Genomic DNA, 223691 nt, shown 5'->3' with positions numbered 1-223691 from the left:
CGCGCCGATCCGCGGGGCGCGGCCGTACAGGGCGGCGCCGGTGGCTCCGGCGAGGGTGTCGAGGTCGGCGGTGCCGTAGCGGTCCTTGACGGCGCCGACCACGAAGAACAGCAGGCCGGTGATCAGGCCGTGCGCGATGTTGGCGAACAGCGCGCCGTTCAGGCCGGTCGGGGTGAGCGAGGCGATGCCGAGCAGCACGAAGCCCATGTGGCCGACCGAGGAGTACGCGATCAGGCGCTTCAGGTCGCCCTTCGCCCCCGGCCGGGCCAGGGCCAGGCAGGCGAGCGAGCCGTAGACGATGCCGACGGCGGCGAACGCGCCCAGGTAGGGGGCGAAGGTCGCGGTGCCGTCGGGGACGACCGGCAGCAGGACCCGGACCAGGCCGTAGGTGCCCATCTTGAGCATCACGCCGGCCAGCAGCACCGAGCCCGCGGTGGGGGCGGCGGTGTGCGCGTCGGGCAGCCAGGAGTGCAGCGGCCAGGCGGGGGCCTTCACGGCGAGGCCGACCAGGACGGCCAGGGCCGCGACCAGCTGGGTGGTGTGGGAGAGCCCGGCGCCGTGCGCGGCGGCGAGCTTCACCATGTCGAAGGTGCCGGCCTTGACGCCGATCAGCAGGAAGCCGAGCAGCATCACGGCGGAGCCGAGCAGGGTGTACAGGATGAACCGGTTGGCGGCGGCGGTCCTCTTCCCGCTGCCCCAGCGGCTGATCAGGAAGTACATCGGGATCAGCACGATCTCGAAGGCCAGGAAGAACAGCACCAGGTCGAGCACCGCGAAGGTGGCCAGCATGCCGGTCTCCAGCAGGAGCAGCAGGCCGGTGAAGGCCCGGCCGCCGGGGCCCGCGGGGAGCTTCTTCACCGAGTACAGCGCGCACAGGAAGGTGAGCAGCGCGGTGAGCACCAGCAGCGGCAGCGAGATGCCGTCGGTGCCCAGGTGCAGCCGGACGTCCAGGGCGGGGATCCAGGACACGTCGGTGACGGCCTGCATCCGGCCCGGGTCGCCGTGGTCGAAGCCCGCGGCGAGGGCGACCGCCAGCAGCAGGGTGCCGCCGGTGACGGTGGTGCCGAGGCGCAGCGCCTGCTTGTCGCCGATCGGGGCGAGCGTCAGGGCGGCGCCGAGCAGCGGCAGGGCCAGGAGGGCGATGAGGACCGCGTTCATCGGGGGCTCCAAGGTCGTGCCGGGACGGGGAGGTGAGGACGGGTCATGAGCCGACCGCCACCAGGACGGCGAGCAGCACGGCCCCGGCCAGCAGCGCGTTCAGGTAGCCCTGGGCGTTGCCGGTCTGGGCGAAGCGGACGGCGCGGCCGAGCAGGCCGGGGGCGGCGCCCGCCCCGCGCACGTACGTCTCCACCACGGCGCGGTCCAGGAAGCGGACCAGCCGGGCGGCGGCCCGGGTGGGCCGGACGAACAGCGCGCTGTACAGGCGGTCGACGCCGAAGCCGTGCTGGGCGGGCCCGTACAGCGGGCCGAGCAGCAGGCGGCCGGGGTCGGCGGCGATCGGGGCGGCGGCGGGGGCGGTGAGCGTCTCGGCGGCGGGCGGGCCGGCCTGCGGGGGCACCCGGACGGGCTGGGCGGCGGCCCGGGCGTTGACGGTGCGCCAGGCCGCCCAGCCGATCAGCAGGCCGGCCAGCGCGGTGCCGGTGCCGAGCACCATGGTCTCGAAGCCGGGGCGCAGCGGTTCGCCGTCGAGCAGCGCGGGCAGCCAGTCGGAGCGCAGCCCGAGCAGGCCGAAGCCCATGGTGGGCACGGCCAGCACCCACAGCGGCCAGCGCATCGCGGCGGGTTCGGCGTGCGCCGGGTCGGCCTCGTCGATCTCCGGGGAGTAGGGGGCGCCGGCGGGGGCGGCCACCGGTGTCACCGGCTTGGCGTGGAAGGCGACCAGCCAGAGCCGGGCGGCGTAGGCGGCGGTGAGCAGCGCGGTGAGCAGTCCGGCGACCAGCACCGTCCAGCCCGCGGCGGCGGGGACGGCCGAGGCGGGGCCGAGGTGGCCGGTGAGGGCCTCGCCGTGGGCGGCGTGCTCGGCGGCGGTGAGCACCGACTCCTTGGAGAAGAAGCCGGCGAACGGCGGCAGGCCGACCAGGGCGACCAGGGCGATGCCCATCGTCCAGTAGGCGTCGGGGACGCGGTGGCGCAGGCCGTCGATCCGGGACATGGCGCTGATCGAGTTGGTGTGCGCGGCGTGGATGACCACGCCGGCGGTGAGGAACAGCAGGGCCTTGAACGCGCCGTGGCCGACCAGGTGGAACACCGCGGCCTGCCGGTCGCCGGAGGCCAGCGCCCCGGCCATGTAGCCGAGTTGGCCGACCGTGGAGTAGGCGAGGACGCGCTTGAGGTCGTCCTGGGCGAGCGCGCACAGCGCGGAGCCGACCATGGTGACGGCGGCCATCACGGCCAGCACCAGCAGCGCGGCGGAGGACAGCAGGAAGACCGGCAGCAGCCGGGCGACCAGGTAGATGCCCGCGGCGACCATGGTGGCGGCGTGGATCAGCGCGGAGACCGGCGTGGGGCCGGCCATCGCGTCCGGCAGCCAGGTGTGCAGCGGGAACTGGGCGCTCTTGCCCGCGACGCCCGCGAGCAGCAGCAGCGCGATCAGGGTCGGGTGGTCGAGGCCGCCGCTGGTGGCGGTGCGCAGCACCTCGGTGATCCGGAAGGTCCCGGCGTCGGCGCCGAGCAGGAACAGGCCGAACAGGAACGGCACGTCGCCGAGCTTGGTGACCAGGAACGCCTTGAGCGAGGCGCTGCGGGCGTCGGCGGTCTCCCAGTGGTGGCCGATCAGGAAGTACGAGCAGATGCCCATCACCTCCCAGCCGACCAGCAGCACGATCAGGTCGCCGGAGTAGACGACCAGGAACATCGCGGCGGTGAACAGCGAGACCAGGGCCGCGTACGAGGGGTAGCGCGGGTCGTCCTTGAGGTACGCGGTCGAGTAGACCTGCACGCAGGTGGCGACCAGGCCGACCAGCACCGAGATCAGCGAGGAGAAGCCGTCCAGGTGCAGGGCCAGCGAGATCTCGGGGCCGCCGGTGGGGGCGAGCCGGGTGGCGGCGTCCAGGGTGGCGCCGGTGCCCAGTTGCAGGGCGGTGACCAGGGCGAGCACGGCGGAGACCGCGACCGGCAGCACCGCCAGCGGGCGGGCCAGGCCGGGGTACCGGCGGCCGGTGGCGAGGCCGGCGGCGGCGCCGAGCGCGGGCAGCACGGGGACGAGGATCGGCAGCGCGAGGTTCATGCGGCGGCCTGCTCCTTCTCGGTACCGGCAGGCCGGTCGTCCGCCTCGTGGCGGTCGCCGAGCGCGGTGACCTCGTCGACGGCGGCGGTGCGGCGGGTGCGGTAGACCAGCAGCACGACGGCCAGGCCGAGGCCGATCTCGGCGGCGGCGATGGTGATGGTGAACAGGGTGAGCGCCTGGCCGGCGTGCAGGGTGTCGCGCAGCCAGACGTCGAAGGCGACCAGGTTGAGGTTGACGGCGTTGAGCATCAGCTCGACCGACATCAGCACCAGGATGACGTTGCGCCGGGCGAGCACGCCGTACACGCCGACGCTGAACAGCAGCACGGCGAGGACGGCGGGGTAGGCGAGGTGCACGTCAGCGCTCCTTCGGCTTCGTCGGGGCGGCGGCGGACGGCTTCCCGGCCCGCAGCCTGCCCGCCCGCGGCTTGGCGCGACCGCCCTCGGTGCGGGACAGCACGATCGCGCCGACCAGGGCCGCCAGCAGCAGCACCGAGAGCGCCTCGAACGGCAGCACCCAGTGCGAGAACAGGTACTCGCCGGTCAGCCGGGTGGTGCCGGCCGCGCCGGACAGGTCGATCCAGGACGAGCGGAACGCGTCGACCACCAGGGTGACCAGGGTCGCGGCGGAGGCGGCGCCGACCGCGAGGGCGGCCGGGCGGTTGCCGGAGTCGGCGTCCGGGGAGCGGCCGATCGGGGCGCGGGTCAGCATCAGGCCGAACAGCACCAGCACGATCACCGAGCCCAGGTACACCAGCACCTGCACCCAGGCCACGAACTCGGCCGTCAGCAGCAGGAACTCGACCGCCAGGCCGCCCAGCGCGACCACCAGCCACAGCGCGGCGTGCACCAGTTGGCGGGTGGTCACCGAGACCACGGCGGCGCCGAGCACGAGCACACCGACCAGCAGGAAGACGATCTCCTGCCCGGTCGGCGAGAGGTACGAGCGCGCGGCGGGCTCCAGCGAGCCCGCCGCGGCCAGCAGGGTGCTCAACTCTCCCCACCCTCCTCGGCGGCAGCGGCGGCTTCGGCAGCAGCGGCGGCGGCCAGCTTGTCGGCGGCCTTGCGGGCCATGGCGATCTCCTTGGGCTCCTCCGCCGCGGCGTCGTGCGCGGGCGGCGGCGGGACGGTCCACATCCACTCGCGCAGCCGCTCGCGCTCGTGGGTGAGCTCCCGGATGTCGGTCTCCGCGTACTCGAACTCCGGGGACCAGAACAGCGCGTCGAACGGGCACACCTCGATGCAGATCCCGCAGTACATGCAGAGCGAGAAGTCGATGGCGAAGCGGTCCAGCACGTTGCGGGTGCGGGCGCGGGCGTTCGGGTCGGCGGCGGGCAGCGTCTCCTTGTGGGAGTCGATGTAGATGCACCAGTCCGGGCACTCGCGGGCACACAGCATGCAGACCGTGCAGTTCTCCTCGAGCAGCGCGATCACGCCGCGCGAGCGCGGCGGCAGGTCGGGCTGCACGTCCGGGTACTGCGCGGTGACGGTCTTGCGCATCATCGTGCGCAGGGTGACGGCCAGGCCCTTGGCCAGGCCGGAGCCGGGAATTCCCATTACGAGATCGCCACCTTGATGATGCCGGTCAGGGCGAGCTGGGCCAGCGCCAGCGGGATCAGCACCGTCCACGCGAAGCGCATCAGCTGGTCCTCGCGCAGGCGCGGGTAGGTGACGCGCAGCCAGAGCACCACGAAGGCCAGCGCGAAGGTCTTCGCCAGCGTCCACAGCCAGCCGAGCTGGTCTTCGAACGGGCCGTGCCAGCCGCCCAGGAACAGCACCGAGGTCAGCGCGCAGAGCACCACGATGCCCGCGTACTCGGCGAGCAGGAACAGCGCGAAGCGCAGGCCGGTGTACTCGGTGTACGCGCCGAAGATGATCTCCGAGTCGGCCACCGGCATGTCGAACGGCGGGCGCTGCAGCTCGGCCAGGCCGGCCGTGAAGAACACGAACGCGCCGATCGCCTGCCACGGCACCCACCACCAGTGGAAGGCGTCCACGATGCCCGGCAGCGCGACGGTGCCCGCCGCCATCGCCACCGAGGCGGCGGCCAGCAGCATCGGCAGCTCGTACGACATCAGCTGCGCGGCCGTGCGCAGCGCGCCCAGCAGCGAGAACTTGTTGGCCGACGCCCAGCCCGCCATCAGCGAGCCCAGCACGCCGACGCCCATCACGGCCAGCACGAAGAAGATGCCCGCGTCGACCGCCTGGCCGACCATCCCGCCGGGCCCGACCGGGATCACCAGCAGCACCAGCAGGTACGGCAGCAGCGCGACGGCCGGGGCCAGTTGGAAGACCTTCCGGTCCGCCCCGGACGGGACGACGTTCTCCTTCTGGACGAACTTCACGCCGTCGGCGACCAGTTGCGCCCAGCCGTGGAAGCCGCCCGCGTACATCGGGCCGAGCCGGCCCTGCATGTGCGCCATCACCTTGTGCTCGGTCTGGCCGACCACCAGCGGCAGCACCAGGAACGCCACCAGCGTGCCGACGCAGCGCAGCAGCGTGTCGAGGAGGTTCACGCGCTGTCTCCGTCCTGCTTCTCGGGCTGCTGTTCGGGCTGCTGGGGTCGTTCCGGCTGCTCCGGCTGCTCGGGCTGTTCCGGTTGCTCGTCGTGGGCCGGGACGGGCGCGTGCCACGGGGCGTCGGACGACTGGGTGCGGGCGGTGCGGCGCGGCGCCTCGGGCGGCTCGGCCGGTTCGGCGGCCTGGCTGACCGAGCCCTCGCCGACGCTGCGGGTGCGGCGCGGCCGGTCCGCGCGCACCGGCGGGGCGTCGGCGGGCGTGGCTCCGGCTCCGGGCGCGGCCTCGGCCTGGCTCGCGGAGCCGGCCTCCACGCTGCGGGTGCGGCGCGGGCGGTCGACCCCGGCGGCGGCACCGGTCCTGGCCGCGCCGGCCCGGGCGGCCCCGCGGGCGGGGCGTTCGGCGACCGGCGGCAGGGTGCCCTTGAGCGGGCCCCACTCGTTCGGGTCGGGGACGCCGGCGGGCTGCATCTTGCGCCGGGCCGGGCCGCCGTGGTCGGCGGACTCGCCGGGCTCCTTGGCGCCGGGCCAGTCCTTGGCGACCCGGGCGGCCAGCACGAAGTCCTTGCGCAGCGGGTGGCCCTCGAAGCCGTCCGGCAGCAGCAGGGTGACGGGGTGCGGGTGGCCGGTGAACCCGATGCCGAACATCTCCAGGGTCTCCCGCTCGTGCCAGGCGGCACCGGCGTACACCCCGACGGCGGTGGGCAGTTCGGCCTTCTCGCGCGGCACCCGGGTGCGCAGCAGCAGCCGGCGCACGCCGCCGGGCCCGCCGACGGCGGCCAGGTGCGCGCAGACGGCGAAGCCCCGGTCGAGGTCGTCGACGGCGCTCAGCCAGTCCAGGAAGGCCAGGCCGAGGACGTCGCGGGCGGCGGTGAGCGCCTCGATCCAGTGCTCGGCGGGCACGTCGACGGTCAGCAGGTCGTACGCCTCGGTGGCGCTCGCCCACGGGCCGACGGACGCGGCGGTCCGCTCGGCGGGGGTGGGCTCGGCGGCGGGCACCGGCTCGGCGGGCGTCTCGGGGACCTCGGGGGTCTCCGGGGTGTCGGTCACTGCTGCCCCTCCCCCGGGGCGGTGCCCGGCGCGGTCCGCAGCGGGCGGCCCAGCGCGGCGGCGGGCGCGGCGTAGCGCTGCGGGACGTCCTCGGCGGCGATCTTCTCCTGCAGCTTGAGGATGCCCTGGAGCAGCGCCTCGGGCCGCGGCGGGCAGCCGGGCACGTAGACGTCGACCGGGATGATCTGGTCGACGCCCTTGGTGACGGAGTACGAGTCCCAGTACGGGCCGCCGGAGTTGGCGCAGGCGCCGAAGGAGATGACGTACTTCGGTTCGGGCATCTGCTCGTACAGGCGCTTGACGGCGGGGGCCATCTTGTCGGTGACGGTGCCCGAGACGATCATCAGGTCGGCCTGCCGGGGGCCGGGCGCGAACGGGATGACACCCATCCGGATGAAGTCGTGCTTGGCCATCGACGCGGCGATGAACTCGATCGCGCAGCAGGCCAGTCCGAAGTTGAAGCACCAGAGGCTGTAGCGGCGGCCCCAGTTGAGCACCACCTTGACCGGGTCCGGGGCGAGCCGGGCCAGCGGGCCGAGGCGGCGCTGCTCGACGGCGGCGCCGGGGCGGGCCGGGTCGGGGATGCCGAGCGGGACGGGGCCGGAGCCGGGCGTCCCGTGCGAGTGCGTCACGTCCATTCCAGAACGCCCTTCTTCCAGGCGTAGAGCAGTCCGACCGCGAGGAAGCCGATGAAGACGAACATCTCCACCAGCGTGACCGCCCCGAAGCCGGCGGCGGAGAACACCGTGGCCCACGGGAACAGGTAGATCGCGTCGACCGCGAAGATCACGTACAGGAAGGCGTAGACGTAGTACCGGATCTGCGTGTGCGCCCAGCCCTCGCCGACCGGGTCCACCCCGCACTCGTAGGCGAGCAGCTTCTCGGGGGTGTCGACCACCGGTCGCATCAGGCGGTTCGCGGTGAAGGCCACCGCGACGAAGAGGACGCCGATGACCGCCAGCAGACCGATCGCCGCGTAGGCGTCGAAGTAGCCGCTGCCGACGGCGGGGTCGGCAGCGAGCGGCTGCCACTCCATGGGTCACGCCCTTCTTCTTTGCCCGTCCATAACCATCGCTATCGCGGGAGTCTATGTGCACCGCTCGTTTACTCCGCCACCCGCCCGTTCTGCAAGACGGACGGTGGACGTCCGCTGGACGCCGGCGGAATTCCGCTTGCGGACGGCCCGGGCCCGGGGTGCAGGACGGGGGGTGGGGATAACCCCCGGAAGAAGACGGTGTGCAGCACCATGGCGGGGGGAGGTCGCCGGACGGGATGCTGGTGATCGACGAAGCACCGGCGAGAGCACCAGGAAAGGGCGCCGACCATGGAGGACGAGGCGAAGCGCCCGTCGTTGTACGGGGCACCGCTGTGGCGGGAGGTGCGCAACGCGCTGCTGAACCTGCCGATCGGAGTGGCCGGGTTCGCCGTGACGGCGGTGCTGCTGACGGCCGGGCTGGGCCTGGCGGTGACGGTGATCGGGCTGCCGCTGCTGGCCTTCGGGCTGGGCTGCTGCCGCCGGTTCGGCCGGCTGGCCCGGGCCCGGGCGCGGGCCGACCTGGGCAGCACCGTCCCCGAGCCGGAGCCGCTGCGCCCGTCCCGGGCCGGGGTGGCCGGCCGGGTGATGGCCGCCCTCGCCGACGGGCTGAGCTGGCGCTCCGCGCTGTACTGCGTGGTGCTGCTGATCTGGGGCATCCTCGGCTTCGTGCTGACGCTGCTGCTGCTGGTGGTCGGCTGGCCGGTGCTGCCGTGGGCGATGCGGATGCTGAGCGCCGTCTCCCGGTGGCTGGTGGAGGTGCTGCTGGCGCCGGGCGCGCTGGCCGAGCGGGTCCGCGAGCTGGAGGACGACCGGGGCGTGGTGGTCGACACCGCCGCGGCCGACCTGCGCCGGATCGAACGGGACCTGCACGACGGCGCGCAGGCCCGGCTGGTGGCGCTGGCGATGGACCTGGGCCTGGCGAAGGAGAAGCTGACGGAGGATCCGGCGGCGGCCCGGCAGATGGTCGACGCGGCGCACGGCGAGGTCAAGCTCGCCCTGCAGGAGCTGCGCGACCTGGCCCGCGGCATCCACCCCGCGGTGCTCACCGACCGCGGGCTGGACGCGGCGCTCTCCTCGGTCGCGGCCCGCTGCACGCTGCCCGGCGGCGTCCGGGTGCACGTCGAGCTGGGCGGCGAGCGGCCGGACTCCGCGGTCGAGGGCATCGCCTACTTCACCGTCAGCGAGCTGCTGACCAACGCCTCCAAGCACTCCGGCGCCCGCACCGCCTCGGTGGACGTCTGGCGCCAGGAGGGCCGGCTGATGCTGACGGTGCGGGACGACGGCCGGGGCGGGGCCCGGGTGCACCCGGGCGGCGGGCTGGCCGGCCTGGCCGAGCGGGCCGAGTCGGTGGACGGCGTGTTCGTGGTGGACAGCCCGGCCGAGGGGCCGACCTCGGTGACGGTCGAGCTCCCCTGGCACACCCGGGCCGGCCACAAGGGCTGAGCCCGCGGATGCGGACGTGGACGGGCCCGGAGTGCCGCCTCCCTTGCGCGGTACGGCACTCCGGGCCCGGGCCTGTCGGGCGCTACAGCGTCCCGAGGGTGACCTCCGCGGTCTTGGTCTGTCCGTCCCGCAGGTAGCCGACGGTGACCTTGTCGCCGGGGCTCAGCGAGGCCAGCGCGCTGGTCAGCGCCGAGGGGCTGGTGATCGTGGTGTCGTTGACCTTGTTGATCACGTCGCCCGCCTGCAGCCCGGCCGAGGCGGCCGGTCCGCCGCCGACCACCGAGACCACGGCCGCGCCGGCCGGCTGGAAGTCGGTGTCGAAGTACGGGCGGACGGTCACCCCGAGCCCGGCCCGGCCGGAGTTGGTGACCTTGCCGTCCTTGATCAGCTGGTTGGCGATGCTGGTCACGGTGGCCGCGGGGATGGCGAAGCCGATGCCGGGCGCGGCCGAGCCGTTCAGCTCGGGGTCGACGGCGGTCAGCGTGTTGATCCCGACCACCTGGCTGGAGAGGTTGACCAGCGCGCCGCCGCTGTTGCCGGGGTTGATCGCAGCCGAGGTCTGCACCATGTTGCCGATGGTGGCGCCGGGCGAGTCGGTGGTCTTCGGTTCGCTGACGGTCCGCCCGACCGCCGAGACGATGCCCTGGGTGACGCTGCTGGACAGGCCGAGCGGGCTGCCCATCGCCAGCGTGATCTGCCCGACCGCGACCTTGGCGCTGTCCGCGAAGGCGGCGGGCTTGAGCCCGCTGGGCGGGCTGCCCAGCTTGATCACCGCGAGGTCGGAGTCCGGGTAGCTGCCGACCAGCGTGGCGTCCAGCGGCTTGGTGCTGTTGGCCAGCGTCACGGTGAAGGTGGTGGCGGTGCCGACCACGTGCGCGTTGGTGACGATGTCGCCCTTGTCGTCGAAGACGATCCCGGAGCCGAGGCCGTCCCCCGCGGTGATCTGCACCACCGAGGGCAGCACCTGGGAGATCACGTGCTGGTAGTCCTGCTCCAGCTGGTTGCTGCTGGACGGGGCGGGCGCGGACGAGGAGCTGCTGGCCGCCGCCGCGGTGGAGCTGGAGCCGGAACCGGAGCTGGAGCAGCCGGTGGCCAGCAGCGCCGCCGCGGCCAGCACCGCCGCGGGCCCGAGCCACAGCTTGGGCCCGGTGGGCCGGGGGCCGGCCGGGATCGGGCGGGTCGGTTCCTTCTTCGGGCGCACCACAACCACCTCCGGTCGCAGGACAGAACTTTGTCACTGTTTCACCGAAATGTCCGGATCCCCGTGCGGACACACCACACCGCCCGGAAAAGGCCGTGCCTAGGATCGGGCCATGACCTGGTTGATCACCGGCGGTGCCGGTTACATCGGCGGACACGTCGTCAAGGAACTGACCGGCGCGGGCGAACCGGTGGTCGTCCTGGACGACCTGAGCAGCGGTTCGGCCGACCGCCTGCCCGCCGGGGTCCCGCTAGTGGAGGGCTCCACCCTGGACCGGCCGCTGCTGGACAAGGTGATCGCCGAGCACGGGGTGACCGGCATCCTGCACATCGCCGCCAAGAAGCAGGTCGGCGAGTCGGTCGACGAGCCGCTGCGCTACTACCGGGAGAACGTCGAGGGCCTGCGCCTGGTCCTGGAGGCCGCGGTGGCCGGCGGCGTGCGCCGGATCCTGCTCTCCTCCTCCGCCGCCGTCTACGGCATGCCGGACGTCGACCTGGTCACCGAGTCCACCCCGTGCGCGCCGATCAACCCGTACGGCGAGACCAAACTGGTCGGCGAGTGGCTGCTGAACGCCTGCGCCACCGCCTACGGGACGTCCACGGTGGCGCTGCGCTACTTCAACGTGGCGGGCGCGGCCACCCCGGAGCTGTCCGACGAGGGCGTCACCAACCTGGTCCCGATGGTGTTCGAGCGGCTGGTGGCCGGGCAGCCGCCGCGGGTCTTCGGCGCCGACTACCCGACCCCGGACGGCACCTGCGTCCGCGACTTCATCCACGTCTCGGACATCGCCTCCGCCCACCTGGCGGCGGTCCGCCGGCTGAACGCGACCGGGCCGGACGAGCGGGTCAACCTGACCCTGAACATCGGCCGCGGCGAGGGCGTCTCGGTGCAGGAGATGCTCACCGTGATCGGCGAGGTCACCGGCCTGGACACCACCGCCGAGGTCACCCCGCGCCGCCCCGGCGACCCGGCCCGGGTGGTCGCCGCCGCCGACCTGATCCGGCAGGAGCTCGGCTGGAGCGCCCGGTACGACGTGCGCGAGACGGTCGCCTCGGCCTGGGCCGGCTGGCAGCACCGCCACCCGTAGCGCCCGCCCGCGCGGCGGCCCCGGACCTCACCGCGAGGTCCGGGGCCGTACCGTTTCGCCTCGGCTACTGCGGGACGGCGGTGCCGTAGAAGGAGTCCAGCGCGTACACGCAGCGGTCCTTGGAGCCGACGAACACCCGGCCGCCGACCGCCACCGGGGAGCCGGTCAGCTCGCCCTTGGTGCCCAGCTCCCAGCGCAGCCGGCCGGTGGCCAGCTCCAGGGTGTGCAGCGAGTGGTCGCGGCTGCCCAGGTGCACCAGGCCCTCGGCGACCGCCGGGGAGCCGACCAGGTCGCCCCGGGTGGTGTAGCGCCAGCGCTCCCGGCCGCCGGCCGCCTCGAACGCGAACAGGGTGTCGCCGGAGCCCAGCAGCACCGCCCCGTCGGCGACCACGGCCGGCTCGGCGCCCTGCCGGGAGGCGGTGGCGGCCCGCCACAGGCCGTGCCCGGTGGCGGCGTCCAGCGCGTACAGGGTGCCGAGGTAGTCGGCGACGTACACCGCGCGGCCGTCCACCGCGGGCGGGGTGAACAGCACCACCGGCGCGTCGAACCGCCAGCGCTCGGCGCCGGTGGCCGCGTCCAGCGCGTGCACCCGCTGACCGGACGTCACGTACAGCACCCCGCCGCGCTCGACCGGGCGGGAGGGCACCTCGCCGCCCAGCGGCACCGCCCAACGCACCCCGCCGCCGAGCGGGTCCACGCAGTGGAGCCGGCCGCCGCCCTGGTAGTAGGCGGAGCCGGCGATCAGCGCCGGGCCGGACTGCGGGTTCTCGTACTCCTGCTGGGCGTCGTCGGCCCGCCACAGCTCGGCGCCGGTGGCCGCCGCGCGCAGCTGCACGCCGCCGCCGCGCACCCCGCAGCACAGCACGCCGTCGGCGGCGTCCAGCGAGTACACCCAGCCGTCCAGCGAGTGCCGCCAGCGCTCGGTGCCGTCGGCGGCGTGCACCCGGCCGGCGTCGACGGCCAGCGCCCAGGCCACGTCGCGGGTCTTCCAGCGGCGCTCGCCGGAGCCGATGTCCAGCGCGTGCACCTCGAAGCTGGAGGCGAACAGCGTGCCGTCGGCGACCACCGGGGTGCCCCACACGTCGTTCGACATCCGGAACCGCCAGGGCCGCCAGCGGGTGGCGGGCTGCGGCGGGGCGGCGGACGGGGCGGAGCTGCGGCGCACCCAGTCCGTGCCGGCCGGGGCGGGCGTGGGGGCGGCCGGTTCGGCCCGCGGCCCGGGCCCTATCGGCACGTGCGCGCCGGCCAGCCGGATCTCGCCGTCGCCGCCCGGGGCGCCGGGCACCGGCCGCCGGTGCGGGCGCACCCGCTCGGTGACCACCTCGGCCTCGGAGACCGGCCCGACCGGCCCGAGCGCCCCGATCGGCGCCGGGGACGGGGACAGGGCCGGGGACTGCGGGACGGGCGGCGGCGAGAGCGGCGGTCCGACCGGCTGGGCCGGCAGCAGCACCGGCGGCTGCGGCCGGACCGGCGGCTGGCTGACGGGCCGTCTGCTGCTGCGCTTGGCCTCGATCAGGTCGAGCGCGGCGGGCGGCAGCCAGTCGCCGGCCTCGCCGGAGGCGTCCTCCCGGGAGAACAGGTGCGGGGCCAGCTCGGCCTGGATCTGGGCGGGCGTCGGCCGGTGCTCGGGCGTGGGCCGCATGCAGGCCCGGACCAGGTCGACCAGTTCGACCGGCAGCCCGGACAGGTCGGGCTGGTCGCGCAGCAGCTGGAACACCGTCTCGACCGGGTTGGAGCCGCGGTAGGGCGGGTGCCCGGTGGCGCAGAACACCACCAGCGAGCCGAGCGAGAACACGTCGCTGGCGCCGGTGACGCTGCGGCTGTCCCGGGCCTGCTCGGGCGACATGTAGGCGGGGGTGCCGACCGCGACGTTGGTCATGGTGAGCCGGGTGCTGGAGACCCCGGCGGCGATGCCGAAGTCGATCACCCGCGGCCCGTCCTCGACCACCAGCACGTTGGACGGCTTGAGGTCCCGGTGCACCAGGCCGGCGGCGTGGATGGACTGCAGCGCCTCGGCGATGCCCGCGGTCAGCCAGCGCACCGCGTCGGCGGGCAGCGGCCCGCAGTCGGTGACCAGGTCCTCCAGCGAGGGCGCGGGCACGTACGCGGTGGCCAGCCACGGGACGGCCGCGTCGGCGTCGGCGTCCACCACGGCGGCGGTGTAGAAGCCGCCGACCGTCTTGGCGGCGGCGATCTCCCGCGCGAAGCGGACCCGGAACAGGTTGTCCTCGGCCAGCTCGCTGCGGACGGTCTTGATGGCCACCCGGCGCCCCGAGGCCGACCGGGCCAGGTACACCAGGCCCATGCCGCCCGCGCCGAGCCGGGCCAGCACTTCGAAGGGCCCGATCCGCCTCGGATCGTGCGCCGTCAGCTGGTCCACTCCGCAGCCACCTCCCCTTCCGCCAACGCCCCCCGGCGGTGGCGCCCCCCGATTCTCCAATGCCCGCCGCCCGGGAGCCAATCTCCCCCGCCCGTGACACGCCCCCCGGTACCGGAGCCGCCCGCTCCGGCTCCGCCCCCGGCGCCCTCCGACCCCTCCGCAGCTGACTTGTCGTCACGCTGTGGGGTCATCAGCACACGGGGGGGCAACAACTCAAGCAGAAATGGCACTGTTTCCCCCCTCACCCGGACTAATAGTCGCACTACCGATTAGCGCCAAGATCTCGCCGCTGTAAGCTGACGGCATGACAGGACAAGTTCGCACCGTCGACGGTCGCGTCGCCGGGCGGCGCGGACAGGAGACGCGGCAGAAGCTGCTCGACTGCCTCCGCGAGATGCTCAGCACGTCGCCGTACCGGGACGTCAAGGTCATCGACGTCGCCCGTATGGCGGGAACCTCCCCCGCGACCTTCTACCAGTACTTCCCGGATGTCGAGGGCGCAGTCCTTGAGATCGCCGAGGAAATGGCCGAGGACAGCGGCGGGCTCAAAGAGCTCGTCGATGGAAAGTCCTGGGCGGGAAAGACCGGCTTCACCACTTCCGAAGAACTGGTGGACGGATTCCTCGCCTTCTGGCGCAAGAATGACGCCATTCTCCGAGTGGTCACACTCGGTGCTGCCGAAGGGGACAAGCGGTTCTTCAAGATCCGCATGAAGGTCCTCAACTCGGTGGCGGCCCCGCTCGCCGAAGCGGTGCGCAACAACCAGGGCAAGACCGACAAGTCGGTCGAACCGTCGGCGGTCGCCGGCGCCCTGGTGTCGTTGCTGGCCGCGGCAGCCGAGCACGGCAAGGCGTTCACCTCGTGGGGCGTGAAGGTCAAGGACCTCAAGCCCAACCTGGCGCTCCAGGTGTACCTGGGAGTCACCGGAAAGAAGCCGCCGAAGTAAAACCGGCCCGAATTGGCGCTCGGCCCCGGTTCCTGTCCGGGTGTGTCGGATGCGGCCGTGCCTCGGGGGAGGTTCGCCGACGTACCGCGGAGCGCCGTCCTACAACGGACGAAGGGGCGGCCGGGAGAGGATTCCTCTCCCGGCCGCCCCTTCGTGCTGCCGGGGCGCCGCTCAGGGGCAGCGCACGACCTGGCCGGCGTAGGCCAGGCCGCCGCCGAAGCCGAACAGCAGCACCGGGTCGCCGCTGTGCAGCTCGCCGCGCTCGACCAGCTTGGAGAGCGCGAGCGGGATGGAGGCGGCGGAGGTGTTGCCGGAGTCGACCACGTCGCGGGCGACGACCGCGTCCTCGGCCAGACCGAGCTTGCCGGCGATGGCGTCGATGATCCGCAGGTTAGCCTGGTGGGCGACGAAGCCGCGCAGCTCGGACGGGTCGATCCCGGCCTTCTCGCACGCCTTGCGGGCCAGCGGGGCGACCTGGGTGGTGGCCCAGCGGAAGACGGTCTGGCCCTGCTGGCTGATGACCGGCTTCCAGTCGCCGCCGATCACCACCGCGTCGCCCTTCTCCGGCTCGGAGCCCCAGACCACCGGGCCGACCCCGGCCCGCTCGTCCGGCACCGCCTCCAGCACGGCCGCGCCGGCGCCGTCGCCGAAGATCACGCAGGTGGTGCGGTCGGTCCAGTCCAGGATGTCGGACATCCGCTCCACGCCGATCACCAGCGCCCGGGTGGCGGCGCCGGCCCGGATCGCGTGGTCGGCGGTGGCCAGCGCGTAGGAGAAGCCCGAGCAGGCGGTGTTCAGCTCGTACGCGGCGGGGGTGGGGATGCCGAGGCGGGCGGCGACGGCGGCGGCGGTGTTGGGGCTGCGCTCGACGGCGGTGCAGGTGGCGACGGCGACCAGGTCGACCTGGTCGGCCGTCACCCCCGCCCTGGCCAGCGCCTTCTCAGCGGCGCCCACCGCGAGGTCGACCAGGGTCTCCTCCTCCGCGATGTGCCGGGTGCGGATGCCGACCCGGGAGCGGATCCACTCGTCGTCGGTGTCGACCATCGCCGAGAGGTCGTCGTTGGTGAGGACCTTCGGCGGCTGGTGGTGGCCCAGCGCCACGATGCGGGAGGCGGTCATACAGCCACTCAACCGGGTTACCGGTGAGTCGGGCGGTGACGCCCTGACACAGGATCGAGTGTCGGAAGCTGTAGGGCCTTCACAACCGGAACGCGGTCAGGCGGCCAGCGACTGGGCGTCGCCCATCATGATCATCGGGTGCAGCGCCGGGTCCAGGGTCTTGATCAGCTCGACCATGTGGTCCTCGGTCAGCGAGACGCAGCCGTGGGTGGGGCCGCCGTGGTCGAGGTGCAGCCAGATGCCGCCGCCCTTGGCCGCGCCCTCCGGGTAGGTGGTGTCGAGCGGGGACTTGCCCTCGGCCCGGTTGTAGTTGATCGCCACCACGTAGTCGAAGGAGCCGGCCAGCGGTTCGTTGTTGAAGCCGCGTCCGGACATCACGAAGTTCTTGTTCTCGTCGTACGGCAGCTTGGAGCCGGGGTCGGCCTTGCGGCCGCCGGCGTCGGTGAGCGAGAACAGGCCGATCGGGCTGCGCAGGTCGCCGGAGCGGTGGTCGGCGGTCCAGCCCTTGTAGGCGTTGTGGGCGGGCCAGGCCTGACCGGCCTGCCAGCTGCCGTCGTCGCCGCGGGTCCAGAGCGTGACGGTGTTGTCCGAGGAGTCCTTGCCCTGGCCGCTGGCGACCAGCAGCTGGCGGGTGTCGGCGGGGACCTTGGCCATCCAGCCGGCGCCGATGCCCGGGATGGTGGTGATCCGGTCCCGGTCGGAGCGGTCCGCGGCGGGGGCCTCGGTGTGCTGGCCGGCGTCGGCGGCCTGCATCGGGACGACCTCGGGCTCGCGGTCGGGGGCGGCGCTGGCGGTCTGGCCCTGGAAGCTGCGGCCGGGGCCGACGGTGAACCAGCCGGCCGCGAGGGCCAGCAGGGTCGCGGTGCCGACGGTGAGCTTGCGGGCGCGGCGCGGCGGCTTGGGCTTGCGGCGGCTGCGACGGGTGGCGGCTCGGCCCTGGTACTGCTCGCCCTCGCTCCGGTCGGTCGGCGCGGCGGCCGGACGGCGGTGCGAGGCGGTGCGATGGGAACCGGACATGCGAACGATCCTCCCAGACCGCGGGGACGGGGTGGAACCCGGGCCGTGTGATGAGCCTGTGAGCATACGCGCCCAGGAAACGTTTCTTCGCGCTCCCGAACGCCCCGGTAGTGCGTCTTCGTCCCCCGCGCCCCCGGGGAACGCAGCGCGCCCGGTGGCCGGAAACCGGTCACCGGGCGCGGGCCGCGCGTGGCGGGGAGTCAGAGGCGCATCGCCTGCGGGGTCTCCCGGCGCAGCAGGTCCGGGCCGTCGTACTCGCGGATGATCTCGTAGCGGGTGTTGCGCTCGACCGGGCGGAAGCCGGCGTCCCGGATCAGCTGGAGCAGGTCGTCGCGGCCCAGCTTGTTGGGGGTGCCGAAGTTGTCCGCGTCGTGGGTGATCTTGTACTCGACCACCGAGCCGTCCATGTCGTCCGCGCCGTGGCTGAGCGCCAGTTGGGCGGTGGTGACGCCGTGCATCACCCAGAAGACCTTGACGTGCGGGACGTTGTCGAACAGCAGGCGGGACACCGCGAAGGTCTTCAGCGCCTCGGCGCCGGTGGCCATCTCGGTGCGGTCCATCAGGCGGTTGCGGACCTTGCCGTCCTTGGAGTCGTGGAAGTCGTGCTGGTAGCGCAGCGGGATGAAGACCTGGAAGCCGCCGGTCTCGTCCTGCAGTTCGCGCAGCCGCAGCACGTGGTCGACCCGGTGGCGGGGCTCCTCGATGTGGCCGTACAGCATGGTGGCCGGGGTCTTGAGGCCCTTCTCGTGCGCCAGGCGGTGGATCCGCGACCAGTCCTCCCAGTGGGTCTCGTGGTCGACGATGTGCTGGCGGACCTCCCAGTCGAAGATCTCCGCGCCGCCGCCGGTCAGCGACTCCAGGCCGGCCTCGATCAGCTCGTCCAGGATCTCGCTCGCGCTCAGGCCGCTGATCCGCTCGAACCAGTGGATCTCGGTCGCGGTGAACGCCTTCAGCGAGACGTTCGGCAGCGCGGCCTTCAGCTCCTTCAGCGAGCGCGGGTAGTAGCGCCACGGCAGGGTCGGGTGCAGGCCGTTGACGATGTGCAGCTCGGTCAGCGACTCCGACTCCATCGCCTTGGCGAGCCGGACGGCCTCCTCGATCCGCATCGTGTACGCGTCCTTCTCGCCCGGCTTGCGCTGGAACGAGCAGTACGCGCAGGAGGCGCTGCACACGTTGGTCATGTTCAGGTGGCGGTTGACGTTGAAGTGGACGACGTCGCCGTTCTTCCGCGTCCGCACGTGGTGCGCCAGCCCGCCCAGCCAGGCCAGGTCGTCGCTCGCGTAGAGCGCGATCCCGTCCTCGCGGGTCAGCCGCTCACCGGCGTAGACCTTCGCCTCCAGCTCGCGCTTGAGCCCTGCGTCCATGCGGTGCTCCGCCTCCTCGGGACTTCGATTCGTTGCCGGACCCGAGACTACGCCTACGCAGCCAGCAGTTCGGCCAGCAGGGCGGGGTCGAGGTTGCCGCCGCTGACGACCGCCGCGAACACCCGTCCGCCCAGGTCGGCGGCGCGGTGGAAGTACGCGGCGGGGGCGACCGCGCCGGAGGGTTCGGCGACCAGGCGGCCGCGGCGGGCCAGCCGGGCGACGGTGGCGCGGATCTCGTCCTCGGTGACGGTGACGATGTCGTCCACGTAGGCGGTGATGTGCTCGAACGGGAGGACGCCCACCGACGGGGTGCGCAGGCCGTCGGCGATGGTGCGGTAGGTGTCGGCGACCGGCCAGGCGGTGCGGACGCCCTCGCGCAGGCTCTGCTGCGCGTCCGCCGCCAGCTCCGGCTCCACGCCGATGACCCGGACACCCGGGCAGGCCAGCTTGAGCGCGGCGGCCGTCCCGGAGATCAGCCCGCCGCCGGAGACCGGCACCAGCACGGTGTCCAGCTCGTCCGGGGCGTCCTCGGCGATCTCCAGGCCGACCGTGCCCTGGCCCGCCACGATGTACGGGTCGTCGTACGGCGGCACCCAGACGTAGCCGTGCGCGGCGGCCAGCTCGGCCGGGACGGTGTCGCGCTCCTCGGCGGTCACGATCACCACCTCGGCGCCGAACGAGCGGGTGTTCTCGATCTTCACGGCGGGCGAGGTGTCGGGCATCACGATCACCGCCTTGATGCCGAGCCGCCGCGCCGCGTACGCCACCGCCTGGGCGTGGTTGCCGCTGGACTGGGCCACCACTCCCCTGGCCCGCTCCTCGTCGGTGAGCGCGGCCAGCCGGTTCGTCGCCCCGCGGATCTTGAACGCCCCGGTCGGCTGGAGGCTCTCCGGCTTCAGCCAGAGCCGCCGCCCGCCGTCCTCGGCCCACGGGCAGGGCAGCAGCGGGGTGCGCACCGCCGTGCCGGCGATCCGGCGCTGGGCGGCGCGCAGGTCTTCCAGGTCGACCAGGGTCATGGCGTGGCTTCCTCCGGGGACGGGACGGGGCTGCTCGGCTATTCGGCGAGGTGGAGCGGGAGTTCGCTGACCCGGTTCTCCCACTTGGTGGAGAGCACCACCGTGGTGCGGGTGCGGGCCACCCCCTTGGTACCGGACAGCCGCTTGACCACCGACTCCAGGCCCTCCACGTCCGGCACCCGGACCTTCAGCATGTAGGAGTCGTCGCCCGCGATGAACCAGCAGTCCTCCACCTCCGGGAGGTCCTTCAGCCGGTGCGAGACGTCGTCGTGGTCGGCCGCGTCGGTGAGCTGCAGGCCGATCAGGGCCGTCACGCCGTAGCCGAGCGTCGCCGGGTTGACCGTCGCCCGGTAGCCGGTGATCACGCCCGCCTGCTCCAGCCGGTTGATCCGGTCCGTCACGCTCGGCCCGGACAGGCCCACCAGGCGGCCCAGCTCGGCGTACGAGGCGCGGCCGTTCTCCCGGAGTGCCTGGATGAGCTGTCTGTCCACAGAGTCCATTGCCTGCCGCGTCCTTCCGAACCTCACCAGAACCACAGATCATTATCCGGAATCCAAGGCGCTGCGCGCCGATCTCCCCGGGTATCCCAGAGAACATACTCTCCCGTAGCGTGCCCGCTCACGCGCCCCGGCGCGGCCCGGTTTCCGGACTTCGCGCGGGGGTGCTCGCGGCCTCGCCGAGGGTGCCCGACCAGCGGCGGTAGAGCCCGTGCGGGACGGCGACGGCGTCCAGCACCCGGCCGGCCACGAAGTCGACCAGTTCGCGGGCGGTCGAGCCGCCCGCGTAGAAGCCGGGGGACGCCGGGAGGACCACCGCGCCCTGCTCGTCCAGGGCCACCAGGTGGCGCAGCGTGGTGCCGGTCAGCGGGGTCTCGCGCAGGCACAGGACCAGCGGGCGGCGCTCCTTGAGGGTGACCGAGGCGGTGCGCTGGAGCAGGTCCTTGGACAGGCCCAGCGCGATGCCGGCCGCGGCGCCGGTGGTCGCCGGGACGACCAGCATGCCCTTCGCCGGGTACGAGCCGGAGGACGGGCCCGCGGCGAAGTCCCCGGCGGGCCAGTGGCGGACGTCGTGCAGGTCCGCCTCCGGGGTGTCCAGCCAGGCGGCGAGGTCGGTGCGCCAGTGCGCGTCGCGGAAGGAGATGCCGGTCTCGTCCAGGATGGTCAGGCGTGCCGCCCGGCTGACGATCAGGTCGACGGGCTCGCCGGCGGCCAGCAGCGCGCGGATCACCGCGGCGGCGTAGGGGGTGCCGCTGGCGCCGGAGACGCCGACGATCCAGGGCTTGCGGGTGGGGCTCATGGGTCCATTGTCGGGGGTTGGCGGAGGCTGCCTGAGGCTGCCGGAGGTGGCAGGGCGGGCGGGACGAAAACGGGGCGGTCGGCCGGGGTGCTGTTTTTACCGGCCCCCAGCCGCACGGGCCCTTCGGTGGGCTCCGGCCTCCAGCAGCATCGACCCGCCGCTCCCCGGGCCCCCGTCGGGGCCCTTCGATGGGGTCACAATGGGTGCATGGCAGCGGAGTTGGTGGATCTGACGCATCCGGTGGTGTCCGGGATGCCGGTGTATCCGGGGGATCCGGGGGTCGAGTTGCGGGCGGCGTTGACGGTGGAGGGGGAGGGGGTGAACGTGCTGGCGGTGCACCTGGGGTCGCAGACGGGGACGCACGTGGACGCGCCGTACCACCTGGACGTGCGGTGGCCGACCCTGGACGGGCTGCCGTTGGAGCTGTTCACCGGGCCCGCGGTGGTGGTGGACCTGCGGAGCCTGCCGGCCCGGGGGGTGGTGACGGCGGAGCACCTGGCGCCGGCGCTGGCGGTCTCGGGGCCGGGGACGGTGCTGCTGCTGGCGACGGGGTGGCCGCGGTACTGGGGGACGGACCGGTACTTCGCGCACCCGTACCTGGCGCGGGAGGCGGCGGAGGCCGTGGTGGCGGCGGGGGTGCGGACGGTGGGGATCGACGCGCTGTCGGTGGACCCGACGCCGGACCCGGGGCCGTCGGATCCGGAAGTGGCCAGTCTGCTGGCCGAGTTGGCGGACGAGCACGACCCGGAGCCGGAGCAGGCGACGCTGGCGGCGCACCGGGTGCTGCTGGGGCCGGAGGGCGGCGGGGTGATCGCGGAGAACCTGACCGACCTGTCGGCGCTGCTGGAGGCGCAGGCGGCGGGGCGGCCGGTGGAGGTGTCGCTGTTCCCGTTGCGGTTGACGGCGGCGGACGGGGCGCCGGTGCGGGCGGTGGCGCGGATCGGGTGAGCGGCGGGGCGGCGGGGCGGCAGGGCGGCGGGGCGGCGGGTCGGCCAACGGGACGCCCGCTTCCGGGACTTGGTCTAGACCATCCTGGGAGCGCCCCGCTAGGCTCCCGCCATGCCTGAGATCGTCGGTGTGGTCGAGCGCTTGTGGCGCTATCCCGTGAAGTCCGCGGGCGGCGAGCTGCTCGACTCCGTCGAGGTGGAGGGGCGCGGCCTGGTCGGCGACCGGCTGTACGCGGTGCGCGACGGCGCCGGGAAGCTCGGGTCGGGGAAGAACACCCGGCGGTTCCGGCGGATGGACGGGCTGCTGCGGCTCAGCGCCCGGCTGGGGCCGCGGATCGACGTCCCGGAGCTGTTCGACCCGCTGGGGATGCCGGTGCCGGACCCGGACCCCTTCCTGCGCGCCTACCTGGAGCAGGAGGACGTGGCGCTGGCCCGCGAGGACGCGGTGTCGCACTTCGACGAGCTGCCGGTGAGCGTGCTGACCACCGCCACCCTGGACTGGGTCGCGCGGGAGGTGCCGTCGGCGGTGGTGGACGAGCGCCGGTTCCGGCCGAACGTGCTGCTGCGGACCCCGCCGGGGACGCCGCCGTTCGGCGAGGACGGGTGGTTCGGCCGGGAGGGCCGGGTGAAGGGCGGGGTGCGGCTGGCGTTCGCCCGGGCCAGCGCGCGGTGCGCGATGGTCGGGGCGGCGCAGCCGGGGCTGCCGCACGCGCCGGAGATCCTGAAGGCCGTCGCGCACGAGCGGGACGGCGAGCTGGGCGCGCTGGCGACGGTGGCGCGGCCGGGGCTGCTGCGGGTCGGGGACGTGCTCGCGCTGGCCTGACGCCCGTCGGCCCGCAGCGGTCGGACCGGTCAGTCGGCCCGGCGCGGGACCAGGCAGAACGGGTGGCCGGCCGGGTCGGTGAGGACCGTCCAGCGCCCGTGCCGGGCCTTGACCTCGGCGCCGAGGGCGACCGCCCCGCGCTCGGCCGCGGCGAGGTCGGCGACGTCGATGTCGAGGTGGAGCTGCTGGGGGTGGGCCGGGTCGGGCCAGATCGGCTGGCGGTAGTCCTCGACCCGCTGGAAGCCGAGCACCCGGCCGTCGGGCAGGTGGACGGTGGACCAGGCCTCGTCGAGCGACCAGCGCGGGTCGGGCCGGTCCACTTCGCCGCCGAGCAGGGCGGCGTAGAACTGGGCCAGTCCGGCCGGGTAGTGGCAGTCCAGTACCACGCACTGCAGTGTGCCGATCATCGTGCTCCCCGTTCCGTTCGCGGTGACCCCCGTCTCCCAGCATGGCGCATCGGCGCGGCGGGTGGCGGTTCGTCCGGCGGGACGGGTGTTTTCGCAGGTGGGGGCCGGTTCCGACGGGGCGTCAGGTGGCGTAGTGGTGCGGCACCGAAAACCGGGGTGCTGCGGCCCTGGGGTTGCCGCCGACAGCGCAGCCGAGGGCCGGAGCAGACCCGATGACCAGCGAGAACACCGTTCGCAGCCAGAACAGTGGCGCGGCCGGACGGCCGCGGGCCGACCGGGCCCGGCAGGTCGCGGACGTGCTGCGGCAGCAGGTGCTGAGCGAGGCGTTCGGGGCCGGTCCGCTGCCGCACGAGGACGTGCTGGCGCAGGAGTTCGGAGCGTCCCGGAACACCGTGCGGCAGGCGCTGGACCTGCTGCGCGGGGAGGGCCTGGTGCGCCGGGTGCCGGGAACGGGGACGTCCGCAGGGGCGCCGTCCGGGCGATGGCCGCGGGCGTCGCGGAGGCGGAGGTCGCCGCGGCGCTGCGGGAACGGCTGACGGACGGCGACGCGGACGTGCGGGCGTACGCGCGGCTGGCGCTGGGGGGAGCGTAGGGACGCGTATCCAGGGCTCGGGGGACGCGTATTCAGGGGCTCGGGGAACGGCGAGTCGATGCTGCTGACGGTCGGAGCCCGTCGAAGGTTCGTGCTGCTTCGTGTCTTTGACGGAACCGGAAGCCGATGCGCGCAACGGCAGTGCACCGCCAGCAGACTCGGGCTCGCCGTTCCCCGAGCCCCTGGCGGTGCTCTCAGAAGCCGAGGTCGCCGCCGGGGACGTAGCGGGTGGGGACGTCCGGGAGGGTGTGGCGGAGGAGGGGGGCCAGGGTTTCCGGGGTGGGCGGGGTGGGGCCGAGGCCGATGGCGAGGGTGGGGCCGGGGAGGGGGTGGGGCCAGGCGTGGTGGGTGGGGGCGAGGGGGTCGAGGGCGGTGAGGAGGGTGCGGAGGCGGCCGCGGGTGGGGCCGAGGCGGTCGGGGGCGGGGGTGAGCAGGAGCCAGGCGGCGTGGCGGCGGTGCAGCGGGGGCGGGGCGAGGAGTTCGGGGTGGTCGGGGCCGAGTTCCCAGGCGCGGTAGAGCTCTTCGGTGAGCAGGTCGCGGGTGCCGGGGCCGACCTGGGTGGTGCAGCTGCGGACGGGGGCGGTGGGGGTGAGGACGGTGACGGGGTCGGGCTGCGGGGTGGTGGGGCCGCCGTGCAGGGTGACGGGGCGGCGCCAGTCGTGTGCGGCCCAGGTCTCGGTGAAGTGGTGGAACAGCTCGGCGGGGTCCTCGGTGCCGGTCCCGGTGACGGTCCGGGCGGCGAGCACCGTCCAGGCGAGGGAGGGGAGTTGGCCGAAGGGGGCGGAGACCAGGCCGCGGGCGGAGGCCCAGCTCTTGACCCGGCGGGTGAGGGCGGCGAAGGCGGCGTGGCGGGGGCCGACGGCGGCCAGGACGGCGTCGGCGTCGGTGACGGCGCTGTACGCGAGCGCGGAGTCCTCGGCGGGGGCGAGCACCAGGTCGACGGCGAGGCCGGCGACGTCGAGTCGCAGGCCTGGGACGCGGGCGCCGTGGACTTCCCGGATGTTCCGGGCCTCGGGCAGCGCCTCGGCCAACTTCCCCTCCAGCAGGGCCGGTTGGACGGCGCCGGGCAGGACGGCGACCAGGTCGAGGTCTGCGCCGGGCAGCTGGCAGCCCATCCGGCGGGAGCCGACGAGGTGGGTCTCGCCGGGCAGGGCGGCGGCGATCCGGTCGGTCAACTCGCCGATGTCGACGGGAGGTTCGGCGCGAAGGACGGGAGCGGCCGGCTCGGGCAGCTCGCGGATCCCGCCGGTGCCGAGCGCGACGGTCGCGCGCGGCAGCATCGGCCCGTCGCCGCGCCGGGAGAGCACGACGAGTTCGCCGACCGTGGCGGTGCTGGTGCCGAGGGCGGCCTCGGCATCGGCGGTGTCGTGGAGTTCGTGGGCGAGGCCGAGGGTGAGGTGCGGGTGGTAGCCCTCGCCGTGGGTGGTGGAGCGGGGGAAGCGGCGGGCCAGGGCGTGGCGGAGGGCGGCCCAGGGCGCGGCGGCGCCGACGGCGGGGTCGAGCCAGAGCGTGGCGGTGAGCCGGTGGGTGAAGGTGTGGACGCCGGACAGGGTGGTGGTGAACGGGGCGGTCCCGGCGGCGGCTTCGGCGAGCAGCGGGAGGGCGCGGTCGAAGTGGTGCTCGGCGACGAAGCCGAAGAGCAGGTTGACGTGGGGCGGCCAGCGGTCGTACTGCGGGTCGCTGCGGGCCCGCAACTCCTGGACGGCGGGCAGGAGTTCGGCGGGCGGGAGCCAGGCGACGGCGGTCCGGACGGTCGGCGGGGCGTCGAGCGCCTCGACGCCGGGGGTGTCGGTGAGGCCGACGACGGCGGCGAGGCCGTAGTGGTCGGAGGGGTGCAGGCCGGTGGGGTCGGGGCGGTCGCCGAGCAGGTGGGCGGTGGCGGTGCGGGCCCGGCCGGGGCGGAGCAGGATCCGGTCGAGGCGGCCGGCCCGGCCGGTGAGGGAGCCGACGGCGGCGAGCGGGTTGGCGGCCGGGTCGAAGGTGGGGGTGCGGTCCTCGGGGCCGTACTGCTCGGTCCAGGCGTCGCGCAGGCCGAGTGCGGTGCACGGCTCCCGGCCGCTGTCGTTGAAGTCGCCGAGGACCAGGAGTTCGCCGTCGACGGCCGCGAACCCCTGGGCCAGTTCGGCGAGTTCGGCGGTGCGGCGGGCCGGTCCGTCGGCCGAGTGGTCGCTGCTGAGGTGGACGGCGGCGACGGTGAGCGGCCCGGCGGCGGTGGGCACGGTGATCGCGGTGACGGCCTTGTGCGGTCCCAGGGCGTGCCGGCCGGCCTCCAGGACGGGCAGCCGGGAGAGCAGCAGCAGCCCGTGGCCGTCGATCTCGCGACCGAACGGGTCGGCGCCGAGGGTGTACTGCCCGCGCACCCAGTCCTGGTTCAACAGGAGCTTGACCAGGGCGGGTTCGACCTCCTGGAGGGCGATCAGGTCGGCGTCGGCGGCTTCGAGTTCGGCGAGCAGCAGCGGGCGGCGGCGGGCGGTGTGGATCCGGTCGGCGTCGTAGCGGTCCCACAGGGTGTTCCAGGTGACGACCTTCAGTTCTCCTGCGGGCAGCGCCGGTTCGGCCTCGGCGGGCCGCCAGCCGCGGTCGGGGTGCCAGGCGTGCGGGGTGCTCGGGGTGAAGAACGGCGCGGGCAGGCCGCGCGGGCGCCTGCGCCGTCCGGCGGTGGTGGTGTCGAGCAGGTCGGTGCCGCTCTCGCGGTCCCAGACCACCTGCCCGTCGGCCTCGACCTGCCGGACCCGGTGCCAGGGCACGTCCCCGGCGGCGGTGAAGGTCTCCAGCGGGACGCGTTTGATCCGGTCGTCGCGCTGCCGGACGCCGAGCGTGAACCGGGCCGGGTCGAACCGGTCGTCCCAGCGGATGCGTTGGCAGACCTGCTCGATCGGGCGCATCAGTCCTCCTCCGGTCCGTCCGCGGCGTCCAGGGACCCGTGGCTGTCCGCCACCCGGCCGTCGGCGTCGAGGTAGCGGGTGCGGTGGGCCTGCCCGGGGTAGGGCGGGCTCCAGCGGTGCAGTTGGGCGGTGAGCACCCCGGCGGGGACGGGGTGCGGGCGGACGGCGTTGCGGCGGAGCAGTTCGGCCTCGTCGACGACGGTGACCACCTGGGTGAGCAGCGCGCCGCGGCGTTCGGCGACGGCGTGCACGTGGGCGCGCTGGTGGCGGTTGAGCGAGGTGGCGTCCCAGACGGCGGTGCCGCCGTCGGCGAGGGCGGCCTCCAGCGCGGTGAGACCCTCTCGCAGGAGTTCCGGGTTGTCACGCTGTTCGGCGCGGGAGCCGCGGGCGGCCCGCAGTCCGTCCAGCGAGATCCGGGTGCCGGGCAGGGTCGCCGCGTGGGTGGACTTGCCGCTGCCGGAGGGGCCGCACAGGTGGGTCAGCCGGGGGAAGCGGCCGTCCCGCCAGGCCCAGGTGGCGGCGACGGCCTCCTCGACGGTGGAGATCCGGCCGAGCCCGTACGCCTCCCGGGCGTGCGCCCAGCACCGGTCCCGGACGTCCGGGTCGAGGCCGGCCAGGGCCTCGCGCAGGCCGGTGCGCAGCCAGCCGAGCGGGTCGGGGCCGAGCAGTCCGGCGTCCTCGGCGTGCAGGGCGGACCAGGCGACCTCCGGCTCGGCGGCGGGCAGCGCGGCGGCGGCGACGGCGTGCAGCACGCCGAGGTCGACGGCGGCGGTGAGGGCGGTGAGTCCGGCCCGGCGGTGTTCGTCGGGGTAGGGCCGGGCGGGCCGGGGGTGCAGGCCGACCAGGTCGGCGATCCGGCGGGCCTGCGGCAGGCCGAGCGGCCGGGCCAGCGCGGGCAGCAGGGCGGGGCGGTGCTCGGCGCGCAGCGCGTGGGCGAGGACGCCGTCGAGCCGGGCGTCGCCGGTGCGGCCGAGGGCGTCGAGCCGGGCGGTGACCTCGTCGAGGCCGGTGAACGGGGCGCGGCCGAGGGCGGCGGCGAGCGCGGCGCCGTCCGGGGTGCCGCCGGAACGGACGTGCCAGAGCGCGGAGTTCGGGCCGAGGCCGTTCTCGACCACGGCGGCGTGCATCCAGTGGGTGTCGGTGCGCACGTGGTGCGGGCGGACCCACTTGGCGACCCGGCGCCCGAACTCGGCCCGGTCGAAGCCCGCGGCGGTGCGCACCACGTAGCCTTCCTGGCGCTCGGGGTCGAGCTTGAGCGCGCGGATCGCCCGCTCTTCGTAGCGGCCGCGCCACAGCACCCGGGGGGTGGGCACGCCGAGGCGGTGCAGGAAGCGGACGGTGGCGTCCCAGCCGAGGCAGCGGTCGCGGTCGGTCCAGACCGAGAAGCCCTGGAACCAGCTGTCCAGGTCGGTGTAGGCCAGCGAGTGCCGGGCGTACAGGTTCTCGCCGCAGATCCGCCAGCCGGCCGGGATCCGCGGGCCGATCCGGCCCTGCAGGCCCTTCACCCAGGCGCGGGAGGGGTGGTGGCCGGAGTCCAGCGAGCGGGCGTGCAGGCCGTCGGGGTAGAGCGTGGTGTTCTCGCCGTCGAGCTTCTCGGTGACGACCACCTCGGCGCCGGCCAGGCCGGAGAGGTCGCCGCTGCGGATGTCGTCGGCCGCCGCCCCCGGGGACCACGGGAGGTGCGGGGTCCGGGGGTAGGGGACGCGCATGCGGGCCACCCTAGGGACGGGGCAGAGCACCCGGCCACCGAATTCGGGCGGGACGCCCGGCAGGGGCGCGCGGATCTCCCCGCACGCCCCTGCCGTCCGGCATCGATCGGGCCGTCAGACCGTCAGCCCGCGGCTGATCAGGTCGATCAGGGCGAAGGCGAACAGCGAGATGCCCACGAACCCGTTGGTGGAGAAGAACGCCCGGTTCAGCCGGGACAGGTCGTGCGGCTTGACGATGGTGTGCTCGTAGACGAACGCGCCCGCCACCACGGCGAGCCCGCACCAGAAGAACGCGCCCGCGTCGGTCAGCACCGCGTACCAGGCCAGCAGCGCGGTGGTGATCGCGTGGCAGACCCTGGCCCCGTTGATCGCGGCTGGGATGCCGAACCGGGCGGGCACCGAGCGGACGCCCGTGCCGCGGTCGGCGGCGACGTCCTGGCAGGCGTAGATCAGGTCGAAGCCGCCGATCCAGATGCCGACCGCGAGGCCGAGCACCACCGCGTCCCAGGACCAGGTGCCGGTGACGGCCAGCCAGGCCCCGATCGGGCCCATCGCCTGGGCCAGGCCGAGGATGGCCTGCGGGAAGTCGGTGAACCGCTTGCCGTAGGGGTAGACCACCATCGGGACGACGGCGATCGGGGCCAGCAGCAGGCAGAGGGTGTTGAGCAGCGCGGCCGAGCCGAGGAAGACCACCAGGGCGATCGCCGAGCCGACGTACGCGGTGCGCACCGAGACGGCGCCGGTGACGAGTTCGCGGCCGGCGGTGCGCGGGTTCCGGGCGTCGATCTCGCGGTCGATGATCCGGTTGGCGGCCATCGCGAAGGTCCGCAGGCCGACCATGCAGATCGTGACCAGCAGCAGTTCGCGCCAGTGCACGGACCTGTCGGCGAGGAACATCGCGGTGAGCGCGGCGGTGTAGGCGAAGGGCAGCGCGAACACCGAGTGCTCGATGGCGACCAGGCGCAGGAAGGCCCGGGTCCGGCTCGGCGGGGCCTCGAACGCGTCGGCGGTGGTCACAGTCCGTACTCCTTCCAGCGGCGGGTGACCCGGGCGGCGGTCTCCGGGTCGGAGGCGACCATCTCGGGCCAGCCGCCGTCGCGGGTGTAGCCCTCCTCGGGGAGCTTGCGGGTGGCGTCGATGCCCGCCTTGCCGCCCCAGAACTGCTGGTAGGAGGCGTGGTCGAGGTGGTCGACCGGGCCCTCGACGACCGAGAGGTCCCGGCTGTAGTCGACGTTGCCCAGGGCCCGCCAGGCGACCTCCTGGTAGTCGTGGACGTCGCAGTCGGCGTCCACCACGACGATCAGCTTGGTGAGCGACATCATGTGGGCGCCCCAGATGGCGTGCATGACCTTCTGGGCGTGCTTCGGGTACTTCTTGTCGATCGAGACGATCACGCAGTTGTGGAAGCCGCCGGCCTCGGGCAGGTCGTAGTCGACGATGTCCGGGATGATCACCTTGAGCAGCGGCAGGAAGAAGCGCTCGGTGAACTTGCCGAGCGGGCCGTCCTCGGTGGGCGGGCGGCCGACCACGATGGACTGCAGGACCGGGCGGCGGCGCATCGTGACGCAGTCGATGGTCAGCGCCGGGAACGGCTCCTGCGGGGTGTAGAAGCCGGTGTGGTCGCCGAACGGGCCCTCGGGCAGCAGTTCGCCCGGCTCCAGCCAGCCCTCCAGCACCACCTCGGCGTCCGCCGGGACCTGCAGCGGGACGGTCTTGCAGTCGACCATCCGGACCCGCTCCCCCGCGACGAAGCCGGCGAACAGGTACTCGTCGATGTCGCCGGGCAGCGGCGCGGTGGCGGCGTAGGTGACGGCGGGCGGGCAGCCGAAGGCGATCGCCACCGGCAGCCTCTCGCCGCGCTTGGCGGCCACCGCGGCGTGGTTGCGGCTGTCCTTGTGGATCTGCCAGTGCATGCCGATGGTGCGCCTGTCGTGCCGCTGCAGCCGGTACAGGCCGAGGTTGCGGACGCCGGAGTCCGGGTCCTTGGTGTGGGTGAGGCCGAGGTTGAAGAAGGAGCCGCCGTCCAGCGGCCAGGTGAACAGCGCGGGCAGCTGCTCCAGGTCGACGTCCTCGCCGGTGAGCACCACCTCGTGGACGGGCGCGTCGCCGGACTTCACGTTCCGCGGCGGGACGTGCGCCATCGTGGCGAGCTTGCCGAACGCCTCCCGGAACCCGGTGAAGCCCTGCGGCAGTTCGGGCTTGAGCAGGCCGCCGATCTTCTCCGCGATGTCGTCGGGCGACTTCAGGCCGAGCGCCTTGGACAGCCGCCGCTCGGTGCCGAAGACGTTCATGGCCAGCGGCATCGCCGAGCCCTTGACGTTCTCGAAGAGCAGCGCGGGGCCCTTGGCCTTCTGCACCCGGTCGACGATCTCGCCGACCTCCAGGTGGGGGTCGACCTCGACCTTGATCCGTTTGAGGTCGCCTTCCCGCTCCAGTGCCCGGAGGAAGGAACGGAGATCGTCGTATGCCATACCTGTCAGTATCCGATACGGGCTACCCTGAGCCCGCCAAGGGTCCTGTCCGAACCTGCTCCGGAGTTCTGTGCTGTGCTGAGAGTCGTGCCCGTGGTCGCGCTGCTGGCCCTGTGGGTGTGGGCGTTCATCGACTGCCTGACCACCCCCGAGGACGAGGTCCGCCACCTGCCGAAGGTGGTGTGGGTGATCATCGTGCTGTTCTTCCCGCTGGTCGGCTCGATCGCCTGGCTGGTGGCCGGCCGCGACCGCACCGGGGCCCGCCGCCGGCAGGTGTCCCGGCCGTCCGGTCCGACCGCCGGGTACCCGGAGTACGAGCGCCCGCGGCGGCCGCTCGCCCCGGACGACGACCCGGAGTTCCTGGCCTCGCTGAAGCGCGGCAACGAGCGGCACGAGGACATGCTCAAGCAGTGGGAGGCGGACCTGCGCCGCCGCGAGGAGGAGCTGCGCCGGGGCGAGGACCGCCCCGGGGAGGGCGACCGCCCCAAGGGCTGATCCCGCCTTTTGGCGCATCCCTACCATCCGGACCTGATCCGGAGCCCGAGCACCCGGCCGCCGGCCGCCGTGCGCCCCTGTCGGCGCGCGGCGGTCCGGCGGCCTCCTTGCTGCCCCGATCTTGCCGCTGACCTGCCAATTCGACCCTCCGGCCACCCCCGGCCCGACCCCGGCCCGACCACCCGTCCGGACCGACCCGGCAGGAGGCCCGTGCGCCCCCTTCTGTCGAGGCTGTACAGCGATCGGGTCCCGACCTTGTACGGATTCGACGCCGAAAGGCGGGTGCACTGACTCGTACTGTCGTAACAGAAGAGGTGTTCGCTGACCCACGCGAGCTTGGAGTGGTTCGAAATGACGGTCCTGCACGATGCGCCGGTCGGCGGCGAGGCTCCGGCCGACGCCCGTAGTCGGGTCGCCGAACTGCACGAGCTGCGCGAGCAGGTCCGCCGCGGCCCCAGCGAGAAGGCCACCGAGGCCCAGCACGCGAAGGGCAAGCTGACCGCCCGGGAGCGGATCGAGCTGCTGCTGGACGAGGGTTCGTTCCACGAGGTGGAGCCGCTGCGCCGGCACCGCGCGCAGGGCTTCGGCCTGGAGGCGAAGAAGCCGCACACCGACGGCGTGATCGTCGGCTGGGGCACCGTCCACGGCCGCACCGTCTTCACCTACGCGCACGACTTCCGGATCTTCGGCGGCGCGCTGGGCGAGGCCCACGCGCAGAAGATCCACAAGATCATGGACATGGCCATCGCGGCCGGTGCGCCGCTGGTCTCGCTGAACGACGGCGCCGGCGCCCGGATCCAGGAGGGCGTCACCGCGCTGGCCGGCTACGGCGGCATCTTCCAGCGCAACACCCGGGCCTCCGGCGTGATCCCGCAGATCTCGGTGATGCTCGGCCCGTGCGCGGGCGGCGCGGCCTACAGCCCGGCGCTCACCGACTTCGTGTTCATGGTCCGCGAGACCTCGCAGATGTTCATCACCGGCCCTGACGTCGTCCAGGCCGTCACCGGCGAGAAGATCACCCAGAACGGCCTCGGCGGCGCCGACGTGCACTCCTCGGTGTCGGGCGTGTCGCACTTCGTCTACGACGACGAGCAGTCCTGCATCGAAGAGGTCCGCTACCTGCTCTCGCTGCTGCCGCAGAACAACCGCGAGATGCCGCCGGCCGTCCCCAACGACGACCCGGTCGAGCGCCGCAACGACTCGCTGCTGGACCTCGTCCCGGCCGACGGCAACCGCCCCTACGACATGCGTAAGGTGATCGAGGAGATCGTCGACCACGGCGAGTACCTCGAGGTGCACGAGCGCTGGGCCACCAACGTGATCTGCGCGCTGGCCCGGATCGACGGCCACGTGGTGGGCCTGATCGCCAACCAGCCGCAGTCGCTGGCCGGCGTGCTGGACATCAACGCCAGCGAGAAGTCCGCCCGCTTCGTGCAGATGTGCGACGCCTTCAACATCCCGCTGGTCACCATGCTCGACGTGCCCGGCTTCCTGCCCGGCGTCGACCAGGAGCACGACGGCATCATCCGGCACGGCGCCAAGCTGCTGTACGCGTACTGCAACGCCACCGTGCCGCGGATCCAGCTGATCCTGCGCAAGGCGTACGGCGGCGCGTACATCGTGATGGACTCCCGCTCGATCGGCGCGGACCTGTCGTTCGCCTGGCCGACCAACGAGATCGCCGTGATGGGCGCCGAGGGCGCCGCCAACGTGATCTTCCGCCGCGACATCAACGGCGCGGAGGACCCCGAGGCGATGCGCGCGCAGAAGATCAAGGAATACAAGAGCGAGCTGATGCACCCGTACTACGCGGCCGAGCGCGGCCTCGTGGACGACGTCATCGACCCCGCCGAGACCCGCGAGGTGCTGGCCGCCTCGCTCGCCATGCTCCGCACCAAGCACGCCGACCTGCCCAGCCGGAAGCACGGCAACCCGCCGATGTGACCTGCGGTCGACCGCGCCGAAACCTTTCAGACTCAAGCTTGGGGGAGAACAGGAACCATGAGCGAACCTCTCGTCCGCATCGTCCGCGGCTCGCTGAACGCCGAGGAACTGGCCGCGCTGACCGCGGTCCTCGCCGCCCGGGCCGCGGTGTCCGCCGCCACCGCCGCCGCCCCGGCCGTCGAGCCGATCGCCACCTGGTCGCGGATCGAGCGCCGCCCGGCCTACTTCTCCCCCGTCAGCTGGCAGCAGGCGGCGTAACGGACGACGAGGGGCCCGGGGCCCGGCGGGACGCACCCGCCGGGCCCCGGGCCCCTCGTCGTTGCTCAGGCGGCCGCCAGCGCCGCCGGACGGCCGGCGTGCATGGTGGTGAGGTTGGCCGCCAGCCGCTGCGGGTCCTGGGCCAGCCAGAGCCGGACGGCGGCCCCCAGCATGACGCAGGAGGAGCCGAGCCGGACGCCCGTGGAGTGGGCGATCCGCGCGGCGGCGATGGTGAGCAGGTCGGCCAGCTCGGTGGGGAGCCAGACGGTGAGCGCGCAGGGCGCCGGGGTGGTGACGGCGGCGACCAGCCGGTAGGCGTCCGCCGCGCAGTGGAGTGTGGGCAGGACGTCCAGCAGCCCGTCGGCGACGACCTCGGACACGTCGCTGTGATGGCCCTGGGCGAGCCGTCGCAGCAGCGTGCGTTCCGCTGCGGTGATTCGGACGGTCATGATGACCTCGTCGCACTCCATGGTGCGGCCCTCCTCGCGGCTTTGTGGTGCGTGGGTGTGGGGTGGTGGAGGGGCGTCAGATGCCGGCGTAGGAGTGCTTGCCGGTGACGAAGATGTTGACGCCGTAGAAGTTGAACAGCCAGCAGGCGAAGGCGAGCAGGGCCAGGTAGGCGGCCTTGCGGCCGCGCCAGCCGGCGGTGGCCCGGGCGTGCAGGTAGGCGGCGTAGGCGACCCAGGTGATGAAGGACCAGGTCTCCTTCGGGTCCCACTCCCAGTACTTGCCCCAGGCCGCCTCGGCCCAGATCGCGCCCGCGATGATGGTGAACGTCCAGAGCGGGAAGACGATCGCGTTGATCCGGTAGGAGAGCTTGTCCAGGGTGCCGGAGGCGGGCAGGCGCTCCATCAGGTTGGCGGCGCGGACGGTGAGGCCGGCCGCGATCCGGTGCTCGTAGCGGTCCTTGAGCAGGTAGGCGCCGGTGGCGACGAACGCCGCGAAGAAGGCGCCGCCGCAGATGGTGGCGGTCGAGACGTGGATGCCCAGCCAGTAGGAGTGCAGGGCCGGGACGAGCTGCTCGGAGTCGGTGTAGAGCACCGAGACGGCCACGCCCAGGATGAGCAGCGCGACCACCGTAACCGGCAGGCCGAGCCAGCGGACGTTCTTCTTGGTGGCGAGCAGGATGACGTACGCGGCGACCATCATCAGGGCGAAGGCGCACGAGAACTCGTACATGTTGCCCCACGGCCAGCGCATCACCGACAGGCCGCGGGTGACCACGCTGGCGGCGTGCAGCAGCAGGCCGAGGACGGTCAGCGAGACCGCCATCCGGCCGACCAGGTCGGCCTTCTCGCTGGTGCCGGCCGGGCCGGCGCCGTCGGCCGGGCCCTCGTCGCCGCGGCCGCTGGTGACCGTGGTGGCGCCGGCGTCGGCCAGCGCGGTGCGGGTGAGGGTGGTGGTGCCGCCGCCCTGGGAGGCGACGGTGACGGTGACCTTGCGGACGCCCTTGGCCGCGGCCGCGGAGTCGGCGACCGACTCGGCCAGGGTGCTCTGCTGCGCGGAGCGGACGGCGACGCCGCCCTTGGCGCCGAACGTCCACTCGAAGATCTGGGCGAACATGGCCAGGGTGTAGACCGTCATCGCCGAGTAGATGAGGTAGTTGGAGAAGTTGGCCAACTGGGTGTCGACCTGCGCGAGCAGCACCGTCTACTCCTTGGTTTCCGGGGCGGTGGGAACGGCAGCGGCCGGGGAGTCGGCTGCGGCGGGTGCGTCGTCTTCGGGGCTCTCGGAACCTGGCGGCTCCTCGGTGGCCGGGGGCTCCTCCGCGGCCGGGGCGTCGTCCTGCAGGTCGACGGCGATCTCGGCGAGTTCCTCGGCGGTGCGGGCGGACTCGCTGCGGCCCAGGCCGGCGATCTCGACCAGGGTGCGGCCGTCGGCCCCGGCGGTGGCCCGGACCCAGATCCGGCGGCGCTGGACGAACAGCGAGCCGATCAGGCCGAGGACCGCGGCGACCGCGCCGAGCAGCGCGACCGTGTTGCCGGGGCGGTGCGAGACGGTGAAGTTGGCCCACTGCTGGTAGCCGTCGAAGGTCAGGGTGCCGTAGCCGTCGGGCAGTTCCCAGCCCTCGCCGACCTTGAGGATCGCGGTGGCGGGCGCGTCGTTGACCTTGAGCTGGGTCATCGCCTTGTCGTCGAGCTCGTACACGTTCTGCGGCAGGCCGCTGTCGGTGCGCAGGTCGCCGGCGTAGACGTTGAGCACCAGGCGGGGGTCGGCGGCGGCCGGGAAGACCGAGATCGGGCCGGTGCCGGTGAAGTCGGCCGCCGCGGTGGGCAGGAAGAAGCCCTTGAAGGCGAGCTGGGTCTTGTTGCCCTGGGCGTCGGTGCCGTAGTCGTTGACCTTGATCACGCCGGGCGAGGTGACGTTGCTGTCCCGGGGCAGGAACGGCGTCGGGCCGCGGTAGACGACCTCGTTCTTCGCGTTGCGGACGGTGACCACCGGGGCGAAGCCGTGCGCGGTCAGGAAGACCTTGGAACCGCCCACCTCCAGCGGGTGGTTGACCTCGATCCGGGCGTTCTTCTGCTTGCCGGAGTCGGCGCCGTCCCAGTAGCGGACGTTGGCGACGAACTCCTTGGCGGTGCCGGCCGCCGGGCCCTGGGTCTGGTACTCGGCGGTGAAGCCGTCCAGCTTGAAGCCGAAGGCGTCCAGGTCGTCGACGCCGTAGAACGCCGAGCCGGTGAAGTCGTCGAGCTGGGTGGTGGTGTTGGAGTAGCCCTGGCCCTCCAGCACGATCTTGGTGCCGGAGCCGCTGAACAGGCTGGCCCAGGCGAAGCCGGCCAGCAGGGCGAACAGCGCGAAGTGGAACAGCAGGTTGCCGACCTCGCGCAGGTAGCCCTTCTCGGCGGCCACCGAGCCGGAGCCGGCCGCGGCCCGGAAGCCGCGCTTCTTCAGCAGCCGGTGCGCGGCCGCGTTGACCGCCTCCGGGTCGGCCCCGGTGTGCCAGGCCGCGTAGACCGGCATCCGGGTCAGGTTGCGCGGGGCGGCCGGCGGCTGCGCGCGCAGCACGCCGACGAACTGCCAGGTGCGGGGCAGGATGCAGCCGGCCAGCGAGACGAACAGCAGGATGTAGATCGCGGAGAACCACACCGAGCTGTACACGTCGAAGAGTTGGAGCTTCTCGAAGAGCGGCGCCACGCCCTTGTGGGTGTTCTTCCACGCCGCGACCTTGAACGCGTTGGTGTTCTGCGGCACCAGCGAGCCGGGGATGGCCGCCAGCGAGAGCAGGAACAGCAGCAGCAGGGCGACCCGCATCGAGGTCAGCTGGCGCCAGAACCAGCGCAGCCAGCCGAGCACGCCCATGCCGGCCGGCACCGAGTCGTTCTCCTCCGGCGCGGTGCTGAGCCGCTCGGCGTCCGGCTCCGCGGCGTCGGCCGGCTTGGGGCTGGTCTTGGTGTCGCTCACGGTCAGATTCCGATCGAGAAGTTCTGGGCGAGGTACTGGAGCTGGTTGACCAGCGCGTCCCACACCCCCGTCACCAGGGCCAGGCCGACCGCGACGAGCATGCCGCCGCCGATCCGCATCACCCACTGGTAGTGCTGCTTGACCCAGCCGAAGGCGCCCAGCGCCTTGCGGAACGCCAGGGCGGCCAGGACGAACGGTACGCCGAGGCCGAGGCAGTACACCGTCATCAGCAGTGCGCCGCGCCCCGCGTCGGCCTCGTTGGTGGAGAGCGTGTTGATCGCCGCCATGGTCGGGCCGAGGCAGGGGGTCCAGCCGACGCCGAAGACCAGGCCGAGCAGCGGGGCGCCGTACACGCCGACCGCGGGGCGGCGGTGGGTGCGCAGTTCGCGCGTCGAGAAGCCGGGCAGCAGCCCCATGAAGGCCAGGCCCATCAGCACCGTGACGACGCCCATGACCACCGAGACGATCCGCTTGTGGTCCGCCAGGGACTTCCCGACGTAGCCGAACAGCGCGCCCTCGGAGATGAAGACGGCCGCGAACCCGGCCACGAACAGGGCGGAGCCGAGCAGCATCCGGCCGCGCCGGGTGCCCTTGGCGTCGGAGAGGTCGGCGGCGGAGAAGCCGGTGACGTAGCTGAGGTAGCCGGGCACCAGCGGCAGCACGCACGGCGAGAAGAACGAGACCAGCCCGGCGGCCAGCGCGATCGGCAGGGCGAGCACCAGCGCGCCGCTGCCGACCGTCTCGTTGTACCCGACGTCCGCCGCTGCCAGCAGGGCGCTCACTTCGACTCCGCCAGCACCGGGTCGACCATCTTCTGCAGGTCCTCGGCGGACAGCGCGCGCATGGCGCGGGCGGCCAGCCTGCCGTCCTTGTCGATCACGATGGTGGTCGGGATGGACTGCGGGTTGAGGCTGCCCTTGGGGAACTTGAGGATCTCGGCGCCGTCCGGGTCGTAGATGCTCGGGTAGGTGACCCCGAAGTTCTTCTCGAAGGCGACGGCGTTGGCGGGGTCGGTGTCCCGGGTGTTGATGCCGAGGAACTGGACCTGGCCGCCGTACTTCTGGCTGGTCTCCTGCAGGCCCTTGGCCTCGGCCCGGCAGGGGCTGCACCAGGAGCCCCAGATGTTGAGGACGACCACCTTGCCGCGGTAGTCGGAGAGCTTGAGGGCCCCGCCGCCGTCCAGCGGGGTGCCGGTGATCTCGGGGGCGGCGACCCGCTTGGCGGGGGCGGCGGTGGCGACGCCGCCCTTGCCGGTGACGAAGCCGACTCCGCCGCCGCTGCTGCCGGAGCTGGAGCACCCGGCCAGGGCCAGGGCGGAGGCCGCGCCGAGGGCGGCGGTGAGTCGGATGCGGCTGGACGTCCGTGACATGTGAAAAGTTTCGCATGGCTCTTCGGCCCGTTTTAGGGGGGTCCGGCGTTGTCGACCCGACCCCCCGTGACCTGCGGCTTCTCCGCTTATGATCGTCTTAATTCGGGCATTTCTCCGCCCGCCGGGCTTACCCCGGCGGGCCCGGTGCGAGCTACGCCCCGAAGCTCTTGCCGACCGGCTTGTCGCCCTTCTTGCCCTTGCCCACCAGGTGCGCCGGCAGCAGGTCCCGGGCCGGCTCGCGGTAGCCGATCGAGACGATCCGGTCGCCCTCGTAGGTGAAGCTGGTCAGCGAGGCCAGCGAGCACTGCCGGCGGCGCGGGTCGTGCCAGAGCCGGCGGCGCTCCGCGAACGAGCGCAGGATCCAGATTGGCAGCTGGTGGCTGACGCACACCGCCTCGTGCCCGCGCGCGGCGTCCCGGGCCGCCGCGAGGGCGCCCATCATCCGCACCACCTGGTCGATGTACGGCTCGCCCCAGGACGGCTTGAACGGGTTGGTCAGGTACTTCCAGTACCCGGGGTTGCGCAGCGAGCCGTCGCCGACGCCGAAGGTCTTGCCCTCGAAGACGTTCTCCGCCTCGATCAGCCGCGGGTCGGCCGCCACCTGCAGGCCGTGCGCCTTGGCGATCGGCTCGGCGGTCTCCTGCGCCCGCTCCAGCGGCGAGGCCACCACGTACGTGATGTCCCGGTCCTTGAGGTGCTCGCCGACCCGCTCGGCCATCTGCCGGCCCAGGTCGGAGAGGTGGTAGCCGGGCAGGCGGCCGTACAGCACGCCCTCCGGGTTGTGCACCTCGCCGTGCCGCATCACGTGGACGACCGTGACGTCCTTGCCGTTCTCGCGGGTGCTCTCGCTGGTGTTCTCGGTCACTTGGCGGTCTCCTCGGTGGCCTCGGCCGCGGCGCGGGCGGCGGCGGGCAGGGCGGCGGCGATCCGCTCGATCGCGCGCTCGTCGTGCGCGGCCGAGACGAACCAGGACTCGAAGGCGGACGGCGGCAGGTAGACGCCCTGGCTCAGCATCGAGTGGAAGAAGGAGTTGAAGCGGAACGCCTGCTGGGTGCGCGCCTCGTCGTAGTCGGTGACCTGCCGCTCGGTGAAGAAGACCGAGAACATGTTGCCCGCGGTCTGCAGCCGGTGCGCCACGCCCTCCTTGGCGAGCGCCGCAGTGACCAGGCCGGAGACCTCGGCGGCGACCCGGTCGACCGTCGCGTACACCTCGTCGGTGCACAGCCGCAGCTGGGCCAGGCCGGCCGCGGTGGCGACCGGGTTCCCGGAGAGGGTGCCGGCCTGGTAGACCGGGCCGGCCGGGGCGAGGTGGGCCATCACGTCGGCGCGGCCGCCGAACGCGGCGGCGGGGAAGCCGCCGCCCATCACCTTGCCGAAGGTCAGCAGGTCCGGCGCCCAGCCCTCGTGGGCGGCCTCCAACCCGTACCAGCCGGCCTTGGAGACCCGGAAGCCGGTCATCACCTCGTCCGAGACGAACAGCGCGCCGTCGGCCCGGCAGAGTTCGGCCAGGCCGCGGTTGAAGCCGGGCAGCGGCGGGACGACGCCCATGTTGCCGGGCGAGGCCTCGGTGATCACGCAGGCGATCTGGCCGGGGTTGGCGGCGAACGCGGCGCGCACCGCGTCCAGGTCGTTGTACGGCAGCACGATGGTGTCGCCGGCCTGGGCGCCGGTCACGCCGGGGGTGTCGGGCAGGCCGAAGGTGGCGACGCCGGAGCCGGCGGCGGCCAGCAGGGCGTCCACGTGGCCGTGGTAGCAGCCGGCGAACTTGACCACCTTGGCGCGGCCGGTGAAGCCGCGGGCCAGCCGGATCGCGGACATGGTCGCTTCGGTTCCGCTGGAGACCAGCCGGACCTGCTCGACCGGGGCGATCCGGGCGGTGATCTCCTCGGCCAGCTCCACCTCGCCCTCCCCGGGCGTCCCGAACGAGGTGCCCCGGGCCACCGCCCGCTGCACCGCCCCGATCACCTCCGGGTGGGCGTGGCCGAGCAGCATCGGGCCCCAGGAGCAGACCAGGTCCACGTACTCGCGGCCGTCCGCGTCGGTCAGGTACGGGCCGGTGCCGGACACCATGAAGCGGGGCGTGCCGCCGACCGCGCGGAAGGCCCGCACCGGCGAGTTGACGCCGCCGGGGGTGACGGCCAGGGCGCGGTCGAACAGCGACTGGGACTGGGGGGCTTCGTACGGGTAGCTCATCTGCTCGCTCATCCGTTGGGTGCTGGGAGTGGCCGGGAACCGCTCTTACCCGCACATGGTCTCAAATCGTGTCCTGGCGTTCTGCATGTCGGGCCCGATCATCTGGAACGATGATCCGTGTGCTGCTCCCCTCACCGGCTGTGCCGAAGGTAAGGTCGGGTGACGCGCGCTCGTGTAGCACGCCGACAGACGGGTAAGGGGCATGTTCGGGAGGGACCCCGAACATGCGAAGGTCTGTCGATTCCGGCGAGTTCCGGTGAGGATGGTCCAGTGTCCGAGAGGCAGGACGGTTTCGACGAGGCCCCGGGGCACGGCCTCCGGCCCGGCGAGACCGGCGGGGGTACGGGTACGGGCAGGGGAAGGAGGGGCGAGGGCAGAGTGGGGGTCACCTACAAGTACTTCGGCGCTCCGGACCGCGCCACCGCCGCCAGGGTTCCCACCGCCCTCGGCCCCGGCGGGCTCGGGCTCGACGCCGGCGAACTCGGCGCCCTCGGCCGGCTCGGCGACCTGATGGAGACCAGCGGCTCCGCCGGCGGCCACCTCTCCACCAAGATCAAGCCGGAGACCATGAGCGCGATGGTCCTCACCGGCATCCAGGGCGTCCCGCTGCACCACGTCCCGCCGCTCGAACTGGTCGTCCTGCACCCGGACTACGCGGTCGTCCAGCTCCCGCACACCGTGGTCGAGCCGCTCCGCAAGGCCGACGAGACCGAGCTCGGCGCCGCCGCCTTCATCTGGTCCACCGTCCCCGACCGCCGCGGCCCGCGGGACGCCTTCGTCATCTACCAGATGCTGCACGAGTGGCAGGACTTCGCCAGCCGCCTGCACGAGGCCGGCCACCAGCTGTACTGCCTGGTCTGGCCCTGAGGCTCCGGCGGTTCAGGGCACCAGCCGGTAGCCGACGCCGCGCACCGTCTCGATCACGCAGCGGGCCCGGGCGGCCGCGAACTTGCGGCGCAGCGCGGCCACGTACACCTCGACGATGTTGAGGTCGCCGCGGAAGGCGGTGTCCCAGACCGAGTCGAGGATCTCGGTCTTCGGGACGGCCTGGTCCGGCCGCCGGGCCAGGCACTCCAGGACGCCGAACTCCTTGGCGGTCAGCCGTGGGCCGCGGCCCGCAGGAAGGGCAGGAAGGCGGTGACGGCCGGGGCCGGGTGGTGGCCGCGGCGGGCGGCGGTGTGGACGTGGCGGACAGGGGTGTCCTCCGGGTGCAGCGGGACGAGGGCGAGGTCGGGGCGGGCCGCCCGGGCGGCCAGCGAGGGGATCAGGGTGATGCCCAACCCAGCGGCGACCAGGCCGAGTTTGGCTGTCCAGCCGGCCACCTCGTACTCGACCCGGGGCTGGAAACCACTGCGGACGCAGGCCGCCAGCAGGGTGGCCTCGGGGCGGCGGCTGGCGGCGATCCAGGGTTCGTCGGCGAGTTCGGCCAGCCGCAGGCGGCGGCGCCGGGCCAGCCGGTGGGTGCGCGGAACGGCCACCAGGACGGGGTCGTCCACCAGCCGGTGCAGCTCGAACCGCTCGGTGTCGTACGGGTGTTCCGGATAGGCAGTGACCAGGGCGAGGTCGATCGAACCGTCCGCGAGCAGCTCGAGCAGGTCGCCGGAGAGCCCCTCGGTGAGGGTCGGGGCGATCGCCGGGTGCGCGCCCCGGAAGGCGGCCAGCGCGGCCGGGACGAGGGCGGCGTTGGCGCTGTCGAAGGCCCCGAGCCGCAGCCGTCCGGCGCTCAGACCGGTGAGCGAGGCCAGGTCGCGGCGGGTGCCGTCGTACCGCTCCAGCAGGGCCTCGGCGTGCGGCAGCAGGGTCCGCCCGTGCTCGGTCAGGCCCACCCCGCGGGGCAGCCGGTCGAACAGCACGACCCCCAACTCGCCTTCTAGTGAGGCAATCTGACGTGACACCGCGGACTGCGTCCAGCCCAGCCGGTCACCCGCCGCGGTGAACGAACCGAGTCGGGCCGCGGTGCGGAAGACCTCCAGCCAAGCCATGTCCATCCCGCATGGCTACCATGCGGGACATTCGTTTGTCGCCTGCCTCGGCCGCGCCTAGCGTGGTCGCCATGGAGATCACGGAGCGGGTGGCAGTGCTGGGGCTGGGCCGGATGGGACTTCCGCTGGCCCGCCGACTGGACGGCGTGACAAGGGAGTTGACGGTCTGGAACCGGACCCCGGGCCGGGCCGGGGGCCTGACCGAGGCGGCCTCCCCCGAGGAGGCGGTGCGCGGCGCGGGCGTGGTGGTGACGATGCTCGCCGACCCGGCGGCGGTCGCCGCGGTCGCGGACCGGTTCCGCCCCGCGCTCGCCCCCGGCACGCTGTGGATCGACATGTCCTCGATCGGCCCGGCCGCCGTCGCCGAACAGCGGGACCGGCTCCCGCACGGCGTCGACCTGGTGGACGCCCCCGTGCTCGGCAGCGTCGACGCGGCCGCGGCCGGCTCGCTGGTCGTCTACGCGGGTGGCGAGGACCCCGCGCTGGACCGGGCGCAACCCCTGCTGGAGCGCTTCGGCCGGGTGGTCCGCTGCGGCGGGCCCGGCGCGGGCGCGGCCCTCAAGATCGTCATGATGGGCGCCGTCGTCACCTCGGTGACCGTGGTCGGCGAGGCCCTGGCCGTCGCCGAGCGCCTCGGCGTCCCCGCCGCGCAGGCCCGTCGCGCGCTGGCCGCGGGCCCGCTGGCGGGTGTGATGGCCCGGGTCGACAGCACCGACGCGGACTTCCCGATCCGCCTCGCCGCGAAGGACCTCGCCCTCGCCGGGGGCGGCCCCGTCTTCGCCGCCGCCCTGGCCGCCCTGCTCGCCGACCCGGCCCGCGCCGAGCTCGACCTCGCGGCGGCGGCGGGATGAGGCGGACGAAGGGGGACGAACCGAGGGGCCGGGGGCTGGCGGGGCACGTCCTCGCGCATCAATTCTCCCACGGCGCAAGGGCATTGGGCGAGTCGAAAACTCGCGGCTAGGCTCGCCCGGCACCGACCGTCCTTCCGAGGGGGAACCTGCCGATGACCACGCCCGCCAGACCGCCGCTGCCGTTCGACTTCATGCGGCCCGTCCCGTCCTTCACGCTGCTCAGCGCCGACGTCGACGACGGCGGCCGGCTCGGTCCGGAGCAGGCGTACCGGGGCGGGAACCGTTCGCCGCAGCTCAGCTGGTCCGGCTTCCCGCCGGAGACGAAGAGCTTCGCGGTGACCTGCTTCGACCCGGACGCGCCGACCGGCTGCGGCTGGTGGCACTGGCAGCTGACCGACCTCCCGGCCGGCACCACCGAGCTGCCCGCCGGGGCGGGCGGCGGCGGCTTCCCGGGCCTGCCCGCCGGGGCCGTGCACGGCCGCAACGACTACGGCGGCAACGACTTCGGCGGCGCCGCCCCGCCGCCCGGCCACGGCCCGCACCGCTACGTGTTCGCCGTGCACGCGCTGCCGGTGGAGTCCCTCGGGCTGGCCGCGGACACCCCGGCGGCCGTGGTCAGCGGCACCCTCGGCTTCCTGGCCCTGGCCCGGGCCGTCCTGGTCGCCGAGTACGAGGTCCCGGCCGACCAGGACTGACCTCCGGTCGGGCGGTGGTCAGGGGGTGACCACCGGGAAGGACGCGTCGGGTTCGTCCAGGGCGGCGAACAGCCGGTCCAGCACGGTGGCGTCGCCGTCCAGGCCGAGGTCGTCGGCGCCCTTCCCGGCCAGCAGGGCGAACAGCTGCGGCTTGGTGAGGGTGACGGTGAGGTCGGCCGGGCCGCCGTCGCCGGCGGCCTCGCCGTGCACCAGGACGCCGTTGTGCAGGGTGACCCGGTGGACGGTGCCGAGGTCGGTGAACCTCCAGACGGTGCTGAGCCGTTCGTCCCAGGCCCGGGGCCCGTTGACCCGGATCGCCAGCGAGTCGAAGACCTGGTCGACGGAGAGCGCCCCGGCCATGCTGCCGGCCGAGATCGGGGTGGGCCGGACGCCGTGCCGCAGCTCGTGGGCGCCGACCAGGTAGCAGTTGCGCCAGGTGGCGTTCTCGGCGCCGTACCCGAGCCGCTCGAAGACCTCCGCCAGCTGCTCCTTGGCGTCGGCGCGGTCGGGGGCGGCGAAGACCACGTGCTTGAGCAGTTGGGCGGCGAACCGCAGGTCGCCCGCGTCGGCGTACTCGCGGGCCTTGGCCAGGGTGGCGTCGAGGCCGCCGAGGCAGTCGACGTAGCGGGTGGCGGTCGCGGTCGGCGGGTGCTCCCAGAGCGAGGCGGGGTGGCCGTCGTACCAGCCCATGTAGCGCTGGTAGACGGCCTTCACGTTGTGGCTGACCGAGCCGTAGTAGCCGCGGGCGTGCCAGGCGGCGGCCAGCGCGGGCGGGAGTTCGAGCTGTTCGGCGATCTCCGGGCCGGTCAGGCCCTGGTTGAGCAGGCGCAGTGTCTGGTCGTGCAGGTAGCCGTACAGGTCGCGCTGCTCGGACAGGAAGCGGGTGAGCCGCTCGGTGCCCCAGGTCGGCCAGTGGTGCGAGGCGAGGACCACGTCGGAGTCGGCGGCGAACAGCTCGATCGCCTCGGTGAGGTAGCGCGACCAGATCCGGGCGTCCCGGACGACCGCGCCGCGCAGGGTCAGGATGTTGTGCAGGTTGTGGGTGGCGTTCTCGGCCATGCACAGGGCGCGGCGCTCGGGCAGGTGGAAGTTGAGCTCGGACGGCGCCTCGGTGCCGGGCGTCAGCTGGAACCGGAACAGCACGCCGTCGAGGCGCTCCTCCTGGCCGGTGCGGGTGACCTCCAGGGTCGCCGGGATCAGCGCGGCGGTGCCCTCCGAGGCGGTGAAGCCCAGGCCCATGCCGACCTTGCCGGTCGGCCCGGCGGACAGCGCCATGCCCGAGTAGTAGCCGCCGCGCCGGAGCATCGCGGTGCCCGCGTAGACGTTCTCGGCGACCGAGTGCTCCATGAACCCGGCCGGGGCGACGATCGGGACGTCCGCGTCCGGCCCGACCACGCCGAACACGCCGCCGAAGTGGTCGATGTGCGAGTGGGTGAACAGGACGGCGGTGACCGGGCGTTCGCCGCGGTGCGCCCGGTACAGCGCCAGGCCGGCCGCCGCGGTCTCGGCGGACACCAGCGGGTCGACCACCACCACGCCGCGCTCGCCCTCGATCAGCGTCATGTTCGACAGGTCGAAGCCGCGGATCTGGTAGACGCCCTCGGTGACTTCGAACAGCCCGGCGCGGGCGGTCAGTTGGGACTGCCGCCAGAGGCTGGGGTGGACGGTGTCGGGGCGCTCCCCGGCCAGGAAGTCGGTGGCCCGGAAGTTCCAGGCCGTCCGGCCGTCCGGGCCCGCGACGGTGTCGGTGGCGGGGCCGGCGACCAGGCCGCGGTCGGCGTCCTCGTAGTCGGTGCGGTCGGAGTAGTCCAGCTGGTCGTGGTGGGTCACCTCGGCGCCTCCCGGTTCGCGGGCCGCACCGCGCCGCTCGCGGGCAGACCCCGCTCCCACCCTCCGCCGCCGCGCCCCGGCCCGCCCCGGGCTGCTGCGCCGAACCGGTGAGCGGGCCGCCCGTCCACAGCCCTGTGGAGGACTTCCGCCGGGACGGGCGCCGCCGGCTCAGGCGTCGAAGTCGTACTCGAGGATGTACGAGGCCGAGTCGAGGACCATCTCGTTGACCTCCACCGCCTGCCCGTCCTCGGCGAACGCCACCCGGTGGACCAGGAAGACCGGGGTGCCGGGGGCCAGCGCCAGCCGCTCCGCCTCGTCCCCGGCGGGCATCCGGGAGCGGATCTGCTCCTGGAAGTGCACCGGCTTGTGGCCGAGTTCGGCGAGCCGGGCGTAGGTGCCGCCGGGGCCGGTGTCCGGGTCGGTGATCCGGCTGCCCGCGACCAGCACGGCGGGCAGGTAGGAGTCGGAGATCAGCACCGGCTTGCCGTCCAGCACGAAGCGGCGGCTGCGCACGCAGGCCGGCTCGCCGCCCTTGAGGCCCAGCACGGCGGCGATCTGCTCGGGCGCCTCCCGCTCGGTGACGCTCAGCTGGTCCACCGTCAGCTCGCGGGACGCTATGTCGGCCGACCAGACCGAGGCGCCGCCGCCCCAGGTGCGGCCGGACAGCCGCTGGATGCCGCGCCGCCTTATCGGCCGGAACTCCCGCACGAACACGCCGACGCCGCGGCGGGCCTCCGCTATCCCCTCGCCCTGGAGCACGCCGAGCGCCTGCCGGGCCGTCATCCTGGCCACGCCGTACGTCGCCATCAGGTCGTTCTCGCCGGGGAGCCGGTCGCCGGGGCGGTAGCGGCCGGCGTCGATCTCGCGCTTGAGGTCGTCGGCGATCCGCTGGTACTTGGGCTGCGTGACGCGTGGGTGACTGGTCATGGCGGCGGACTTCCTTCCCCTCTTCTCTAGACATCCTACGCAGGGGCGGTCCCTGACGCATTGACATCTCTAGAGATTTCAGCTTGTCTAGAGATGTTGGGATCTGACATACCCTCATATCGGCTGCCGAGTCTCCGCCCATCGGGCGAAACCGCGTGAGGAGCCCGCCATGTCCGTCCACCGTCGATGGTTCTCACTGCCCCGCGAGCCCGCCACCGTCGCCGTCGGACGCCGCCGGGTCCGCGACCTCCTCACCGCCTGGAACACCCCGCTCGACGAGGACACCCGCTTCACCCTCGACCTCGTCACCTCCGAACTCCTCGGCAACGCCGTCCGCCACGCCACCGGGGACGCCGTCACCGTCGGTGTGCACGCCGACCCGCTGCACCACCGCGCCGTCATCGAGGTCTACGACTCCTCCCCCGCCGTCCCCGTCCCCGGCGCCCCGGACGGCGACGCGGAGTCCGGCCGCGGCCTGCTGCTGATCGCCGAACTCGCCCTCGCCCACGGCGTGGTGCGCAAGGGCGGGGGCAAGTGGGTCTGGGCCGAGATCGCCCTCCCGGGCGCGGCCGCCCGCAGCGCCGGCGACACCCCCGGCGGCGCCCCGCAGCAGGCCCCGCCCGGCAAGGTCGCGCCCTGGGCGATGACCTGCCCGTGAGGACGGCCCACCGGCGGTGGAGGGGTGTCAGGCCGTCAGCGCGCGGTGCAGCTCCGCCGTCCCGCGGCCCAGCGATCGCGCGGCCAGCCAGGCCGCCGCGCCCGCGCCGTTCCCGGCGGTGCGCAGCGGGGCGTCCGGCCAGCGGGTGGCGAGCCCGGCGCGGAGGCGGAGGGCGAGCGGGGTGTCGGCGGTGAGCAGGCCGCCGGCCAGCACCACCGGGAGGGCGGAGCCGGGCGGGCGGAGCAGGGCCAGGGTGTCGAGCAGGTGGTCGGCGGCCCGGTCGACCAGGGCGAGCGCCGCCGGATCGCCGGCCCCGGCCCGGTCGAGGACGACCGGGGCGAGCCGGGCCAGCCGGGTCGGGGCCTGGGCGTGGACGGCGGCGATCAGCGCCGAGCGCGGGTCGTCGCCCGGGCCGTCCGGGCCGGTCAGCTCCGCGGTGACCGCCAGGTCCAGGCCGGTGGGCGGCTCGTCCCGGTCGATGGTGGCGAGGGCCCCGGCGACGGCCTCCCGGCCGAGCCAGACGCCCGAGCCGCGGTCGCCCAGCAGCCAGCCGTGCCCGTCGGCGGTGCGGCGCACCCGGTGGTCGCGGACCTCGGCGGCCATCCCGCCCGTCCCGCTGAGCACCACGTGCCCGTCCGGCGCGGCGGTGCCCGCGGCGTGCGCCAGCAGGACGTCGCTCACCAGCACCGGGTGCGCGCCCAGCCCGAGGCCGTCCCAGAGCGGCCCGAACTCCGGCCGCGCGACCAGCCCGCCCGCGAGCCCCAGCACCCCGGCCGCCACCCGCGCCGGGTCCAGCCCGGCCAGGGCGGCCCGCACGGCGTCCCCGATCTCCCTGGCCGCGGCCGCCGCCCCGTGCGCGACGGGATTGCCCCCGTCCCCGCGCGCCCGCCCGACCACCCGCCCGTCCAACTCGGCGACCAGCACCCGCGTACTGGTCCCCCCGACGTCCAACCCCAGCACCAACCGCCCACCGGCCACCGCGCACCTCCGGCCCCCATGCTCCCACCCGGGGAAGGGGCCCCGTCCTCGCCGGGCTCCGGTAATTCCGGTTGACCGGGCGGTCAGCATGGAGGGGTGGAGGAGACACCGAAGAGGCAGGTCCGGGCCCGCTACGACGAGGACACGGTGACGGTCTACCAGGCGTTCCGGCCGGAGATCGCCGAGCCCGCGGCGGCCGACGGGCGGTTCCCCGCGGCGTTCGGGCTGGGGCGGATGACGTGGGTGAAGCCGTCGTTCCGCTGGCTGATGCACCGCAGCGACTGGGCCCGGAGCGAGGGGCAGGAGCGGGTGCTGGGGGTGGTGATCCGGCGCGAGGGGTTCGACGCCGCGCTGGAGGCGGCGGTGCTGAGCTCGTACGAGCGGGGGGTGCACGCCTCGCGGGCCGCCTGGCAGCGGGAGTTGCGGCGCAGCGAGGCCCGGGTGCAGTGGGATCCGGAGCGGGGTCTGGACCTGCGGCCGCTGGGGCACCGTTCGCTGCAGTTGGGGCTGGGCGGCGCGCTGGTGGAGCGTTACGCCGGGGAGTGGCTGGTGCGGATCGAGGACCTGACGCCGCTGGCCCGCGCGCTGCACGCGACGCGGGACCCGGCGCTGCTGCCGCCGGAGCGGCCGTACCCGGTGCCTTCGGGTGCGGCCGCCCGGCTGGGGGTTTCCTGACGGGGCGTCAGCCGTGCAGGTAGACGATGCCGAGCTTGGTGAGCTGCCAGTGCTGGGCGGCGGATCCGTTGTCGGGGGCGAGCTGGACCAGGCGGTTGCCCTGGGCGTCGGTCTGGGTGGTGGCGGTGGCGAGCTTGGTCGGGTCCTGGGAGTCGGCGAGCTTGTAGGTGCCGTCGCCGACGGGCTGCAGCAGCCAGTGCTGGTTGCCGCCGCCGGTGCAGCGCCACTGCTGGACCTTGGTGCCGGGGGCGGTGGCGGCGCCGGCCGCGTCGAGGCACATGTCGCGGTTGCCGCTGAAGTCGAGCTCGTAGGAGCCGCCGGCCTTGGCCTCGAACACGAAGGACTGGTTCAGCCCGCCGGTGGGCGCGTAGGTGATGGCGGTGCGGCCGTTGGTGGAGTCGCCGTAGCTGCCGCCGCCGGCCAGGTCGAGGACCTTGCCGTCGGACTGGTTGGCGAGCTGGTACCAGGCGCCGTCCTCGGGGGCGTCGGGGAACGGCTTGCCGGGGGTGAGCGGGGTGATCGAGGTGCCGTCCTGCTGGTTGAGCGAGCAGAACGCCTGGCCGAGCGCGGCCTGCTGGTAGAACTGCCGCAGGCAGGCGGCCTCGGCGGCGTACCCGGCGACCCGCAGGTGGTACGACTGGCGGACGTTGTTCATGCACAGGCCGGGGATGGAGATCGGGCTGTCGCAGCCGTTGCGGGTCTTCTCGGAGAGGTCGATCACGTCGCCGTTGGTGTACTCGTACGGCGAGCTGGTCCACTCGGCGCAGACCTCGTGGCCGAAGGCGACCCGGCGCTGGTCGAGGTAGCGGACGCCGGGGACGCCGGAGGCGGCTTCGCGCAGGGCGTCGCTGAGGGTGGGGACGACCCAGTTGTGGCCCCAGGCGAGGTCCTCGGGGAAGGCGGGGCAGCCGTCGGCGACCTTGCCGGCGTAGTCGTTGCGCCGGATGTCGGGGGTGATCGGGTTGAAGTACGACTGGTAGACCAGCTGGTAGGAGTCGTCCGAGTAGCCGGCCTTCCGCATGGTGTTGCGGATGTTGGTGAGCGCGGCGGTCACCTTGGGCTTGACCCCGGCGGCCCGGCGGGTGATCTCGGCGCTGCCGATGGTGTCCCGGCAGCCCTGGGACTGCGGGATCGGGAAGTACTGGGCGAGGCAGGACATCATGATGCCGGCGAACTCGAAGTCGTCGTTCGCGCCGATCGTGACGACCACCATCTTGACGTCGTACTTGCCCGCGGTGGCGGCGAGTTGGACGTCCTGCTTGGGTTCGCCGAAGTCGCCGCTGCCGGGGCCGGTGATCTTCGCCAGTTCGGGGTCGCTGACCAGGTCGCCGGTCTGGGCGCCGGAGCAGGCCAGGTCGATCGGGGTGACGCCGGGCAGCTGGGTCACGAAGATCTCGGACCTGGTGGAGCGGTGGCAGTAGTTGGTGGGGGTGTCGGTGCCGGGGACGTAGTCGTCGCCGGTGTCGGTGCCGGCGCCTTCGCCGGATATCGCGCTGTCACCGAGCGCGACGATCGCGGCGGGCTTGCCCGGGCTGCCGGAGGCGGCCCGGGCGTCGGCCGCGCCGAGGCCGGTGCCGAGGCCGAGGGCGGCGAGCAGGGCGGCGGTGGCGAGCAGCGCGGGCGGGCGGCGGCGGGCCGCCCGGCCGAGGAGTGACCTGGACACTCATGACTCCTTGCGAGGGTGGGGGATCGCCCGGCGGGTGCCGGGCGGCGCGGAGCACGGGTGCCGGGCCCGGGGCCCGGCGAACATGAGTCAGGCTCACATGCTAGGTACTGACAGGTAACACAACAAGACTCGCGGCAGCATGACGACCCGTCAGCGCCGCGGCCCGGAGAACCGGAGCCCCGGCCCGGAGAAACGGACGAGCCGCCGCCCGCACCCCGCCAGGAGGGTGCGGACGACGGCTCGGCCGACTGGTGGCCGTGCGTCAGCCGACGTTGGCGCAGGAGTTGCCGAACGCCGGGTTCAGGGCGCCGATCACGTCGATCGAGTTGCCGCACAGGTTGACCGGGATGTGCACCGGAACCTGGATCTCGTTGCCGGAGGCGACACCGGGGGAACCGGCGGCGACACCCTCGGCGCCGCTGCTCGCCATGGCGGAGCCCGCACCGGCGGCGACGATGCCCACGACAGCGGCGCCGACGGCGGCGGCCTTCTTGATGCTCATTGAGTCTCCTCGATAAATCAGATCTTCCAATTGCCGCGCCGGGGGCTGCCGGAAGGAAGCACACGGGACGTGCACCAGGCCAACGAAACCGCTCCGGCGCAGTTGCGGACGCCCCCAAACAATCACCCACTCGGCCTAATCCGCGCATTCGGGTGACGCCCGGGGCCGTTCGCGGAATCCGCCCGTTTCCCCGGCCGCATCGGCTCGTTCTTCCTCACGAACACCGCTCCACAGGCAGCCCCCGGGCCGCCCTGGACGCGCCGCCAAGCGACCGCCCCCAGCCGTGAGTGGGCAGCCGCCGGCGCACCCCGACGCGGCACGCGTCGCCCGAGCCAAGGGCGACACGAGGCAGTTGGGCCGCGTGAGTGACATTCACGGCGCATCCGGAAAACCGCGGGCGATGATGCGATCGCCCGGCACCCGACCATCCATCAGTCGGGCAGAACGTGAGGAAGAGAGCTATGCGCAACTTCAAGAAGGCCGCGGTCCTGTCCGTCGCCGCCGCCGGTCTGGTCCTCGGCTCGGCCGGCCTGGCCAACGCCTCCGCCGGCGCCGAGGGCGTCGCCGCCGGCTCCCCCGGCGTGCTCTCCGGCAACCTGATCCAGGTCCCGGTGCACGTCCCGGTCAACGTCTGCGGCAACACCGTCAACGTGATCGGCCTGCTGAACCCGGCGTTCGGCAACTCCTGCGCCAACGTCGGCTGAACTGCCTGACGCAGCGCCCGCGCCGCACCGCACCCCCGGGTGCGGTGCGGCGCACCAACTCCCTGTGTGATCTAGGAGATCAACCCCCATGCAGAACGTGAAGAAGGCCGCCGTCCTGTCGGCCGCCGCGGCCGGCCTGGTCCTCGGCTCGGCCGGTCTGGCCAACGCCTCCGCCGGCGCCGAGGGCGTCGCCGCCAACTCCCCCGGCGTGCTCTCGGGCAACGCGGTGCAGGTCCCGGTGCACGTCCCGGTGAACGTCTGCGGCAACTCGATCAACGTCATCGGCCTGCTGAACCCGGCGTTCGGCAACACCTGCGCCAACGTGGACATGCCGGCCGAGCACCACGAGCACCACGAGCCGCCGGTCGGCGACGACTGCTGAACGGCCCCGGCTGATCGGTAACCCCGTGCAGACTGCCCCTCGGCCCCGCGGCCGGGGGGCCGCGCGCGTTCCCCCCGGAGCACCGCTCCACTCACCCCGAAGGATTGGCCGATGACCCGGAAGACCACCGGCGCCGTGGCCGCGCTCGGCGCCGCCGTGCTGCTCGGCGGCGTCACCGCCCAGGCCGCGCACGCCGAGACCGAGACGCTCGGCGGGCTGCCCGTGCCCACCACCCACCTGCAGAACACCGACCCCCAGCAGGCCGTCGGCAGCACCACCGGCGCGCTCGGCTACGCCGTCGCCCCGGTGAAGGACCTGCGGCTCGACCCGTGGGCCGGCTCCGGTGCGGACGTGCTGAACAACGGCGTCGCGGTCGTCCCCGACAACGGCGTCGCCCCGGTCGGCACCGCCCCGCTCACCGCGCCGCTGTCCGGCGGCGGCGGCGCGAAGGACCTCCCGCTGGCCGGCCCGCTGCTCGGCGCGCTGCCGGGCTGAGCCCGGACGCGGAGCGGCCCGGGCTCCCCGTGAGGGGCCCGGGCCGCTCCGTCGTGTCCGGCGGTCCGTCAGAACTGCGTCCGGTCCAGCCCGCTGGCGAGGATGCCCACCGGGTCGGCCTGGTTCATCATCTCGCCGGTGGTGGCGGTGGTGGTGGCGGCCAGGTTCCGCACCGAGTCGGTGACCGAGATCTGGTCCTGCTCGCCGCCGAGCGAGGCGCTCGCGCCCGGGACGGCCTGCACCGGCGCGGTCACCAGGTGCGGGTCGACCTTGTCCAGGGTCAGTGCGGCGTCGGTGAGCCGGCCGCCCCGGCCCTCCACGAAGGAGACCGGCTGGCCCAGGCCGACCGCCGGGCCGCCCAGGTTGAGCGGGGCGGCCGGGGCGTCCAGGCCGAGGGTGCCGAGCTCGGCGCCGCGGTCGACCTCGGGCAGCGGCAGCACCGCGCCCAGCGAGGGGCCGGCCTTGCCGCCGTTGAGCGCGGGCAGCACGTGGTCCGGGATCGGCCGGGTCGGGCTCTGGTCGGTCCCGGTGGGCGGCATCAGCGGCGAGGTCGGGATCCCGCCGTGCACCTCGCCGCCGTCCGGCAGCAGCGGGAGCGGGGCGGTGGCCGCGCTGAGCGGGATGCTGAACGGCACCTCCTGGGTGGCCAGGCCGTTCTCGATCGCGGCCACCTCGGCCGGGGTCTTCGGAGCGGCCTGGGCCGCGCCCTGCGCCGCCACCACGCCGGCGCCGACCGCCAGCAGCAGGGCGCCGGTCGCCCGCTTGGAGAGCTTCATGCTGTTCGCCGTTCGTTCGGGGAGTTCGGGAAATGGGTTCGAGTGCCTGATGGGCACCCTGGCGAACGAGTCACCTCCCTCGCGGATAGCGGGAGTTAACCGGAACGGCTGAATAATCCGATCTCCGCACCGACGAAAATCCGACCGGCGCGCGGGTAAACCGGTGACCAATGACGAATTTCCTCCGGACCCCGTAACTTTCCGTGCCGCCATTCTTTGATCCCGACGACGACGGGGCAGCACCCCTCGAACAGCATTTCAGAGAGGCATCTCCACCATGCTCAAGAAGACTTTCGCTACCGTCGGCCTGGCCGCCGCCGCGCTCGCCGCGGTGTCCACCCCCGCCGTCGCCATCGGCAACGCGGACGGTTCGGCCGGCTCGATCCAGGGCAACGGCGGCACCAACGCCACCGGCACCTGGGGCAACAACAGCCCGAACTTCCACTTCGCCGACAACCCGAACATCTGCCTCCCGGAGATCCACAACATCGGCGTCGGCGTGCTCGGCGTGGCTGTCCCGGTCGAGGTGGACGCGCTCAACAACCAGCCCAAGCAGACCTGCGTGGTCGGCCAGGGCACCCTCGGCAGCGGCGACGGCGGCGTCTCCCACCTGGTCGGCTGACCCACCGTCACTGCCCCCCGGCGCGGAGCCCCACGCTCCGCGCGGCACGACCCGCCCGGTCCGCTCCCCCGGTCCGGCGGTCAGGACCAGGCGCGAGCCACGCGTCGGTCCGCTGCTCCACTCCATCAGATCCGAAAAGGAAAACCCAATGATCAAGAAGGCTCTCGCCGCCGCCGGCATCGCCGCCGCCGGTCTCGCCTCGATCGCCTCCCCGGCGATGGCCATCGGCGACGCGGACGGCGCCGCCACCTCGGTTCAGGGCAACGGCGGCACCAACGCCACCGGCACCTCGGGCAACCACAGCCCGAACTTCCACACCCTGGACAACCCGAACCTCTGCCTCCCCGAGGTCCACAACATCGCGGTCGCCGTCATCGGTGTCGCGGTGCCGGTCGAGGCCGGTGTCCTCAACAACCAGCCGTCGCAGACCTGCGTCGTCGGCCAGAACACCGTGGGCAGCGGCGACGGTGGCGTCAGCCACCTGATCGGCTGACCTTCCGGTCGCAACCGACCGCCGGGTCCGGGGGAGCGATCCCGCGGGCCCGGCGGTTCCATGTCTCCGGCCGCTCCCGGAAACCCGTTCGTCTGCGGTGCGATCGGGTGATCGGAGCACCGGTGGGCGCGTGCAGCGCCGTTCCAGCCGCACCGCTGTGTTCCCTGGAACCACTTCCCTGACGCAGAGAGGAACCCCCATGAAGAGCAAGCTGGGCAAGGTCGTCGTCACCTCCGTCGCCGCCCTCGCACTGGCCGGCATCGCCGCCCCCGCCTACGCGCACGTCGCCGTCGGCGGCGGCCAGGAGGGTGTCGCCACCGCCGACGAGCCCTTCGTCGCCGGCCACTGGGCGGGCTTCGCCGAGACCTCCCACATCTTCACCGCGGGCGGCGGCTACGGCTGGGCCACCGACACCGCCGTCGGCGGCGGCGAGGGCGGCATCGTCGACATCGGCTGACCCGACGTCAACCCCGGAGGGCGCGGCGGCCGTTCACGGCCGCCGCGCCCTCCGTCGTGCCCGCGCCGATTTCCTGTTATGCCAATTGACACTATGGAAAATCCGGCCTACCGTCGACGCCCGTGGAGGAGAAGCGCGGCCGCGGCAGGCCGAGGAAGGACCCGGAGAAGCTGGCCCGCTGGGTGCCGCCGGAGGGCTGGTCCCGGCTGGTGGCCTGGGTGTCGCCGGAGGAGAAGAAGGCGCTGAAGCGGGTCGCCGTGGAGGCGGAGGTGTCGGTCGCGGACCTGGTCCGCGCGCTGGCCGCCGGCCTGGCCGCGGGGACGGTCACGCCCGAGGAACTTGTCGGTCAGGTACGGAGGGGGATGGCAACCATGGAGAAGATCCCGACGCTGTTCGAGCGGGACGCCGGCTTCCGGGTGGTGGACCGCCCGCGCGCCGAGTGCGCCTGGGTGTTCGCCGGGGAGGGCACGGCGACCGAGAAGCTGGACGGCACGAACGTCCGACTGACCGTCCGCTCGGGGCGGTTGGTGCGGGTGGAGAAGCGCCGCAACCCGAACGCCGCGCAGAAGGCGCTGGGCATCGTCGACGGCTGGTACGCCGACACCGCGGAGGACGCCGCCGAGGACAGGTGGATCCTGGCCGCCGCCCGCGGCACCGAGGTGGCCGGCTGGCCGGACGGGGAGCACCCGTGCGAGGCGCTGGGGCCGCGGATCCAGGGCAACCCGCTGGGGCTCGACCGGCACCTGTGCCTGCCGTTCGACCGCGAGGCGCCGGTGTACGAGGAGGTCCCGCGCAGCTACCGGGGCCTGCGGGAGCACCTGGCGGAGCTGGAGAGCCGGTTCGCGCCGGGCGCGCTCGCCGAGGGCATCGTCTTCCACCACCCGGACGGTCGGCGCGCCAAGATCAAGCGGAAGGACTTCCCGAAGTCCGCCTGATCCCGGCGCGCCTGACGCGCCGTCAGCGCAGCAGGCCCGCGGCCTCGACCGCCCAGTAGGTGAGGATCTGCTCGGCGCCGGCCCGGCGGATCGAGGTGAGGGTCTCCATGATCGTCCGCTCGCGGTCGATCCAGCCGTTGGCCGCGGCGGCCTCGACCATCGCGTACTCGCCGGAGACCTGGTACGCGGAGACCGGCACCGGGGAGGCGTCGGCGACCTGGCGCAGGATGTCCAGGTAGGCCATCGCGGGCTTGACCATCACCAGGTCGGCGCCCTCGGCGAGGTCCTGCTCCAGTTCGCGCAGCGCCTCGCGGGCGTTGGCCGGGTCCTGCTGGTAGGTCTTGCGGTCGCCCTTGAGCGAGGAGCCGACGGCCTCCCGGAACGGGCCGAAGAACGCCGAGGCGTACTTGGCGGTGTAGGCGAGGATGCCGGTGTCCCGGTGCCCGGCCGCGTCCAGCGCCCTGCGGATCACCGCGACCTGGCCGTCCATCATCCCGGACGGGCCGACCAGGTGGACGCCCGCGTCGGCCTGGACGACGGCCATCTCGGCGTAGCGCTCCAGGGTGGCGTCGTTGTCGACCGAGCCGTCCTCGGCGAGCACCCCGCAGTGGCCGTGGTCGGTGTACTCGTCCAGGCACAGGTCGGACATCACCACCAGCTGGTCGCCGACCTCGGAGACCACGTCGCGGATGGCGAGCTGCAGGATGCCCTCGGGGTTGGTGCCCTCGGAGCCGACCGCGTCCTGCACCTCGGGGACGCCGAACAGCATGAGGCCGCCGACCCCGGCCTCGGCGGCCTCGACGGCGGCCCGGCGCAGGGTGTCCCGGGTGTGCTGGACCACGCCCGGCATCGAGGTGATCGGCCTCGGCTCGGTGATCCCCTCGCGGACGAACGCGGGCAGGACCAGCTCGGCCGGGTGCAGCCGGGTCTCGGCGACCAGGCGGCGCATCGCCGGGGTGGAGCGCAGCCGGCGCGGGCGGACGGACGGGAATTCGGCGGACACTTCGAAGGCTCCCTGGGTCGCGGAGAATGCGCCGGGGGGAGGCCCGAGGGCCTCCCCCCGACCGAGGGTCAGCGCGCCTTGCGGCGCGAGCCGGGGCGGCGTTCGCTCGGCCGGTAGACCGGCTCGCCCGCCGCGGTGGCGGCGTCCCGGCGGGTGGCCCCGAAGTCGGCCAGCGCCTGGGCGAGCGCGGACGCGGACGGGGCCGGGGCCATCACGTCGACCCGCAGGCCGTGTTCCTCCGCCGTCTTGGCGGTGGCCGGGCCGATGCAGGCGATGACGGTCACGTTGTGCGGCTTGCCGGCGATGCCGACCAGGTTGCGGACGGTCGAGGACGAGGTGAACAGCACCGCGTCGAAGCCGCCGCCCTTGATCGCCTCGCGGGTCTCGGCCGGCGGCGGCGAGGCGCGCACCGTGCGGTACGCGGTCACGTCGTCGACCTCCCAGCCGAGTTCGACCAGGCCGGCCACCAGGGTCTCGGTGGCGATGTCGGCGCGCGGCAGCAGCACCCGGTCGATCGGGTCGAACACCGGGTCGTACGGCGGCCAGTCCTCCAGCAGGCCCGCGGCGGACTGCTCGCCGGAGGGCACCAGGTCGGGCTTGACGCCGAAGTCGACCAGCGCCTGCGCGGTGGTCTCGCCGACCGCGGCGACCTTGATCCCGGCGAACGCCCGGGCGTCCAGGCCGTACTCCTCGAACTTCTCCCGGACGGCCTTGACGGCGTTGACCGAGGTGAAGGCGATCCACTCGTAGCGTCCGGTGACCAGGCCCTTGATGGCCCGCTCCATCTGCTGCGGGGTGCGCGGCGGCTCGACCGCGATGGTCGGCACCTCCTGCGGCACCGCGCCGTACGAGCGCAGCTGGTCGGACAGGCCGTGGGCCTGTTCCTTGGTGCGCGGCACGAGGACGTTCCAGCCGAACAGCGGCTTGGTCTCGAACCACGAGTGCGAGGCCCGGTGGGCGACCTGCTCGCCCACCACGGCTATCACCGAGGTCGCCGGGTCCACCGGGGCGGAGACCGGCGAGGGCAGCACCCGGGCGGCCTTCAGGTCGGCGGCGATGGCGGCCAGCGTGGAGGTGAAGGTGCGCTGCCGGGTGGTGGTGCCCGACAGCGTCGCGGAGAGCGCCGCGTCCGGCTTGCGGCCGTGCGCCACCAGGGAGTTGGCGGTCGCGGGCAGCTGGCCCAGGGTGGTGCGCACCACCAGGGTGGTCTCCGGCGCGCCCAGGTCGACGACCTGGCCGGCCAGCAGCGCCTCGGCGTCCACGAAGCGGACGTCGGCGCCCTGGCCGCCGCGCAGCGGCACGCCCGCGTAGGCGGGCACGCCGACCGACTGGGCGACGCCCGGGACGACCTCGAACGGCACGCCGGCCTTGGCGCAGCGCAGCATCTCCTGGGCGGCGCAGCCGTCCAGGCCGGGGTCGCCGTCCACGGTGCGGACCAGGTGGCGCCCGGCCTTGACCGCGTCGGCGGCCAGGTCGGCGAGCTCCTTGCCCGCGTCGGCCGGGTCGATGACCTGGACGCCGTTGGGACAGTGGGTGCGGACCGCGGCGGCGGTCAGCGGGTCGGCGATCAGCACGTCGGCGGTGCCGAGCACGTCGACGGCGCGCAGGGTGAGCAGTCCGGGGTCGCCGGGACCGGCGCCGAGGAAGGTGCAGCGCCCTGCGGGCGGGTGGAATCCGGCGGCGGTCATCGGGCGCGCTCCCCCATCAGGTTGGCCGCTCCGGTGTCGAGCAGCCGGGTGGCCAGGGCGCGGCCCAGGGCCGCGGCCTGCTCCTCGGCGGTCTCGTCGGGGACGAGCGGGCCGTTGGCGGACATCTTGAGCAGTTCGGCGCCGTCGGTGGTGCCGACCACGCCGTCCAGGCGCAGTTCGGTGCCGGTCCAGGCGGCCAGGGCGGCGACCGGGGCGGAGCAGCCCGCCTCCAGGGTGGCCAGCAGGGCGCGTTCGGCGACCACGGCGGCCCGGGTGGGGCGGTGGTCGAGCCGGGCCAGCACGGCGGCCAGGGTCGGGTCGACGCACTCGACGGCGAGCGCGCCCTGCCCGGGGGCGGGGAGCATCAGCGCGGGGTCGAGGTGCTCGGTGATCTCGGCGGAGCGGCCGAGCCGGTTGAGTCCGGCGGTGGCCAGCACCACGGCGTCCAGCTCGCCGGAGCGGACGTAGTTGATCCGGGTGTCGACGTTGCCGCGGATCGGCACGGTCACCAGGTCGGCGCCGCGGGCCCGGGCCCAGGCGTTGAGCTGGGCCATCCGGCGCGGGGAGCCGGTGCCGACCCGGACGGTGCGGCCGGAGCTCTTGCCGACCAGTTCGGCCAGGTCCAGGCCGTCGCGGGCGACCAGCGCGTCCCGGACGTCCTCGCGCTCGGGGACTGCGGCCAGCAGCAGCCCGGCGGGGGCGGCGGTGGGCAGGTCCTTGAGCGAGTGGACGGCCAGGTCGATCCGGCCCTCCAGCAGGGCGTCGCGCAGGGCGGAGACGAACACCCCGGTGCCGCCGATCTGGGCCAGCGACTCGCGGGAGACGTCCCCGTAGGTGGTGATCTCGACCAGCTCCACCCGGCGGCCGGTGATCTTGGCGACCTCCTCCGCGACCATGCCCGACTGGGCCATGGCGAGGGCGCTGCGGCGGGTGCCGAGGCGCAGCGGCGTCACTGTCTCTTGACCATTCATGAGGTGATCGTCCTGGTCGTGCTGGGGGGCTGACGGGGTGTTCATCTGGTGGCTCCGGCGGGCGGGGCGGTGGCTCCGGCGGGCGGGGCGACGGCGGCCTGGGCGGCGGGGATGCCGCCCGGCGGGATCGAGGATCCCGCCTGGGCGCCGATCGGGGTGCCGGAGACAGCGTGCACTGCCGCGGGGTCCAAGTCGAACAGTTCGCGCAGGGCTTCCGCGTAGGAGGCTCCGCCGGGTTCGGCGGCGAGCTGCTTGACCTTGACGGTCGGGGCGTGCAGCAGTTTGTCGACCACCCGGCGCACGGTCTGCGAGATCTCCGCGCTGGAGCGCTCGTCGAGGTCCGGCAGCCGCGAGGTGAGGCGGGCGAGTTCGCCGCGGACCACCTCGGAGGCCATGGCGCGCAGGGCGACCACGGTCGGGGCGATCCGGGCGGCGCGCTGGGCCTGCCCGAAGGCGGTGACCTCGTCCGCGACGATGGTGGAGACGGCGTCCACGTCGCCGGCGCCGGGGGTGGCGGCGTGCGCGTGCGAGAGGCTCTCCAGGTCGACCAGCAGCGCGCCGTCGAGGGCGTGCACGGCGTGGTCGACGTCCCGGGGCATGGCCAGGTCGAGGAAGGCCAGCGGGGCTGTGCTGTCCCGGCTCGCGGTCTGGGCGCTGCGGAGCGCGAGCGCGGCGGCGACCTCGGGGGCGTCGATCACGGTGCCGGCCGCGCCGGTGCAGGAGATCACCAGGTCGACGTCGGCGAGCGCCTGCGGGACCTTGGCGAAGTCCAGGGTGCGGGCGGCGCCGCCGAGGATCTCCACCAGCCGCTCGGCGCGGGCCGGGGTGCGGTTGGCGACCAGCAGGTCGGTGACGCCGGAGCGGACCAGGGTGGCGGCGGCCAGCGAGCTCATCGAGCCCGCGCCGACCACCAGGGCGCGCTTGCCGGCGATCGGGCCGGCCCCGGCGGCGACCTGCTCCAGGCCGAAGGTGACCAGCGACTGGCCGGCCTTGTCGATGCCGGTCTCGCTGTGGGCGCGCTTGCCGACCCGCAGGGCCTGCTGGAACAGCTCGTTCAGGCCGCGGCCCGCGGTGTGCTCCTCCTGGGCCTTGGCCAGCGCGTCGCGCAGCTGGCCGAGGATCTGGCCCTCGCCGACCACCATCGAGTCCAGGCCGCAGGCCACCGAGAACAGGTGGTGGACGGCGCGGTCCTCGTAGTGCACGTACAGGTGGGGGGTGAGCTCGTCCAGGTCGACGCCGCTGTGCCCGGCGAGCAACTGGGACAGCTCGGCGACGCCTGCGTGGAACTTGTCCACGTCGGCGTACAGCTCGATCCGGTTGCAGGTGTTGACCAGCGCGGCCTCGGCGACGGTCGCCGACGCGGCCGCCTCGTGCAGCACCCGGGTCGGGCTGTCGCCGGTGAGCGCGGCGCGCTCCAGCACGCCGACCGGCGCGGTCCGGTGGCTCAGACCGACTACCAGAAGACTCATGCCCCCACCTCGTCGTGACGGATGTTCGTGCTCACGCCGGCATCACCGCGGACAGGTCGTCGTCCGGGCCGGCCTTGGCGGCGGGCGCGGTCTTCGCCTGCTCGGCCTTGCCGCCACCGGCGGCCCGACGCAGTTTGGCAGCCGCGGCCCGAACCGGGCCGGGGGCGCGGTCGAGCACCGAGTCTCCCGCGGACGGTTCGTCGCCGGCCTTGCGCTGCTCGTGGAAGGCGAGGATCTGCAGCTCTATCGACAGGTCGACCTTGCGCACGTCCACCCCGTCCGGCACGGTCAGCACGGTCGGGGCGAAGTTCAGGATGCTGGTCACGCCGGCCTCCACCAGCCGGTCGCAGACCTGCTGGGCGGCGCCGGGCGGGGTGGTGATCACGCCGATGGAGACGTGCTGGGTGGCGACGATCTCCTCCAGCTCGTCCATGTGCCGCACGGGCAGGCCCGCGGCGGTGCTGCCGACCACGCTCGGGTCGGCGTCCAGCAGCGCGGCTACCCGGAAGCCCCGGGAGGCGAAACCGCCGTAGTTGGCGAGGGCGTGGCCGAGGTTGCCGATGCCGACGATGACGACCGGCCAGTCCTGGGTGAGGCCCAGCTCGCGGGAGATCTGGTAGACGAGGTACTCCACGTCGTACCCGACGCCGCGGGTGCCGTAGGAGCCGAGGTAGGAGAAGTCCTTGCGGAGCTTCGCGGAGTTCACCCCGGCGGCGGCGGCCAGTTCCTCGGAGGAGACGGTCGGGACCGAGCGCTCGGAGAGCGCGGTCAGCGCCCGCAGGTAGAGCGGGAGGCGGGCCACGGTCGCCTCGGGGATGCCCCGCGCACGCGAGGACCTGCGCGCGGCGCCCGGGTCGGGCGTCTGCGAACTGCTGGGTGAGGGTCGGCCGATTGCCACGTTGCTCCTGTGGGTGAAGCTGGGCTTGGACCGCCAGGCTATGCGTTTGTGAACGTGTGCACAAAGATGGTGTCCGATTTGTCCCCGAACAGTGACACGCATCACTCGTAACCCGCCGAACCGATCATCGCCCGCGGGCCCTCCACCCCCGCCGGCCACGGCCCCAGCGGCGCCACCCGGCGCAGCAGCGGGGCCTCCCCGCGCGAGCCGGCCGAGCGGGCCGGGCCCAGCCGCGGCCACGGCACCACCGGTGCGGCGGGCGGCGCGGGCAGCCGGACGTCCGGGCAGCCGGTCCGGCGGCAGTGCCGCAGCAGCTCCACCGTCGCCTGCGCGTCGCCGAGCGCGGTGTGCGCCGGGAACCAGCCCAGCCCGGCCGCCTCCACGCACGCGGACAGCCCGAAGCCGCCGGCCTCCGGCAGCATCCGGCGGGCGATCCGCATCGTGCACAGCAGCGGCACCGGCGGCAGCGCCACCCCGATCCGGGCGAACTCGCGCTCCAGGAACGCCCGGTCGCACGTCACGTGGTGACCGACCAGCACCCGGCCGGCCAGCAGCTCCAGCAGCCGGGGCGCGATCTGCCGGAACCGCGGCGCGCCCTCGACGTCGCCCTGGGCTATGCCGTGCACGTGCGTCGGCCCGACCGGCCCGGCCGGGTCCACCAGCGTGGTGAACTCCCGCTCGGTGCGCAGCCCGGCGTCCAGCTGCACCACGGCCACCTCGACCACCCGGTGGCGCCAGGGGCTACGACCGGTGGCCTCGACGTCGACGACGGCGTAGCCGTTCATCGCGCCCTCCTCTTGCACAGCCCCCGGCGGACACGGAAACCGTTCGATCGTAAGCCGAGGAGTGAAGGAACTCCTAGGCCGATCTTCATCGGACGTTCACGAAGCACGGGTACCCGGAGAGGGCCGGGGCCGGGGCTCAGGCGCCGAGCGCCTTGCGCAGCCGGGCCTCGTCGACCCGCCAGAAGTCGTGCTGGCGGCCGTCGACCAGGGTGACCGGGATCTGCTCGGCGTACTGCTCGTAGAGGGCCGGGTCCTGCAGGATGTCCTTCTCCTCGAAGGCGGCGCCCAGGTCGCCGGTGACCTTGAGGATCACCGCGCGGGCGTCCTCGCAGAGGTGGCAGCCGGGCTTGCCGATCAGGGTGACGGTGGTCTCGGCGGGGTTCTTCTTCGCGCGTCGCAGCAGGCTCACCGGTTCATTGTGCCGCCGCCCGTTCACTGCGGCGGCACTCCGCGGACACGGGGTCGGTCGGCCGCGCTGACTATGCTCGTCGCATGGCCGCGCTACGAAGGCTCACCCAGTCAAGGCGTTCCACCGGCGACCGGACCGCCCTGGCGGCCGAGGCCGCGGCCGACGCCGCCGAGGCCCAGCTCGCGCCGCAGCCGCCGAAGGCGCCCGCGGACGACCACACGCCGGAGCCCGGGGACGTCCGGGCGGCCGCGTTCTTCGACTGCGACAACACCATCCTGCGCGGGGCGGCGATCTTCTACCTCGGGGTCGGGCTGTACCGGCGGCGCTTCTTCTCCCGCCGCGACCTGGCCCGGTTCGCCTGGCAGCAGGCGGCGTTCCGGCTGCACGGCGCGGAGAACCCGGAGCACATCGCCGACGCCCGGGACAGCGCGCTCGGACTGGTGGCCGGCAAGCGCACCGCGGACCTGGAGCGGATCTGCGAGGAGATCTTCGAGCCGGTGCTGGCCGAGAAGGTCTGGCCGGGCACCCGGGCGCTGGTGCAGATGCACCTGGACGCCGGGCAGCGGGTGTGGCTGGTGACCGCCGCGCCGCAGGAGGTGGCCCGGCTGATCGCCCGCCGGCTGGGCATGACCGGCGCGCTCGGCACCGTCGCCGAGACCCGGGACGGCGAGTACACCGGCCGGCTGGTCGGCGGGATGCTGCACGGCCCGGCCAAGGCGGCCGCGGTGCAGGAGCTGGCCCGCCGCGAGCAGTTGGACCTGGCGCGCTGCGCGGCGTTCAGCGACTCCGCCAACGACATCCCGATGCTGAGCCTGGTCGGCCACCCGTACGTGATCAACCCGGACGGGGCGCTGCGCCGGCACGCGCGGGCGATGGGCTGGCGGGTGCGGGACTTCCGGACCGGGCGGAAGGCGGCCCGGATCGGCCTCCCGGCGGCGGCCGGGCTGGGCGTGCTGGCGGGGGCGGCCGCGGCGGCGGTCGCGGTGCACCGCCGGCAGCGGGCCTGACCCGGCGTCAACCCGGTGGCCGCGACACGCCCCTGTGCGGGTGGTCGTGCAGGTCGGAGCGGTGCGGGGGCGCCCGGGGGCGGGCAGTGGTTCGGGAGCGTCCGGCCCTGACCGGAACTGATCGTTCGGCAGTCGGCCAAAGTCGTGGGTTGGGACGGCTGATAGCGGGGAAACCCGGCCTGCGCACCGGTGTTCGGTCACCTGCTGTGCACAAGTGGTCACATTGAGCCGGATGGATGGCGCCAACTTCGGTCACCGGTAGGTGAATATGCGCAAGAAGTGGACCTCAACCGACCACTTCGACCACGCGGTGTAGCTGTCATTGCACAAAGCGTTATTCTCTCCTGGATGCACACCACCCGTAGCGTCCCCGTGACGGGTGGCCCGTGCGGCGTGCTCTCCGCCCAGGCGGAGGTGATCCGTCCACAGTTCTGCCTCTGGGAGTCCCGTGTACCCACCCGTCCGGAACGACGCGCCAGCCACCTCCCGCCCGTCGACCGCCACTCTGCGCCGCGGTGTGCGCCTGGAACGGCTGTGGGCCGCGATCCGCGAGTTCGAACTGGTCGTGCCGCAGCCCGCGGTGGCCGGCCCAGCGTTCGCCGCGCCCGCCCCGGCCGCGTTCGCCGCACCGCTGCTGCGCTCGACCACGACCGGCTCCGCCGCCTCCGGCAGCGCCCCCGCCGCGGGCCCGCGCGGCCGCACCGTGCCCGCCCCCGGCACCCGCGGCCGCTCCCGCAGCGCGCCCGCCGGGCCCGGCTACGACACCGAGCACAACCCGGTGGTGGAGCTGGTCGAGCGGGCCCAGAACGGCGAGAGCGAAGCCTTCGGTCGGCTCTACGACCACTACGCCGACACCGTGTACCGGTACATCTACTACCGGGTCGGCAGCCGGGCCACCGCCGAGGACCTGACCAGCGAGACCTTCCTGCGCGCGCTGCGCCGGATCGGCACCTTCACCTGGCAGGGCCGCGACTTCGGCGCCTGGCTGGTCACCATCGCCCGCAACCTGGTGGCCGACCACTTCAAGTCCAGCCGGTTCCGGCTGGAGGTCACCACCGGCGAGATGCTCGACTCCAACGAGTGCGAGCGCAGCCCCGAGGAGTCGGTGCTGGAGTCGCTCTCCAACGCCGCCCTGCTGGACGCGGTGCGCCGGCTCAACCCGCAGCAGCAGGAGTGCGTCACGCTGCGCTTCCTGCAGGGCCTGTCGGTCGCCGAGACGGCCCGGATCATGGGCAAGAACGAGGGCGCCATCAAGACGCTGCAGTACCGGGCGGTGCGCACGCTGGCCCGCCTGCTGCCGCCGGACGCCCGGTGATCCGCGGCCCGTGGACGTGATAGCCCACAGACCGGCCCGGCCCCGGCCTGCGCCCGACGGACCGTCAACCCGCCCCGGCGCCAAGCACGTCCGGGTGACGGGGCGGTCATCTGCTCTGCTTAATACGCCAGGGGGGTCGTGCGTAACCGACTCCCGACACCGCTCGTTGGCCAGCGTGCAATCCGCCACCGGGCTCTCAGTCAAGTGGGAACTCGAGCTGTCACCCGATGGTGTGGTTTCGGCCTGTCGGGACAACCAACCGGCGGGCCACGGTGTCGAAAACGACGAAGGGAGGTGTGGCCCGTGACGGCAAACGTGCTGGAGCACCGGCGGGCGAAGTCCTTCGCCGAGGCGCTGGAGGCCCACCAGAGTGACCAGCGGAGCAGCGGCTCGCACCGGGCCGGCTCCGCCGCCATGACCGAGCTCCTCGCCATGGCCGACGCGCTCGGCGCGGTGCCCGCGCCCGAGCTCGCCGCCGAGACGCGGACGGTCCAACGAGCCCGGCTGATGGCCGCGTTCGAGCAGGAGTGGGCCGGTGGCGCCCCCACCGCGGTCCTCCCCGCCCAGCGCGCCCCGCGCACCCGCCGCACCCGCTGGGGCCGCCGCCTGGCCATCGGCGGCCTGGTCGCCGGCGTCGCCGTCGGCGGGTTCGCCGGAGCCGCCGCCGCCTCCACCAACGCCCTCCCGGGCGACGCCCTGTACGGCATGAAGCGCGGCCTCGAAGGACTGCGCCTCGACTGGGCCGACAGCGACACCGAGCGCGGCGCCCTGCTGCTCCAGCAGGCGTCCACCCGGCTCGACGAGGCGCAGTCGCTGCTCGGCCGCTCCGACAGCCCGACCTCGCTCAGCCCCACCACGGTCGACCAGGTCCGCCGTGCGCTCGACGACATGCACGCCGAGGCGCTCCGCGGCCGCGACCTGCTGCGCGCCGTCTACCGCACCAACGGCTCGCTCACCCCGATGCGCCAACTCGCCGGCTTCGCCGGGGAGGACCAGCGCTGGTCGGCCCTGCAGTCCAAGCTGCCGTCCGGGCTGAGCGCCCAGGCCGGCAAGGTCGACCAGCTCTTCGACGACATAAGCGAGGACGTCGCGCCGCTACGGCTGGAGCAGGTCCCCGGCCAGGGCGGCAGCGGCGGCAGCGGGAGCACCGCGGGCGGCGGCGCGAGCGGCGGCAGCAGCGCGGGCACCGGCACGGACCGGCAGCCGCTGCTGCCCGGCACCGGGGCGTCCGGCGGCACGAGCGGCGGCCAGGCCCCGGCGGCGGTCCCGTCGGTCCGGGTCAGCCCGGCTCCCGGCGCGGGCGCCGCGGGCGGCCTCGGCGACCTGCTGGGCGGCCTGACCGGCACCGGCGCCTCGGCCGCCGCGAGCGGCTCCCCGGCCGCGTCCGCCGCCCCCGCCCCGGCCCCCTCGGGCTCCCCGAGCGCCCCCTCCGCGGGCGCGGTCCCGGGCATCACCATCCCGCCGCTGGTCCCGGGCCTGCTCCCGGGCCTGACGCTCAACTAGGCGGCACCGGCAGGAGGGTGGGGAACCGCGCGCAGCGTGAAGACGACGCGCGGTTCCCCGCACCCTGCCGTCCGGGATCAGCCGAAGACCGAACGCCGTTGCACCAGCAGCTTGTACAGCGTGTGCTGGATGGTCTCCCGGACCTGGTCGGTGAGGTTGAAGACCAGCATCGGGTCCTCGGCCGCGTCCTTCGGGTAGCTGTCGGTGGGGATCGGCTCGCCGAACTGGATGGTCCACTTGGTGGGGAGCGGGATCGCGCCGAGCGGGCCGAGCCAGGGGAAGGTGGGCGTGATCGGGACGTAGGGCAGGCCGAGCAGCCGGGCCAGGGTCTTGAAGTTGCCGATCATCGGGTAGGTCTCCTCGGCGCCGACGATCGAGCAGGGCACGATCGGCACGCCGGCCCGCAGCGCGGAGGCGACGAAGCCGCCGCGGCCGAAGCGCTGGAGCTTGTAGCGGTCGGCGAAGGGCTTGCCGATGCCCTTGAAGCCCTCGGGCCAGACGCCGACCACCTCGCCGCGTTCCAGCAGGGTCTGGGCGTCCTCGTTGCAGGCCAGGGTGTGTCCGGCCTTGCGGGCCAGCTCGTTGACCACGGGCAGGACGAAGACCAGGTCGGCGGCGAGCATCCGCAGGTGCCGGTCGGCGTGGTCGTGGACGGCGACCTGGGTCATCAGGGCGTCCAGCGGGATGGTGCCGGAGTGGTTGGCGACGATCAGCACGCCGCCCTCGGCGGGGATGTGCTCGGTGCCGCGGACCTCGATCCGGAAGTACTTCTCGGCGAGCGGCCGGAGCAGGGCGAGGAAGACCTCCTCGGTGAGCTCCCGGTCGAAGCCGAAGTCGTCGACCTCGTAGTCGCCGGTGAGCCGGCGGCGCAGGAAGCCGAGGCCGTGGGCGGCGCGTTCCTCCCAGCCCTTGCCGAACACCCGGGTGGCGGTGGCGCCGAGCTGCCCGGCGAGGGCGGTGCCGACGCCGTCGGCGATCCGGTCGGCGAGGCCGGGGCGCGGTTCGGGGCCGTTCCAGCTGGGGGCGGACTCGATCGGGATGACCTTGGCCGCCGGGTCGGCGGACTCCCGGGCGGCTGTCATCGCGGCCTCAACTCCTGGGTGTCGGTGGGGTGGTGGGGGTTGCCGAGCAGGCCGGCCAGCCGGTCGGTGACGGCGGTGAGCCGCTCGGGCGGCAGCGGGCCGGGCGAGCTGTGCGCGACGAAGTCGGCGAAGGTCTCCGGGGTGGTCCAGCGCGGTGCCCAGCCGTACCGGTCGCGCAGCTGGGCGGTGTCCACCACGCGTCCGTGGGTGAGCAGTTGGAGCTGTTCCTGGGAGAACGCCCGGTCCGCGGGGGCGGCCAGCTGCCGGGCCAGCTGGGCGACCAGGCCGAGTGCGGGCCGCAGCAGCGGGACGGTGGGGCGGCCGAGCCGGCGGGCGCACTGGGAGAGCAGCAGGACGCCGTCCCCGGCGACGTTGTAGGTGCCGGTCGGGGCGCCGAGGGCGGCCAGTCGCAGCGCCTCCAGGGCGTCGTCCTCGTGGACGAACTGCAGCCGCGGGTCGTGGCCGAACGCGGTGGGCAGCACCGGGAGGCGGAAGTAGGCGGCGAGCGGGGTGTCGCCGTCCGGTCCGAGGATGTTGGCGAAGCGCAGCACGGTGACCGCGACGTCGGGGCGGCGGCGGGCGAAGCCGCGGACGTAGCCCTCGACCTCGGCGGCGTCCCGGGCGAAGCCGCCGGGGGGCAGCGCCTTGGGCTGCATCCGCTCGCCGAACACGGCCGGGTCGCGGGGCGCGGAGCCGTACACCGCGGTGGTGGACTTGACCACCAGCCGGCCCAGCCCGGGCGCCTGTTGGCAGGCGCCGAGCAGCTGCATGGTGCCGATGACGTTGCTCTCCTTCACCGCGGCCCGGCCGCCGTGGCCGAGCGCGGTGACGTTGAGGTGCACGACAGTGTCGACCTCGTGCTCGGCGATCACCCGGGCGATCGCGGGGCGCCGCGGGTCGACCTGGGCGTAGCGGACGCCGGGCGGCAGTCCGGTCGGCGGCGGGGCGGCGTCCACCCCGACCACCCGGTCCACGTCGGGCCGTTCGGCGATCCGTTCGGCGAAGCGCGCGCCGAGCGGGCGCGCCACGCCGGTGACGAGCACGACCTTGCCCACGATGCCCCGACCTCCCTGGATGCCCGCCCTGGCCTGCACCGTACCGCGCGGAGGTTCCGGAGGCTCAAACGCCACTGCCCGCCCCGGGGATTTCTCCCTGGGGCGGGCAGCGGCACACCGTCGGCGCCAGTTCTACCTGCGTAGCTGAACGCGTGTGCGGGGGGATCATCCCCGCGAGAGCGAGGATGGCGCCGAACGGTGTTACTTCTTGTTGCGACGCTGGACGCGAGTCCGCTTCAGAAGCTTGCGGTGCTTCTTCTTGGCCATACGCTTGCGACGCTTCTTGATGACAGAGCCCACGGAATTTCCTCGCTCACTCGGACCCGCGCCCGTGAGAGACGGGAGTCCATACGACTGACGGAGGGCCTAGCCTACCGTCCACGTCGCGTTTGCCGTAATCGGTGCCCCTGCGGGGCCCCGGCCTACGCGCTTTCCAGGCGCACGTAGGACTCCTGGAGGTACTCGTGCACCTTCTGCTCGGGCACCCGGAAGGAGCGTCCGACCCGGATGGCCGGAAGCTCGCCGCTGTGCACGAGGCGGTAGACCGTCATCTTCGACACCCGCATCACCGAGGCGACCTCGGCCACGGTCAGGAAGACGACATCCTGCAGGGGACGTTCGCCGGAACTCATGACCCATCACCCGACCCTTACCCGTGTGCAAGGCACCGGCTTCCCCTCCGGTGACTCCACCGGCACACGTGTATCCCCAGAGTAGTTATGGGTGGTACGGGTGGGAAGAGGGGGGCCCTCACCTGTTGTACGGTGCGAGATCCGCCCGTTGCAGTACGTAGTCGCTCAGCGGAACGTAGCAGCTCGGCGCGGAGCCGTCCTCGAGCGGGACGACCACCTCCACCAGCCCGTCCGCCTCGGCGGCGAACGGGGCGACGTCGTTGCAGTCCGCGATGCCGCCGGCCGGGATGCCCAGGCGGCCCGCGCCGCAGAGCCAGCCGTGGTCGCCCAGCACCAGGTCGGGCGGGCGGTGCCCGGCGTCGGCGAGGGCGGTCAGGGCGAGCCGGACCGGCAGCGGGGAGTGGGTGTGGGCGAGGTCGCCGGGGCCGGGGCGGCCGGGCCCGTCCGGGCCGTCCAGGGCGCGCACCACCAGGACGCCGTCCAGCACGTCGAGGTAGCGGGGGCGCTCGCCCTCCGGGGTGGGCTCGCGGAAGCGCACGCCCCGCGCGGGGGTGTGCACGGTGCATCCGGCCGCTTCGAGCGCCTCGGCCAGCGCGCGGTGGAAGCCCGCCAGCTTGGTGGGGTGGCCGGTGCCGGCCAGCACGCCGCCGCGCCGCCCGGCGGTGCGGCGCAGCAGGAGGGCGAGGCGGTCCAGGGCGTCCAGGGTGCGGTCGGGGTCGATCGAGTCGGGGCCCTCGGTGTAGCCGGGGTCCGGGTGCACGCCGACGCGTTCGGCCATCAGCCGCAGCACCGCGTCCGGGTCGCGGCGGGGCTCCGGCTCCAGCCCCATCAGGGCCTTGGGGTCGCCCTGGGCGAACAGCCGGTAGTGGCGCAGGTTGTTCTGCCGGGGCGTGGGCACCTCGGGGCCGGCCAGTCGGTGCTTGACCAGGTAGGCGCGCAGCTCCGCGCGGGCGGTCACGGGATCAGCCCGTGCTGCGGCAGGACGGCCCGGCGGGTCGCCAGGACGGCCTGGTCGAGGCGGTCGGCGGGGTCGTAGCCGCCGTCCTGGAAGTCCGCCCAGTGCGGGGTGGCGCCGTCGGTCATCCGCAGCGGGGCGGGGCGGCAGGTCAGCCGGTACACCTCGGCGCGCCACTCCTCGGGGGTCTCGGTGGCCGGGTCGACGGGGTGGCCGGCCGCGGTGGCCACCAGGTGCGTCCAGGTCCGGGGCACCACGTCGACCACCGCGTACCCGCCGCCGCCGGTGGCGATCCAGCGGCCGCCGGCGTGCTCGTGGGCGAGGCGGTGGACGGCCTCGGCGACGATCCGCTGGGCGTCGACGGTGACGGCGAGGTGGGCCAGCGGGTCCTCGACGTGGGTGTCGGCGCCGTGCTGGCTGACGATCACCTGCGGGCGGAACGCGGCCAGCAGTTCGGGCACCAGGGCGTGGAAGGCGCGCAGCCACCCGGCGTCGCCCGTCCCGGCGGGCAGCGCCAGGTTGGCGGCGGTGCCCCCGGCGTCCGGGCCGCCGGTCTCGGTGGCCCAACCGGTCTGCGGGAACAGCGTGCTGGGGCTCTCGTGCAGCGAGACGGTCAGCACCCGCGGGTCGTTCCAGAACGCCTGCTGCACGCCGTCGCCGTGGTGGACGTCCACGTCCACGTAGGCGACCCGCTCGGCGCCCAGTTCGAGCAGCCGGGCGATCGCCAGCGCCGGGTCGTTGTAGATGCAGAACCCGGACGCCTGCCCGGGCATCGCGTGGTGCAGGCCGCCCGCGAAGTTCACCGCGTGCGGGGTCTCCCCGCGCCACACCGCCTCGGCCGCCGCCACCGACTGTCCGGCGATCAGCGCGGAGGCGGTGTGCAGCCCCGGGAACGCCCAGTTGTCGTCCGTCCCCAGCCCGTGCGCCGCGTCGACCGCGGACGGGTCGGCCGCGGCCCGCTTCACCGCCGCCACGTACTCGGCCGTGTGCACCAGCCGCAGCGTCGACTCCCCGGCGGGCGGCGCCGAACGCACCGTCACCGACGGCTGCCCGGTCAGCCCGAGCGACTCGACCAGCCGCATCGTCAACGCGAGCCGGGTCGGGTCCATCGGATGCCCGGGCCCGAAGTCGTATCCGGTCTCCGCCTCGTCCCAGAACAGGTGCAGCCCACAGGTGCTTTCCGCCATGCCCACACCGTATCGGGGCCGACCCCGGCCGCCCGCCCGCCCCGGTTCCGACTCGGCCCGCTCGCTGGCCGGTTGACGCCGCTTCACTGCCGACGAATGACCGGATGGCGATCGCTTCCGGACCGCTTCGCGCGGAGCGTAGCGGGCGTGTTACGTTCCGCAATGTAATCCATTAGATCGCCCCGGCGGCGCGCCAACACCCCGGGGCATGACACAGGACCTCAACTTCCCATGCGAGTTCATCGTAGCGCCCACAAGGACCACTTCACCGTCCTGCCGAACAAAATGCTGCAGCGCGTCAAACTGCGCAACGGCCCGCGCGGGCTGCTCGCCTTCCTGCTCTCCCTGCCCGACGGGTGGCGGATGACCGCCCAGCAGATGGCGGCGATCACCGGCGACAGCCTCTGGGCGACCCGCAAGGCCCTGCGCGACCTGACCCGCGCGGGCTACTACACCGTCGTCAAGACCCGGCTGGCCAACGGCCGGATCATCTCCGTGCAGCACGTCACCGACACTCCCGGGCAGTTCGCACCGGGTGACGGTCCACCGGTACCCGGTCCTCCTGCACCCTCCAAGACAAAAGAACAGAGCAAAGAAACCTCCCTCCCGCCCCGTCTGCCCGAACCTCCCGTGATCCCGCGCCCGCACACGCGACCGGAGCCACAGCCACAACCGCAGCCGCAGCCGCAGGCGCAGCCGCAACCGCAACCGCAGCCGCAGGCGCAGCCGCAACCGCAACCGCAGCCACGAACCGCACCGTGCCCACCCGCCCCCGCGCCCGCCCTGGACGACCGCACCGGGCCGGCCGCCGCGCTCCTGCTCCGCGTCGTCCGCCCCGAACCCCGCCTACGGATCGGCGAGGCCGAAGCCGCCCGCCTCGCCCCGCTGGTGGCCCACTGGATCGACCTCGGCAGCACTCCCGCCGACCTCGCCGCCGCCCTCCTCCCCGGCCTCCCCGAACACGTCCACTTCCCCGCCGGCTTCATCCACCGCCGCCTCATCGACAAACGCCCCGCCCTCCCCGCCACCCGAGCTCCCCTCCCGACCTGTCCCTCCTGCCACGACCCCGTCCCCCGCCCCGGCCCCTGCCCGCCCTGCGGCCGGGCTCCGGACACCCCGCCCGCCCCGCTCACCGGCAGCGCCCGCGCCTTCGCCCGCGAGGCCGTCCGCGCCGCCCAGCAGGCCCGCTCCCGCATCCTCACCCCCGCGGCCCGCTGAGCCGCGCACCACGGAAAGTGCAGCCCTCATGCCCGACTTCCTGTCGATCACCGAAGCCCGCACCCGCCTCGGGGGGCTGGTCCGCCACGTCGCCCGCACCCGCCGCGACCGCGTCACCATCACCGTCAACGGGCTCCCCGCCGCCGTCCTCGTCAACCCCCGGGAACTGGCCGACCTCGAAGCCACCCTGGCCTGGCACCGCACCCGGCGGACCGCCGGTGCGCCCGCGGCCGCACCGGACGCGCCCGCCTGAGTCCTGCTCCCCCCCGGAGGGGCGATCGCGGTCCGGCCGGGGCGGGGGCGTTCGCGGCGGGGCGGGCGAACTCGTCCGGCACGGCGTCGAGCAGGCGGGGGCAGCGGGCGTCGGGTTCGTCCCGGCGGCGTCGCCCCGGAGTACGCCGGGCGCACCGCCTAGGCCGGGGCCTTCGCCAGGTCGGGCCGGTCGGCGGCCGGGGCCGGGAGGAAGTGCGGGGCGAGCGGGAGGACGGCGAGGACGAGGAGCATGGGGGCGCAGAAGGCCCAGCGGTAGTCGGAGAGTTCGGCGAGGGAGCCGACGAGGGGGGAGCCGATCAGGAAGCCGACGTAGTTGAAGAGGTTGAGGCGGGCGACGGCGGCGTCGCTGGCGTGCGGGAAGAGGCGGCCGCCGGCGGCGAAGACCTGGGGGATGATCGCGCAGATGCCGAAGCCGAGGACGGTGAAGCCGAGGACCCCGGTCCAGGTGCCGGGGGCGAGGACGGCGATCAGGAAGCCCGCGCCGGCCACCGCGGTGCCGGTGCGGACGACGGGGAGGACGGTGAAGCGCTGGACGGCGCGGTCGCCGACGGCGCGGCCGAGCAGCATGGCGACCATGTAGCCGAGGTAGGAGAACTTGGCGAGGTCGGCGGGGCTGTGCAGGCCGTCGGTGAGGTACTTGACGCTGTAGTTGGAGACGGAGGCGTCGGCGATGTAGGCGAAGGCCATCACGGCGCAGAGCGGGAGCAGCGGCTTCCAGGGGATGCGGCGGGCGGCGAGTTCGGCGGCCTCCCGGACGGCGTCGCCGAGTTCGGCGGGGCCGGCGAAGTGGCGGCCGACGAGCAGGGCGGCGGGGACCAGGACGGTCGCGGCGCCGCCGAACAGCAGGGGCAGGCCGGTGTCCCAGTGCGCGGCGAGGGCCGCGAGCGCGGCGCCGAGGATGCCGCCGAGGCTGAACGCGGCGTGGAAGCCGATCATGATGCTGCGGCCGTAGCAGTGCTGGAGGCCGACGCCGAGCATGTTCATGGAGGCGTCGAGGGCGCCGACCAGGAGGCCGAACAGGCCGAGGGCGATGGCGAGTTGCCACAGCTGCGAGCCGAGGCCGGTGAGGGCGAGGGTGAGGCAGAGGGCGGGTTGGACGACCCGCAGGACGCCGCGGGCGGTGGTGCGTTTGACCAGGGTCTCGGAGGCGATCGAGCCGACGCCGGCCAGGATCGGGACGGCGGCCAGGAAGACCGGCAGCAGTCCGTCACTGAGGCCGTAACGTTTCTGCAGGTCGGTGATGCAGGTGACCAGCAGGGCGAAGGTGGTGCCCTGCAGGAAGAACGAGACGGCCAGTGCGACCCGGGCCTGCCGGAGCCGCGGGGTGGGTTCGGCCAGCGCCGCGACCTGCATGGGAACCTCGCTCACCACCGACGCTACCGGCCGGTACGCAACTGTTGGGCAGAGCGTAGGCGGTCGGCCGCGCCGGCGGGAGGGGTGCGACGGGATCAGTTCGGCAGCAGGCGGACCGCCTCGTCCAGCGCGGTGAGCAGCCCGGTGGCCCCGGCCGAGGTGAGCTTGGCCGGGTCGGTGAGCGCGGCGTACCCGTACACGTCCATGCCGGCGGCGCGGGCGGCCAGCACGCCGTTGCGGCTGTCCTCCAGGACCAGGCAGCGGGCCGGGTCGGCGCCCATGGCGCGGGCGGCGTGCAGGAACAGGTCGGGGGCGGGCTTGCCGACGCCGACGTCCTGGGCGGAGAACAGCAGTTCGTCGGTGAAGTAGCCGGACAGGCCGGTGAGGCGGTGCGCGGTGCGGATCCAGGAGTGGTGGGCGGAGGAGGCCACGCAGTAGCGGACGCCGTGCTCCTGGAGGTGGGTGAGCAGCTTCTCGGCCCCGGCCACCGGCCGCAGCCCGTCGGCGAAGGCGGCGAACACCCGCTCGTGGAACAGGTCGTCGAAGCCAGCCGGGAGGGTCGCCCCGTACCGTTCGGCGACCACGTCGTGCACGGTGTGCGCGGCGGTGCCCATGAAGTCGCGGTAGGAGTCCTCGATCGTGGTGGGGAAGCCGAGTTCGGTCAGGTACTCGGCGAGCACCCGGTTCGAGATCGGCTCGCTGTCCACCAGCACGCCGTCGTTGTCCAGGATCAGCAGGTCGTAGCCCGTGTCGTCGCTCACGGGGCCCGAGCCTACTTGCCGCCGCCGGCCAGCTCCCGGGAGCGGTCCCGGGCGGCCTCCAGGGCGCCGAGCAGGGCGGCCCGGACGCCGTGGTTCTCCAGTTCGCGGATGGCGGCGATGGTGGTGCCGGCCGGGGAGGTGACGGCCTCGCGGAGCTTGACCGGGTGCTCGCCGGAGTCGCGGAGCATCACCGAGGCGCCGATCGCGGACTGCACGATCAGCTCGTGCGCGACCTGCCGGGGTAGGCCGAGCAGGATGCCCGCGTCGATCATCGCCTCGACCAGGAAGTAGAAGTAGGCGGGGCCGGAGCCGGAGAGCGCGGTGGCGGCGTCCTGCTGGCTCTCCGGGACGCGCAGCGCCTTGCCGACCGAGCGGAAGATCGCCTCGGTGCGGGCCAGGTGGGCCTCGGTGGCGTGCGAGCCGCCGGAGATGACGCTCATGCCCTCGTCGACCAGCACGGGGGTGTTGGGCATCACCCGGACCACGGGGGTGCCGGGGGCGAGGCGCTCCTCGAACCAGGCGGTGGGGATGCCCGCGGCGGCCGAGACGACCAGCTTGTCGGCGGCCACGTGCTCGGCCAGCTCGTCCAGCAGGGCGCCCATGTCCTGCGGCTTGACCGCGAGGATCAGGGTGTCGGCGAGCTTGGCGGCCTCGGCGTTGGTGGCGGTGCCGACGCCGTAGCGGTCGGCGAGTTCGGTGGCGCGCTCGGAGCGGCGGGCGGTGACCAGCACGTCGGCGGGTGCGGTGCCGGCCCGGAGCAGTCCGGAGAGCAGGGCCTCGCCGATCTTGCCCGTCCCGAGGAAGGCGATCTTCTGCCCGGCGGTGGTGCGGTCGCTCATGGGACTCTCCGTGCGCTGCGGTTCCGGTTCCTGCCCGCCATCTTGCCCCGGGACGTCCCCGCCCCGACGGACGTGTCCACCCTGCGGTCGGCCCGCCCGCGCCCCGGCTCCCGTAGGGGGAATCTCAGGGGTGCGGGCTCTGGATTCCGGGGGCGGGCGGGAGCACCGTGGAGGCATGGGACACGGAGAGTTGTCAGGACGTGAGAACCGCCAGGTCGCCGTCGCCGCCGCGACGCTCGGACCGTGGCGGACGGCTGCGGCGGTGGGCACGGTGGTCGGCGGGGCCGCGCTCGCGGTGGACGTGGTCACCCTGCACTGGTCACTGGGCATCCTGTCCGGGCCGGTGAGCCTGGGGTTGTTCTTCTTCTTCCTGGTCGGCACGGTCGGCGGGCGGCTGCGCGGCGGCGGTGACCGGCGGCTGCGCCGCTGGGCGGACGAGCACCCGTGGCAGTCGGCGCTGCCGGCCTCCGGGGCGCTGCTGGTGCTGAACACCCTGGCGCTGTGGCTGCTGGGCGACCACGGCCTGTTCGGGGCGCTGTTCACCTCGCTGCTGCCGGCCGGCGCCCTGCTGGCGGTGGCGGGCGTGGTCGGCGCGGTGAAGGCGGCCCGCAGGCGCTGACGACCCGTCATTCCGCCCCCGGTGTCAGGCGTGCCGGGGGTGGTCGGCATACTTCCGGCCGTGCCGACGATAGACGAGCCGAGGCCGGACGAAGGCCCCGGCAGACCCGACGACCCCTTCGAGGGACTGGTACTGGACGAGGAGTTCGTCCGGTCCGCGACGAACAAGGAGGCGTCCGGGCGGGCCCGGATGCTGACCGAGCGGTGGAAGAACAACCCGCCGCCGGAGAACGGGCCGTGGCGCCCGACGACGGAGGTCCGCCCCGTCACGGAGATCCGCCGCTCCCGGTGGCGCCGCCGGGCCCGCCCGGTGGCGCGCTACCCGCGGGCGCGGTGGCGGCCGGGCCTGGGCAGCGCGCTGGTGCTGCTGCTGGTGCCGGTGCTGGTGCTGATCGGGCTGGCGTCCCTCGGTGACGGCTCGACGCTCCCGCCGAAGTCCTCCGCGCTGCCCACCGTGGGTGCGGAGACCGCCCCGCCGAGCAGTGCGGCGCCCAGCGTGGACCCGGACGTGCCGACCCCGGAGCGCCCCTGGGCGGGTTCGCCCGCCGAGGCGTGGCCGAACGGCGTGGAGGGCATCGGGATGCCCGACAGCACGCCCGCCACGGGCGTGTTCAGCGCGAAGCAGGTGGCCGCGAACGTGGAGGCGGTGAAGGCGTACCTGGTCGCCGGCAACCTCGACCCGCAGGTGCTGTCGGGCGGCAGCGCCCAGCACGTCCTGGACCTGATGGACGGGCCGGACGCCAAGGACCTGGCCGCGGCGCTGGCGCACCCGAGCGCCGAGCACGACCCGACCTCCTGGGTGAGCCGCTTCGACCCGGCCCGGGCGGTGCCGGTCACCGACCAGGTGAAGGTGCAGGGCCGGATCAGCTTCGAGGGCGACGGCGAGCAGGGCATGCTGGTGCACACCGACGTGACCTACGTGTACGCGCTGCGCCCCGGCCCGGACGCCGGGAAGACCTCCCCGGGCGACGGCGGCACCGCGCTGCCCGCCTCCTGGGCCCAGGTGGACCGCAGCCGGGTGGTGGACCGGGAGATCGTCCGCCGGGTGCAGGACTTCCGGTTCTACGACCCGAAGCACTACAAGGTGACGCCCGGGAAGCCGCGGCTGGGCGAGGGCCGCAGCGACTTCGGCAACAACCGCTGCGACACGGGCTCCGGCTACCTGGAGCCCGAGTTCGAGTTCATGCGGGCGACCGCGACCGGCCCGGCGCCGAGCGGCCCGGCCACCGACCCGTACGACCGGACCAAGCCCCTGCAGGACGGCGAGGAGTGCGGCACGCTGACCCGCAGCTGACGGACGCTCAGGCCCGCCGCCGGGCCGCCTTGCGGGCCTCGCGCTCGGCGCGGGCGGCCCGGCGGCGGTGCCAGGTGGCGGTCTCCTGGTCGTGGACGGCCCGCCGGAGGCCCTCGCCGGGGGCCTCGACCAGGCTGCGGGCGAAGTAGACGGCCAGGGCGCCGGCGAAGCCGATCAGCCAGACTCCGGCCAGCGGCTTCTCCTCGGCCATCCAGCCGGTCAGCGAGTCCCTGCCCTCGGTGAGGATCTTCCAGTTCCGCAGGCCGGCCAGGGCCGAGCAGACGCCGATGGCGAGCATCAGCAGCAGCGAGAGCGGGGCGGCCTCGGAGAGCCGGACGCCGGAGACGCCCAGCCGCAGCGCGAGCGCCCCGGCGGCGGTGGCCGCGAGGGCGCCGAGCGAGACCGCGACGCGGCGCAGCCAGTAGCCGGTGCCGCGGTGGACCCAGGTGGTGCCGAAGTAGCGGATCGGCCGGGGGGCGGGTGCCCCGTCCGCGGTGCTGGTCGGTCCCGCCGTGCTCGTCGTCGTCACGGTCCGATTATCACCACGAGCGGGGGCCCGCCCCGGGAGCAACGCGCTCCGGAGCGGGCCCCGGGCCCGGGCGGGGGTCAGCCGAGCTTGGAGACGTCCCGGACGGCGCCCTTGTCGGCGGAGGTGGCCATCGCCGCGTACGCCTTGAGCGCGGCCGAGACGTGCCGCTCGCGGGTCTTCGGGCGGTAGCCGCCCTCGGACTCCAGCTTGAGCCGGCGCTCGTGCAGTTCCTCGAAGGAGACGTCGAGGTTGATGGTGCGGGCCGGGATGTCGATGGTGATCGAGTCGCCGTCCTCGACCAGCGCGATGGCGCCGCCGGAGGCCGCCTCCGGGGAGATGTGGCCGATGGACAGGCCCGAGGTGCCGCCGGAGAACCGGCCGTCGGTGATCAGCGCGCAGGCCTTGCCCAGGCCGCGGCCCTTGAGGAAGGAGGTCGGGTAGAGCATCTCCTGCATGCCGGGGCCGCCCTTGGGGCCCTCGTAGCGGATGACCACCACGTCGCCCTCGGTGATCTCCTTGCGGAGGATCTTGTCGACCGCCTCGTCCTGGGACTCGCAGACCACGGCCTTGCCCTGGAAGCGCCAGATCGACTCGTCCACGCCCGCGGTCTTCACCACGCAGCCGTCCTCGGCGATGTTGCCGTACAGCACCGCGAGGCCGCCCTCGACCGAGTAGGCGTGCTCGACGCTGCGGATGCAGCCCCCGGCGGCGTCGGTGTCCAGGGTGTCCCAGCGCTCGGACTGGCTGAACGCCTCGGCGGAGCGGACGCAGCCGGGGGCCGCGTACCAGAGGTCGACGGCCTCGGCGGAGGCGGAGCCGCCGCGGACGTCCCAGGTCTTCATCCACTCGGCGAGCGAGTCGGAGTGCACGGTGTGCACGTCCTCGTGCAGCAGGCCGCCGCGGTACAGCTCGCCGAGGATGGCGGGGATGCCGCCGGCCCGGTGCACGTCCTCCATGTAGTAGGAGCCGTTCGGGGCGACCTTGGACAGGCAGGGCACCTTGCGGGAGATGCTGTCGATCACCCGCATGTCGAAGTCGACCCCGGCCTCCTGGGCGGCGGCCAGCAGGTGCAGGATCGTGTTGGTGGAGCCGCCCATCGCGATGTCCAGCGCCATCGCGTTCTCGAACGCGGCGCGGGTGGCGATGTTGCGCGGCAGCACCGACTCGTCGTCGCCGCCGTAGTAGCGGTTGGTGATCTCGACGACGGTGCGGCCGGCCTGCTCGTACAGGGCGCGGCGGCCGGTGTGGGTGGCCAGCAGCGAGCCGTTGCCGGGCAGCGAGAGGCCGATCGCCTCGGTCAGGCAGTTCATCGAGTTGGCGGTGAACATGCCGGAACAGGAGCCGCAGGTCGGGCAGGCGTTCTCCTCGATGATCGAGATGTCCGCGTCGGAGACGTTCTCGTTCACCGCCTGGGAGATCGCGTCGACCAGGTCGAGCTTGCGGACGGTTCCGTCGACCAGGGTGGCCTTGCCGGCCTCCATCGGGCCGCCGGAGACGAAGACCGTCGGGATGTCGAGGCGCAGCGCGGCCATCAGCATGCCGGGGGTGATCTTGTCGCAGTTGGAGATGCAGATCAGCGCGTCGGCGCAGTGCGCGTTGACCATGTACTCGACCGAGTCGGCGATCAGGTCGCGCGAGGGCAGCGAGTACAGCATGCCGTCGTGGCCCATGGCGATGCCGTCGTCGACCGCGATGGTGTTGAACTCGCGCGGGATGCCGCCCGCCTGCTTGATCGCCTCGGAGACGATCCGGCCGACCGGCTGCAGGTGGGTGTGGCCCGGGACGAACTCGGTGAAGGAGTTGGCGACCGCGATGATCGGCTTGCCGAAGTCCTCGCGGGCTACGCCCGCGGCGCGCAGAAGGGCGCGCGCGCCCGCCATGTTGCGACCCTGGGTGACCGTGTTGGACCTCAGCTGGGGCATCGTTGCCGCTCCTTCAGGAGACTCTCGGGGGCTGTCGAGCCTACGCCCGCACCGGCCGCCCCCGGACCCGGTGTCCGCGATGCGGTCAGTGCGGGCGCGCCGTCGGGCGCCCCGGCCGGGCCGGACTACGGCTTCGGCAGCACGTACACGTCCAGCAGGTAGGGCTCGGTGACCTCGCCGTCCGGGAAGTCGGCGAGCAGCGCCGCCCGTTCCGCGGCCAGGACCGGGGCCCGCTGCTCCGGCTCCAGCACCGCGAAGTACGAGCGGGAGGTGAGGTCGTCGATCACCTGGTCCACCGGGACGCGCCGCTCCCAGCGCAGCCGCGCGGAGCGCACCTCCAGGCCCGAGGCCGTCAACTTCTCGGGCCTGGCGTTCACCCCGCCGTTGTGGTGGTACGTCGACGGCAGGGCCGCCGTCAGCCGCTCCTGCTGGGCGGCCAGCCAGGGCACCCGGTAGTCCTTGACGTTCCACCACACGGCCAGCGCCCCGCCCGGGCGCAGCACCCGCACCGCCTCCGGGATCGAGCGCTCCGGCTCGGTCCAGTGGAACGCCTGGGCGTACGTCACCAGGTCCACCGAGGCGTCGTGGAACGGGAGTTCGTCGCCCGCGGCCTTCACCACCGGGATCTGCGGGCTGACCTCGCGCAGCACCGCGGCCATCCCGGGGCTGGGCTCGACCGCGACCACCCGGGCGCCGCGCCCGGCCAGCAGCCGGGTGGCGATGCCGGTGCCCGCGCCGACGTCCAGCACGTCGGCGCCGGCCAGCGGGCGGCCGGCCAGCCGCTCCAGCTCGTCGAACAGCTCGTCCGGGTAGGACGGCCGGGCGGCCTGGTACTGCGCGGCCACCGGGCCGAAGGAGTTGGCGTGCGCCTTGGCGTCGTACACGAGTGGGTTCCCCTGTTCGGTCACGGTCTCCTCCTCAGGCCCAGCTGCGCGAGCAGAGCACCAGGCGGTAGCCGTCCGGGTCGCGCACGGTGACGCCGTGCTCGTCCCAGTACGGGTTGTGCGCGGCGACCCGGGTGCCGCCGGCCTCGACCAGCCGCGCCACCAGCGCCTCGTCCACCGGGCCGCCGAGGTAGAGCACGAACAGGTCGTCGGCGGTCGGGGTGGGCTCCAGCGGGCGCTCCGGGTCGAGCGTCAGCTCGAAGTGCCAGCCGCCGCCCGGGAAGCCGACCATCACCAGGTCGTGCTCGCCGGGCACCCGCTCGGTGGTGCGCCACAGCACCGACAGGCCCAGGCCCTCGGTCCAGAAGCGTTCGGCGGCGGCCAGGTCCCGGGAGGGGCGGGCGTGCCGGACGTGGGTGCCGGGGCCGATCACGCGAGCTCCGCCTGCCACACCGGGCTGTCCACGTAGTGGTTGTCGTAGCGCTCCGCCGAGGCGCGGATCTCCGCCGGGTCGGCCTCGCCGCGCATCACCCGGCCCAGCAGGCGCAGGTAGTCGAAGCGGCCCAGGCCCGGGGTGAAGGTGAACAGCACGTCCGCGGTGCGGCCCTTGGCGGCGGCGAAGGCGTGCGGGGTGCGCGGCGGCACCGCCAGGAAGTCGCCCTGCTCCAGCAGCACCACCCGGTCGTCGACCAGCACCCGCAGGGCGCCGTCCAGCACGAAGAACAGTTCGGTGGCGCGGGTGTGGAAGTGCGCGGGGGCGCCGACCGCGCCCTCGGCGAAGCCGGAGCGGTAGGTGGTGTGCTCCGCGTTCTCGCCCAGCAGCGCGATCACGCTGCTCGGGTCCTCGCACGTCTCGGCCTCGTGGGCGCGTACCGGCTCGACCGGGAATTGGTTGATCATGTGGCCGACCCTAGGCCGAACTCCCCCGTGGCGCACACGCTTTGTGAGCAGAGGGCCCGTCAGCTCCCGGGCCGCGGGGTGGCCAGGTGCAGCCGGGTGAAGGCCAGCGCCTCGGCCAGGTCGGCCTCCCGCTCGGCGGGGCCGCCGGACTTGCGGGTGTTGACCTCCAGCACCACGTGCCCGTCGAAGCCGGTGCGGGCCAGCCGCTCCAGCAGTTCCGCGCACGGCTGCTTGCCGCGCCCCGGGATCAGGTGCTCGTCCTTGCCCGAGCCCGAGCCGTCCGCCAGGTGCACGTGCGCCAGCCGGTCGCCCATCCGGTCGACCAGTCCGAGCGCGTCGGTGCGGGAGGTCGCCGCGTGCGACAGGTCGACGGTGAAGTGCCGGTACGCCTCGTCCGTGACGTCCCAGCCCGGCGCGTACGCCAGCACCTCGCGGTCCCGGTAGCGCCACGGGTACATGTTCTCCACCGCGAACCGGACGTCGGTCTCCCCGGCCATCCGGTTCACCCCGGTCACGAAGTCCCGCGCGTACTGCCGCTGCCAGCGGAACGGCGGGTGCACCACCACGGTGTCCGCCCCGAGCCGCTCGGCCGCCCGCCGGGCCCGCACCAGCTTGGTCCAGGGGTCGGTGGTCCACACCCGCTGGGTGATCAGCAGGCAGGGCGCGTGCACCGCGAGGATCGGCACCGCGTACCGGTCGGAGAGCCGGCGCAGCGCCTCCACGTCCTGGCTCACCGGGTCGTTCCAGACCATCACCTCGACGCCGTCGTACCCCAGCCGCGCGGCCAGTTCGAACGCCGTCTCGGTGGTCGACGGGTACACCGACGCGGTCGACAGCGCGACCTTGGTGTCCGGCACGTGCAGCGCCGGGTGCGGCGGCGGCACCAGCCGGTCCGTGGTGCGCAGCAGCGGCGCCCGCTCCAGCTTGCGCCGCGCCGCCCGGGCGGCCCGGGCCGCCTTCGACGGCAGAGGGCCGCGCCCCGTCCTCCGCCCGCCCGCTGAATCCGCCACGTCCACCAGGTTAGACGCACCGCACCGCACCGCCGGATATCCGGTGGTGCGGTGCGGGGTGCGGCGGTGCGGGCGGTCACTTCACGGCGGCGGTCACTTCACGGCGGCGGGCTCCAGGACGGTGAACGCCTTGGGGATGTAGCCGGGCGAGGGGACGCCGTACTCGTAGCCGGTGACGCCGTCGACCAGCAGGTCGTAGACGCCCGGGAAGACGCCCTCGGAGTCGATCCGGACCTTCAGGCTGGTGCCGTCCGGGCTGGCCGAGAGCGGGGTGATCCTGAGCGGGGTGACCCGCTCGCTGGGCATCAGGAAGTGGAAACGGCTGCTCATGCTGAGCCCGGTGCCCTGGATGGTCACCTCGGCCTGCGTGTCCTGCAGGGCCGAGTTCGGGGTCAGCGTCCGCGGGACGCCGGAGCGCTCGATGCCCGTCCCGGCCCGGGTGCCGCCGATGGTGTAGGCCAGCGGGGTCCTGGCGGTGCCGGGGCCGAACAGCAGCACCGCGTGGCCGGTGCCCGCGCCGCTGTAGGCGCAGGTGTAGGACTCGACGCCGGAGGACACGCACTTGTAGGGGTTGGTCCGGTCGGACCAGTTCTCCCGGCCCGCCATGCCCAGCATCAGCTGGTCGTCCGGGTTGCCGGTGTCGGCGTGCAGGTCGATCTTCAGGTCCTGCCCGGCCTTCATGTCGAGCACCGCGCAGTAGACGGTGTCCGTGTCGGTGAGCGTCCCGGTCCGCTGCGGGAAGGCGTCGACGGAGACCGGGTGGGCGGCGCACTCCGGCGCCCAGCCGGCCGCGGTGGCCAGCTTCCAGATGTCCACCGTGGGCCTGGGCATCGCGCTGACCTGGCTGTAGGGGGTCAGCACCACCAGGTGGCGGCCCGCGCCGGCGACCCGGCAGTCGGGGCCCCAGCCGTGGCAGAGCAGCCCGCCCGCGGCGTCCACCACGTTCACCATGGTGGCCTGGCCGCCGATGGCGTGCCGGGCCTCCACCTGGAACAGGTCACCGGCGGCGGAGGTGAACGGGACGCAGTGCGCGTCGGTGGACGACTCGAAGCCGACCTCGGTGGCCCGGCCGCCGACCTGGCCGGACGGCTCGGCCAGGTCGCAGACCGCGGACGCGGTGGCGTCCCGGCGGGCGACCGTGAAGTCCGAGAAGTCCTGGTCGGAGAAGAGCACCGCGGTGTAGGCGCCGACCGGCGTGGTGCACACGCCCGCCGCGCCGGAGAGGATCCGGCAGGTCTCCCGGCCGGTGGCGTCGACCAGCCGCAGGCTGGAGTCCACCAGGCTGGTGCTCCCCAGCCGGTAGCCCACCAGCTCGCGGGCGGGGTGGTCGGCCGGGACGGTCAGGCAGGCCATCCGGCCCACCGCCGACACCGTGCCCGCCTGGCTCTTGCCGTTGCCGTAGGCCGAGGCGGCCCACGGGGCGCAGGTCGAGGTGTCGCCGAGCCGCTGGACCACCAGCCGGAAGTCGGCCACCCGGTTGGAGACCATCACGACCCGGAACGGGCCGGTGCCGGACAGCCGGCACAGCTGGTCGGCGTAGCCGGCCGCGCACGTCACCGCGCCGGTGGCGTCCAGCACCGCGGGGGCGACGCTGGTGCCGTCCTCGGGCGTCCGGTTCATCAGGTAGACGGCCTCGCCGGCCGCGGTCGGCAGGGTCAGGCAGCGGTCCTGCCCGATCGCGCCGAAGGAGTCCACGGCCGAGCCGGAGGTCAGCTGGTCGTCCCGGACGGGGGTGCAGCCCCGGGTCTCGGTGGCCGAGCGGAGCACCACCCCGTTCGCCCGCCGGGGGATGTCCGGCCGCACCGTGTAGGTGTAGTCGCCGGCCGTCAGGTCGCAGTCCCCGGTCTTGCAGACCTCGGTGCCGTCGGCCGCGTACACGTGGCCGGACGCCACCCCGTCCGGGTAGAGCCCGCGGTAGGAGTAGTGGCCGTCGGCGGGGACCCGCAGGATCCGGCAGCGCGCGGTGTCGGCCAGCGCGACGTCCTCGCCGTAGGCCTGCGGCTGCACCACCGGGCAGCCCTGCGGCTGCGAGAACCGGGACAGCGCCAGCTGGTAGGTGCCCTCCACGCCCTCGCCGCGCTGGACGACCGCCCGGTACGGGCCGGTGCCGGTGAGCGCGCAGTCCAGGTAGGCGTTGCCGTCGGTGCGGCAGACCGCCTTGCCGGTGCCGTCGAACAGGGTCGCGTCGACGTAGTGGCCGTTGTCGGGGCGCAGCAGCCGGACCCGCTCGCCCGGGGCGAAGTCGGCGGCGTAGCAGTTGCCCGCCAGGCCGGCCGGCACGGCGCCGCTGTAGACGGTGGGGGCGCCCAGCGTGCGGTCGGCGGCGGTGACCGTCACGCAGTCGTCGCCGGAGAGCACCGCCAGGTAGGACAGCGAGACCTCGACCGGGTCCGCGCTGTGGCTGTTGATCCGCAGCGTGTAGTCACCGGCCGGGCCGCTGGTGCACCGGGCCGGGCCGCCGAACCCGTAGGTGCTCGGCGAGACGTCGCACGGCATCTGGGTGCCGTCCGGGGCGTACAGCCGGGGCGGCGTCCCGTACAGCGGGGTGACCAGCTGGACGATCACCAGGTCGTCGGCCTTCGGCAGCCGCAGCGTGAAGGAGGTGTCGGTGTTCGGGGCGATGCGGCAGGACACCACGGTGTGCGGCGCCAGCGCGGCCGGGCAGGCGCCCGAGGCGGACGGGCTCGGCGTCGGGGTCGGGGTCGGCCCCGGCGTCGGGGTGGGCGTCGGCGTCGGCGTCGGGCCCGGCGTCGGGGTCGGCGTGCTGCCGGAGTTACCCGGGTTTCCGGCGTTACCGGAGTTGCCCGGGTTGCCGATCTGGACGGCGCTGTTCCCGCCGCTGCGGCCGCCGGCCGAACCGGACGAGCCGGTGGACCCGGTCCAGCCGGTGCCGTCGTCGGAGCCCTCGTCCGTGCCGTCGTCGGCACCGGTGGAGCCGGTGCCCGTGCCGTCGGTCGGGGTGGCCGCCGGCTCCGGCGTGGTGGGGGCCGTCGGGGACGGCGTGGCGGTCGCGGGCGGCGGGGCCGACGGCGACGCGCTCGCGGAGTCGGTGGCGGACGGGCTCGGCGCACCGGCCGCCGCGGTGGGCGAGGTGTCCTTCCCGGGGAGCAGGACGGCCAGCGCCACCAGGACGGCGAGCACCAGCGCCCCGGCGGTGCTCAGCACCACCGCTCTGTAGCGGCGGTCGGACGGCAGAACGGACAACGACATTCCCCCCACGAGCAAAACCCCGGCAAAACAAGCGGAGTTTAGCGATGCGCGCCCGAACGAGGGGAGGGTTGTTTCGTACTTGTCCGAACTGATACCCGGTCAGGCTTCGATCGCCACCCGGCCCTCGTGCCCGTCCATCGCGTCCAGCCGCCGCAGGATGATGCCCTCGCGCAGCGCCCACGGGCAGATGTCCAGCTCCTCCAGGCCGAACAGGTCCATCGCGGCGTCCGCGACCAGTGCCCCGGCCAGCAGTTGGCGGGCCCGGCCGAACGAGACGCCGGGGATCTGGGCGCGCTCGGCGGGCGTCATCGCGGCGAGCCGGGGCAGCCACGCGGAGAGGCCGGAGCGGGTGAGCCGGCGCGGGACGCGCACGCCCGCGCCCTCGGGGGCGGCGCCGGTCATCCGGGCCAGCTGCTTGAAGGTCTTGGAGGTGGCCACCGAGTGGTCCGGCGCCCCGAGCCGGGCGAAGTCGCCGACCGCGCCGGCGATCTCGGCCCGGATGTGCCGCCGCAGTTCGCGCAGGTCGCCCGGGTCGGCGATCTCGCCGGGCAGCCGGGAGGTGAGCCGGCCGGCGCCGAGCGGCAGCGAGGTGGCGACGTCGGGCTGCTCGTCGAGGCCGCAGGCGATCTCCAGCGAGCCGCCGCCGATGTCCAGGTTGAGCAGCCGGCCCGAGGACCAGCCGAACCAGCGGCGGACGGCCAGGAAGGTCAGCCGGGCCTCGTCCTGCCCGGACAGCACGGTGAGCGCGACGCCGGTCTCCGCCTCGACCCGGCGCAGCACCTCCTCGCCGTTGCTGGCCTCGCGGACCGCGGAGGTGGCGAACGGCAGCAGGTCCACGACGCCCTTGTCCTCGGCGACCCGGAGCGAGGAGGCGACCATCGAGACCAGCCGCTCGATCCCGGCTCCGCTGATCGCCCCGTCGTCCTCCAGCAGCTCGGCGAGGCGCAGTTCGGCCTTGTGGGAGTAGGCGGGCAGCGGGGCCGCGCCGGGGTGGGCGTCCACCACGAGGAAGTGGACGGTGTTGGAGCCTACGTCGAGCACACCGAGTCGCATGACCGTCCAACCTAGCCCACCCCGGTGACCGCCGGGGATACGGGCGGGATCAGAGCATCCCGTCCCAGAGCTGCTCGACGATCACGGCCCACCAGTTCTCCGGGCCGCGCAGCGCGGTGCGGTCCAGCGCGGCCAGCGCCCACTGGAACTCGGCGACCGCCGGGCCGGCCTGCTCGGGCGGCAGGTCGCGCAGCCGGGGGCGGCGTTCGGCGAGCAGCGCCAGGCAGCGGAGGAAGGCGGTCAGGTCGGCGTTGCAGTAGCGGGCCTCGCAGGTGTCCGGGTCGACCGCCCGGACCCGGCCCTGCGCGGTGTCGACGGTGAGCAGCGCCCAGCCGTCGGTGCCGAGCACGCGCTGGCCGAGCAGCGCGGCCCGGGCGGCGGCGGTGGCCCGGCGGCCCCGGCCGAGCGCGGCCAGGTGCTCGGCGAGGTCGGGCAGCGGCGGGGCGGCCTGCTCGGCGATGCCGTCGGCCTCCGGCAGGTACAGGGTGAAGAAGCCGGGGGCCTCGCGCGGCAGGCCGGTCCGGCACAGCGGGCGGCCGACGGCCTCGGGCAGGTCGGCGGCGAGCACCTCGGTCGGCTCGAAGCGGCGCACCCCGTCCTCGCCGAACAGCGCGGCCAGCCGCTTGCCGAGGCCGGTCTCGTCCTCGGGCTGGGCGGGCGGCACCGCGGGCGGGAACGGCACCCGGTTGTAGGCGCTGCGGGAACGGGCCGCCAGGGCCCGCACGGCGGCCGCCCGGTGGTCGTGGCGCGGCCCGTACGGCTGCTCGAACTCCAGCCGCACGCCCGGGAGTTGCTCGGCGACGGCCTGCTCGGAGTAGCTGCCGGGGAGCATCGACAGCCGCAGGTCGGTGCGGAGCGCGACCAGCTTCTCGGCCGGGACGCCCTGCGCGGCGAGCTGCTGCCGGGCGCGCAGCGCGGGGTGCGGGTGGCCGTGCGCGGAGCGGACGGTCAGCGACTGCGGCCGGTCCTTGTCGTCCAGGTAGCTCAGGGTGGCCCGGGTGCCCGGGCCTGTGACCGGCGGCAGCGCCGGGTTGTGGCTGCCCGCGCCGAGCCGGTCGCGGTGCAGCTGCTCCACCACCGGCACCGGGACGGACGGGTAGACCACGAGTTCGCCGGTGACCCGGTCGACCACGGCGCAGGCCGCGCCGATCTCCTCGGGGGCCCGGCGGGCGCCGGTCAGCGGGTCGGTGAGGACCGGCGCGGGCTCGGGCCAGAGCACCCAGCCGAGGTCGAACTCGTGGCACCTGACAGGCCGCGCCCCCTCCTGCGGGAGGTCGCCGTTGACCCAGCGGTGGGCGGTGGCGAGGGCCTGCTCGCGGGTGATCATCGGCTGGTGCTCCCGGTGGTGGTGCGGTGGATGGTGAGCCGGGAGCGCGGCGGCGCGGGCCGGTCGGCGGGGGCGGCCTCCTCGGCGGCCCCGTCCGTTCCGGCCTCCGGCCCGGCCGCACCGACCAGGGCGGGTTCCCGCTCGGGGGCGTGCTCCGGGACGGCGACGGTGGCGGGCAGCGGCGCCGTCAGGTCGATCGGCCGGTCGGCGGCGTCCACCGCGATCGCCCACAGGCCGTGGTCGGCCGGGTAGAGCGGGGTGGGCGCGGCGTAGCCGGTCTGGTGGTCCAGGTAGCTGAGCACGCCCTTGTGGTTGACGGCGTTCCAGGTGTGCGAGCGGCCGAACGCGTCGACGGTGAGCAGCACCGCGCGGGTGCCGGTGCCGTGGGCGAGCAGGGCCTGGCCGAGCTTGCCGTGGGCGTCGGTGCCGTCGCCGAGGTCCAGGAAGCGGGTGCCGAGCTCCAGTTCGGCGCGGTCGCGGCCGCCGCGCTCGCCGGCCGGGCCGTCGGGCAGCCGGGGCGCGGCGCAGGTCGGGACGCCGCCGAGGGTGTCCACGGCGGACAGCGACACGTCCACGCAGTTGTTGGCGCGGCCGCTCTCGGCGGGGCCGCCGCCGTTGAGCACCTCGATCCACTCGCCGACCATCGGGTCCGGCGCGGGCACCGGGGTGCGGCGCACCGCCTCGGCCTGGTGCGCCGGGTCGACCGGGCCCAGCCCGCCGGGCAGGCCGTACGGGCGGCTGTCGGCCAGGGTCCGTTCGCGCTCGCCGGCCGGCAGCGGGCCCGCGACGCCGGAGCGCCGCCCGCCCGCGATCACCAGCCAGGCCGCGGACGCCTGCCCGGGGTGCACCGGCAGGCCCTGGTCGTCCTGGCCCGCCTGGCGCCGGACGTCCGACAGCGGCTCGTAGCCGCGCGCCGGGGTGCCGGGCGCGTGCTGGCCGATCCCGCCGCCGCCCGCGGGCGGCACCGGGACGCCCGCCGCCGGCCGGCCGCCGACCGGGGTCTGGCCGACCCCGACCACCGCGGCCGAACCGCCGGACGCACCGGCCGTGCCGGGGGTGCCGACCACGCCGGTCGCACCGGGGGCGCCGACCGCACCGGCCGCGCCGCCCACCGGGCCCGCCACCGCGCCGGGCGCACCGGGAGTCCCCGGGGCGCCGGGCACCGCCGCCGCGCCGCCGGGAGCGGCGCCGACCGGCCCGCCCACCGGGCCCGCACCGGCCACCGGGGCGCCCGGCACCGGCGTGCCCGCCGGGATGCCGCCGCCGACCGGGGCGGACCCGCCGCCGCCGACCGGGCCGAGCTGGAACGAGGAGCCGCCCGAGGAGCCCGAGCCGCCGAAGGACGAGCCGGGGTCCGCGGCGTGGTGGCCGCCGCCGCCCCCGTACGAGCCGCCGCCGGTCGACCAGATGTCGCCGCCGACCACCGGCGGGGCGCTCGGCGCGGGCGGCGCCAGCACCGAGTCGACGTGCACCGACAGCGGTCCGCGGTCCGGCGCGCTGTGGCCGCCGCCCCCGCCGCTGTAGGAGCCGCCGCCGTAGGAGCCGCCGTCGTCGTACGAACCGCCGCCGCCCCCGTACGAGCCGCCGCCGGACGGGCCGCTGTACGCGGGCGCCGAGGAGCCGCCGTAGGAGACGCCGTGCGAGCCGCCGCCACCGCCCTGGTAGCCGCCGCGGTGCCCGCCGGTGTCGGACTGGCCGTGCTGCGGGCGGTCGCCCAGGGCGCTCTGGGTCACCCCGGACACCGTGTCGGTGACGCCGGTGACGTTGTCGGTGACGCTGCCGGTCAGGTCGGTGAGCAGGCCGCCGGGGCCCTGGGCGCCGTGGCCGTTGCCCATGCCCGTGCCGTTGCCCGTGCCGTTCAGGCCGCCGTGGCCGTGGCCGTGCTGCGGGCCGTCCTGGAACGGGCCGCCGTTCTGCTGCTGGCCGTCCAGCACGGTGACCGGCTTGCCGTCGGCGCCGAGCAGTTCCTGCGGGCGGCCGTCCGCGCCGAACTGGACCACCTGCCCGCCCGGGCCGGTGGCCCGGCCCGAGGCGTCCACGGTGACCGGCTGGCCGTCCTGGCCCGCCAGCAGGTGGCCCTTCTGGTCGGCGACCAGGCCGGAGACCTGGGTGCCGTCGGCCGCCATCATCACCGGGTGGCCGTCGTCGCCGAGTTCGGGCTTGCCGTTGAGGCCGAGCGCCAGCGTGATGCCGGTGCCGAGGATCGCGCCGCCCAGGCCGACCAGCAGCGGCTTGCCGTTCGAGCCGAGCAGCGGCTTGCCGTCCTCGCCCATCGCCACGCCGCTGACCGGGGTGCCGTCGGGGCCGACCAACTGCTGCTTGCCGTCCGGGCCCTGGGTGACGGTCAGGCCGTCCACGCCCTTGACCCGCTGCCCGTCCTCGCCGACCAGCACCGGGTTGCCGTGCCGGTCGGTGCGGACCGTGCCGTCGGCCTTGACGTCCGCGTGCAGGCCGGCGACCGAGGCCACCTCCACCGAGCGGGCCACTCCGGCCTTCGCCAGCGCCCCGGTGACCTGTCCCGAGCGGGCCGCCATCGAGGTCTCGCGCTGCTCGCCGTGCAGGCCCCGCCCGTCGGCCTGGGCGATCCGCTCCAGCGCGACCAGCGGCGGCTCCTTGGCCAGCGACTTGGCGGCCTCGCCCATGTCCCGGCCGAGCTGCTCCAGCAGCTGGCCGATCTTCACCTTGGCGTGCTCGACCGCGGCCAGCTCCTCGGCCTCGGCGGCGACCTCCTTCACCGCGCCGACCACCGCGCCGACCGCGCCGGTGACCAGGCCGCCCAGTCCGGTGGCGGCCTCCTTGCCGGCCTGTGCGATGTCCGCCTTGGCCTTGGCCTCGGCCGCGTCCGCCGCCCGGATCTTCTCGGTCAGCTCGGTCAGCACCGCGATGATGTCGGCCTTGGCCTGGTCGGCCGCCCCGGCCGCCTTGTCCAGGGCCGCGGCCACCAGCGCGGCCGCCGCCGCGGCGTCGTCCAGCTGGCCGCGCCCGCCGCCGCTGAACTGCCGCCAGTGGTCGGCGAACGCCTCCACCGCGGGGCCCTTGTTCTCACCCGACACCCGCTGCGCGGAGGCCGCGCCGCGGGTCACCAGGGCGTCCGCCTCCGACCCGAACTCGCGCCACAGGCCCGCCGCCCGGCGCAGCCCGTCCTCGTCCGCCTGCGGCCACGCGTGGCCGGTCCGCGCCAGCGCGGGGGCGAGTTCCTCCGGCAGGTTCCTGGACACGTGCTCCCCCTTCGGGTGGTACGGCTCGGCGCGCGCAGCGGCCCGCCAGGTGGTCTGACTCCGGTTCAGGCCCGACCGGTTGCGGTCGGGTGGTTCAGCGAGGGCGCGTTGAAGTCCGCGCTGATCTCCTGGTCGGTGCGCTCGCTGCGGTCCGCCATCGTGTGCAGCCCCTGACCGACCCGGCCCAGCCGCTCCGACAGCCCCTGCAGCCCGGCCAGCACGCCCTCCCGGGCCTCGCCGTACGCCGTACCGAACGGCTGTCCCGGCTGGTCCGAGCCCCACGGCGCGCCCAGCGCCGCCAACCCGCTCTCCAACTGCTTCGCCGCACTACCGAACTCGTCCGAGATCTTCTCGAACTCACGTCCCTCGCCGTGGAGTTCCCACGACCGGATGACGACCTCGTCGCCCATCTGCACTCCCCCGTGCAAGGGCGCTCATGCGCCCGACCTACCGGCTGGGCCATCCTAGGACCACTCCCCGGCCCCCGCCGACCGGCCGACGGCGCTTTTCACAGGCGTTTCACCTTCGCACCCGCCCGAACCGGGACGAACCTCCCCGAGTCGGACGAACCACCGGCAAAGCCGCGCCGCCGCACCCCGGACCGGCCCGTCCAGGCCCTACCCTTACCGGGTGGCACCAGCTGACAGCACCAAGAGCAAGAAGACCAAGAAGCCCGGCAAGGCCGCCAAGGCCAAGGGCCCCGTCGTCGACCTGGCGATGCCCACCGTCCGCGAAGTCGCCCTCGACTTCCCGCGCGCTTGGGTCGAGTTCACCGACCCCGCCGACGAGGACCAGGTGTTCCGCTGCGACCTCACCTGGCTCACCTCCCGCTGGGGCTGCATCTTCGGCAAGGGCTGCCACGGCATCCAGCCCGGCCGCGGCGCCTCCGACGGCTGCTGCACCCTCGGCGCCCACTACTCCGACGAGGACGACGAGCAGCGCGTCGCCGAGCACGCCGCCCGGCTCACCCCCGACATCTGGGAGCACCACGCCGAGGGCACCGACGCCAGGGGCCGGATCCGCCGCGACGGCGGCATCACCATGTTCGACGAGGACGGCGACCGCCAGACCCGCCGGGTGAACGGCGCCTGCCTGTTCCTCAACGGCCCCGGCTTCCCCGGCGGCGCCGGCTGCGCCCTGCACGTCCTCGCCCTGCGCGAGGGCCTGGAGCCGCTGGAGACCAAGCCCGACGTCTGCTGGCAGCTCCCGGTCCGCCGCACCTACGACTGGATCGACCGCCCCGACGACACCCGCTACCTGCAGGTCTCCATCGGCGAGTACGACCGCCGCGGCTGGGGCCCCGGCGGCCACGACCTGCACTGGTGGTGCACCGGCTCCCCCGAGGCGCACAACGCCCCCGACCCGGTCTACGTCTCCTACCGCCCCGAGCTCACCGAGCTGATGGGCCCCGCCGCGTACGACCAGCTGGTCGCCCTCTGCAAGGCCCACGACACCCGCCTCGCCCCGCACCCGGCGGACAACGCCTAGCGGGGCCGGGTCACTTGTCGATGTCGCCGACCACGAAGAACATCGACCCCAGGATCGCCACCATGTCCGCGACCAGCGTCCCCGGCAGCAGTTCGGTCAGGGCCTGGATGTTGTTGAAGGACGCCGAGCGCAGCTTGAGCCGCCACGGCGTCTTCTCGCCGCGCGACACCAGGTAGTACCCGTTCAGCCCGAGCGGGTTCTCGGTCCAGGCGTACGTCTCGCCCTCGGGGGCCTTGAGCACCTTGGGCAGCCGCAGGTTGACCGGCCCGGCGGGCAGTTCCGCCAGCCGGTCCAGGCAGGCGTCGGCGAGGTCGAGCGCGTTGGCGGTCTGCTCCAGCAGGCACTCGAACCGGGCCAGGCAGTCGCCCTCCTCCCGGACGGCGACCTTCAGCACGTCCTGCAGCTCCCCGTACGCGAGGTAGGGCTCGTCGCGGCGCAGGTCGAAGTCGACGCCGCTGGCCCGGGCGATCGGCCCGCTGACGCCGTACGCGTGGACGTGCTCGCGGGAGAGCACGCCGACGCCCGCGGTGCGGCCGCGGAAGATCTCGTTGCCGAGGACGAGGTCCTCGAAGACCGGCAGCTGGCCGCGGACCACGCCGACCGCGCGGCGGACCCGGCCCAGCCAGCCGGCCGGCAGGTCCTCCTTGAGGCCGCCGACCCGGTTGAACATGTAGTGCATCCGGCCGCCGGAGGCCTCCTCCAGCACGTGCTGGAGCTCCTCGCGGCCGTTGAAGGAGTGGAAGATCGGCGTGATGCCGCCCAGTTCCAGCGGGTAGGAGCCGAGGAACATCAGGTGGTTGAGGACCCGGTTGAGCTCGGCCAGCAGCGTGCGCAGCCACACCGCCCGCCCGGGCACCTCCATGCCGAGCATCCGCTCGACGGCCAGCACCACGCCCAGCTCGTTGGCGAACGCGGACAGCCAGTCGTGCCGGTTGGCCAGCATGATGATCTGCCGGTAGTCACGGGCCTCGAAGAGCTTCTCCGCGCCGCGGTGCATGTAGCCGATCACCGGCTCGGCGCTGGTGATCCGCTCGCCGTCGAGCACCAGCTTCAGACGGAGCACGCCGTGCGTGGACGGGTGCTGGGGGCCGATGTTGAGCACCATGTCGGTGCTGCCGGGGTCGCCGGGGAGCGTCTGCGCGCCCGGGCCGATGCCGACCGTGGTCTCCGTCATGGCCGTCGCCTCCTTCTACGAGGGGAGAGTCTGCCATCCCGGCAGGCCCGCGAGGTCGTCCGGTACCGGCATGCGGACGGCCTGGACCAGCCAGTGGAACGCCCCCAGCCCGCCCGGGTCGGTCAGCTCGGCCGCCTCCCCGGCGCCGGACAGCGCCCGCAGGTACGCCGCCGGGTCGCTGCTCGCCAGCGCCAGCGGCGGGCGGGCGCCGCTGACGCCCAGCGCGCGCAGCGCCTCGCGCTGGGTGGTGAGCAGCGCCGGGTGCCCGGGCACGGCGGCCGCGTCGAGCGCGACGTGCGCGGTCAGGTCGCACGAGCCGTCCGGGACGGGCGGGCACTCGCGGCCGTCCCGGAACCCGGTCAGGGTGCCGAACGGCGGCCGGGCGGCCCGCAGGTGCGCGTAGTCGGCGGCCACCGCGAGGCCCTGCTCCAGTGCGCCGACCGCCCCGGCCCAGGCGGCGTCCCGCGGCCCGCCCAGCTCGACCCGCTCCCCGTCCGGCCACCAGCGCCCGGCCCAGGCGGCGTCCGCCTCCGCCAGCGGCCCGCCGGCCCGCTCGGTCCCGTCCGGCGCGACCTCCAGGTACCGCAGCCGCCCGTCCGGGCCGGGCTCGGCGACGTCCAGCGGGACGTTGTCCAGCCACTCGTTGGCGAACAGCAGGCCCCGGACGCCGGCCGGCGGCTCGGCCCGCCAGTCGACGTCCGCGGGCAGCCCGGCCGGGCGGTCGGCCAGCTCGACGGCCCGGAAGTCCACCCGTCCGCGCAGCCCGGCGGGCAGCTGCGCCCGCACCGCCAGGGTGAGTTCGCCCCGCCCGGCGCCCACGTCGACGAAGGCCAGCCGCTCCGGCCGGCCGAGCGCCGCGTCGACCCCCGCCAGCAGGCGGGCGACGGCGGCGGCGAACCGCGCGGAGGCGTGCACGGAGGTGCGGAAGTGCCCGGCGGGGCCCTCCGGCCTGCGGTAGAAGCCGCCGTCGGGCCGGTACAGGGCGTGTTCGATCGCGGGCCGCCACCGCTTCCATGTCATAGCGGGCGACGTTACCGGCCCGGCCCCGCCTCCACCCTGGGGAGTAGCCCCGGATCGACCTCGCGGCGGAGCAGAACGCCCTCCCGGACTCCCTAGGCTGGAACCGTGCATCGACTCAACGCCTGGCTCCGCCGACATCCCATGGTCGTCGACTCGGCCTGGGCGCTGCTGGTGCTGATGCTCGGCGTGCTCGCCGCGGTCGAGTCGACCGGCCTGCCGGACGCCCCGATGCCGTCCTGGAAGCACTACACCGGCGTCGCGGTCGCCTGCGCGCTGCCCGCCCTGATGGTGGTGCGCCGCCGCTGGCCGGACGCCACCACGGCGGCGGCCGTGGCGATCGGCCTCGGCCAGGTCGCGCTCCGCGTCGACCCCGGCGCCTCCAGCGTCGCCTTCCTGGTCTTCGGCTACACCGGCGCCGCGTTCGGCCGCGCCTGGACGTCCCGGCTGGCGCTGGTCGCGAGCCTGGCGGCCGGCCCGCTGACGCTGTGGCGGCTGACGCCCGCCGAGCAGCGCGGGGACGGCTACAAGGCGGTGTTCCTGGCCGCCCTGATGACCACCCCGTTCGTGCTCTGCTGGGCCTGGGGCCGGCTCACCCGGGTCCGCCGCGCGTACCTGGTCGAGCTGGAGGACCGGGCCTCCCGGCTGGAGCGCGAGCGCGACGCCCAGGCCCAGGTCGCGGTCGCCGCCGAGCGCGCCCGGATCGCCCGCGAACTGCACGACGTGGTCGCGCACAACGTCTCGGTGATGATCGTCCAGGCCGACGGCGCCGCCTACGTGCTGGACTCCTCCCCGCAGCAGGCCAAGGAGGCGCTGGGCACCATCGCCTCCACCGGCCGCCAGGCGCTCGCCGAGATGCGCCGCCTGCTCGGCGTGCTGCGCACCGCCGACACGGCCGGCGAGTACGTGCCGCAGCCCGGCGTCGAGGAGCTCCCCGAGCTGCTGGAGCAGGTCCGCACGGCCGGCCTGCCGGTCGAGTTCACCGCCACCGGCGAGGTCCGCGAACTGCCCCGCGGCCTCGAACTGACGGTCTACCGGATCGTCCAGGAGGCCCTCACCAACGTCCGCAAGCACGGCGGCCCGAACGCCCGGGCCAAGGTCGCCGTCGACTTCCGCGACGGCGACCTGGAGGTCCTGGTCGAGGACGACGGCCGCGGCTCCACCCGCGAACAGCTCTCCGGCGGCACCGACGGCCTCGGCCACGGCCTGATCGGCATGCGCGAGCGCGTCGGTATGGTCAGCGGCAGCCTGGACGTCGGGCCCCGGCCCGGCGGCGGTTTCCGGATCCGGGCCGTCCTGCCCCTCAAAGCCACCCAATGAACGGAGCCCGACCGATGCCGATCCGCGTGATGCTGGTCGACGACCAGGAACTGCTGCGCACCGGCTTCCGGATGGTCCTGCAGTCGCAGGGCGACATCGAGATCACCGCCGAGGCGGGCGACGGCCAGCAGGCCCTCGACGTGCTGCGCACCGCCGAGGTCGACGTGATCCTGATGGACGTCCGGATGCCCCGCCTCGACGGCGTCCAGGCCACCCGCCGGATCTGCCTCGACGAACACGGCGCCCCGCTCGAACACGCCCCCCGGGTCCTCATCCTCACCACCTTCGACCTGGACGAGTACGCCTTCGCCGCGCTCAAGGCCGGCGCCTCCGGCTTCCTGCTCAAGGACGTCCCGCCCGTCGAACTGGTCGCCGCGATCCGCTCGGTGCACGGCGGCGACGCGGTGGTCGCCCCCACCACCACCCGCCGCATGATCGACCGCTTCGCCGAGGTCCTCCCCACCCCCTCCAGCACTCCCGGCTCCCCCGTCCTCGGCCCCCTCACCGACCGCGAGCGCGAGGTCTTCCTGCTCGTCGCCCAGGGCCTCTCCAACGGCGAGATCGCCGCCCGCCTGGTCCTCTCCGAAGCCACCGTCAAGACCCACGTCGGCCGCATCCTCGCCAAGCTCGGCCTCCGCGACCGCGTCCAGGCCGTCGTCCTCGCCTACGAGAACGGCCTCGTCCGCGCCGGCGAAACCCCCTGACGGGGGCGGCCGCTCCCCCTGCCCGGGCGCACCCACCCCCGCCGCCTCTTCCTCAGCCCCGCCAGGGGCGCGGGGAACTGCGCGCCCGGCCACGCACCCCGCCGCACCGCCTCCGCACCCGCCCGCCCCGCGTCTGCCCGCACCGTCCGCGCCCGCGGAAAAGCCTCGTACCATTGACCGGTACGTCTGGTACCCCTAGAGGACTGGAACGGAAGAGTGCTGCCCGACTTCGGAGACCCCTCCGACCCCGGTAACCGCCCCGCCCGGCTCACCGTCGGCGTCGTCGGCGCCGGCCGCGTCGGCCCCGCCCTGGGCGCCGCCCTGCAGCTCGCGGGCCACCGCGTCGTCGCCGCGTCCGGCGTCTCCACCGCGTCCCGCCGCCGCGCCGAGGCCCTGCTGCCGGGGGTGCGCCTGGTGACGCCGCCGCAGGTGATGGCGGCGGCGGACCTGGTGCTGCTGACCGTCCCGGACGACGCCCTGCCCGACCTGGTGCAGGGCCTGGCCTCGACCGGCGCCGTCCGCCCCGGCCAGCTGCTCGTGCACACCTCGGGCGCGCACGGCGTGGCCGTCCTGGAGCCGGCCACCCGCGCGGGCGCGCTGCCGCTGGCGCTGCACCCGGCGATGACCTTCACCGGCACCTCCGTGGACGTGGCCCGGCTGGCCGGCTGCCCGTTCGGGGTGACCGCCCCGGAGGAGCTCCGCCCGGTCGCCGAGGCGCTCGTGGTGGAGATGGGCGGCGAGCCGGTCTGGATCCCCGAGGAGGTCCGGCCGCTCTACCACACGGCCCTCGCGCACGGCGCGAACCACCTGGTCACCCTGGTCGCGCAGGCGATGGAGCTGCTCCGCACGGCGGGCGTCGCCGAGCCCGGCCAGCTGCTCGGCCCGCTGCTGGGCGCGGCCCTGGACAACGCGCTGCGCTCGGGCGACCTGGCACTGACCGGCCCGGTGGCCCGCGGTGACGTCGGGACGGTGCGCACGCACCTGGGCCGACTCGCTACGGTGACCCCGGACATCGGCCAGGCGTACCGGGCGATGGCGAGGGCCACCGCCCAGCGCGCGGTGGCCAACGGCACGTTGAAGCCGGAGCCGGCGGCGGCGCTGCTGGACGTACTGAACGAGGAGAAGCACTGATGGCACGCGACAGGCGCCCGGCGAAGGCCCCGAAGGCGGCGAAGGTCCGCAAGGCGGTGCTGACCCGCACCGTGGACGAGTTCGAGGCCGCGTTCTGGCCGGACGAGCAGCCGGTGGACAACGCCGTGGTGATGACCATGGGCGCGCTGCACGAGGGCCACGCGGCGCTGGTGCGCGAGGCCCGCCGCCAGGTCGGCAAGGACGGCCGGGTCGCGGTGACGGTCTTCGTGAACCCGCTGCAGTTCGGCGCCGGCGAGGACCTGGACCGCTACCCGCGCACCCTGGACGAGGACGTCGCGCTGGCCGAGGAGATGGGCGCGGACGTGGTGTTCGCCCCGTCCGTGGACGAGATGTACCCGAACGGCGAACCGCTGGTGCGGCTCTCCGCGGGCCCGATGGGCGAGGGCTTCGAGGGCGCCTCCCGGCCGGGCCACTTCGACGGGATGCTGACCGTGGTCGCCAAGCTGCTGCACATCACCGACCCGGACTTCGCGGTGTTCGGCGAGAAGGACGCCCAGCAGCTGGCGATCGTCCGCCGGATGGTCGCCGACCTGGACTTCGACGTGGAGGTGGTCGGCGTCCCGACCGTCCGCGAGGAGGACGGCCTGGCGCTGTCCTCCCGCAACCGCTTCCTCTCCGGGGCCGAGCGCGTCCAGGCGCTCGCCCTCTCCCGCGCCCTGTTCGCCGGCCGGGACGCCGGCGCGCAGGGCCCGAAGGCCGTCCGCGAGGCGGCCGCCGCCGTGCTCGAGGGCGCGGACGGCGTCTCCCCCGACTACCTGGCCCTGGTCGACCCGCTGTCCTTCACCGAGGCGCCGGACGACTTCCAGGGCGAGGCGGTGCTCGCCGTCGCGGCCCGGGTCGGCTCGACCCGGCTGATCGACAACGTGAGCGTCATCGTCCGCTAGCCCGGACACCCGGGGCGGTCGGACCTCCCGAGGGCCCGCCCGCCCCTCCCCTCCCGGTACCAGCACCCTCAGGCATGCACTCACAGGAGGCGTGACCCATGCTCCGCACCATGCTCAAGTCCAAGATCCACCGTGCCACCGTCACCCAGGCCGACCTGCACTACGTCGGGTCGGTCACGGTCGACGAGGACCTGCTCGACGCCGCGGACCTGCTCCCCGGAGAGCTGGTCCACATCGTCGACATCAACAACGGAGCCCGGCTGGAGACCTACACCATCGCCGGCCCGCGCGGCTCGGGCGTCATAGGCATCAACGGCGCCGCCGCCCGCCTGGTCCACCCCGGCGACCTGGTGATCCTGATCGCCTACGGGCAGATGGACACCGCCGAGGCCAAGTCCTACCTCCCGAAGGTGGTCTTCGTCGACGGGCACAACCGGGTCACCGGCCTCGGCGGCGACCCCGCGGACGCCCCCGAGGGCAGCGGACTGCTGCGCGGCGACGCCGCGTACGGTGGTCCGAACGGCGCGGCCGACGCCGCCGCGCGCTGAAGGAGCAGCTGAACCCATGTCGCACCGCCTGACCGCCCCCGCCCCCGGCTGGACCACGAGCACCGACGTGGTCGTGATCGGCTCCGGCGTGGCCGGGCTCACCGTCGCGCTCAACGCCCGCAAGGCCGGCCTGCGGGCCATGGTGGTCACCAAGGCGGTGCTGGACGAGGGCTCCACCCGCTGGGCCCAGGGCGGCATCGCCGCCGCCCTGGGCGAGGGCGACACCCCCGAGCAGCACCTGCAGGACACCCTGGTCGCCGGCGCCGGGCTGTGCGACGAGGAGGCGGTGCGCGCCCTGGTCACCGAGGGCCCGGACGCGGTGCGCCGACTCATCGAGACCGGCGCCGAGTTCGACCTCGACGCGGACGGCGAGATCGTGCTGACCCGCGAGGGCGGCCACCACCGCCGCCGGATCGCGCACGCCGGCGGCGACGCCACCGGCGCCGAGATCGAGCGCGCCCTGGTCGCCGCCGTCGAGGCCGACCCGGGCCTCGAACTGATCGAGCACGCCCTGGTCCTGGACCTGCTCACCGACGCCGACGGCCACGCCTCCGGCGTCACCCTGCACGTGATGGGCGAGGGCCAGCGCGACGGCGTCGGCGCGATCCTGGCCCGCGCCGTGGTGCTGGCCACCGGCGGCATGGGCCAGATCTTCTCGGCCACCACCAACCCGGCGGTCTCCACCGGCGACGGCATCGCGCTCGCCCTGCGGGCCGGCGCCGAGGTCACCGACCTGGAGTTCGTCCAGTTCCACCCGACCGTGCTGTTCCTCGGCCCGGACGCGCAGGGCCAGCAGCCGCTGGTCTCCGAGGCGGTCCGCGGCGAGGGCGCCCACCTGGTCGACGCGGACGGCGTCCGCTTCATGGTCGGCCAGCACGAACTGGCCGAGCTCGCCCCGCGCGACATCGTCGCCAAGGCGATCATCCGCCGGATGCACGCCCAGGGCACCCGGCACATGTACCTGGACGGGCGGCACTTCGGCGCCGAGATGTGGGAGCACCGCTTCCCCACCATCCTGGCCGCCTGCCGGGCGCACGGCATCGACCCGGTCACCGAGCCGATCCCGGTCTCCCCGGCCGCTCACCACGCCTCCGGCGGCGTCCGCACCGACCTGCACGGCCGCACCACCGTCCCGGGCCTGTACGCCTGCGGCGAGGTGGCCTGCACCGGCGTGCACGGCGCCAACCGGCTGGCCTCCAACTCGCTGCTGGAGGGCCTGGTCTTCGCCGAGCGGATCGCCGCCGACCTGGCCGCGCTGAACGCCGCCGGCAAGCTCCCGGCCCGCACCGTCACCACCGACGCGGCGCACGCCGCGACGCCGGTGCCGCTGCTGCCCGACACGGCCCGCGGCGGGATCCAGCACCTGATGACGTCCGGCGCGGGCGTGATCCGCTCCGCGGACTCGCTGGCCGCCACCGCCAAGGGTCTGGCCGCCCTGGCCGACCCGGACCACCCCGCCGACCCCTCCGTGGAGACCTGGGAGGCCACCAACCTCCACCAGGTCGCCACCGCCCTCACCACCGCCGCCGCCCTCCGCCAGGAGACCCGCGGCTGCCACTGGCGCGAGGACTTCCCCGACCGCGACGACGTCCACTGGCACCGCCACGTCGTCCACCCCCTCGCCGACTGACGTCCCCCTCCCCCCGCCCTCCCGTCCCGCCGAAACCTGGAGCCCAGCCACCATGTCCCACTCCGAACTCCCCCTCCTGTCCACCGAGTCCGGCGGCTGCGGCGACGGCTGCGCGTGCGGCGAGGGCGAGGAGTACGAGACCGGGCTCGACCCGGCGCTCGCCGCGCTGCTGGAGGACGCCGGGCTGGACCCGATCGAGGTGGAGGACGTGGCGATGATGGCCCTGTCCGAGGACCTGGCCGGCGGCGAGGACGTCACCTCGGTGGCGACCGTCCCCGCCGAGGCCGTCGCCACCGCCGACTTCACCGCCCGGCAGGCGGGCGTGGTGGCCGGCCTGCGGGTCGCGGAGGCCGTCGTCTCGCTGGTCTGCGAGGAGGAGTTCGAGGTCGAGCGGCACGTCGAGGACGGCGAACTCGTCGCCCCCGGCCAGGTGCTGCTCTCGGTGCGCAGCCGCACCCGGGACCTGCTCACCGCCGAGCGCTCGGCGCTGAACCTGCTCTGCCACCTGTCCGGCATCGCGACCGCGACCCGGGCCTGGGCGGACGCCCTGGAGGGCACCGGCGCGGTGGTCCGCGACACCCGCAAGACCACCCCGGGCCTGCGCGCGCTGGAGAAGTTCGCGGTGCGGGCCGGCGGCGGCGCCAACCACCGGATGGCGCTGTCCGACGCGGCGCTGGTGAAGGACAACCACGTGGTCGCCGCGGGCGGCGTCGCCGAGGCGTTCACCGCCGTCCGGGAGGCGTTCCCGGAGCTGCCGATCGAGATCGAGGTCGACACGATCGAGCAGATCGAGCCCGTCCTGGCGGCCGGCGCGGACCTGATCCTGCTGGACAACTTCTCCACCGGGCAGCTGCGCGAGGCCGTCGCCCTGGTCGCGGGCCGGGCGAAGCTGGAGGCTTCCGGCGGCCTGACCCTGGCCACCGCGCGCGAGGTCGCCGAGACTGGTGTCGACTACCTGGCCGTCGGCGCCCTGACGCACTCCGCGCCGATCCTCGACATCGGCCTGGACCTCCGCAGCTCCTGACCCTTCGAAGCAGAAAGCGCCCCATGCTCCTCACCATCGACGTCGGCAACACCCAGACCACGCTCGGCCTGTTCGACGGCGAGGAGATCGTCGAGCACTGGCGGATCTCCACCGACCCGCGCCGCACCGCGGACGAACTCGCGGTCCTGCTCCAGGGGTTGATGGGCGCCCACCCGATCGTCTCGGCGGACGACCGGGTGGCCGGCCTGGCGATCTGCTCCTCCGTCCCGGCGGTCCTGCACGAGCTGCGCGAGGTGACCCGCCGCTACTACGGGGACGTCCCGGCGGTGATCGTCGAGCCGGGCGTGAAGACCGGCGTGCACGTGCTGATGGACAACCCGAAGGAGGTCGGCGCGGACCGGATCGTCAACGCGCTGGCCGCCAACCACCTGTACGGCGGCCCGTGCATCGTGGTCGACTTCGGCACCGCGACGACCTTCGACGCGATCAACGCGCGCGGCGACTACGTGGGCGGCGCGATCGCCCCGGGCATCGAGATCTCGGTGGACGCCCTGGGCGGCCGCACCGCGATGCTCCGCAAGATCGAGCTGGCCCGCCCGCGCAACGTGATCGGCAAGAACACCGTCGAGGGCATGCAGTCGGGCATCCTGTACGGCTTCGCCGGGCAGGTGGACGGCCTGGTCAACCGGATGGCCAAGGAGCTCGCCAAGGACCCGAACGACGTCCAGGTGATCGCCACCGGCGGCCTGGCCCCGCTGGTCCTCGGCGAGGCCGACTCGATCGACGTGCACGAGCCCTGGCTGACCCTGATCGGCCTGCGCCTGATCTTCGAGCGCAACCGCCCGGCCACCGCGGCCTGACGCCCCGTCGGCCCCGCCCGCCCCGGGTCCCGGACCTCGCCGCGAGGTCCGGGGCCCGCCGCGTTCCCGGGCCCGCCCCGGATGCACCATCTCATAGGCCAATCGGGACAAACACGTCATCAATCGCCATAAGTCGGACGTACGACACGTACTGTCGACCCATGCCAACGCCACACGGATCGCGCGGCGGCATGGCCTTCAGCGCCGATGAAGTCCGGGTGCTGCGCCGTGTCCTCGCCCAAGCCCTCTACCCGGCCGCGCCCGACCGGCTCCCGGTGACCACCGCGACCGGCGAACTGTGGGCCGAGGACGTCCAGGACGCGCTCCGGCTGACCGAGTCCATCGACGAGGCGGTCCAGGAGGGCGGGCGGCTGCGCGCCTTCATGCTCACCGACCTGGCCCGCTACCGCGCCGCCCTGCCGGGCAGCGCCGCGGGCTACCTGGACCGCCTGGAGGAGGCCGTCACCGACGGCTACCTGCCCACCGCCGAGGACCTCTCGGCGCTGCGCTCGCTCTCCCGCCAACCCTGCGGCCCGCCCGAACAGGCCCGCCGCTCCCGGCTCGCCGGGCGCTGCCACGCGCTCGCCGAGGCCGAGGTCCGCGAGCGGCTCTCCCTGGGCTCCGGGCAGCGGCACCTCGCGGCGGTGCCGAGCCCGGCGCCCGAACCCCAGCCCGCCACCCCCGTTGGAGGACGGTTCCCGATGAGCGACCAGCAGCAGCCCCCGCACCCGGCCGACCGGCCCCGCCCGCGCCGGATGCCCACCCCGGCCGAACTGTTCGGCCGCCGCACCCGCACCGCCCCGCACCAGGACCCCCCGGCCGACGAGGACCGCCCGGAACTCGCCACCGGCACCGACGGCTGACACCCCGTCAACCCGCGGGCCCCCTCCTCCGGAGGGGGCCCGCTCCGTTTGCCAACGTTTTGATAAAGATTCGATCTGATACGAACATCCCTGCCCCGAAGTGTCCGGTTCGAGCACTCTCGATGGCTGGAAACGCACCCTAGGGTCTTCCCGCACACACCGTGCACACGGAACCCTTTGGGGGGATCATGCGCACTTCGCGCTCCCGTTCGCTCGGGCTCGCCACCGCCCTCGCCGCGCTCGCCCTGGGCGGCGCCGCCGTCCCGGCCGCGCACGCGGCCGACAGCACGCTGAAGATCGAGGCCCCCGACGCCGTCGCGGTCGACCCGGACTCCACCGCCCCGGACCACGGCAGCAACTCGACCCGGGTCCAGCTGGACCTGACGCTCTCCAACCACCCGGCAGCCGCCATGGGCCGGATCACCATCGACCTGGCCCCGTTGGAGGGCATCGCCTCGGTCTCCACCCTGTCCAACAGCAGCTGCAAGACCGCTGACAAGGTACTAACCTGCGACGCGCTGTCCATGTACGGCGGCACGCAGGAGCTGGACCTCTACCTGTACGCCCCCGCCGGAACCGCCCGCCCCGCGGGCAGTTCCGCCGTCCTGCACACCACGGCCGTGTTCGACGGCGTGACCGCCTCCGCCGACACCAAGGTGACCCTCGGCGGCAGCAACGTGGTGGTCAATGACATCCCGGCCACCACCGGTCTCAAGCCCGGCGACGTCTGGAAGCCGCTGGTCAAGATCACCAACAAGGGCCAGCTGACCGCCTCCCAGCTCTACCTCACCTTCGTCGGCGGGACGGGGTTCTCCCTCCAGTCGCAGTTCTCCAACTGCAAGTACGCCACCAACGACGGGACCGACGTGGCGATCTGCGCCCTCCCGGCGACGGTGGAGGCCGGCAAGACGGTGACGCTGACCCCGATCGGCTTCACGGTCAACGCCGACGCGTACTACGCGGACGAGGAGATCACCGTGGCCACGGCCGCACCGGACCTGAGCGGCTGGCTGGGCAAGTTCCACTTCACCCCGGGCCCGGCCTCCGCTCCCCCGCTGGTCGCCTTCGACGCGCCGGTGAGCAGCGGCCCCAACGGGGTGATCGACTTCGAGCGCTACAACAGCATGATGCTGCAGGCGACCGTCCCGAACACCGCCGACTTCGTCGCCTCCGGCAGCTGGACCCCCGAGGCCGGCAAGCAGCAGGGCAAGCTGACCGCCGGCATGGTCAACAACGGCCCCGCGTCGATCGACTGGCGCAGCGGTTCCTACCCGGCCCGGGTCCGGGTCGCGCTGCCCGCGCAGGCCAAGGTGCTGCAGAAGCCGGACAACTGCTACCCCACCAGCACCGACGCGACGGTCAACAGCTTCGACTGCGGCACCACGCCCTACATCAGGAACGGCTACCGGGCCTCCTTCGACTTCACCGTCCAGGCCGACCCGGCCGCGAAGCTCTCCGCCACGGTGAGCCTGCCGTCGCTCGGCGAGGACAACCAGGAGAGCGGCAAGCCCTGGGACCCGGACAAGGCCAACGACGTGGTGACCGTCGCCCTCGGCGGCGAGGCCTCCACCGGCACGTCGTCCCCGCAGCCGAGCCGGTCGGCCACCGCCGAGCCCGGCGGCTCCACCCCGTCCGCCCCGGCCACGCCCGCTCCGGGCACCGCCTCGGCCGCCCCGTCCCCGAGCGCGAGCGGTGCCCCGGGCACCGGTGGCAGCACCGGCGGCGGCTCGTACACCGGCGGCGGCCTGGCCTCCACCGGCGGCGGCCAGGGCGCCGGCACCGCGGTCGGCCTCGGTCTGGGCGCCATCGCGCTCGGCGGCGGCGTGCTCGTCGCCGCCCGCCGCCGCAAGGCCGGCGCGCGCGGCTGAACCTCCGCCGGGGCACCGGTCCGCCGCTCCGGCGGGCCGGTGCCCCGGTGCGTCCGGCGCCCCCGGCGCGCGCCGCCCGATATCCCGTGGCGGAGCGGCCCGTGAGCCTGGCTACCCTGGTGGGGTGAGCGATCAGAGCACTCTCCCCGCGACCGACGACCTTCCCGAGCAGATGCGCGTCCGGCGCGAGAAGCTGGACCGGCTCCGGGCGGCCGGCATCGACCCGTACCCGGTCGGTTTCCCCCGCACCTCCACCATCGCCGACCTGCGCGCCAAGCACCCCGACCTGGCCCCGGACACCGCCACCGGCGAGCGGGTCGGCATCACCGGTCGGGTGGTCCTGGCCCGCACCGGCGGCAAGCTCTGCTTCGCCACCCTGCGCGACGGCTCCGGCGACCTCCAGGTGATGCTGTCCCTGGACAAGCTCGGCGCCGAGCGGCTGGCCGCCTGGAAGGGCGACATCGACCTCGGCGACCAGGTCGGCGTCGAGGGCGAGGTGATCACCTCCAAGCGCGGCGAGCTCAGCGTGATGGTCGACCGCTGGGAGCTGACCGCCAAGTGCCTGCGCCCGCTGCCGGACAAGCACAAGGGCCTGAGCGACCCGGAGGCCCGGGTCCGCCAGCGCTACGTCGACCTGATCGTGAACCCCGAGGCGCGCGAGATGCTGCAGCTGCGCACCAAGGTGATCCGCTCGATCCGCCGCACCTACGAGGACCGCGGCTACCTCGAGGTCGAGACCCCGATGCTGCAGCCGATCCACGGCGGCGCCAACGCCCGCCCGTTCGTGACGCACATCAACGCGTACGACATCGACCTGTACCTGCGCATCGCCACCGAGCTGTACCTCAAGCGCCTGGTGGTCGGCGGCGCCGAGAAGGTCTTCGAGATCAACCGGAACTTCCGCAACGAGGGCGCGGACGCCACCCACAACCCGGAGTTCACCGCCCTGGAGTCGTACGAGGCGTACGGCGACTACGACACCCAGGCCGAGCTGATCCGGGCGATCGTCGTCAACGCCGCCCGGGACGCGCTGGGCACCACCGTGGTCAAGGGCGTCGGCCCGGACGGCACCGAGCACGAGATCGACCTGGCCGAGCCCTGGCAGGAGGTCTCGGTCTACCCGGGCATCTCCGCGCACCTGGGCACCGAGGTCACCCCCGCCACCTCCGTGGAGGAGCTGCGGAAGCTGGCCGTGGAGCACGACCTGGACCAGTACCTGGACCCGAACTGGGACCACGGCCAGATCGTCCTGGAGCTGATCGAGCGCCTGCTGGAGCACCACGCGATCAAGCCGACCTTCATCAAGGACTACCCGACCTCGGTCTCCCCGCTGACCCGGCAGCACCGCTCGATCGAGGGCGTCGCCGAGAAGTGGGACCTGGTGATCTTCGGCACCGAGCTGGGCACCGCCTACTCGGAGCTGATCGACCCGGTCGAGCAGCGCGCCCGGCTCACCGCGCAGTCCCTGCTGGCGGCCGGCGGCGACGTCGAGGCGATGCAGGTGGACGAGGACTTCCTGCGCGCCCTGGAGTACGCGATGCCGCCCACCGGCGGCCTCGGCCTGGGCGTGGACCGCCTGATCATGCTGCTCACCGGCAAGAACATCCGCGAGACGGTGCTCTTCCCGCTGGTGAAGCCCGAGAAGGCGGAGCGGGCGGAAAAGGCCGTGAAGAGCGAGGAGGCCGCAGACGCGGCCGAGTCCGACACCACCGAGGAGTAACCGTGGAGTACGTCAGCGCGATCGTCCCGCCGCTGGTCATGGCGATCGGTTTCGCCTTCCTGGTGCGGGCCATCATCCGCAGCCAGGGCGGCGCCCAGAAGTCGAAGGAGGACGCCGTGGCCGAGGCCATGGCGGCGCGTTCCTCCGCCGAATAGCGGTATCCGCGGCGGCGCGCCGTTCCCCCTCCGGGGAACGGCGCGCCGCCGCGTTTGCCGTTTGCCGCCTTTTGTCCGCATCGGTCCTATCCTTGGCGGCACTATGGTGCGGCAACTCGGAGAACTCGAGAACGACATCATGACCCGGGTGTGGCAGTGGAACCGCCCGGTCACGGTTCGGGAGGTTCTGCAGGATCTGCGGGCGGAACGCGAAATCGCGTACACCACCGTGATGACGGTGCTCGACAAGCTCTACCGAAAGGGCTGGGTGCGCCGGGAGCGCGCGGGGCGCGCATACCGATATGAGCCGGTCTCCTCGCGCGAGGCGTACACCGCCGCGCTGATGAACGACGCCTGGGCGACGAGCGACAATCCGGCGGCCGCCCTGGTGCACTTCTTCGGGATGATGTCGCCGGAACAGCGCGAGTGGTTGCGCGACGCGCTGCGGGTGGCGGGCGTCGATACCGAGGAGACCGGGCCCCCCGCGGCACGATAACGTTCCCCGCCATGGAGGTCACCATCCGCCGTGCGCGGACCACCGACGTGCGCGCCATCCGTCGGCTCATCGACGCGTACTCCCGCGACGGCATTCTGCTCGACAAGCCCACCGTCACCCTGTTCGAATCCGTCCAGGAGTTCTGGGTCGCCGAACGCGACCAGGACGGCGGGGTGGTGGCCTGCGGCGCGCTCCACGTGATGTGGGAGGACCTCGCCGAGGTCCGCACCCTCGCGGTGGATCCGGTCTGCAAGGGCCTCGGCATCGGGCACCGGCTGCTGGACAAGCTGCTGGAGACCGCGCGCTGGCTCGGCGTCCGTCGGATTTTCTGCCTGACGTTCGAGGTTCCGTTCTTCTCGAAACACGGGTTCGTCGAGATCGGCGAAAACGACGATCGTACGGCAGACCCGGCGGCCGTGGCCACAGAAGTCTATGAAGAACTCCTGCGCTCGTACGACGAAGGCGTCGCCGAGTTCCTCGACCTGGAGCGGGTGAAGCCGAACACGCTGGGCAACTCGCGCATGCTGCTGCACCTCTGAGTCATGCCCCGCGGCGCGACCGGCGACACAGGGGTTTGTGTTTTCCGGGAAAAGACGCTTTCCTTTCTCTAGGCAATGGACCGTTATCGCGGAAAGGGAAGCCCGTGGCACAGAGGGTTCAGGTCATTCTGGAAGACGATCTCGACGGCGGATCCGCGGACGAGACGGTGACGTTCGCCCTGGACGGTGTGGCCTACGAGATCGACCTGAAGAGCGACAACGCGGAGAAGCTCCGCGTCCTGCTCGCCCCGTACGTCGAGAAGGGCCGCAAGCAGAGCGGCCGGCTCACCGCCCCGCGTCGCGGCGGCAGCGGCCGGAGCACCGGGCGGTCCGCGGCGGCCGGCCAGGCCGACACCGCCAAGATCCGCACCTGGGCGAAGGAGAACGGCCTCCCGGTCAACGACCGCGGCCGCGTCCCGAGCAACGTGCGCGAGGCGTACGAGAAGGCCAACGCGTCCTGACCCGCGGGCCCCGGCGGGGCCCTCAGCGGGCGGGCGGCAGGCCCAGCCGTTCCCGCGCGCAGGCGTCCGCCAGGGCGTCCAGCAGGCGGAGCAGGTCGGGCGAGCGCAGGTCCAGGGCGGGGCGCGGCGCCCCGGCCCGCAGCCAGTCGGCGGTCCGCGGCTCGGGCACCCGGGGGTCGCCCGGGTGCGCCGCGCGGGCCTCGATCGGCAGCCGCAGCTCCGGGCCCCAGCCGAGCCAGTGGAGCAGGTCGGGCACCGGCTCGGCGGCCCCGGGGGCGAGCAGGAAGACGGCCCGGTCGGCCTGCCGCAGCACCGGCCCGGTGGCGCGGCCCAGCCGCTCCAGGCGGCCCAGCGCGGCCCGCGCGGGCCCCAGCGGCGCCACCACCCGGTCCGAGCCGCGCCAGCCGGCGGCCGCACGGGGTGCGGCGGGGGCGGCGGGCAGCGGACGGGTCACGACCTGTGCAACGCTGGAGGGGTCGGGCGGTCACGCGACCGCCACCGGGACGGCGGTACGCCCCCCGCGGCCGACCTGACGGTCCGTCACCCCCGGTCCCGGGTCGGCAGACTTCTCGCCAGGCGAACACGCACCCCGCGGAAACCGCGCGAAACCCGCCGGATTACCGGGTATGAATGCTGGTGGACGGGGTCGCAGGAGCCCGGCCGCAGCACGTCGCGGGACCGGTGATCCGGTTCCACCGGACCGTGTTCGCCGTTGGCGTAGCGGGATCCGGTGCATCGGGCCCGCCGCTGGGAACACCGTCTCCCAGCATCAGGTTGGGAAAGGTGTCGGCTGGTCGCGCAGCATGTTGCTCCCGCTCCGTGGGAGTTCCGTAGCCGCGCTGCTGAGCGGGACTAGCATGCGGAAGGACAGGGCGGGGACGGCCCCCGAACTGACCGACCGCTCTGAGGAGCGATTAACGATGTTCGAGAGGTTCACCGACCGCGCGCGGCGGGTTGTCGTCCTGGCACAGGAAGAAGCCCGGATGCTCAACCACAACTACATCGGCACCGAGCACATCCTCCTGGGCCTGATCCACGAGGGCGAGGGTGTCGCCGCAAAGGCGCTGGAGAGCCTCGGCATCTCGCTCGAGGCGGTCCGCCAGCAGGTGGAGGAGATCATCGGCCAGGGCCAGCAGGCCCCGTCCGGCCACATCCCCTTCACCCCCCGGGCGAAGAAGGTCCTGGAGCTGTCGCTCCGCGAGGCCCTCCAGCTCGGCCACAACTACATCGGCACCGAGCACATCCTGCTCGGCCTGATCCGCGAGGGCGAGGGCGTCGCCGCCCAGGTCCTGGTGAAGCTCGGCGCCGACCTGAACCGGGTGCGCCAGCAGGTGATCCAGCTGCTGTCGGGCTACCAGGCCGGCAGCGGCAAGGAGTCGGCCACGGCCGGCGGCCCGGCCGAGGGCACCCCGTCCACCTCCCTGGTGCTCGACCAGTTCGGCCGCAACCTGACGCAGGCCGCCCGCGAGGCCAAGCTCGACCCGGTGATCGGGCGCGAGAAGGAGATCGAGCGGGTCATGCAGGTGCTGTCCCGCCGCACCAAGAACAACCCGGTGCTGATCGGCGAGCCCGGCGTCGGCAAGACCGCCGTGGTCGAGGGCCTGGCCCAGGCGATCGTCAAGGGCGAGGTCCCGGAGACGCTGAAGGACAAGCAGCTCTACACGCTGGACCTCGGCGCCCTGGTGGCCGGCTCGCGCTACCGCGGTGACTTCGAGGAGCGCCTGAAGAAGGTGCTCAAGGAGATCCGCACCCGCGGCGACATCATCCTGTTCATCGACGAGCTGCACACCCTGGTCGGTGCGGGCGCCGCCGAGGGCGCGATCGACGCCGCCTCCATCCTGAAGCCGATGCTGGCCCGCGGTGAGCTGCAGACCATCGGCGCCACCACGCTGGACGAGTACCGCAAGCACCTGGAGAAGGACGCCGCGCTGGAGCGCCGCTTCCAGCCGATCCAGGTCGCCGAGCCCTCGCTCCCGCACACCATCGAGATCCTCAAGGGCCTGCGCGACCGGTACGAGGCGCACCACCGCGTCTCGATCACCGACGCCGCCCTGGTCGCCGCCGCCACCCTGGCCGACCGGTACATCTCGGACCGCTTCCTGCCGGACAAGGCGATCGACCTGATCGACGAGGCCGGTTCCCGGATGCGCATCCGCCGGATGACCGCGCCGCCGGACCTGCGCGAGTTCGACGAGAAGATCGCCGACGTGCGCCGGGAGAAGGAGTCCGCGATCGACGCGCAGGACTTCGAGAAGGCCGCGTCGCTGCGCGACAACGAGAAGCAGCTGCTCCAGGCGAAGGCCAAGCGGGAGAAGGAGTGGAAGGCCGGCGACATGGACGTCGTGGCCGAGGTGGACGAGGAGCTCATCGCCGAGGTCCTGGCCACCGCCACCGGCATCCCGGTCTTCAAGCTGACCGAGGAGGAGTCCTCGCGCCTGCTGCGCATGGAGGACGAGCTGCACAAGCGGGTCATCGGCCAGGAGGACGCCATCAAGGCGCTCTCCCAGGCGATCCGCCGCACCCGTGCCGGCCTGAAGGACCCGAAGCGCCCCGGCGGTTCGTTCATCTTCGCTGGCCCGTCCGGTGTCGGTAAGACCGAGCTGTCCAAGACCCTGGCGGAGTTCCTGTTCGGGGACGAGGACGCGCTGATCGCGCTCGACATGTCCGAGTTCTCCGAGAAGCACACCGTCTCGCGGCTGTTCGGCTCCCCGCCCGGGTACGTGGGCTACGAGGAGGGCGGCCAGCTCACCGAGAAGGTGCGCCGCAAGCCGTTCTCGGTCGTCCTCTTCGACGAGGTCGAGAAGGCCCACCCGGACATCTTCAACTCGCTGCTGCAGATCCTGGAGGACGGTCGCCTGACCGACTCCCAGGGCCGGGTCGTGGACTTCAAGAACACGGTCATCATCATGACCACCAACCTCGGCACCCGGGACATCTCCAAGGGCTTCAACCTGGGCTTCGCGGCCACGGGTGACGTCCAGGCCGGCTACGAGCGGATGAAGGCGAAGGTCGGCGAGGAGCTCAAGCAGCACTTCCGCCCCGAGTTCCTCAACCGCGTCGACGACATCGTGGTCTTCCACCAGCTGTCCGAGGCGAACATCATCGAGATCGTCGACCTGATGATCGCCCGGGTCGACCAGCGGATGAAGGACCGGGACATGGGCATCGAGCTCAGCCCGGAGGCCAAGAGCCTGCTGGCCAAGCGGGGCTACGACCCGATCCTGGGCGCGCGTCCGCTGCGCCGCACGATCCAGCGGGAGATCGAGGACCACCTGTCCGAGAAGATCCTGTTCGGTGAGCTGCGGTCGGGCCACATCGTGGTCGTCGGCGTGGAGGGCGAGGGCAAGGAAGCCAAGTTCACCTTCCGCGGCGAGGAGAAGTCCCCGGTGGCGGACACTCCGGCGGCGGTCTCGGCGGCCGGCCCGGATCTGACGAAGTAATAGCGCCGCAAAGCGCTCGGCAAGCCTCCGCCCCCGACCTGTTCAGGTCGGGGGCGGAGGCTTTTCGGCGCCCCGCTTTTCAGTTGAAAAACTGTTTAGGTTTCCGTGTGCTGTGAATACGGGCCCGGCGGGCCGCCGAACGGGTGGACCGCGGCGAAGTGCGGGCACGATCGGCCCTTGGCGGCCCGGCCCCGCAGGTAGGTTGACGATCCGTCAGGCGAACCGGGTTGCGGGAGCATAGCGGCGTGGCCATGGCCCGGTCAAGGTCTTTCTTTTTTACCGGACCTTGGGTCAAATGTCGTCCACCTGTCTTGCATTGGTTCACCGGTCAGGCCATCAGCCCCACCGGTAAGGGGAGGACGTCACCACGTTGAAAATAACCAAGAGGGCTGTCGCGGCTTCCGCCGCCGTCGCGGTGACCGCCGCGCTCGGCGCCGGAATGCTCCCGGGGACGGCCACCGCCGCCCCGGCGACCACGACGATCACCGACCCGGCCGACGCCGTCCAGAACGACAGCGTTCCGCGTGAGCTCCAGAGCCCGCTGGCCGACAAGCAGCAGGCCGAGCAGACCGCCGCGGTGGAGCAGCTGGTCAACGGGACCGCGAAGGTCGAGCAGCACGGCAGCGGCTCCTCGATCAAGCTGGGCCGCGACAAGTACGTCGAGCTGTCCCGCGAGCGCACCGACAAGATCTTCACGATCCTCGTCGACTTCGGCGACCAGGTGGACACCACCACCAAGACCGCCGACGGCAAGGTCAAGTACGGCGGCACCCCCGGCCCGGCGCGCAACCAGATCGCCGCCCCGGACCGCAAGAACGACAACTCGACGGCCTGGCAGGCGGACTACAACCAGGCGCACTACCAGGACATCTACTTCGCGAAGGACAAGCCTTCGCTGAAGACGTACTACGAGCGCCAGTCCTCCGGCCGGTACTCGGTCGACGGCCTGGTCACCGACTGGGTGCGGGTGCCGTGGAACGAGGCCCGCTACGGCTCGGACTACTGCGGCCAGCACGTCTGCGCCAACGCGCAGGACCTGATCCGCGACGGCATCGACGCCTGGGTCGCCGACCAGAAGGCCAAGGGCCGCACCGACGCCCAGATCAAGGCCGACCTGGCGCAGTACGACCAGTGGGACCGCTACGACTACGACGGCGACGGCAACTTCAACGAGCCGGACGGCTACCTGGACCACTTCCAGATCGTCCACGCCGGTGAGGACCAGTCGGCCGGCGGCGGCGTGCAGGGCACCGACGCGCTGTGGGCGCACCGCTCGTACGCGTACGCCAACCAGGCGGGCAAGACCGGCCCGGACGACAACAAGCTCGGCGGCACCCAGATCGGCGCCACCGGCCTGTGGGTCGGCGACTACACCATGCAGCCGGAGAACGGCGGCCTGGGCGTGTTCGCCCACGAGTACGGCCACGACCTGGGCCTGCCGGACCTGTACGACACCACCGGCCAGGGCGTCGACAACTCGGTCGGCTTCTGGTCGCTGATGTCCTCCGGCTCCTGGCTGGGCGAGGGCAAGAACGAGATCGGCGACATGCCGAACGACCTCGACGTCTGGTCGAAGCTCAAGCTGGGCTGGCTGAACTACGACACCGCCAAGGCGGGCCAGACCTCGCTGTCGCTGCTCGGCCCGGTCGAGTACAACACCAAGCGCAAGCAGGGCCTGGTCGTCAACCTGCCGCCGAAGACCGTCACCACCGAGATCAACTCCCCGTTCGAGGGTGGCAACGAGTGGTGGAGCGGCAGCGCCGACGACCTGAACGTCTCGCTGGCCCGTGACGTCGACCTGACCGGCAAGACCTCGGCCACGCTGACCGCCAAGGCCTGGTTCGAGCTGGAGACGGACTACGACTACGCGTACGCCGAGGTCTCCACCGACGGCGGCAAGAACTGGACCGCGCTGGCCGGCACCTTCAACGGCGCCGCGCTGCCGGACAACGCGATCAACGGCACCTCGAACGGCGCCTGGGGCGACCTGTCCTTCCCGCTGGACGCGTACGCCGGCAAGGCCGTCAAGGTCCGCTTCCACAACACCACCGACGGCGGCGTCCACTACAAGGGCCTGGCCCTGGACAACATCGCGGTGACCGCGGACGGCGCGGCCCTGTTCACCGACGGCGCCGAGAACGGCGACAACGGCTGGACCGCGACCGGCTTCTCCCGGATCTCCGGCAAGTTCTCCAAGGACTACGACCAGCACTACCTGGTCGAGAACCGCCAGTACGTCTCGTTCGACACCACGCTGAAGACCGGCCCGTACAACTTCGGCTCGGCCGCCCGTCCGGACTGGGTGGAGCACTACGCCAACCAGAACGGCATCCTGATCTGGCTGTGGGACTCCTCGCAGTCCGACAACAACGTGTTCAACCACCCGGGCCAGGGCCTGATCCTGCCGGTCGACGCCCACCCGGCGCCGCTGAAGTGGAACGACGGCACGCTGATGCGTCCGCGCTTCCAGTCCTACGACGCGACCTTCGGCTCCGACCGCACCGACGGCCTGAAGCTGCACAAGGCCGACGCGCTCACCAAGATCCCGAGCTCGCGTGGTGTGACGGTCTTCAACGACCACACCACCAAGTACTGGTCCGCGGACAACCAGTACAGCAGCGTCCAGGTCCCGGACACCCGCACCCAGATCGAGGTGCTATGGCAGTCCCACGACGACCTGGAAGCCATGATCAAGGTCTCTCCCGTCCGGAAGTGACGCCTGATCGGTAGCACGACGAGGGCCCCGGCGGTTTCCGAACCGCCGGGGCCCTCCCGCGTGCCCGGCCGGTCAGAGCAGGGCGAGGAAGTCCTGCAGCGCCGCGGTGACCTCCTTGGCGCTCCACCCGGCGGCGTCGGCGGCGACCGTCACCTCGGTCATCGACAGGCCGGGCTGCGGGCCCGGCTCGCGCCAGCCGCCGAACAGCGCGACGCCCTGCTCCTCGGCCTGCCGCAGGCCGGCCTCGTCGAGGAGCTCGGCGGGGTGCGGCAGCCAGAACTGGAACTGGTGGGTGTGCGGCGGCGCGGGGTGCACCCGGGCGCCCGGGGCCTCGGCGAGCGCGGCGGCGACCACCTTGGCGTGCGCCACGTACCCGGGCAGCCGGGGCAGCTCGCGGTCCAGCCCGGCCAGCGCGGAGAGCACCGCCGGCCACTGCTGCCAGAGGTTGCCGCCGTAGCGGTGCCGCCAGACCCTGAGCCGGCGGACGAACTCCTCCTCGCCGGCCACCAGGGCGCCGCTGTGGCCGCCGAGCGACTTGTAGCAGGAGACGTACACCGAGCCGGCCCGGGCGCAGACCTCCGGCAGGGTGCGGCCCAGGTGCGGGGCGGACTCCCAGAGCCGGGCACCGTCCAGGTGGACCGGGCGGCCCTGCCGTTCGGCCAGGTCGTACAGCGCCTCCAGCTCGGCCCAGTCGGGCAGCAGGAAGCCGGCGTCACGCAGCGGCAGTTCCAGCATCAGCACGTCGTACGGCTCGTCCAGGACGGCCAGTTCGGCGGCGGTGGGGAGCCGGGGCGCGCCGGTCAGCGGGACGCTGCGCAGACCGGACAGCACCTGGTGGGCGCGGCGCTCGTGGCGCTCGGGGTGGGCGAGCGGGTGCATGCCGACCACCGGGCCGTGGGTGTCGGCCCAGGTCTTCAGGGCGGCCTGCTGGGCCATCGTCCCGGTGGGGAAGTAGGCGGCGGCGGGCTTGCCGAGCAGCTCGGCGGTGCGGCGCTCCAGGGTGCGGACGATGCCGTTGCCGTACATGTCGACCGGCTCGTCCGGGGTGAGCGGGCCGTCGGCCAGGCCGGCCAGGTCGGCGAGCGCTTCGCGGACGGTCTGCGGTCGGCCGCCGGAGAGCAGCCGGCCGGCCTGGCGGCGGGCCCGGAAACGGCGGTCCTGAACAGGGGTGTCGTTCATCAGCTGATCATCTCCGACGGGGATTCCCCGACCGAGCGGCGGGGGCGGGTGGATCGGATGGTGCAGCTGGTTCGAAGCGCTGTTCTACCCGGGGCGGTTCGGGCCCAAACCGGGCGGTTCCCGGTGGCGCTGCTCACAGCACATTTCCGACATACGACCCGGGATAGGAGGTTTGGGGCGCGAAAAGCCGTTCGGGCCGACGCCTCGCGGGGGTATTCCGGCCGCCCTGCGCACTACCGGCCGTCGTAGGTCACACGCTTGGGCCTTCGCATCCGGGTCGTTTACACCGGAGTCGTTCCACCAGTTCGGCGAGCCGCACCGGCTCGGCCCCGCGCTGGCCCCGTCCCGTGAGGTACCGACCCCGATGCGTTCCCTCCCCGCCACCGGCCGCCGGCTTCTCCAGGCGATCAGCACCAAGCACGTCCGCTCGGTGCTCTCCTCCGCCCCGCTCACCACGGCCCGGATGGCCCCCGCCAAGGCACTCGCCTCCGGCGCCGCCGTGGTCGCCGCCGGCGCGCTGCTGATCCCCACCGGGCAGGCTGTCGCGCAGGGCGCGCACCCGGCCGACCAGACCGCCGCCACCGCTGCCACCGCCGCCACCGTGCAGGCGCAGGACTTCCGGCTGCCCGTCCAGGCCGCGCCGCAGAGCGAGCAGGCCAAGGCGGCCAAGGCCGCGGTCGTCGCCTCGCTGGACGGCGGCGCCGGGCCGGACGCCCAGGCCCGGCCGCAGGACGAGCAGGCCTCCCGCAGCGAGCAGCGCACCGAGCTGCAGGCCGCCGGGCAGGACACCGAGCAGGAGCAGGCCGCTGCCGCCGCCGCCCAGCAGCAGGCGGCCGACCAGGCCGCCGCGGAGCAGGCCGCCGCCGCGCAGGCCGCGCAGGCCGCCGCCCAGCAGCAGGCGGCCGAGCAGCAGGCCGCCGCCGAGAAGGCGGCCGCCGACCAGGCCGCCGCGGAGCAGGCCGCTGCCGCGCAGGCCGCCGCCGCCAAGCCGTCCTGGTCCTCCCCCGCGCCGGGCGCGGCGATCAGCAACCCGTACCACAAGACCAACGCGGCGTACGCGGCCGGCTACCACACCGGCACCGACTTCGCGGTCTCGGTCGGCACCCCGGTGCTGGCCGTCGGCGACGCCACCGTGGTGTCGGCCGGCTACGCGGGCGCCTACGGCAACCAGATCGTGCTGAAGCTCTCCGACGGCCGCTTCGCCCAGTACGCGCACCTGTCGCAGCTCGGCGTGAAGGCCGGGCAGCACGTGGCCGCGGGCGACCAGGTCGGCAAGTCCGGGAACACCGGCAACTCGCACGGCCCGCACCTGCACTTCGAGATCCGCACCGCCAACCAGTACGCGAAGGTGATCGACCCGGTCGGCTACCTGAAGCAGCACGGCGCGACCAACTTCTGATCCGCCGCTCCCCCGCCGCTCAGCCCGAGCCGTCCGCGCCTACCGCGCGGGCGGCTCGATGCGTGCCGCGACCTCCAGGGCGACCTCCAGGGCCGCTTCCATCGCCTCCTCCACCGAGGGGGCGGGCCGGTCGGGCTCGCACAGGTCCGCCTTGAGCAGGAACATCGCCGAGTGCATGGAGGTCAGCGCGACGGTGGCGCGCAGCTTGTCGCGGAAGGTCGGCTCCGGGCCGTGCAGCAGGCTGATCATCCGGATCATCCGGTCCTTGAACGCCAGCCCGGCCGCGGACTCCCGCAGCGCGGGCTGGTTCTCGTGGAAGAACCGCAGCAGCGGGGCCCGCTCGCCCATCCCGGCCGCGAACCGGCGCAGCAGTTCGTCGCGCAGCCCGGGCGACCAGGGCTTGCCCTCGCCGTAGGCGATGGCGTCGTCGAGCGGGGCGGCCATCTTCTCGACGATGCCGCGGACGATGTCGTCCTTGGTCTTGAAGTGGTAGTACAGGGCGGCCTTGGTGACCCCCAGGCGGTCGGCGATCTCCCGCAGCGAGGTCTTCTCGTAGCCGTGCTCGGCGAACAACTCCAGGGCCACGTCGATGATCCGCGCTCTGGTGTCGCTGCGGGGGCTCTGGGTGGTGGTCATCGCTGGCGGCCTGCCTCGTGAAGCGGGTGCGGGACCGGCGTCGAGGTCCCGTTCGGTTGGCATTCTCCCTGCCCAGAGGGGCTGCTCCGAAACTGGCTTGACGACCGGCTAGGGAACAACCTACCGTGCCGGACGGCGATTAACTAGCCGGTCGTCAAGTAAGTACCGCCGCGGTACCCCGCGGCACCTGTGCCCCGGGAGAGACGCACCATGACAACCCAGCAGTCCGAGGCGGTTCCGGGGGAGCCGCCCGTCGAACTCGGGAAGCCCGACGAGTTCGTGCAGCGCCCGCACCGCGAGATCCGCCTGGTGATGGTCGGCCTGGTCATCACCATGCTGCTCGCCATGCTGGACAACCTGATCGTCGGCACCGCGATGCCCACCATCGTCGGCGAGCTGCACGGCGCCGAGCACATGTCCTGGGTGGTGACGTCCTACACCCTGGCCACCGCCGCCTCCACCCCGATCTGGGGCAAGGTCGGCGACCTGTACGGCCGCAAGGGCTCGTTCCTGGTCTCGATCGTGATCTTCCTGCTCGGCTCGGCGCTGTCCGGCCTGTCGCAGAGCATGGGCCAGCTGATCGCCTTCCGCGCCGTCCAGGGCCTCGGCGCCGGCGGCCTGATGGTCGGCGTGATGTCGATCATGGGCGCGCTGGTGCTGCCCCGCGACCGCGGCAAGTACCAGGGCATGTTCGCCGCCGTGATGGCGCTGGCCACCGTCGGCGGCCCGCTGATCGGCGGCTTCATCACCGACCACCTGAACTGGCGCTGGACGTTCTACGTCAACCTGCCGCTGGGCGCGATCGCGCTGGTCTTCATCGTCGTGGTGCTGAAGCTGCCCAAGATCCGCTCCAACGCGAAGATCGACTACTTCGGCGCGGTGCTGCTCACCGTCGGCATCGTCTCGGCCGTGCTGGTCACCACCTGGGGCGGCCACGAGTACGCCTGGGGATCGAAGCAGATCCTCGGCCTGGGCACGCTCGGCCTGGCCTCGCTGATCGGCTTCTGCTACGTCGAGCAGCGGGTCGCCGAGCCGATCATCCCGCTCAAGCTGTTCCGCAACCGGAACTTCACCATGGTCTCGATCATCGGCTTCATCGTCGGTTTCGCGATGTTCGGCGCGGTGACCTTCCTGCCCACCTACCAGCAGATCGTCCAGGGCGCCTCGGCGACCAACTCCGGCCTGCTGCTGATGCCGATGATGTTCGGCATGCTGGTGGTCTCGCTGGTGGTCGGCCAGGCCATCACCAAGACCGGCAAGTACCGGATCTTCCCGATCATCGGCACCACCGTGATGGCCGGCGGCTCGCTGCTGCTGTCCACCCTCGCCGTGGACACCAAGAGCTTCACCTCCTCCTGCTACATGGTGGTGCTCGGCGCCGGCATGGGCTTCCTGATGCAGGTCACCATGCTGGTCGCGCAGAACAGCGTGGAGATGAAGGACATGGGCGTCGCCTCGTCCTCCGCCACCCTGTTCCGCACCATCGGCGGCTCCTTCGGCGTGGCGCTGTTCGGCACCCTGTACATCAACCGCCTCAACGACACCCTGAAGGCCGCCGGGATGCCGGCCGGCGGCGAGTCCACCGGCTCGATGAGCCCGGAGACGCTGAAGAGCATGCCGCCCGAGGCGGTCTCGGTGCTCCAGCACGGCATCGCCAACGGCATGCACACCGTCTTCCTGTGGGGCACGGTGATCAGCGTGGTCGCCATCGCCGCCTCGCTGTTCCTCCGCGAGGTCAAGCTCCGCGGTGGCGCGGACGCCGCCGAGGCCAAGGCCGAGGCCGCCCTGGAGGGCGCGCTCTGAGGCCCGCCGCGGCCTGAGGGACGCCGAACGGCCCGGGACCACGCGGTCCCGGGCCGTTCGCGCGCTCCGCGCGGGGTTACTGCGGCAGCCGGTAGGTGCCCGGCCCGACCGGCTCGACCAGCCCGTCGGCGACCAGCCCGTCCAGCGCCCGGGCGCGCTGCACCGCGTCCGGCCACACCACGTCCAACTGCCCCTGGGCGACCGTCCCGTGGGCGTCCCGCAGCACCGCCAGCAGCTTGCCGCGCACCTGCCGGTCGGTGCCCTCGTACGTCTGCCCGCGGCGGGCCGGGCCCTGGTGCGGGGGGCGGCCGGCCCGCTGCCAGGCGCAGTCCGCCCGCAGCGGGCAGGTGCCGCACTCCGGGCCGCGCGCGGTGCACACCAGGGCGCCCAGCTCCATCACCGCGACCGCCCAGGTCGCGGCCCGCTCGTCGGTCGCGGGCAGCAGCTCGACGGCGGTGCGGCGCTCGGCGGCCGTGGTGGCGTTCGCCGGGTACTCGACGCCGGTCACCGCCCGGGCGAACACCCGGCGCACGTTGGTGTCCAGCACCGCGTGCCGCTGCCGGAACGCGAACGAGGCGACCGCCGCCGCCGTGTACTCCCCCACCCCGGGCAGGGCCAGCAGCGCCGCGTGGTCCTCCGGCACCGCGCCGCCGTGCCGCTCGGTGATGGCGACGGCCGCCCCGTGCAGCCGCAGCGCGCGGCGCGGGTAGCCGAGCCGGCCCCACATCCGCACCGCCTCGCCGGGCGCGTCGGCGGCCAGCGCGGCGGGCGTGGGCCAGCGCTCCAGCCAGGCCGCGTAGGCGGGCAGCACCCGCTTGACCGGCGTCTGCTGGAGCATGAACTCGCTGACCATCACGGCCCACGGCGAGGCGTCCGGGGTGCGCCAGGGCAGGTCGCGGGCGTGGGTCTCGTACCAGCCGATGACGGTCGAGTGCAGCGCCTGGACGGCGCCCGGGGAGAGAGTCGAAGCTGTGGCAACCATGGTTTTTCGATCCTGCCACGACCGGTGCCGCAGGCTTAAAGCCCCAGGTCGTCGAGCTCCTTCAGCAGGTCCGCGCGCGGGCTGGCCGGGCCGGCCGCGATCTGGCCGGACTTCTTCCCTGGCTTCCGGCCGGACCCGCCGCCCGGGCCGGGCAGCGACAGGGTGTCTCCCCCGTCGGACAGCGCGGCCGCCGGCTTCGGGCTGCGGTCCCGGAAGATCCACGCCCCCAGCAGGCCGCCGACCAGGCCGCCGATGTGGGCCAGCCAGGACACCCCGGGGGTGCCCGGGACGGCCGTGCTCAGCAGGTAGGCGAAGGAGGCGCCCATCACCAGGCCGATCAGCGAGTCGATGAGGTTGCGGTCGAACAGGCCGCGCAGCACCACGTAGCCGAGGTAGCCGAAGACCACGCCGCTCGCGCCGACGGTCACCGTGTCGCCCGACTGGAACAGCCACACCGCCATCCCGCTGGTCACCACCAGCAGCACCGTCAGCCCGAGGAACTTGCGCACCCCGCGGTACGCGGCGAGGAAGCCGAACACGAACAGCGGGCCCGAATTGCCTTCCAGGTGCTGCCAGTTCAGGTGCAGGAAGGGGGCGGTCAGCAGGTACCCGAGGGTGTCCGCGTCGTGCGGGCGGATGCCGTGCATCACCGCCATCCGCCCGTCCAGCAGCCAGTTGACCAGTTGCGTCGCCCACACCAGGCAGAGGAACCCGAACATGACGAAGAACGCCTTGCGCGCTTCGGCGATCATCTGCGCCGGGTCGAGGGGCGTACCGGTGGGTGCGGGGGCGTGCGGGGAGGCCATGAGGGCGACTATAGGGCGACGTGCCGACGTGTCGAGTCCCTCTTCCGGACCAAATGGCGGATGATGTGAAAGAAGTGGTCCCGGTGCGGTGTTGATGCGTCAACAGGTGCACACGGTCTCGTAGAGTTTGCGCGTGCCCTCTCTGCGCCAGCCCGTCGGACCACTGCCCGCCTCGATCTACTGGCGGCGCCGCGTCGTGGTCCTCGCCGCCCTCGCCGTCGTCCTGCTCCTGGTCGGCTGGCTGGTGTTCGGCGGCAGTGGCGGCGACCAGCGGAAGAAGTCCTCCCAGGGCAGCCCGCTGCCCGCCCCCGCCCAGTCCATCACCCCCGGCGCCTCCCCGACCGGCCCCGCCATCACCACCCGCCCCGGCGGCACCGGCGGCGGCTCCGGCGGGACGGGCTCCGGCGCGGGCGGCGAGATCAGCGTCACCGGCGGCAACAGCACCTCCGGAGGCGGCAGTTCCTCCGGCGGCACGGGCGGCGGCACGGGCGGGACGGGCTCCGGCACCGGCGCCCCCCGGGCCGGCGGCGGGGCCTCGCCCGCCGTCAACACCACCGAGGTGATGGCCCTGCCGGTCTGCACCACCGCGCAGCTCACCCTCGAACTCGCCTCGGCGCAGAACTCGTACGCGGCGAAGGACAAGCCGAAGCTGGCGCTGACCGTCCGCAACTCCTCCGGCGCGGGCTGCCGGATCAACCTCTCCCACGCGTACTCGTTCCTGACCGTCACCTCCAGCGCCAACGAGCGGATCTGGTCCTCCGCCGACTGCGTCACCGAACGCGTCGACGCCTGGGCCCAGATCGCCGGCAACAGCGGCGTCACCGAGACCTTCACCTGGGACCGCACCCGCTCCAAGCCGCAGTGCGCCACCCCCGACCCGGCGCCCGCCCAGCCCGGCAACTACCTCGTCCAGGCCGACCTCACCGGCCCGGCCGGCGGCCCGCTCTCGGCCCGCGCCTCGATCCGCCTGGAGGGCTGAGCCCCGAGGTCCTAGTAGTGCTTTGTTAGGTCGGGGCTGGGGTTGGTGTGGCGGCGGGGCGGTGGCATGTCGGGCATGGTCCGTTCCAGGTGGCCAGGAGCTGTTGGAGTGCTCTGACGGTCTGGTAGAGGGTCATGCCCGAGCAGGGACTTTTGGGCGGCTCCGGGTCAGGGTCACGAAGAGGTGGGCGGCGGTGACGAGCGTGACGTGCCGGTGCCAGCCCATCCAGGAACGGCCCTCGAAGTGGTCCAGGCCGAGGGCGGTCTTGAGCTCGCGGTAGTCGTGCTCGATCCGCCAGCGGATCTTGGCGAGCCGCACGAGTTCCTCGACGGAGGTGTCCTCGGGCAGGTTCGAGACCCAGTAGTGGGACGGCTCCGACACCTCCGGCGGCCACTGGGCAAGAAGCCAGCACGGCGGCAGGGTGCCGTCCTCCTCGATCCGTGGACGACGTCCGGCCAGACGCACGCGCAGCACGACGAAGGTCGAGGTCAGGTGGTCGCGGGAGCCACGCCGCCAGGTCACCGTCCGGGCCGCTTCCCGACCTGCGGCCCGGACGTGCTCGGCCAACGGAACGGGACGGGTGCGATAGCGGGGCTTGGGCCGTGGGCCGAGTCCGCCGTAGGGCGGTCGGTGGGTGACGGCGTCGATGGGGTGGGCGGTCGTCAGACCTTTGACCTGCACGATCCACCGCAGCCCGCGCTCGTCGAGGGCCGCGCGGAAGTACGCGTTGTCGCCGTAGCCGGCGTCGGCGACCACGACCGGAGGGAGGAGCTTCCACGTCGCGAGCTCGTCGATCATCTCCAGGGCCAGTTGCCACTTCGGCCGGTGGCCCTCGGCGGGCGGGATCCCGCAACGGGCCCGGCGACGCTCGGCGAAGGCCGCCCCGGCCGGGTCTGCGGCCTTCGCCGGATCCCAGGACTCGGGCAGGAACAGTCTCCAGTTCAGCGGGCAGGACGCGCTGTCGGTGACCGCGTGAACGCTCACCCCCACCTGGCAGTTGCCGACCTTGCCCAAAGGGCCCGAGTACTGGCGGGCCACGCCCGGCGAACCGGCGCCGTCCTTCGGGAAGCCGGTGTCGTCCACGACCCACGCATCCGCTCCCAGGACGCGTGTCGCACGGTCGGCGAGCCTGGACCTGATCTGCTCCACCGGCCACGTCGAGGAGGAGATGAACTGCTGCAGGCGCTGGTGGTCGATGCCGAGCCGCTCGGCCATCGGCTGCATCGACTTGCGCCGGCCGTCCAGCAGCAGGCCACGGAGGTAGCTGATGCCCTTGTCCTGCTGGTCCGAGCGTCGCAGCGGAGCGAACACCTCCGCCGCGAACGCCTCCAACTCATCACGTAACGAACCCAGTTCATCCGGAGTCATACCTCCAGAGAACCCCCGAAACACACCCGGGACCAGAGCCCACGCACCACCTAACAAAGCACTACTAGGCGTTCCACCCGGTGCCGCGCAGGCTGCGCCCGAGGGTGAGCGGCAGCAGCGCGGCGGCCAGGGCCGCGGCGAGCAGGACCAGGACGGTGGCCGCGGGGAGGCGGTCGAGGAGGAGGCCCGCGGTCATGGTGCCGAGCGGCAGGCCGGCCATCAGCAGGGTCATCGTCCCGGCCATCGCGCGGCCGCGCACCTCCTCGGGGACGCGCTGGAAGACCAGCACGTCGAGCATCACGCGCAGGGCCGGCACACCGAGCGAGGTGAGCGCGAGGGCCGCGAACACCACCACCGGGCCGGCCGCCACCGCGGGGACCGCGAAGGCGGCCGCGCCGCTCCAGGCGACGGCCAGCAGCAGGGCGCCGGGGCCGAGCAGCCGGTGCAGCCGGGAGACCAGCAGGGCGCCGAGCAGGCCGCCGACGGCCTCGCCGGTGAGGGCCAGGCCGATGCCCGCCTGGGAGGTGCCGTGGTCGCGCAGCAGGACCATGACGGCCAGCAGCATCGCCGAGCCGGTGAGGTTGAGCGCCGCGGCGACCAGCACGGTGCCGCGCAGCACCCGGTGGGCGAACAGGTAGCGCAGCCCGGCGAACGCGGCGCCCTTCTCCCGCCCGCCCTTCTCCCGCCCGCCCTTCTCCCGCCCGCCCATCGGCGCCTGCGCGCCGGGGCGGGAGTCGAACCGGACGGCGACGCTCGCGCCGAGGGCGAGGCCGGAGGTGAGGACGGTGGCGAGGAAGGGCACGGCGGTGCCGAGGCCGAGCAGGAACCCGGCCAGCGGCGGGCCGGCCAACGCGGCCCCGTTGACCCGGAGTTCGTCCTGCGAGAGGGCCTGGCGGAGCTGCTCGGGCGGGACGACGGCGCGCAGCGCGAGCATCCGGGAGGGGCCGCCGTAGGCCATGGTCGCGCCGATCACGGCGGCGGCGAGCAGCGCGTGCGGGACGGTCAGCCGGTCGGCGGCCAGGGCGAGCGCGACGCTGAGCGCGGTGAGCAGCCGGACGGTGTCGGCGAGGATCAGGATCCGCCGCCGGTCGTGCCGGTCGGCGACCGTGCCGCCGTGCAGGCCGAACAGCACGGAGGCGCCGAACTGGACGGCGCCGAACGCCCCGGCCACCGTCGGGGAGCCGGTCATCGCGAGCAGCAGCAGCGGGTACGCGGTGTCGGCGAGGCAGGTGCCGAGCATCGCGGACGCGGAGCCGGCCCAGAGCGTCTGGAAGCGGCGGTTGCGGCGCAACGGCACCACGGCGGCTTCCGGTGCGAGTGTCGCGGTCATCCCTCGTCCCTCGTTCATGTTCCCGCCCATGTTCATGATCCAGCAATCATTCACGCCTGCATGAATGGTTGCACGGTCGAGAATGATTGCACAAGCGTTGACGCTGTGGCTGAATGTGAACGTGGCTGATCAGATGAAGGAACGCGAGGTCACGGACGTCGCGACGTTGAAGGCCCTGGCCGACCCGCTGCGGCTGGCCGTCCTCGGGGTGCTGATGAAGCGCGACCCGGAACCGGTGTCGGTGAAGGAGGTCGCCGCCGAGCTGGACGAGGTGCCGACCAAGCTGTACCGGCACGTCAAGCAGCTGGAGCAGACCGGGCTGGTGTACGTGGCCGAGACCCGGCTGGTCTCCGGGATCGTGGAGAGCCGCTACCGCTCGGCGCAGCAGTCACTGCGGCTGTCGCCGCAGGTGTACGCGGAGGGCGACGAGCCGCCGCCCGCGCTGGGGGCGATCCTGGCGGCGATGGACCTGGTGCGCTCCGACTTCCGGCGCCAGTTCCTGGCGGGCCGGATCGACCTGACCCCGGCGGCGCAGGGCAACCCGCAGCCCGGCAAGTTCGCGCACGCCACCTTCCGGCTCAGCCCGGAACGGCTGCGGCGGCTGCGCGCCCGGCTCGACGAGGCACTGGACGAGGTGTTCGCGGAGGGCGACTCCACCGACCCGGACGCCGTCGAGGTCGCGCTGTTCGCCCTGCTGTACGCGGTGCGGCCGCCGAAGGCGGAGAACTAGTGCCGCGTCAGGCAACCTTTGCCGTGAAGGAGCGGCGTCCGGTGCGTGCTCTCGGCGTGCCGGCCGGAAGCCCTCGTACTGGATGTACTTGGGTTTTCGGCCGGTGCGGCGAGAGGGCGTGCCGGGCGTCGCGACGGGCGAAGGTTGCCTGACGAGGCACTAGGCGCCGTCCCGGTCGGTCCTGTCGGGCAGGGCCTAGACGTACCGCTCCAGGATGGAGGACTCGGCGAGCCGGGACAGTCCCTCGCGCACCGAGCGGGCCCGGGTCTCGCCGACGCCCTCCACGGTCTGCAGGTCGTCGATGGACGCGGCGAGCAGCTTCTGCAGGCCGCCGAAGTGGTCGACCAGGCGCTCGATGACGGTGTTCGGCAGCCTCGGCACCTTGGCCAGCAGCCGGTAGCCGCGCGGGGAGACCGCGGAGTCCAGCGACTCGGGGGTGCCGGTGTAGCCGAGCGCCTTGGCGACGGTCTGCAGGTCGAGCAGCTCGGCGTGGGTGAGCGCCTCGAGGTCGGCGAGCACCTCGGTGACGGTGCGGCCCTTCTTGGCGGCGCGGTCCGGGAAGTAGTCGCGCACCACGAGTTCGCGCTCCGGCTCGACGCCGGCGATCAGCTCGTCCAGCTGCAGCGACAGCAGCCGGCCGTCGGTGCCCAGCTCCAGCACGTACCCGGCGATCTCGCCGGCGATCAGCCGGACCATCTCCAGGCGCTGCACCACCGCCGAGACGTCCCGGACGGTGACCAGGTCCTCGATCTCCAGCGCGGACAGGGTGCCCGCCACCTCGTCCAGGCGGAGCTTGTAGCGCTCCAGGGTGGCCAGCGCCTGGTTGGCCCGGGACAGCACGGTGGTGGAGTCCTCCAGCACCCGCCGCGCGCCGTTGACGTAGATGGCGATCAGCCGCATCGAGTGCGAGACCGCGACCACCGGGTAGCCGGTCTGCCGGTTGACCCGCTCCGCGGTGCGGTGCCGGGTGCCGGTCTCGTCGGTGGGGATGTTCGCGTCCGGCATCAGGTGGACGCCCGCGCGCAGGATCTTGGCGTGGTCCTTGTCGAGGATCACCGCGCCGTCCAGCTTGCACAGCTCGCGCAGCCGGGTGGCGGTGAACTCGACGTCCAGCACGAAGCCGCCGGTGCACAGGGCGTCCACGCTCTTGTCGAAGCCGAGGACGATCAGGCCGCCGGTGTTGGCCCGGAGCACCCGCTCCAGGCCGTCCCGCAGCGCCGTGCCCGGTGCGATCGCACTGAGGGAAGCCCGCAGCAGGGCCTCCTCGCGGGAGGACTTGTCCGCCCGGTCGATGGCTGCCACGTGACTCCTTGGGCCGACCCGGACCGTGTGCCGCGGCGGCCGACGGTCTGTCTGTTGTTGCTGCGAATGATGCCGATGAGCAGGTGAAGTCTAACTGCGTACGGCCGCGGCGGGGCGTGGGTCAGCCCAGTTCGTCCGAGTCGACCGGCTCCCAGCCCGCCATCAGCTCCTCCGGGTGGGCCGCGACGGGGGCCTGGGCGCGGGCCCGGGCGAGCGCCTGGGCGCCCTGCTGGGCGGGCGTCACGGCCTCCTGACGGGGCTTCGAGCGGGGGCGGCGGCCCGGGATCGCCCGCAGCGCCTCGCCGATGTCGGCGACCTCCACCACCTTCATGCCCGCCGGGACCTTGCCCGGGTCCGGCGGGACCAGGGCGTGCGTGAAGCCGAGCCGGTGCGCCTCGGCGAGCCGGCGCTGCACGCCCGTCACCCGCCGCACCTCGCCCGCCAGGCCGACCTCGCCGATCGCCACCAGGTTGCTGGGCAGCGGCGTGTCGGTCGAGGAGGAGGCCACCGCCAGGGCGATCGCCAGGTCCGCCGAGGGCTCGGTGAGCTTCACGCCGCCGACCGTGGCGGTGTAGATGTCCTGCTTGCCGAGCTTCACGCCGCCGTGCCGCTCGACCACCGCCAGGATCATGGCGATCCGCGGCGACTCCAGGCCCGAGGTGGTGCGCCGCGGCGAGGGGATCTGCGAGTCCACCATCAGCGCCTGCACCTCGGCCACCAGCGGGCGCTTGCCCTCCAGCGTCACCGTCAGGCAGGTGCCCGGGACGGGCTTGTCGCGGCGGGTCAGGAACAGGCCGGACGGGTCGGCCAGGCCGACGATGCCCTCGTCGTGCAGCTCGAAGCAGCCGACCTCGTCGGTCGCCCCGTAGCGGTTCTTGACGCCGCGGATCAGCCGCAGCCGGGCGTGCCGGTCGCCCTCGAAGGAGAGCACCACGTCCACCAGGTGCTCCAGCAGGCGGGGGCCGGCGATCTGGCCGTCCTTGGTGACGTGGCCGACCAGCAGGGTGGCCATGCCGCGCTCCTTGGACACCCGGATCAGCGCGCCCGCCACCTCGCGGACCTGCGCCGGACCGCCGGGGGCGCCGTCCAGCTCGGCGGAGGCGATGGTCTGCACCGAGTCGAGGATCAGCAGCCCGGGGTTGACCGCGTCGATGTGGCCGAGCACCGCGCCCAGGTCCTGCTCGGCGGCCAGGTAGAGGTGGTCGGAGAGCGCGTTGATCCGGTCCGCGCGCAGCCGGACCTGGCCGGCCGACTCCTCGCCGGTGACGTACAGCGTGCGGTGCCGTTCGCCGGCGGCCTTCGCCGCCACGTCCAGCAGCAGCGTCGACTTGCCGACGCCGGGCTCGCCCGCCAGCAGCACCACGGCGCCCGGCACCAGGCCGCCGCCGAGCACCCGGTCCAGCTCCGGGACGCCGGTGGAGCGGGCGGTGGCGACCTGCCCGTCCACCTGCCCGATCGGCTTGGCGGGCGCGGAGACCGGCCCGGCCGCCGTCGTCCGGATCGGCACCGCGCCGTACTCCTCCACCGTGCCCCAGGCGTTGCACTCGGAGCAGCGGCCGACCCACTTCAGCAGTTGGGCGCCGCACTCGGTGCAGCGGTACGAGGGGCGCGGCTTCGCGGTGGTCTTGGTACGGGCAGCCATGCGGGCCACGGTAGCGCCTGGCACCGACACCGCCCGGACGTCACCCGGACGGCGTCAACCAAACGAACAAGGAATCGGTCCTGTTACCCGAAAGAAGGACAAACGGCCGAAACCCCCCGGGCGGCGGGTTTCGGCTGCCTACCGTCGAACCGTGACCACCGGCCAGCCCCACCCCGTCGACCCGTCCCCGGCCCTGCGGGCCTACGGCGCGTGCGTCGACGGGCTGTTCACCTACTGCCTGTCCGTGCTCTGCGAGCACGAAGCCGCCGGCGCGGCCGTCCTGGAGGTCCGCGACCTGGCCCGGCGCCACGGCGACCGGATCGACGACCCGGCGCTGCTGCGCGCCTGGCTGTACGCGCTGGCCCGGCACCGCTGCCTGGCCCGGCTCGACGGGACCGCCGACGAGGGCGGCCCCGTCCCGAGCGGGCCGCCCGGGCGCGAGCGGCGGCGCGAACTCGCCTCGCTGGCCTGGCCGGAGGCGGCCGGCACCGACCCGGAGCAGCGCGAGGCGCTGGAGCTGGCGGTGCGGCACCGGCTGGACGGCGCCGAGGTCGCGGCGGTGCTCGGCCTGAGCCCCGAGGCCGCGGCGGCGCTGCTGGACGCGGCGGGCGCCGAGGTCGGCCGGACCAGGACGGCGCTGCTGGTGCTCGGCGTCGGCTCCTGCCCGGAGCTGGCCCAGCTCGGCGGGGTCGGCGCGGAGTCCTGGCGGGGCTGGGTGCTCGGCCCGGCGCTGCGCCGGGAGCTGGTGACGCACCTGGTGGAGTGCCCGACCTGCCGGGGCACCGCCGAGCGGGTCGCCGGGCAGCTCGGGCACGGCCTGGCCGGGCTGCCGGGGCTGCCGCTGCTGGCCGCGCCCGGCCAGCTGCGCCCGGCGTCCGCGCCGGTCGGCGGGACGGCCTTCCTGGCCGGCGCGGCGGCGGGCCGGCGGGCCGCGCAGGGCCCGGCGGAGCCCCGGTTCGACCAGCGCGGCTTCCCCCGGCACCGGATGCCCCCGGCGGCGCGCGGCGCGGCGGTGCGCCAGCGGGTGGTCACCACGGGCGTGCTGGCGGCGGTGCTGGCCGCGCCGGTGGTGGCGCTGTGGAGCGCGCACCGGGACGGCGGGGAGGACCGCACCGCGGTGTCCTCGGTCCGGGTGGACCCCGCCGCCGGGCCCGGGCACCGGGTGCCGGTGCCGGAGCCCACCGCGATCGCGGCGGCGCTGCCGCCGACCGCCTCGGTCGGGTCGCTGGAGCTGGCGGGCGCGATTGCCGCAGAAACGTCCCTGCCGGTGGTTCAGGGTCCGGCGGTCGCGGTGCCCTCGCCCGGAGCCGCCCCGCTCTCCAGCCCCGCGCTGACCGCCGAACCCTCCCCGCCGCCGTCCGCCACCGCCGCCCGGCTGGCCGTGGAGGCCGGCGAGTACGGCAACCGCACGGTGCTGACCCTGACCAACTCCGGTGACGGCCCGCTGTCCTGGCACGCCGTGCTGGACGTGGACTGGCTGCGGCTGAGCCGGGACGCCGGCACCCTGGCCCCCGGCCAGCGGATCACCGTGACCGTCACGGTCGACGAGTCGCGCGCCCCGCAGTCCCGCTGGACGGCGCACCTGGCGCTGCCGCCCTCCACCGCGGTGGTCACCCTGGAGGGCGGCACCGACCAGCGCGGCCTGCCCACCCCCGGCGGCCCGTCGCCGTCCGCGAGCCCCTCCGGCGGCCCCGGTTCGCCGAGCCCGGCCGACCCGTCCGGCTCGCCGAGCCCATCCGGCCCCGCCCCGTCGGCCTCCGCGTCCGCCTCCCCGTCCTCCGCCCCGCCGTCCTCCGCCCCGGCGTCCCCCTCGCCGTCCGCGCCCCCGTCCTCCACCGGCCCGTCGGCGTCCCCGTCGCCGTCGCCGTCCGGGTCCGCCGCGCCGTCCGGGTCGCCCTCGCCCTGACGGGGCGTCAGTCCGCCGCGGTGCGCCGGCCCGTCAGCCAGCGCTCACCGCGGGCCACCGCCTCCTCCAGTGCGGCGTCCAGGACGGGGTCGGCGGGAACGACTCCGTCCGGGCCGAGTGCCCCGGCCAGCCCGGTGCGCCCGGCGAGCCGGACGAAGGAGGGCTGCGCCCCGGCGACGATCAGCCGTCCGCCGCGGGCGGTCAGCGAGCCGACGATCGCCGGGACGACGCCGGAGAACAGGCCCGCGACCGGGTCGAACCCGGCGATCGACGCGTACGCCGTGCCCTCCGGGATCGAGAACAGGCCGGTGACCAGACCGGAGGTGACGTCGCCCGGCTTCGGCCGCCCCGGCGGGCGCAGCGCGGGGCGGCCCGGTGACGGCAGGCGCATCAGGTCAGGCCCGACACGGCGTCACCGACGTACTTGGTGCCGAGGACCAGCAGCAGCACGATCATGATCGCCGAGTTGTGCGCGGACATCCACGCCTTCCAGCCGCCCAGCACCTCGGTCGCCCGCGTCCCGCCGAGCAGGTAGACGCCCAGCGGCAGCAGCGTGCACAGCGAGCCGATCAGCACCAGCAGCGCCCCGGCCACCGCCTTCCCCCCGCCGCTCGCGCCGCTGGTGGCGATGGAGACCGCGCCGCCGACCGCCAGCACCAGGTTCTTCGGGTTGGCGGCGGCCAGCACCGCCGCCAGGCCCGCCGACTTCGCCGGGGTGAACCGGTCGACCGCCCGCATCCAGCCCGGCGGTTCGGCGACCTTCCCCGCCCGGGGCCGGCCCTGCCACTGCTTGGCCGCCAGCAGCAGGAACAGCACGCCCAGCCCGAGCTTCACCCAGTACGACCAGTCGGGCGTCCCGGCGGCGGTGTCGATGCCCGAACCGGCCGGCACCACCACCGCGGTGACCGCGCCCAGCGCCACCACCCAGCCGGCCGTGAACGCGATGCCGTTGGACCGGCCGTGCGGGGTGGCCAGCATCAGGATCACCGCGATCAGCGGCAACGGGCTGATCGCGATGCCGACCGCCGAGGCCAGCATCTGCCCGATCGCGTCTCCCATCTCCGTCCCCCTCCCCGGTCAGCGCAGCCGGATCGCCGGCAGCCGGTAGCTGCCGTCGAGCACCGCGTCCTGCGGCTGGTACATCCGCACCATCGGCCGGAAGCCGCCCTCGGGGGCGGGCAGCCAGTTCGCGAACTCCTCGGGCGCGGTGGGGCGTTCGTGCTGGAGGTGGAGGGTCAGCGAGCCGTCCTCGCCGTACACCAGGCCTGGCGTGCGGTCGCCGATCGAGTACCGGTCGATCTCGTTGGGGACCAGCAGGTACTCCGGGGTGCCGTACATCGTCACCGACCAGAACGCGCCCACCGGCGGGGTCTGCTCGAAGCGCAGCGTGTACGCGTGCGCGCCGGTCAGCGGGACGCCGTCCGAGTCGTTGTAGGTGGTGGCGTACGCGGCCTCGTAGGCGTGGTTGCCCCACAGGCCGGCCCGGGCCGCGACCGCGCGGGTCAGGTAGGCGGCGCGGCGGTCGGCGATCTTCCACTGCGGCTCGTCGCGGGTGCCGGGGCCGAGGTGGTCCAGGTTGTAGTCGAACAGGTGCAGGTTGGCGGCCCACTCGCCGGTCGGGTCGCCGGCGCCGACGGTCGCCGCCTCCACCCGTTCCCGGCCCGCCGCCAGGCCCTTGGCGAGCGCCGCCGTCCACTCGGCCGGGCCGTCCAGGTAGGGCGAGCGGCCCTGGTCGAGCAGCCCGACCGGGGCGAAGCGCTGCTGGAAGGCGACGTCGGCGGCGGCGGGCGGGAAGGCCGCCATCCACAGCCGCAGCTGCTCCAGGAACAGCAGCTCCGCCGGGACGTCCGCGGCCGGCTCGGGCAGTCCGGCGGCCGTGCCGCCGTCCTCGAACGGGGTCAGCGTCAGCTGCTGCTGCAGCACCCGGACCCGCGCCAGGTCGTCCGGGCCCGCGCAGTAGTTGCGCACCGCGATCGCCGCCACCGCCGTCGGCGCGGTGATCACCGGTACGCCCTCCGGGGCGCTGCCCCGCCAGCCGGGCGGGGCGACCAGCCAGGTCTGCTCGGCGGTGCCGGACGAACGGCGGCCCGCGTAGGCGAAGTTGTTCGTCCAGGCGTCGATGAACTGCAGCACGTCGTAGGCGCCGCCGGTGTCCGGGACGTGCAGCAGCAGCGGGCCGGCCGAGAGGTCCAGCGGGGCCACCGAGTACACGGTGTCGTTGTTCACCGAGACGAAGTGCGAGGCGGGGTCGGCCAGTTCGGCGGCGTGGCCGAAGGTGTTCCAGGCGGTCGGACCGATCGAACTCAGCCCCCGGCGGACGATGGTGTCCACCATGGTCAGGTTGGCCACCAGCGGGGAGCCGTACACGAAGGCCTCGGCGGCCAGCATCTCGGGCGTGGCGTCAGCCATGCGAACGTCCTTGTCTGATCGGTGGGTTCATCGGGGGGGCCGGGACGCGGGCGCGCGGCGCCCCGCCGAGGCTGACGTACGCGGTGCCCGGGCCGGGCGCCGCCGGACCCGGGCTCGCCGGGTTCCCCATCGCGCCCGCCCTCCTTCCCGACAAAAGGGAATATCCAGACATACCGGTACACGGGGATGGTATGTGCTCCCCCCGCGGTCGGCACTCCGGCCCGGCGGCGGACAGCCGACGGGCCGTCAGGCGGGCGGGACGGCCGGCGCGGGCCCGGGCGGCCCGTCTGCTCGGGGCGAAACGGCTCCGCTCCCGGTGAACGCGGCGCATGGACCGGCCCCGGCTCGGAGAGCCTCGGAGGCATGGACATCCTTCTGCTCGGCGGCTCCAAGTTCCTCGGCCTCGCCTACGCCACCGAGGCCCTCGCCCGCGGCCACCGCGTCACCACCTTCAACCGCGGCCTCAGCCGGACCGACCCGCCCGGCGTCGAGGCCGTCCACGGCGACCGCGCCGACCCGGACGCGCTGCGGCGGCTGGTCGACGGCCGCCGGTGGGACGCCATCGTCGACACCTCCGGCCAGCAGCCCCACGACGTCGCCGCCACCGCCCGGCTGCTCGGCGACCGGGCCGGGCACTACGGCTTCGTCTCCTCCGTCCACGCCTTCGCCGACTGGCCCGCCCGCCCCGTCGACGCCGGCTCGGCCACCCTCGACTGCCCCGGCGACCTGCCGCCCGACCAGCCGTTCGCCAACGCGCTCAAGGCCGGCTGCGAACGCGCCCTGCGGGACAACTTCGACGGGCCCGCCGCGATCCTCAACTGCGGCCTGCTGATCGGCCCGCACGAGCCGATCGGCCGGCTCCCCTGGTGGCTCGACCGGATCGCCCGCGGCGGCCGGGTCCTCGCCCCCGGCGCCCCCGACCGCCCGCTCAGCCTGATCGACGCCCGCGACTTCGCCGCGTTCGGCCTCGACCTCGCCGAACGGAGGGCCGAGGGGCGCTACGTCACCACCGCGCCGATCGGCTCCGCGACCACCGGCGAGCTCCTCGAAGCCTGCCGCACCGCGACCGGCTCCGACGCCGAGTTCGTCTGGACCCCGGACGCCGACCTGCTCGCCGCCGAGGTCTCCCCCTGGACCGAACTCCCGCTCTGGGCGCCCGACGCCGAGGGCTGGCACGGCACCTGGCGGGCCGACCCGGCCACCGCCCTCGCGGCCGGCCTGCGCCTCCGCCCGCTGCTGGAGACCGTCACCGACACCTGGGCCTGGCTGGAGTCCGGCGGCCGCGCGGAGGTCGCCTACCGGCAGCTCGACACGCCGCTGGGGATCGACCCGGAGAAGGAGCGGGGCATCATCGGCTGAACGGGCCCTCGGACCGGCCGGCATCCGGAGGGTGGGTGAAGGAGCTGGGCGAGGGCTGGGTCCGGGCGGTGCCGACGAGGGAGCCGTGGCAACCGAAGAGAAGCCGTCCGGGCGAGACCCGCGGCGCCGCCCTCCATGCGCCGGCCGGTCTCAGTACGTCCGGCGGGTGACCAGCTCGGCGAGGGCCAGCAGGTCGTCGGCGCGGGACGGGTCGGGGACGGCCGCGGCCAGGTGGGCGATGGCGGCGGCCATCCGGTCGCAGCTCTCGGTCTGCGCCCAGTTGCGGCCGCCGGCCCGGTCGACCGCGTCGGCGGCGGCGGCCAGCTCGGCGGGGCTGAGCGGGCGGCCGGTGGCGTAGAGGGCGGCGAGCTCCGCGCCCGCGGGGGTGCCGGAGGAGAGCGCGTGCACCACGGGGAGGGACTTCTTGCGGGCCGCGAGGTCGGCGCCCACCGGCTTGCCGGTGACCGCCGGGTCGCCCCAGATGCCGATCAGGTCGTCGATCAGCTGGAAGGCCAGGCCGATCTCCCGGCCGAAGGCGTCCATCGCGTCGGCGGCCTCGGCATCCGCCCCCGCGTACAGCGCGCCGAGCGCGCACGCGCAGCCGAGCAGGGCGCCGGTCTTGCCCTCGGCCATGGTGAGGCACTCGGCGAGCGTGACGTCGGTGCGCTGCTCGAAGGAGCAGTCGGCCTGCTGGCCGGCGCACAGCTCGACCACGCAGTCGGCGAGCCGGCGGACCGAGGCGGCGGCGGCCGGGTGCGGGTCCTCGGCGAGCACCCGCAGGGCCAGGGAGTGCATGGCGTCGCCGGCCAGGATCGCGCCGGTGGTGCCGAACACCCGCCAGGCGGTGGGGCGGTGGCGGCGGGTGTGGTCGCGGTCGAGGACGTCGTCGTGCAGCAGGGTGAAGTTGTGCACCAGCTCGACGGCGGCCGCGGCCCGCACCGCGTCCTGCGGGCGGCCGCCGACGGCGGTGGTCGCGGCCAGCACCAGTGCCGGGCGGATCGCCTTGCCGGCGCCGACCGTGCTGGGGCCGCCGTCGGCCTCCAGCCAGCCCAGGTGGTAGCCGGAGACCAGCCGCATGGAGTCCGGGAGGGTGTCGACGGCGGCGCGCAGCGCGGGGTCGACGACGGTGCGGGCCCGGCCGAGCAGGGCCATCGCCTCGGCGGTGTCGCGGCCGCCCTCGGCGGCGGCGGTGCCGTGCTGTTCGCGTTCGGGCACGGTGATGGCCATGGTGAGTCCTCCCCCTCGGCCGGCCCCGGGCGGCGGGGCGGCAGGAATGCGCGCTGACGGCGCGTCAGGCGGTGGGACGGGCGGGCCCAGGACGGTGGGCCCGCCCGGTGGTCAGTGCTGCCGGTGGTCGACGTTCACGTTCTCCAGGACGCCGATCGCGTCGGGAACGAGGATCGCGGCCGAGTAGTAGGCGCTGACCAGGTAGGAGATGACCGCCTTCTCGTCGATGCCCATGAAGCGGACGTTCAGGCCCGGCTCGACCTGGTCCGGCAGCGCGCCGGGGCGCAGGCCGATCACGCCCTGGTTGTCCTCGCCGACGCGCATCGCCAGGATCGAGGTGGTGCCGTTGACCACCGGGATCTTGTTGCAGGTGAGGATCGGGACGCCGCGCCAGGTCGGCACCGTCCTGCCCTCGAACCGGATCGACTCCGGGTACAGCCCGCGGCTGTTGCACTCCCGGCCGAAGGCGGCGATCGCCTTCGGGTGGGCCAGGTAGAACCTGGTGCTGCGGCGGCGGCAGAGCAGCTCGTCCATGTCGTCCGGGGTGGGCGGGCCGGAGTGGGTCTGGATCCGCTGGCCGTACTCGGCGTTCGCCAGCAGGCCGAACTCCGGGTTGTTGACCAGCTCGTGCTCCTGCCGCTCGCGCAGCGCCTCGACGGTGAGCCGGAGCTGGTGCTCGGTCTGGTCCATCGGCTTGTTGTAGAGGTCGGCGACCCGGCTGTGCACCCGCAGCACCGTCTGGGCGACGCTCAACTCGTACTCGCGCGGCGCGAGTTCGTAGTCGACGAAGGCGGTCGGCAGGTCGTACTCGCCCTCGTGGCCGGCCGACATGCCGATCGCGGCCTCGCCCTTGTGGGTCTGCGGGAGCTGCGAGTCGGCGATGAAGGCGAGGATCTGGTCGCGCAGCGCCTCGGAGCGGTCGGCCAGCTCCTGGAAGGCGGGCCAGGCCAGCACCATCACGGTGCCCGCGGTGGCGGCCTTGACGCTGTAGGGCCAGCGGCGGTCGGCGACGGTGAGCGCCTCGTCGCCGATGTGGTCGCCGTCCGCGAAGGTGCCCAGCACGGTCGGGTCGCCGTACTTGCCGGTGCCGATCTTGTCGACCTTGCCGTGCGCGATCAGGAAGACCTCGTCGATCTCGCCGCCCTGCTCGATCAGCACCTCGCCCGCGGCGAAGTCGCGCTGGACGAAGCGGCCGGCCAGCTCGACGAGCAGCGCGTCGTCCTCGAAGCCGCGCAGCACCGGGACCTCGCGCAGCGTCGGCGGGACGACCGTGACCTCGCGGCCGGTCTGCGCGAAGCCCACCCGGCCGCGGCCGACCGCGTACGACAGCCGCCGGTTGACCCGGTAGGTGCCGCCGGAGACCTCGACCCAGGGCAGCGCGCGGAGCAGCCAGCGGTTGCTGATCTCCTGCATCTGCGGGGCCGACTTGGTGGTCGACGCGAGGTTCTTGGCGGCCGCCACCGAGAGGCTGCTCTGCTGCCCCGTCCGGGAGATTTCGGCGGTGGTTTCGGTCGTCATTTCCGAGGGGCCCCTAGATCGTTTCGGCGGCACGTTGCGGCACCCATGCTGACGCCCGTTCAGGTGAGGCGGCAATCACTCGTGGGGGTGATTCAGGTGCGCGGACGCAATAGTGCGACCAGTGCACTGGGTCGATCATCGTTCGATCCGGGCGCCCCTCCGCGTGCCGCCGGACACCCCTCCGAGAGCCCCCGGAACACCCCCGTAACACCCCCGTTCCAGGCGTCCGCGCTGCTCACCAACCCCGTGTTCGAATCCGCCCGGAACAGCGCTAAGGTGGCCCCCTCACCGCGTGGTGACCGCCGCCACGGAGCAGGCGAACCGGTCGGTGACCTCCCATCGGCACGCCCTTCTCCAGGGAGATCCTCGTGACCGCGCCCGTCCGCGTCTGGCTGAACCGCACCTACGCCGAGAACGTCTTCTTCATCGACCTGCTGCGGGCCGCGCCGCGCCCGGTGCACGTCCTGGCCACCCACGTCGACCCCGACTCCCCCGTGCTCGCCGCCGCCGACCTGGGCGCCCTGGAACCCGACGGGCTGAGCGCCGAGGGGTACGTGGAGTTCGCGCTGGAGTTCTGCGCCCGGCACGACGTGGACGTGTTCCTGCCGCGGCTGCACCAGCTGGCGATCTCGCTGCGCCGGCGCGACTTCGAGGCGCTGGGCACCGCCCTGGTCTGTCCGCCCGCCGCGGCGGTCTCGCTGTTCGCCAGCAAGGCCGACGGCTACCGGGCGCTGGACACGGCCGGGCTGCCCACCCCGCTGTGGCGGCAGGCCGACACCGCCGCCGAACTGCTCGCCGCCGTCGAGGAGATCGAGGCCACCGGGATGACCGCCTGCCTGAAGCCGGCCACCGGCGCGGGCGGCGAGGGCTTCCGCGTCCTGACCCGCGAGCCGTTCAGCCTCCGCCGGCTCGCCGGGTACGTCGACACCCGGGTCCAACTCGACCAGGTGCTGGGCGCGTTGGAGCAGTCCGCGGCCCCCGCCGAACTGCTGGTGATGCCCTACCTGGACGGCCCCGAGGTGTCCGTCGACTGCCTGGCCGAACCGGACGGCCGGGTGCTGGCCGCGGTCGGCCGCACCAAGCAGGGCCGCCGCCGCGGCTTCACCCTCGACCCGGCCTACCTGGAGCCGGCCCGCCGCCTGGTCGAGGAGTTCGGCGTCGGCCACCTGTCGAACGTGCAGTTCCGGCACGAGCGGGGCACCGGCCGCGCGGTGGTCCTCGACATCAACACCCGCCCGTCCGGCGGCCTGCACCAACTCCGGCTGTGCGGGCTCAACCTGCCCGCCGCGGCCCTCGAACTCGCCCTCGGCCACCGGCCCGCGCTCCCGGCCGCGGCGGAACTGACGCTCGGCGAGTACACCCTGGTCTCCACCGTCCAGGCGGTGCTGCCCCGGCAGGCGGCGGCGCCCGCGCTGGAGCGGATCGGCGGGGGCGTCGACGTCGCGGCGGGGCTGGTGCCGGTGCGGGCCTAGGGACGCGTCGGGCGGCCTTCGGCCGTCGCGGGCCTAGAGCTCCGGCCCGGACCAGTCCAGGGTCGGCGGGAGCACCCCTTCCAGGGTGAGCAGCCAGCGCTTGGTCTCCACGCCGTGCCAGGCCCCGCCGAAGCCGCCCAGGCCGTCCGCGGCCACCACCCGGTGGCAGGGCACCAGCAGGGGCAGCGGGTTCGCCCCCATCATCTGCCCGACCGTCCGGGCCGGCGCCCCCGGCTCGGACGGTTCGGTGAACACCCCGCTGCGGGCGGCGAGTTCGCCGTAGGTGATGGTCCGCCCCCAGCCGACGTCCGCCCACAGGCGGCGCAGCACCGCCAGGTGGGGACCGGAGGCCAGCCGCCAGTCGATCGGCAGCTCCAACTCCCGGCGCCCACCGGCGAAGTACTCGCCGACCCGGGCCCGCACCAGGTCGGCCTTGCGCGCGTCGGTGCACTCCGGGACCGGGCCGTCGCAGACGTAGCCGGCGGCGGCCACCCCCCGGTCCGTCACCCCGAACCGCATCGGCCCGCTCGGCAGCGGGGTCGGGACGGTCACCCAGGAGAGCTCCATCCCCCCACTGTAGGGGGCGGGCCCGCGCCCTAGAGGTGGTCGCGGAGGTAGCCGGCCAGGGTGCGGGACCAGGTGGCGAGGGCCGCCCGGTCGGGGGTGCCGCCCGCGCCGAGGGCGGCGAGCTGTTCGGTGGAGAGGTGTCCGCCGGCGGCGAGCGCGGACAGGCCCGCGAGTACCGACGCCAGGTGTTCGGCGTCGTCGTGGCTGAGCATCACGAGGGTGTCGGTGTGGCCGATGGTCATGGAACCGGGCATCGCGTCCTCCTCGGTCGGTCCTTCCGTCCACCGTACGGCGGCGGGGGCGGTCCTCGCCCGTTCGGTCCACCCCGCTGGCCGGGGGGCGGGCGGGCGCCGGACGGTCAAGGGACGTGCGTCCGCCGTCGGAGACAGGGAGCGCAGATGCCGGCAGCACCGGTCGTCGACACGTCCTCGCCGCCCAGCCCGCGCGAGCTGCTCCGCAGCCCCGGGTACGGGCGGTTGCTGCTGGTGTCGGCGCTGGTCGGGGTGCCGGTCTCGCTGGCCGCGTTCGGCTTCGTCGGCCTGGAGCACGAACTGCAGCACTGGGTGTGGGGGTCGCTGCCCGAGGCCCTGGGCTACGGGCAGCCGCCCTGGTGGTGGCCGCTGCCCGCGCTGGCGCTGGCCGGGCTGCTGCTGGCGCCGATCGTGACCCGGATGCCGGGCCGGGGCGGCCACACGCCGGTGCTGGGGCTGGGCGGGCCGCCGACGCTGCCGGTGGAGGTGCCCTCGGTGGTGCTGGCGGCGCTGGCCGTGCTGCCGCTGGGCGCGGTGCTCGGCCCGGAGGCGCCGCTGATGGCGCTGGGCAGCGGGCTGGCGCTGATGACGGTGAGCGCGGCGAAGCGGGCGGCCAGTCCGATGGTCGGGCCGATGCTGGGGGCGGCCGGGTCGACGGCGGCGATCTCCACCATCTTCGGGAGTCCGCTGGTCGCGGCGGTGATGATGATCGAGGCCGCGGGCCTGGGCGGGGCGCAGCTGACCATGCTGCTGCTGCCGTGCCTGCTGGCCTCGGGGGTGGGCGCGCTGGTGTTCACCGGCTTCGGGCACTGGACCGGCCTGTCGATCGGCGCGCTGAGCCTGCCGTCCGTGCCGAAGGCGCAGCTGCCGGACGCCGGGGACTTCCTGTGGGGGGTGCCGCTGGCGGTGGTGATCGCGCTGGTGCTGGTCGCGGGGCAGACGCTGGGGCACCGCTTCGCCGCGTTCACCGCGCACCGGACGGCGGTCCGCACCGTGCTGTGCGCGGTGCTGGTGGGCGCGTGCATCGCCGGGTACGCGCTGGTGACGGGGCGCTCGCCCGAGGAGGCCGCGCTGTCGGGGCAGGCCGCGCTGGGGCAGCTGGCGGCGGACCCGCGCAGCTGGTCGGTCGGGGCGCTGCTGGCGCTGGTGCTGTTCAAGGGGCTGGGCTGGGGCGTGGCGCTGGGGTCGCTGCGCGGCGGGCCGATCTTTCCGGCCGTGCTGCTGGGCTCGGCGCTCGGGGTGGCGGCGGGCGGCCTGCCGGGCCTGGGCGTCGAGGCGGGGCTGGCGGTCGGGCTGGCGGCGAGCAGCGCGGCGGTCACCCGGCTGCCGGTGACCAGCACGGTGCTGGCGGCGGCGCTGCTGGGGGACCAGGCGGCGGACTCGATGCCGCTGCTGATCGTCTCGGCGGTGGTGGCGTTCCTGACGGCGACGTTCGTGCACCGGGTGGCCGTGCCGGACCACGCGTCGGAGTAGCCGTCCGGCGGGTGGGGGCCGTCCCGGTCCGTCGGCGGCATCCGGGGGTGCGCGGGTTCCCCCCGCCCGCGGCGTCTGCCACGGGCCGACCGCGCTCCCCCGGATCCGCGGCACCGGCGGCGCTCCCCCCGGGCGCCGTCCGGTGCGTGCGCCGGGCCCCGGGACGGCGAGCGGCTGCCGTCGGTGCGGGGTTCGGCGAGCGCGGCCGCCGGGTGTCCGGGCGGCCGCGGGTCTGGTCGGCCCCCTGCCGGTCGTGGCGGGGGCCGGGGTGGGTCAGGACCAGGCGATGTCCCGCCGGGGGCGGCGGGCGGTGGCGGTGCACTGGGTGCGGGGCATGCTCTTCTCCGTGCCGTGGTGTGGGGCCGGAAGCGGTCGGGTTCCGGCGGGCGGTCCTTGGTGCGACAGGACAAGCCTGGATCGAGCCGATAATCGGCCGATAACATCTGTCTAACGTGCACCGACGGGGAGTCGGACGGGGCGCACGCGGACAGGGAGCACCACGGTGCGCTTCGGCTTGCTCGGAACTCTGACGGTCCACGACGGAACGGCCGAGCGCCCGATCCGCGGACCCAAGGCCCGCACCCTGCTCGCCGTCCTGCTGCTGAACGCCGACCGGCCCGTCTCGCTCGACCGCCTGGTCGACGCGCTCTGGGGCGAACGCGCCCCCGCCACCGCCGAAGCCTCGCTGCGCAACCTGGTCGCCCGGCTGCGCAGGTCGCTCGCCGACGAGGACGGGACCCGGCTGCGCGCCACCCCCGCCGGCTACCGGCTCGTCGTGGCGGACGAGGAACTGGACACCCGGCGGTTCGAGGCGGCGGTCCGGCGCGCCCACGCCGCGCACGAGGCCGGCGACCTGCCCGCCGTCCTGGCCGAGACCGCCACCGCGCTCGACCTGTGGCGCGGCGAACCGCTCGCCGACCTGCCGGAAGCGGCCGGGAACGGCGCGGCGTGCGAGCAGTGGCGGGAGAGCCGGCTGCAGGCCCTGGAATGGCGCTTCGACGCCGAACTGCGCCTGGGCCGCCCGCACGCCCTGATCCCCGGACTCACCCGGCTGGTCGGCGAACACCCGCTCCGCGAAGCCTTCCACGCCCAGCTGATCCGGGCCCTCCGGGCGACCGGCGACCGCGCCCGGGCCCTCGCCGTGCACCAGCGCCTGCGCACCGCCCTGGTCGAGGAACTGGGCGTCGAACCCGGACCCGCCGTGCGGGAGGCGCACCGGCTGCTGCTGACCGAACAGCCGGAGTCGGAGTTTCCGTCCGAGCCGGAGTTGCCGTCCGAGCCGGAGTCGGAGCCGGAGCCGGCGGCTGCGGAACGTCCTCGGCCCGCCCAACTCCCTTCCCCCGCCGCCCACTTCGTCGGCCGGCAGGAGCAGCTGGAGGCACTGCGCCGCGCCCTGCTCGCCGACTCCGACCGGACGGCGGTCGCCGTGGTCAGCGGCATGGCGGGCGTCGGCAAGTCCGCGCTGGCGGTGCGGTGCGCCGACGGGCTGCGGGCCGAGTTCCCCGACGGGCAGCTGTTCCTGAACCTGCGCGGCGCCACCCCCGGCCTGGCCCCGCTCACCGCCCACGCCGCGCTCACCGCCCTGCTGCTCGGCCTCGGCACCGCGCCCGGCGCGATCCCCGAGGACGCCGGCGGCGCCGCCGCCCTGCTGCGCACCGCCCTGGCCGGCACCCGCACCCTGCTCGTCCTCGACGACGCCGCCGACCCCGCCCAGGTCCGCCCGCTGCTGCCCGCCACCCCCGGCTGCGCCGTCCTGGTCACCGGCCGCGCCCCCATGCACACCCTGGACCACACCCTGCACCTGCGGCTCGACGCCCTCTCCGAACGCGACAGCATCGCCCTGGTCGAACGCACCGCGGGCCGCTCCACCGCCGACCGGTCCGTGGTCGCCATCGAACAGGCCGACCTGGCCCGCCTGGTCCGGCTCTGCGGCCGGCTGCCGCTCGCCCTGCGGATCGCCGGCGCCCGCCTCGCCGCCCGCCGCACCCTCCCCGTCCGCGGCCTGGTCGGCCGGCTGGAGGAACCCGCCGACCGCCTCGACGAACTCGAACTCGACGACCTGAGCATCCGCCAGTCCCTCGCCCTGACCCACGACTCGCTGCGCACCTCCACCCGCCGCCCGGACCTGCGCGCCGCCGACGCCCTCGCCGCCATCGGCGCGATCGACCTGCCCGACTACTCCGCCCCGCTGCTCTCCGCCGTCCTGCGGATCACCCCCGCCCAGGCCGGCGCCGCCCTCGACCGCCTGGTCGAGGTCGCCCTCCTCGACGAACCCCGCCCCGACCGGTACGCCCCGCACGACCTGGTCCGCGACTACGCGCGCGAGCTGGTTCCCGACCCCGCCGAACGGACCGGCCACGTCCGGGCCGCGCTCGGCTGGTACCTGGACCTCTCCACCCGGATGGCGCTCGCCATCGACCCCGGCGCCCACCGGGTGCGGCGGCTCCCCCCGGTGGACGAGGCCGACCGGTTGGACAGGGACACCGCGTTCGCCCTCGGCGACGTCGAGTTCGGCAACCTGTCCACCCTGGTCGAACGGGTCGCCGCCGCACCGTGGGCCACTGCCGCCGAGGTCTCGCTGCCCGTCCGCGCGCTCGCCCCCTACCTGCGCGTCCGCCGTCGCCCCGAGTCCTTCCGGCTGAACGAGCTCGTCCGCCGGCTCGCCCTGCGCGACGACGACCGCACCGCGCTGGTGCACGCGCTCAGCGACATGGCGCACGTGCACTTCGTCACCGGCCGGAGCCTCCAGGGGGTCGAGCTGCTCGACCAGAGCCTCGCCCTGGTCGACGACCCCGCGCACCGCCAGAACATGCTGGGCAACCGCGGCCTCCTGCTGTCCAACCTCGGGCGCGTCCAGGAGGCCGTGGCCAGCCTGGAGGAGTCCCTGGCCCTCGCCGTCCAGACCGGTGACCTGCGCAGCCAGGCCACCGTGCTCAGCGCACTCGGCAACCTGCTGGAGGCGGAGGACCCGCACCTCGCCATCGCCCACCACCGGCGCAGCGTCGAGGCCGGCCGGCGCACCGGCTTCGGCGACGCGGTCAGCGCCGGCCTGGCCAACATCGGCTTCGCCCACCTACGCCTGGACGATCCCGCCACGGCGCTGGACTACTTCGTCGAGTCGACCGCCCCCTCCCCCTGGGTCTCCCCCTGGCACGTCGTGCTGGAGAACCGGCGCGGCCAGGCCGAAGCGCTCCGCCGCCTCGGCCGGCTGGAAGAAGCACTCGACCTGGTCCGCGAACTGCTCGGACAGGCCACCGCCCTCCAGGACGCCTTCGCCACCGGCACCATCGAACACACCCACGGCCTGGTCCTGCGCGACCTCGGCCGCCTCCCCGAGGCCCGTGCCGCCTGGCGCGCCGCCCTGGCCCGGTTCGGCAGCGCCGATCACAAGGTGGTCGCCGAACTGCGCGAACTGCTCGCGGCGGGCTGACGGGCGGTCAGCCCAGCCAGGAGCGTTCGGCGGCGCGGGCGCCGGCCTGGAAGCGGCTGCGGGCCTCCAGCAGGTCCATCAGTTCGGAGATCAGGCGGCGGACGGTGCGTTCGGAGACGCCGAGCTTGCGGGCCGCGACCACGTCGGTCTCGCCCTGGTGGAGGATCCGGAGCAGGGCGTAGTGCTGGCCCGACAGGCCGTGCGGGTCGCGGCTCCTGGCGTCGCCGAGCGGGGTGGCGCCGGACCAGACCAGGTCGAACAGGGCGCACATGGCGGCGACCGCGCCGGTGCCGTACAGCACGGTCGCGGTGTCGCTACGCTCCGGGTCGAGCGGGACCACGGCGGCCTCGCGGTCGACGACGGTCATCCGCATCGGCAGCGAGGGCACGGTGCGGACCTGGCCGCCGCGTTCGCCCAGCCAGCGGGCGTAGTCGGTGGTGGGCTGATGGTTGCGCACCGAGTCCAGGAAGATGGTGCGCAGTTCGACGCCGCGGTGCAGCAGTTCCTCGTCGAGCGGGCGGCTGGTGCGGCGGGCGGACTCGCTCTGGCCGCCGCCGGGGATGAAGGCCAGCACCTGGGAGCGGGTGCGGGCGCCGAGTTCGGCCAGCCGGTCGCGGATCGCGTCCACCCCGACCAGGTCCTCGGTGTGGGTGAAGCGGCGGCCGGAGGCCGACTCGGTGCGGATGATCTCGTAGGCGGCCTGGGCCTGTTCGACCTGCTGCCGGTGGGCGAGGAGTTCCGCCTCCCGGTGGGCGAGCAGGGCCTTGAGGCCGAGTTCGGGGATCACCGGGCGCAGGGTGAGCGGGTCGTCCCAGGAGGAGCGGAGCAGGGAGAGCCCGGCGAGTTCCCGGTAGGCGGCGCGGACCTCGTCCGCGGACAGGCCGAGTTCGGCGGACAGGGCGCCCTCGGCGGGTTCGGGGGTGCGCAGCAGGGCCTGGTAGACCAGGCTCGCCGCCTCGCTCAGGCCGAACGCCTGCAGCACGGCCTGCACGTCAGGACGCGTCCGGTGCGCGGCGGACCCGGTCGACATCGCTCACCGTGTTCATCGGAGCCCCCATTGCCCGATAGACGTGACCATTCGCGGTGTAGGTCTAGACCACTGGGGCGGGTGGTGTCAAAGGTTTTCGGCGGAGCCGGCGCAGAATCCCCCGGCTCCGCGCGGCGCTCACTCCACGAGGTAGCGGTCCAGCCGGCCGATCGGGCCCGCCGGCTTCCAGGTCATGTAGGGGATCTCGTCGTTCTGCCGCGCCTCCTCCGGCCGCAGCGGCCGGACCGGGTGGTGCAGGTGCACCATGAAGTCGTCGTAGGCGTACAGCGCGGTCGCCGACTGCAGCCGCAGCACCAGGTCCACGTCCTCGCCGCCCCAGTTCTCGTACCGCTCGTCCATGCCGCCGATCCGGTCGAACACCTCGCGGGTCAGCCACACGCAGCCGCCCACCGGGCGGCGCATCCAGAAGCCGCGCAGCGCAGCCGGGTCGAGCGCCGGCTCGCCGCCCGGGCCGCGGGTGCGCACCGCCCGGACGCTGGAGCCCTCGTCCAGGTAGAGCATGTCGCGGTAGGGCAGGAACGCCCCCACGCCCGGTTCGCGGAACCGGGCCAGGCTGCGGGCGACGAAGCCGCGGTCGGGCAGCAGGTCGGCGTCGAAGACGCAGACCGTCTCGGCCCGCACCGCCGAGTTGGCCACTCCGGCGTTCACCACCCACGCCTTGTTGAAGGCGCCGGGGTGCGGCGCGAACAGGTACTCGTCGGCCAGCGGCGCGATCAGCTCCCGGCGGCGCGGCTCGCGGTCCGCCTCGACCACCGTCACCGTGTACCCGCCCGGCACCTCGTCCTGGTCGCGCAGCGCGGCCAGGCAGGCCAGCAGGTTGCGCAGCCGCTCCCCGCCCCCGCCGCCGTCCCGGAACGGCACCACCACCTGGGCGGCCGGACCCGGCACGCCCGTCCGCTCCGGTACCGGGGCGGTGGCGGGAGCGGACGGGGCCGGCGGGGCGTCCGGGCCGACGGCCGCGCCCAGGTGGTGGCCGATCCGGCCGCGCTGCGTGGTCTGCCAGGCCAGGTCGGTCAGCGGCCGCATCCGCTCCGGGAACTTCTCGATCATCGGGATCAGCGCGGCCACCAGGGCCCGGTGGTGCTCGGGCCGCTCCGGCGCGGCCAGCAGCCGCCGGGCGGCCGGGGCGAACGGCGCGGCGTCCTCGTCGCCCGCCAGCCGGGCCAGCCGCTCGGTCAGCGGCTGCGTGCGGTACCAGTGGTACGGGTTGGTGGCCCGCGCGTGCGGGTCCGCGTGGATCACCAGCGAATCCGCGACGAGGCGGGCCGCGGCCGACGGGTCGGTGACGCGTAGCCAGGACATGGTGGTCTCCCAATTCCTCACGGGCGAGGGGTCGGTGAAGGGCGGGCGCCGCCCGGCGGGGGCGGCTCGGCGGGCTCCGGCCCGCCGCACGGCGGCGCGTCCGCGGGCAGGGCGCGCAGTTCCTCGGCCGGCCAGTGCTCCACGCCGTGGTTGGAGCGCAGCCGCGCGCCGACGCCGACCGCCCGCCACAGCACGTCGGTCAGCTCGTCGGTCCAGTCGTCCGGCCACTCCGGGGCCGGCACCGGGCCGGCCGCGTCCAGCACGGCCGCGCACAGGCAGGGCCGCAGGACCGGTGCCGCGGTCTCGACCGGGGCCCGGCCCAGCACGGTGCCCAGCGCCAGCCCGTAGCGGACCACCTCGGTGAGCGGCAGGACCCGCTCCCGGGCGCTCGGCGTCGGCCGGTCGGTGACCGCCACGAACGCCGCCGCCGGGGCCGCCACCGGCCAGTTCCGGCCGGAGCGGGCCATGTGCCGGGTCCAGGACGCCTGCCGCCAGGTCGCGGTGCCGGCGTCCCACAGCGAGATCAGGGCCCGGCCGCCGGACAGCCGGGGCAGCACCTCCGGCAGCGGGCTGACCAGGTCGGACGCCCCGCCCGACGACCGCCCCGCCGCCCCGGCGCACTGCGCGGCCGAGGGCCGGGGCGGGGCCCCGGGCGCCGCCGGGGGCGCGGCCAGGCCGCCGACGTGCAGCAGCAGGTCCAGCCGGTGCCGCCGGGCGAAGGCCGGCAGCAGCCCGCCCGGAGCGGCACCCGCCGCCAGCGCCCCGGCCGCGAACCCGGCGAACGCGAGCGCCGCCCCGGACGGCAGCAGCACGGCCGCCGGGGACAGGCAGTCCTGCGGCACCGCCGCGGCCCAGCCGCAGCCGCGCAGCGCCGCCAGCCGGACCGCCCCCGCGTTCCGGCTGCCGCCGCCCGCCGCGGACAGCACCAGGGCGGCCCGGGGACGGCCGGCCACCGCGCGGACCAGCTCGGCGGCGAACCCGGGCGCCAGCTCGGTACCGGCCCGGACCACCAGGTGGTGGGTCGAACCGGCGCCGGCCGCGGCCCGCCAGGCCCCGACCAGCGCGGCCGCCGGGTCGGCCCGGACCACCGGGACCGGGCCGAACTCGCCCAGTGCGGACGGGACTTCGTCAGCACTCGGATCGGGCAGGCCGAGTTCGTAAGGGACTTCGCCAGCGCCCGGGAAGGCCCCCGGGGCCGCCACCGCCGCGCTGATGACGGGCGTCACGGCGCGCTGCCGGCCGGGGCCGGAGCCGCGCCGACCGGGGCCGGAGCCGCACCGACCGGGGCCGGGGCCGCACCGGCCGGGACGGGCGCCGTCAGTTCCCTGGTCCGGGCGGCCAGGACGGCCAGCTGGCGCCCGGTCAGGTCGTCGAACGGCAGGTGCAGGACCAGCCGCTCCAGACCGTGCCGGGCGTACCGCTCCAGCAGCGGGGCGAGCAGTTCGGCGCCGACCTCGACCACCGCGATCCGGCCCAGGTCGCGCACCCCGACCGGCAGGTGCCGGTCCGCGGTGCTGACCGCCAGGCTGAGCTGCATGGTGCGGGGCAGCAGGGCACCGGGGTGGCCCTCGTCCGCGTTCGTGAGCTTCTCCGGGGGCAGGCCCGGCACCATCAGGCCGTCCAGGTACGGGCCGAGCTCGGACAGCACGGCCGGGTCGCCGCTGGCCAGCAGCATCGGCGGGGGCCGGAAGCCCGGGGGCTTCTCGAACCGCACGGTGTCCGGCAGGTCGCGGCCGCCCTGGCGGAGCAGGTCGTCCAGGGTGCGGACGGTCTGCAGCAGGTTCTGCCGCCGGGCCTGCCGGTCCAGGCCGTACAGCGCGTTGACGTTGGTCCGGGAGCCCGCGCCGAGGCCCAGGACCAGCCGGTTGCCGGAGATCTGCTGGAGCATCACCACCGAGCGGGCCATGCTCAGCGGGTGCCGGTAGCCGGCGCACAGGATCGCGGTGCCGAACTCCTCGAACGGCAGGCCGGTGCCCATCGCGTGGGCCAGGTCGGCGACCGGGTCGCCGGCCACCGCGCGGTCCACGCCGTCGTTCTCGGTCAGCGTGACGTCCCTGGTCCACACCCCGGTGAAGCCGAGCTCCGCCGCCTCGTACAGGCGGCGCAGGCCGTGCTGCCACGGGTCGTCGTACAGCGGGAGCAGGATGCCGGTCCTCATGCCGTCCACCCCCCGGCGCCGACCAGGGCGCCTTCGCCCGGGGCGCCCTCGCCCGGCAGGTCGGGGACCGGCAGGTCGGGGACCGGGACGACGGAGACCCGCAGGTCCGGCCCGACCGGTTCGGCCGCCCGGAACTCCCAGCGCAGCGCCCCGCCGATGGTGGCGATGCCGAGGTCGCCGAGCAGCGCGGGCCCGGCGCCGAGCAGCGCCGGGGCCAGGTGGCCCACCGCCTCGTCCACGCAGCCGGCGGCCAGCAGCCGGGCCGCGGTGCGCGGGCCGCCCTCGACCAGCACGGAGCGGATGCCCAGGCCGAGCAGGGCGGAAAGCAGCGCCCGCGGGTCGACCTGCCCGCCGTCCGACCCGCCGTCCGACCCGCCGTCCGACGCGGCTGACGGGTCGTCGGGCGGGCTGTCGGGCGGGCCGATCGGGAGCAGTTCGGCGCCGGGTGGGGCGGCGGCCCGGGCGAACCGTTCCGGGACGGCCAGCAGCGTCCGGGCCGACCCGTCGAACACCCGGGCCGTCGCGGGCAGCCGGGACGGGTCGGCGGCCACCACCACCCGCACCGGGGCGGGTCCGGCCACGCCGTGCCGGACGCCCAGGTGCGGGTCGTCGGTGCGGACGGTGCCCGCGCCGACCAGCACCGCGCCGTGCCGGGCCCGCAACAGGTGGGCGTCGGCGCGGGCCGCGGCGGAGGTGATCCAGCGCGAACTGCCGTCGGCGGCGGCGATCCGGCCGTCCAGGGTGGCCCCGAACTTCCAGGTCACCCAGGGCCGGAGCCGGGTGGCGTTGGTCAGCCAGTACCGGTTCGCCCGGGTCGCCTCGGCGGCCAGCAGCCCGCCCTCGACGGCGATCCCGGCGGCGGCCAGCACCGCCGCACCGCCGCCGGCCCGCGAGGTCGGGTCGGCCACCGCGTACACCACCCGGGCCACCCCGGCGGCCCGCAGCGCCTCGGTGCACGGGCCGGTGCGGCCGGTGTGGGCGCACGGTTCGAGGGTCACCACGGCGGTGCCGCCGCGGGCCCGGGTGCCGGCCGCGGCCAGCGCCACCACCTCGGCGTGCGGTTCGCCGTCGTGCCGGTGCGACCCCTCGCCGACCACCCGCAGCCGGTCGTCCAGGACGACGCAGCCCACCGTGGGGTTCGCACCGGTCAACCCCAGCCGTTCGGCGGCCAGTTCGACGGCCCGCCGCATCGCCCGCTGCTCGACCTGCTCGCGCGCCGTCCTCCGCTCGGCCCGCTCGCGGGCCGGCTTCCGCTCGACCTGCCCGTCCCGCCCGGCCTGTTCTGCCTGCTCGGTCCGTTCTGCCTGCCGGCCACGTTCGGCCTGCCGGTCCATCGCTTCCCGCCCGCTCTGCCCGTGCACCGCCTACACCCCCGCCGGGGTGCGCAACGCCGTTTCCAGCCGCAGCAGTTGACCGGCAATCAGCTCGCACCGCTCGGCCAGTTCGGCCCCGGGGCCGACCGGCGCGCCGCCGACCGTGCGGAAGTCGTCCGGACAGCCGGCGGTCTGGGTGGGCACCACCCAGCCGCCCATCGCCCTTGCCACCGTGCGCAGTTGGTCGCACACCACGTTGCCGGTGCGCGGCCCGCTGCCGTTCGCGGCGACCGCGACCGGCTTGTCGGCGAACGCGTCGCCGGGCAGCCGGTCCAGCACCGCCTTGAGCAGGGCCGAGTAGCCGCCGTGGTAGACCGGGGAGACCAGGACCACCGCGTCCGCCCGGGCGATCCGCTCGAGCAGCCCGACCGGGTCGGCGGCCTCCGGGCCCCCGGCGTGCACCGTCTCGGGCGCCATCCCGGCCGACCCCAGCGCGTCGCCGATCGCCCGGCCGAGTGCCGCCGTGTAGGAGTTCACGCGTTCGCTGCCGATGAATACCAGTGCTCTCATGCCGTCCTCCTGATGTGCCCCGGGCTCATGCCGTCCTCCTGGCCGGGTGCGGGTGCGGGTTACGGGTGTGTGCGGGCGCGGGCGCGGGTCAGCGCGCGAGCCGGCCGGCCGGCTCGCCGAGGGCCAGCGTGTGGCGGGTCACCCGGGCCTTGGTCTCCAGGTAGAAGCGGTTGTCCTCGGTGACGAACACCCCGGTCGGCACCACCGCGACCACGTCGATCCCGTACCGGGCGAGCTGGGCGGCCTTCTCCGGGTTGTTGGTGAGCAGCCGGATCCGGGTCAGGCCGAGCAGCCGGAGCATCTCGGCGGCGGCCCGGTAGTCCCGGGAGTCCGGGGCGAGTTGGAGTTCCTCGTTCGCCGCGTAGGTGTCGTACCCGGCGTCCTGGAGCAGGTAGGCGTCCAGCTTGTTGTACAGGCCGATGCCGCGGCCCTCCTGGCGCAGGTACAGCACGCAGCCGCCGGTGGTGCCGATCCGGCGCACCGCCTCGTGCAGCTGCGGGCCGCAGTCGCAGCGCGCCGAGCCCAGCACGTCGCCGGTCAGGCACTCGGAGTGCAGCCGGACCAGCGGCACCGGGTCCGGGTCCGGGCGGTCCTCGCCCAGGGTGATCGCTATGTGCTCGCCCGGATCGCTCAGGCCGTGGAAGGTGTGCAGCCGGGCGGCGACGGTGTCGCCGTTGTTCAGGTGGATCGGTACGGGCACGGTGGCGCGGATCTTCGCGGACACCGTCTCGGTCGCGGGCATCGTCTCGGCTACGGTCATCGCTCGTCCTCTCTCACGCCGGCTGGCGCCGGACACTTCGGCAGGGCTTCGGTGGAACTTCGGCAGGACTCCGGCGGGGAACCACCGGATCCCGGCGGGCCTCGACGGGCATCGAAGGGCCGCGGTGGGCATCGACGGGCCGCGGTGGGGCTCGGTACGGGGTGGCCGCGGTCAGCGGCAGGCGCCGGCGACGACGTCCCACATCAGGCTGGCCGGGCAGACCACCGACTCCCGCGCCGGCTCGTCGGCCGCCGCCTGCGCGGGGGCCCCGGACAGCAGGACCACCACCGACGCGACAGCGGAGATCCCGGCGATCCAGAGGGGGGTTCCGGTCTTCTTCATGGCATTCTCCAGAGGATTTGTAGCCGTTGCGGAATGGCGGTCGCATCCCCGCCCCGGCCGGGCCTTCGAATTCGCTCGACGACCAACTGTCCCCCGGCCGTAAAGGATTTCGCCACCGATGCCGCTGGCCGGACCGTGCCTGGCCTGATCCGGACAGGAACCCCACCTGCCGGGGAGGTGGCCCGGTCGGCGAATTCCCGGACGTCCGAGTTGCCGCATTCGACACCGGTCCTGCCGGAAGTGCACGGAATCACCGAACAGGCCGCCAGGTCCACCGTTTCCGCACGATTCCCCGCCCCCCGACTTTCCACGGACCGCATTTCCCGCGACCTCCCGGTCTAGGCTGGAGAAATGACCAGCGCACCGGACGGCCGGGCCACCGGACCCGCCGCACCCACCCCGCCCACCACCCTGCTGCTGCTGCGCCACGGCGAGACCGCACTGACCCCGCACCGCCGGTTCTCCGGCAGCGGCGGCACCGACCCCGAGCTCTCCGGCACCGGCCTCGCCCAGGCCGCCCGCGCAGCCGCCTCCACCCTGCTCGCCGAGGCACCCGTGCACGCCGTCATCAGCTCCCCGCTGCGCCGCTGCCGGCAGACCGCACAGGCCGCGGCCGAACGGCTCGGGCTGGACGTGGAGATCGAGGACAACCTGCGGGAAGCCGACTTCGGGCACTGGGAGGGCCTCACCCTGGACGAGATCCGCACCCGTCACCCCGCCGACCTGCGGGCCTGGCAGTCGTCCGCGACGGCGGCGCCCACCGGCGCCACCGAGTCCCTCGCCGAAGTCGCCGCCCGCACCGCCACGGCCCGCGACGCCCTGCTGGCCCGCCACCCGGGCCGCCGCCTCCTGCTGGTCAGCCACGTCACGCCGATCAAGACGCTGATCGCCGGAGCACTGACCGCCCCCGCCGAGGCGACGCACGCCATGCACCTCTCCCCGGCCTCGCTCTCCGTCCTGGTCCACACCGGCCCGCGCGCCGCCATGCACCTCTACAACGACACCTCCCACCTGCGCTGAACCCCCTTGCCCAGCAGGGCCGTTCAGCCACCGCACCGTCTGCGCGCACCAAATACCCGACGTGACAACGGAGTTCCTCTCAGCACCGACCCGGCCGGACGAACCACCCCCGACCGTCCCCGTCCCCACTCCCCCTCCCGGCTGCGGCTCCCCCTCGGCCTGCCCGAACTCGCGGGCCAGGGCCGGGTGGTGGCCGCCACCGCGATCTCCGCCACCGCCGCTCCACCCGGGTCCCGCGGCCGCTACCTCTCCCTCTTCAACCTCACCTGGGCCCTCTCCACCATCGCCGGCCCCCTCCTGGTCGGCTCCCTGATCGAGCACCACGCCGCCCTCTTCTGGACCGTCCTGGCCCTCCTGGCCACCACCGGCGGCCTCGGCTACCACCTCGCCGCCCGCTGGTCCCCCACTACCCCCTGCCCCCCACGACACGAAACGGCCCCGGACGGATCGTTCGGGGCCGTTCACGCGCCAAGCACCCGCAGGCAGTTCACGGAGCCCCCTGTCGGGTTCGAACCGACGACTCCCGCTTTACAGAACGAACCCGGATCATGACGGGGCATGACACCTGATGCCGCGTGGCGCTGCCCCTGCAGGTCGGCACCACCCGTCAAGTTCCGGCAGTCCAGCCCCGCTGGCGTTGCTGCTGTGCAATCCGCTCACGCATGGCTCACTCAGCGGGCCGGTCGATACGGCATCCACCGTGACCTGGCCCACCTCGGATGCCACCGTCAGATGCCCTTGACCACAACACGGTCACCGCAGAGCAGACGCATGTCCTCCTCGTCGGACGTGAAGATCGTGACGTCACCCCGCTGACGCAGCGCTACGGCGGCAAGAGCGGCGTCGATGGCGTACTTGTGTCCGTGCAGGCCGGCTGCCTCCAACAGTTCGATCGCTTCCCCGGCGATCTCCCGGGTCACGGGTTCGACTGCGATCCTGGAGAGGGTCCATGCCCACGCGGCCTTCTTGACGCGCCCGTGGTGGGCCTCGATGGGCGTCATCGACGTGGTCATGACCCGGACGCCGGAGCGGTCCGCGTCCTTGAGCCGGGCGCCCATGGCGCGGTGGCCGAGAACGGCTTGTGACAAGCCTTCACTGTCGAGCAGGTAGACGAGCTCGGACATCAACTCGCCTTGCGACGGGGCGCAGTCCGGGCTTTGCGCTCCGCATGCTGCCGCTGGAGCGCCAGCCGCTCCGCCTCTGCGAGCGCCAACTCCGCGTCGGTCACCTCGCCGTGCTCGCCCTCCCACCAACCGACGAACTCGTGCAGGTTGTCACGCTCACGCTGGCGCTCTATGGCCTGCGTGACATAACGGCTGAATCCACCGGACCCCACCTCGGCGCGGATCTCCTCCGCCAGTTCCTCGGGCAGCGTCACGGTGTACTTCTTCGTTGCCATACCAGACATCATACCGAGCGGCGGTCGCACTCGGAGGAGCTCACGCAAACGGCCTCGGACCAGGGGTCCGAGGCCGGCGATCAAGCTCCCAGAAGGCCGAAGCTACAGCTCATCCGGGGCGGCACGCTGAGCCCCCTGTCGGGTTCGAACCGACGACCCCCGCTTTACAAGAGCGGTGCTCTGGCCAGCTGAGCTAAGGAGGCGCGGTGGCCGTCCGCAGGATCCACGGCGGCACCAGTGGGCAGTGTACCGGGCGGGGGCTCGGGGATGCGGGGGGTTGTGGGGGGTGTGCGGGGGTGGTGGGGGGACAGTCGGGGGCGGGGGTGTGACCGGATCGATGCCAACTCGGGGGCGGCAGAGGGCTGACAAAAGGATGAACTGCCAGGTAGCGTCGCGGGGAGTCGCACTCGGCGCCAGTGGTTCAGACCAATCGGTCGGGCCTGCCGGGGCGGCGGAAGAACATCCACCTTTACTCGGATCGTCCGGCACGTTCCTGCCGGTGAAGGAGCGAAGCATCATGGCTTCTGTGACGTACGACAAGGCCACCCGTGTGTACCCGGGTGCCGACAAGCCCTCCGTCGACCAGCTCGACCTGGAGATCGCGGACGGCGAGTTCCTCGTCCTGGTCGGCCCCTCCGGCTGTGGCAAGTCGACCTCGCTGCGCATGCTGGCCGGCCTGGAGGACGTGAACGAGGGCGCCATCCGCATCGGCGACCGCGACGTCACCCACCTGCCGCCGAAGGACCGGGACATCGCCATGGTGTTCCAGAACTACGCGCTGTACCCGCACATGACCGTGGCCGAGAACATGGGCTTCGCCCTGAAGATCGCCGGCGTGAACAAGGCCGAGATCCGCACCAAGGTCGAAGAGGCCGCCAAGATCCTCGACCTGACCCAGTACCTGGACCGCAAGCCGAAGGCGCTCTCCGGCGGTCAGCGCCAGCGTGTCGCCATGGGCCGCGCGATCGTCCGCCAGCCGCAGGTCTTCCTGATGGACGAGCCGCTGTCGAACCTGGACGCCAAGCTCCGCGTCTCGACCCGTACCCAGATCGCCTCGCTGCAGCGCCGCCTGGGCATCACCACGGTCTACGTCACCCACGACCAGACCGAGGCCATGACCATGGGTGACCGCGTCGCGGTCCTCAAGGACGGCCTGCTGCAGCAGGTCGACGCCCCGCGCGCGATGTACGACCGCCCGGGCAACCTGTTCGTGGCCGGCTTCATCGGCTCCCCGGCGATGAACCTGATCGAGGTTCCGCTGGTCGACGGCGGCGTGAAGTTCGGCGGCTCGATCATCAACATCGCCCGCGAGGACCTGGCCAAGGCCGGCAGCGCGAAGAACGTCGTGGTCGGCATCCGTCCCGAGCACTTCCAGGTCGTTCCGGCCGGCGGCCTCGAGGGCGTCGCGGTCACCGTCAACGTGGTCGAGGAGCTCGGCGCCGACGGCTTCGTGTACGGCACCACCCAGGTGTCCGGCGAGGACAAGGACATCGTGGTCCGCGTGCACAGCCGCGAGATCCCGCAGCGCGGCGAGACCATCCACGTCGTGCCGGTCGGCAACGAGCCGCACGTCTTCACCACCGAGGCCGACGGCGGCGTGCGCCTGAGCCGCTGACGACAGCACCGGAGGGGCGCCGCACCTGACGGCGGCGCCCGTCCAGCCGCTCTTCCACGGAACCCCCTGCCCACGGCGGTCGGCAGGGGGTTCCGGCGTTCCCGGAACGCCCCTGAGCCCTCCAAGGCCCTCCGAAGGCCGCCGCGTCAACCCGATGGCGGAACAAAACGGGGCACCCGTCACTCGATGGGGTAACGTGGCGCGCCCGCACCGCCACGCAGCGCTACTCTCCTGTGCGTGAAACAGCTCGTGCGCCGCATCGCCCAGACCGTTGCCCTCACCCTGCCGGTGATCCTGGTGACCACCGGCACGCTCGCCGTGACCCGCGTCCCGTGGGCCCCGCCGACGGGCCTGGACCAGCAGGTGGTGGCGGCCTCCAGCGGTGACGGCACCATCGGCCGCACCTCCACGGCCCCCAACACCCAGGGCATGGCCCCGCAGGACGCCCTCCGGGTGGACCTGATGGAGGAGCTGAAGAACCACAACCCGGGCACCGCGCTCGACCTGCTCGAACGCACCATGCGCGAGAACCCGACGCTGACCCCGTACTGCAGCGCGCTGGCCGGCGACCTCGGCCGCGCCGCGGTGAAGAAGTACCAGGGCGACGTGCAGCGCGCCCGCTCCTTCGCCCGCCCGGTCTGCGACGGCTCGTTCGCCGCCGGCGTGGTCAACTGACCGTCCCCGCACCGGAACCGGCCCTGCGCCGAAGGGCCGCGTCGAGGCCCGGCGCCGCGGGGTCGCGCCCCGCGTGACAGCCCGGCGCGGGCGCCGGCCGACCGGGGCGGTCCCGCTATCGTGGCGCGCATGACAGCAGACACCGGCACCGCCCCGGGTGCCACCGCCCCCGCCGTCACCCAGGCGGTGATCCTGGCCGGCGGGCAGGGCTCCCGGCTGCGGCCGTACACCGACGACCGGCCCAAGCCGCTGGTGGAGATCCCCGGCACCGGGAAGCCGATCATCGGGCACCAGCTGGAGTGGCTGGCCGCCGAGGGCGTCACCGACGTGGTGATCTCCTGCGGCCACCTCGCCGAGGTCCTGCGGGACTGGCTGGATCAGGCCGACCTGCCGCTGCGCACCCGGACCGTGGTGGAGGCCGAACCCCTGGGCCGCGGCGGCGGGTTGCGCTACGCGGCCGCCGCCCTGCCGCGCCCCGCGGAGCCCTGGTACGCCACCAACGGCGACATCTGGACCAGGTTCAGCCTCCGCGAGATGGCCGCCTTCCACCACGAGCGGGCCGCCGTCGCCACCCTCGCCCTGGCCCGCCCGCGGATCCCGTGGGGCGCCGTCGAGACCGACCGGTTCGGCAACGTCCTCGACTTCATCGAGGCCCCGCCGTCCCCGTTCCTGATCAACGCGGGCCTGTACGTCTTCGCGCCCGGCTTCCGCGAGCTGCTCCCGGAGGTCGGCGACCACGAGCGCACCACCTTCCCGCAGCTGGCCCGCGACCGCCGCCTGGCCGGCTACCAGCTCCCGCAGGGCTGCTACTGGCGCGCCATCGACACCGCCAAGGACCTCACCGAGGCCGCCAAGGAACTCGCCACCATCCGCGAGTAGCCGCGCCGCGAGCCGCCATCCACGAGTAGCAACCGACCGCAAGCCGCCATCCACGAGTAGCCGCGCCGCGAGGAGCCACCATCCGCGAGCAGCCGCGCCCGCTCAAGGCACAGACAGCCGACAGGGCCCCTCCCGGACGGAAGAACCGTCCCGGAGGGGCCCTGCCGGCTGTCGGACGGACGGGCGGGCGCCCGCCGGTCTCAGGCGGTGCCCGCCGGCCGCTGCGGGCTCATGCCGAGCTCCAGCAGCGGCGGCCCGCTGCCCAGCAGGCCGCCGATCACGCCGTGCGAGGGCTGGGTGCTGCGCGGGGCGCCCGAGGGCGCGCCGCCGGTGCCGGTGCCGCCCGCGGAGCCGCCGTTCCCGGCACCGGTGCCGGTGCCGCTGCCCGACCCGGAGGTGCCGGAGCCGGTGCCCGCCCGGGGGCTGGACGAGCTGCCGCCGCTCTGGGTGCCGCTGCTCGGCTTGGCCTTGCCGCCGCTGCGGCTGGGCGAGGGGGAGGGCGAGGCCGGAGCCTTGCTCTGGCTCGGGGTGGGGGTGGGCGTCGGGCTGGGCGTCGGGGACGGCGACGGGCTGTTGCTCGGCCAGACCGGGGAGCCGTAGTCCGTGGGGGGCCGGACCGGGGCCGTGCTGCCGCCGGTGCGGACCGCCGCGCCGAGCAGCGAGCCGGACAGCAGGGTGAGGCCGACCACGACGGCGGTGACCACGCCGCGGCGGCGCAGCATCCGCCGGCGGACGGCGCCGGGTTCGGCGGGCCCGTGCCGCCGGAACGCCTCCAGGGCGATCCGGCCGTCCAGCGAGGCGAACGGGGCGCCGGCGATGAGCAGCGGGCTCCAGGCCGCGAGGAAGATCAGGTCGGGGGTGTCGTAGACCGGCACCGCCTTCCAGCTCACGGTGAACAGCAGCGCCGCGGACAGCGCCATCGCGGTGCCGGCCGCGAGCCGCTGCCACAGGCCCAGGATGGACAGCACGCCGACCACGATCTCCAGGAAGGAGACCGCGAGTCCGGCGCCGACCGGGTGGGCCATGGCGAGGTCCAGCAGCGGCTGGGCGACCTTCCACGGGTGCAGCGAGGACAGCCAGCGCATCATCGAGCCGCGCTCGCCGCCGTCGAAGTACACCGGGTCGCACAGCTTGCTGAACCCGGCGTACACCGACAGCGAGCCGAGCAGCACCCGCAGCGGCAGCAGCACCAGGCCGAGGTCGACCCGGCGGCCGGGGTACCAGGCGTGCTTGGAGGCGCCCTCGCCGAGCGACGGCACCTCCGGCAGTTCGCCCTCGGGCTGCCAGCTGCGCCCGGCGCCGATCCGGACCGACTCGTCCAGCAGCTCGGGGACGCCGACCCGCGGGGTCTCGCCGGAACCACCGGCGGAGCCGCCGGCCGGGCCGCCGTACTGCCGCGGGACGGCCTGCAACTGCTGGGTGTCGTCCTCCGCGAAGCCCTTGGCGGGGGCGGGCACGGTGGTCAGCCGGACGGCTTCCAGCAGCTGGGTCGCGGCGGTGTCGCCGGGCCCGGTCTGGCCGCTCCAGGCGGTGACCACCCGGGCCTTGCGGCGGGGGGCCGTGCCGGTGACCGAGGCGGCGGTGATCCCGGCCAGCGCGGGCACCGACGAGGCGGGCACCACGATCTGCGGGGTGACGCCGCTGCGCAGGCCGTACGGGTCACCGAAGGCGGCACCGGCCGGGGCGTCGATCATCGGGGCCACCGGGGCGGAGAGCCTGACCCGGAAGCTGGCCTGGGTGCTGCTGAGCCTCGACGGGTCGGACGGAACCCGGACCGTGTTGAGGACCGGACCGTCGTCTATCCCCGAGGGGCGCTGCCCGAGGCGCAGTGGTGTTCTGGTGTCCACACCCCTCTAACCGGGTGACGGGCCCCGAGGACACTCTCCCGGGTGGATTCCGGGAGAGGATTTGAAGTGATCATGGGAAAACCGATCGGGCCCGACCGGACCCGACCGATTGCCCCACGAAAAAGACGAACTGACCGGGCGTCAGTCCTCGGCGCCCGGCCCGGCGTCAGCTCTTGGCGCGCAGCCGGGCGGCCTCGTACAGCACGATGCCCGCCGCGACACCGGCGTTCAGCGACTCGGTCTGGCCCGGCATCGGAATCCGCACCAGCAGGTCGCAGGTCTCCGAGACCAGCCGGGACAGGCCCTTGCCCTCGGAGCCGGCCACGATCACCACGGGGCCGTTCAGCGCGTCCAGGTCGCCGATCTCGGCCTCGCCGTCGGCGGCCAGGCCGACCACCATCAGGCCGGCCTTCTGGTACGCCTCCAGCGCGCGGGTCAGGTTGGTGGCGCGCGCCACGGGCAGGCGCGCCGCCGCGCCGGAGGAGGTCTTCCAGGCGCCCGCGGTCATGCCGGCCGCCCGGCGCTCCGGGATCACCACGCCGTGCGCGCCGAACGCGGCGGCGGAGCGGACCACGGCGCCCAGGTTGCGCGAGTCGGTGACGCCGTCCAGCGCCATGATCAGCGCGTCCTGCCCGGCGTCGGCGGCGCCGTCCAGCAGGTCCTCGGGGTGCGCGTACTCGTACGGCGGGACCTGCAGCACCAGGCCCTGGTGGTTGAGGCCGCCGGTCATCTGGTCCAGCTGCGGGCGCGGGGCCTCCATCAGCGGGATGCCGCGCTCGTTGGCGGCCTGGAAGGCGTCCCGGACGCGGTCGTCGGTGTCGATGAACTGCTGCACGTACAGCGCGGTGGCGGGGACGCCGCCCTGCAGCGCCTCGACCACCGAGTTGCGGCCCACCACCAGCTCGGCGGCGCCCGCTCCGCCGCGCCCGCTGCGGCTGCCGGCGCCGGCGCGGCGCATGCCCGCGCGGGACTTCGCGTCGCGCTCGCGCTTGAGCGCCGCGTTGGCGGCGCGCTGCTTGGGGTGCCCCTTGCGGGCCTCGCCGGGCGGGGTCGGGCCCTTGCCCTGGAGCGCCTTCCGGCTGTGGCCGCCGGTACCGACACTCGCGCCCTTCTTCGATCCGGCGTTGCGGCGGTTCCTGCGCTGGCTGTTGCCGGCCATGGCTGTACTTCCTGTCTCTGCGTCTGCTTCGTGCGTCGGGGCCGCACCTCTCCAAAGGTACGGCCCCTGCGCGCCCCGGGGGGCTACTGGTGTTACTGGCTGATCGTCCAGCGCGGGCCGGACGGGGTGTCCTCGACGGCCAGCCCGGCGGCGCCGAGCTGGTCGCGGATCGCGTCGGCGGTGCCGAAGTCCTTGCGGGCGCGGGCAGCCTGGCGCTGGTCGAGGACCAGCCGGACCAGGGCGTCGACCACGCCGGTGAGCTCCTCGCCCTGCTCGGCGCCGCCGGCCCACTGCTCGTCCAGCGGGTCGAGGCCGAGCACGCCGAGCATCGCCCGGACCTCGGCGAGGCGGGCCGCGGTCGACTCCTTGTCGTCCGCGCCGAGCGCGCTGTTGCCCTGCCGGACGGCGGTGTGCACCACGGCGAGCGCCTGCGGGACGCCCAGGTCGTCGTCCATCGCCTCGGCGAAGGCCAGCGGCACCTCGGGCGCCGGGTCGACCGGGCCGCAGCGCTCGACGGCGCGCTCGATGAAGCCCTCGATCCGGCCGAAGCCGGTCTCGGCCTCGCGCAGCGACTCCTCGCTGTACTCGATCATCGAGCGGTAGTGCGGGCCGGCCAGGTAGTAGCGCAGCACGATCGGCCGCCAGCGCCGGACCATCTCGGAGACCAGCACCGAGTTGCCGAGCGACTTGGACATCTTCTCGCCGGCCAGCGTCACCCAGGCGTTGTGCACCCAGAAGTTGGCGAACTCGTCGCCGAACGCCCTGGACTGGGCGATCTCGTTCTCGTGGTGCGGGAAGATCAGGTCGATCCCGCCGCCGTGGATGTCGAAGGCCCGGCCGAGGTACTTGTGCACCATCGCCGAGCACTCCAGGTGCCAGCCCGGGCGGCCGCGGCCCCAGGGCGTCTCCCAGCTCGGCTCGCCGGGCTTGGCGGCCTTCCACATGGCGAAGTCGCGCGGGTCGCGCTTGCCGGTCTCGTTGTCGCCGGAGGGCTGCCGCAGGTTCTCCAGCTCCTGGTTGGAGAGCGCCAGGTAGTCCGGGTAGGTGGTGACCGCGAAGTACACGTTGCCGTCGGCGGCGTACGCGTGGCCGCGCTCGATCAGGCCGCGCATCATCTCGATCATCTCGGGCACGTGGCCGGTGGCGCGCGGCTCGGCGCTCGGCGGCAGGCACCCGAGGGCGGTGTAACCCTCGTTGAAGGCGCGCTCGTTGGCGTACGCGATCTTCCACCACTCGGTGGACTGCTCGCGGCCCTTGGCGATCACCTTGTCGTCGATGTCGGTGACGTTGCGCACGAAGGTGACGTCGTAGCCGCGGTAGCGGAACCACCGCTGCATCACGTCGAAGTTCAGGCCGGACCGGATGTGCCCGATGTGCGGCGGTGCCTGGACCGTGGCACCGCACAGGTAGATCGAGACACAGCCCGGCACCAGCGGGACGAAGTCGCGTACCTGGCGGGTCATGGTGTCGTACAGGCGAAGGCTCACAGCGACCAGGGTAGTGGGCGGCGGGGGGTGCCCCGCCACCTTCCGCCGCTTTGGCGTGCCCGCGTTCAGAGGTTGTTGCCGACCACCTTGCGCGGGGTGAGCCGCACCACCACCCGGACGTCGTCCGGACCGTCGAACCGGTAGTCCTCGCCGCGGTACTTGCGCGACAGCTCGTCGATCAGCTCCGGACCGCCCTCGGTGGTCATGGTGACCTCGCCGCGGGCCTCGAAGTACTGGTACGGGTCGTCCGCCGGGTTGACCAGCAGGCTGATCCGCGGGTCCCGCACCAGGTTGAGGTGCTTGCGGCGGCCCTGGACGGTGGAGAACAGGATGTCGTCCCCGTCCCGCTTCACCCAGACGACGGACGACTGCGGGCTGCCGTCGGGCTGCACCGTGGACACCACGGCGTAGCTCTTCGCGTCCAGCAGTTCCTTCACCTTGTCGGCGAGTTCGACGCCCATCTCTCCTCCAGTGACCGGTTCCTGACGTTCCGTCAGGGTCAGGCTAGGCCCCGGGCCGGGCGTAGACCAGCGCCGTGGCGATCGCGGCGAGTCCCTCCGCGCGGCCGGTCAGGCCGAGGCCGTCGGTGGTGGTGCCGGAGACCGAGACCGGGGCGCCGACCGCCGCGGACAGCGCGGCCTGGGCCTCGGCCCGGCGCTTGCCGACCTTCGGGCGGACGCCGACCACCTGGACGGCGACGTTGCCGATCTCGAAGCCGGCCTCCCGGACCAGCCGGGCCGCCTCGGCCAGCAGCGCCACCCCGGCCGCGCCCGCCCACTCGGGGCGGGAGGTGCCGAAGTGCGCGCCGAGGTCGCCGATCCCGGCGGCGGAGAACAGCGCGTCGCAGGCGGCGTGCGCGGCCACGTCGGCGTCCGAGTGCCCGGCCAGGCCGGTCTCGCCGGGCCAGTCGAGGCCGGCCACCCGCAGCGGGCGGCCCTCCTCGAAGGCGTGCACGTCGACGCCGATGCCGGTGCGCGGAACGATCGGGTCAGTAGCCATCGGTGGCCCTCCGGCGGGCGAGCACGGCCTCGGCGAGCACGAGGTCCAGCGGGCGGGTCACCTTGAACGCCTCCTCGTGGCCGGGCACCACGACCACCCGGCCGCCGAAGCGCTCGATCAGCCCGGCGTCGTCGGTCACCTCGGCGCCCTCGGCGAGCGCCTTCCCGTGCGCGGCGACCAGGGCGGGCAGGTCGAAGCCCTGCGGGGTCTGCACCGCGCGCAGGGTGGAGCGGTCGGGCGTGTCCAGCACCGGCTCCGGCCCGGACGGCTGCGGCTCGACCCGCTTGACGGTGTCGGCCAGCGGCACCGCGGGCACCACCGCCTCGGCCCCGGCCCGGACGGCGGCGGCCACCGCGTCCACCACCTCGACCGGCACCAGCGGGCGGGCCGCGTCGTGCACCAGCACCACCCGGGTGCCCGCGGGGACGGCCGCCAGGCCGAGCCGCACCGACTCCTGCCGGCTGGCGCCGCCGGGCACCACCCGGACGTCCTTGCCGTCCAGGCCGTGGCTGTCCAGCAGCGAGACCACCCCGGCCACCCCGTCCGGCGGGGCGCACACCACCACCAGGCCCACCGCCCGGCTGCGGGCCAGCGCCCGGACGGCGTGCACCAGCAGCGGCACGCCGCCGAGTTCGCGCAGCGCCTTGGGGGCGCCGGGGCCGAGTCGCTCGCCGCGCCCGGCGGCCGGAACGACCGCTGCCGCGAGCTGTGCTGAGGCGTTCAGGTTTGGCTCCTCGGTTGTGATGGGTATGGCCCGTGCCGAGCGCGGATGACGCGAGCGGGCAGGCCCCCTTCCTGACTGCACGTTAGTGGAACCGTGCTCGCCGTTCCGCCATGCCACCCCCCTTCCGGGCATGGCGAAGCGCCCGAGGTGCCTGTTCGGGCACCACCGGGCGCTGCGTCAAACCTGGCTCAACCCCGTTGCCAGGGCTGGGAGATCAGAATTCGACCGGCTCGCGGCTCGTCGCGGCTCAGGAGGCGAGGACCTCGTCGAGCAGCGTCTCGGCCTTGTCCTCGTTGGTGTTCTCGGCGAGTGCCAGCTCGCTCACCAGGATCTGCCGGGCCTTGGCCAGCATCCGCTTCTCGCCGGCGGACAGGCCGCGCTCGCGCTCGCGGCGCCACAGGTCGCGAACGACCTCTGCGACCTTGATCACATCGCCGGACGCGAGCTTCTCGAGGTTCGCCTTGTACCGGCGAGACCAGTTGGTGGGCTCTTCGGTGTACGGTGCCCGCAGCACCTCGAACACGCGGTCCAGGCCTTCCTGGCCCACCACGTCGCGGACGCCGACGAACTCGGCGTTCTCCGCGGGAACGCGAAGCGTCAGATCTCCCTGCTGCACCTTCAGCACCAGGTAGGTCTTGTCCACACCTTTGATCTGGCGAGTTTCGATGGCCTCGATCAGCGCAGCCCCGTGATGGGGGTAGACCACCGTGTCGCCAACCTTGAACGTCATGTGACAGGACCCCTTCCGTGGCTTTCCAGAATAACACGCTTTTCGGCTGACTCGAAGGGCGTTTTCGCAGGTCAGGGCCGGTCCCAGGGCTTGACAACCACCCCCGTCGCATGCTGCGACCGATGTTCGATCCGGGCTTCCCGCAGGTCGGAGGCGGTCTGACCGCGCGGTGAAACCTCTGGTCACGACCCCGAAACCATGATTGGATCTTGAGTTTTTGCCCCCGACGCGCCGAACACCCCGGATCGTGATCGGACCGCGACACGGGGCCACCCCGTGAGAGCCGGATATGTGTGGTCGGTAGTCTGGCCCACGACCACCGACCGTGATCCGTTTTCCGCTGGATCATCCCCCCCATCAAGGAGAAGTCGCCGCCGTGAGCCGGAGCCTTCGACGCGGCGCTGTCGCCGCCATCGTCCTCGCCGCGATCCTCCCGCTGGCCGCCTGCGCCACCGGCAACGACGCGAGCACGCTGCAGATCAAGCCGGACAACGCGGCGACGAGCGTCGGGGACGGCGTCAAGCTCAACAACATCGTCGTGGTCACCGAGGCGGGCAGCGCCGGTGCGTACACCGGCCCGGCGACCGTCACCGTCAACATCGCCAACGCCGGCGCCACGGACGACGTGCTCACCTCGGTCAAGATCGGCGACGCCACCGCCAAGCTGACCGACGAGAACGGCGCCCCGGTCTCCTCCGTGGACCTCAAGGTCAACCAGTCGGTGCTGCTCGGCGCCGAGGGCAGCCCGGTCGCCCAGGTCTCCTCCTCGCAGTTGTCGGTCGGCGGCTACGTCAAGACCACCTTCACCTTCGAGAAGGCCGGCGAGGTCTCCGCCCAGGCCAACGTGCAGCCGGCCGTCGGCAGCTACGAGAGCTTCGGCCCGAAGAAGGCCGCCCCGTCCGCCTCGGCCGGCGCGTCCGCGTCCGCCTCCGCCGGTGCCTCCGCCCCGGCAGCCGGTGCCAGCGGCTCGCCGTCGGCCGGCGCCACCGCGAGCGGCAGCGCCTCCGCCCCGGCCAGCCCCTCGGGTTCGGCCTCGGCCCACTGACCCGCCGGGCGCGCCCGTAGCGAAGTCGGCGAAGGCCGCCGACGTCCGCAGCAAAACAGCAAAAGGGGAGGGCCCCGCCGCGAGGCGGGGCCCTCCCCTTGCTGCGGGGGTGCGGTCTACGGCTCGAACTTGTAGCCCAGGCCGCGGACCGTGACCAGGTAGCGCGGGGCGCCCGGGTCCGGCTCGATCTTCGCCCGCAGGCGCTTGACGTGGACGTCCAGGGTCTTGGTGTCGCCGACGTAGTCCGCGCCCCAGACCCGGTCGATCAGCTGCATCCGGGTCAGCACCCGGCCCGCGTTGCGCAGCAGCATCTCCAGCAGGTCGAACTCCTTGAGCGGCAGGTCGACCTTGGCGCCGTCCACCGTCACCACGTGCCGGTCGACGTCCATCCGGACCGGGCCGGCCTCCAGCGCGCCCGGGGCGGTCGCACCGTCCGCGCCGCCGTCCTCGCCGCGACGGCGGAGCACCGCGCGGATCCGGGCCACCAGCTCGCGGGTGGAGTACGGCTTGGTGACGTAGTCGTCGGCTCCTATTTCCAGGCCGACCACCTTGTCGATCTCGCTGTCCTTCGCGGTGACCATGATCACCGGGACGTTGGAGCGGACCCGCAGCTGGCGGCAGACCTCGGTGCCGGGCAGGCCGGGCAGCATCAGGTCGAGCAGGACGAGGTCCGCTCCGTTGCGCTCGAACTGCTCCAGCGCGTCGGGCCCGGTGGCGGCGACCGCCACCTCGAAGCCCTCCTTGCGGAGCATGTACGACAGGGCGTCGCTGAACGACTCCTCGTCCTCGACCACCAGTACACGGGTCACGATCGGGCCTCCGGGGCAGGAAGTGTGGTTGCTGCGTGGTTTTCGGGGTCCTCGACCGGGGCCTGCCCGGCGGGGAGCCGCAGAGTGAAGGTGGAACCCTGGCCCTCGACGCTCCAGACCGACACGGTGCCGCGGTGCGAGGCGGCGACGTGCTTGACGATGGACAGGCCGAGGCCGGTGCCACCGGTGAGGCGGGAGCGGGCGGGGTCCACCCGGTAGAAGCGTTCGAAGATCCGCTCGCGGTCCTTCTCCGAGATGCCGATGCCCTGGTCGGTCACCGAGATCTCGATCAGCTCGCCGTCCGCCTCGCCCAGCGCCGCGGCGCTGGAGATCCGGCGGGTGGCGATGGCGACCCTGGTGCGCGGCGGGCTGTAGTTGACCGCGTTCTCCACCAGGTTGCCGAGTGCGGCGGCCAGCTGGCCGCGGTTGCCGACCAGGTACAGGTCGGTGGTGCCGCCCGCCGCGATGACGATCTGCTTGGCGGCGGCGGTCTGCCGGCAGCGGTCGATCGCCTCGGCGATCAGCTCGTCCACCGCGACCGGCTCCGGGTCGACCTTGAGCTGGTCGTCCTGGACCCGGGACAGGTCGATGATCTCCTGCACCAGGCTGGCCAGCCGGGTGGCCTCCACCTGCATCCGGCCGGCGAAGCGCTGCACCGCCTCCGGGTCGTCGGAGGCGTCCGCGACGGCCTCGGAGAGCAACGAGAGCGCGCCGACCGGGGTCTTCAGCTCGTGCGAGACGTTCGCCACGAAGTCGCGGCGGATCGCCTCGATCCGGCGGCGCTCGGTGCGGTCCTCGACCAGCACCAGCACCAGCCGGGAGCCCAGCGGGGCGACCCGGACCGAGACCGCCAGCGGCTCGGCGGTGCGGGCCGAGGCGCCGGGGCGGGTCAGCTCCAGCTCGATCTGCCGGATCTCGCCGTCCCGCCGGGTGGAGCGGGCCAGCGACAGCATCGGGTCCACGGCCACCTTGCCGCCGCGGACCAGGCCCATCGCGTAGGCGGCGGAGGAGGCCTTGACCACCTCGTCGCCCTCGCCGAGCACGATCGCGCAGGAGCGCAGCACCGAGAGCACGGTGTCCACGCCCGGGGGCAGGGCCGGTTCCTGCTCCAGTTCCGGCGCCGCGTTCCTGTTGGTCCTGCCGGTCTTGCCGCTCCTGCCGCGTGCCTGCTCGCGCTCGCTCCAGCGGAAGGCGATGGAGGCGGTGAGGCCGACGCCGAGCCCGGCTATGGCGCAGGCAGCGGCGGCGGCCACGTTCACGTCCATGCCAGTCAGCGTAAATGGTGCTCGGGCGCACTCCGTAAGGGTGCGATCAAGGCATCGGCCTGACGTTGCCGAGAATTCACCTTCAGGATTCCGCCGATTCACCGCAGAGGCCGTGGGAGGTCGCCCGAACGGCTCAGTCTGGGCCGGGCAAGCCCGTGTGGGCGGTGACGCGGCTACCATTCGCGCCACCAGCAGCGGCCGCCCGCACCCCCGCCCCTCCGGCGGACGGTCCGGGACGTCCGGTCGGCACCGCCACCGACACCGGTACTGGAGGAGAAGAGCGCATGCGCGACGCGTACCACGAGGAACTCGACTCGATCAGCGACAGCCTGGTCGAGATGGCCCGCCTGGTCGGCTCGGCGATGGGCCGGGCCACCACCGCCCTGCTGGACGCGGACCTGGCCCTGGCGGAGAGCGTGATCGCCGCCGACGAGAAGATCAACGACCTGCACCACGACCTGGAGAACCGCGCGATCGACCTGCTGGCCCGCCAGCAGCCGGTCGCCACCGACCTGCGCATCGTGGTCACCTCGCTGCGGATGAGCGCCGACCTGGAGCGCTGCGGCGACCTGGCCCGGCACGTCGCCAAGGTCGCGCGGCTGCGCTACCCGGAGACCGCCGTCCCGAACGACCTGCACCCGATCGTGCTGGAGATGGGGCAGCTCGCCCAGCGCCTGGTCGCCAAGGCCGGCCTGGTGATCGCCACCAAGGACGTCGACAAGGCCTTGGAGCTGGAGGCCGACGACGACGCCATCGACGCCCTGCACCGCGAGCTGTTCTCGCACCTGCTGGACGACCGCTGGCACCACGGCATCGAGACCGCGGTGGACGTCACCCTGGTCGGCCGCTACTACGAGCGCTTCGCGGACCACGCGGTCTCGGTCGCCAAGCGCGTGGTGTACCTGGTCACCGGCGAGCACGTGGCCGACTTCATCGCCACCGCGGAGCCCGCGGAGTAGCCCGCCGCCGCACCCGTCGGGGGGCGCACGGGGGCCGAACCGCCAGCCCCCGCGCGCCCGTTGACGTGTCGTCGACCGCCGGGTTTCACTCGAAGGGACGGGCGGCTGCTTCGGCTCGCCCGGCTCCGCCCGGACGAGGAGGCAGCCCGATGAAGACGACCGGCACCCCGACCACTCCCCCGCCGCACCCGGCCGCCCCGGCCGCGGCGAAGCTGCTGCCGGTGCTGGCCGCCGGCTGCGGCTGCGGTCCCGGCTGCGGCTGCGGCTGCCAGTCCGGCGCGCCCTGCCAGTGCGGCGGCGCGACCGGCGGCTGCTGCGGCGGCCACTGAGCCCGGCACGGCGGCCGGCCGGGCACCCCTCCCGCAGGGGTGCCCGGCCGTCCTGCCCCGCCCGCCCGGACGTCAGGAGAAGTTGACGTCCATGCACTGGTAGAAGGCGTTGCCGGTGTCCGCGATGTCCCAGACCGCCAGGATCACCTGGTGGCCGGTCAGCCCGGAGGGCAGTGTCGCGGTGTGGCTGAGCGTGGCCGGGGGCTGCTTGCCGCCCATCGGCACGGTCAGGAACGGGGTCAGGTTCAGGTTCGACCTGGTGATCTTGGTGGTGGCGTCGTAGCCCGGCTTGGTGAGGAAGTACCGGAACGACGTGGTGGCGTGCCGCGCCTCGATGCTCCAGGTCAGCGTGAGCTGCTGCCCGGCGGTCACCTTGGTGGTCGGCCAGGCTCCGCCGCGCGGGTCGTCCAGCGGCGCCCAGCGCGAGTCCGCCCCGGCGCACAGCGTGCCGTCGGCGGGCCCGGAGGCCGGGAAGCCCTTGGGGCCCTCGACGCTCTGCGGCTCCCACTGGATCTGCCCGCACTTCTTCACCACACCGGCACCGCACAGCCCCGCCCGGCTGGGCGGCGTGGTGATGTACCCGTGCGAACTGGCCGGGATCGCGGTGGCCAGGACCGCTGCGGCGGCCACGAAGCCGACCGCCAGGATGTTGCGCTTGCGCATGGTGCTCCTCCGTGGGGGTGGATGGAGTACACGACCGCGGACACGCGAAAGGGGCCGCGTGGGGGGCGACCAAGATTGTCATGCCCGCGCCGACAGTGCTTCCACGCTAGAAGCCGCGCCTTCCCCCCGTCAATGGTCTGAACCATTCAGGAACCTTAACGAAGCTTTGCCGCAAGCTGGTTGACGAGCCGACGGCTCACTCGGCGACCGGCAGCTCGTGCGCCCGGAGCCGGGCCGCCCGCCGCAGGCCCGCCAGGTCGCCGTGGAAGCCGCCGCCCTCGTTGCCCGCCAGGTTGAGCGGCAGGTCGAGGGCGGCGATCAGCTGCGACTCCAGGTCCCAGGGCTCCGGCCGGACCGTCCAGCACACCCGGGCGTGCTCCGCCATCCACCCGCTCAACTCCGCCTCGCCGGCCCGGCCGAAGGTCAGCCGGCCCCGCTCGCTCACCCGGCGCAGCTCCAGGCCGAGCAGGCAGCCGAGGCTGTAGCGGAGCGTCGAACCGGCCGCGTTGCCCCGGTAGTGGTAGCGGATCCGCTTGCGCAGGTGCTGCCGACTGGGCCTCCCCGGCGGCATCCGGCGGGGCGCGATCCCGGTGTACAGCAGTCGGCCGACCGGCAGCGCCGGGTGCGGGGCGGCGGTGAAGTGCCAGCCGTAGACGCCGGGTTCGGCCGGCACCGGGCAGGGCGAGGCCAGCACCTCCGCGGCGGTCCACAGGCGGTCGGGGCGGGTGAGCGGGGCGTGCACGGGAGCCTCCGGGGGCGGTGGGGACACGGCGGCAGTGGGGAGACGGCGGCGGTGGGGCACGGCGGCGGCGCGGGAACGGGACAGCCCCCTGGGCCGGGGCGTCGTTGCGCCGGGCAGGGGGCTGAGAGGGGGTGAGGGCGGGAAGGGGTGTTACTTCTTGCCCTGGTTCTTCACGGCCTCGATGGCGGCCGCGGCAGCCTCCGGGTCGAGGTAGCGGCCACCGGGGGTGACCGGCTTGAAGTCGGCGTCGAGCTCGTAGACGAGCGGGATGCCGGTGGGGATGTTGAGGCCGGCGATGGCCTCGTCGGAGATGCCGTCGAGGTGCTTGACCAGGGCGCGCAGGCTGTTGCCGTGGGCGGTGACCAGGACGGTGTTGCCCGCCGCGAGGTCCGGCACGATGGCGTCGTACCAGTAGGGGAGCATCCGGTCGACGACGTCCTTGAGGCACTCGGTGTTCGGGCGCAGCTCGGACGGGATCTCGGCGTAGCGGGCGTCGCCGGCCTGGGAGTACTCGGCGTCGTCGGCGAGGGCCGGCGGCGGGGTGTCGTAGGAGCGGCGCCAGAGCTGGAACTGCTCCTCGCCGAACTCGGCCAGGGTCTGGGCCTTGTCCTTGCCCTGCAGGGCGCCGTAGTGGCGCTCGTTCAGGCGCCAGCTGCGGCGGACCGGGATCCAGTGGCGGTCGGCCTTGTCGAGGGCGATCTGCGAGGTGCGGATGGCGCGGCGCAGCAGCGAGGTGTGCAGCACGTCCGGCAGCAGGCCCTCGGCGAGCAGGAGTTCGCCGCCGCGGGCGGCCTCCTTCTCGCCCTTCTCGTTGAGGTCGACGTCGACCCAACCGGTGAACAGGTTCTTCTGGTTCCACTGGCTCTCGCCGTGGCGGAGCAGGATCAAGCGATAGGTCGTGTCAGCCATGGGGCCAAGCCTAGTCGAGGGCCAAATCCGATCGCTCGGCCGTCCATTCCGGAGGTAATGTTCGCGCATCCTCTTCGGTTCTTACCGATCCTGTCGTTCCACCCTGCCCTCCGGCGGCCGCCCCACCCTGCCCGCGGCCGTCCGGGGCCGTACCGCCCGGGAGCCGCACCATGCCCCTCGCCGCCCGTCTGGCCGCCGAAGCACGCAGAGCGGGCGGCGGGCTCCCCCGCCAGTTCTGGTGGCTGTGGACGTCCACCCTGGTGAACCGCCTCGGCGGCTTCGTGGTCACCTTCCTGGCGATGTACCTCACCCACGAGCGCGGCTACTCGGCGGCGTACGCGGGCCTGGTGGCCTCGCTGTTCGGGCTCGGCTCGGCGGTGGCCTCGATCGGCGCGGGCGTGCTGACCGACCGGCTGGGGCGCCGTCCGACGCTGCTGGCCGCGCAGTTGGCGACGGCGCTGTTCACCGCGGTGCTCGGGTTCACCGACGGCCCGGTGGCGATCGCCGCGGTGGCCTTCCTGGTCGGCCTGGCGAGCAACGCGTCCCGCCCGGCGGTGAGCGCGATGATCGCCGACCTGGTGCCGGCCGCGGACCGGGTCCGGGCGTACGCGCTGAACTACTGGGCGATCAACATCGGCTTCGGCGCCTCCGCCGCGGTGGCCGGACTGATCGCCGTGCACGGCTACCTGACGCTGTTCCTGCTGGACGCGGTGACCACCCTGCTGTGCGCGGTGGTGGTGTTCGTGAAGGTCCCGGAGACCCACCCCGAGCCGAAGGCCGCCCCGGCCGCGGACGCGCCCCGGGTCGGACTGGGCACGGTGTTCCGGGACGGCCCGTTCATGGCCGTGGTCGCGGTGAACCTGCTGCTGGCCCTGGTCGTCCAGCAGGGCTCCACCACACTGCCGGTCGACATGGGCCGGCACGGCCTCTCGGCCGCCCAGTTCGGCCTGGTGATCAGCCTGAACGGGGTGCTCATCGTGCTGCTCCAACTCCCGCTCACCCGGCTGATGGAGGGCCGCGACCGGACCGCCCTGCTGGTCGCGGGCGCGCTGCTGACCGGCTGGGGCTTCGGCCTGACCGCGCTGGCCGGCTCGTCCGCCGCGCTGTACGCGCTGACGGTGGCGATCTGGACGATCGGCGAGATCGTCACCGCGCCCACCATGATGGCGCTGGTCGCCGAACACTCCCCCGCCCGGGCCCGCGGCCGCTACCAGGGCGTCTACTCGCTCTCCTGGTCGCTGGCCTCGTTCGCCGGACCGCTGGGCGGCGGCCTGCTGCTCCAGTACGCGGGCAGCTGGGCCCTGTGGGGCGGCTGCGCGGCCGCCGGCACCCTGGCCGCCGCCGCCTTCGTCCTCCTTGGCCGCCACCGCCCCGAACCCCCGACGGCCGACGAACCGTCCCTCCCCACCCCGGTGGAGACGGCGGCCTGACGCTCCGACCGGCCGAACGGACGGATTGCCCAGAGGCCCCCTCCCGCGCGGGAGGGGGCCTCGTTCGGCACCGAGTGATGCGCGGTCAGATCTCGCCGCGATGGGGAACTCCCCGCTGGACCGGCTGGAGCGGCAGGACCGGGCTTTCGCGCGCGCAAGGTGTGCGACGGCCTCCGGGACGCCCTCGGCTCGGCGGGCCTCAGGCTGCCCTCGCTGGGGGTGGAGCGGAGCGTCACCGGCGCGCACCTGGTGCAGTTGGGCGGTGTCGCTCCGGAGGTGGCGGGCGAGTTGGCGACGCTGGTGTGGGCGGGCGCGCCCTACGTGCGGGCCGTGCGCGGCGGGGAGTTCGCCGAGATCGCCGGGTCCGTCCGGTCTTACGGGCAGGGGGAGTTGCTGGTCGACACGGGGAGCGGGCGGCTGGGCGGGTTCTCCCACGTCGACGGGCGGGGCGCCCTGGTGCCGGTGCCGGCGGACGGGGGCGCGCCCTGGTCGGTGGGCCGGGGCGCGGTGAGCCATCCCACCTGCGCGGACCTGGGCGCCGCCTCGTGAACGACGCGTTGCGGCAACGGACTTGGGAGATCGCCGAGCGGCTCTCCCGGGCCGGCGGCGGCGGGGAGGCCCGGCTGACCACCATCGCCGACGGCTTCCGGATCGAACTCTCCGCCATCCGGCCCGACGGACCCTACGACCCACCGACCGTCCTCGCCGCACTCGCCGCACTCGCCGCGCTCGCCCTCGGCGACCGCTGGGGACACAGCTACTCCCCCGCCTTCCGCAACAACGGCCTCGCCCGCGAGATCGTCTGGAGCGAAGTCCACCACCCGGCCCCGCTCCGCGACTGACGGTCCGTCAGCCGGCCGCGCCGCCCGCTTCGCTCTGTCGCAGCCGGACCCAGGAGTCGTGGTCGTCCTCCAGGATCGCCTGGTACTCGTCGATCAGCGGTGTCAGCCGGGCCGCCTCCGGCACCGTGTCGCCGTACTCGGCCTTCAGCAGGCCGAGGCGGCGGCGCAGCGAGTTCAACCGGTGCACGGTGTCGGCGCGTTGGATCCACAGCGTGCGGTACCCGAAGAACGCCGCCCAGGCGGCCAGCACCGTGACCAGTGCGCCGGCCACCAGCGCGAGGTCGGCCAGTCGGCTGGCCGCGGGTTCGCCGACCTTCAGGCCGAGCAGCACGGTGACCAGCGCGGACAGGCTGACGGTGGCCAGTTGCAGGGTGAGCGCCCGCCGCCGGTCCCAGTCGCGGCGGCGTCGGCGTTCCTTCAGCTCCGCCGCGAGTTCGATCTCCAGCCAGGCCAACTTCCTTTGTGCGGCGGCGGATTCGGCGGTTCCGGCGAATTCGGTGTCCATGGTTTCCTCCCCGGCCGGGAGGATACCGGGCTCAGGCTCCGGCGGGAGGGGTCTCGCCCGTCGAGGGGGCGGTCCCGTCCGCCGCGGGGGCGGTCCCGTCCGCCGAGGGGTCGGCCGTGCTCGCCAGGTGCGCGAACGCCGCGAGGTTGCGGGTGGACTCGCCGCGCTTGGTCCGCCACTCCCACTCGCGCCGGATCGCGGTGGCGAAACCGAGCTCCAGCAGGGTGTTGAACGGCTCGTCGGCGTTCTCCAGCACGCTGCCCAGCAGCCGGTCCACCGCGTCCGGGGTCACCGCCTCCAGCGGGAGCCGGCCCGCCAGGTAGACGTCGCCGAGCCGGTCGACCGCGTACGCGACCCCGAACATCCTCGTGTTGCGCTCCAGCAGCCAACGATGGAACTCCGCGTGGTTCTCGTCCGGCCGCCGGATCACGAAGGCGTTCACCGACAGCGTGTGGTCGCCGACCCGCAGCGCGCAGGCCGTGGAGAGCTTCCGCGTGCCGGGCAGCGCGGCGACCACGGTGTACGGGTCGGCGGCGGCCGGCTCCCAGGCCACCCCGGCCTGGTCGAGCGCGGCGTGCAGGAGGGTGAGTGCGTCGTCCTTGGCTGCCATGGGCCCCACGCTAGCGGCCCGGCGGCGCGGGCCGGGTGTCTGCCCGGTCACGCCCCGCCGGGGGGGCGGGCGGGGCTCAGGCCCGGGCGGCGGACATCGCCCCGGTGTAGACCTCGGCGGTGGCGGCGGCCGCGGTGAGCCAGCCGAAGGCGGCGGCGTGCCGGGCGGCGGCGGCGCCGCGGGTGGGGGTGAGGGCGGGGTCGGTGACGTAGGGGTGCAGGGCGCGGGCCCAGGCGTCGGGGTCGTGGCCGGGGACGAGGGTGCCGGTGCGGCCGTCCCGGACGGCGACCGGGAGGCCGCCGACGGCGGCGGCGACCACGGGGGTGCCGCAGGCCTGGGCCTCCAGGGCGACCAGGCCGAAGGACTCGCTGTGCGAGGGCATCACCAGGGCGGTGGCGGCGCGGTACCAGTCGGCGAGGGTGCGCTGGTCGACCGGGGGGTGGAAGCGGACCACGTCGCCGATGCCGAGCTGGGCGGCGAGCTTGTGCAGGCTCTCGGGGCGGGCCAGGCCGGTGCCGGAGGGGCCGCCGACCACCGGGACGACCAGGCGCTCGCGCAGGCCGGGGTGGCGGTCGAGCAGCCGGGCGACGGCCTTGAGCAGGACGTCGGGTGCCTTGAGCGGCTGTATCCGGCCGGCGAAGAGCAGGACCGCCGCGTCCTGCGGCAGGCCGAGCCGGTCCCGGGCGGCGGCCCGGGAGGCGGGGCCGTCGGGGCGGAAGACGTCGAGGTTGACGCCGGGGTGGACGACGGCGAGCTGGTCGGGGCGGGCCGCGTAGTGGTGGGCCAGCTCGGCGGCCTCCTCCGCGGTGTTGGCGATCAGCCGGTCGGCGGCGCCGACCACCTGGGTCTCGCCGATCACCCGGGCGGCGGGCTCCGGGGTGTCGCCCTCGGCGAGGGCCGCGTTCTTGACCTTGGCCATGGTGTGCATGGTGTGCACCAGCGGGACGCCCCAGCGCTCGGCGGCCAGCCAGCCGACCTGGCCGGACAGCCAGTAGTGCGAGTGCACCAGGTCGTAGTAGCCGGGGCGGTGCCCGGCCTCGGTGCGCAGCACGCCGTGTGTGAAGGCGCACAGCTGGGCCGGCAGGTCCTCCTTGAACAGGCCCTCGTACGGCCCGGCGGTGACGTGCCGGACCAGGACGCCGGGGGCGAGCTCGACGGTGGGGGCGTCGTCCGAGCTGACGGCGCGGGTGAAGACCTCGACCTCGATGTCCAGCTCGGCGAGGCGCTTGGCCAGCTCCACGATGTACACGTTCATGCCGCCGGCGTCCCCCGTGCCGGGCTGGTGCAGCGGCGAGGTGTGGACGCTCAGCATGGCGATCCGGCGCGGCCGGCGGGCCCGGGCCTGGGCGGCGGACGCGGACACGGGGGCGACGGGAGCGGGCGCGGGCCGGCGCGGCTCCCGGCGGGGCGTGCGGACGAGGTGCTGGGTCACCTGCGGGAGCCTCCCTGTGCGCCGGCCGTCTGGTCTGCTCGTGCCACCGCCCGCGGCCGGCGGCAGCGGGCGGATGGACGTCAGCCAGGGCAACGGGGCAGCGCCTCGTCGTATTCCCGCCAGCGGAACCGGGTGCCGCCAGCGGAACCGGGTGCCGCCGGGCCCGGAACGGCTGCGTACGCTTGGTGACCATGGCCGCAAGCGACACCCCGTCGTCCCGGGGCCGGTCGGGCCGGCCGGTGGGGACGATCACCCGGGGCACCACGAACACCAACCGGCTGCGGCGGATGGACCGGTGGATCGCGTCCACCGCGGGCCGGGCGCTGCGGGCGTCGGCGGCCCCGCCGGTGGCGGTGGACCTGGGGTACGGCGCGGCGCCGTGGACGGCGGTGGAGCTGGCGGCGCGGCTGCGGGCGGTGCGGGCGGACGTCCGGGTGGTGGGGATCGAGATCGACCCGGCCCGGGTGGCGGCGGCGCTGCCGATGGCCGAGCCGCCGCTGCTGGAGTTCCGCCGGGGCGGCTTCGAGGTGCCGCTGGACGGCGGGGCGCGGGCCCAGCTGATCCGGGCGGCGAACGTGCTGCGGCAGTACGACGAGGACCAGGTCGCCGAGGTGTGGGCCCGGCTGTGCGGGCGGCTGGCGCCGGACGGGCTGCTGGTGGAGGGCACCTGCGACGAGGTGGGCCGGCGGCACGTCTGGGTGGCGCTCGGCCCGGAGGGCCCGCGCACGGTGACCTTCGCGGCCCGGCTGGCCGACCTGGAGCGGCCGTCCGACCTGGCGGAGCGGCTGCCGAAGGCGCTGATCCACCACAACGTGCCGGGGCGCCCGGTGCACTCCTTCCTGCGCGACTTCGACCGGGCCTGGGCGGCCGCCGCCCCGCTGGGGGCGTTCGGGGCCCGACAGCGCTGGGCGGCGGCCTGCGCGGCGCTGGCGGCGGACTGGCCGCTGCGGGACGCACCGGCCCGGCGGCGGCAGGGCGAGCTGACGGTGGACTGGGCCGCGCTGGCGCCGCGCTGAGGCACCGCCCCGGCCGACCCTGTCAGCGCTTCGAGCATTCGTTCGACGACTCACTCGAACGAGTTATCGATTTCCTCTGGCGTGTTGACGCCCCGTCACGCCACCATGGGACCGTCCGGACGGCCGCTCCCGCAGTCCTCCGGCGCCCGTCAGTCCGCCTGATCCCCCTGCTCTCCCTGTTCCCCCAGCTCCCGCCAGGCGCGTTCGAACGACGCGTACGCCTCGGCGCCGAACAGCACGAACCGCACCTCGTCCAGGTCGGGGGCCTCCTCGACCACGGCGGTCAGGGCGATCCGAGCGGCATCGTCCAGCGGCCAGCCGTAGATCCCGGCCGAGACGGCCGGGAAGGCCACCGTCCGGGCCCCCAGCCCGACCGCGACCCGAAGGGACTCCCGATAGCACGAGGCCAGCAGCTCCGCGCGCTGCCGGTGGTCCTCCGCCCGGTACACCGGGCCGACGGTGTGCACCACCCAGCGGGCCGGCAGCCGCCCCGCCGTGGTCGCCACGGCCCGGCCGGTCGGCAGCCCCTTCCCGTAGTGCGAGGCGCGCAGCGCCCGGCACTCGGCGAGGATCTCCGGCCCGCCCCGGCGGTGGATCGCCCCGTCCACCCCGCCGCCGCCCAGCAGTGAGCTGTTGGCGGCGTTCACCACCGCGTCCACCTGCTGTTCCGTGATGTCACCCTGCACCAGCGTGATCTGTGTCACCGCCACGTCCCTCTTCTCGATTCCGTTCCGGCACCGGCGGAAACCCGGGAAAACCCCAGGCAAAGCCGCCACCACACGCGTGGCAATAACCACATCGGCGCCGCCCAGTCGAAGAAATCCTCGGAGATCACGTTATGGTCGCGGGAAGCTCCCCGATGCCCGGTGCCACCCGGGCACTGCGGACGGACACCAGCCGTTGGTCTGTCGGGGAAAGGAAGGACCGACCGATGCCCGTGACGGGAGACGGGCGGGCACCCGACGCGACCAGCAGCGCCGGAACCGCCGAACGCAGCCGCGGCCGCCACGCCCACAGCGCCCAGCGCCCCGGCCAGAACGGCCAGCTCGCCGGGCCGATCGGCCAGGCCGTCGGCCGCACGGTCGGCCCCGCGCCGATACCGCATCCGCGCAGCACCCCGGCCGCCCCCGAACCGGCCCGGCCCGCCACCGACTTCCGGGTACTGGTGGTCGAGGCCGACGGTCCCGAGCACACCCTGTTCGACTCGCTCGCCGCCGAGTTGGGCGGGCACGCCGAGCTGCACCGGGTGAACGGCATCCGGGAGGCCCTCGCCGCCCTGCCGCCGCTGCCCGGCAGCGGCCGCCGCGGGCAGCGCGGCACCGACTTCCAGTGCGTCCTGCTCGACCTCGGCGAGCCCGCCGCCGACCCCGCCGCCGAGGGCGGGCCCACCGACGGCGGGCCTGACGGGCTGGACGGGCTGCGGGAGTTGCTGCTGCGCGCCCCGCGCACCGCCGTGGTGGTGCTCACCGACGCCGCCGGGGCCGAGCTCGGCGCCGCCGCGGTCGCCGCCGGCGCCCAGGACTTCCTGCTCCGGCAGGACACCGGCGGCCCGCTGCTGGCCCGCGCCCTGCACTACGCGGTGGAGCGCAAGCGCGCCGACGAGTCGCAGCGCCGCCTGGTCGAGGCCGAGATCCGCGGCCAGGAGAACGCCCGGCTCCAGCGCCACCTGCTGCCCACCCCGCTGCTGGACGGCGCCGGGCTGGCCTTCACCCGCCGCTACCGCCCCGGCCGCCGCCGCGCCCTGCTCGGCGGCGACTTCTACGACGCCGTCCGCACCAAGGACGGCCGGGTGCACGTGGTGATCGGCGACGTCTGCGGCCACGGCCCCGACGAGGCCGCGCTCGGCGTCGCGCTGCGGATAGCGTGGCGGACGCTGGTGTTCGCCGGGCTGACCGGCCAGCACCTGCTCACGACCCTCCAGCACGTGCTGGAGCACGAGCGCCGCAGCGACGAGATCTTCGCCACCCTGTGCATGGTCGTGCTGGACCCCCCGACCGCGGACGGCGGCCCCGAGTCCGCCGAGCTGTACCTGGCCGGGCACCCCGCGCCGCTGCTGCTGGGCCCGGACGGCCCGCCGGTGCTGCTCCCGCTCGACCAGGCCGGCCCGGCGCTCGGCCTGCTGCCCTGCGACGCGACGCACTCGGTCTGGCCCGCCCTGCGGGTCGAACTCTCCCCCGGCTGGCGGCTGCTGATGTACACCGACGGCCTGATCGAGGGCAAGGTCGGGGCGGGCTCGCCGCGGCTGGGCCAGGAGGGCCTGATCGAACTGGTCGCCGACCACCAGGCCGCCGGGCTGACCCGCGGCCGGCTGGTCGACTCGGCGATCGCCGAGGTCGAGGAGCTGAACGGCGGGGCGCTCACCGACGACGTCGCGGTGCTGCTGCTGGAGCGCAACCCGGTGCCGGTGACCATGGGCTGAGCGGCCCGGAAACAACTCCGGAGACGGTTCCGGAGACGACGGAGGGCGGCCCCGCGCGGGGGCCGCCCTCTTCCGTTCGCTGCGCACTGCCGGTGATCCGGCGCAGCGTCACCAGGGGCCGTACGGGCCCTGGTTGCTCCGCCCGCCGCCGCGGCCGTCGGTGAGCAGCTTGATCGCGGGGCGGACGTCCACCACGTAGACGATCGCGGCGACCAGGCCCGCCAGCGTCAGCAGGCCGGTGATCGGGTTGGCGCCGAACAGGAGGTCCCAGGCCAGGGCGACGCTCAGCAGGATCACCCAGAAGCCCTTGGTCTTCTTGTCGGCCGCCCGGTACGCGTCCTCCCGGCGGAACACCGCGTCGGCGAGCGCGAACACCTTGAAGCAGATGATCGCCGTGGCGACCCACCACAACGGGTTCAGGAGGTTGACGTACAGGATCTGCACCGCGGGCTCCTCACTCTTTCTTCCATCCTGGCACGGCCACCGCACCGGTCAACGGCCCTCGGCGGCGCGGCGTTCCCCGCCGCGCCCCGGTCACTCCTGCTCGGCGGCGGCCTTCCGGGCCCGGGGGGCCTTCTTGGCGGACGGCTTCGGGGCGGCGGGCTCCTCGTCCACCACGACCTCGGCGACCACGACCTCCTCGACCACCACGTCCGCGTCTGCCTCCGCGGCCGGCTCCGGCTCGGCGTCCTTCGGGGTGTTGGCGGCGTCGACCACGGTGCGGCCGCGGACGGCCAGCTCGTCGTAGACCTCCTTGGCCTTCACCGCGAACTCCAGCGCCCGGCCGACCTGCTGCATGGCGAACTCCTGCGCCTTGGCCTGGAGTTCCTTCACGTCGGTGGGCAGCGCGTTGACCGCCTCGGTGACCTTCGCCTGCGCGTCGGCCAGCGCGGCGCCCGCGTCCTGCAGGGCGGCGGCGGCCTTCTCCTGGGTGCCCTTGCGGTCGGCGGCGAGCGCCTCGATCTGGGCGGGCACCTCGCGGAGCTTCTCGTAGGCGAGGTCGCCGGCGCCGGCCAGCGCGTACAGCGGGGTCGGGTCGGTGAGGGTCTTCTTGAGCTCGTCGCTGATCGGCATGTCGGTCCTCCCGGTCGGGTGCCGCCGCGCGGTCGGGCGCGGGGCGTCGGTCACGCAGGTCTGGTCGTTCGGTACTGGCTCACGCGGGGTCCGGCGGACGGGCGGCCTGGTTCTCCTTCAGGAACGCCTCGTACACCGACAGCAGGGCCTGCTTCTGCCGCTCGTTGATCAGCGGATCGGCCAGGATCGCGGCCCGCAGCCCCGGCCCGTCCGGCTCCGCCGCGTCCCGCTCCTCCAGGATCCCGGCCTGCACGTACAGCGTCTCCGCCGAGATCCGCAGCGCCTTGGCGATCTGCTGGAGGATCTCCGCGCTGGGCTTGCGCAGCCCGCGCTCGATCTGGCTCAGGTACGGATTGGACACCCCGGCGACCTCGGCCAGCTGCCGCAGCGAGTACTGCGCGCTCCGCCGCTGCTCCCGGATGTACTCGCCGAGCGAGCCCACGTTCAGTGACGCCATACGGGCAGTGTGCACCGAGCTGCTTGCAATTGCAAGCAGCCTGCTAGCACCTGCGAACGCGTCGCTCAGTACGGGTCGGGCGTGCCGGTGGCGGTCAGGTGCGGGCCGAAGGCGAGGCGGTCGGGGGCGAGGTCGGGGACGGCGGTGTGCCGGAAGGCGTCCAGGGTGAAGGCGAGCGCGACGGGGTGCCCGAAGCCCCGGGAGCGGAGCGTCCAGGGGGCGTCCGGGTCGTTGGCGGAGGGCTGGGCGAAGCAGAGCCGGGCGTAGGCGGGGTGGCTGTACTCGACCGGGGTGGAGGGCAGCCGGTAGAGGACCAGGGCGAGCCGGGCGGGGAGGGCCCGGACGGTGGGCCGGGCCGGAGGGCCGACCGGGCGAAGCTCCTCCGGGACGGTGACGTAGCCGGTGACGGCCTCGGCGAAGTCCGGGCCGCCGCGCCGGAACCAGTCGGCGACCAGCGCCTCGAAGGCGGCGTTCCGGTCGGCGCGGCGGCGGACCGCCCCCGCCGCCAGGATCCGCGGGCCCGCCCCGGCCAGGGCGGTGGTGACGGCGCGCAGCGGGGCGTCGGCGGCCGCACCGGCGAACCGGACCCGCCGGGCCGCGATCATGGCGGCCCGAAGCACCCGCCCCGCGTCGGCGGGCCCGCCGGCGGAGCGGAGCACCGGCAGGATCCACTGCCGGACGCCGTGGCGTTCGCGGCGCTCCGGGTGCGCGGCGGCGAACCGGCGGCCGGTCGGCGAGTCCTCCCAGTGGTCGTCGTCGAGGTTCAGCCGGACGGAGCGGCAGCGCAGCACCCCGGTCGCACCCAGCCGGAGCACCACCCCGTCGGGGCCGGCCTCCAGGGACAGGCCGGTGGTGTCCCGGCCGCCGTCGAAGCGCAGGTCCTCCGGGTCCTCGAAGGAGACGGTGAGCCGGGCGGTGCGCGGGCCGCCGCCGGCGTACCGGCGCGGCAGCTCGAACTCGCACCAGCCGTCCAGCCGGTCGGCGCCGCGCCGTTCGACCATCAGCCCCAGGAACGCGGCGGCCGGCAGGTCGTACTCGGCGGCCAGACCTTCCGTCAACTCGCTTCCGGAGCCGTTGAGTTCGGCGGTCATGCAGCCGCGGTAGAACCGGTGCCACTGCCCCGGGGCGGTGGGCTCGGGGACGGGCCGGCGCAGGAGGCGCTCGACCGGGACGCCTGCGGCAGCGGTCTGCTCGACCATCCAGGCCCGCCGGACGGGGCTGAAGTCGGCCATCCAGCGCAGCGCCCAGCAGGCCTGGAGCGCGCGGGTCCAGCGGAAGCGGGCGGCGGCGGCCGCGAAGAGGGCCGCGGTGTTGTTGTCCCACACGTCGGTGAGCCGGTAGATCTCCTCGCGGTCGAACTCCCGTGCGTCGGCCGAGACTTCGGCGATCCGCTCGATCGAGTGGTCGAGCAGCGCGGCATAGGCGAGCAGGGTGCGCGGGTGCCGGGAGCGGAAGGGCATGGCGGTGATTGTGCCCGGCGGCGCGGGCGGTTGCCATACGGAGAAGTAGGGTGAGTTCGATGAACTTCCGCCGATGGAAAGGGACTTCACCGGCAGAAGCGGTCACACCGGGCGGGAGCGGGAAGGCGGGGCGAGATGGCGGGGCGGCGGATCGGCGCGGTGCTGTGCGACCTGGACGGGGTGCTGCGGATCTGGGCGGACCTGTCGGACGTCGACCGGGCGCACGGCCTCGCGCCCGGCACGGTCGCCGCGGCGGCGTTCCGGCCGGAGCGGCTGCTGCCCGCCGTGACCGGGCAGGTCGGGGACGGGCAGTGGCGGGCCCTGGTGGCCGAGGACCTGGCGGCGCGGTGCGGGTCGGCCGAGGTGGCGCGGGCGGCGGTCGCGGACTGGGCGCGGCAGCCGTTCCGGGTGGACGCGCAGGTGCGGGCCCTGCTCGCGGCGGCGCGCCGGAGCGCCGCGGTGGTGCTGGTCTCCAACGGCACCACCGCGCTGGAGGCCGACCTGGCCGCGCTCGGACTCGACGCCGCCTTCGACGCGGTGGTCAACTCCGCCCGGGTCGGCGCCGCCAAGCCCGATCCGCGGATCTTCCTGGCCGCCGCCGAGCGGGCCGGCGTCCCGCCCCGGGACTGCCTGTTCGTGGACGACACCGAGGGCCACGTCGCGGCCGCGACGGCGCTCGGCATGCAGGGCCACCACCACCGCGGGGTGCCGGGGCTGAGCGCCGTGCTCGGCGGCCACGGCCTGCTCTGATCGCTGCGTGAAACCGCCTGCCGGGCCCGGTCGGGGCGTGCCACCATCCGAGCCATGACGATCTTCCACGGGTACGACGGAACGGCCCTCCACTACGAGCAGTTCGGCGACGGGTCACCGCTGGTGGCGATCCCCGGCGGCCCCGGCATGGACGCCCGCTACCTCGGCACCCTCGGCGGGCTGGACGCCCGGCGGCGGCTGGTGCGGCTCGACCCGCGCGGCTGCGGCCGCTCGGCGGTGCCCGCCGACCGGGCGAGCTGCGCGTTCGGCGCCCAGGCCGCGGACGTGGAAGCCCTCCGGGAGCACCTCGGCGCGGAACGCATCGACCTGCTCGGCCACTCCGCGGGCGCCCTCACCGCGCAGCGCTACGCCGCCGAATTCCCGCACCGCGTACGCTCGTTGGTGCTGGTCACCCCGGTCGGCCGGGCCGCCCGGGAGCCCGACCCGGCGGAGATCGCCGCGCTCCGGGCCGCCCGCGCGGCGGAGCCCTGGTACCCGGACGCGGCCGAGGCGGACGCCCTGCTGGCCGCCGGTGCGGGCGACCCGGCGGAGCTGGTGCGGCGGATCACGCCGTTCTTCTGGGGCAGGTGGAACGAGGCGGCCCGCGCCGCGGCGTTCGACCCGGAGTCGGCACCGGCCGCGCCCTGGATGCGGGAGGCGTTCTACGCGGGCGCGGGTTCGGGCGCGGGCGCGGGTTCGGGCGCGGGCGCGGGTTCGGACGCGGGCGCGGGTTCGGACGCGGGCGCGGCGCGGCCGGTTCGGGTGCCGGTGCTGGTGGTGGCGGGTGCCCGGGACGGGATGATCGGCACCGTCCCGGCCCGCCTGGCCGCCGCCCTCCACCCGGACGCCCGGCTCGCCGTCCTGCCGGAGGTGGGGCACCGGCCCTGGGCGGAGGATCCGGCCGGGTTCGCCGCGCTGGTGGGCGGTTTCCTCGACGGCCGCCGTCCCTAGGCGTTCTCGGTGAGGTGCCGGTAGAGCGGGCCGAGCAGGTCCGCCAGGTCGGCGGGGAGGGCGGGGTCGGGCGGGGCGGGGGGCGTGTCCCGGAGGGTGAACTCGCCCTGCCAGAAGGTGTCCAGGCACTGGTCGAGGGGGTGGTCCATGGCGGTCAGACCTCGGTGGCTTCGGCGGAGAGGGTGAGCAGTTCGCGGAGCTGTTCGGTGCGGAGCTCGGTCAGCCAGTGTTCGCCGGAGCCGACCACCGCCTCCGCCAACTCCCTTTTGCTGTCGATGAGTTCGGCGATGCGCTCTTCGACGGTGCCGGTGCAGACCAGCTTGCGGACCTGGACGGCGCGGCGCTGCCCGATCCGGTGGGCGCGGTCGGTGGCCTGGTCCTCGGTGGCGGGGTTCCACCAGCGGTCGAGGTGGACGACCTGGTTGGCGGCGGTGAGGTTGAGCCCGGTGCCGCCGGCCTTCAGGGAGAGCAGGAACACCCGCGGCCCGTCCGGGGACTGGAAGCGGTCGACGAGTTCCTGGCGGCGCGGCGCGGCGAGGGCGCCGTGCAGGTAGAGGACGGGTTCGCCGAGGCGGCGGCGCAAATGGGGCTGGAGCAGGGCGCCGAACTCCGCGTACTGGGTGAAGACCAGGACCCGGTCGCCCTCGGCCAGCGCCTCCCGGAGCAGCTCGACGAGCCGTTCGACCTTGCCCGAGCGGCCGCCCAGCGGCGAGTTGTCGTGCAGGAGCTGGGCGGGGTGGTTGCAGACCTGCTTGAGCCGGCCGAGGGCGGCCAGCACCGCGCCCTTGCGTTCGACGCCGCGGATGCCGCCGAGCCGGTCGAGCAGGTCGGCGACGACGGCCTGGTAGAGGCCGGCCTGCTCGGGGGTGAGGGTGCAGCGGACGGTGAACTCCTGCTTGGCGGGGAGCTGCCGGCCGATCTCGGGGTCGTCCTTGCGGCGGCGGAGCAGGAACGGCGCGGTGAGCCGCTGGAGCCGCGCGGCGGCCTCCCGGTTGCCGGCCTGCTCGATCGGGACGGCGTAGTGCTCGCGGAAGGACTCGGGGGTGCCGAACAGGCCGGGGTTGGTGAAGTCGAGGACGGTGTGCAGTTCGGCGAGGCGGTTCTCGACGGGGGTGCCGGTGAGCGCGATCCGCGGGCCGGAGCGCAGCGCGCGCAGCGCGCGGGACTGGCGGGCGGCGCGGTTCTTGACGTGCTGGGCCTCGTCGGCGACGACCCGGCGCCAGGACACGGCGCGCAGCGCGGCGGCGTCGCGCTGCAGGACGCCGTAGCTGGTGACCACCAGGTCGGCGGCCGGGTCGGGGAGGGTGCGGCCGGGGCCGTGGTGGAGCTGGACGCGCAGCCGGGGGGCGAACCGGGCGGCTTCGCGCTGCCAGTTGCCGACCAGCGAGGTCGGGCAGACCAGCAGGACGGGGCCGCGGGCGCCGCGGGCGTGTTCGAGGGCGAGCAGGGCGAGGGTCTGGACGGTCTTGCCGAGGCCCATGTCGTCGGCGAGGACGGCGCCGAGGCCGAGCCGGCCGAGCGCGTCCAGCCAGGCCAGTCCCCGTTCCTGGTAGGGGCGGAGGGTGCCGGTGAAGCCGGGCGGGGCCGGGGTGCGGTGCGCGCCGGGGAGGCGGCCGAGGCGGCCGGCCAGCAGGTCGCCGAGCGGGCCCTCGGCGTGCACGGCGGTGACCGGGAGGCCGTCGACGACGGCGCCGTCGTCGGCGGCGAGGCGGAGCAGGGCGGCGGCGTCGAGCCGGGGGTCGTCGCGGCGGGCGGCGAGGAAGCGCAGGGCGGCGGCGAGCTGGGCGGCGTCCACCTCGATCCACTGGCCGCGGAACCGGACCAGGCCCGCCTGGGCGGCCGCGAGTTCGTCCAACTCCTGCTGGGTGAGCGGCTGTTGTCCGACGGCGAGCTGCCAGCGGAAGTCCAGCAGGGCGTCCCGGTCGGCCTGGGCGGCGCGCCGGACGGAGCCGGGGACGGGGGCGGCGTGCGCGGTGGCGGCCAGGCCGAGGCGGGGGCGGCGGTGCCACCAGGCGGGCAGCAGGACGCCGTGCCCGGCGGCGGCGAGCGCCGGGGCGGTGTCCCGCAGGAAGGCGAGCGCGCCGGCCCGGTCGAGGTCGAGGCCGGTGGGGCGGGTGCGGTGCAGGGCGGCCCGCAGTTCGGGGAACAGCCTTGCGGCGCGGTCGAGTTCGGCCAGGTACGCCTCGGCGGGGTCGTCGACCGCCCGGGCCAGCGCGGCCGCCCCGGGCCCGGCGGACCAGAGTTCGGCGGCGGGCAGCAGCAGCGAGGGCCGGTCGACCGGGCCGAGCAGCACGTCCAGGCGCCAGGTCTCGGCCACGACGGTGGCGTCCGGGTCGTCGGCGGCGGTGCCGAGCGGTTCGGCGAGCCGGAAGGCCAGCCGGAGGCTGCCGTCGGGGCCGGTGCCGGCCGCGGCGGCGGCGAGCCGGGCGACCAGCTCGGGCGCGGGCGGGGCGGGCAGTCGGCCGTCGGGGCCGCGCAGCGCGGCGACCCAGTCGGGCCCGCCCGCGGCGGCCGGCGCGTCGGGCCCGAGGGCGACCCGGGTCTCGTGGTCGGTGAGCGCCTCCAGCACGGCGGTGAACAGGGCGCCGCCGGTGGGCTCGTGGCCGTCCTCGGCGCGGGCGGCGGGCGGGCAGCCGACCGCCAGCGCGCGGGCCTCCCGGCGGCTGGCCGGGTCGTGCGCGGGCCGCCAGCGGGCCGCCCACCCGCCGGGCTCGGCGACCAGCGCGGGCAGCACCCGGCCCCGCCCGGCCAGCCGCCAGGCCAGGTCGTGCACGCCCGTCAGCCAGCGCAGCGACGCCCCGTACGCGAGCTCCGCCGTCCGGCCGTCGGGCAGTTCGACGGTGCTGCCGGGCCAGTACGGGTCGAACAGCTCGCCGAGCAGCTGGGCGGCCTCGGGCCGGTCGAACAGCAGCGCCGGGATCCGCCACGGCCGCAGCTCCAGGCCCTTGGCGGTGGAGCCCACCGGGAGGTCGGGCGAGGGCGTCGGCCGCGAGCCGAGCGTCGGCAGCCGCAGCGTCAGCCAGCGTTCGTCCCCGCGCTCCGCCAGCCAGGCCGGGCCCGGGCCGACCGCCGCGAGCAGCCCCGCCACCTCGTCCGCCGCGCAGGCGAACGGGTGCCGCGCCCCCTCGACCGCCCGCCCGCGGAACGCCCCGGCGTCCTCCGCCCACACCCCGAGCCGCCCGTCGGCCCGCCACTGGGCGTGCAGGACGTACATCGGGGCCTCCGGGGGGTCGGGCGCGGACCTTCCAGGGTAGGCCGCCCCGCCGACAGCCCCTGCGGGCCGCTTCCGGTTTCCGCCCGGGCCCGGAGCAGCACGGACTCACCGGTGGGCTCCGGCCCCCAGCAGCATCGACCCGCCGTTCCCCGGGCCCCTGGTTTCGTCGCCCTTCGCCCTTCAGCTGAAGTGGAACACCGGCCCGCGCGGGGTGAACGGCAGCGTCGCGCCGCGCGGGACGAGGTAGGCGTGTTCGCGGCGGGGGACGCGGAGGGTGTCGCAGTCGGTGTCGGTGATGATCAGCAGGGGGGCGGTGGCGGGGAAGTCGGGGGCGCGGGCGAGCAGGTCGACGCCGGGTTGCAGGACGGTGCCGCCGCGGCCGCGGACCCGGACCCGGCCGGCGAGTTCGGCGACCGGCAGGTAGCCCGCGTCGTGCGGGGCGGCGTCGCAGTAGACGACCCGGGCGGCGGGGACGTCGCGGGCGGCGGCGTAGGAGGCGATCGCGCCGAGCGCCTTGCCGAGCAGGGTGCGGTCCATCGAGGCGGAGGTGTCGAGCAGCACGCCGAAGGTGCAGCGCGGGGTCTCCTCATACGGGTGGTGGCGTCCGGCGCGCGGGATGTCGGGGCTGGCGGACTGCCGCCGGGAGGGGCGGGCGTAGGAGCGGAGCGGTTCCGGGCGGGGGACGAACTCGTCGAACCAGCGGGCGAGTTGCGCGTCCCAGCGGAGCGGTGGCTGGGAGAGCGCGCGGATCTCGTCGACCAGTCCGGCGGGCAGCAGGCCGCGGTCGCGGGTGTGCAGGTCGAAGCCCTGCTGCAGGCCGCGCCGGTAGAAGTCGTCGAGGTCGACGTAGCCGCGGCCGCCGTGGGGCAGCGGTTCGCCGAGGATGTCGCCGAGGCCCTTGCCGCGCAGGGTGGCGAGGCGGCGCAGGCGGCGCTGGTCGCGGGCGATCCGGTCGTAGACCTCTTCGGCGGACAGGCCCTTCAGGGCGGGGTCGTGCAGCAGTCCTTCGGGCATCTCGCCGACGTCCATCTCGAGCAGCCAGCCGTTGACGACGTAGTCGGCGGCGACGTTGAACAGGTACGGGTCGCGGCCGCCGGCCCGGTCGCCGTGGCGGAGGGCGGCGTGCAGCATCTCGTGGGCGAGGATGAAGCGCCACTCCTCGTCGGTGTGGTGGCGCAGCGGGTTGAGGTAGATCTCGCCGGCCTCGGCGTTGACGGCGGCGACGGTGATGCCGTGGGCGCGGGCGAGTTCGGCGTCGGCGACCAGGGTGAGTCCGGCGGCGAGGCCGCCGAGCAGCGGGTAGTTGGCGACGAACCAGCCGAGGGCGCGTTCCCAGGGGCGCTGCGGGAGGCGGGCGCCGTCGTAGGTCTCGCGGCGGCCGCCGGCCACGTCCATGGCGGCGGAGACGGTGCGGGTGAGGGCGTGGGCGAAGGCGAGGGTCCGGTCCTCCGGGTCCTGGTGGGCGGTCCAGGTTTCGAGGTGCTGGTCGGGGCGGTCGCCGCCGGTGCCGCAGGCCCGGTACTCGGCGGGGACGCCGTCGCGGCGCCAGCGGGCGGCGAGTTCCTCCTCGTCGCCGCCGGGCCAGTGCGGAGGCAGGTCGTCGAAAGCGCGGCCGATCGGGAAGGTGGCGAGGAAGCGGTTGACGACGGCGCAGCGGGCGGCGAGGTCGGCGGCGTCGGGCTGGGCGCGGGGGCCGCGGGCGGCGGGGAGGTGGCCGAAGCCGAGGTGGAGCAGGGCGTGGGCGAGGGCCCAGGCCCACTCCTCTGGGTCGGCGCGGCGGGTCCGGTGGTGGTGCAGGACGCCGTGCGAGTCGGCGACGACCCAGCCGGTGGCGGGGTGCAGCGGGCAGCGGTCCTCGTCCTGGCGGCACAGCGCGGCGGGGACGGCGTCGAGCGCGGGGTTGTGGTGGACCCGGGCCAGTCCGGCGGTGAACGCGGCCTTGACCGGGTCGGTCTGCTCGGGCTTGGCGGCGGGGCGGTGGCCGCTCACCGGCGGGCCTCGACCAGGCGGGGCAGGTCGCGGGCGGCTTCGATCAGGAACCAGGACGGCAGCACGGGGTTGCCGTCGGGGCCGTCGGCGATCACGGTCTGGGCGACCTCGACGGAGATCTCGGCGAGCTGCACCAGCAGCGATTTGGAGCGGTAGGCGTGCTGGCGGACGGTCGGCGAGGCGTGTTCCTTGCGGGCGGGCAGCTCCTTGGCCAGGCGGCCGCGGAAGGAGTCGGCGAGGTAGTAGAGCAGGTCGCGGTCTTCGACCCGGCGCGGCCAGGAGGCGTCGCCCTTGAGGATCGCGTCCAGCCCGTACGCGTTGCGGACGATCTTGGCGTAGCCGCAGAAGGCGACGGCGTGGGCGGGGGTGAGCAGGCCGTGGGCGAGCACCTTGAGGGTGTCCTCGTCGAGGCCGGGGCCGAAGGAGTGCAGCGCGTCGGAGAGCATGTGCCAGGCGCGCGGGGTGGAGAACGGCTCCTCGGTCTTGGGCGGGGCGGACCACAGGTGGTCGGGCCGGTCGGTGAGGTGGTCGGTGATCCACGGGTGGATGCCGTGCCCGGCGGCCCAGCCGAGCCAGTCGTCGGGGCTGGCCCGCAGGTGGACGTGGACCAGGCGGTTGAGCAGCGCGGACGGCATCGGGCGGGCGAGCGCGCCGTCGGTGGCCCGGTTGCCGGCGCCGATCACGATCGAGCCGGGCGGCAGTTCGTAGTTCCCGATCCGGCGGTCCAGGATCAGCGAGTAGAAGGCCTTCTGGACGTCGGGGGTGGCGGCGTTCAGCTCGTCCAGGAACAGGCAGTACGGCTGGTCGCGGGCGATCGTCTCGGGCGGGCAGAACCGGGAGCGGCCCTCGGGGGTGATCTGCGGGACGCCGATCAGGTCCTCGGGGGCGAGCTGGGTGCCGAGCAGCGAGACGCACTCCAGGCCGATCGACTCGGCGAACCGGTTGACCAGCGAGGACTTGCCGATCCCGGGGGCGCCCCAGAGGAACACCGGCCGCACGGTGGCGAGGCCGAGCAGCAGCTCGGGGACCTGGGACGGCGACACGGTGACGGCAGACTGCACAGCTCTCCCAAGGAGGGTGGGGTTCGGGGGTTCGGCGGCCAGTGTGGACGGCCGGGCGGGCGGGCGCACCCGGTTTTCCGCGCGGCGCTCCTTGTCCACAGGCTGGGGACAACGCTGTGCGCGACGGCCTCCCGGTCGGATTCAGGACAACCTCCGCCCCCATGGTTGAAAGTTGAACCAGATCGGCGTACGGTGAACCACGTGAACAAGTTGAAGCCTCAACAAATGGCTTCGACCCCCGTCCCGAGGAGAGAAGTCATGGGCATCTTCAACCGCAGCAAGAACACCGCCGCCACCACCGCCGCCCCGGCCGCCACCGCCGCCCAGGGCCCGGACCTGGCCCACCTGACCGGCGACTACACCATCGACGCCGCGCACTCCAAGATCGGCTTCGCGGTCCGGCACGCGATGGTCACCAACGTCCGCGGCGAGTTCGCCGAGTACGAGGGCAAGCTGCACCTGGACGGCTCCGACCCGGCCGCGTCCACCGCCGAGCTGGTCATCAAGGTCGCCTCGATCAGCACCGGCCAGGCCCAGCGCGACGAGCACCTGCGCACCGGCGACTTCTTCGACGCCGCCGCGCACCCGGAGATCACCTTCAAGTCGACCACCGCCGAGCAGGTCGACGGCGACACCTACCGCCTGCACGGCGACCTGACCATCAAGGGCACCACCCGCCCGGTCGTCCTCGACCTCGAGTTCACCGGCTCGGCCACCGACGTGTACGGCGCCAACCGGGTCGGCTTCGAGGGCGGCACCAGCGTCGACCGCACCTCCTGGGGCCTGACCTACAACGCCGCGCTGGAGACCGGCGGCGTGCTGATCGGCGAGAAGGTCAAGCTGACCCTGGACATCTCCGCCGTGCGAGCCTCCTGAACCCGCCCGTCCCGGCCGCCGCGCGGCCTCCCCGGTACCGCCCCCGCCGTCCCCCTCGGCGGGGGCGCCGCCGTTCCCGGGCCCTCACGCAGACAGCAGCACCACCGCTCCCGGGCCACCGACCGGACGGGCAGCAGCGCGCCCGTCCTACAGCAGCGCCGCGTCCTCGGCCGGCAGCCAGCTGCCCGGCGGGCGGCTCAACCATCCCTCCGCGGCGGCCAGTTCGGCCGCGCAGGCGCGCAGCGCGGCCAGCCCCGGGTGGCGCCCGCCCGGCCGGTGCACCAGGCCGACCAGGCTGAGCGGCACCGGGTCGACCAGCGGCCGGACCACCGCGCCCGGCGAGTCCTCCGCCCCGGCACTGGTCAGCACCGGGTCGCCGTGCCGGGCCAGGTAGCGGGCGAACTCGGCGGCCCCGACCGGCGGGGTGCGTCCGGGCGCGGCCGTCAGACCGTGCGCGGCGAGCAGCCGCAGGCCGAGGTCGGTCCACTCGGCGGTGGCGGGCTGCCCGGCGAACACGTCCACCGGGTGCCCGACGAGCGCGGCCAGCGGGACGGCGGGCAGCGCGGCCAGCGGGTGCCCGGACGGCAGGAAGACCGCCATCGGCTCCAGCCGGACCGGCAGGTGCGCCAGCCGGGCCCGGTCGGCGGCGGGCAGTCCGGCGTACCGGCCGAACGAGGCGTCCAGCCGGTGGGCCGCCAACTCCCGTGCGGCGGCGGTGAGTCCGCCGCAGTAGCGGGCCAGCAGCTCGGCCTCCGGGCAGCGCCGGCGGGCCGCGGTGAGCACCCGCTCGGCGGCGTGGTCCGGCCCCCAGTCCTGGCTGTTGAGGTCGACCAGCAGCGCCCGGGTGTCGCCCAGTGCGGCGATCTCGGCCTGCAGTTCCAGCAGGTGGCGGGCCTTGGGCAGCAGGGCCGCACCCGCCTCGGTCAGCTCGACGCTGCGGGTGGAGCGGTGCAGCAGCACGCAGCCCAACTCCCGTTCCAGCGCCTGCACGTCGCGGCTGACGGCCTGCTGGGCCAGGTGCAGCCGCTCGGCGGCGCGGCCGAAGTGCAGGGTCTCGGCGACGGCGGCGAAGCTGCGCAGCAGGCGGGGGTGGAGGTCTCGGGACACGCCCGGAAGATTAACAACAGGATCCGGTGAATCCGGCGGAACAGGTGTTGGACGCCCCCGCTCCCCCGCCCCGAGGCTGGAGGCTCCCCACCTCACCCTGGAGCCCCTCCTTGTCGCTGCCGCTCGCCCGCTACCGCCCGGTGTTCGCCGCCCCCGGCACCCTGACCTTCACGCTGTCCGGGCTGCTCGGCCGGCTCGCCCTGGCGATGAACGGCGTCTCCGTCGTGGTGCTGGTCGCCGACCGGCGCGGCTCCTACGCGCTGGCCGGGTCGGTCTCCGCGGTCGGCGTACTGGCGGGCGCGGTGCTGCTGCCGCTGCTGGGACGACTGGTCGACCGGCTCGGCCAGGCCCGGGTCGCGGTGCCCGCGGTGCTGGCCACCGCGCTGCCGACGGCGGGGCTGCTGCTGTGCGTGCGCTCCGGCGCGCCCGCCTGGACGCTCTTCCTGTGCTGGGCGCTCTCCGGCAGCAGCCCCGACCTGGGCGGCATGGCCCGGGCCCGCTGGGCGCACCTGCACCGCGCCGACCCGGCCGTGCTGCACCGGGCCAACGCGCTGGAGCAGTCGCTGGACGAGCTGTGCTTCATGGCCGGACCGGTGCTCGGCATGGCCCTGTGCACCGCCGTCGCCCCCGAGGCCGGGCTGCTCGCCGCCCGGGTGCTGGGCACCGTCGGCACCCTGCTGTTCGCCGCCCAGCGGGCCACCGAGCCGCCCCCGGCCGTCCGGACCCCCGCTGCCGCCCGGGGACTGCTCCGGACGCCGGGCCTGCCGCCGCTGCTCGCGGTGTTCCTGTCCGCCGGAGTGCTGTTCGGCGCGATGGAGGTCACCACGCTCGCCTACACCGACGCGCTCGGCCGGCAGTCGGCGGGCGGCGGGCTGCTGGCCCTGGTGGCGGCCGGGTCCTGCGTGTCGGGGCTGGTCTTCGGCGCGGTCCGGCCGCGCCGCCCGGCGGCGCTCCGGCTGGCGCTGGGCACCGGCGCGATGACCGCCCTGATGCTGCTGCCGCTGGCGGCGGGCCTGTCCGGGGCGGGCGTGCCGCTGCTGGGCGCGGCCCTGCTGGCGGCCGGGTCGGGCACCGCGCCGACCATGGTCAGCGGCATGACGCTGGCCCAACGCCTGCTGCCCGCCCACCGGTTGACCGAGGGGATGGCACTGGCGGTCTCCGCGATCCTGGTCGGCATCTCCACCGGCGCGACCCTCGGCGGCGCCCTCGCCCAGCACACCGCGCCCGGCACCGGCTACCTGCTGCCCGCCTGCGCCGCCGCCCTCGCCCTGGGCCTCGCCGCCCGGCTGGCCGCCCGACGACCGGACGACTCCCGCTCGCTCCAGACGGCCTGACGACTCGTCAGCGCCAGCCGTACCGGTACTCGGGCAGCCGCGACCCGTCCGGGAAGTGCGCGGTGCCGCGGCCGAGGCGGCGGGCGCCGTGCCGCTCGTAGAACGCCACCGCCCGCCGGTTCGCGGCCAGCACGTCCAGCCGGACGGGCGCCTGCGGGAAGCGGTCCAGCGCGGCACGCAGCAGGAGGGTGCCGATCCCGACGCCGGCCCGGTCGGGGCGGACGTGCAGCTGCTCCAGCCGCACCGCGCCGCCGTCCGGCACCAGGTACGCGAAGCCGACGGCGGCGCCGTCCGGGTCCTCGGCGAGCAGCAGGACGGGGGTGTCGGCGGGCGTCCCGTAGTCGGCGTCCAGCCGCAGCGCCCAGAGCAGTTCCTGCTCGGCGGCGTCGGCGTCCAGCAGTTCCGCCGGCAGCAGGGCGGCGTACGCGCTGCGGCGGCCGGCGGTGTACAGCCCGGCGACGGCGGCGGCGTCCGCGGCGCCGCCCTCGCGCAGGGCGGCCGGGGGCGGGGTGGGGTCGGGCATGCGGCCAGCCTCGCACACCCGCCGCCGGACCTTTTCCGGTCCGGGGGTTGAGCGTGCCCGAACCGGTGCCCTAGAGTCGTCCACAGTGTTTTGAACACGTTCGAAACGCTGGCTCCCGGCCGCCGGCGGGGAGCCGTCCGGCCGCCCTCCGGCACCGGACGGGCCGGCGACCCGCCTGCACGACCGACCCGGTGCCGGGGGGCACCGGGCACGTCACCCCCGTTTCCGATTCGCCCTCCCGGTCCGGAGTTGTCCCGGTCCGGGCTAGGCTCGGGCCGTAGGAGACCACGACGAAACCGGATCGGGCGGGGCGAGGTGGCAGGAAACGGCCAGCAGGGGAGTCATCGGCGCCCGGTAGGGTCCGGTGGCGTGGAGAACGCGAGCGACAAGGACGAGCAGGCGACCGGCCTGCCCGCGTCCGGCGAGCTGGCGGGCGGCCGGGCCCAGCCGAAGACCGACAAGAGCGAGGCCACCCGCGCGCTGATCCTGGAGACCGCGATGCGGCTGTTCCGGGAACGCGGCTACGAGAAGACCACCATGCGCGCGATCGCCACCGAGGCCGGCGTCTCGGTCGGCAGCGCGTACTACTACTTCGCGGCCAAGGAGTTCCTGATCCAGGGCTTCTACGACCGGATGACCTACGAGCACGCCGCCGACGCCCGGATCCGGATGGCCGACACCCGCGACTTCGCCGAGCGCCTGCAGATCGCCATCGAGTCCTGGATCGACACCGCCGCTCCCTACCACGAGTTCTCGGCCCAGTTCTTCCGCACCGCCGCCGACCCGACCAGCTCGCTCAGCCCCTTCTCCAACGAGTCCCACCCGGCCCGGGCCACCGCCGTCGAACTCTTCCGCGACGTGCTCCAGGGCTCCGAACTCGCCCCCAAGCTCGACGCCGAACTCGTCGAGCTGCTGCCCGACGTGCTCTGGCTGCACCTGATGGTCGTCGTCCTCTACTGGGTCTTCGACCGCACCCCCGACACCCAGCGCACCCGCGAGTTCGTCCGCCGCTCCACCCCCCTGGTCGGCCGCCTCATCAACCTCTCCCGCTACCGGGTCTTCCGGCCCCTGGTCCGCGACGCCAAGGGCCTGATCCAGGACTTCGTGCTCCCCAGCATCGGCAAGAGCATCGTCAGGTAGCCCCCTCACCCACCGTCCCCCTCACGCACCGCCCTCCCCCGCTCTCCCGGCGTGCGCGGCCCAGAGCGGCACGACGCGCGGGACGGCGTTCGGACGGTCGACCGGGCAGGCGGCGGGACGCGCGGCCGGGCGGGGGACGGGGCGCGGGGCCCGACGGACGGCGAGCCGGACGGCGGGGCCGTGGAAGACCGGGAACCTCGGCATGATCGTCCGGTGCAGCGTGCGGACGGACATCGGCCGCCGGTACCGGGAGCACAGCGGCAGCGTGTTCGGGCCCCGCAGCACCGGAGCCGGAACCGGACCGGGCGCCGGGGCCGGCACCGAGGCCGGTACCGGGGCCGACGGGGTGCGGACGCCGGCCCGGTGGCGGCCGGTCGAGGCGCGGTCGGAGCCGGCGAAGAGCAGCCGGGCGAGGACCAGGACGAGGAGGAGCGCGGGAACGGCGACCGCGGCGCCCGCCCAGCCGGTAAAATGGAACATGTCGAAGCTTTCAGACGGACTTCGGCCTCGCCCCGGGGATGTGATGGCGTCCGCCGGGGCATTTCGCTGGCCCGAACATCCCGAACGCTAGGCAGCCGCAGAAGAGCTGTCGAACCGTCAGATTCGAACATTCGCATCCGAATTGCACTCGCGTTCACCCCTCAGGAAATCCCCGGGCGACGGAATTCCCCCAGATCACCCGACATTCGCCAGAGTTGCGCCCGGCCTGCGCCAACTCCACGCCACAGCAAGCATGTTCGACGCCCGGTGGGGTGAATTCCGCAGGCGGCCGGTTGACGTGTCGGCCCTCGCCGCGAAGCGGAGGCCGACCGACCGGAGGCCGAACACCGGGGCCGAACGCCGACCGGCCCGGCCGCCGCGCCGTGGTGGCGAGGCGGCCGGGCCGTCCGGTCGGTCCCGATCGGTCGGTCGGGAGCCGAAGGTCAGAGGGTGCCGGTGATGCTAGCGGCGTAGTGGTTGCCGTAGACGCCGGTCAGCGGGATGGCGCCCGCGGTCTGCCAGGAGCCGCTGGTGTGGCGGATGGTGTGCAGGATCCGGTTGTCGTTGGTCACGAAGGTCAGCTGCAGCTCGCTGTCCACCGACGCCGCGCTCACACCCGTCGCCGTGAACGAACCGATCGAACCCGACAGGTCCGTCAGCGCCATCCAACTGCCGTTCGCCAGCCGGGCACCGTGGTACTGCTTGCTGCCGTCGGCCGCCGTCACCACGATCTGCAGGTCCGTACCCGTACCGGCCATCGCCACGTCACTGGCCACACCCACGTTCCCCGCCACCGCGTAGACATCACCCCACGCACTCCAGTTCCCCGACACGTCGCGGATGGTGTGCACCACCCGGCCGTCCACCACCGCGGCCACCTGCAACTGACCACCCACCGAAGCCGCAGCCGCACTGGTCACCGCCCCGCCCAGCACACCCGCCCCAGTGCTCACGTCCGCGAACGGCATCCACGACCCGTTCGCCAGCCGAGCGGTGTGGAACAACTTCCCACCCGCCACCGCCAGCACGTGCAGGTCACCGCCCACCGACACCGCCGACACCTTCGTCACCGCGCCCGACAGCGCACCCGCCTGCGCGTTCACGTCACCGAACCCGGCCCAGGAGCCGTCCGCGTGGCGGATCGCGTGGTAGAGCTTGCCGTCGCCGCCGACCGCGACCACGTGGGTCTCGCCGTTGATGCCGGCGTCCGCGATCGAACCCACCGTCCCGATGTCACCGGCCTGGGAGGCGATGTTCGCGAAGCCCGACCAGTTGCCCGACGAGTCCCGGATCGCGTGGTAGATCCCGCCACCGCCGTTGACCAGGACCTGGGCCTTCCAGGTGGTGGTCTGCGCCGGGGCCGGGTTGTCGTCGCGGCCGCCGATCGGCGTGACGTAGCCGCTGACCTTCTGCGAGCCGTAGTAGCCACCGGCGGTGATCTTGCCCCAGGTGACGCGGTTGCTCTGGTTGCCGCCGATGGTGGAGACGGTGCCGTCGGTGTTCACCGAGGCGACCAGCGCGACGTGGTCGGCGTAGCCGTTGCCGTTGTAGTTGAAGACCGCCGCGTCACCGACGTGCGGCGTGGAGTGCAGGCCGGAGCCGTACTGGGCGAAGCTGCCCGCCCCGGCGGTCAGGCCGGAGACGTTGACGCCGTCCTGGGCCCAGACCCACTTGGCGAAGTCGGCGCACCACGCCTCGCTGCAGCTGTTGTAGTAGCCGGAGCCGCCGGCGCTGTTGGTGCTGCACGGGCCGTTGTTCAGGTTGGCGGAGGCGATGTTGATGATGCTGGAGCCGACGCTGGCCTGGGCGCTCTGGGCGCCGAACACCAGGGCGGAGGCGAGGACGCCGGTGGAGACGGTGGCGGTCAGCAGGCGGCGGGTGACGTTCTTGGTCATGGCTGTGGTCCTTCTCTGGAGTGGTCCGACGGGCGGTGAAGTCCTGGGGCGGTCCGCGGTGCGGACCGGGGCCGTGCGTGAAGCGGAGGCCGTGCGTGGAGCGGGAGTTCGGGCGGCCCGGATCAGCCGATGGAGACGGGCAGTCGGCTGTCGCCGGCCTGGAGGTGGTCGGGCAGCGAGACCGCGAGGAGGTGCAGCGCGGTGCTGCCGGGGCGGAGGCCCGGGGCGAGGGCGATCCGGTACCGGACGCTCACCTCGGCTCCCTTGGGGAGGGCCACCGGGCCGTCCGCCGCGAGCAGGTAGTCCATGCCGGCCGCCTGCGGGAGCGGGGCGGGCCGCCAGGTGCCGTCGGCCTGGTCGAATCGCTCCAGGGTGCCGGGCACCGAGCCGAGCGGGGCGGCGCCCCCGTCGTACTGGTCGAACCTCAGCAGCGGTGCCACGGACGGGTAGTCGGTGCTGCCGGTGTTCCGCAGCGTGGCCGTGAACTCCACCGCCGGGCCGCCGGCCGTCAGCTTCGCCGGAGTGGCGAGGCCGGAGATCTCGGCGGTCACCTGCGCGGCCCCGGCCACCCGCAGGCTGCCGGTCGGCAGGCTCTGCACGGTGGCGCCGGGCGCCGGGGCGGCGGGCCGGGTGCCCTGTGCTCCGGCTGCGGCTGATGCCCCGACCTCGGCGGAAGCAGAGGCGGAGGTGGAAGCGGACGCGGAAGCGGACGCGGTGGCAGTGGCAGTGGCGGGGGCGGCGGCCTCGGCGGCCACCGGGAGGGACACCGCCGGGGCGGTCGGGACGGTCGGGGCCGCGGCCGTGTCGGGCGCCTGGCTCCCGCAGCCCGGCAGGGTGGCCAGTACCGCGGCCGCCAGTAGTCCGAGCCCGGCCCGGCGGAGGTGCCGGTGCTGCCTGCGCGTCACCATCACAGGGACCCGGTGATGCTGGCGGCGTAGTGGTTGCCGTAGACGCCGGTCAGCGGGATGGCGCCCGCGGTCTGCCAGGAGCCGCTGGTGTGGCGGATGGTGTGCAGGATCCGGTTGTCGTTGGTCACGAAGGTCAGCTGCAGCTCGCTGTCCACCGACGCCGCGCTCACACCCGTCGCCGTGAACGAACCGATCGAACCCGACAGGTCCGTCAGCGCCATCCAACTGCCGTTCGCCAGCCGGGCACCGTGGTACTGCTTGCTGCCGTTGGCCGCCGTCACCACGATCTGCAGGTCCGTACCCGTACCGGCCATCGCCACGTCACTGGCCACACCCACGTTCCCCGCCACCGCGTAGACATCACCCCACGCACTCCAGTTCCCCGACACGTCGCGGATGGTGTGCACCACCCGGCCGTCCACCACCGCGGCCACCTGCAACTGACCACCCACCGAAGCCGCAGCCGCACTGGTCACCGCCCCGCCCAGCACACCCGCCCCAGTGCTCACGTCCGCGAACGGCATCCACGACCCGTTCGCCAGCCGAGCGGTGTGGAACAACTTCCCACCCGCCACCGCCAGCACGTGCAGGTCACCGCCCACCGACACCGCCGACACCTTCGTCACCGCGCCCGGCAGCGCACCCGCCTGCGCGTTCACGTCACCGAAGGTGCCCCAGGTGCCGTCGGAGAACCTGATGGCGTGGTAGAGCTTGCCGTCGCCGCCGACCGCGACCACGTGGGTCTCGCCGTTGATGCCGGCGTCCGCGATCGAGCCCACCGTCCCGATGTCACCGGTCTGGGAGGCGATGTTCGCGAAGCCCGACCAGTTGCCCGACGAGTCCCGGATCGCGTGGTAGATCCCGCCACCGCCGTTGACCACCACCTGGGCCTTCCAGGTCGACGTCTGCGGAGGGGTGGACGGGTAGGGGTCGGCGTGGTCGGTGTAGAGCGGGCCGTTGCACTGGGTGGCCCAGGCGGTGGGGCCCTGGCCGGCCAGGATCTTCTCGGCGATCAGGATCTGCTGCTGCTTGGTGGCGAGGTCCGGCCGGGCGGCGTACTGGAGGCCGCTGTACGCCCGCCAGGTGGGGAGCGAGATCTGCAGGCCGCCGTAGTAGCTGTTGCCGGTGTTGATGCTCCAGTTGCCGGAGCTCTCGCACTGGGCGACCTTGTCCCAGCCGGCGACCGAGGTCGCGGAGGCCCCGGTGGCGGCGGCGAACGGGACGGCGAGGGCGATCAGGGCGGCGGCCGTGGCGGTACGGCGACGGGCGGCCGGGCGCGGGGCGTGCGAAGGCATGGCGGGGCTCCAGGGGTTGTCGGTTCGTCAGGTGGTGCCGCGGCGGCGCGGCGGGCCCGTACGGGCCGGAGGTTCGGAGGCGCGCCCGGGGGACGGCTGCCCTGCAGGTGCAGCGGTCGTGCGGTGCGGCGGGCGTGCGGTGGCGTGGTGGCGCGGTGATCCGGCGGTCAGTAGCCGGGGTGTCCTGCGGGGGTCGACGGCTCCAGCGGGAGGTAGCGCTGGTGGAGCAGGGGCGAGGCCCGGTGGGCGGCGGTGATCAGCCGGCGGGCGCGGTCGGCCGCGTCGGAGTCCCGGCCCGGGGGGCGGCTCAGGTAGAACAGCAGGAAGTCGATCCGGTCGGCGCAGGAGCGGGCCGTGACGTGCTCGAGCCCGTCACCGGGGACGGCATGGGCCCAGAGGGCGTCAACGGCCTCGGCTTCCTCGGTCGCGGCGGCGGCCTGGGCGGTCCGGCGGCGTTCCAGGCCGGTGTGGACGACGTCCATGGGCGGTCAGCCGCCCCGGGTGGCGCTGTTGTTGCCGCCGGCCGGGGCCGGGGAGCCGCCGTCGAGCGGGTCGGCGGGGGCGGCGTCGGGGACGGGCAGGAGCCCGGCGAGGGCGGAGACCGCGGCGGCCTCGGCGGGGCGGGCGACGTCCATGACGGTGGTCCTTCCGGTGGCGGTGTCGGGTGGGGTGCTGTTCCGGCGCAGGCGTCCCGCGGTTGACGCTCCGTCCGGTTGCCGTCCGGTCGGTTTCTCCGGCGGCGATGAACAGCTTCGCCGTTCTCCGGGGCCGGTGGAAGGTGTTCCGGCTGTCGCCAATCGGCCAGTCCGGTTCCAGTCACGACGCCGGGCCCGGCCCGGTGCCCCGGCCGCCGCGGACCCCTCCCGCCGCCCCTCCCGGCGCCCCGCGCCGCCCCGTCCCGCACCGGCACCCACCAGGCGGGAAAGGATCTTGCACCCGCGCCGGGCAACTGTTTGGATGCGAGCGGCTGCTTACCGGGGGGTTTGCGCCTACGACGTCCTTGGGGGGATGCAGTGCTGGAGGCTCTCGGGCTGACGGTCGGCGCGAGCACGGTGTACCGGGCGATGCTCGACCACCCGGACCACGGCGTGGCGGAGCTGGCCGCGCACTGCGGACTGAGCCCGTCCGAGGTGCACGCCGCGCTCGACGAGCTCGGCCGGCGCGCCCTCGTCCGGGCCTCCGCCGAGCGGCCCGGGCGGGTCCGCGCGGTCGGCCCGGAGATCGGGCTGGCCGACCTGATCGCCGAGCAGGAGGCCGAACTGGCCGAGCGACAGGCGCAGTTGGCTGCCTCCAAGGCAGCCGTCACCCGGCTGGTCGCGGACCGGGCCGAACAGCGGTCGGCGCACGGCGAGCGGCTGCTCGGGGCGGACGCCATCGTCGACCGGCTGGAGCGGATGAGCCGGGAGGCCATCACCGAGGTGCTCGGCTGCCGGTCCGGCGTCCAGCGGCCCGGGGACCTCGTGGCCGGCCGCGCCACCGACGCCGGACTGCTCGCCCGCGGGGTCGTGCTGCGCAGCCTCTACCCGGACGCCGTCCGCCACCAGCCGCACGCCGCCCACTACGCCCACTGGCTGCTCGGCCTGGGCGGCGAAGTCCGCACCGCCCCCACCATCCCCCAGCGCATCGTCATCGTCGACCGCACCCAGGCCCTCGTCCCGATCGACCCGGAAGACACCCGCAAAGGCGCCCTGCACGTCACCGAACCCGGCATCCTCGACGCCCTGCTCAGCCTCTACGAACAAGCCTGGAACACCGCCGTCCCACTCGGCGCCCACACCCCCGACGACCCCGCCACCGGACTCACCCCCACCGAACGCGAACTACTCCGCCTCCTCGGAACCGGCCTCACCGACGACACCGCCGCCCAACGCCTGAACATCTCAGCCCGCACCATCGGCCGCCACATGGCCTCGATCATGGAACGCCTCGGCGCCACCAGCCGCTTCGAAGCCGGCATCAAAGCCGCCCAGCGCGGCTGGCTCTGAGCCCGGACCGGACGGTGCGGAGCCGAGGACGTACCCGGCCCCGCACGGAGCAGCAGGTCAGAAGCCGTCCGGGTTCCACGGGGCGCGGGCGGTGCGCAGCAGGGTGTCGGCGCGGACGGCCGCGCCCGGGGTGTGCTCGGTGAGCAGGGCGGCGTCGGCGAGGCCGGCCGCGCTGCCGCCGCCGAGGTACAGGCTTCCGAGCCGGGAGACGTCGAGCGCGAGGTCGGCCGGGTCGTCGGTGCGGGTGATCCGGCCGGTGCCGTCGGCGGCGGCCTCCAGCACCCAGCGCCCGGCCGTCCAGCCCTCGCGGTCGGTGACGTCCAGCACCAGGCGGCCGGGGGCCTCGTAGCGGCGGGCGGCGAACGCGGCGGGCAGGTCGAGCAGCCGCAGCCAGGTGAAGTCGGCGCTCTCCTCGTGCGGCTTGGCGCCGCGCGGGTCGTCGAGCAGCAGCGGCAGCACGTGGCCGGGGCCGAGGTGCGGGGCGACCACGTGGCGCACCCAGTCGACGGAGAACAGGAACGCCCAGAGTGCGTTGGCGGTCTCCCGGTCCAGCGCGATGAAGTCCCGGACGGTCAGCGGGCAGTCGGGGTAGGCGCCGTCCCACTTGTCGTCGACGGTGTAGTTGGCCATGCCGGTGAGGGTGCCGTCGGCGGTGCGGTGGAAGACGTTGAAGCCCTGCTTCCAGTCGAAGCCGGGCAGGTCGACCTCGCCGGCCCGCAGCCGCCACCAGGCGTCCGGGCGGCCGATCGCGCCGGGCTGGGTGGGGCGCCAGCGCTCGTGCAGGTCGGGGCCGAGCTTGCTGAACTCCTCCAGGGTGGCGAAGTCGATCCGGTGGCCCTCGTGCACGGGCAGCCCGGCCCGGACGCCGCCCGAGCGCCGCACGTCGACCCGCCAGCCCGCCAGCGGGGCGGCCGAGCCGAAGCCGAACCGGCCGTAGATGTTGTGCTCGGCGGCGATCAGGATGGCGGCGGCCGAGCCGCGCTCGCGGGCGGCGGCCAGGTCGCGCCGCATCATGCCGCTGAGCAGGCCGCGCCGGCGGTGGGTGGAGTTCACCGTGACGCCGGTGATCGCGTCGACCGGCAGCCGCTCCCCGCCGGGCACCGTCAGCCCGGTGTCGAAGCTGCGGAAGGTCGCCACGCAGCGCGGCCGGTCGGCGCCCGGGAAGTCGTGGTCGAACGCACCCAGCATCCGCCCCGGTTCGAACAGCAGCCGGCGCCACTCGATCGCCGGGGGGACGTGCGGTCGCATGAACCCGAGCGCCAGCGCCCGGTCCCAGTCGGCCAGTTCCTCGTGGGTGATCGGCCGGATCTCGATGCCCCGGTCGGGGCCCTGCTGCGCGTCGTTGCCCATCGAGCCACGGTACGACGGCCCTCCCGGCACGGCACCCGGTTTTCCGCCCGGCCCGGAACCCCCGCCGCGGACGTCACAGGGGCGGGCGCCAGGAGCGGGTGCCAGGAGCGGGCGCCAGGGACGGACGTCAGGGGCGGGCGTAGAAGTCCGGGCGGCCCATGATCCAGAGGCTGGCCTGCTTGATCGCGGCACCGGGGCGGGGGGCCTCGATCATCTGGTCGTCGCCGAGGTAGATGGCGACGTGGTAGATGTCCGCGGCGCGGCCGGTCTTGGTCCAGAACACCAGGTCCCCGGGCCGGAGTTGGGCGTAGCCGACGGGGGTGGACTCGGCGTACTGGTCGGCGGCGAAGTGGGTGAGCTGCTTGCCGCCGCGCCGCCAGGCCATCATGGTCAGGCCGGAGCAGTCGTAGCCCTGCGGGCCCTCGCCGCCCCAGATGTAGGGCAGGCCGACGACGGAGCGGGCGAAGGTGAGGGCGGCCTCGGAGCCGCCCGCCGACCAGGCGGCGCCCTCCCGCTGCGGGGCGGCGTGGTGCCGGGCGGCCTGGGCGGCGGCGGCCGCTTCGGCCTCGGCCTGGGCCCGGCGGGCGGCCTCCTCGGCCGCGCGGGCGGCGAGCCCGTCGAGGGCTTCCTGGCGCTGCCGTTCGAGTTCGACGGTGGTGTTGCGGGCGGTGGCGAGTTCGGCGAGCAGGGCCTCCCGGCGGCGGCCGATCTCGGCGACCCGGTTCTGCTGGTCGGCGACCCGCTGCTGGGCCTGCTCCTTGGCGGTGCGGACGGTCCCGGCGGCGGTGCGGGCGGCGCCCTCGGCGGTGCGGGCCTCCTCGGCGGCCCGGGCGGCGGCCTTCGCGGTGCCGGTGGCGTCGTCGAGGATCTGCCGGGTCTGGGCGCCCGCGGTGCCGACGGCGGCGGCCTGGCCGGTCAGCGAGGCCGTGCCGTGCGCGCCCAACAGGGCGTTGACGGCCGAGAGTTGGGGCGAGGCGCCCTGGCGGTAGATCTCGGCGACCAGCCCGGCGGCCCGGTCGGCGGCCTCGGCGTGGGCGGCCTCGGCGGCGGTGGAGCGCTCGGCGGCGGCCCGGGACGCCTCCTGGGCCCGGCCGAGCCGGACGAGCGCGCCGTTGTACGCCTCGACGGCCTGCTCGGCGGCCTGCCCGGCCTTGTCGAGCTCGTCCCGGGCGGCGGCCAGCCGGGCCTCGACGGCGGTGGCGTCGGCGGCCTTGGCGTCAGCCTCGGCCCGGGCCCGGGCGACGTCGTCCGCGCTGGGGAAGCCGGGCTCCGGGTCGTCGGCGGGCAGCACGGCGGGCGCGGCGGGCCCGGCGAGCGCGGCCTGCGGCAGGCCCTCCGGTCCGGCCGCCGGAGCGGCGACGGGCGCGGCGGCGGGCGCGGCGGGCGCGTTCGCGGCGGGCAGCAGGGCGAGCAGGGCGGCACCGGCGAGCAGGAGGGCGGGGAGGAACCTGCGCGGCATGACGGGATCCCCTCTCGGCGGGTGGCGACGGGGTTCTGACGATCAGCCAGATATCCCATGACGTGACAATCCGGTCACGCACCGCAAGATTCTCAGACCCGGCGGTGGCTCGGCGCCATCGCCATACGGCTGCGCGAGTGAGATGTCCGATTGTGTGAACGGGGGTCCGTGCCACCCGAGGAGGGACGTCCACGAACCCTACCGGTTCGCCGACGCACCACCCCGGTTTTCAACGCCCCTTCAACGCCCCTTCAACGCCCCTGCCGCACCCCCGCGCCGGCCCGCCCGGTCAGCGCACCCGCCCCGAGGGCCGTCCCGACGGCCGCCCCGGCCCGGTCGCGGTGGTCCGCGCCCGCCCGGCCCGGACGGTGCGCCGCCGGCGCTGGGCCCGGGCCCGCCGGGCCGGGTCACCGCCGACCGCCTCCGCGCCGTCCGCCCGGGCTCCGGCGCCCGGACCGCCCGGACCGCCGGCCCGGCCGCCGCGGCCGGGCCGGTGCCGGTGCGCGAGCGCCTTGGCGGCCATCCGCTCGGCCACCGCGTGCGCCTTCGGGTGCCCGGCCGGGACCTTGTCGGGCGCCCCGGCGATCAGGTCGAACAGCCAGGTGCGGGCCCGGTCCGTCCGCGCGTGCAGCCGCCGTTCGCGCCGGGCCGCCCGGGCCATCCGGCGGGGGCGCCCGGCGTACCGCCAGCGCGCCCAGGGGCTGGCGGGGCGGGCCAGCCGGATCGCGCCGATCCAGGACAGGCCGGGCACCATGATGCCGAGCAGGCCCGTCCAGACCTTGCCCTTGAGCAGCGCGACCAGGCAGACCAGCGCGTTGACCCCGATCACCGCGACCAGTCCCCAGCGGGTGTCCTGGCCGGGGACGACGCCGAGCGGCACGTAGCCGGTGAGCAGCAGCGCGGTGAGCAGGATGCCGAGGATCACCGCGTCCACCGACTTGCGGCCCTGCTCGCTCCAGTACACGTCGTCCAGGTGCAGGATCAGCGCGAACTCGTCCAGCACCAGCCCGCAGCCGATGCCGAAGGAGAGGCCGAACCAGTCGGTCCAGGGGTGGCCGCCGTCGGTGGCGAAGGCGCCGATGCCGCCGAGCAGCAGGAAGCCCAGGCCGAACACCATGTGGTGGATGTGCAGCCCGCCGGGGGTGATGTTGCCGGGCCACCAGCGGACCTGGGCGCGGATCATCCGGGTGCTGAACCGGATGAACGCGAACGAGGTGATGAACCCGACCAGCAGCAGGAACAGCGGCTGCTTGTGGGCGTCCACGATGTGGTGGCGGTAACCGTCCAGCAGTGCACTGATCATCGGGTGGTGCCTCTATCCGACAGGGGGCTTGCTCAGAAGCCGCGGGTGCGCTTCGCCGCCCGGCGCGGGATCAGCGGGTGCGGGGTGTCCCGGTCGCTGGCGCCGGGGTTCTTCAGGAACAGCCGGGCCACCTCGCCGCCGAGGTTGACGCCGATGGCCAGCGCCAGCGCCAGCGCGACCGCCCGGGAGGCGGAGACCAGCCCGGACCCGGCGTGGCCCTGGGCGAACGCCAGCATGCCGAGGTACAGCGCCGAGCCGGGCATCAGCGGCCCGATCGCGGCGGTCACGTACGGCAGCGCGGAGGCCGCCCGGTAGCGGGCCAGCAGCTGCCCGAACAGGCCGACCAGGCCGGCCGCCAGGCCGGTGGCGACGATCGCCGAGACGCCCGCGTTGTGGGTGAGCACGCCGTACGTGGACCAGCCGACGGCGGCGTTCAGCACCACCATCGGCAGCGAGCGCCGGTCGGTCTGCAGCAGCATGGCGAAGGCCAGCGCCAGCACCATCGCGGCGACCAGCTGGACCGGCGGGCTGGCGATGCCGCCCAGGCTCTCGTCGGGTTTCAGCCGGGCGTTGTAGTTGACGCCGATGTACAGCACCAGCATCACGCCGATGACGATGCCCGCGATCAGGTACATCACCTCCAGCAGCCGGGCCGCCGCGGTGATGTAGAAGCCGGTCAGGCCGTCCTGGACGGCGGCGACCATGGCCCGGCCGGGCAGCAGCGCGAACAGCCCACCGGTGATCACCACCGAGCCGCGCAGGTGCAGTTCGTTGAAGGAGAGCAGGATGCCGCAGAGCGCGGCCGGCATCGCCGCGATCACGAACTGGTAGAACTCGGGCAGTCCGCGGCGGGCGATCGCCGAGGCCAGCCGGTCGCCGACCACGGCGGTGGCGAACGCGGAGACGAACACCAGCCAGGCCGTCGAGTCGACCCGCCCGCCGACCAGGAAGGACGCCGCACCGGCCAGCAGCCCGGTGGCCACCGACATCAGCCACGCCGGGTACGGGTGCCGGTTGCGCCGGATCTCGGCGAGGCGCCGGTACGCGTCGTTGACGGTGACCTGCTCGGCGGTGATGTCGGCGACCAGCTCGTACACGGCGGCCAGCCGGGTGTAGTCGGAGGTGCGGCGGCGCACCACCCGGTCCGCGGTGACCGGCGGGTCGATCAGCGAGGGCTGGTGGGAGATCGAGATCAGCGTGAAGGTGACCTGCGGTTCGCAGTGGTCGAGCCGGTACGCGTGGGCGATGCCGAGCATCGCGGCCTCCACGTCCTCGGCGGCCTCGCCGCTGGCCAGCAGCAGCTCGCCGATCCGCAGCGACAGGTCGAGCACCCGCGGCACGTTGCGCTGGGCCTGCGCCCCGGCGGCGGGGTGCAGTTCGCGGGCGGTGCGCTCGAACGCCGGGCGCTCGGCCATCGGCGTCCGCAGCAGGGTGCGCATCCGGTCCGGCCAGGGGGCCTCGCCGGGGGCGCCCTTGTGCAGCTCGGCCAGGTCGATGCCGTGCGCCGGGGTGTAGCCGGCCGCGTTCCACTCCTCGGGCGTCAGGGTGTCCTGGAACAGCGGGCTGCGCCGGGCCCGGACGGCCTCCGCGGCCTCCGGCACCGGCTGGTGCCCGAGCAGGCCCTCGGTCTGCAGCGGCTCCGGCGCGTGCGGCACGCTGACGGCCCGTTCGATCGGCGGCGCGTCCGGTCCGAGCAGCCCCTCGGTGGGCGGCGCTCCCGGCGCCGGCACGCCCTCCGGCTCGCTATCGGACACGGCACTTCCTCCACCACCCCGGCCGCCCGCCCGGTCGGGGCCGCCTCCTGGCCTCCACCTTGCCCGATCGGCGGCAGCGGTGCGAACAACCCGTGGCGCGGGGCCCACCACCACCCCGGCCGGTCCGTCCGGCGCCGGGCGGACATACCCGCGCCCGCTCCGGAATGAAGGCCCGCGAACCGGACACAATGACCGGTTATGAGCGAGCAGCGGACGACGGACGGCGCCCCCGGGGACAGCGGCGGCGAGAGCGTCACCACGGTGGTCGTCGCGGGCCTGTGCAACCTCGGCATCGCGCTGGCCAAGGCCGTGGCGGGCGCGCTCAGCGGCTCCAGCGCGATGCTCTCCGAGGCGGCGCACTCCTTCGCCGACACCGTCACCGAGGTGCTGCTGTTCCTCTCGCTCAAGCGCAGCGCCCGCCCCGCCGACGACAAGCACCCGCTCGGCTACGGCCGCGAACGCTACCTGTGGGCGCTGCTGGCCTCCTTCGCCACCTTCGTCGGCGGCGCGGTCTTCTCCGTCCACGACGGCATCCACACCCTGCGGTACGGCGAGGAGCTGGGCAGCCCGGCCGTGTCCTACCTGATCCTCGCCGTGGCCTTCGCCCTGGAGTCCGTCTCGCTGGCCCGGACGGTGCGCCAACTGCGCGGCGAGACCCGCCGGCTGCGCGTCGGCGGCTACCGCTACCTGCGGCACACCTCCGACACCGCGGTGAAGGCCGTCTTCCTGGAGGACGCCGCCGCCCTGGTCGGCCTGCTGCTGGCCTTCGGCGGCCTGCTCGGCTCCGAGCTCACCGGCGACGCGCTCTGGGACGGCCTGGCCTCCGTCCTGATCGGCGCCCTGCTCGCCTGGGTGGCCTACGTGCTGGCCCGCGACAACGCCTCGCTGCTGATCGGCCGTTCGCTGCCCGAGCGGTACGAGCGCGCGATCAGCGAGGCGCTGACCGCCCAGCCGCAGGTCGTCCGGGTCCTGGACCTGGTCACCAGCGTGCACGGCCCCGACGACGTCCTGGTGGCCGCCAAGGTCGACTTCGCCGACCTGGCCACCGCCGCCGACATCGAGGCCGCCTGCGACCGGGCCGACCGCGCCGTCCGCCGGGCCGTCCCCGCCGTCACCCGGGTCTACCTGGACCCGACCCCGCCCCGGCCCTGACCCGGGCGGGACGGGGCGGGGCCGGGGCGGCCGGGTTCAGAGGTCGTAGGCGTCGACGATCCTCCGGTGGCGGGCGGTGTCGGCGCCCGCCGCCTCGGCGAGGGCGGGCCAGGCCAGCGGGTGGGCGAGGTGGGCGGTGAGTTCGGTGAGCAGGGCGTCGGCCCGGGCGGCGGTGCTGGTGGGCGGGACGCCGATGGCGGCGTAGATGCCGGGCAGGCCGTCCTCGCCGCCGCCCGGGTCGGTGATCCGGTACTGGTCGCCGCTGTAGACCCAGACGGCGTGCCCGGCGGCCCGGAGGGCGTCGCGCAGGGCGTACCAGTCCTCCTCGTCGGGGCGGCCGCCGTCGATCCAGTAGGTGGTGAAGCCCGCCGGGTCGAGCAGGGTGAGGAACTCGAAGACCGGCCGCCAGTCCTCCGCCTCCGCCGAGCCGGGCTCCGGGCGGTCGCCCAGGACGGCCGGGGAGAACACCACGATGTCGCCGTGGTTGAGGTCGAGGTCCTCGCCGAGCACCGGCAGCACCCGGGCGGTGGCCGGGCCGGTGCGCAGCGCGGGCAGGTCGGTGGTGGTGCCGTTGGCGCGCGGGACGCGCAGCTCGATCAGCTGCCACTCCTCCTCGACGGGGCCGCTGTCGGTGTCGAACTCGATGCCGATCCGGGCCCCGGCGGCGCGGACGGCCGCCCAGTCGCGGTTGGCGGTGGCGGCGGTGACCAGGTGCCACAGGTCGGGTTCCTGGACGGTGCGGTGCGCGTCGTCCGGGCCGGCCTCGGCCGGGTCGAGGGCGTGCGCGAGCAGCTCCTCGTAGAGCCGCTGGGCCTCGGCGTGCTCGCCGCGCCGGGTGGCGGCGGCCGCGGCCAGCCGGCGGGTGTTGAGCGCCTCGGGCGAGTGGGCGAGGACGGCGGCGCACTGCTCGCCGACCTCCTCCCAGCGGCCCTGGGCGGCGGCCCAGCGGGCCCGCAGCCAGTGCGCGTCGGACGGCTCCCCGGCGGCGGCCAGCCGGGTGGCCAGCCGGTCGACGCCCTCGCCGTCCTCGGCGTCGATCAGCAACTGGCCGAGCATGCCGGTGAGGTACGCATGGCCGGGGTCCGACTCCAGCTGGGTCCAGGCGAGTTCGGTGACGGCCCGGGTGTGGCCGAGCGAGCCGAGGGCGCCGGCCAGGTTGACCACCAGGACGGTGTCGGGGCGCTCGCCGAGGGCCAGGGCGGCGGCCAGCAGGTCGGCGCCGGTCTCCGGGTCGGGGCGGTGCTCGGCCAGCCACTGCGGCAACTCATCGGCCGGGACCGGGAGTTCGGGCCGGGGCAGGGCTTCGGCGGCGGCCCGCAGGGCGGCCACCTGCTCGGCGACGCCGTCGGTGCGGCGGAGCTGTCCGAGCTTGCGCTCGCCGGTGCGGGCCAGGGTGAGGGCGACTTCGCGGGCCCCGCGGGCGAGGGCCAGCCGGCCGGCCCGCAGCACCAGGTCGAGGCACGGGCGGTGCGAGCCCGCGGTGTCCAGCTCGCCGGCCCAGGAGGCGAGCCGGGCGCCGAGCGCGGCGTCGTTGTCGAACTCCCCGGCGGCGACCAGCAGTTCGACGGCGGCGGACCAGCGGTGCCGGATGTCGGGGTAGCGGTCGGCTTCCTCGGCGTCCGGCAGCTGCTCCAGCGCGGGGCCGGTGCGGCCGAGCGCGGCGAACTGCAGGGCCCGGCCGACCGCGAGCTTGCGCCGGTCGTCGTCGTCCGGCCGGTTCCCGGCGGCGACGTGGGCGCGCTCGGCGGTGTCGTAGACGTCCAGCGCGTCCTGGTGGCGGCCGAGCCGGTGCAGCGCGGAGGCGCGGCTGTGCGCGAAGGAGAGCGAGACCCGCTCGCCGGCCGCGGCGATCCGGGTCTCGGCCCGGTCGAGGTGGGTGAGCGCGTCGGCGGGGCGGCCGTCGTCCTCCAGGGTGTCGGCGTACTCGCGGGAGAGGCAGTCGAAGCAGGCCCGGGCCGGTTCGACCCGCTGCAGCGCCTCCTCTAGCACGGCGAGCCGCTCGGGGACGTAGCCGGGGCCGTCGATGTTGGCGTGGCAGATGGTGAAGTCCTGGACGGCGCACACCGACTGGGGGCAGGCGGCGGTCTCCTCGCGGTGCGCGAACTCCAGCAGCGACACCGCCTCGGCCATCGCGGCCTCGCCCTGGTGGCGCTTGTTCAGCAGGTTCTGCAGCCGCCAGTGCCGCAGGAACACCTCCACCCAGGGCAGTTCGAGCGCCCGGGCGGAGGCCAGCGCCTCCGGGAACATCGCGTCCAGCTGCTCGTTGCGGCCGTCCACGGCGTGCCCGGCGATCTCGGCGAGCGCGTCGGCCAGCCGGTGCCGGCCGGACTCGGCGAGCTGCCGGTGGGTGTCGTGCACCCAGGACCAGATGTCGGTGGTCATCGTTCCTCGTCCCCCTGGGGAAGGTCTGCGGTTCCTCCGGCGATGGTGTCGGGCACCGCCGACAGGCCGTGGGCGGGGACGGCGGCGGTCAGCGCGGCCACGGCGGTGGAGACGCCGGCCAGCGCGGCCCCCAGGTCGCCGCCCGCGGAGCCGGCGGCCGCCGCCATGATGACCTTCAGCGAGCGCAGCAGCGCCGCGGCGGTGGCCGCCCCGGTGTGCCCGTCCCGGTACGCGGCCAGCAGGTCGCGGACGGCGGGCGAGGCCAGGTTGAGGTACAGCCGGGCCTTGACCGCGCCGTCGGTGCGCGCGGTGAACGCCCGGGCCAACTGCAGGGCGGCGGACGGGATCCGGGCGTCCGCCCGGTCGTCCTCGATCCGGGCCTTCAGCTCGGCCTCGCGGTCCGGCACCAGCACCAGCGGCAGCCCGGGCGGGTCGAACCGGGCGGGCACCAACTGCTCGCCGTCCTCGGTGAGCGCGGCGGCCAGCCAGGCGTGCTGCTCGGCGGGCAGCGGCAGGTCGGGGGCCCGGAACAGCTCCTTGTTGCCGCTCTCGCTGCCGAGTTCGACGATCCGGCAGTCCCGCAGCCGGGCGTAGCGGCGCAGGAACGGCAGCACCGCGTACCGGTCGCCGCGGGCGATCGGCACCTGCATCGCCCGGTACAGCATCTCCTCGAAGCCGCCGCCGCTGCCCAGCGCCACGTGCACCGCGCCGGAGCCCGCGGCGCGCAGCGCGCCGGCGGTCAGCTCGCCCTGCGAGGTCGGCACCGGGACGTCGTCGGCGAGCAGGGTGAACAGCCGGTCGTCGCAGAGCGCGGCGCCGAGCAGGTCCTGTCCGTGCCGGGCCAGGATCCGCCGCCAGGCCGCGGGGTGCAGCCGGGCGGTCTCGTACAGGCCGTCCACGATGGCGTCGGCGAGCGCCTGCTGGAGGGCCCGGTAGTGCTCGTCGCGCTGGAGGTCCTCGCGGCTGGCGGTGGGGGTGAGCCGGGTCGACTCGACCACGCCGCCGATGAAGCCGGCCCAGCTGGGCAGCAGGTCGCGGGCGTCGTCGGCGAGCAGCATGCCGCGCAGGTAGACCGCCAGGTCCCGGTTGTCGCTGGACCCGTACGTCCCGCCGTCCTGCACCCAGAGCAGTCCGACCGCGTCGGTGCGGTCCTCGACGGGCGTCACCGGGAAGGCGGTCAGCGGTTCGAAGCTGCGGGCGAACGCGGTGGCGAACCGCATCCGGTGCAGGTGCGGCGAGCCGGGCACGTCCTGCCGCCAGGGCACCACCACGCCGTTGACCGGCTCCTCGTCGTCGCCGACGTGCACCGGGATCGGCAGCAGCACGCAGTACCGAGCCAGCACCTCGCGCAGCGCCTGCTCGTCGGCGAGGTGCGCGTGCTCGGCCTTCAGCCGCAGCCGCACCACCGTCCCCGGCCCGGGCCGCGCCGGGGCCGGCTCGACGCTGTACTGCTCGCCGCCCCGGCTGCGGTAGGTGTGCGCGGCCGACGGTTCGCGGTGCGAGGCGGTGGTGACGGTGACCTCCTCGGCCACCGAGAACGCCGAGAGGAAGCCCAGCCCGAAGGCGCCGATCAGGTCCTGGTTGCCGGTCAGTTCGCGCAGCATCCGGGTGTAGCCGGTGCCGACGGTCGCCAGGTACGCGTGGATCTCCGGCTCGGTCAGCCCGGCCCCGTTGTCCTCGATCGCCACCGTCCGCGCCGCGGCGTCCCCGCGGACCCGGATCAGCGGGCGGTAGGCGCCCTCCGGGTCCTCCAGCTTCCGCCGGGTGTGCGAGTCGTGGGCGTTCTGCACCAGTTCGCGCAGCGCCACCAGCGGGGTGGAGTACAGGTGGGTGGCGAGCACGCCGACCAGGCCGCCGAGATCGACCTCGGTGGTGCGGAGATTCGCCGAGTTCTCGGACGCGGGGAATTCGGCGCCGCTTCCGCCGGCACCGGAAGCGGGGGGAAGTCCATCAGACATAAGGCCCCAGTGTGCCAGTACGACAATCGGGCGACCACTGTTTTCGGATTTCCGGTTTCTGTCGATCCTCGGTCAACCATCCGTTGACGTGCGGGGATCTCCTCCCGGCCGCGCCGAACGGTGAAATCCCTTGCCAGCGAGGTGTTCTGCCGACCCGCGCCGGTCACTGCCGGTTCCGGGGCTATTCCATAAGAGTGACACCTTCGAGCGAACCCGCGTGCCCGCGCTGGAACCCGAACGGCCCAGTGGGCAATCCTGGTGACGCGACGTCAGGAACCGGCGCGAACGGGGCGGCCACCCCGCAGCGCCACATTCGCACCAGTTAGCAGGGAGACCACCGTGTCCCGTATTCGCGCAGTCGCCGTCGTCACCGCCCTCGGGGCCTTCCTCCTCGCGGGCGCCGGCACCGCCGCCGCCGACAACGGCGCCGGCGCCGACCACTCCTCCGACAGCAGCGTGGTCAGCAACATCGGCTCCGGCAACATCGTCGGCCCCGTCCACGGCAACGCCAACGCGAGCCAGCAGACCGCCACCGGCTCCGGCGCGGGCAACCAGAACAACACCCTCGGCGTCACCGACAACGCCGGCGGCGTCGGCGCCCTCCAGTCCAACGCGAACCTGGCGCACACCGTCTACTACCCGTTCGTCCTGTACTAGGCCCCACTCCCCGGGCCCCACCCGGGCGCGGGGGACGGCGCGGCGCGGCACCACCCGCGCCGCGCCGTCCCCCGCACCAGGTCACGGCGGGTCGCGGCAGCCATGGACACCGGAAGCTACCGGCGATTAACTTGTCTGCGCCACCAGCCGTCGCCGAAGGGAGCGCACCGTGCGCCGCAGCGTGTACACCGAGGACCACGAGGCGTTCCGGGAGACCATCCGGGACTTCATCGCCAACGAGGTCGTGCCCGCCTACGAGAGCTGGGAGGAGGCCGGCCACCCGCCGCGCGACTTCTACCGCAAGCTCGGCGAGCTCGGCGTCTACGGCATCGAGGTCCCGGAGGAGTACGGCGGCGCGGGCGAGACCGGCTTCAAGTACCAGGCGGTGATCTACGAGGAGACCGCCCGCGCGGGCGTGACCTTCGGCTCCTCGGGCGTGCACACCGGCCTGGTGCTGCCGTACCTGATGGAGTACGCCACCGAGGAGCAGAAGCGGCGCTGGCTGCCGGGCTTCGTCTCCGGCGACATCATGACCGCGATCGCCATGACCGAGCCGGGCGCGGGCTCCGACCTGGCGGGCATCGCCACCACGGCGAAGCTCTCCGCGGACGGCACCCACTACGTCCTCAACGGCGCGAAGACCTTCATCACCGGCGGCGTGCTGGCCGACCTGGTGCTGGTGGTCTGCCGCACCGCCCCTTACGACCCGGCGGACCGCCGGGCCGGCCTGTCCATCCTGTGCGTGGACACGAAGTCCGAGGGCTACGCGGTCGGCCGCAAGCTGCAGAAGATCGGCCTGCGCACCTCGGACACCGCGGAGCTGTCCTTCAGCGACGTCAAGGTGCCGGTGGAGAACCTGCTCGGCGAGGAGGGCCGGGCCTTCTCGTACCTCACCCACAACCTGGTGCAGGAGCGCCTGGCGATCGCGGTCGGCGCGTACGCCTCGGCGGCCGCGGCGGTGCGGTTCGCGGTGCAGTACGTCAAGGAGCGCAAGGTGTTCGGCAAGGCCGTCGCCGAGTTCCAGAACACCAAGTTCTCGCTGGCCGACTGCCAGGCCCAGGTGCTCGCCCAGCAGGCGATGGTCGACCAGGCGCTGGAGCTCTACCAGCACGGCGAGCTGACGGTGGCGGACGCCGCCGCGGCCAAGCTGTTCTGCACCGAGTCGGCCTCCGAGGTGATCGACAAGTGCCTGCAGCTGCACGGCGGTTACGGCTACATCCTGGAGTACCCGATCGCCCGCCTCTACACCGACAACCGGGTGTTCCGGATCTACGGCGGCACCAGCGAGGTCATGCGGACGATCATCGCCAAGTCGCTCGGCCTGTGACCGGGCGCTGAGCGCGCGAGCGCCGCGGACACGGCACTGAGCACGCGAGCGCCGCGGACACGACGGAGGCGGGCACCCGGCCGGGTGCCCGCCTCCGCTCCGTTCCCACGCCCTTTCCCGGTCAGTTGACGCTGGTGCGCCACGCCTCCAGTCCGGCCGCCGAGGCGGCCCGCGCCTGGTGCAGGGTGCGCTGCGCGAGCTCGGCGGGCTGGGTCTCCAGGGAGCGGACCCAGCCCCGGCCCGCGTTCGCCAGGGCGGTGCAGACCAGCACCGTCCCGGCCAGTCCGACGACGGCGCCGAGCCCGGTGAGGGCCGCGCCGGCGGTGAGCATGCCGCGGTTCACCTGGAAACCGCCGAAGGTGAGTTTCTGATTGGTCGCCATAGGGCCACCATCGGCCCACTCCCCCGGCCCCGCACGCCGAGCGGCCCGCTCCTTAACCCCTGCGCGTGATCCAGCGCGCGACACGCGCGGGCGGCCGCCTAGGGTCGGCCGCGGGGCCCGGTCGGCGGGCCCGGTGGTGCGGGGGCCCGACGGAGGAGAACGCGATGACCGAGCAGCCGGCCCGGATCGACCTGAACGCCCTGGCCGAGGAGCACGCCGCCAAGGCCGCCGCCAGCCCGCACGGCCGCAGCGCCCACCTGCTGCTGCACGACGGCGTGCTGCGGCAGACCGTGATCGCGCTGCGGGCCGGCGCGGTGCTGGACGAGCACAACGCCCCGGTCGCCGCCAGCCTGCAGGTGCTGCGCGGCCGGGTCGCGCTGACCGTGGCGGGCCGCCGCCAGGAGGCCGGCCCGGGCGAGCTGCACTCCATCCCGCAGGAGCGGCACGGCCTGCTCGCCCACACCGACGCGGTGGTGCTGCTCACCGCCGTCACCGCCTGACGCCCGGCCGCACCGCCCCGGTCCCGCCCCGTCAGCCCGCCGCCCCGCCCAGCACGTCGCCGGAGACCAGTGCCAGGCCGCGCAGGTACTCCTCCCCGCTCGGCGCCAGTTCGGGGCCGATCAGCCACTGGGCGGCCTGCCCGAGCAGCAGCGACTGGTAGAAGACGCCCCGGGCCAGCTCCTCCGGGGTGTCCGCCGCCTCCGCCCTGCCCTGGAACAGCGCGGCCAGGCCGAGCCGGCCGTCCTTCTGCGCGGCGGCCAGCCGCTCGGGCAGCCCCGGCAGGTGGTCGAGCTGCCCGAGCAGTTCGAACTGCACCGTCCACAGCCCCCGGTGCGCGGCGAAGCTGTCGCGCACCGCGTTCCAGGCCCGGACGAAGCGCTCCTTCGGGTCGTCGACCTCCGCGGCGGCGGCCAGGGCCGCGCCGATCGACTCGCCCCACGTCCCCATCGCGCCGACCAGCGCCTCGACCAGCAGGGCGTCCTTGGAGCCGTAGTGGTAGCCGATCGCGGCCAGGCTGACGCCCGCGCCGGTGGCGATGTCCCGGGCGGTGGTGCGCCCGTAGCCCTTCTCTTGCAGGCAGCGGGTGGCACTGGCCAGCAGGTCCTCACGATTTCCCATGCCCCGATGCTAACCGCGTCCAAGACGAATGTCTTGCTCACACGTCTGAAACGATTGATTTAGACGCTTGTACTAGACAGTCGTGCAAGACATCCGTACAGTCATCGTCATGACCACCGACGACCGCACCACCCACCGCGCCGGCCGCCGCGCCTGGCTGGGACTGGCCCTCCTCCTGCTGCCGACCCTCGTCCTCGCCATGGACATGGGCGTGCTGTTCTTCGCCGTCCCCTTCATCGCCACCGACCTGCACCCCAGCGGCACCCAGCAGCTGTGGATCATGGACATGTACTCGTTCCTGCTGGCCGGGCTGCTGATCCCGATGGGCGCGCTGGGCGACCGGATCGGCCGGCGCAAGCTGCTGATCGGCGGCACCGCCGCCTTCGCGGCGGCCTCGCTGGTCGCCGCCTGGTCGGACGGGGCGGCCCAACTCATCGCCGCCCGGGCCCTGCTGGGCGTCGCGGGGGCGGTCTTCGGGCCCTCCACGCTGGCCCTGATCCGCAACATGTTCCCCGACCCCAAGCAGCGGCAGTCCGCGATCGGCGCCTGGAGCGGCGTGATGATGGCCGGCGCCACCCTCGGGCCGGTGCTCGGCGGCCTGCTGCTCAACCACTTCTGGTGGGGCTCGGCCTTCCTGATCGCCGTCCCCGCGATGCTGCTGGTGACCGCCCTCGCCCCGGTGCTGCTCCCCGAGTACCGCGCCCCGCAGCAGGGCCGCTTCGACCTGCTCGGCGCCGCCCTCTCGATGGCCACCGTGCTGCCGGTCGTCTACGGCATCAAGACCCTCGCGGTGGACGGCTGGAGCCTGCTGCCCGCCCTGGTGCTGCTCGCCGGGCTGGCGGTCGGCGGCGCCCTGGTGGTCCGGCTGCGGACGGCCGCGAACCCGCTGATCGACGTCACCCTGTTCCGGATCCGCACCTACACCGGGGCGATCACCGTCAACACCATCGCGATGTTCGCGATGATGGGCTTCACCCTCTTCACCTCCCAGTACCTGCAGCTGGTCAAGGGCTACAGCCCGCTGGCCGCCTCGCTCTGGGCCCTGCTGCCCAGCGTCGGCGTCGGCGCGGCGGTCGGCGGGTTCGGGGCGCTGGCCGGCAAGGTGCGGCCGGCCGTCCTGCTGGTCGCCGGGTTCCTGGCCAGCGCCGCCGGGTTCGTCGCGATGGCCCTGGTGAACCCCGGCTCCTCGCTCGCCCTGCCGCTGGTCGCGGCCGGTGTGATCGCGGCCGGATCGGTCGGCACCGTCAGCATCACCGGCGAGATGGTCCTCTCCGCCGCCCCCGCCGACCGGGCCGGCGCGGCCGGCGCCACCTCCGAGACCGCCCAGGAGCTCGGCAGCTCGCTCGGCATCGCCGTCCTCGGCGCGGCCGGCGCGGCGATCTACCGCTCCCGGATGGACGGCGCCACGGCCCCCGACGCCGCCCGCGACACCCTCGGCGGGGCCGTCACCACCGCCGCTCACCTCTCCGGCGACGCCGCCGACCGGCTCCTGACCACCGCCCGCGACGCCTTCGCCGACGGCATGCACGTCGCCGCGGTGGTCGGCGTCCTGGTGATGCTCGGCGCCGCCCTGGCCGCCCACCTGCTGATGCGCCACCTGCCGGTGCCCGGCGCGGCGGACGCCCAGCAGGAGAAGGAGGAGGCCCTGCCCGCAGCGGCGTGACACCGAGGGCGCGGGGAAGCGCGCGAGCGGTCGGGCACGGAACGCGGGACCGCACCGGAACGGCAGGCCACTGCCCCCGGTGCGGTCCCGCCGCCGCGCGTGCAGCCCCCGCGGGTGCGGCCTAGGGTCGCCGTATGGCGGCGGAGGACGAGGATCCGGCGGACCGGGAGGAGCTGGACTACCGGTTCACCCTGGCGAACGAGCGGACGTTCCTGGCCTGGATCAGGACGGCGCTGGCGCTGCTCGCGGGGGCGGTGGGGCTGGACCAGTTGACGCCGGACCTGGCCCCGGTGCCGGTGCGGGTGGTGCTCTCGGTGGCGCTGGCGGTGGGCGGGGCGGGGCTGGGGGTGGCCGCCTACCACCGCTGGGTGCGGGTGGAGCGGGCGATGCGGGCGGGCGGTCCGCTGCCGGCCACCCGGACCATGCTGGTGCTGACGGTGTGCGTGGCGGTCGCGGCGGCGGTGTTCTCGGTGCTGATCGTCGGCCGGTCCCGGTGACCTCCCCGCGCGATCCGGGCCTGCAGCCGGAGCGGACGCTGCTGGCCTGGAGCCGCACCGCGCTGGTGCTGGCCGCGGACGCGCTGCTGGTCCTGCGCACCGGCTACGTCCGGCGGCTGCCCGGACTGGCCGCGCTGGGCGGGCTGTTGGCGCTGGCGGCGGTCGCCCTGTACGCGCACGGGGTGCGGCGGCGCAGTGCGGTGGAACACAGTCCGCACGCCCCGGCGGGCCGGTGGTGGATGCGCGGGCTGGCCGTGGTGGTGGTGCTGGCCGCGGGCGGGTCGGCCTGGTCGGTGCTGGTGAACGCCGGTGGCTGAGTTCCGGGGGCGGCCGCCGGGCCTGCGCCGGGGCCCTTCAGGTGGTACAGACCACATGACTCGGATCACCTGTTTTTCGGCGGCTGTTTGCCGACGGGTGTATACGTTCGCCGACCGGGCCAGGCATACTGGCCGGGTCGGGCCTTCCGTCCGACCCAGACGTCACAGCGAGAACCTCCACGAAAGGACCGGTGGTCAGGGATGTTCCGTAACGGTCTTGAGCCCTGGCACATCATCATCGTTCTGGTGGTGCTGGTCCTGCTGTTCGGCTCGAAGAAGCTGCCCGAGATGGCCCGTGGCCTCGGCAAGTCGATGCGCATCCTGAAGGCCGAGACCAAGGCCCTGCGCGAGGACGACGCCCCCGCGGAGGCGCAGAACGGCACCGCCGCCTCGCAGGCCGAGCAGCCGCGTCCGGCCGTCGAGCCGACCAACGTCGCCAAGGCCGCCGAGCCGACGAAGTCGACCACGGCCTGACGCCGCGTCGGCCCCCGGCCGACCCGCCCGCCGTACCGGAGCCCCCGGCCCGTCGCCCCGACGGACCGGGGGCTCCGGCGTGTCGCCGCGCCCGGGTGGCTGGGCGTTTTGTTCTGGTATCTCCTGGTATCCACCTGACGGCGGATCACCAGGAGGCACCGGATGGCGGCGGACCCCTCGGGCGGGCGGGAGCTCGCGGAGCTGCGCGAGCGGATCGCCCTGCTGGAACGGCAGGAGAAGGAGCAGGGACCGCCCCGGCGGGAGCACCACCGGGTGCGGTCCTTCTTCGCGGTGCTGCTGATCGTGCTGGCCGCGGTGCTGACCCCGCTCGGGGTGGTCGCCGCGTGGAGCAAGTCGCAGGTGACCGACACCGACCGGTTCGTCTCCACGATGGCGCCGCTGGCCTCCGACCCCTCGGTGCAGAACGCGCTCACCAACCGGGTGACCACCGCGGTGATGCAGCAGCTGCCGATCACCGACCTGCTGAACGAGGTCGCCCCCGCCGACCGGCCGCTGCTGGACGCCGCGCTGGGCAAGGTCGGACCGGCGCTGACCAGCGGGCTGACCGGCTTCGTCCACGACCAGGTGCTGCGGTTCGTCCAGTCCGACGCCTTCGCCACGGTCTGGACGGGGGTGCTGCGCAACGCGCACGCCGCGTTCGACAAGGTGCTGACCGGGCAGGGCGGCGGGGCGGTGCAGATCAAGGGCGACACCGTCAGCCTGGACCTGGCGCCGGTGGTCGCGGCGGTCAAGGACCGGCTGGTGGCCAACGGGCTGGGGCTGGCGTCGAAGATCCCGGAGGTGCACACCGACTACACGCTGGTGCAGTCGGACGCGGTGCGGAAGGCGCAGACCGGGCTGCGGCTGCTCGACCTGGCCGGGTTCTGGGTGCCGGTGCTGGCGGTGCTGTGCGCGGTCGGCGGGATCGCGCTGGCGGTGCGCCACCGCCGGGCCACCGTCGGGGCGGCGCTCGGGATGGCCGCGGGGGCGGTGCTGCTGGGCGTCGGGCTGAGCGTGTTCCGGGCGCTCTACCTGGACAAGCTGCCCGCCGACGTCGACCAGGCCGCCGCGATGGCGGTGTACGACACCCTGGTGCGCTACCTGCGGGCCGCGGTCCGGATGGTGCTGGCGCTGGGCGTGGTGATCGCGCTGGCGGCCTGGCTGACCGGCGGCGGGCGGCGGGCCGGCTGGGTGCGGCACCTGTGGCGCTCGGGGCTGGGCGCGGTCCGGCAGGCCGCCGAGGGCCTGGGGATGCGGCTGGGCCCGGTCGGCCGGTTCGTGCACCGCTGGAAGTCCTGGCTGGGCTGGGGCGCGGTCGCGGTCGCCGCCGTCGTGCTGCTGACCTGGAGCTACCCGACCGGCGCCGTGGTGCTGTGGATGGCGCTGGTGCTGCTGGCCTTCCTGGCCGTGCTGGAGTTCCTGGACGCGCCCGCGCACCCGCCCGCGGCCGCGGCCGCCGCACCGCCCGCCGACGGCCCCGCCGGGCCGCCCGCCGGCGGGAAGGCCGACCCGGCGTGAGGGAGCTGGCCCGGACGTACCTGGCCCTGCTCGGCGGCCCGGTGCTGCTGCTGACGGCCTACTTCGCGGTGCCGCTGGGCTGGTTCGGGCCGCACCACTCGGTGATCAGCTGGCTGGTGTTCGGCCTGCTGCTGACCGCGCTCGGGGCCGGGGTGCTGCGCGAGGTGCGGATGCAGGTGCTGGGGCTCTCCCGGCACCCGGTGCCGCGGATCCTGGCCCTGCTGTGCGCCGCGCTGGTGGTGTTCGCCACCGCCTACCTGGGGATGTCCCGGCAGCCCGGCGAACTGGAGGGGCTGCACACCAAGATCGACGCGCTGTACTTCACGGTGATCACCATGGCGACCGTCGGGTACGGCGACATCCACCCGTCCGGGCAGGCCGCCCGGGTCGTGGTGATGCTCCAACTCCTGTACACCGTGGTGTTCCTGACCACCGGGGTGACCGCGCTGACCCAGCAGGTGAAGACCCGGGCGGTGAAGCGGGCCCGGCACCGGGAGTAGGGCGGCGGTCAGTCGTCCTGCTGGGCGGCCTGGACGTGCACGGCGGTGACCAGGGCGCCGAGCCGGACCTGCCAGCCGGCCAGCAGCGGGGGCGACGCGGCCTTGCGGTGCTGGAGGTCGCGGACCAGCTTCTGGGCGTCCTTGAGGGCGCTCTCGGCGTCCGCCGGCTGCTTGTCGTTGACGGCCTGGGTGGCCTCGTCGAGCAGCCTGGTCAGGTCGTCCTGCTTGTCCCGGTCCTTGCTGAACTCGGCCTGCGCCACGTCGGCCCGCAGCTGGGCGAGCTGGGCGACCACGGCGCCGCCCCTGGGGGTGGCGGAGGGCTTGGGCGAGGCGCTGGGCTTCGCGGAGGCGGACGGGGACGGGCTGGGCGACGGGGACGGCGACGGGGACGCGCTGGTGGCGGC

Annotated in this window: 213 protein-coding genes, 1 tRNA gene and 3 pseudogenes (2 of these 217 cut by a window edge); 83 read left to right on the top strand and 134 right to left on the bottom strand. The window is 74.3% G+C overall.

All coding sequences use genetic code 11. The features are described from left to right. The 9 genes in view from EDD39_RS09910 to EDD39_RS09870 are tightly spaced (at most 43 nt apart) and all read right to left on the bottom strand, a layout consistent with a single transcriptional unit that may run on beyond the window. Positions 1 to 1158 carry the 5' portion of a complex I subunit 4 family protein gene (locus EDD39_RS09910; RefSeq protein WP_123554919.1) on the bottom strand. 369 nt of this gene lie to the left of the window's left edge, so only the first 1158 of its 1527 coding nucleotides appear in the window; the start codon lies at positions 1156 to 1158; its stop codon lies beyond the left edge, outside the window. A gap of 43 nt (positions 1159 to 1201) precedes the next feature. Then, positions 1202 to 3226 carry an NADH-quinone oxidoreductase subunit 5 family protein gene (locus EDD39_RS09905; protein WP_123554917.1) on the bottom strand — a complete coding sequence of 675 codons (2025 nt, stop codon included), beginning with the start codon at positions 3224 to 3226 and terminating at the stop codon, positions 1202 to 1204. Next, positions 3223 to 3582, bottom strand: coding sequence for an NADH-quinone oxidoreductase subunit NuoK (gene nuoK / locus EDD39_RS09900; protein WP_123554915.1), 360 nt, complete (start codon positions 3580 to 3582; stop codon positions 3223 to 3225). Before nuoK ends, EDD39_RS09905 begins: the two co-directional genes overlap by 4 nt. Position 3583: 1 nt before the next feature. Beyond that, positions 3584 to 4219: an NADH-quinone oxidoreductase subunit J family protein gene (locus EDD39_RS09895; protein ID WP_063759685.1), complete on the bottom strand. Its 636-nt coding sequence runs from the start codon at positions 4217 to 4219 to the stop codon at positions 3584 to 3586. After that, on the bottom strand, positions 4216 to 4782 hold the full coding sequence (locus EDD39_RS09890; RefSeq protein WP_123554913.1) for a NuoI/complex I 23 kDa subunit family protein: 567 nt from the start codon (positions 4780 to 4782) through the stop codon (positions 4216 to 4218). Before EDD39_RS09890 ends, EDD39_RS09895 begins: the two co-directional genes overlap by 4 nt. After that, the gene (locus EDD39_RS09885; protein ID WP_123554911.1) at positions 4782 to 5741 is read right to left on the bottom strand and encodes a complex I subunit 1/NuoH family protein; all 960 of its coding nucleotides are present in this window, start codon (positions 5739 to 5741) and stop codon (positions 4782 to 4784) included. Before EDD39_RS09885 ends, EDD39_RS09890 begins: the two co-directional genes overlap by 1 nt. Continuing rightward, positions 5738 to 6790, bottom strand: a complete 1053-nt coding sequence (locus EDD39_RS09880; RefSeq protein ID WP_123554909.1) for an NADH-quinone oxidoreductase subunit C — start codon at positions 6788 to 6790, stop codon at positions 5738 to 5740. The genes EDD39_RS09885 and EDD39_RS09880 overlap by 4 nt, the downstream gene beginning before the upstream one ends. Next, a complete protein-coding gene (locus EDD39_RS09875; protein ID WP_035956398.1) occupies positions 6787 to 7428 on the bottom strand; it encodes an NADH-quinone oxidoreductase subunit B in 642 nt (213 codons plus the stop codon). Before EDD39_RS09875 ends, EDD39_RS09880 begins: the two co-directional genes overlap by 4 nt. After that, the gene (locus tag EDD39_RS09870) at positions 7419 to 7826 is read right to left on the bottom strand and encodes an NADH-quinone oxidoreductase subunit A (RefSeq protein ID WP_123554907.1); all 408 of its coding nucleotides are present in this window, start codon (positions 7824 to 7826) and stop codon (positions 7419 to 7421) included. Before EDD39_RS09870 ends, EDD39_RS09875 begins: the two co-directional genes overlap by 10 nt. A gap of 288 nt (positions 7827 to 8114) precedes the next feature. Here EDD39_RS09870 and EDD39_RS09865 point away from each other — a divergent pair, with 288 nt between their 5' ends. After that, on the top strand, positions 8115 to 9269 hold the full coding sequence (locus EDD39_RS09865; RefSeq protein ID WP_123554905.1) for a sensor histidine kinase: 1155 nt from the start codon (positions 8115 to 8117) through the stop codon (positions 9267 to 9269). Between the two features lie 82 nt (positions 9270 to 9351). On the opposite strand, the gene EDD39_RS09860 is transcribed toward EDD39_RS09865, so the two are convergent. Continuing rightward, complete coding sequence (locus tag EDD39_RS09860; protein WP_425269746.1) at positions 9352 to 10440, bottom strand: S1C family serine protease; 1089 nt, start codon at positions 10438 to 10440, stop codon at positions 9352 to 9354. A 142-nt stretch (positions 10441 to 10582) separates the two neighbouring features. Between EDD39_RS09860 and galE the strand changes: the two genes are divergently transcribed. Next, positions 10583 to 11557, top strand: coding sequence for a UDP-glucose 4-epimerase GalE (gene galE, locus EDD39_RS09855; RefSeq protein ID WP_123554901.1), 975 nt, complete (start codon positions 10583 to 10585; stop codon positions 11555 to 11557). A gap of 64 nt (positions 11558 to 11621) precedes the next feature. On the opposite strand, the gene EDD39_RS09850 is transcribed toward galE, so the two are convergent. Next, entirely contained in the window at positions 11622 to 13937 is a 2316-nt protein-coding gene (locus tag EDD39_RS09850; RefSeq protein WP_123554899.1) for a serine/threonine-protein kinase, read from the bottom strand. 304 nt (positions 13938 to 14241) lie between these two features. Here EDD39_RS09850 and EDD39_RS09845 point away from each other — a divergent pair, with 304 nt between their 5' ends. Next, positions 14242 to 14883 carry a TetR/AcrR family transcriptional regulator gene (locus EDD39_RS09845; protein WP_123554897.1) on the top strand — a complete coding sequence of 214 codons (642 nt, stop codon included), beginning with the start codon at positions 14242 to 14244 and terminating at the stop codon, positions 14881 to 14883. A 171-nt stretch (positions 14884 to 15054) separates the two neighbouring features. Here the strand turns inward: EDD39_RS09845 and EDD39_RS09840 are convergent, their stop codons facing one another. From EDD39_RS09840 to EDD39_RS09815, 6 genes are all read right to left on the bottom strand, one after another. After that, complete coding sequence (locus EDD39_RS09840) at positions 15055 to 16002, bottom strand: beta-ketoacyl-ACP synthase III (protein ID WP_123554895.1); 948 nt, start codon at positions 16000 to 16002, stop codon at positions 15055 to 15057. Positions 16003 to 16098: 96 nt separating this feature from the next. Next, complete coding sequence (locus EDD39_RS09835) at positions 16099 to 17019, bottom strand: L,D-transpeptidase family protein (RefSeq protein WP_123554893.1); 921 nt, start codon at positions 17017 to 17019, stop codon at positions 16099 to 16101. Positions 17020 to 17219: 200 nt separating this feature from the next. Next, a complete protein-coding gene (gene mqnE, locus EDD39_RS09830) occupies positions 17220 to 18383 on the bottom strand; it encodes an aminofutalosine synthase MqnE (RefSeq protein WP_123554892.1) in 1164 nt (387 codons plus the stop codon). Positions 18384 to 18436: 53 nt separating this feature from the next. Beyond that, positions 18437 to 19399 (bottom strand): threonine ammonia-lyase, encoded by a 963-nt coding sequence (locus EDD39_RS09825; protein ID WP_123554889.1) that lies wholly within the window; start codon positions 19397 to 19399, stop codon positions 18437 to 18439. A gap of 38 nt (positions 19400 to 19437) precedes the next feature. Further along, positions 19438 to 19899, bottom strand: a complete 462-nt coding sequence (locus EDD39_RS09820) for an Lrp/AsnC family transcriptional regulator (RefSeq protein ID WP_030462120.1) — start codon at positions 19897 to 19899, stop codon at positions 19438 to 19440. A gap of 118 nt (positions 19900 to 20017) precedes the next feature. Beyond that, entirely contained in the window at positions 20018 to 20695 is a 678-nt protein-coding gene (locus EDD39_RS09815) for a UbiX family flavin prenyltransferase (RefSeq protein WP_123554887.1), read from the bottom strand. Between the two features lie 207 nt (positions 20696 to 20902). Between EDD39_RS09815 and EDD39_RS09810 the strand changes: the two genes are divergently transcribed. Both EDD39_RS09810 and EDD39_RS09805 read left to right on the top strand, forming a co-directional pair. Continuing rightward, positions 20903 to 21643 carry a cyclase family protein gene (locus EDD39_RS09810; RefSeq protein WP_030462118.1) on the top strand — a complete coding sequence of 247 codons (741 nt, stop codon included), beginning with the start codon at positions 20903 to 20905 and terminating at the stop codon, positions 21641 to 21643. Positions 21644 to 21754: 111 nt separating this feature from the next. Continuing rightward, on the top strand, positions 21755 to 22465 hold the full coding sequence (locus EDD39_RS09805; protein ID WP_123554885.1) for an MOSC domain-containing protein: 711 nt from the start codon (positions 21755 to 21757) through the stop codon (positions 22463 to 22465). A 29-nt stretch (positions 22466 to 22494) separates the two neighbouring features. Here EDD39_RS09805 and EDD39_RS09800 read toward each other — a convergent pair whose 3' ends face one another. Further along, entirely contained in the window at positions 22495 to 22872 is a 378-nt protein-coding gene (locus tag EDD39_RS09800; RefSeq protein ID WP_123554883.1) for a VOC family protein, read from the bottom strand. A 212-nt stretch (positions 22873 to 23084) separates the two neighbouring features. Here EDD39_RS09800 and EDD39_RS09795 point away from each other — a divergent pair. Then, a pseudogene (locus EDD39_RS09795) lies at positions 23085 to 23330 on the top strand (GntR family transcriptional regulator); the annotation flags it as partial. 328 nt (positions 23331 to 23658) lie between these two features. Here the strand turns inward: EDD39_RS09795 and EDD39_RS09790 are convergent. The 4 genes from EDD39_RS09790 to EDD39_RS09775 form a co-directional block, all read right to left on the bottom strand. Then, complete coding sequence (locus tag EDD39_RS09790) at positions 23659 to 26349, bottom strand: RNA repair domain-containing protein (protein ID WP_123554881.1); 2691 nt, start codon at positions 26347 to 26349, stop codon at positions 23659 to 23661. Then, on the bottom strand, positions 26349 to 28058 hold the full coding sequence (locus EDD39_RS09785; RefSeq protein ID WP_123554879.1) for an RNA ligase family protein: 1710 nt from the start codon (positions 28056 to 28058) through the stop codon (positions 26349 to 26351). The genes EDD39_RS09790 and EDD39_RS09785 overlap by 1 nt, the downstream gene beginning before the upstream one ends. Before the next feature lie 114 nt (positions 28059 to 28172). Next, positions 28173 to 29075 carry a menaquinone biosynthesis prenyltransferase MqnP gene (mqnP, locus tag EDD39_RS09780; RefSeq protein ID WP_123554877.1) on the bottom strand — a complete coding sequence of 301 codons (903 nt, stop codon included), beginning with the start codon at positions 29073 to 29075 and terminating at the stop codon, positions 28173 to 28175. Then, on the bottom strand, positions 29072 to 30529 hold the full coding sequence (locus EDD39_RS09775) for a menaquinone biosynthesis decarboxylase (RefSeq protein ID WP_123554875.1): 1458 nt from the start codon (positions 30527 to 30529) through the stop codon (positions 29072 to 29074). The genes mqnP and EDD39_RS09775 overlap by 4 nt, the downstream gene beginning before the upstream one ends. Positions 30530 to 30604: 75 nt before the next feature. Here EDD39_RS09775 and EDD39_RS09770 point away from each other — a divergent pair, with 75 nt between their 5' ends. The 3 genes from EDD39_RS09770 to EDD39_RS09760 all read left to right on the top strand — a co-directional run bounded on the left by EDD39_RS09770 (position 30605) and on the right by EDD39_RS09760 (position 33226). Further along, positions 30605 to 31024, top strand: a complete 420-nt coding sequence (locus EDD39_RS09770) for a PLD nuclease N-terminal domain-containing protein (protein ID WP_123554873.1) — start codon at positions 30605 to 30607, stop codon at positions 31022 to 31024. A gap of 351 nt (positions 31025 to 31375) precedes the next feature. Beyond that, on the top strand, positions 31376 to 32968 hold the full coding sequence (locus EDD39_RS09765) for an acyl-CoA carboxylase subunit beta (protein WP_123554871.1): 1593 nt from the start codon (positions 31376 to 31378) through the stop codon (positions 32966 to 32968). 57 nt (positions 32969 to 33025) lie between these two features. Next, the gene (locus EDD39_RS09760; RefSeq protein ID WP_123554869.1) at positions 33026 to 33226 is read left to right on the top strand and encodes an acyl-CoA carboxylase epsilon subunit; all 201 of its coding nucleotides are present in this window, start codon (positions 33026 to 33028) and stop codon (positions 33224 to 33226) included. Between the two features lie 65 nt (positions 33227 to 33291). On the opposite strand, the gene EDD39_RS09755 is transcribed toward EDD39_RS09760, so the two are convergent. The 7 genes from EDD39_RS09755 to hemL form a co-directional block, all read right to left on the bottom strand. Beyond that, positions 33292 to 33696: a hypothetical protein gene (locus tag EDD39_RS09755; protein WP_123554867.1), complete on the bottom strand. Its 405-nt coding sequence runs from the start codon at positions 33694 to 33696 to the stop codon at positions 33292 to 33294. A 55-nt stretch (positions 33697 to 33751) separates the two neighbouring features. Next, positions 33752 to 34873 (bottom strand): c-type cytochrome biogenesis protein CcsB, encoded by a 1122-nt coding sequence (gene ccsB, locus EDD39_RS09750; RefSeq protein WP_123554865.1) that lies wholly within the window; start codon positions 34871 to 34873, stop codon positions 33752 to 33754. A gap of 3 nt (positions 34874 to 34876) precedes the next feature. Next, positions 34877 to 36628: a cytochrome c biogenesis protein ResB gene (resB, locus tag EDD39_RS09745; protein ID WP_123554863.1), complete on the bottom strand. Its 1752-nt coding sequence runs from the start codon at positions 36626 to 36628 to the stop codon at positions 34877 to 34879. Between the two features lie 2 nt (positions 36629 to 36630). Next, on the bottom strand, positions 36631 to 37410 hold the full coding sequence (locus EDD39_RS09740; RefSeq protein ID WP_030457823.1) for a cytochrome c biogenesis CcdA family protein: 780 nt from the start codon (positions 37408 to 37410) through the stop codon (positions 36631 to 36633). Beyond that, entirely contained in the window at positions 37407 to 37997 is a 591-nt protein-coding gene (locus tag EDD39_RS09735; RefSeq protein WP_123554861.1) for a TlpA family protein disulfide reductase, read from the bottom strand. The genes EDD39_RS09740 and EDD39_RS09735 overlap by 4 nt, the downstream gene beginning before the upstream one ends. Before the next feature lie 151 nt (positions 37998 to 38148). Next, the gene (locus EDD39_RS09730; RefSeq protein WP_123560292.1) at positions 38149 to 38799 is read right to left on the bottom strand and encodes a histidine phosphatase family protein; all 651 of its coding nucleotides are present in this window, start codon (positions 38797 to 38799) and stop codon (positions 38149 to 38151) included. A gap of 59 nt (positions 38800 to 38858) precedes the next feature. After that, the gene (hemL, locus tag EDD39_RS09725) at positions 38859 to 40202 is read right to left on the bottom strand and encodes a glutamate-1-semialdehyde 2,1-aminomutase (protein ID WP_123554859.1); all 1344 of its coding nucleotides are present in this window, start codon (positions 40200 to 40202) and stop codon (positions 38859 to 38861) included. 366 nt (positions 40203 to 40568) lie between these two features. Here hemL and EDD39_RS09720 point away from each other — a divergent pair, with 366 nt between their 5' ends. Beyond that, on the top strand, positions 40569 to 41057 hold the full coding sequence (locus EDD39_RS09720; protein ID WP_030908511.1) for a hypothetical protein: 489 nt from the start codon (positions 40569 to 40571) through the stop codon (positions 41055 to 41057). Positions 41058 to 41069: 12 nt separating this feature from the next. Here EDD39_RS09720 and EDD39_RS40785 read toward each other — a convergent pair whose 3' ends face one another. Together EDD39_RS40785 and EDD39_RS40780 are read right to left on the bottom strand one after the other, a co-directional pair. Then, positions 41070 to 41258 carry a winged helix-turn-helix domain-containing protein gene (locus EDD39_RS40785; RefSeq protein ID WP_425269745.1) on the bottom strand — a complete coding sequence of 63 codons (189 nt, stop codon included), beginning with the start codon at positions 41256 to 41258 and terminating at the stop codon, positions 41070 to 41072. A 29-nt stretch (positions 41259 to 41287) separates the two neighbouring features. Beyond that, complete coding sequence (locus tag EDD39_RS40780; RefSeq protein WP_123554855.1) at positions 41288 to 42178, bottom strand: LysR family transcriptional regulator; 891 nt, start codon at positions 42176 to 42178, stop codon at positions 41288 to 41290. Between the two features lie 65 nt (positions 42179 to 42243). Between EDD39_RS40780 and EDD39_RS09705 the strand changes: the two genes are divergently transcribed. Next, the gene (locus EDD39_RS09705; RefSeq protein ID WP_123560290.1) at positions 42244 to 43023 is read left to right on the top strand and encodes an NAD(P)-dependent oxidoreductase; all 780 of its coding nucleotides are present in this window, start codon (positions 42244 to 42246) and stop codon (positions 43021 to 43023) included. 152 nt (positions 43024 to 43175) lie between these two features. Further along, positions 43176 to 43718 (top strand): YbhB/YbcL family Raf kinase inhibitor-like protein, encoded by a 543-nt coding sequence (locus EDD39_RS09700; protein WP_123554853.1) that lies wholly within the window; start codon positions 43176 to 43178, stop codon positions 43716 to 43718. Positions 43719 to 43736: 18 nt separating this feature from the next. On the opposite strand, the gene EDD39_RS09695 is transcribed toward EDD39_RS09700, so the two are convergent. Further along, positions 43737 to 45548 (bottom strand): alkyl/aryl-sulfatase, encoded by a 1812-nt coding sequence (locus EDD39_RS09695; RefSeq protein ID WP_123554851.1) that lies wholly within the window; start codon positions 45546 to 45548, stop codon positions 43737 to 43739. A 168-nt stretch (positions 45549 to 45716) separates the two neighbouring features. Continuing rightward, positions 45717 to 46475, bottom strand: a complete 759-nt coding sequence (locus tag EDD39_RS09690; protein WP_030457835.1) for a GntR family transcriptional regulator — start codon at positions 46473 to 46475, stop codon at positions 45717 to 45719. Between the two features lie 169 nt (positions 46476 to 46644). On the opposite strand from EDD39_RS09690, the gene EDD39_RS09685 reads away from it, so the two are divergent. Continuing rightward, on the top strand, positions 46645 to 47133 hold the full coding sequence (locus EDD39_RS09685; protein WP_123554849.1) for an ATP-binding protein: 489 nt from the start codon (positions 46645 to 46647) through the stop codon (positions 47131 to 47133). A gap of 27 nt (positions 47134 to 47160) precedes the next feature. On the opposite strand, the gene EDD39_RS09680 is transcribed toward EDD39_RS09685, so the two are convergent. After that, positions 47161 to 48084: an N-acetylglucosamine kinase gene (locus EDD39_RS09680; RefSeq protein ID WP_208765470.1), complete on the bottom strand. Its 924-nt coding sequence runs from the start codon at positions 48082 to 48084 to the stop codon at positions 47161 to 47163. A gap of 123 nt (positions 48085 to 48207) precedes the next feature. Between EDD39_RS09680 and EDD39_RS09675 the strand changes: the two genes are divergently transcribed. Beyond that, positions 48208 to 48786, top strand: a complete 579-nt coding sequence (locus tag EDD39_RS09675; RefSeq protein WP_123554845.1) for a DUF4291 domain-containing protein — start codon at positions 48208 to 48210, stop codon at positions 48784 to 48786. Positions 48787 to 48793: 7 nt separating this feature from the next. Here the strand turns inward: EDD39_RS09675 and EDD39_RS09670 are convergent, their stop codons facing one another. Together EDD39_RS09670 and EDD39_RS09665 are read right to left on the bottom strand one after the other, a co-directional pair. Beyond that, on the bottom strand, positions 48794 to 50449 hold the full coding sequence (locus EDD39_RS09670; protein WP_244256663.1) for an RICIN domain-containing protein: 1656 nt from the start codon (positions 50447 to 50449) through the stop codon (positions 48794 to 48796). A gap of 265 nt (positions 50450 to 50714) precedes the next feature. Next, positions 50715 to 50954, bottom strand: a complete 240-nt coding sequence (locus tag EDD39_RS09665; RefSeq protein ID WP_030457840.1) for a chaplin — start codon at positions 50952 to 50954, stop codon at positions 50715 to 50717. A gap of 461 nt (positions 50955 to 51415) precedes the next feature. On the opposite strand from EDD39_RS09665, the gene EDD39_RS09660 reads away from it, so the two are divergent. The 3 genes from EDD39_RS09660 (at position 51416) to EDD39_RS09650 (ending at position 52535) form a co-directional block, all read left to right on the top strand. After that, positions 51416 to 51658, top strand: coding sequence for a chaplin (locus EDD39_RS09660; RefSeq protein ID WP_014136468.1), 243 nt, complete (start codon positions 51416 to 51418; stop codon positions 51656 to 51658). A gap of 88 nt (positions 51659 to 51746) precedes the next feature. Continuing rightward, positions 51747 to 52040, top strand: coding sequence for a chaplin (locus EDD39_RS09655; RefSeq protein WP_123554843.1), 294 nt, complete (start codon positions 51747 to 51749; stop codon positions 52038 to 52040). A gap of 111 nt (positions 52041 to 52151) precedes the next feature. Continuing rightward, on the top strand, positions 52152 to 52535 hold the full coding sequence (locus EDD39_RS09650) for a hypothetical protein (protein WP_123554841.1): 384 nt from the start codon (positions 52152 to 52154) through the stop codon (positions 52533 to 52535). A 68-nt stretch (positions 52536 to 52603) separates the two neighbouring features. Here the strand turns inward: EDD39_RS09650 and EDD39_RS09645 are convergent, their stop codons facing one another. Then, on the bottom strand, positions 52604 to 53311 hold the full coding sequence (locus EDD39_RS09645; protein WP_123554839.1) for a hypothetical protein: 708 nt from the start codon (positions 53309 to 53311) through the stop codon (positions 52604 to 52606). Positions 53312 to 53588: 277 nt separating this feature from the next. Here EDD39_RS09645 and EDD39_RS09640 point away from each other — a divergent pair, with 277 nt between their 5' ends. The 4 genes from EDD39_RS09640 (at position 53589) to EDD39_RS09625 (ending at position 55818) form a co-directional block, all read left to right on the top strand. After that, positions 53589 to 53933 carry a hypothetical protein gene (locus EDD39_RS09640; protein WP_030457845.1) on the top strand — a complete coding sequence of 115 codons (345 nt, stop codon included), beginning with the start codon at positions 53589 to 53591 and terminating at the stop codon, positions 53931 to 53933. 148 nt (positions 53934 to 54081) lie between these two features. Beyond that, complete coding sequence (locus EDD39_RS09635) at positions 54082 to 54426, top strand: hypothetical protein (protein ID WP_035953754.1); 345 nt, start codon at positions 54082 to 54084, stop codon at positions 54424 to 54426. Between the two features lie 199 nt (positions 54427 to 54625). Continuing rightward, on the top strand, positions 54626 to 54883 hold the full coding sequence (locus EDD39_RS09630) for a hypothetical protein (RefSeq protein WP_030457847.1): 258 nt from the start codon (positions 54626 to 54628) through the stop codon (positions 54881 to 54883). A 122-nt stretch (positions 54884 to 55005) separates the two neighbouring features. Next, positions 55006 to 55818 carry a hypothetical protein gene (locus tag EDD39_RS09625; RefSeq protein ID WP_123554838.1) on the top strand — a complete coding sequence of 271 codons (813 nt, stop codon included), beginning with the start codon at positions 55006 to 55008 and terminating at the stop codon, positions 55816 to 55818. Positions 55819 to 55840: 22 nt separating this feature from the next. Here EDD39_RS09625 and hemB read toward each other — a convergent pair whose 3' ends face one another. The 7 genes from hemB to EDD39_RS09590 form a co-directional block, all read right to left on the bottom strand. Beyond that, the gene (hemB, locus tag EDD39_RS09620; RefSeq protein WP_123554836.1) at positions 55841 to 56821 is read right to left on the bottom strand and encodes a porphobilinogen synthase; all 981 of its coding nucleotides are present in this window, start codon (positions 56819 to 56821) and stop codon (positions 55841 to 55843) included. 68 nt (positions 56822 to 56889) lie between these two features. After that, positions 56890 to 58509 (bottom strand): bifunctional uroporphyrinogen-III C-methyltransferase/uroporphyrinogen-III synthase, encoded by a 1620-nt coding sequence (locus EDD39_RS09615; protein ID WP_123554834.1) that lies wholly within the window; start codon positions 58507 to 58509, stop codon positions 56890 to 56892. Then, positions 58506 to 59480: a hydroxymethylbilane synthase gene (gene hemC / locus EDD39_RS09610; RefSeq protein ID WP_123560286.1), complete on the bottom strand. Its 975-nt coding sequence runs from the start codon at positions 59478 to 59480 to the stop codon at positions 58506 to 58508. Before hemC ends, EDD39_RS09615 begins: the two co-directional genes overlap by 4 nt. A 41-nt stretch (positions 59481 to 59521) precedes the next feature. Beyond that, positions 59522 to 60949, bottom strand: a complete 1428-nt coding sequence (locus tag EDD39_RS09605; protein ID WP_123554832.1) for a glutamyl-tRNA reductase — start codon at positions 60947 to 60949, stop codon at positions 59522 to 59524. A 31-nt stretch (positions 60950 to 60980) separates the two neighbouring features. After that, positions 60981 to 61841 (bottom strand): redox-sensing transcriptional repressor Rex, encoded by an 861-nt coding sequence (locus EDD39_RS09600; RefSeq protein WP_123560284.1) that lies wholly within the window; start codon positions 61839 to 61841, stop codon positions 60981 to 60983. A gap of 107 nt (positions 61842 to 61948) precedes the next feature. Continuing rightward, the gene (locus EDD39_RS09595; RefSeq protein WP_123554830.1) at positions 61949 to 62632 is read right to left on the bottom strand and encodes a 3'-5' exonuclease; all 684 of its coding nucleotides are present in this window, start codon (positions 62630 to 62632) and stop codon (positions 61949 to 61951) included. Positions 62633 to 62768: 136 nt separating this feature from the next. Continuing rightward, positions 62769 to 63041, bottom strand: coding sequence for a glutaredoxin family protein (locus EDD39_RS09590; RefSeq protein ID WP_030457855.1), 273 nt, complete (start codon positions 63039 to 63041; stop codon positions 62769 to 62771). An 83-nt stretch (positions 63042 to 63124) separates the two neighbouring features. Here EDD39_RS09590 and EDD39_RS09585 point away from each other — a divergent pair, with 83 nt between their 5' ends. The 3 genes from EDD39_RS09585 to EDD39_RS09575 all read left to right on the top strand — a co-directional run bounded on the left by EDD39_RS09585 (position 63125) and on the right by EDD39_RS09575 (position 66866). Continuing rightward, positions 63125 to 64048 (top strand): HAD family hydrolase, encoded by a 924-nt coding sequence (locus EDD39_RS09585; protein WP_123554828.1) that lies wholly within the window; start codon positions 63125 to 63127, stop codon positions 64046 to 64048. A 448-nt stretch (positions 64049 to 64496) separates the two neighbouring features. Then, on the top strand, positions 64497 to 65363 hold the full coding sequence (locus tag EDD39_RS09580) for an ECF subfamily RNA polymerase sigma factor, BldN family (RefSeq protein WP_051816502.1): 867 nt from the start codon (positions 64497 to 64499) through the stop codon (positions 65361 to 65363). 303 nt (positions 65364 to 65666) lie between these two features. After that, positions 65667 to 66866, top strand: a complete 1200-nt coding sequence (locus EDD39_RS09575; protein WP_148089420.1) for a DUF5667 domain-containing protein — start codon at positions 65667 to 65669, stop codon at positions 66864 to 66866. 77 nt (positions 66867 to 66943) lie between these two features. On the opposite strand, the gene EDD39_RS09570 is transcribed toward EDD39_RS09575, so the two are convergent. From EDD39_RS09570 to EDD39_RS09545, 6 genes are all read right to left on the bottom strand, one after another. Next, positions 66944 to 67948 carry a lysophospholipid acyltransferase family protein gene (locus tag EDD39_RS09570; protein WP_030457859.1) on the bottom strand — a complete coding sequence of 335 codons (1005 nt, stop codon included), beginning with the start codon at positions 67946 to 67948 and terminating at the stop codon, positions 66944 to 66946. Continuing rightward, complete coding sequence (locus EDD39_RS09565; protein WP_123554824.1) at positions 67945 to 69003, bottom strand: NAD-dependent epimerase/dehydratase family protein; 1059 nt, start codon at positions 69001 to 69003, stop codon at positions 67945 to 67947. Before EDD39_RS09565 ends, EDD39_RS09570 begins: the two co-directional genes overlap by 4 nt. A 201-nt stretch (positions 69004 to 69204) precedes the next feature. Continuing rightward, positions 69205 to 69303, bottom strand: a complete 99-nt coding sequence (locus EDD39_RS09560; protein WP_003948845.1) for a 30S ribosomal protein bS22 — start codon at positions 69301 to 69303, stop codon at positions 69205 to 69207. A 122-nt stretch (positions 69304 to 69425) separates the two neighbouring features. Next, entirely contained in the window at positions 69426 to 69635 is a 210-nt protein-coding gene (locus EDD39_RS09555; protein ID WP_014136488.1) for a helix-turn-helix domain-containing protein, read from the bottom strand. Positions 69636 to 69753: 118 nt separating this feature from the next. Beyond that, a complete protein-coding gene (locus tag EDD39_RS09550; protein ID WP_123554822.1) occupies positions 69754 to 70593 on the bottom strand; it encodes a phosphatase in 840 nt (279 codons plus the stop codon). Next, positions 70590 to 71777, bottom strand: a complete 1188-nt coding sequence (locus EDD39_RS09545; RefSeq protein ID WP_123554820.1) for an acetoin utilization protein AcuC — start codon at positions 71775 to 71777, stop codon at positions 70590 to 70592. The genes EDD39_RS09550 and EDD39_RS09545 overlap by 4 nt, the downstream gene beginning before the upstream one ends. A 231-nt stretch (positions 71778 to 72008) precedes the next feature. On the opposite strand from EDD39_RS09545, the gene EDD39_RS38940 reads away from it, so the two are divergent. Both EDD39_RS38940 and EDD39_RS09530 read left to right on the top strand, forming a co-directional pair. After that, positions 72009 to 72995, top strand: a complete 987-nt coding sequence (locus EDD39_RS38940) for a hypothetical protein (RefSeq protein WP_148089419.1) — start codon at positions 72009 to 72011, stop codon at positions 72993 to 72995. Positions 72996 to 73023: 28 nt separating this feature from the next. Continuing rightward, positions 73024 to 73248: a type II toxin-antitoxin system prevent-host-death family antitoxin gene (locus EDD39_RS09530; protein WP_123554814.1), complete on the top strand. Its 225-nt coding sequence runs from the start codon at positions 73024 to 73026 to the stop codon at positions 73246 to 73248. Positions 73249 to 73406: 158 nt separating this feature from the next. Here EDD39_RS09530 and EDD39_RS09525 read toward each other — a convergent pair whose 3' ends face one another. The 3 genes from EDD39_RS09525 to proC all read right to left on the bottom strand — a co-directional run bounded on the left by EDD39_RS09525 (position 73407) and on the right by proC (position 76221). After that, the gene (locus tag EDD39_RS09525) at positions 73407 to 74621 is read right to left on the bottom strand and encodes an MFS transporter (protein ID WP_123554812.1); all 1215 of its coding nucleotides are present in this window, start codon (positions 74619 to 74621) and stop codon (positions 73407 to 73409) included. Between the two features lie 95 nt (positions 74622 to 74716). After that, a complete protein-coding gene (locus EDD39_RS09520; protein WP_123554810.1) occupies positions 74717 to 75382 on the bottom strand; it encodes an HAD family hydrolase in 666 nt (221 codons plus the stop codon). A gap of 11 nt (positions 75383 to 75393) precedes the next feature. Then, positions 75394 to 76221, bottom strand: coding sequence for a pyrroline-5-carboxylate reductase (gene proC, locus EDD39_RS09515; RefSeq protein WP_123554808.1), 828 nt, complete (start codon positions 76219 to 76221; stop codon positions 75394 to 75396). Positions 76222 to 76396: 175 nt separating this feature from the next. Between proC and EDD39_RS09510 the strand changes: the two genes are divergently transcribed. Beyond that, positions 76397 to 76840 (top strand): hypothetical protein, encoded by a 444-nt coding sequence (locus tag EDD39_RS09510; RefSeq protein WP_162869984.1) that lies wholly within the window; start codon positions 76397 to 76399, stop codon positions 76838 to 76840. Between the two features lie 60 nt (positions 76841 to 76900). Then, entirely contained in the window at positions 76901 to 78133 is a 1233-nt protein-coding gene (locus EDD39_RS09505; protein WP_148089417.1) for an SCO2583/SCO2584 N-terminal domain-containing protein, read from the top strand. Between the two features lie 7 nt (positions 78134 to 78140). Here EDD39_RS09505 and EDD39_RS09500 read toward each other — a convergent pair whose 3' ends face one another. The 11 genes from EDD39_RS09500 to EDD39_RS09445 form a co-directional block, all read right to left on the bottom strand. Next, positions 78141 to 78662, bottom strand: a complete 522-nt coding sequence (locus EDD39_RS09500) for a hypothetical protein (RefSeq protein ID WP_123554802.1) — start codon at positions 78660 to 78662, stop codon at positions 78141 to 78143. A gap of 77 nt (positions 78663 to 78739) precedes the next feature. Then, positions 78740 to 80584: a dihydroxy-acid dehydratase gene (gene ilvD, locus EDD39_RS09495; protein ID WP_123554800.1), complete on the bottom strand. Its 1845-nt coding sequence runs from the start codon at positions 80582 to 80584 to the stop codon at positions 78740 to 78742. Positions 80585 to 80709: 125 nt separating this feature from the next. Next, entirely contained in the window at positions 80710 to 81492 is a 783-nt protein-coding gene (locus EDD39_RS09490; RefSeq protein WP_162871572.1) for a class I SAM-dependent methyltransferase, read from the bottom strand. A 10-nt stretch (positions 81493 to 81502) separates the two neighbouring features. Further along, a complete protein-coding gene (locus EDD39_RS09485) occupies positions 81503 to 81901 on the bottom strand; it encodes a VOC family protein (RefSeq protein WP_123554798.1) in 399 nt (132 codons plus the stop codon). Beyond that, the gene (locus EDD39_RS09480) at positions 81898 to 82368 is read right to left on the bottom strand and encodes a cupin domain-containing protein (protein WP_123554796.1); all 471 of its coding nucleotides are present in this window, start codon (positions 82366 to 82368) and stop codon (positions 81898 to 81900) included. The genes EDD39_RS09485 and EDD39_RS09480 overlap by 4 nt, the downstream gene beginning before the upstream one ends. Before the next feature lie 59 nt (positions 82369 to 82427). After that, positions 82428 to 83255 carry a sugar phosphate isomerase/epimerase family protein gene (locus EDD39_RS09475; RefSeq protein WP_123560280.1) on the bottom strand — a complete coding sequence of 276 codons (828 nt, stop codon included), beginning with the start codon at positions 83253 to 83255 and terminating at the stop codon, positions 82428 to 82430. Positions 83256 to 83471: 216 nt separating this feature from the next. After that, positions 83472 to 86582, bottom strand: a complete 3111-nt coding sequence (locus EDD39_RS09470; protein ID WP_162869983.1) for a hypothetical protein — start codon at positions 86580 to 86582, stop codon at positions 83472 to 83474. Positions 86583 to 86687: 105 nt separating this feature from the next. Then, the gene (locus EDD39_RS09460; protein ID WP_123554789.1) at positions 86688 to 87641 is read right to left on the bottom strand and encodes a Ppx/GppA family phosphatase; all 954 of its coding nucleotides are present in this window, start codon (positions 87639 to 87641) and stop codon (positions 86688 to 86690) included. Between the two features lie 49 nt (positions 87642 to 87690). Next, positions 87691 to 88968, bottom strand: a complete 1278-nt coding sequence (locus tag EDD39_RS09455; RefSeq protein ID WP_123554787.1) for an SUKH-4 family immunity protein — start codon at positions 88966 to 88968, stop codon at positions 87691 to 87693. Beyond that, positions 88965 to 92186: a toxin glutamine deamidase domain-containing protein gene (locus EDD39_RS09450; protein ID WP_123554785.1), complete on the bottom strand. Its 3222-nt coding sequence runs from the start codon at positions 92184 to 92186 to the stop codon at positions 88965 to 88967. Before EDD39_RS09450 ends, EDD39_RS09455 begins: the two co-directional genes overlap by 4 nt. 65 nt (positions 92187 to 92251) lie before the next feature. Beyond that, complete coding sequence (locus tag EDD39_RS09445) at positions 92252 to 92596, bottom strand: WXG100 family type VII secretion target (RefSeq protein ID WP_123554783.1); 345 nt, start codon at positions 92594 to 92596, stop codon at positions 92252 to 92254. Positions 92597 to 92816: 220 nt separating this feature from the next. Here EDD39_RS09445 and EDD39_RS09440 point away from each other — a divergent pair, with 220 nt between their 5' ends. Continuing rightward, positions 92817 to 93674 carry a DUF3109 family protein gene (locus EDD39_RS09440; RefSeq protein ID WP_123554781.1) on the top strand — a complete coding sequence of 286 codons (858 nt, stop codon included), beginning with the start codon at positions 92817 to 92819 and terminating at the stop codon, positions 93672 to 93674. A gap of 10 nt (positions 93675 to 93684) precedes the next feature. Here the strand turns inward: EDD39_RS09440 and EDD39_RS09435 are convergent, their stop codons facing one another. Together EDD39_RS09435 and EDD39_RS09430 are read right to left on the bottom strand one after the other, a co-directional pair. Continuing rightward, positions 93685 to 94848, bottom strand: coding sequence for an NADH-quinone oxidoreductase subunit D (locus EDD39_RS09435; RefSeq protein WP_123554779.1), 1164 nt, complete (start codon positions 94846 to 94848; stop codon positions 93685 to 93687). A gap of 15 nt (positions 94849 to 94863) precedes the next feature. Further along, entirely contained in the window at positions 94864 to 95868 is a 1005-nt protein-coding gene (locus tag EDD39_RS09430; protein ID WP_123554778.1) for an SAM-dependent methyltransferase, read from the bottom strand. Positions 95869 to 95973: 105 nt separating this feature from the next. Here EDD39_RS09430 and EDD39_RS09425 point away from each other — a divergent pair, with 105 nt between their 5' ends. From EDD39_RS09425 to EDD39_RS09360, 15 genes and pseudogenes are all read left to right on the top strand, one after another. After that, positions 95974 to 97185, top strand: coding sequence for a sensor histidine kinase (locus tag EDD39_RS09425; RefSeq protein WP_123554776.1), 1212 nt, complete (start codon positions 95974 to 95976; stop codon positions 97183 to 97185). Positions 97186 to 97199: 14 nt separating this feature from the next. Next, a complete protein-coding gene (locus EDD39_RS09420) occupies positions 97200 to 97889 on the top strand; it encodes a response regulator (protein WP_123554774.1) in 690 nt (229 codons plus the stop codon). 219 nt (positions 97890 to 98108) lie between these two features. After that, a pseudogene (locus EDD39_RS09415) lies at positions 98109 to 99084 on the top strand (Rossmann-like and DUF2520 domain-containing protein); the annotation flags it as partial. Continuing rightward, entirely contained in the window at positions 99020 to 99925 is a 906-nt protein-coding gene (gene panC, locus EDD39_RS09410) for a pantoate--beta-alanine ligase (RefSeq protein ID WP_123554770.1), read from the top strand. The pseudogene EDD39_RS09415 and the gene panC, both read left to right, overlap by 65 nt. A 98-nt stretch (positions 99926 to 100023) precedes the next feature. Continuing rightward, the gene (gene panD, locus EDD39_RS09405) at positions 100024 to 100473 is read left to right on the top strand and encodes an aspartate 1-decarboxylase (protein ID WP_030457889.1); all 450 of its coding nucleotides are present in this window, start codon (positions 100024 to 100026) and stop codon (positions 100471 to 100473) included. 16 nt (positions 100474 to 100489) lie between these two features. Continuing rightward, positions 100490 to 102103 carry an L-aspartate oxidase gene (locus EDD39_RS09400; protein ID WP_030457890.1) on the top strand — a complete coding sequence of 538 codons (1614 nt, stop codon included), beginning with the start codon at positions 100490 to 100492 and terminating at the stop codon, positions 102101 to 102103. A 52-nt stretch (positions 102104 to 102155) separates the two neighbouring features. Further along, positions 102156 to 103127 (top strand): carboxylating nicotinate-nucleotide diphosphorylase, encoded by a 972-nt coding sequence (gene nadC, locus EDD39_RS09395; protein WP_123554768.1) that lies wholly within the window; start codon positions 102156 to 102158, stop codon positions 103125 to 103127. 23 nt (positions 103128 to 103150) lie between these two features. Beyond that, positions 103151 to 103948: a type III pantothenate kinase gene (locus EDD39_RS09390; RefSeq protein WP_014136518.1), complete on the top strand. Its 798-nt coding sequence runs from the start codon at positions 103151 to 103153 to the stop codon at positions 103946 to 103948. A 191-nt stretch (positions 103949 to 104139) separates the two neighbouring features. Further along, positions 104140 to 104811 (top strand): hypothetical protein, encoded by a 672-nt coding sequence (locus EDD39_RS09385; protein ID WP_341869293.1) that lies wholly within the window; start codon positions 104140 to 104142, stop codon positions 104809 to 104811. A gap of 188 nt (positions 104812 to 104999) precedes the next feature. Further along, positions 105000 to 106679 carry a hypothetical protein gene (locus EDD39_RS09380; RefSeq protein WP_123554763.1) on the top strand — a complete coding sequence of 560 codons (1680 nt, stop codon included), beginning with the start codon at positions 105000 to 105002 and terminating at the stop codon, positions 106677 to 106679. Positions 106680 to 106812: 133 nt separating this feature from the next. Next, positions 106813 to 108399: pseudogene (lysX, locus tag EDD39_RS09375) on the top strand (bifunctional lysylphosphatidylglycerol synthetase/lysine--tRNA ligase LysX); the annotation flags it as partial. Positions 108400 to 108401: 2 nt separating this feature from the next. Next, positions 108402 to 108554 carry a hypothetical protein gene (locus EDD39_RS39460; protein ID WP_030908340.1) on the top strand — a complete coding sequence of 51 codons (153 nt, stop codon included), beginning with the start codon at positions 108402 to 108404 and terminating at the stop codon, positions 108552 to 108554. 103 nt (positions 108555 to 108657) lie between these two features. Then, on the top strand, positions 108658 to 109050 hold the full coding sequence (locus tag EDD39_RS09370) for a BlaI/MecI/CopY family transcriptional regulator (RefSeq protein WP_030457896.1): 393 nt from the start codon (positions 108658 to 108660) through the stop codon (positions 109048 to 109050). 11 nt (positions 109051 to 109061) lie between these two features. Then, positions 109062 to 109589: an amino-acid N-acetyltransferase gene (locus tag EDD39_RS09365; RefSeq protein WP_030457897.1), complete on the top strand. Its 528-nt coding sequence runs from the start codon at positions 109062 to 109064 to the stop codon at positions 109587 to 109589. 104 nt (positions 109590 to 109693) lie between these two features. Further along, positions 109694 to 110050 (top strand): histone-like nucleoid-structuring protein Lsr2, encoded by a 357-nt coding sequence (locus EDD39_RS09360; RefSeq protein ID WP_030908334.1) that lies wholly within the window; start codon positions 109694 to 109696, stop codon positions 110048 to 110050. A 22-nt stretch (positions 110051 to 110072) separates the two neighbouring features. Here EDD39_RS09360 and EDD39_RS09355 read toward each other — a convergent pair whose 3' ends face one another. Next, positions 110073 to 110504, bottom strand: a complete 432-nt coding sequence (locus EDD39_RS09355; RefSeq protein ID WP_123554759.1) for a hypothetical protein — start codon at positions 110502 to 110504, stop codon at positions 110073 to 110075. Between the two features lie 466 nt (positions 110505 to 110970). Here EDD39_RS09355 and EDD39_RS09350 point away from each other — a divergent pair, with 466 nt between their 5' ends. Together EDD39_RS09350 and EDD39_RS09345 are read left to right on the top strand one after the other, a co-directional pair. Beyond that, positions 110971 to 113490 (top strand): ATP-dependent Clp protease ATP-binding subunit, encoded by a 2520-nt coding sequence (locus EDD39_RS09350; RefSeq protein WP_123554757.1) that lies wholly within the window; start codon positions 110971 to 110973, stop codon positions 113488 to 113490. A 370-nt stretch (positions 113491 to 113860) separates the two neighbouring features. Next, a complete protein-coding gene (locus EDD39_RS09345; protein WP_425269668.1) occupies positions 113861 to 116206 on the top strand; it encodes an immune inhibitor A domain-containing protein in 2346 nt (781 codons plus the stop codon). Positions 116207 to 116278: 72 nt separating this feature from the next. On the opposite strand, the gene EDD39_RS09340 is transcribed toward EDD39_RS09345, so the two are convergent. Further along, positions 116279 to 117385 carry a threonine aldolase family protein gene (locus tag EDD39_RS09340; protein WP_123554753.1) on the bottom strand — a complete coding sequence of 369 codons (1107 nt, stop codon included), beginning with the start codon at positions 117383 to 117385 and terminating at the stop codon, positions 116279 to 116281. Between the two features lie 364 nt (positions 117386 to 117749). Here EDD39_RS09340 and EDD39_RS09335 point away from each other — a divergent pair, with 364 nt between their 5' ends. Further along, positions 117750 to 118784, top strand: a complete 1035-nt coding sequence (locus EDD39_RS09335; protein ID WP_123554751.1) for a M23 family metallopeptidase — start codon at positions 117750 to 117752, stop codon at positions 118782 to 118784. Positions 118785 to 118823: 39 nt separating this feature from the next. Here EDD39_RS09335 and EDD39_RS41980 read toward each other — a convergent pair whose 3' ends face one another. Continuing rightward, a complete protein-coding gene (locus EDD39_RS41980) occupies positions 118824 to 119420 on the bottom strand; it encodes a TetR/AcrR family transcriptional regulator (protein ID WP_030908316.1) in 597 nt (198 codons plus the stop codon). A gap of 210 nt (positions 119421 to 119630) precedes the next feature. Here EDD39_RS41980 and EDD39_RS09325 point away from each other — a divergent pair, with 210 nt between their 5' ends. Beyond that, complete coding sequence (locus EDD39_RS09325; protein ID WP_123554749.1) at positions 119631 to 121223, top strand: MDR family MFS transporter; 1593 nt, start codon at positions 119631 to 119633, stop codon at positions 121221 to 121223. 76 nt (positions 121224 to 121299) lie between these two features. Here EDD39_RS09325 and EDD39_RS09320 read toward each other — a convergent pair whose 3' ends face one another. Together EDD39_RS09320 and EDD39_RS09315 are read right to left on the bottom strand one after the other, a co-directional pair. Beyond that, positions 121300 to 122205, bottom strand: coding sequence for an HhH-GPD family protein (locus EDD39_RS09320; RefSeq protein WP_123554747.1), 906 nt, complete (start codon positions 122203 to 122205; stop codon positions 121300 to 121302). Between the two features lie 35 nt (positions 122206 to 122240). Next, positions 122241 to 123011 carry a rhomboid family intramembrane serine protease gene (locus tag EDD39_RS09315; RefSeq protein ID WP_123554745.1) on the bottom strand — a complete coding sequence of 257 codons (771 nt, stop codon included), beginning with the start codon at positions 123009 to 123011 and terminating at the stop codon, positions 122241 to 122243. A gap of 133 nt (positions 123012 to 123144) precedes the next feature. On the opposite strand from EDD39_RS09315, the gene EDD39_RS41975 reads away from it, so the two are divergent. Then, the gene (locus EDD39_RS41975) at positions 123145 to 123990 is read left to right on the top strand and encodes a hypothetical protein (RefSeq protein ID WP_123554742.1); all 846 of its coding nucleotides are present in this window, start codon (positions 123145 to 123147) and stop codon (positions 123988 to 123990) included. A gap of 132 nt (positions 123991 to 124122) precedes the next feature. On the opposite strand, the gene EDD39_RS09305 is transcribed toward EDD39_RS41975, so the two are convergent. Both EDD39_RS09305 and EDD39_RS09300 read right to left on the bottom strand, forming a co-directional pair. Beyond that, a complete protein-coding gene (locus tag EDD39_RS09305; protein ID WP_123554740.1) occupies positions 124123 to 125358 on the bottom strand; it encodes an IS701 family transposase in 1236 nt (411 codons plus the stop codon). 64 nt (positions 125359 to 125422) lie between these two features. After that, on the bottom strand, positions 125423 to 126688 hold the full coding sequence (locus EDD39_RS09300; protein ID WP_244256662.1) for an MFS transporter: 1266 nt from the start codon (positions 126686 to 126688) through the stop codon (positions 125423 to 125425). A gap of 121 nt (positions 126689 to 126809) precedes the next feature. Here EDD39_RS09300 and EDD39_RS09295 point away from each other — a divergent pair, with 121 nt between their 5' ends. Next, the gene (locus EDD39_RS09295; protein ID WP_162869982.1) at positions 126810 to 127418 is read left to right on the top strand and encodes a winged helix-turn-helix domain-containing protein; all 609 of its coding nucleotides are present in this window, start codon (positions 126810 to 126812) and stop codon (positions 127416 to 127418) included. 195 nt (positions 127419 to 127613) lie between these two features. Here EDD39_RS09295 and disA read toward each other — a convergent pair whose 3' ends face one another. Together disA and radA are read right to left on the bottom strand one after the other, a co-directional pair. Next, on the bottom strand, positions 127614 to 128720 hold the full coding sequence (disA, locus tag EDD39_RS09290) for a DNA integrity scanning diadenylate cyclase DisA (protein WP_051778408.1): 1107 nt from the start codon (positions 128718 to 128720) through the stop codon (positions 127614 to 127616). A 121-nt stretch (positions 128721 to 128841) separates the two neighbouring features. Continuing rightward, the gene (radA, locus tag EDD39_RS09285; RefSeq protein ID WP_123554736.1) at positions 128842 to 130362 is read right to left on the bottom strand and encodes a DNA repair protein RadA; all 1521 of its coding nucleotides are present in this window, start codon (positions 130360 to 130362) and stop codon (positions 128842 to 128844) included. 151 nt (positions 130363 to 130513) lie between these two features. On the opposite strand from radA, the gene EDD39_RS09280 reads away from it, so the two are divergent. After that, on the top strand, positions 130514 to 132268 hold the full coding sequence (locus EDD39_RS09280) for a BACON domain-containing protein (protein ID WP_123554734.1): 1755 nt from the start codon (positions 130514 to 130516) through the stop codon (positions 132266 to 132268). Positions 132269 to 132275: 7 nt separating this feature from the next. Here EDD39_RS09280 and EDD39_RS40770 read toward each other — a convergent pair whose 3' ends face one another. From EDD39_RS40770 to EDD39_RS09265, 3 genes are read right to left on the bottom strand one after another with little or no spacing between them, the layout of a single operon-like run. Beyond that, a complete protein-coding gene (locus EDD39_RS40770) occupies positions 132276 to 132659 on the bottom strand; it encodes a SulP family inorganic anion transporter (RefSeq protein ID WP_123554732.1) in 384 nt (127 codons plus the stop codon). Continuing rightward, complete coding sequence (locus EDD39_RS09270) at positions 132659 to 133327, bottom strand: GAP family protein (protein ID WP_123554730.1); 669 nt, start codon at positions 133325 to 133327, stop codon at positions 132659 to 132661. The genes EDD39_RS40770 and EDD39_RS09270 overlap by 1 nt, the downstream gene beginning before the upstream one ends. 18 nt (positions 133328 to 133345) lie before the next feature. After that, positions 133346 to 134677 carry a DUF1254 domain-containing protein gene (locus EDD39_RS09265; RefSeq protein ID WP_123554727.1) on the bottom strand — a complete coding sequence of 444 codons (1332 nt, stop codon included), beginning with the start codon at positions 134675 to 134677 and terminating at the stop codon, positions 133346 to 133348. Between the two features lie 363 nt (positions 134678 to 135040). Here EDD39_RS09265 and EDD39_RS09260 point away from each other — a divergent pair, with 363 nt between their 5' ends. Beyond that, positions 135041 to 136036 (top strand): NAD-dependent epimerase/dehydratase family protein, encoded by a 996-nt coding sequence (locus EDD39_RS09260; protein WP_123554725.1) that lies wholly within the window; start codon positions 135041 to 135043, stop codon positions 136034 to 136036. Between the two features lie 150 nt (positions 136037 to 136186). On the opposite strand, the gene EDD39_RS09255 is transcribed toward EDD39_RS09260, so the two are convergent. Both EDD39_RS09255 and EDD39_RS09250 read right to left on the bottom strand, forming a co-directional pair. Then, positions 136187 to 137263, bottom strand: a complete 1077-nt coding sequence (locus EDD39_RS09255; protein ID WP_425269667.1) for a family 2 encapsulin nanocompartment cargo protein polyprenyl transferase — start codon at positions 137261 to 137263, stop codon at positions 136187 to 136189. 111 nt (positions 137264 to 137374) lie between these two features. Continuing rightward, on the bottom strand, positions 137375 to 138781 hold the full coding sequence (locus EDD39_RS09250; RefSeq protein ID WP_123554723.1) for a family 2B encapsulin nanocompartment shell protein: 1407 nt from the start codon (positions 138779 to 138781) through the stop codon (positions 137375 to 137377). Between the two features lie 368 nt (positions 138782 to 139149). Between EDD39_RS09250 and EDD39_RS09245 the strand changes: the two genes are divergently transcribed. Then, the gene (locus EDD39_RS09245; protein WP_123554721.1) at positions 139150 to 140253 is read left to right on the top strand and encodes an ATP-grasp domain-containing protein; all 1104 of its coding nucleotides are present in this window, start codon (positions 139150 to 139152) and stop codon (positions 140251 to 140253) included. A 33-nt stretch (positions 140254 to 140286) separates the two neighbouring features. Here EDD39_RS09245 and EDD39_RS09240 read toward each other — a convergent pair whose 3' ends face one another. Further along, positions 140287 to 140820: a methylated-DNA--[protein]-cysteine S-methyltransferase gene (locus tag EDD39_RS09240; RefSeq protein WP_123554718.1), complete on the bottom strand. Its 534-nt coding sequence runs from the start codon at positions 140818 to 140820 to the stop codon at positions 140287 to 140289. 29 nt (positions 140821 to 140849) lie between these two features. Then, complete coding sequence (locus EDD39_RS09235) at positions 140850 to 141074, bottom strand: hypothetical protein (RefSeq protein ID WP_123554716.1); 225 nt, start codon at positions 141072 to 141074, stop codon at positions 140850 to 140852. A 144-nt stretch (positions 141075 to 141218) separates the two neighbouring features. Here EDD39_RS09235 and EDD39_RS39455 point away from each other — a divergent pair, with 144 nt between their 5' ends. Both EDD39_RS39455 and EDD39_RS09225 read left to right on the top strand, forming a co-directional pair. Beyond that, entirely contained in the window at positions 141219 to 142544 is a 1326-nt protein-coding gene (locus EDD39_RS39455) for a chloride channel protein (protein ID WP_123554714.1), read from the top strand. Between the two features lie 514 nt (positions 142545 to 143058). Beyond that, positions 143059 to 145974 (top strand): AfsR/SARP family transcriptional regulator, encoded by a 2916-nt coding sequence (locus EDD39_RS09225; protein ID WP_244256661.1) that lies wholly within the window; start codon positions 143059 to 143061, stop codon positions 145972 to 145974. A 7-nt stretch (positions 145975 to 145981) separates the two neighbouring features. Here EDD39_RS09225 and EDD39_RS09220 read toward each other — a convergent pair whose 3' ends face one another. From EDD39_RS09220 to EDD39_RS39450, 8 genes are all read right to left on the bottom strand, one after another. Then, positions 145982 to 147004 carry a helix-turn-helix domain-containing protein gene (locus EDD39_RS09220; protein WP_148089413.1) on the bottom strand — a complete coding sequence of 341 codons (1023 nt, stop codon included), beginning with the start codon at positions 147002 to 147004 and terminating at the stop codon, positions 145982 to 145984. A 135-nt stretch (positions 147005 to 147139) separates the two neighbouring features. Next, the gene (locus EDD39_RS09215; RefSeq protein ID WP_148089412.1) at positions 147140 to 148324 is read right to left on the bottom strand and encodes a galactosyltransferase-related protein; all 1185 of its coding nucleotides are present in this window, start codon (positions 148322 to 148324) and stop codon (positions 147140 to 147142) included. Positions 148325 to 148341: 17 nt separating this feature from the next. After that, on the bottom strand, positions 148342 to 149550 hold the full coding sequence (locus EDD39_RS09210) for a hypothetical protein (RefSeq protein ID WP_123554707.1): 1209 nt from the start codon (positions 149548 to 149550) through the stop codon (positions 148342 to 148344). Then, positions 149547 to 150482, bottom strand: coding sequence for an LLM class flavin-dependent oxidoreductase (locus EDD39_RS09205; RefSeq protein WP_123554705.1), 936 nt, complete (start codon positions 150480 to 150482; stop codon positions 149547 to 149549). The genes EDD39_RS09210 and EDD39_RS09205 overlap by 4 nt, the downstream gene beginning before the upstream one ends. After that, positions 150479 to 151672 (bottom strand): bifunctional diaminohydroxyphosphoribosylaminopyrimidine deaminase/5-amino-6-(5-phosphoribosylamino)uracil reductase RibD, encoded by a 1194-nt coding sequence (gene ribD / locus EDD39_RS09200; protein WP_123560273.1) that lies wholly within the window; start codon positions 151670 to 151672, stop codon positions 150479 to 150481. The genes EDD39_RS09205 and ribD overlap by 4 nt, the downstream gene beginning before the upstream one ends. Positions 151673 to 151846: 174 nt before the next feature. Then, a complete protein-coding gene (locus EDD39_RS09195) occupies positions 151847 to 152365 on the bottom strand; it encodes an NADPH-dependent FMN reductase (RefSeq protein WP_123554703.1) in 519 nt (172 codons plus the stop codon). An 88-nt stretch (positions 152366 to 152453) separates the two neighbouring features. After that, the gene (locus tag EDD39_RS09190; protein ID WP_030908234.1) at positions 152454 to 153125 is read right to left on the bottom strand and encodes a GTP cyclohydrolase II; all 672 of its coding nucleotides are present in this window, start codon (positions 153123 to 153125) and stop codon (positions 152454 to 152456) included. Positions 153126 to 153296: 171 nt separating this feature from the next. After that, a complete protein-coding gene (locus tag EDD39_RS39450; RefSeq protein WP_162869981.1) occupies positions 153297 to 153467 on the bottom strand; it encodes a hypothetical protein in 171 nt (56 codons plus the stop codon). A gap of 351 nt (positions 153468 to 153818) precedes the next feature. On the opposite strand from EDD39_RS39450, the gene EDD39_RS09185 reads away from it, so the two are divergent. Continuing rightward, positions 153819 to 154487 carry a histidine phosphatase family protein gene (locus EDD39_RS09185; protein ID WP_123554701.1) on the top strand — a complete coding sequence of 223 codons (669 nt, stop codon included), beginning with the start codon at positions 153819 to 153821 and terminating at the stop codon, positions 154485 to 154487. A 728-nt stretch (positions 154488 to 155215) separates the two neighbouring features. On the opposite strand, the gene EDD39_RS09175 is transcribed toward EDD39_RS09185, so the two are convergent. The 3 genes from EDD39_RS09175 to EDD39_RS09165 form a co-directional block, all read right to left on the bottom strand. Beyond that, positions 155216 to 155611 carry a PIN domain-containing protein gene (locus EDD39_RS09175; RefSeq protein WP_162869980.1) on the bottom strand — a complete coding sequence of 132 codons (396 nt, stop codon included), beginning with the start codon at positions 155609 to 155611 and terminating at the stop codon, positions 155216 to 155218. After that, entirely contained in the window at positions 155611 to 155886 is a 276-nt protein-coding gene (locus EDD39_RS09170; RefSeq protein WP_035953777.1) for a hypothetical protein, read from the bottom strand. The genes EDD39_RS09175 and EDD39_RS09170 overlap by 1 nt, the downstream gene beginning before the upstream one ends. Before the next feature lie 129 nt (positions 155887 to 156015). Then, positions 156016 to 156089, bottom strand: a tRNA-Thr gene (locus EDD39_RS09165). Between the two features lie 314 nt (positions 156090 to 156403). Between EDD39_RS09165 and EDD39_RS09160 the strand changes: the two genes are divergently transcribed. The 3 genes from EDD39_RS09160 (at position 156404) to EDD39_RS09150 (ending at position 159055) form a co-directional block, all read left to right on the top strand. After that, positions 156404 to 157501, top strand: a complete 1098-nt coding sequence (locus tag EDD39_RS09160; protein WP_030463304.1) for an ABC transporter ATP-binding protein — start codon at positions 156404 to 156406, stop codon at positions 157499 to 157501. A gap of 237 nt (positions 157502 to 157738) precedes the next feature. Continuing rightward, a complete protein-coding gene (locus tag EDD39_RS09155) occupies positions 157739 to 158176 on the top strand; it encodes a hypothetical protein (protein WP_123554695.1) in 438 nt (145 codons plus the stop codon). A gap of 129 nt (positions 158177 to 158305) precedes the next feature. Then, complete coding sequence (locus EDD39_RS09150) at positions 158306 to 159055, top strand: nucleotidyltransferase family protein (RefSeq protein WP_123554693.1); 750 nt, start codon at positions 158306 to 158308, stop codon at positions 159053 to 159055. A 200-nt stretch (positions 159056 to 159255) separates the two neighbouring features. Here EDD39_RS09150 and EDD39_RS09145 read toward each other — a convergent pair whose 3' ends face one another. The 7 genes from EDD39_RS09145 to EDD39_RS09115 form a co-directional block, all read right to left on the bottom strand. After that, positions 159256 to 160749 carry a DoxX family membrane protein gene (locus tag EDD39_RS09145; RefSeq protein ID WP_244256660.1) on the bottom strand — a complete coding sequence of 498 codons (1494 nt, stop codon included), beginning with the start codon at positions 160747 to 160749 and terminating at the stop codon, positions 159256 to 159258. A 319-nt stretch (positions 160750 to 161068) separates the two neighbouring features. Then, on the bottom strand, positions 161069 to 162061 hold the full coding sequence (gene rlmB / locus EDD39_RS09140; protein WP_123554689.1) for a 23S rRNA (guanosine(2251)-2'-O)-methyltransferase RlmB: 993 nt from the start codon (positions 162059 to 162061) through the stop codon (positions 161069 to 161071). Between the two features lie 92 nt (positions 162062 to 162153). After that, positions 162154 to 163548, bottom strand: coding sequence for a cysteine--tRNA ligase (gene cysS / locus EDD39_RS09135; protein WP_123554687.1), 1395 nt, complete (start codon positions 163546 to 163548; stop codon positions 162154 to 162156). A gap of 65 nt (positions 163549 to 163613) precedes the next feature. Beyond that, a complete protein-coding gene (locus EDD39_RS09130; RefSeq protein ID WP_123554685.1) occupies positions 163614 to 164009 on the bottom strand; it encodes a PPOX class F420-dependent oxidoreductase in 396 nt (131 codons plus the stop codon). Between the two features lie 43 nt (positions 164010 to 164052). After that, positions 164053 to 164547, bottom strand: coding sequence for a 2-C-methyl-D-erythritol 2,4-cyclodiphosphate synthase (gene ispF, locus EDD39_RS09125; protein WP_123554683.1), 495 nt, complete (start codon positions 164545 to 164547; stop codon positions 164053 to 164055). Further along, positions 164537 to 165352, bottom strand: coding sequence for a 2-C-methyl-D-erythritol 4-phosphate cytidylyltransferase (gene ispD / locus EDD39_RS09120; protein WP_244257143.1), 816 nt, complete (start codon positions 165350 to 165352; stop codon positions 164537 to 164539). Before ispD ends, ispF begins: the two co-directional genes overlap by 11 nt. A 166-nt stretch (positions 165353 to 165518) precedes the next feature. Beyond that, the gene (locus EDD39_RS09115) at positions 165519 to 166001 is read right to left on the bottom strand and encodes a CarD family transcriptional regulator (protein WP_014136563.1); all 483 of its coding nucleotides are present in this window, start codon (positions 165999 to 166001) and stop codon (positions 165519 to 165521) included. Positions 166002 to 166377: 376 nt separating this feature from the next. On the opposite strand from EDD39_RS09115, the gene EDD39_RS09105 reads away from it, so the two are divergent. Continuing rightward, positions 166378 to 167046, top strand: a complete 669-nt coding sequence (locus EDD39_RS09105; protein WP_123554681.1) for a copper chaperone PCu(A)C domain-containing protein — start codon at positions 166378 to 166380, stop codon at positions 167044 to 167046. Positions 167047 to 167162: 116 nt separating this feature from the next. On the opposite strand, the gene phoP is transcribed toward EDD39_RS09105, so the two are convergent. Both phoP and phoR read right to left on the bottom strand, forming a co-directional pair. Next, positions 167163 to 167855, bottom strand: a complete 693-nt coding sequence (gene phoP, locus EDD39_RS09095) for a two-component system response regulator PhoP (RefSeq protein ID WP_030463294.1) — start codon at positions 167853 to 167855, stop codon at positions 167163 to 167165. After that, entirely contained in the window at positions 167852 to 169120 is a 1269-nt protein-coding gene (gene phoR, locus EDD39_RS09090) for a two-component system sensor histidine kinase PhoR (RefSeq protein WP_123554677.1), read from the bottom strand. Before phoR ends, phoP begins: the two co-directional genes overlap by 4 nt. Positions 169121 to 169404: 284 nt before the next feature. Between phoR and phoU the strand changes: the two genes are divergently transcribed. Next, on the top strand, positions 169405 to 170079 hold the full coding sequence (gene phoU, locus EDD39_RS09085; RefSeq protein ID WP_123554675.1) for a phosphate signaling complex protein PhoU: 675 nt from the start codon (positions 169405 to 169407) through the stop codon (positions 170077 to 170079). 149 nt (positions 170080 to 170228) lie between these two features. Then, a complete protein-coding gene (locus EDD39_RS09080; RefSeq protein WP_030463291.1) occupies positions 170229 to 170408 on the top strand; it encodes a hypothetical protein in 180 nt (59 codons plus the stop codon). Between the two features lie 72 nt (positions 170409 to 170480). Here EDD39_RS09080 and EDD39_RS09075 read toward each other — a convergent pair whose 3' ends face one another. The 3 genes from EDD39_RS09075 to EDD39_RS09065 form a co-directional block, all read right to left on the bottom strand. Further along, positions 170481 to 171071: a lytic polysaccharide monooxygenase auxiliary activity family 9 protein gene (locus EDD39_RS09075; protein WP_123554673.1), complete on the bottom strand. Its 591-nt coding sequence runs from the start codon at positions 171069 to 171071 to the stop codon at positions 170481 to 170483. A gap of 196 nt (positions 171072 to 171267) precedes the next feature. Then, positions 171268 to 171813, bottom strand: coding sequence for a GIY-YIG nuclease family protein (locus tag EDD39_RS09070; protein ID WP_123554671.1), 546 nt, complete (start codon positions 171811 to 171813; stop codon positions 171268 to 171270). A gap of 150 nt (positions 171814 to 171963) precedes the next feature. Continuing rightward, the gene (locus EDD39_RS09065) at positions 171964 to 172722 is read right to left on the bottom strand and encodes a phosphoglyceromutase (RefSeq protein WP_030463289.1); all 759 of its coding nucleotides are present in this window, start codon (positions 172720 to 172722) and stop codon (positions 171964 to 171966) included. Between the two features lie 170 nt (positions 172723 to 172892). Here EDD39_RS09065 and EDD39_RS09060 point away from each other — a divergent pair, with 170 nt between their 5' ends. From EDD39_RS09060 to EDD39_RS09050, 3 genes are all read left to right on the top strand, one after another. After that, complete coding sequence (locus EDD39_RS09060) at positions 172893 to 174152, top strand: MDR family MFS transporter (protein ID WP_123554669.1); 1260 nt, start codon at positions 172893 to 172895, stop codon at positions 174150 to 174152. 159 nt (positions 174153 to 174311) lie between these two features. Continuing rightward, on the top strand, positions 174312 to 174701 hold the full coding sequence (locus EDD39_RS09055; RefSeq protein WP_123554667.1) for a hypothetical protein: 390 nt from the start codon (positions 174312 to 174314) through the stop codon (positions 174699 to 174701). Further along, positions 174698 to 174994 carry a hypothetical protein gene (locus EDD39_RS09050; protein ID WP_123554665.1) on the top strand — a complete coding sequence of 99 codons (297 nt, stop codon included), beginning with the start codon at positions 174698 to 174700 and terminating at the stop codon, positions 174992 to 174994. The genes EDD39_RS09055 and EDD39_RS09050 overlap by 4 nt, the downstream gene beginning before the upstream one ends. A 7-nt stretch (positions 174995 to 175001) precedes the next feature. On the opposite strand, the gene EDD39_RS09045 is transcribed toward EDD39_RS09050, so the two are convergent. From EDD39_RS09045 to mshA, 3 genes are all read right to left on the bottom strand, one after another. Beyond that, on the bottom strand, positions 175002 to 175499 hold the full coding sequence (locus EDD39_RS09045; protein WP_123554663.1) for an SLATT domain-containing protein: 498 nt from the start codon (positions 175497 to 175499) through the stop codon (positions 175002 to 175004). Positions 175500 to 175530: 31 nt separating this feature from the next. Then, complete coding sequence (locus EDD39_RS09040; protein ID WP_123554661.1) at positions 175531 to 176109, bottom strand: type III secretion system chaperone family protein; 579 nt, start codon at positions 176107 to 176109, stop codon at positions 175531 to 175533. Positions 176110 to 176185: 76 nt separating this feature from the next. Continuing rightward, complete coding sequence (gene mshA / locus EDD39_RS09035) at positions 176186 to 177541, bottom strand: D-inositol-3-phosphate glycosyltransferase (protein ID WP_123554659.1); 1356 nt, start codon at positions 177539 to 177541, stop codon at positions 176186 to 176188. A 191-nt stretch (positions 177542 to 177732) separates the two neighbouring features. Here mshA and EDD39_RS09030 point away from each other — a divergent pair, with 191 nt between their 5' ends. Next, positions 177733 to 178557 (top strand): class I SAM-dependent methyltransferase, encoded by an 825-nt coding sequence (locus EDD39_RS09030; RefSeq protein ID WP_123554657.1) that lies wholly within the window; start codon positions 177733 to 177735, stop codon positions 178555 to 178557. Positions 178558 to 178706: 149 nt separating this feature from the next. On the opposite strand, the gene EDD39_RS09025 is transcribed toward EDD39_RS09030, so the two are convergent. After that, positions 178707 to 179261, bottom strand: a complete 555-nt coding sequence (locus tag EDD39_RS09025; RefSeq protein ID WP_123560269.1) for an O-acetyl-ADP-ribose deacetylase — start codon at positions 179259 to 179261, stop codon at positions 178707 to 178709. Positions 179262 to 179488: 227 nt separating this feature from the next. Between EDD39_RS09025 and EDD39_RS09020 the strand changes: the two genes are divergently transcribed. After that, positions 179489 to 180976, top strand: coding sequence for a PP2C family protein-serine/threonine phosphatase (locus tag EDD39_RS09020; protein WP_123554655.1), 1488 nt, complete (start codon positions 179489 to 179491; stop codon positions 180974 to 180976). Between the two features lie 108 nt (positions 180977 to 181084). Here EDD39_RS09020 and EDD39_RS09015 read toward each other — a convergent pair whose 3' ends face one another. From EDD39_RS09015 to EDD39_RS09000, 4 genes are all read right to left on the bottom strand, one after another. Continuing rightward, positions 181085 to 181414: a DUF2516 family protein gene (locus EDD39_RS09015; RefSeq protein ID WP_123560267.1), complete on the bottom strand. Its 330-nt coding sequence runs from the start codon at positions 181412 to 181414 to the stop codon at positions 181085 to 181087. Positions 181415 to 181510: 96 nt separating this feature from the next. After that, on the bottom strand, positions 181511 to 182050 hold the full coding sequence (locus EDD39_RS09010; RefSeq protein ID WP_123818086.1) for a hypothetical protein: 540 nt from the start codon (positions 182048 to 182050) through the stop codon (positions 181511 to 181513). Positions 182051 to 182129: 79 nt separating this feature from the next. Beyond that, the gene (locus tag EDD39_RS09005; protein WP_035957036.1) at positions 182130 to 182507 is read right to left on the bottom strand and encodes a helix-turn-helix domain-containing protein; all 378 of its coding nucleotides are present in this window, start codon (positions 182505 to 182507) and stop codon (positions 182130 to 182132) included. A 65-nt stretch (positions 182508 to 182572) separates the two neighbouring features. After that, positions 182573 to 183967 (bottom strand): hypothetical protein, encoded by a 1395-nt coding sequence (locus EDD39_RS09000; protein WP_123554650.1) that lies wholly within the window; start codon positions 183965 to 183967, stop codon positions 182573 to 182575. Positions 183968 to 184102: 135 nt separating this feature from the next. Here EDD39_RS09000 and EDD39_RS08995 point away from each other — a divergent pair, with 135 nt between their 5' ends. Both EDD39_RS08995 and EDD39_RS08990 read left to right on the top strand, forming a co-directional pair. Continuing rightward, positions 184103 to 184717 (top strand): HAD family hydrolase, encoded by a 615-nt coding sequence (locus EDD39_RS08995; RefSeq protein WP_123554648.1) that lies wholly within the window; start codon positions 184103 to 184105, stop codon positions 184715 to 184717. Between the two features lie 54 nt (positions 184718 to 184771). Beyond that, positions 184772 to 185668: an alpha/beta fold hydrolase gene (locus EDD39_RS08990; RefSeq protein ID WP_123554646.1), complete on the top strand. Its 897-nt coding sequence runs from the start codon at positions 184772 to 184774 to the stop codon at positions 185666 to 185668. Here EDD39_RS08990 and EDD39_RS39445 read toward each other — a convergent pair. From EDD39_RS39445 to EDD39_RS08975, 4 genes are all read right to left on the bottom strand, one after another. Beyond that, positions 185665 to 185817 carry a hypothetical protein gene (locus tag EDD39_RS39445; protein WP_157852528.1) on the bottom strand — a complete coding sequence of 51 codons (153 nt, stop codon included), beginning with the start codon at positions 185815 to 185817 and terminating at the stop codon, positions 185665 to 185667. The two genes, EDD39_RS08990 and EDD39_RS39445, sit on opposite strands and share 4 nt — an antisense overlap. Positions 185818 to 185822: 5 nt before the next feature. Beyond that, positions 185823 to 188882 carry a DEAD/DEAH box helicase gene (locus EDD39_RS08985; RefSeq protein ID WP_123554644.1) on the bottom strand — a complete coding sequence of 1020 codons (3060 nt, stop codon included), beginning with the start codon at positions 188880 to 188882 and terminating at the stop codon, positions 185823 to 185825. Positions 188883 to 189062: 180 nt separating this feature from the next. After that, positions 189063 to 190871, bottom strand: coding sequence for a vWA domain-containing protein (locus tag EDD39_RS08980; RefSeq protein WP_123554642.1), 1809 nt, complete (start codon positions 190869 to 190871; stop codon positions 189063 to 189065). Next, the gene (locus tag EDD39_RS08975) at positions 190868 to 191932 is read right to left on the bottom strand and encodes an ATP-binding protein (RefSeq protein ID WP_123554640.1); all 1065 of its coding nucleotides are present in this window, start codon (positions 191930 to 191932) and stop codon (positions 190868 to 190870) included. Before EDD39_RS08975 ends, EDD39_RS08980 begins: the two co-directional genes overlap by 4 nt. A gap of 258 nt (positions 191933 to 192190) precedes the next feature. Here EDD39_RS08975 and EDD39_RS08970 point away from each other — a divergent pair, with 258 nt between their 5' ends. Continuing rightward, positions 192191 to 192808 (top strand): YceI family protein, encoded by a 618-nt coding sequence (locus EDD39_RS08970; RefSeq protein WP_123554638.1) that lies wholly within the window; start codon positions 192191 to 192193, stop codon positions 192806 to 192808. A gap of 147 nt (positions 192809 to 192955) precedes the next feature. Here EDD39_RS08970 and EDD39_RS08965 read toward each other — a convergent pair whose 3' ends face one another. Beyond that, positions 192956 to 193915, bottom strand: coding sequence for a LysR family transcriptional regulator (locus EDD39_RS08965; RefSeq protein ID WP_123554636.1), 960 nt, complete (start codon positions 193913 to 193915; stop codon positions 192956 to 192958). A gap of 110 nt (positions 193916 to 194025) precedes the next feature. Between EDD39_RS08965 and EDD39_RS08960 the strand changes: the two genes are divergently transcribed. After that, positions 194026 to 195249: an MFS transporter gene (locus EDD39_RS08960; protein WP_244256658.1), complete on the top strand. Its 1224-nt coding sequence runs from the start codon at positions 194026 to 194028 to the stop codon at positions 195247 to 195249. 7 nt (positions 195250 to 195256) lie between these two features. Here the strand turns inward: EDD39_RS08960 and EDD39_RS08955 are convergent, their stop codons facing one another. Then, positions 195257 to 195772: a GNAT family N-acetyltransferase gene (locus tag EDD39_RS08955; protein ID WP_123554632.1), complete on the bottom strand. Its 516-nt coding sequence runs from the start codon at positions 195770 to 195772 to the stop codon at positions 195257 to 195259. A gap of 369 nt (positions 195773 to 196141) precedes the next feature. On the opposite strand from EDD39_RS08955, the gene EDD39_RS08950 reads away from it, so the two are divergent. Continuing rightward, on the top strand, positions 196142 to 196912 hold the full coding sequence (locus EDD39_RS08950) for a TetR/AcrR family transcriptional regulator (RefSeq protein ID WP_123554630.1): 771 nt from the start codon (positions 196142 to 196144) through the stop codon (positions 196910 to 196912). Positions 196913 to 196933: 21 nt separating this feature from the next. On the opposite strand, the gene EDD39_RS08945 is transcribed toward EDD39_RS08950, so the two are convergent. The 6 genes from EDD39_RS08945 to EDD39_RS39435 all read right to left on the bottom strand — a co-directional run bounded on the left by EDD39_RS08945 (position 196934) and on the right by EDD39_RS39435 (position 202125). After that, complete coding sequence (locus tag EDD39_RS08945; protein ID WP_123554628.1) at positions 196934 to 197392, bottom strand: hypothetical protein; 459 nt, start codon at positions 197390 to 197392, stop codon at positions 196934 to 196936. Positions 197393 to 197835: 443 nt separating this feature from the next. Next, positions 197836 to 199287: a CHAP domain-containing protein gene (locus EDD39_RS41970; protein ID WP_123554626.1), complete on the bottom strand. Its 1452-nt coding sequence runs from the start codon at positions 199285 to 199287 to the stop codon at positions 197836 to 197838. 122 nt (positions 199288 to 199409) lie between these two features. Then, positions 199410 to 200195 (bottom strand): hypothetical protein, encoded by a 786-nt coding sequence (locus tag EDD39_RS39440; RefSeq protein ID WP_162869979.1) that lies wholly within the window; start codon positions 200193 to 200195, stop codon positions 199410 to 199412. Continuing rightward, the gene (locus tag EDD39_RS41965) at positions 200195 to 201490 is read right to left on the bottom strand and encodes a transglycosylase family protein (protein ID WP_123554624.1); all 1296 of its coding nucleotides are present in this window, start codon (positions 201488 to 201490) and stop codon (positions 200195 to 200197) included. Before EDD39_RS41965 ends, EDD39_RS39440 begins: the two co-directional genes overlap by 1 nt. A gap of 167 nt (positions 201491 to 201657) precedes the next feature. Continuing rightward, complete coding sequence (locus tag EDD39_RS08925; protein WP_123554622.1) at positions 201658 to 201972, bottom strand: hypothetical protein; 315 nt, start codon at positions 201970 to 201972, stop codon at positions 201658 to 201660. Positions 201973 to 201978: 6 nt separating this feature from the next. Continuing rightward, positions 201979 to 202125, bottom strand: coding sequence for a hypothetical protein (locus tag EDD39_RS39435; RefSeq protein WP_162869978.1), 147 nt, complete (start codon positions 202123 to 202125; stop codon positions 201979 to 201981). A 378-nt stretch (positions 202126 to 202503) separates the two neighbouring features. Between EDD39_RS39435 and EDD39_RS08920 the strand changes: the two genes are divergently transcribed. After that, positions 202504 to 203475, top strand: coding sequence for a LuxR C-terminal-related transcriptional regulator (locus tag EDD39_RS08920; RefSeq protein ID WP_123554620.1), 972 nt, complete (start codon positions 202504 to 202506; stop codon positions 203473 to 203475). Between the two features lie 57 nt (positions 203476 to 203532). Here the strand turns inward: EDD39_RS08920 and EDD39_RS08915 are convergent, their stop codons facing one another. From EDD39_RS08915 to EDD39_RS08900, 4 genes are all read right to left on the bottom strand, one after another. Further along, complete coding sequence (locus EDD39_RS08915) at positions 203533 to 204825, bottom strand: GNAT family N-acetyltransferase (protein ID WP_123554618.1); 1293 nt, start codon at positions 204823 to 204825, stop codon at positions 203533 to 203535. Positions 204826 to 204952: 127 nt separating this feature from the next. Beyond that, positions 204953 to 206284: a C40 family peptidase gene (locus EDD39_RS08910; protein ID WP_123554616.1), complete on the bottom strand. Its 1332-nt coding sequence runs from the start codon at positions 206282 to 206284 to the stop codon at positions 204953 to 204955. 289 nt (positions 206285 to 206573) lie between these two features. Further along, entirely contained in the window at positions 206574 to 207587 is a 1014-nt protein-coding gene (locus tag EDD39_RS08905; protein WP_123554614.1) for a hypothetical protein, read from the bottom strand. A gap of 32 nt (positions 207588 to 207619) precedes the next feature. Next, positions 207620 to 209341 carry a threonine/serine exporter family protein gene (locus tag EDD39_RS08900; protein WP_123554611.1) on the bottom strand — a complete coding sequence of 574 codons (1722 nt, stop codon included), beginning with the start codon at positions 209339 to 209341 and terminating at the stop codon, positions 207620 to 207622. Between the two features lie 198 nt (positions 209342 to 209539). Here EDD39_RS08900 and EDD39_RS08895 point away from each other — a divergent pair, with 198 nt between their 5' ends. Continuing rightward, complete coding sequence (locus EDD39_RS08895; RefSeq protein ID WP_123554609.1) at positions 209540 to 210493, top strand: cation diffusion facilitator family transporter; 954 nt, start codon at positions 209540 to 209542, stop codon at positions 210491 to 210493. Between the two features lie 36 nt (positions 210494 to 210529). On the opposite strand, the gene EDD39_RS08890 is transcribed toward EDD39_RS08895, so the two are convergent. Both EDD39_RS08890 and EDD39_RS08885 read right to left on the bottom strand, forming a co-directional pair. Further along, entirely contained in the window at positions 210530 to 212875 is a 2346-nt protein-coding gene (locus tag EDD39_RS08890) for a tetratricopeptide repeat protein (RefSeq protein WP_123554607.1), read from the bottom strand. Beyond that, positions 212872 to 214833: an ATP-binding protein gene (locus tag EDD39_RS08885; protein WP_123554605.1), complete on the bottom strand. Its 1962-nt coding sequence runs from the start codon at positions 214831 to 214833 to the stop codon at positions 212872 to 212874. Before EDD39_RS08885 ends, EDD39_RS08890 begins: the two co-directional genes overlap by 4 nt. A gap of 339 nt (positions 214834 to 215172) precedes the next feature. Here EDD39_RS08885 and EDD39_RS08880 point away from each other — a divergent pair, with 339 nt between their 5' ends. Both EDD39_RS08880 and EDD39_RS08875 read left to right on the top strand, forming a co-directional pair. After that, the gene (locus EDD39_RS08880) at positions 215173 to 215490 is read left to right on the top strand and encodes a hypothetical protein (protein ID WP_123554603.1); all 318 of its coding nucleotides are present in this window, start codon (positions 215173 to 215175) and stop codon (positions 215488 to 215490) included. Between the two features lie 169 nt (positions 215491 to 215659). Then, entirely contained in the window at positions 215660 to 216817 is a 1158-nt protein-coding gene (locus tag EDD39_RS08875) for an acyl-CoA dehydrogenase family protein (protein WP_123554601.1), read from the top strand. A gap of 121 nt (positions 216818 to 216938) precedes the next feature. Here the strand turns inward: EDD39_RS08875 and EDD39_RS08870 are convergent, their stop codons facing one another. After that, complete coding sequence (locus tag EDD39_RS08870) at positions 216939 to 217199, bottom strand: hypothetical protein (protein ID WP_030463917.1); 261 nt, start codon at positions 217197 to 217199, stop codon at positions 216939 to 216941. A gap of 164 nt (positions 217200 to 217363) precedes the next feature. Between EDD39_RS08870 and EDD39_RS08865 the strand changes: the two genes are divergently transcribed. Beyond that, positions 217364 to 217699, top strand: coding sequence for a cupin domain-containing protein (locus tag EDD39_RS08865; protein ID WP_030907981.1), 336 nt, complete (start codon positions 217364 to 217366; stop codon positions 217697 to 217699). A gap of 31 nt (positions 217700 to 217730) precedes the next feature. On the opposite strand, the gene EDD39_RS08860 is transcribed toward EDD39_RS08865, so the two are convergent. After that, positions 217731 to 218318 (bottom strand): TetR/AcrR family transcriptional regulator, encoded by a 588-nt coding sequence (locus tag EDD39_RS08860; RefSeq protein WP_123554599.1) that lies wholly within the window; start codon positions 218316 to 218318, stop codon positions 217731 to 217733. 109 nt (positions 218319 to 218427) lie between these two features. Between EDD39_RS08860 and EDD39_RS08855 the strand changes: the two genes are divergently transcribed. The 6 genes from EDD39_RS08855 (at position 218428) to EDD39_RS08830 (ending at position 223287) form a co-directional block, all read left to right on the top strand. Next, positions 218428 to 219981, top strand: coding sequence for an MFS transporter (locus EDD39_RS08855; protein ID WP_123554597.1), 1554 nt, complete (start codon positions 218428 to 218430; stop codon positions 219979 to 219981). Between the two features lie 134 nt (positions 219982 to 220115). Then, entirely contained in the window at positions 220116 to 220478 is a 363-nt protein-coding gene (locus tag EDD39_RS08850) for a YidH family protein (RefSeq protein WP_123554595.1), read from the top strand. Next, a complete protein-coding gene (locus tag EDD39_RS08845) occupies positions 220475 to 220795 on the top strand; it encodes a DUF202 domain-containing protein (RefSeq protein WP_162869977.1) in 321 nt (106 codons plus the stop codon). The genes EDD39_RS08850 and EDD39_RS08845 overlap by 4 nt, the downstream gene beginning before the upstream one ends. A gap of 201 nt (positions 220796 to 220996) precedes the next feature. After that, complete coding sequence (gene tatA, locus EDD39_RS08840; protein WP_123554591.1) at positions 220997 to 221269, top strand: Sec-independent protein translocase subunit TatA; 273 nt, start codon at positions 220997 to 220999, stop codon at positions 221267 to 221269. Between the two features lie 162 nt (positions 221270 to 221431). Then, on the top strand, positions 221432 to 222787 hold the full coding sequence (locus tag EDD39_RS08835) for a hypothetical protein (RefSeq protein WP_123554589.1): 1356 nt from the start codon (positions 221432 to 221434) through the stop codon (positions 222785 to 222787). Continuing rightward, positions 222784 to 223287, top strand: coding sequence for a potassium channel family protein (locus EDD39_RS08830; protein WP_123554587.1), 504 nt, complete (start codon positions 222784 to 222786; stop codon positions 223285 to 223287). Before EDD39_RS08835 ends, EDD39_RS08830 begins: the two co-directional genes overlap by 4 nt. An 8-nt stretch (positions 223288 to 223295) precedes the next feature. Here the strand turns inward: EDD39_RS08830 and EDD39_RS08825 are convergent, their stop codons facing one another. Next, positions 223296 to 223691, bottom strand: the 3' portion of a protein-coding gene (locus EDD39_RS08825) for a protein kinase domain-containing protein (RefSeq protein WP_123554585.1). The gene runs 1164 nt beyond the window's last position; only the last 396 of its 1560 coding nucleotides appear in the window; its start codon lies beyond the right edge, outside the window; its stop codon occupies positions 223296 to 223298.

Source organism: Kitasatospora cineracea (assembly GCF_003751605.1).
In the GTDB taxonomy this organism is placed as follows: Bacteria; Actinomycetota; Actinomycetes; order Streptomycetales; family Streptomycetaceae; genus Kitasatospora; species Kitasatospora cineracea.
This window is presented reverse-complemented; position numbering and strand designations above follow the sequence as displayed.

Bases quoted from the DNA above. Each gene is read 5' to 3' on its own strand.
- EDD39_RS09905 (WP_123554917.1), bottom strand. From the start codon at position 3,226: ATGAACCTCGCGCTGCCGATCCTCGTCCCCGTGCTGCCCGCGCTCGGC.
- EDD39_RS09890 (WP_123554913.1), bottom strand. From the start codon at position 4,782: ATGGGAATTCCCGGCTCCGGCCTGGCCAAGGGCCTGGCCGTCACCCTG.
- EDD39_RS09875 (WP_035956398.1), bottom strand. From the start codon at position 7,428: ATGGACGTGACGCACTCGCACGGGACGCCCGGCTCCGGCCCCGTCCCG.
- EDD39_RS09870 (WP_123554907.1), bottom strand. From the start codon at position 7,826: ATGGAGTGGCAGCCGCTCGCTGCCGACCCCGCCGTCGGCAGCGGCTAC.
- EDD39_RS09865 (WP_123554905.1), top strand. From the start codon at position 8,115: ATGGAGGACGAGGCGAAGCGCCCGTCGTTGTACGGGGCACCGCTGTGG.
- galE (WP_123554901.1), top strand. From the start codon at position 10,583: ATGACCTGGTTGATCACCGGCGGTGCCGGTTACATCGGCGGACACGTC.
- EDD39_RS09845 (WP_123554897.1), top strand. From the start codon at position 14,242: ATGACAGGACAAGTTCGCACCGTCGACGGTCGCGTCGCCGGGCGGCGC.
- EDD39_RS09840 (WP_123554895.1), bottom strand. From the start codon at position 16,002: ATGACCGCCTCCCGCATCGTGGCGCTGGGCCACCACCAGCCGCCGAAG.
- EDD39_RS09835 (WP_123554893.1), bottom strand. From the start codon at position 17,019: ATGTCCGGTTCCCATCGCACCGCCTCGCACCGCCGTCCGGCCGCCGCG.
- mqnE (WP_123554892.1), bottom strand. From the start codon at position 18,383: ATGGACGCAGGGCTCAAGCGCGAGCTGGAGGCGAAGGTCTACGCCGGT.
- EDD39_RS09825 (WP_123554889.1), bottom strand. From the start codon at position 19,399: ATGACCCTGGTCGACCTGGAAGACCTGCGCGCCGCCCAGCGCCGGATC.
- EDD39_RS09820 (WP_030462120.1), bottom strand. From the start codon at position 19,899: ATGGACTCTGTGGACAGACAGCTCATCCAGGCACTCCGGGAGAACGGC.
- EDD39_RS09815 (WP_123554887.1), bottom strand. From the start codon at position 20,695: ATGAGCCCCACCCGCAAGCCCTGGATCGTCGGCGTCTCCGGCGCCAGC.
- EDD39_RS09810 (WP_030462118.1), top strand. From the start codon at position 20,903: ATGGCAGCGGAGTTGGTGGATCTGACGCATCCGGTGGTGTCCGGGATG.
- EDD39_RS09805 (WP_123554885.1), top strand. From the start codon at position 21,755: ATGCCTGAGATCGTCGGTGTGGTCGAGCGCTTGTGGCGCTATCCCGTG.
- EDD39_RS09800 (WP_123554883.1), bottom strand. From the start codon at position 22,872: ATGATCGGCACACTGCAGTGCGTGGTACTGGACTGCCACTACCCGGCC.
- EDD39_RS09790 (WP_123554881.1), bottom strand. From the start codon at position 26,349: ATGCGCCCGATCGAGCAGGTCTGCCAACGCATCCGCTGGGACGACCGG.
- EDD39_RS09785 (WP_123554879.1), bottom strand. From the start codon at position 28,058: ATGCGCGTCCCCTACCCCCGGACCCCGCACCTCCCGTGGTCCCCGGGG.
- EDD39_RS09775 (WP_123554875.1), bottom strand. From the start codon at position 30,529: ATGGCATACGACGATCTCCGTTCCTTCCTCCGGGCACTGGAGCGGGAA.
- EDD39_RS09765 (WP_123554871.1), top strand. From the start codon at position 31,376: ATGACGGTCCTGCACGATGCGCCGGTCGGCGGCGAGGCTCCGGCCGAC.
- EDD39_RS09760 (WP_123554869.1), top strand. From the start codon at position 33,026: ATGAGCGAACCTCTCGTCCGCATCGTCCGCGGCTCGCTGAACGCCGAG.
- EDD39_RS09755 (WP_123554867.1), bottom strand. From the start codon at position 33,696: ATGGAGTGCGACGAGGTCATCATGACCGTCCGAATCACCGCAGCGGAA.
- EDD39_RS09735 (WP_123554861.1), bottom strand. From the start codon at position 37,997: ATGTCACGGACGTCCAGCCGCATCCGACTCACCGCCGCCCTCGGCGCG.
- EDD39_RS09730 (WP_123560292.1), bottom strand. From the start codon at position 38,799: ATGCGGCACGGCGAGGTGCACAACCCGGAGGGCGTGCTGTACGGCCGC.
- hemL (WP_123554859.1), bottom strand. From the start codon at position 40,202: ATGAGCGAGCAGATGAGCTACCCGTACGAAGCCCCCCAGTCCCAGTCG.
- EDD39_RS40780 (WP_123554855.1), bottom strand. From the start codon at position 42,178: ATGGACATGGCTTGGCTGGAGGTCTTCCGCACCGCGGCCCGACTCGGT.
- EDD39_RS09705 (WP_123560290.1), top strand. From the start codon at position 42,244: ATGGAGATCACGGAGCGGGTGGCAGTGCTGGGGCTGGGCCGGATGGGA.
- EDD39_RS09700 (WP_123554853.1), top strand. From the start codon at position 43,176: ATGACCACGCCCGCCAGACCGCCGCTGCCGTTCGACTTCATGCGGCCC.
- EDD39_RS09690 (WP_030457835.1), bottom strand. From the start codon at position 46,475: ATGACCAGTCACCCACGCGTCACGCAGCCCAAGTACCAGCGGATCGCC.
- EDD39_RS09685 (WP_123554849.1), top strand. From the start codon at position 46,645: ATGTCCGTCCACCGTCGATGGTTCTCACTGCCCCGCGAGCCCGCCACC.
- EDD39_RS09665 (WP_030457840.1), bottom strand. From the start codon at position 50,954: ATGAGCATCAAGAAGGCCGCCGCCGTCGGCGCCGCTGTCGTGGGCATC.
- EDD39_RS09660 (WP_014136468.1), top strand. From the start codon at position 51,416: ATGCGCAACTTCAAGAAGGCCGCGGTCCTGTCCGTCGCCGCCGCCGGT.
- EDD39_RS09655 (WP_123554843.1), top strand. From the start codon at position 51,747: ATGCAGAACGTGAAGAAGGCCGCCGTCCTGTCGGCCGCCGCGGCCGGC.
- EDD39_RS09650 (WP_123554841.1), top strand. From the start codon at position 52,152: ATGACCCGGAAGACCACCGGCGCCGTGGCCGCGCTCGGCGCCGCCGTG.
- EDD39_RS09645 (WP_123554839.1), bottom strand. From the start codon at position 53,311: ATGAAGCTCTCCAAGCGGGCGACCGGCGCCCTGCTGCTGGCGGTCGGC.
- EDD39_RS09640 (WP_030457845.1), top strand. From the start codon at position 53,589: ATGCTCAAGAAGACTTTCGCTACCGTCGGCCTGGCCGCCGCCGCGCTC.
- EDD39_RS09635 (WP_035953754.1), top strand. From the start codon at position 54,082: ATGATCAAGAAGGCTCTCGCCGCCGCCGGCATCGCCGCCGCCGGTCTC.
- EDD39_RS09630 (WP_030457847.1), top strand. From the start codon at position 54,626: ATGAAGAGCAAGCTGGGCAAGGTCGTCGTCACCTCCGTCGCCGCCCTC.
- EDD39_RS09615 (WP_123554834.1), bottom strand. From the start codon at position 58,509: ATGACCGCCGCCGGATTCCACCCGCCCGCAGGGCGCTGCACCTTCCTC.
- hemC (WP_123560286.1), bottom strand. From the start codon at position 59,480: ATGAATGGTCAAGAGACAGTGACGCCGCTGCGCCTCGGCACCCGCCGC.
- EDD39_RS09605 (WP_123554832.1), bottom strand. From the start codon at position 60,949: ATGAGTCTTCTGGTAGTCGGTCTGAGCCACCGGACCGCGCCGGTCGGC.
- EDD39_RS09595 (WP_123554830.1), bottom strand. From the start codon at position 62,632: ATGAACGGCTACGCCGTCGTCGACGTCGAGGCCACCGGTCGTAGCCCC.
- EDD39_RS09585 (WP_123554828.1), top strand. From the start codon at position 63,125: ATGGCCGCGCTACGAAGGCTCACCCAGTCAAGGCGTTCCACCGGCGAC.
- EDD39_RS09570 (WP_030457859.1), bottom strand. From the start codon at position 67,948: ATGACAGCCGCCCGGGAGTCCGCCGACCCGGCGGCCAAGGTCATCCCG.
- EDD39_RS09555 (WP_014136488.1), bottom strand. From the start codon at position 69,635: ATGAGTTCCGGCGAACGTCCCCTGCAGGATGTCGTCTTCCTGACCGTG.
- EDD39_RS09545 (WP_123554820.1), bottom strand. From the start codon at position 71,777: ATGGCGGAAAGCACCTGTGGGCTGCACCTGTTCTGGGACGAGGCGGAG.
- EDD39_RS38940 (WP_148089419.1), top strand. From the start codon at position 72,009: ATGCGAGTTCATCGTAGCGCCCACAAGGACCACTTCACCGTCCTGCCG.
- EDD39_RS09530 (WP_123554814.1), top strand. From the start codon at position 73,024: ATGCCCGACTTCCTGTCGATCACCGAAGCCCGCACCCGCCTCGGGGGG.
- EDD39_RS09525 (WP_123554812.1), bottom strand. From the start codon at position 74,621: ATGCAGGTCGCGGCGCTGGCCGAACCCACCCCGCGGCTCCGGCAGGCC.
- proC (WP_123554808.1), bottom strand. From the start codon at position 76,221: ATGAGCGACCGCACCACCGCCGGGCAGAAGATCGCCTTCCTCGGGACG.
- EDD39_RS09510 (WP_162869984.1), top strand. From the start codon at position 76,397: ATGGGACACGGAGAGTTGTCAGGACGTGAGAACCGCCAGGTCGCCGTC.
- ilvD (WP_123554800.1), bottom strand. From the start codon at position 80,584: ATGCCCCAGCTGAGGTCCAACACGGTCACCCAGGGTCGCAACATGGCG.
- EDD39_RS09480 (WP_123554796.1), bottom strand. From the start codon at position 82,368: ATGATCAACCAATTCCCGGTCGAGCCGGTACGCGCCCACGAGGCCGAG.
- EDD39_RS09460 (WP_123554789.1), bottom strand. From the start codon at position 87,641: ATGCGACTCGGTGTGCTCGACGTAGGCTCCAACACCGTCCACTTCCTC.
- EDD39_RS09455 (WP_123554787.1), bottom strand. From the start codon at position 88,968: ATGATCACCCGCGAGCAGGCCCTCGCCACCGCCCACCGCTGGGTCAAC.
- EDD39_RS09445 (WP_123554783.1), bottom strand. From the start codon at position 92,596: ATGGGCGACGAGGTCGTCATCCGGTCGTGGGAACTCCACGGCGAGGGA.
- EDD39_RS09435 (WP_123554779.1), bottom strand. From the start codon at position 94,848: ATGACGGAGACCACGGTCGGCATCGGCCCGGGCGCGCAGACGCTCCCC.
- EDD39_RS09430 (WP_123554778.1), bottom strand. From the start codon at position 95,868: ATGACATGGAAGCGGTGGCGGCCCGCGATCGAACACGCCCTGTACCGG.
- EDD39_RS09420 (WP_123554774.1), top strand. From the start codon at position 97,200: ATGCCGATCCGCGTGATGCTGGTCGACGACCAGGAACTGCTGCGCACC.
- panC (WP_123554770.1), top strand. From the start codon at position 99,020: ATGGCACGCGACAGGCGCCCGGCGAAGGCCCCGAAGGCGGCGAAGGTC.
- panD (WP_030457889.1), top strand. From the start codon at position 100,024: ATGCTCCGCACCATGCTCAAGTCCAAGATCCACCGTGCCACCGTCACC.
- EDD39_RS09400 (WP_030457890.1), top strand. From the start codon at position 100,490: ATGTCGCACCGCCTGACCGCCCCCGCCCCCGGCTGGACCACGAGCACC.
- nadC (WP_123554768.1), top strand. From the start codon at position 102,156: ATGTCCCACTCCGAACTCCCCCTCCTGTCCACCGAGTCCGGCGGCTGC.
- EDD39_RS09390 (WP_014136518.1), top strand. From the start codon at position 103,151: ATGCTCCTCACCATCGACGTCGGCAACACCCAGACCACGCTCGGCCTG.
- EDD39_RS09385 (WP_341869293.1), top strand. From the start codon at position 104,140: ATGGCCTTCAGCGCCGATGAAGTCCGGGTGCTGCGCCGTGTCCTCGCC.
- EDD39_RS09380 (WP_123554763.1), top strand. From the start codon at position 105,000: ATGCGCACTTCGCGCTCCCGTTCGCTCGGGCTCGCCACCGCCCTCGCC.
- EDD39_RS09370 (WP_030457896.1), top strand. From the start codon at position 108,658: ATGGTGCGGCAACTCGGAGAACTCGAGAACGACATCATGACCCGGGTG.
- EDD39_RS09365 (WP_030457897.1), top strand. From the start codon at position 109,062: ATGGAGGTCACCATCCGCCGTGCGCGGACCACCGACGTGCGCGCCATC.
- EDD39_RS09350 (WP_123554757.1), top strand. From the start codon at position 110,971: ATGTTCGAGAGGTTCACCGACCGCGCGCGGCGGGTTGTCGTCCTGGCA.
- EDD39_RS09340 (WP_123554753.1), bottom strand. From the start codon at position 117,385: ATGAACGACACCCCTGTTCAGGACCGCCGTTTCCGGGCCCGCCGCCAG.
- EDD39_RS09335 (WP_123554751.1), top strand. From the start codon at position 117,750: ATGCGTTCCCTCCCCGCCACCGGCCGCCGGCTTCTCCAGGCGATCAGC.
- EDD39_RS41980 (WP_030908316.1), bottom strand. From the start codon at position 119,420: ATGACCACCACCCAGAGCCCCCGCAGCGACACCAGAGCGCGGATCATC.
- EDD39_RS09325 (WP_123554749.1), top strand. From the start codon at position 119,631: ATGACAACCCAGCAGTCCGAGGCGGTTCCGGGGGAGCCGCCCGTCGAA.
- EDD39_RS09320 (WP_123554747.1), bottom strand. From the start codon at position 122,205: ATGGTTGCCACAGCTTCGACTCTCTCCCCGGGCGCCGTCCAGGCGCTG.
- EDD39_RS09315 (WP_123554745.1), bottom strand. From the start codon at position 123,011: ATGGCCTCCCCGCACGCCCCCGCACCCACCGGTACGCCCCTCGACCCG.
- EDD39_RS09305 (WP_123554740.1), bottom strand. From the start codon at position 125,358: ATGACTCCGGATGAACTGGGTTCGTTACGTGATGAGTTGGAGGCGTTC.
- EDD39_RS09300 (WP_244256662.1), bottom strand. From the start codon at position 126,688: ATGACCGCGACACTCGCACCGGAAGCCGCCGTGGTGCCGTTGCGCCGC.
- radA (WP_123554736.1), bottom strand. From the start codon at position 130,362: ATGGCTGCCCGTACCAAGACCACCGCGAAGCCGCGCCCCTCGTACCGC.
- EDD39_RS40770 (WP_123554732.1), bottom strand. From the start codon at position 132,659: ATGCGCCTGCCGTCACCGGGCCGCCCCGCGCTGCGCCCGCCGGGGCGG.
- EDD39_RS09270 (WP_123554730.1), bottom strand. From the start codon at position 133,327: ATGGGAGACGCGATCGGGCAGATGCTGGCCTCGGCGGTCGGCATCGCG.
- EDD39_RS09265 (WP_123554727.1), bottom strand. From the start codon at position 134,677: ATGGCTGACGCCACGCCCGAGATGCTGGCCGCCGAGGCCTTCGTGTAC.
- EDD39_RS09260 (WP_123554725.1), top strand. From the start codon at position 135,041: ATGGACATCCTTCTGCTCGGCGGCTCCAAGTTCCTCGGCCTCGCCTAC.
- EDD39_RS09255 (WP_425269667.1), bottom strand. From the start codon at position 137,263: ATGGCCATCACCGTGCCCGAACGCGAACAGCACGGCACCGCCGCCGCC.
- EDD39_RS09250 (WP_123554723.1), bottom strand. From the start codon at position 138,781: ATGACGACCGAAACCACCGCCGAAATCTCCCGGACGGGGCAGCAGAGC.
- EDD39_RS09240 (WP_123554718.1), bottom strand. From the start codon at position 140,820: ATGGAGCTCTCCTGGGTGACCGTCCCGACCCCGCTGCCGAGCGGGCCG.
- EDD39_RS09235 (WP_123554716.1), bottom strand. From the start codon at position 141,074: ATGCCCGGTTCCATGACCATCGGCCACACCGACACCCTCGTGATGCTC.
- EDD39_RS39455 (WP_123554714.1), top strand. From the start codon at position 141,219: ATGCCGGCAGCACCGGTCGTCGACACGTCCTCGCCGCCCAGCCCGCGC.
- EDD39_RS09220 (WP_148089413.1), bottom strand. From the start codon at position 147,004: ATGTCGACCGGGTCCGCCGCGCACCGGACGCGTCCTGACGTGCAGGCC.
- EDD39_RS09215 (WP_148089412.1), bottom strand. From the start codon at position 148,324: ATGTCCTGGCTACGCGTCACCGACCCGTCGGCCGCGGCCCGCCTCGTC.
- EDD39_RS09205 (WP_123554705.1), bottom strand. From the start codon at position 150,482: ATGAGGACCGGCATCCTGCTCCCGCTGTACGACGACCCGTGGCAGCAC.
- ribD (WP_123560273.1), bottom strand. From the start codon at position 151,672: ATGCGGCGGGCCGTCGAACTGGCCGCCGAACGGCTGGGGTTGACCGGT.
- EDD39_RS09195 (WP_123554703.1), bottom strand. From the start codon at position 152,365: ATGAGAGCACTGGTATTCATCGGCAGCGAACGCGTGAACTCCTACACG.
- EDD39_RS09190 (WP_030908234.1), bottom strand. From the start codon at position 153,125: ATGACCGTAGCCGAGACGATGCCCGCGACCGAGACGGTGTCCGCGAAG.
- EDD39_RS39450 (WP_162869981.1), bottom strand. From the start codon at position 153,467: ATGAAGAAGACCGGAACCCCCCTCTGGATCGCCGGGATCTCCGCTGTC.
- EDD39_RS09185 (WP_123554701.1), top strand. From the start codon at position 153,819: ATGACCAGCGCACCGGACGGCCGGGCCACCGGACCCGCCGCACCCACC.
- EDD39_RS09175 (WP_162869980.1), bottom strand. From the start codon at position 155,611: ATGTCCGAGCTCGTCTACCTGCTCGACAGTGAAGGCTTGTCACAAGCC.
- EDD39_RS09170 (WP_035953777.1), bottom strand. From the start codon at position 155,886: ATGGCAACGAAGAAGTACACCGTGACGCTGCCCGAGGAACTGGCGGAG.
- EDD39_RS09160 (WP_030463304.1), top strand. From the start codon at position 156,404: ATGGCTTCTGTGACGTACGACAAGGCCACCCGTGTGTACCCGGGTGCC.
- EDD39_RS09150 (WP_123554693.1), top strand. From the start codon at position 158,306: ATGACAGCAGACACCGGCACCGCCCCGGGTGCCACCGCCCCCGCCGTC.
- EDD39_RS09145 (WP_244256660.1), bottom strand. From the start codon at position 160,749: ATGATCGACGCCCCGGCCGGTGCCGCCTTCGGTGACCCGTACGGCCTG.
- rlmB (WP_123554689.1), bottom strand. From the start codon at position 162,061: ATGGCCGGCAACAGCCAGCGCAGGAACCGCCGCAACGCCGGATCGAAG.
- EDD39_RS09130 (WP_123554685.1), bottom strand. From the start codon at position 164,009: ATGGGCGTCGAACTCGCCGACAAGGTGAAGGAACTGCTGGACGCGAAG.
- ispF (WP_123554683.1), bottom strand. From the start codon at position 164,547: ATGGCTACTGACCCGATCGTTCCGCGCACCGGCATCGGCGTCGACGTG.
- EDD39_RS09115 (WP_014136563.1), bottom strand. From the start codon at position 166,001: ATGACGTTCAAGGTTGGCGACACGGTGGTCTACCCCCATCACGGGGCT.
- phoR (WP_123554677.1), bottom strand. From the start codon at position 169,120: ATGGACGTGAACGTGGCCGCCGCCGCTGCCTGCGCCATAGCCGGGCTC.
- phoU (WP_123554675.1), top strand. From the start codon at position 169,405: ATGCGCGACGCGTACCACGAGGAACTCGACTCGATCAGCGACAGCCTG.
- EDD39_RS09080 (WP_030463291.1), top strand. From the start codon at position 170,229: ATGAAGACGACCGGCACCCCGACCACTCCCCCGCCGCACCCGGCCGCC.
- EDD39_RS09075 (WP_123554673.1), bottom strand. From the start codon at position 171,071: ATGCGCAAGCGCAACATCCTGGCGGTCGGCTTCGTGGCCGCCGCAGCG.
- EDD39_RS09065 (WP_030463289.1), bottom strand. From the start codon at position 172,722: ATGGCTGACACGACCTATCGCTTGATCCTGCTCCGCCACGGCGAGAGC.
- EDD39_RS09060 (WP_123554669.1), top strand. From the start codon at position 172,893: ATGCCCCTCGCCGCCCGTCTGGCCGCCGAAGCACGCAGAGCGGGCGGC.
- EDD39_RS09045 (WP_123554663.1), bottom strand. From the start codon at position 175,499: ATGGACACCGAATTCGCCGGAACCGCCGAATCCGCCGCCGCACAAAGG.
- EDD39_RS09040 (WP_123554661.1), bottom strand. From the start codon at position 176,109: ATGGCAGCCAAGGACGACGCACTCACCCTCCTGCACGCCGCGCTCGAC.
- EDD39_RS09030 (WP_123554657.1), top strand. From the start codon at position 177,733: ATGGCCGCAAGCGACACCCCGTCGTCCCGGGGCCGGTCGGGCCGGCCG.
- EDD39_RS09020 (WP_123554655.1), top strand. From the start codon at position 179,489: ATGCCCGTGACGGGAGACGGGCGGGCACCCGACGCGACCAGCAGCGCC.
- EDD39_RS09010 (WP_123818086.1), bottom strand. From the start codon at position 182,050: ATGCCGATCAGCGACGAGCTCAAGAAGACCCTCACCGACCCGACCCCG.
- EDD39_RS09005 (WP_035957036.1), bottom strand. From the start codon at position 182,507: ATGGCGTCACTGAACGTGGGCTCGCTCGGCGAGTACATCCGGGAGCAG.
- EDD39_RS09000 (WP_123554650.1), bottom strand. From the start codon at position 183,967: ATGCCCTTCCGCTCCCGGCACCCGCGCACCCTGCTCGCCTATGCCGCG.
- EDD39_RS08995 (WP_123554648.1), top strand. From the start codon at position 184,103: ATGGCGGGGCGGCGGATCGGCGCGGTGCTGTGCGACCTGGACGGGGTG.
- EDD39_RS08990 (WP_123554646.1), top strand. From the start codon at position 184,772: ATGACGATCTTCCACGGGTACGACGGAACGGCCCTCCACTACGAGCAG.
- EDD39_RS39445 (WP_157852528.1), bottom strand. From the start codon at position 185,817: ATGGACCACCCCCTCGACCAGTGCCTGGACACCTTCTGGCAGGGCGAG.
- EDD39_RS08985 (WP_123554644.1), bottom strand. From the start codon at position 188,882: ATGTACGTCCTGCACGCCCAGTGGCGGGCCGACGGGCGGCTCGGGGTG.
- EDD39_RS08970 (WP_123554638.1), top strand. From the start codon at position 192,191: ATGGGCATCTTCAACCGCAGCAAGAACACCGCCGCCACCACCGCCGCC.
- EDD39_RS08955 (WP_123554632.1), bottom strand. From the start codon at position 195,772: ATGCCCGACCCCACCCCGCCCCCGGCCGCCCTGCGCGAGGGCGGCGCC.
- EDD39_RS08945 (WP_123554628.1), bottom strand. From the start codon at position 197,392: ATGTTCCATTTTACCGGCTGGGCGGGCGCCGCGGTCGCCGTTCCCGCG.
- EDD39_RS41970 (WP_123554626.1), bottom strand. From the start codon at position 199,287: ATGACCAAGAACGTCACCCGCCGCCTGCTGACCGCCACCGTCTCCACC.
- EDD39_RS39440 (WP_162869979.1), bottom strand. From the start codon at position 200,195: ATGGTGACGCGCAGGCAGCACCGGCACCTCCGCCGGGCCGGGCTCGGA.
- EDD39_RS41965 (WP_123554624.1), bottom strand. From the start codon at position 201,490: ATGCCTTCGCACGCCCCGCGCCCGGCCGCCCGTCGCCGTACCGCCACG.
- EDD39_RS08925 (WP_123554622.1), bottom strand. From the start codon at position 201,972: ATGGACGTCGTCCACACCGGCCTGGAACGCCGCCGGACCGCCCAGGCC.
- EDD39_RS39435 (WP_162869978.1), bottom strand. From the start codon at position 202,125: ATGGACGTCGCCCGCCCCGCCGAGGCCGCCGCGGTCTCCGCCCTCGCC.
- EDD39_RS08915 (WP_123554618.1), bottom strand. From the start codon at position 204,825: ATGGGCAACGACGCGCAGCAGGGCCCCGACCGGGGCATCGAGATCCGG.
- EDD39_RS08910 (WP_123554616.1), bottom strand. From the start codon at position 206,284: ATGCCGCGCAGGTTCCTCCCCGCCCTCCTGCTCGCCGGTGCCGCCCTG.
- EDD39_RS08905 (WP_123554614.1), bottom strand. From the start codon at position 207,587: ATGATCAGTGCACTGCTGGACGGTTACCGCCACCACATCGTGGACGCC.
- EDD39_RS08895 (WP_123554609.1), top strand. From the start codon at position 209,540: ATGAGCGAGCAGCGGACGACGGACGGCGCCCCCGGGGACAGCGGCGGC.
- EDD39_RS08890 (WP_123554607.1), bottom strand. From the start codon at position 212,875: ATGACCACCGACATCTGGTCCTGGGTGCACGACACCCACCGGCAGCTC.
- EDD39_RS08885 (WP_123554605.1), bottom strand. From the start codon at position 214,833: ATGTCTGATGGACTTCCCCCCGCTTCCGGTGCCGGCGGAAGCGGCGCC.
- EDD39_RS08870 (WP_030463917.1), bottom strand. From the start codon at position 217,199: ATGGCGACCAATCAGAAACTCACCTTCGGCGGTTTCCAGGTGAACCGC.
- EDD39_RS08865 (WP_030907981.1), top strand. From the start codon at position 217,364: ATGACCGAGCAGCCGGCCCGGATCGACCTGAACGCCCTGGCCGAGGAG.
- EDD39_RS08860 (WP_123554599.1), bottom strand. From the start codon at position 218,318: ATGGGAAATCGTGAGGACCTGCTGGCCAGTGCCACCCGCTGCCTGCAA.
- EDD39_RS08855 (WP_123554597.1), top strand. From the start codon at position 218,428: ATGACCACCGACGACCGCACCACCCACCGCGCCGGCCGCCGCGCCTGG.
- EDD39_RS08850 (WP_123554595.1), top strand. From the start codon at position 220,116: ATGGCGGCGGAGGACGAGGATCCGGCGGACCGGGAGGAGCTGGACTAC.
- tatA (WP_123554591.1), top strand. From the start codon at position 220,997: ATGTTCCGTAACGGTCTTGAGCCCTGGCACATCATCATCGTTCTGGTG.
- EDD39_RS08835 (WP_123554589.1), top strand. From the start codon at position 221,432: ATGGCGGCGGACCCCTCGGGCGGGCGGGAGCTCGCGGAGCTGCGCGAG.